Below are 230,686 nucleotides of genomic sequence, written 5' to 3' on the forward strand. Positions count from 1 at the left end.
GTGCGGCCTGCTCCGAGGTGGAGCGCCCTGATCAGGACGAGGTCCACCCGTGGAGGTCGACGCCGCGCTCGGCAGCCAGCGCCTGCAGCTTCTCCGCCGCATCGGTCTCGACGCAGAGGCAGGCCCGCAGCCCGGACTCCTCCTCCTCCCGGAGCAGGTAGTGGCTGGTGGTGTCGGTCAGCTGCTCGCCGTCGGCATCGCGGAACAGCCACCGCACCCGCACCAGCACCAGCCGCTCGGACAGGGTGTTCGCGTCGAGAAGCTCGTGGCCGACGGATGCCAGCCCGAGCTCGCGGTACAGCGGATAGGACTGCTTCAGCCCGACGATCATCGCCTCACGGGACTCGAGCACGCCCGACACGTGGTCGTCGGCGATCATGCCCGGCGTCGACCACAGGTCCGCCGCCGCCTCGGCGTCGAATGCGGTGAGCGAGGCGGCGTAGCGCGCGAGGTACTCGTCGATCCGTTCGGTGGGGATGCTCATGGTCCGAGCGTACGGATCGAGGTGCTGCCCGGCAGGGGGCTTGACGGATCGGGGGAGCGTCCCTCAGGACCCGGAGGCCGGGGGAGACGACGGTGGTGTGGGAAGGGGCGCGGGCGGTGGTGCGGGCGGTGCGGCCGTGGGCGGATACGGCAGGACCGGCGGGGCGGGCGGGAACGGTGCTGTGCCCGGCTCCGGCGAACCCGCTCCCGGGTGCGGCTGCGGCTGCGAAAACGGATACGGCTGCGGTGCGGCCGCGGACGGGGCCGGATATGCCGACGGAGGCATATGCCCCGCGCCCACCGCGGGAGACGACGCCTGCCTCCGCACGCGCACCAGCACGAACGTGAAGGTGACGTAGATCAGGGCCGTGGCGGTTCCCGCACCGAGGAGCACGAGTGTCAGCAGTGTGTGGGTGCCTTGCATCGGGAGGGCGGAGAAGAGCCGGAGGAACACGGTCGGCACGAAGACGAGGACGCTCGCCACGAGTGCCGCCAGGGCCGGGAGCAGCAGCGCGAAGGCGGACCACCGCGTCGCCAGGATCCCCGCGACGATGAGCAGCGTTCCGAGCAGGACGCCGACCGCGGCTTCGGGGATGAGGCCTCCTCCGTCCTGCTGGTAGGCGATGAGCCGTCCGTGCCCGAGGCCCCAGGACGCCAGCAGCGCCCCGGTCAGGAGCAGCACGGGCGCGGCGATGGCCCCCACGATGACGGGTCCGGGTCCCGGGCGCGCGGGGCGGCGGCGCACGATCGCGAGGACGACGCCCATCGTGCCGAGCACCGGGAGCAGGAACAGCGGCAACCCGTAGGCCAGACCCTCGACCCACTCGCGGGGGAGGACGCCCGGGCCGAGCCGGAACGTCTCGAGCACGAGCGGCGGGAACAGCGCGCACGCGAGCGGGAACAGGGCGAGCACCCCGACGGCGATGAGTCCCGCGGAGCTCCAGATGCCCGTCAGTACGACGAGGAGGAGGAGCAGGACGCCGACGACCTGGAGCACGATCGGCATCGCGAACCGGAAGGTGTCGACCTCCGCCATCGCGTACTGCGCGTAGGTGAACACCCAGGTGCTGCCGCCTGTGGCGATCAGCCCCACGGCGAACGGGGTGACGACGACGGCGATGAGGATGGTGATCAGTCGCGCGGGCAGGATGGATCGACGCATGGTGACTTCCCCCTCCGGAGTCATGCGCCTCACCCTACCGGCGCCCCTCGCGACGGAAGAGGCGGAAGTGGTGCGTAGGGTGGACCGAGCCCCCGGAAGAAGGAGTCCCCGTGACCCGCGTCAACGCCTACGCCGCACCGAGCGAAGCGGCCCCGCTGGAGAAGACCGTCATCGAGCGGCGCGCGCTCGGTCCGCACGACGTGCTGATCGACATCGCCTTCGCCGGCATCTGCCACTCCGACATCCACACCGTGCGCGGCGACTGGGGCCCGCAGCAGTACCCGCTCGCTCCGGGCCACGAGATCACCGGGACGGTCGCCGCGGTCGGCGAGGCCGTGACCCGGCACGCGGTCGGCGACCGGGTCGGCGTCGGCTGCCTGGTGAACTCGTGCGGCGAGTGCCGCAACTGCCGCCGCGATCAAGAGCAGTTCTGCACCGGAGGTCGCGTCCTCACCTACGGCGACACGGACCGTGACGGCACCGTCACGCAGGGCGGCTACTCCGAGCAGGTCGTCGTCACCGAGGGGTTCGTGCTGCGCATCCCCGACGGCCTCGCGCTCGACGCCGCTGCGCCGCTGCTGTGCGCCGGCATCACTACCTACTCGCCGCTGCGGCACTGGAACGTCGGGCCGGGGTCGCGCGTCGCCGTGGTCGGGCTCGGCGGACTGGGGCACATGGGCGTGCAGATCGCGCACGCGCTGGGCGCCGAGGTGACCGTGCTCTCGCAGACGCTGAGCAAGAAGGACGACGGGCTGCGGCTCGGCGCCGACGACTACCGCGCGACGAGCGATCCGGCGACCTTCCGCGAGCTGCGCAGCTCGTTCGACGTGATCCTCAACACCGTGAGCGCGGTGATCGATCTGCGCGCGTACCTCGGGCTGCTCGACATCGACGGCACGATGGTCTGCGTCGGCGCCCCGGCGGAACCACTCTCCGTCGGCGTGATGTCGCTGATCGGAGGACGCCGGTCGCTCGCCGGGTCGAACATCGGCGGCATCCGCGAGACGCAGGAGATGCTCGACTTCTGCGCCGAGCACGGCATCGCCGCCGAGATCGAGGTGATCCCGGCGTCCGACATCAACGCCGCCTACGAGCGCGTGCTCGCCTCCGACGTGCGGTACCGCTTCGTGATCGACGCGGCCACCCTCGCCGACTGACGCCACCCTCGCCGGCCGACGTCGGTGGCGGCGGATACGTTGGGGAGATGATCTCTCTCCTCACGGGCCCGGACGCCCGCGACCGCTGCGCCTGGGTGGGCGACGACGACGAGTACCGTCGCTATCACGACGAGGAGTGGGGCACCGCGCTGCGCGGCGACCGCGCGCTGTTCGAGAAGATGGCGCTGGAGGGCTTTCAGGCGGGACTCTCCTGGATCACCATCCTGCGCAAGCGCCCGCGGTTCCGGGAGGTGTTCGCGGGCTTCGAGCCCGAGATCGTCTCCGAGTTCGGCGAGGACGACGTCGAGCGGCTGATGGCGGATGCGGGCATCATCCGCAACCGCGCCAAGATCGAGGCGACCATCGGCAACGCCCGCATCGTGCGGGGCATGGCCGACGGCGAGCTCGATGAGCTGATGTGGTCGTTCGCCCCACCGGCATCCGCCACTCGGCCGGCCTCCTTCGACGAGGTCCCGGCGGTCACGGCGGAGTCGACGGCGCTGAGCAAGGAACTGCGCCGTCGCGGGTTCCGGTTCGTGGGGCCGACCACCATGTACGCCCTGATGCAGTCCGCCGGGATGGTCGACGATCACATCGCCGGGTGCTGGCGCGCCTGATCGGAGCGGATGGGGAGTTGTCCCCATCGAGTGGTATTCCGCGACGCGGTTAGGATGAACGGGTGCTCCGTGGGCCCGTCGGGTCCGCGTATGAGTAATCGGAGAGTGTCACCCTGGGGGGGAACCGGGAATGAAGGCGTTGTCATGGATGCGCGAGCGACCCAAGGCACTGGCATCGGCTGCCGGTGTCACGGTCGGCGTCATCGCCATCACCACCATGGCCTTCACCTATGAGGGGTTCCCGACCACCAAGGTCGACCTGAACGACGGCGGCGTCTGGATCACGAAGACGTCGAGCCTGCTCGTCGGGCACTTCAACAACGAATCCACCATCCTCGACGGCGGTCTGCGCACCACGAGCGAGAACTACGACATCCTCCAGGAAGCCTCCAACGTCCTCGTCGTCGATCAGAGCGCATCGACCGTGACGGCGATCGACCCCGCGCGGGTGTCGCTCGGAGACTCCACGATCATCCCCGCGACCGCGAAGGTGGCGCTGGGCGCCAGCACGGCCGCGATCCTCGACGAGAAGTCCGGCGACCTCTGGGTCGTGCCGGTGAAGGGCATCGCCTCCTTCGAGATCGAGGCGGCCGAGCCGATCGCCGAGCTGGGGAAGGACGCCGACGTCACGGTGGCCGACGACGGCACGGTGTTCGCCCTCTCCGGAGAGCGTGGCGAGGTCGTGACCGTGCCGGTCGACAACGAGGGGACGCCCGGCGATTCCTCGAGCGCCAGCGTCGGCGAGCTCGACCTGTCGAAGCGTCCGACGATCACCGCCGTGGGCCGCACGCCCGTCGTGCTGGACGCCGCCGCGGGCGTCGTCACGACTCCCGGCGGCTTCCGCACCGAGGTCGGCGGCGCGGCGGATGCCGTGCTGCAGCAGGCCTCCGCCGCCACCGACGCGGTCGCCCTCGCCACGCCCTCGGCGCTGGTCCGGGTGCCCCTCGACGGCAGTGAGCCGGAGGAGACCTCCGCCGGGAGCGCGGGCACCGCAGCCGCACCGGTCTGGCTGCGCGGCTGCACCTACGGCGCGTGGGCGGGGTCGGCGACCTTCATCCGCGAGTGCCCCGGCGACTCCAACGACGTGAATGCCCCGATCGACGGCGCCGAGGATTCCACGAGCCTCACCTTCCGCGTCAACCGCGACGTGATCATCCTCAATGACGCCGTCGGCGGTGCTGCCTGGATGGCCAACGAGAGCCTGCAGCGCGTCGACAACTGGAACGACCTCACGCCGCCCGAGGGCGAGACCGAGAATGAGGAGGACTCGACCGAGGAGACGGTCGAGACCACCCTGCCGGAGCGCAGCGAGGAGAACACCCCGCCGATCGCGGAGGACGACGCCTACGGTGTGCGCCCCGGTGCGACGACCCTGCTCCCCGTGCTCGACAACGACAACGACCCCGACGGCGATGTGCTCGTCGCGGCGCTCGCCGAGGCGCAGCCGTCGATCGGCACGGTGCAGCAGATCAACAACGGCGGAGCGCTGCAGATCGCGGTCGACGAGAAGGCCACCGGCACCGCCAGCTTCACCTACGAGGTCGACGACGGACGCAAGGGCAAGGACACCGCGGTCGTCACGCTCACCGTGCACGACTGGAACGAGAACGCGGCTCCCACTCCGAAGCGGAAGACGTCCCTCGCGGTCGAGACCGGCGGCACGATCTCGTACAACATCCTCCCGGACTGGATCGATCCGGACGGCGACGACATCTACCTCAAGGAGGTGATCGCAGCCCCCGGCGACGAGGTCGACTTCAGCAGGGACGGCCAGATCACCTACAAGGCGACGGCCAGCCTGCAGGGCCGCAAGGACGTGCAGGTCACCGTCGCGGACGCGTTCGGGAAGCTCGCGACCTCGACGATCGCTCTCGACGTGCGCCCGCAGGGGTCGACGAACCCGAAGACCAACGCCGATCACGTGATCACGAAGGCCGGTGAGCAGGTCACGGTCGCCCCGACCGCGAACGACACGAGCACCTCCCGCGAACCGCTGCGTCTGAGTCGCGTGCTGGACACCCCGGGTGCGACGATCGTCCCGAACACGCCCAACAAGACCTTCACCTTCATGGCGGAGAAGCCGGGCGTCTACTACGTGCAGTACCAGGTCACGACCGGCCCGAAGAACGGCGAGGGCCTCGTCCGCGTCGACGTGATGCCCGAGTCGGAGACCGATCTGCCGCCGGTCGCTGTGCGCGACGTCGCTCTGCTGCCCACCGGCGGCGACGTGCTCCTCGGCGTGCTCAACAACGACACCGACCCCGCCGGCGGCATCCTCGTGGTGCAGTCGGTGTCCGTCGAGCCGAACAGCGGCATCTCGGTCTCGGTGCTCAACCACGAGACGCTGCGGATCACGGATCAGGGAGCGCTCGAGGAACAGGTGCGTCTCAAGTACCGCATCTCGAACGGCTCCAAGTCGGCCGAGGGCGAGGTCGTGGTGATCCCGATCCCGGCACCGGACGAGATCCTCCAGCCGGTCGCGAACCCCGACACCGCGACCGTCCGCGCCGGCGACGTCGTGACGATCCCGGTGCTCGACAACGACACCCACCCGAGCGATGACGTCATGCACGTCGAGCCCGAGCTCATCGAGCCCTTCGTCGATCCGGAGGACGGCGAGGCGTTCGTCTCTCAGGACACGGTCCGTTTCAAGGCCGGTCCGGAGGCGAAGACGGTCTACCTCACGTACGAGGTCTCCGACTCCCGTCAGCAGAAGGCGGCGGGTTACGTGACGATCCAGATCCTGCCCGTCGACGAGGAGAACAACGCCGCTCCCCGTCCCCAGGATCTCGTTGCCCGCGCCCTCGCCGGCAGCGAGGTGAACATCGCGGTGCCGCTCGACGGCATCGACACCGACGGCGACTCGGTCGAGCTCGTCGGCCTCGAGTCGAGCCCGAGCAAGGGCCGCGTCACGACGGGGCCGAACTACTTCACCTACGAGGCCGCGGACGGCGCGAGCGGCGTCGACGTGTTCAAGTACCGCGTGCGCGACCGTCTCGGCAAGGAGGGCGTCGCCACCATCCGCGTCGGCATCGCCCCCGCCGAGCAGATCAACCAGGCGCCTTACGCCGTGAAGGACGCCGTGGTCGTGCGACCGGGGCGCGAGATCGCGGTTCCGGTCCTCGCGAACGACTCGGATCCCGAGGGCGACAAGATCATGCTGGTCGAGGACGGCCTCGAGGTGCCGGAGGGCCTGGAGGCGCGCGTCTCCGGCGACCGGGTGATCGTGACCGCGCCGGATCGTCCGACCGAGACCTCGCTGCAGTACACCGTGGCCGATGCGCGCGGGGCCACCGCGACCGCGACCTTGCAGATCACCGTCGACGAGGACGTCCCGCTGCAGGCCCCGATCGCGCGCGACGACCGGCTGCTGCCCGCCGACCTCAAGGACGGCGGTCTGACCGCCGACCTCGACATCCTGGCCAACGACGAGGACCCCGACGGGACCAAGGACCGTCTCGACGTCGAGGTCGGCGCCGGCGGCACACGGCTCGAGAACGGAAAGGTGCGCGTCACCGTCACCGACGAGCTGCAGCTGATCCGATACACCCTCACCGACCGTGACGACCTGCAGGCCTCGGCGTTCATCTTCGTCCCCTCGCGGTCCGATCTGCGCCCGACGCTCACGTCGACGAAGCCGCTCGAGGTGGTCAGCGGCGAGACCGAGACCCTCCCGCTCTCGGAGTACGTCACGGTCGCCGGCGGCGGCGACGTGGTCATCACCGAGAAGGCCAAGATCAGCGCGAACCATGCTGACGGGTCCGATCTGCTCAAGGACGCGAAGACGCTCGTCTACACCTCGGCCGCGGGATTCTTCGGGCCGGATGCGCTCACGTTCGAGGTCACCGACGGCGACGGGCCGGATGATCCGGAAGGCCGCAAGGCCACCCTGAGCATCCCGATCAACGTCCTTCCGCCGGAGAACCAGCAGCCGACGTTCGTGCAGGGGCAGGTCAACGTCGCCCCGGGCGAGCCGGCGACCTCGCTCGATCTGGCGGCGCTCACCGATGACCCCGACCCCGAGGACGAGGGCAAGCACGAGTACCGGCTCGTCGGCGGCGAGGAGAAGGGCGTCTCGGCGCGGATCGAGGACGGCGACAAGCTCGTCGTCGAGGCGGCCTCGAACGCCAAGAAGGGCACGGCGGTCACGCTGAAGCTGCGGATCTCGGACGGCACCACCGAGCCGGTCGAGGGCACCGTCGCGGTGATGATCACGGCGTCGACGCGCCCGATGCCGGCGGCGAACACCGACACCGTCTCGCAGGCGGATGCCGGGAAGACCATCGTCGTGCCGGCTCTCGCGAACGACTTCAACCCGTTCCCGGAGACGCCTCTGAAGATCGTGTCCGCCGTGGCCGAGTCGGGTGGCGGCGAGGTCGGGTTCAGCGAGGACGAGGTCACCATCACGCCGAACAAGGCGTTCGTGGGGACACTCGTCGTCCGCTACCGGATCCAGGATGCGACGGAGGACGTCGATCGCGAGGTCAACGGCCAGATCGTCGTGACTGTGCAGGATGCTCCGGAGGCGCCGGGCGTCCCGGTGGTCGCCAGCGTGCAGGACCGCACCGTCGTGGTGTCGTTCTCGGCGCCGTCGAACAACGGTGCGGAGATCACGAAGTACACCGTGCGGTCGGTCGGCGGCAACCCGTACTCCAAGGAGTGCCAGTCCACGACCTGCACGCTCGACGGCCTCACCAACAACGTCGAGTACACGTTCCAGGTGACCGCGACCAACCGCGTCGGCGAATCGAAGCCGTCCGGTCTGTCGGCTCCCGCGCGTCCGGACGCACGCCCGGACACCCCGAACCCGCCGACGCTCGAATTCGGCGACAAGTCCCTGAAGGTGGGCTGGGCCACTCCGTCCACCCCCGGCTCTCCGGTCGATCGGTACACGCTCGAGATCTCGCCTGCGCCGCCCTCCGGCATCACGCAGAAGGAGGTCACGGGCAACTCCATCACGTGGGAGGGGCTCGAGAACGGCTCCGACTACCAGGTCCGGGTGCAGGCGCACAACAGGGCGCCCGACCCCTCCAGCTGGAGTGGCTGGTCGGCTTCCGAGATCCCGGCGGGGCCCCCGCTCGCTCCCGCGGCTCCCATCACGGCCGAGCTCTCGCCGGTGGGCAACCAGGCACAGATGCAGGTGAGTTGGACAGCGCCGGACAAGAACGGCGACGCGATCCGCGGGTACCGACTCGAGGTGCTGCGCGGCGGCCAGGTCGTACGCACCATCACTCCCGGTCCCGAGGCCACGAGCCAGGCGGTGGTCGTCGAGACGTCGGAGACCGCGTACACCTACCGCATCCAGGCATACAACAAGGCCGGGTGGGGCGACATGAGCGCCCCGTCCGCACCACGGCGCGGTGTGATCGCACCCGGAGCGCCGACCAGTCTGCGGGTGACCGAGGGCGACCAGAGGCTCACGATCTCGTACAACCCGGGTTCGACCGGCGGCGCGACCTCCAACGAGATCAGCTACCAGTACCGGCTGAACGGCTCCACCTGGAACGGCGTCCCCGGGAACAGGGTCATCGGCGGACTCACGAACGGCGTCGGCTACACGGTCGAGGTGCGTGCCGTCGCCAACGTGTCCGGCTCGACGTACGCCGGCGCGGTCTCGAACTCCGCGAGTGGCACCCCCTACGGGAAGCCGCACGCGCCCACCGGAAGCGCGGCCCAGCTGCCGACGCAGGTGCAGCTGAGCTGGAACGCGAGCGGCTCGGCGAACGGACGCTCGATCCAGGTCGTGCAGATCAGCATCGACGGCGGCGGCTGGCAGGGAGTCGGTCTGACCGGCTCGGTCAACGTCGGCAACGGCTACAACGAGCCGCACAACATCCGCGTGCGGGCGATGGACAGCACGCAGACCTGGTCCGACGTGAGTCCGACGTACAGCGCGAACTCGGGTCCGCCGCCGCAGCCACGCGCCTGGGTGACCCGCGGCACCTCCGGCAACTGGCCGGGGCAGTGCACCGACGGCACCTGCGCGAAGTTCGTGATCAACACGTCCGACTTCCCGGCGGGCAAGTATCAGGTCTGGTGCAACAGCAACGCGCCGCACGGTGGGGCGCATTTCGCCGGTGGCTCCAGCTGGAACATCCCGGCCAACGGCTCCATCGAGATCGGCTGCTTCCACGGGTCCGGAGGCCGCGGTTACGAGGTGTGGGTCACCATCGGCGGCACCGATTACGAACACAGCGGCTGGTAGTGGCGCTCCATCCCCTCCGAGAGGAAGCAGTATCCCCATGACAATGACTCCCGAGCAGGCGGCCTGGTTCCAGGGCACCTTCCAGCGACTGGTGGAGAACGTCGACAAGGCCGTGCAGGGCAAGAAGGAGATCGTCGGGCTGGTCCTGGCCTCGATGCTCGCCGAGGGGCACGTGCTCCTCGAGGATGCTCCGGGCACCGGCAAGACGAGCCTCGCCAAGGCGCTCGCGGCGACCGTGCAGGGCACGAGCGCGCGCATCCAGTTCACGCCCGACCTGCTGCCGTCCGACGTCACGGGTGTGACGATCTACGACCAGCAGTCGCACCGTTTCGAGTTCCACAAGGGCCCGATCTTCGCGTCGATCGTGCTGGCCGACGAGATCAACCGCGCCTCGCCGAAGACGCAGTCGGCGCTGCTCGAGGTCATGGAGGAGTCGCGCGTCACGGTCGACGGCGTCACGCACGAGGCCGGACGCCCCTTCCTGGTGATCGCGACGCAGAACCCGATCGAGCAGGCGGGAACGTACAAGCTCCCCGAGGCCCAGCTCGACCGCTTCCTGATCAAGACCTCGATCGGCTACCCCGACCTCGCGGTCACGGAGAGCATCCTGGCCGGGGCCTCCGACCGCAACCCGTCCGCCGGTCTCTCCGCCATCATCACGACGAGCGCCGTCGCCGACATGGCCGACCTGGCCGCCACCGTGCACGTCGAGCCGGCCGTGCTCCGCTACGTGGCGGAGCTGGCCGAGGCGACCCGTGAGGACGGCGCGATCCGTCTGGGCGTCTCGGTGCGTGGAGCGATCGCCATGATCCGGATCGCCAAGGTGTGGGCCGCGGCGCAGGGCCGTCACTTCGTGCTCCCCGACGACATCAAGGCCCTAGCGCGGCCGGTGTGGCAGCATCGTCTGCTGCTCGACGCCGAGGCCGAGTTCGCCGGCACGAGCAGCGACGTCGTGATCGCCCGCGTGCTGGACGGCGTCGCAGCTCCCCAGGCGCGAGCGGCGGCCTGATGACGACGGAGGCCCTTCAGGCGACGCCGCCGCAGACGGAGCGCGACGCCGGATGGCGTGACATCGCGGCCGTCCTCGGTGCGCGCGCACTGACGCGCCTCCGGAAGATCTCCTCCGCGATCCGGCCCCTGGCCTGGGTGCTCATGGCGATCTCGGTGGGCTTCTGGGTGCTCGGGCAGATCGCCGGGTGGTCGGAGTTCACGGTCGCCGCGGTGGTGATCGCGATCGCCGTCGCTCTGTGCGCGCTGTTCCTGATCGGTCGCACCGCCTACGACGTCTCGCTCGACCTCGCCCGCACCCGCGTGGTGGTGGGGGAGCGCGCTGTCGGCGCTCTCACCCTCGCGAACCGCGGCACCAGGGCGATCCTGCCCTCGCGCGTGGTGCTCCCCGTCGGCTCCGGCCGCGGAGAGTTCGGGATCCAGCGGCTCGCGCCGGGGGACGAGGCGGAGGAGCTCTTCGCCATCCCCACCCAGAAGCGCGCCGTGGTGAAGGTCGGACCGGTGAGCGTCGTCCGCGGCGACCCGCTCGGTCTCTTCGAACGGGCGCACCGCCGTGACGAGCCGGTCGACCTCTTCGTGCACCCGCGCACGGTGCTGTTCGACGGCCAGTCCCTCGGCTACCTCCGCGACCTCGAAGGGCTCCCGGCCGCCGACCTCTCCCGCGACGACGTGTCCTTCCACGCTCTGCTGGAGTATCAGCCGGGCGACGACCTGCGCCACGTGCACTGGCGCTCGACCGCCCGCACCGGCACCATGATGGTCCGCCAGTACGAGGAGACCCGCCGCTCGCACTTCGTGATCGGGCTGTCGCGCTCCCTCTCCGATTACGCCACCGCCGACGACTTCGAGTTGGGCATCTCGGCTGCCGGCTCGATCGGTCTCCGGGCGATCCGCGACTCGCAGCGCGTCGACGTGCGGGTGCAGGGCCGCGAGCTGCCCGCCGGCACCGGCAAGCAGCTGCTCGACTCCCTCGCGGCCGTCGAGAACAGCAAACCGAGGGAGGGCGGCATCGCCGAGCTCGCCGGGATCGTCGCCGCCACGATGCCGCTGGCGAGCGTGGTCGTGCTCGTGTGCGGATCACGGGTGCGCTCGGACGATCTGCGCCTCGCATGCTCCCGCCTGCCGTTCGGCGCGAAGGTGCTCGCCGTCGTGGCCGACACCTCGGCCTCCGCGCCGACCCTGCGCCGCATCGGCGATGCCGACGTCGTCACGATCGGCGCGCTCGAACAGATTCCGCTCGCCCTGCAGAAGGTGCTCGCATGACCGCGCCCTCCACCACCGCGTCCGTAGCCCTGCCGCTGCGGCGCTGGATCCTCGATCTCGGAGCCAGCGCGCTGCTCGTGCTCACCGCGCTCATCGGCTTCTGGCCGACCTTCGCCGGCCCCTCCTTCCTCCCGGCCGTGATCGGCGGGATCGTGATCGGCCTCGCGATCGCGACCGTCGCGGTCTGGCGGCGCTGGGGAGTCCTGATCATCGCCGGCCTCACGGTCGCGGCCTACTTCGTCTTCGGCGGCGCGCTCGCCCTGCCGCAGACCTCGATCCTCGGATTCATCCCCTCGCTGGAGACGCTGCAGAAGCTCGCACTGGGAACGGTGACGGCGTGGAAGCAGATGCTCACCACGGTTGCGCCGGTCGCGGCGGCCGACGGACACCTCCTGGTCCCGTTCCTCCTCGCCCTCGTGGCCTCGACGGTTACGGCCTCCCTCGCCCTGCGCCTGCCGCACGTCGCCTGGGCGCTGCTGCCCGCGGGCGTGCTGCTGATGCTCGTCATCGCGCTCGGCACGCCGGAGCCCGCCTTCCCGCTCGTGCAGGGCCTCGTGTTCGCGGTGGTCAGCATGACCTGGCTCGCCCTCCGGCAGCTGTGGGCACCGCAGAACATGGCGGTCTCGGTGAGCGAGGTCGATCCCTCCCGCGCGGCGCACATGCGCACGCGGCGGCTGCTGGCCGGTGCCGCCGTGCTGGCGATCGCCGCCGGGGCGGGGGTGGCGACCAGCGCGGTCGCGACACCGGCGCAGCCGCGGCACGTGTTCCGCGACGTCATCATCCCGCCGTTCGACATCCGCGACTACCCGAGTCCGCTCCAGGCCTTCCGCAAGAACGTGCGCGATGAGGCCAACGAGACGCTCTTCACCGTGCAGGGCCTGCCCAAGGGAGCGCGCATCCGCACGGCCGTGATGGACCAGTTCGACGGCATGGTCTACAACGTCACCGACGGCGGCCCCACGTCATCGAGCGCGTTCGCTCCGCTGCGCTCGAACATGGCGCCGGAGACCGAGGGCATCCCCGTCACGCTCAAGATCCAGATCGACGACTACCGCGGCGTCTGGATGCCTACGGCCGGCGAGCTGTCGGAGATCCGCTTCGGGGGAGACCGTGCCGAGGACCTGCGTCGCGGGACGTACGTGAACACGTCCACCGGGACGGCCGTGGCCACGCCGAAGCTGACCGCGGGCGACGAGTACGCGGTCGATGCGGTCATGCCGAACGTGCCAGACGACGAGCAGCTCGCGGACGTGCCCTTCGGCCGGGTGTCGATGCCGAAGCCGAGCAACGTGCCGGAGGAGCTCACCTCGTTGGCCGCGGAGACCGTGGCCGGCACCGAGACGCCGATCGAGCAGGTGCGGGCCCTGGAGACGTTCCTCTCCGAGGGCGGCTTCTTCAGCCACGGGCTGGAGGGCGAGGTGCTCTCGCGTGCCGGACACACCGCCGAGCGCATCTCGACGCTCGTCGGAGCGGACCAGATGATCGGCGACGACGAGCAGTACGCGGTGGCCATGGCGCTGCTCGCCGGGCAGATCGACATCCCCGCCCGCGTCGTCCTGGGGTACTACCCCGACGAGGAGCAGGCCGGTGAGGCCGTGTTCACCGCGACCGGTGACAACGTGCACGCCTGGGTCGAGGTCAACTTCGAGGGGATCGGATGGGTCACCTTCAACCCGACCCCGCCCGAGGACCAGGTTCCCAACGACCAGAACACGAAGCCGCGCGTCGACCCGAAGCCGCAGGTGCTGCAGCCGCCGCCCCCGCCGCAGGAGCCCGTCGACCTGCCGCCGACGCTCCCCGACGACCGCGAGTCCGAGGACGAGAGCCTCAACCTCGCCGGCATCATCGGCGCGATCCTCCTGATCGGCGGCATCTCGCTCGCCGTGATCGCCGTGCTCGCGTCCCCGTTCATCGTGATCGGCGCGTGGAAGGCGTCGAGGCGCCGCTCCCGTCGGGCCGCCGCCCGCACCTCCGACCGCATCAGCGGCGGCTGGGACGAGCTGACCGACCGGGCGATCGACTACGGCGCCCCGCTCGCGCCCGGCGGCACCCGGACCGAGGAGGCCGCGGTCGTCGCCTCCTCGCTCACGGTCCCGCAGGTGACCGCTCTCGCCGAGCGCGCCGACGCCGAGGTGTTCGGACCGGCGGAGCCGACGGCGCAGGACGTCGACGTCTTCTGGCGCGAGGTCGATGAGATCGTCGGCGGCCTCGGGAAGGAGGCCGGCTTCTGGAAGCGCACCAAGGCGCGACTGAGCATGCGGTCCCTTCTGGGCGGCACGGCCATCTCGAGCGGGCTCCAGAACCTGAGAGACGCGGCGACCGCGCGCGTTCGCCGTGAACCTGGCACCATCAAGAGCAGCCCCGGCACGACGCCCCCGTCCTCCGAGAGTGAGACCCCATGACGCAGCCCGCGCTCGATCAGATCGCGCCGTTCTCCCGTCGCGCGGTCGCCTACGTCATCGACGCCCTCATCGCCGGGGGACTGAGCTTCCTCCTCATCGGCGGTCTGGTCGTCGCCGCCACGCTCTCCGGCGGGCTCGAGGCGTCCATCGCCACCCTGCTCATCGGCGGCCCGATCGTGGGCCTCGTGCTCCTGGCCTGGTTCGTCGTCTACACGGTCATGCAGGCGGGCGCGGGCTCGATCGGCATGCGGGCGCAGGGGCTCCGCCTGGCCTCCGCGGCCGACGGCGCCCCGCTCGGTTTCGGCCGCACGCTGCTGCGCAACATCATCTTCGGCCTCGCCGGAGCCATCGTGGTCGGCTACTTCAGCCCGCTGTTCGACGGCTCCGGCCGCTTCCAGGGCTGGCACGACAAGGTCGCCGGGTCGCTGATGCTCGACGCGCGGGTGACGGCACCCACCGGGGCATCCGCGGCCGCCCCCGCCGTTCCGATCCCCGGCATCGCCGCGCCCCCGGCCGCTCCCGCGGTGCCCGGAATCCCGCAGCCGGTGGCGGCTCCGGCGGCACCCCCGGCTCCGGTGGCACCCCCGGCTCCGGCAGCCCCGGTGACGCAGCGGGCTCCCGCGTCGGCGCCCATCCCGCCGCGACCGGCAGCACCCGCCGCGCCCGTCGCCGACCAGGGGTCGCTGATCGCGTTCGTCCCCGGCATCACCCAGGACTCTCCGGCGCGGACCGCCCCGGCCCCGGCGACGGACCCCGAGCTCGACGAGACCATCCAGCAGCATCCCGCGGCTCCGGTCGCGTCGGCTCCCGTCCCGCCCGCTCCGGTCGCCGCTGCGCCCGCCGCTCCGCCTGCGCCGCCGACTCCGCCCACCGTCGTCGCGCCGCCCGCCCCGCCTGCGCCGGCTGCGCCCCCGGTCCGGGCGGAACCTGAGCGACTGGTGCCCGCCGCCGACGAGGACGACCTCGAGGACACGCGGATCAGCGTGCCGGGGCACCGTCTGGTCTTTACCTGGGACGACGGCACCCGGGTCTCGGTCTCGCGGCGGACGCTGTTCGGCCGCAACCCCGCACCCGAAGAGGGCGCGATCCTCGTCCCGGTGCGCGACGAGACCCTCTCGCTCTCCAAGACGCACTTCGAGGCGGCCGCCGAGACCTCGGGCGGATGGGTGCTCGACCGGCACTCCACGAACGGCATGACCATCGTCCGCGACGGGCAGCGGATCGCGTGCCCCGCCGGACAGCGCGTCCCGGTGCGTCTGGGAGACGCCATCGAGATCGGCGACCGCATCGTCACGATCGGCGGCTACGCATGAGGCCCGGGCTGGTCGTCGCGACCGGGTCGGCCACGCACCCGGGACTGCGTCGAGCCCTGAACGAGGACGCGCACCTCGCGTCGGCACCCGTGTTCCTGGTCGCCGACGGCATGGGCGGGCACGAGGCGGGGGAGCGCGCGAGTGCCGCCGTGATCGCGGAGTTCGCGGGATACATCGGGCGTCCGGCACTCGGTCTCGACGACGTCCGCCACGCGCTGTCCGTCTCGCGCGACCGGGTCGAGGAGCTGTCGACCTCGGGCAACGGGCGTGCCGGGACGACGCTGAGCGGCGTCGTCATCGCCTCCGTGGACGGCATGGGCTACTGGCTCGCCGTGAACATCGGGGATTCTCGGACCTATCGTCTCGCGGACGGCGAGCTGGAGCAGATCAGCGTCGACCACTCCGTGGTTCAGGAGCTGATCGAGTCCGGCGAGCTCACGCCGGAGGACGCCCTGGGCGACCGCCGCCGCAACATCATCACCCGGGCCATCGGCGCGAGCAGCACGGGCGACGCCGACTACTGGATGTTCCCCGCCGAGCTCGGCGACCGGATCCTGGTGTGCTCGGACGGACTGACGTCGGAGGTGGGCGACGCCCGCATCCGCGAGATCCTCACCTCCGAGCCCGACCCCCAGGTGGCCGCCGACGTCCTCACCGACGACGCGGTCAGCGCGGGCGGGCGGGACAACATCACCGTCATCGTCGTGGATGCCGTCTCCGTCGCGTCGCGGCCGGGCACGCTGATGTCCACCGACGACCGGGACATCGACCTGGACACGCGTCCACGGGAAGCCGCAGCAGGAGGGGTTCGCTGATGCAGACCATCTACCGACCGGGACACTGGTACCTGATCGTCATCCCCGGCGCACTCGTCGCCCTGCCGCCCGACGTCCCCGGCGATGTGGTCGCACGGCTGTGGGAGCGGCTGCCGGAGGAGAAGACCCTCGCGACGGTCGTCGACGTCCTCACCGCGCACGTCGTCGGCGGCTCCTTCACCTCGCTGCCCTCGTTCGTCGCCGCGGTCGCCGAGGGCGCGGACGTGCGCATCGCCCTGCGCGGCGGCGTCACCGCGCAGGTGACCACCGCGACCGAATCCTTCGAGCTCTCCGGCGCCGAGGTCACGACCTGGAACGAGCGCTTCCTCGGCGGTGCGACGGCGTTCGAGATCACCGTCGAGACCACGGACGAGGCGGACGGCCTCCCCGTGCAGGGCGGCATCGTGCGGGCATCCGCCGCGAGTGCCGAGCTCGAGCCGAGCGACGCCGAGCCGCTCACCGCCGCACTCGGCCCGGCGCCCGTCGTGGGCTCGGCCGTTCCGGAGGCGCCCGCCGTTCCGGAGGCGCCCGCTGCCCCGGAGGCGCCCGCTGCCCCGGAGCCCGTCGCGCTGCCGGAGCCCGTGACCGAGCCGGAGCCGGAGCCCGAGCCCGAGCTGCTCCCGGTCATCGAAGACGCGTCGCTGTCTCCGACGGAGGTCACGCTCGCTCCGCCGGTCGACGACGACTTCGATCAGCTCTGGGGCGCCACCGTGCACTCCGCGGGCGCGGCCGCCGCGCCTCCGGTGGTGGCACCGGTCGCGGCGACAGGCGACCATGACGGGGCCACCGTCTCGGCCGCCGAGCTCCGCGCGCTGCGCCAGCAGCCGCCGGTCTCGAACGACGCGCCGACGGAGGTGCTCGACGTCGCCCCGGCACCGGCTGCGGCATCCGGCGGTCGCATCCGACTCTCCACGGGGCAGGTCGCTCCTCTCGATCGCACCGTGATCATCGGGCGCCGTCCGCGGTCGACGCGGGCCAGCGGCGCGAACCTCCCGCACCTGATCGCGGTCGACAGCCCTCAGCAGGACATCTCGCGCAGCCACCTCGAGGTCAGGCCGGAGGGCGACACGGTCGTGGTCGTCGACCTGCACACCACGAACGGGTCCACGCTGCTCCGTCCCGGCGCCGATCCGGTCCGACTGCACCCCGGAGAGACGACGCTCGTGCTCTCCGGCGATGTGGTCGATCTCGGCGACGGTGTGACCGTCGCGTTCGAGGATCTCCCGTGAGTCGTCGCCCGTCACCGCCGCCGGAGCTCCCCGGCTTCACGTATGTGGAGCCCCTGGGCACCGGCGGATTCGCCGACGTCTTCCTGTACGAGCAGGAGATGCCGCGTCGTCGTGTCGCGGTGAAGGTGCTGCTCGCCGACCGCATCTCCAGCGGGGCCGCGCAGGAGTTCGCCGACGAGGCGAACGTGATGGCGATGCTGTCGACGCATCCCGCGATCGTCACGATCTACCAGGCGGGTGTCGCCGGCGACGGCCGCCCCTACCTGGTGATGGAGTACTGCCCGCGGCCCAACCTCCAGCTCCGCGCGCGGAAGGATGCGTTCTCGGTCGCCGAGGCGCTGCGCGTCGGCGTGCAGGTCGCCGGAGCGGTCGAGACGGCGCACCGTGCGGGCGTGCTGCACCGCGACATCAAGCCCGCCAACATCCTCGTCACCGAGTACAACCGACCGGCGCTCACCGACTTCGGCATCGCGTCGACGACGGGGGCGACCGGCGAGGCGTCCGGCATGTCCATCCCGTGGTCGCCACCGGAGTCCTTCGCCGAGCCGCCGCAGAGCGGGCCGCGCACCGACGTGTGGGCACTCGGGGCGACGCTGTACACGCTGCTCGCCGGACGGTCGCCTTTCGAGCGCCCCGGGGAGCGGAACTCGAGCGCCGACCTCATCGAGCGCATCGAGCGCGCCGCGCTCCCGTCGCTGGGCAGGCCGGACTCGCCGGAGAGCCTCCAGCGACTCCTCGAGCGCTCGATGGCGAAGAACCCGGACGACCGCTTCCCGAGCGCCGTGGCGTTCGCGCGGGCGCTGCAGAAGGTGCAGATCGAGCTGTCCCATTCGGTGACGCCGATCGACATCGTCGACGATCACCCTCCGGCGGAGGACCTCGACGACGACGGCGACGGCCTCACCCGGGTGCGGGAGATCGTCAGCATCGATCCCGACATCGCCGCGTTCACCCGGCCGTCGGCGACGACGCAGCGCAAGGAACCGGCCGGGCCGCTGTCGGAGATGCCGCGTTTCGAGAGGCCGGTCGCCGAGGAGGCGGTCGAGCAGACGCAGCTGCGCATGCCGACGGCTGCCGCTCCGATCGCGACCCCGGATGTCGACGACCGCACGATCGTCCGGGTGCCCAAGGTGGTCGCCCCGGAGGCGGCATCGCCGTCCCTCGCTCCGGCACCGCTGCCGCAGGCCGCACCGAGCGCGCCCGCGGCCCCCGTCGAGCCCGCCACGCCCCGCCGTCGCAAGGGTCTGTGGATCACGCTCGCCGCAGCCGGTGTCGTGCTCGTGGTCGGCGGCATCGTCGGGATGAACCTCCTCGTGGCCGGGATCACGCCCGAGCCGGAGGACACGGCCGAGGCGGTCGACCCGCAGGATGTGCGCTCGGATGTCGTGCCGAAGGTCACCGAGATCGCCGGCACGCGGGACGGCGATCGGGTCGTGTTCACCTGGACGAATCCCGATCCGCTGGAGGGCGACTCGTACATCTGGTCGCAGGTCGCGGTGTCCGGCGAGGTCGATCCGCAGCAGACACCGGATCCCACCGCGACGATCACGGGGGCGGGGTCGGGAACGGTCTGCGTCGACGTGATGCTGCGCCGCGACGACGGCCGCGCGTCCGAGACGGTGCGGGGGTGTGTGGAATGAGCGGCGCAGCGGGCGTGACCGTCGAGTTCGCGGGCGAGTACTTCCCCATCGCGCGGGGCGGCCGATTCATCGTGGGGCGCGAGGGCGACCTGGAGCTCGACGACAACCTGTTCCTGCACCGTCACTTCCTGGAGATCACCGACGCCGACGGGCTGTGGTGGCTGTCCAACGTCGGCACGCGGCTCACGGCGACCGTGACCGACTCCGCTGGCGGTGTGCAGGCCTGGCTGGCGCCGGGGGCCCGGCTGCCGCTGGTGTTCGAGAAGACGACGGTCGTGTTCAGCGCGGGGCCCACGACGTACGAGCTCACGCTGCATGCGGCCGAGCCGGCGTTCCGGGCGACCCGGCGCGAGCACGACGACGGCGGCGCCTCGACGATCGGAGACGTGCCGCTGACGCTCAGCCAGAAGCTGCTCATCCTCGCGCTCGCGGAGCCGCAGCTGCGCCGGGACGGCACCGGCATGAGCGAGATCCCGACCTCGGCGAAGGCCGCGGAACGGCTCGGATGGACGGTCACCCGGTTCAACCGCAAGCTCGACAACGTGTGCGACAAGTTCGACCGGATCGGCGTGCCCGGGATGCGCGGCGGACAGCGCAGCTTCGCCACCAACCGGCGGGCGCGTCTGGTCGAGCACGTGATCGCCTCCCGCCTGGTCGGCAAGAGCGACCTGCCCCTGCTGGACACCCCGCACGCCGTCGATGACGCCGAAGGGGACCAGGAGTGATCTGGGAGATCGACGACGGTGTCGCGGAGATCGAGGGTCTCGACGCGCACGGGCGCCCGGACCCCGCCTATGCGGAAGCGCTCGGGCTGCGTGCCGCGGGCCGCGGAGCCCGCGCGCTGGCGGCCCTGCTGGAGTGGGTCCTCGCCGTCCTGATCGCCCTGCCCGCCCTGATCGCGCTGACCCCGGTGCTCGCGCAGGCCCTGTCCGGGAAGCTCGACGCGGCGGAGTTCTTCGCGCGCGGCGACCTCGTGTGGCTCATCGTGGCGGCGGCCGTCTCGCAGGGCCTGATGACCGCCTACATCGTCGTCCAGCTCGTGCTGCACGGACGCAAGGGCATCACACTCGGCAAGGCCGTCTTCGGCATCCGCTCCATCAACGTCCGCACCCTCGAGCGCCCCAGCTTCTGGCGCGGTGCGGTGGTGCGCTACCTGGTCGCCATGGCCTCGTTCCTCGTGCCGCTGATCGGCCCGGTGCTCGTGGTCATGCTCTCCCCGCTCTTCGACGTCGAACGACGCGGCCGCGGATGGCTCGATCTCGCGGCCGCGACCTGGTTCGTCGACGTGCGCCAGGGACTCAACCCCTACGACTCGAAGCGGATGCGCATCGCCCGCAAGCGTGTGAAGACGCCGGAGCACGAGGAGAAGGCGCCGCTGCCGTCGCTCGCGACGCCGGTCGACCGGGATGCCCCGGCGGAATACGTCCCCAGCGCGCGGCTCTCCGGCGGGGTGATCGGCGCGCATCGCTCCGCGTCCGCCCCGACGGCGGACCAGCCGGAGGCCCCGGCACCCGGCGCGATGGTGTCTGCGGTGCCGCCCTCGCTGGCCACCGGCGCTCCGGCTCCGGCATTCGTCCCGCCGGTCCCGGTGGCAGCCCCGGTTGCCCCGGCGGCCCAGCCGACACCGGCACCGACGCCCGCGCCTGCCGCCCCGGCGTCCGCGCCTGCGGATCCGGTGCCCGCCCCGCAGGCCGCTCCCGCTCCCGCGCCCGCCGCATCCGCATCCGCACCCGTCGCCCCGGTCGCCGTTCCTGCACCCGCACCCGTCGCCCCGGCATCCGCGGTGGTTCAGGCCGCCGCCCCCGCGGCCCCGCCCGCGGGCGTGCGGGCGATCATCGTGCTCGACTCGGGAGAGCGCATCGAGGTGCGCGGGACGACGCTGTTCGGACGCTCCCCGGCCGCCGCGGCCGGAGAGAGCGCGGCCCAGCTGGTGCCGGTGTTCGACGAGACGCGTTCGATCTCCAAGACGCACCTCGCCGTGATGCCGGCGCGACGCGGCGTCTTCGTCGTCGACCGCGCGTCGACGAACGGCAGCTCCGTCGTCCGCGGCGGGGCCGAGACCGTGCTGACGGCCGGGCAGCCGGCCGAGCTGCAGACGGGGGACACGGTGCGCTTCGGCGATCGCTCCCTCGTGGTGGAGTGGGTATGACCCTGAGCAGTGAGATGCGCCCTCGGCGCGGTGAGGACGAGCGATGAGAGTCAAGCTGACCCTGCGTCGACCCGCAGCACCCCTGACCGACGTGGTCGTGATGGCGGACTCGACCGCGACCATCGCCGATGTCGCGCGGCAGATCGCCACGACCGATCCCGCGCGCAGCATCGCCGCGGGGCCGTCGGACGTGCTCACGCTCTCGGTGGCCCCGCCCACCAGCGAGCAGCTCACGATGCTCAACCCCGACCTGCTCGTCGGGGATGCCCCGATCGGCTCCGGCTTCCTCGCCGAGGTCATCAACGTCGGACCGAACCATGCCTCCGTGGGTGGTGCCGGTGCGCGGCCGGCCGCCGTCCTCACGGTCGTCGCCGGACCGGCGGCCGGTCAGGAGTTCCCCCTGCCGATCGGCCACTTCCTGATCGGTCGGGATGGGGCGAACGACATCACGATCGCGGATCCGCTGGTGTCGAAGAGGCATGCGCGGATCGAGGTCGCGGCGACGTTCGTCGAGCTCGTCGACCTGAACTCCGCGAACGGCATCCTCGTCGACGGCGGCCTCGTGCAGCGTCTCCGGGTCATCCCCGGGCAGACCTTCGCGCTCGGCGACTGCGAGTTCGTCGTGCACATGGTGAGCGACTTCGACGGTTCGGCCTCCGGCGATCCGGTGCTCGAGCGCGGCGGGGCGCTGCTGTTCAACCGCAGCCCCCGTGTCGAGGAGCGGTTCGCGGGGGAAGACCTCGACGAGCCGCGCTACCCGCGCGATCAGGTGCAGCGGCTCTTCCCGTGGCCGATGCTGGTGGCCCCGATCCTGCTCGGACTCTCGATCTACGCGATGAGCGGGAACCCCCGATCGCTGCTCATCGTCTTCATGTCGCCGCTGATGATGCTCGGCAACTTCATCTCCCAGAAGACTAACCTCGGTCAGCGCCTGCGCAAGGAGGAGGAGTCGTTCGAGGAGCAGTTCGAGCGGCTCGAGGAGAAGCTGTACCACGCGCACCCCCGCGAGCGAGAGGTCCGTCACAACGAGGTCCCCGCCGTCGCGGTCGTGTTCGACGAGGCGATGCGGCTCGGTCCGCTGCTGTGGACGCGCCGCCCCGAGCACTGGAACTTCCTCTCGCTGCGGCTCGGCGTGTGCGAAGACGAGTCGCGCACCCGGATCAAGCGCACCGAGACCCCGGAGGCGCTGGTCGAGTACGTGGAGCGCGTCGACCGCCTCGAAGAGCGCTACAAGATGATCCCCGACGTGCCGATCCTGGAATCGCTGCAGAGCGTGGGGTCGATCGGCGTCGCCGGGCCGACGTCGCTCGCGAGCGACGCCCTGCGCGGCATCGCGGTGCAGCTCTTCGGCATGCACTCGCCGAACGAGCTGGTCACGGTCGCGCTCACGGAGCCGGGATGGGCGAACGAGCTCGACTGGCTGAAGTGGCTTCCGCACACGTCCAGCGAGCGCAGCCCGTTCAAGGACGTGTCGCTCGCCGACTCCGCGTCCACGGGTGCCGCCCTGCTCAGCGGTCTCGAGGAGATCGTGCTGCGGCGCTCGCGCGAGGCGAAGTCGCAGCGACCTCCCTATGGCGAGGACTGGGACCCGATGCTGTACGGGACCGACGTCAAGCGCGCCGCCGAGGACGCCACGTTCCCCGGGCAGACCGCGATCCTCGTGATCGTCACCAACGACGCACCGGTGGACCGGGCGCGGCTGACGCAGATCCTCGAGCGCGGTGCCGACGTGGGCGTCTACGGGCTGTTCGTCGCTCCGGTCGTCGCGGCGCTCCCCGCAGCCTGCCGCACGTTCGTCGATGTCAGCGCCGGCCTCGACCGGGCGACCGTCGGCACGGTCCGCAGCGGTGTGGGCTACCGTGACGTGCAGGTCGAGGGCGTGTCCCATTCGTACATGACGATGTTCGCGAAGCGCCTGGCCCCGGTGGTGGATTCCAGCACCGTGATCGAGGACTCGTCCGACATCCCGAACTCCGTGATGTTCCTCTCCCTCGTCGGCACCGACCTCGCCGAGGACCCCCACGCGGTGATCGACCGCTGGCGGCAGAACAACACCATCATCGACCGCTCCGGCGCGCCCCAGTCGCGGCTGAAGAAGGCGGGCAACCTGCGCGCCATCATCGGACAGTCGCAGACCGATGCGATGACGCTCGACCTGCGCACGCAAGGCCCCCACGCTCTCGTCGGCGGCACCACCGGAGCCGGCAAGAGCGAGTTCCTGCAGGCGTGGGTGCTCGGCATGGCCGCCGCGCACAGCCCCGACCGGGTCACGTTCCTGTTCGTCGACTACAAGGGCGGCTCCGCCTTCGCGGACTGCGTCGACCTGCCGCACACCGTGGGGCTCGTGACCGACCTGAGCCCGCACCTCGTGCGCCGTGCCCTGACCAGCCTGCGGGCCGAACTGCACCACCGCGAGCACCTCTTCAACCGCAAGAAGGCGAAGGACCTCCTCGAGCTCGAGAAGCGCCGCGACCCGGAGACGCCGCCCGCGCTCGTGCTCGTGATCGACGAGTTCGCGGCGCTCGCCGGAGAGGTCCCCGAGTTCGTGGACGGCGTGGTCGACATCGCGCAGCGCGGTCGCTCCCTCGGCATCCACCTGATCATGGCGACGCAGCGCCCCGCCGGCGTCATCAAGGACAACCTGCGTGCGAACACCAATCTGCGCGTCGCCCTGCGCATGGCGGACGAGTCGGATTCCAAGGACGTCGTGGACGACCCCGTGGCCGCCTCCTTCCCGCCGTCGCTCCCCGGTCGTGGCATCGCCAAGACCGGACCCGGTCGCCTCGTGCCGTTCCAGTCCGCCTACGCGGGCGGCTGGACCACGGAGGAGGCGCAGGCCGCCGAGGTCAAGGTCGCCGAGCTGCGGTTCGGCTCGATCCAGACCTGGGAGTCCGAGCAGGCTCCGGAGTCGGACTCGCACGACGAGGATCTCGGCCCCAACGACCAGAAGCGCATCGTGGCGACGCTCGTGAACGCGTCGCGACTGGCCCGTATCCCGGCGCCTCGACGTCCGTGGCTCGACGACCTGGAGGGCGCGGTCGACCTGCGCGACCTCCCCGTCCTCGGCGACGGACAGGTGCTGCTCGGCAAGATGGACGTCCCGGAGCGCCAGCTCCAGGAGCCGGCCTACTTCGTGCCGGACAAGGACGGCTCGCTCCTCGTCTACGGGACGAGCGGATCAGGCAAGTCGACGGTGCTGCGGACGCTCGCGATCGCCGCCGGATTCGATCCGACGCGCTCGAACGTCGAGGTCTACGGTCTCGACTTCGGCTCCGGCTCGCTCAAGAGCCTGGAGGTGCTGCCGCACGTCGGATCGATCATCTCCGGTGACGACGCGGAGCGCGTCCAGCGCATCCTGCGCTCGCTCGCCAGGGTCCTCGACGACCGGGGCAAGCGGTTCAGCGCGGCCAACGCGTCGAGCCTCACGGAGTACCGCGAGATCACCGGCAAGGACGAGCCGCGCATCCTCTTCCTGATCGACGGATTCCCGCAGTTCCGCGGCGAGTGGGAGTCGACGACGGCGCGGATGCCGTTCTACCAGACCTTCATGCGCATCCTCGGCGAGGGCCGCCCGCTCGGCGTGCACGTGATCGCGAGTGCTGATCGCTCGGGCTCCGTGCCCACGGCGGTCAGTGCCAACGTCTCGCGTCGCGTGGTCCTGCGCCTCGCCGACGAGGCGGGCTACGCGATGCTCAACGCCGCCAAGGATGTGCTCGACGAGCGCTCGGCCCCCGGGCGCGCGATCGTCGACGGCCTGGAGACGCAGATCGCCACGCTCGGCGGCACGCCGAACGTGGCCGAGCAGACCAAGCTCCTGGAGCGTCTCGCGGCGGAGCTCCGTGCCGGAGGTGCGCGGGAGGTCGCCGAGATCGGCGCCCTGCCGACGCGGCTCGCGGTGCGCGACCTCCCGGACCGTATCGGGGAGTTCCCGGTGCTGGGCGTCGCGGAGGACACCCTGGCCCCACGCGAGTTCGATCCGGTCGGGACCTTCGTCGTCGCGGGTCCGCCGCTCTCCGGAAAGACCACCGCCCTCAAGGGGATCATCACGTCGGTGCGCCGGCTCGACCCCGAGGTCCGGCTGTTCCACTTCGGCGGCCGGCGCGCGCAGCTCAAGGGCTACGTCGACTGGACCCGGAGCGCGGTCACGCCGGAGGACGCCAAGGAGCTCGCGAAGGAGCTTGCCGAGATCATCGCCGACGAGTCCCTGTCGATGCGGGTGCTCGTCGTCGTCGAGGATGTGCCGCAGTTCGCCGACAGTCCCGCGGAGCGCGAGATGAAGGCGCTGTTCCAGGCGATCAACCGCAGCGATCATCTGCTGGTGGGGGATGCCGACGTCACGCAGGTGACGAGCGGTTTCGGGTTCATCGGCGACTTCAAGGCCGGACGGAAGGGCATCATCCTGAAGCCCGACGCCTTCGATGGCGACGCGATCTTCAAGGTGCCGTTCCCCAAGGTCAAGCGCACCGACTTCCCCGAGGGGCGAGGGATCTTCGTCCAGGCGGGTCGTCAGGTCACCGTGCAGCTGCCGCTCGTCGAGGGCGACACCTGGGCGCCCGTTCGCTGAGCACCGGCGCCCGGGCACCGCGCCGGAGGGAAGGATGAGCGATGACCTCTGACGCGGTCGGCGATCTCGAACGTCGCATCCTGGACGCGAACGCTCCGCTTGCCGCCCTGCATGACGCGTCGGTGTCCGCGGGGCAGGTCCGCATGCGGGAGCTGGCGGAGCGGATCGCCTTCCCCGCCTGGCCGGGGGCCACGTCGGCTTCCGCGCTGAAGCGCGCGGCCCAGGAGGCGGAGATCACCGCCGTCCTCGAGGAGTATGCGACGTCGGCGCGCAGCCTGATCCGTCCCGCCGATCAGGAACGCTGGCAGGCTCTGGTCGCGGAGAGGCAGCGGAGGAGCGGTGAGGGTGTTCTCGCCGACCTCCTCGGGCGCAGCGTCGTGGGCGCGTCCCTGCTGCGGGAGGAGCTGGGCTTTCGCGGCTCCCAGCGCCGAGGCGTCCCGTGCGTGTGCGGCTACGCCGTGGACGGCATCCTCCCCGCCCGACTGTGTGATGAATGCGAGGAGCTGCTGCTGCGACGGTGGGTGGCGGAGGAGCGGCGGCTGCTGCGGGGCATGCCCGCCTACGCCGAGGAGGTCGCGCAGGTGATCGGGAAGGTCGCCCAGCGGCAGACCAGAATCTTCCAGACCCGCGGTGACGACCTCGACTCCGAAGCCCTCGGCGCGCGCAAGTCCGGCGGCCGGCAGATCGCTCGCCTGGCGCGGAGGCATCGCGAAGACCTCGCAGGGCTCGACCTGCGGCGGTGGTCGAGCTTCATCGAGCCGCTCTCGCACGCCTCGACCACATACGTGCGGCTCACGCTCGGGAAGGTGCACAAGCGCGGTCTCGGTGCCGCGGCGCTGACCGAGCTCGCCGTGCGGTCGAACGACGAGGGCATGAAGGCGTACCTCCGGACCGTGGAGAAGGAGAAGCGCCGCAGGTGGCGAGTGTGATCGCCGCACCCGTCATCGGTCGACGCTCGATGGGGAGTTGTCCCCATCGACGGTGTGGGGTGGGGTTCCGTAGTGTGGGGTGTATTCGGGCCGGAGGGGTCCGGTTCTCTCGATTTCCGGAGGTGTGGACGATGGCCGATTTCGGTGCGTCTTATGCAGAGATGGAGCAGGTGGCGTCGTCGCTGTCGCAGGCTCGTGATGACATTCAGGGTCAGCTGGACACGCTGAAGGGTCAGGTGGACACCCTGCTGGGTGAGGACTTCAAGACGCAGCACGCGTCGGGGAAGTTCGGTGAGGGCTACACGGAGCTGACGACGGGTCTGAAGACCGCGGTCGACGGCATCAACGACATGTCCGAGTCGCTGCTCGGCATGATGCGCGCGATCCAGGACCTGGACCAGCAGCTCGCCGGCAGCTGACCACGCAGTATCGGGAGGGGTCGACGGTTCGCCGTCGGCCCCTTTTCCCTTCGCGGTGTCCCTGCCTGCAGGCGGACATCGATGGGCAGTTCTCCCCATCGGCACGAGGTCCGATGCCGGATAGGGTCGAAACGCATACCGGGGGGTGGACATGGCAGACGTCGAGATCGACAAGCAGGCGCTCGAAGGCGCGATCGTGCAGATCGGTTCGGCGATCGGCGAATACGTCACCTACGCGAACGACATCGCCGCTCGCGATACGGGGGTCGGCAATCCGGTCGGACGCACGGGGCTGCGGGTGATGCTCGAGAACGCGCTGGGCCAGGCGATGCTCGAGGCGCGCGCGCAGCACCTCGCGAGCATCGGGATCTCCGACCGCCTGATGCGCATCAACGAGTCGTTCGAGGACCTCGACGTGTCGCTGAGCAGCGGATGGGACATCGACTATGTCGCTGACTTCGCCTAACCGCGGATGGGCGCTCGAGAAGATCGAGTACGACAGCGGACAGCTCGAAGGCATACACGCCGATCTCGGCACGCTCGGCGATGCCGGGGGCAACGCGCAGATCGTCCTGCGAAACATCGACGGCGGGCTGGAGGGGCGCGGCCAGAGCATCACCCTCGTGCAGAGCGAATCCGGCACGCTCGCGAACCGGATGAATCCGACCATCGCGACCCTCGGTCGCATCGCCGACGTCGTCCGGGCCTACGGCGAGGCCGTCGCGGTGCATGCCAAGGCCGCGAACGACCTGATCGACGACATCGAGGCCGCGCACACGGCGAACCAGGCCGCGATCGCCGACCTCGACGCCGCGGAGTCGTCGCAGCGACAGTGCACCCCCGACGACGATGCCCGCACGCGGGCGACCGCGGAGCAGGACGTCACCGACGCGGAGAGTTCCCTCGCGGCGACCCGCAGCGCCCTCCAGGACCTCTGGGAGAGCTGGGAAGCCGCGTATGCGCTCTGGGACGACGCGTATGGCGCCGCCGTGGCCGGGCTCGTCCGATCGGACGGCACCACGCTCAGCGACGCGACCCTGTCGGCGATCGATGCGCTCGCGAACGCCGACACCCCGGCCGAGGTGACGGAGATCTGGGACAGCCTCACGGACGCACAGCGGGATGCGCTCCGCCGGACGTACCCGGAGTTCATCGGGAACCTCGAGGGCGTTCCGTACCTCGACCGCATGCTCGCCAACAAGGCGGCATACGACAAGATCGTCGAGGCCGGCCCTTACGGCGAGCCGCTCGACACGCAGTTCGCCACACTCGGCCTCGAATTGACGGACTTCGACGGTCAGCTGCTGATGTTCAACCCCTTCGAGCAGCCGCAGGCCACCGCGGCGGTCATGTACGGCGTGAGCATCTCGGACGAGAACGGGGATCCGATCGATCCGATGGAAGGGATCACGAACGTCAACGTCCTCGTCGGAGGGATGTTCTCGAGCCTGGAGGATCTCGAGGCCTGGGGGGAAAGCGCACGCAACCTGAACAGGTACGCCGACGATTACGGAACGGATGCCGGGGTGCGCTCGGCGACCATCGCCTGGTACGGGTACGACTCGCCGAACCTCCTCACCGAGCACACGATGGGCAGCGCGACGGAGGGGGCCGCGACGCTCAGCGCGACGCTCAGGGGTCTCGACAACGAAGTGTCGTCGAGCGTCACGACCTCGGTCATCGGTCACTCGTACGGCAGCACGACCGCTTTCCTCGCGGTGGGTGGATCATCCGACAACCTCGGCGTCGACAACCTGATCGCGGTGGGTTCGGCGGGCGTGCCGGACGGGTACCACCAGAGTTGGACCGGCGACGATGCCATGGACTACTCCGGTACACAGATCTACGCATCGCGGGCACCGGGTGACCTGGTGGCGCGCTATGGCGAACACAGCTCGTTCGGGCACGGGACCAACCCCGAGGAGCTGCCGGGAGCGATCAGCTTCGAGAGCGACGGCGGAACGGTGCCGAAGCTCGATGGCGGAACCGAGAACGGACTCGGAACTCCCGGCCACGCGTCCCATGATGGCGGTAACACCATCTGGGGCTGGTGGGAGCAGGACAACGGCTACCTCGCGAGAGACTCGGAGTCGTTCCGTAACATTGCCAATATCGTGGCCAACGGCGAACCGTTGTGATGCGCAGGGCGACGTTGAGGCAGGCGGAGGAACAGGGATGAAGAAGCGCTGGCAGACCATTGCGGCGACAGCGGTGTTGGCGCTCGCCCTCACCGGATGCGCGAACGAAGGAGACGGCATGGCTACGCCCACAGGCGATGAGCTGGTGGCTCAGGCCGAGCAGCACTACCTCGACTACCGAGGCGTGACGAACGACATCCAGGCCCTGATCTTCGATGGGCCCTGGCCGGTGGAGGTCGGGTCCTTCGGAATGCAGCCGTCGGGGGCCGGCTGCCCGGACGGCTCGTACAAGTTCGACCTCGCGAGATCGACGCAGGTGGATCCCGCCCAGCATGCGGCCCTGAGCGAGTCGGTGCGGGAGCACCTCATCGAAGAGGGCTACGACGTCGAGGGACAGGACCTCGGGTCGGGTGAGGCGAAGTCGACGGACGTGATCGTGCGGAAGCAGGGTGACTTCTCGTTGCTGATGGTGACGTTCATCGCGAACGGGTCCGTGTCGGTCACGGCGACGACCAAGTGCTGGCCGGGCGACCGCATCGAGCTCAGCGACCTGATGTTCGGGGGAGCCACGCTCTCCGAGGGGTACCTGCCGCGCGAGGAGTCGCCGAGCGATCCGCTGTTCTTCGGTGTGACGCCGGGTGAGCCGGCCTTCGGCCCGACGCCGAAGCCCACCGCGACGCCGTAGCGAGAGTCCGGCGGAGCCGCAGCCGGTGGTGCCCGATCCGCCGAAGGCTCCCTACGGGGGTGGAGTTCCCGCCTCGCCTCTCAGCGTGCCGCCGCGTCGGCGAGGTGCCGGGCGTTGTGGTTGAGCACCTTCACGATGATGCCGTGGCGCCGCAGCTCGGCGACGGTGCGCGCACCCTCGTCGGAGTCGCGGCCGAGGGCGTTGATGTTCGCGACGACCAGGACGTCTCCGTGCTTCAGGGTGGAGATGAGGCGGGCGAGACGGTCGTTCCAGCTCTCCAGGATGTCGGGCGCCGGGTGGCGGAAGCCCTCGATCGGCACGCCGAACCGGGTGAGGTCATCTCGCTGCTCGACGACCGACGGCATGCCCTCGCGGGAGACGACGAGTCCGACCAGGCGGGAGTCGTCCGGGCGCGCGGTCCAGAAGTTGCGGTTCTGCTGCAGCTCGGTGAAGCACTTCGGGCACGCTGCGGCGTCGTGCGGCAGGTGCAGGGGGCTCGTGAGAGCCTCCTCGACGGTAGCCGTCACCTTCGTGGGATCAATCGTCTCGCTCATCGCGCACCTCCGCCTCCATTCTGCCCTGCCGGAGGCCCGAGCGGGGACCCTTCAGAGCATCCCGAGCGACCGGACCGCCTCACGCTCCTCGACGAGCTCGGCCACCGAGGCGTCGACGCGGGCTCGCGCCCAGTCGCTCAGCTCCAGCCCTTCGACGATCTGCCACTCGCCGTCGATCGAGCGCACCGGGAACGACGAGATCAGGCCCTCGGGCACGCCGTACTCGCCGTGGGAGACGACGCCGGCCGAGGTCCAGTCGTCCGTGCCCTGCACCCAGTCACGCACGTGGTCGATCGTCGCGCTCGCGGCCGACGCCACGGACGAGGATCCGCGCACCTCGATGATCTCGGCCCCGCGCTTCGCGACCCGCGGGATGAAGGTGCCCTCGAGCCAGGCCGGCACGTCGCCGACGATCTGCGCGAGCGCCTCGCCGACCGGCTCCCCGCCGACGGTCGCGTGCGAGATGTCGGGGAACTGCGTGGCCGAGTGATTGCCCCAGATGGGAACCCGGCGGACGGTGTGCACCGGGGCGCCGAGGGCCTGCGCGAGCTGTGCTCGGGCCCGGTTCTCGTCGAGGCGGGTCAGGGCCGTGAACCGCTCGGCGGGCACGCCGTCGGCGGAGGCCGCGGCGATCAGCGCGTTCGTGTTGGCGGGGTTGCCGACCACGGTGACGCGCACGCCGGACGCGGCGTTCGCCGCGATCGCCGCGCCCTGGGGGCCGAAGATCCCGGCGTTGGCGGCGAGCAGATCTGCGCGCTCCATGCCCGGTCCGCGCGGGCGGGCGCCGACGAGCAGAGCCAGGTCCGTGCCGTCGAAGCCCACGGCCGCGTCATCCGTCACCTCCACGTGCTCGAGCAGGCCGAACGCGCCGTCCTGCAGCTCGAGGGCCGCACCCTCCGCGGCCCCGAGCCCCTGCGGGATCTCCAGCAGCCGGAGCCGCACCTTCTCCTCCGGGCCGAGCAGGTCGCCCGCGGCGATCCGGAACAGCAGTGCGTAGCCGATCTGTCCGCCGGCGCCGGTGATGGTGATCGTGGTCGTCATGCCCCCGAGCCTACGTCCGTTCGGCAGGCCCTCGCTCGGAGTAATCTCGACCCATGACCTTCAATCCCGATGCCGACATCTCGGGCAACACCACGCGTCGACGCGGACGCAACGCGGCTGTGGCGGGCGGCGTCGGCGTCGGCGTGCTCGGCATCATCGCGCTCATCGCCGGACCGCTGCTGGGCATCGACCTGACCGGCTTCCTCGGCGGTGGTGCGCCGAACGTGGGCAACGAGCCGGCCGGCGGATCGGCCATCGAGAACTGCGAGACCGGGGCGCAGGCGAATGCCGACGTCGACTGCCGCATGGCGGGCGCGCAGGTCGCGCTCGACGCCTTCTGGGCCGACAACGTCGACGGCTATCGCAAGCCCGGCTTCATCGTGGTCGACGGCTCGACGAGCACCGCCTGTGGGACGGCATCCAACGCCGTCGGCCCCTTCTACTGCCCCGGCGATGAGACGGTCTACATCGACCCGACGTTCTTCCAGCTCATGCAGCAGCAGTTCGGGGCATCCGCCGGCAACCTCGCGCAGCTGTACATCGTCGGTCACGAGTGGGGCCACCACATCCAATGGATCACCGGTGTCATGGACGATTATCCGAACAACGGGACGGGTCCTGGCAGCAACGGCGTGCGCACCGAGCTGCAGGCCGATTGCTACGCCGGTGCCTGGATCGGACGGATCTCGGAGGAGAAGGACAAGAACGGCGTCCCCTACCTGCAGCCGACCACCGAGGCGCAGCGCATCGATGCTCTGAATGCGGCATTCGTGGTCGGAGACGACCACATCCAGGAGCAGTCCGGATTCTCGAACCCGGAGAGCTGGACGCACGGCTCCAGCGAACAACGTCAGCGCTGGTTCGCCGAGGGATACCAGGGCGGACTGGACGTCTGCGAGCAGACGCTGACTCTCCGCGCCGACCAGCTGGATCCGTGATCCGGTCGGGCACCCGCTACCGTTGACGAAGAAGTCACGCGCGAGGGGCTGGGGGCCGATGACGAAGAATCTGGATGCACTGTATCCGCCGATCGAACCGTACGAGACGGGCGAGCTGCTCGTCGGTGACGGTCACCGCGTCTACTGGGAGGTCAGCGGCAACCCGGACGGCAAGCCGGTGGTGTTCCTGCACGGCGGTCCCGGCAGCGGCACCTCGCCGTGGCAGCGGCAGTTCTTCGACCCCGACATCTACCGGATCGTGCTGCTCGACCAGCGCGGCTGCGGGAAGAGCACGCCGCACGCGGGCGAGCCGGACGCCGACCTCCGCCACATCACGACGGCGCACCTGATCGCCGACATCGAACTGCTGCGCAGGAACCTCGGCATCGAGAAGTGGCAGGTGTTCGGCGGGTCCTGGGGGAGCGCCCTCGCCCTCGCCTACGCGCAGGCGCATCCGGATGCCGTGACCGAGCTCGTCCTGCGCGGCATCTTCACGCTGCGTCGTGCGGAGCTCGAGTGGTTCTACGAGGGCGGCGCCGCCGCGCTGTTCCCAGACCTCTGGGAGAGCTTCCTCGCGCCGATCCCCGTGCTCGAGCGCTCGCGCATGATCGAGGCCTACCACCGTCGCCTGTTCGACCCCGACCCCGAAGTGCACCTCCCCGCGGCGATCGCCTGGTCGACGTGGGAGGCGGCGACGGTCACGCTGACGCCGAACGCCGCGCAGATCGCCGCGATGTCCGACCCGCGCTCCGCCACCGCGTTCGCCCGCATCGAGAACCACTTCTTCGTCCATCGCGGGTGGTGGGAGGAAGGGCAGCTGATCGCGGGGGTGGACGCCATCCGTCACATCCCCACCGTCATCGTGCAGGGCCGCCACGACGTGTGCACCCCGATGATGACCGCGTGGGACCTGCATCGGGCCTGGCCCGAAGCCGAGTTCGTCGTGGTCGACGACGCGGGCCACGCGGCCACGGAGCCGGGCACGCAGAAGGCGCTCCGCGCCGCGACCGACCGCTTCGCCCGCTGAGGGCGTTTCGTCTCGGTCGCTGCGCTCCTCGCTCGATGACCGGGGCGTTCGTTGAGCGAGCGGAGCGAGACGAAACGCCTCGACCCGGGCCTCAGGCCTGCAGCGCCTTCGTCAGCGTCTTGAGGAGACCCACGACGTTGCCGTCCACCCGATAGCGGGTCAGCCCCTCGCTCACGGCGGCGCCCGTGCGCGCGGACACGAACCACGGCGGCTTCGGCAGGATCGTCACTCGTCCGCCGCCGTTCGCGATCGGGAGCGACCGCGGGAAGGGACGGAACGGGCCGCGGAGCACGGAGCGCTCGACGCCGTCCAGCAGCAGGGCGTTGTGCACCACGCCGATGCCGCTGCCCACATCCTCGATCGTGCTGCCGGGGAACGCGCCCCACGTGAGGGTCGGGGTGATGAACCCGAAGGCCGTCCACCCGTTGATCGCGATGGACCCGTAGTGCAGGTCTGCGATCGCCCGCTCGAACCCCGTGCCGAGCGCCTTCTCGGTCGCGGGGTCGATCAGCAGATTCGCGCCGAGCGTGCCCTGGAGCCGCTCGTTCGCGTGGGCCACCGCGGCGTCCAGGAACTCCTGTCCGGTTCCCGGAACGGTGACGACGCCCAGCACCGGTGCGAAGTACTCGGTGGTCTCCAGGGCGGTCGAGTCGTCGTCGGCATCGATCTCGACGAGCACGCGGTCGCCCAGCACCAGCGCATCGGGGTAGGCCTCGGTCGCGAGGTCCATCCGCGCGGGGGAGCCCGGGTACCAGATCGGTCGCTCCAGGGCGTTCGCGTACGCGCGTCGCAGGGCGGCACGGAACGCGTCGGCCTGGTCCCAGTCGGACGACATGATGACGACCTGGCCCGCGATGCAGTTGTGCCCGCAGTTCTGCAGGCGCATCGTGGCGATGTGCTCCGCCTGGTAGGTGAGGTCGGCGTCGGTCCACGCGCCGGGCACCACGATGATGGGGGAGACGCCGCCGAGCTCGGCTGTGATCGGCTTCTTCAGCTGCGGGCGGTTCTCCCGACGACGGCGCTTCGTCGCGGCCGCGCCCGTGCCCTTCGACGGACCCCAGACGATGGTGTCGAACGTCGCCGCCGAGCCGGTGATGTGCACGTGCACGAGCCCCGGGTGCCCGGTGAGGTAGGCGCCGGCGGCGGGTCCGCCGCGCACGATGCGCAGGAATCCGGGCTCGATGAGCGGGGCGAGCGCGCGCTTGTACACCGGCACCAGGGGGTCCTGCGTGGGGTTCACCTTGAGCAGCGCGGTGCGGTTGTGGGCGAGCAGCTCGTAGAGCACGTCGAGCACCGGGATCGAGGTGACGTTGCCCGCGCCGAGCACGAGACCGACGCCGCCCGAGGAGGCGGGGGTGCGCTGCGCGAGCCCGGCGGAGGCGCGTGCGGCGTTGGGGGTGATACCCGGTTCGAGCCACACCTCGCCCGTGAAGCCGGACAGCAGGAACTTGTCGATCCCGGTCAGGGGGAAGGCGTGCACCCGTGTCCGCCCGCCCGGGGCGCGGTCGATCGTGATGCCGTCGAGCGGGTTGGTGCCGTTCGCGAGGCGGGTGAGCGTCTCGATGTACGCGTCGAGGGCGCCGAGCACGCTGTACGGTCCGCTCAGCCATTCCTCGCCGCGCAGCGGATGCTTCGCGTCGAGGCCCTTCGATGCCGCAGCGGTGTGGGCCCAGTCCTCCGCGGTCGCTGCCACGCTCGTGCGCACCGCGCGCAGCAGGGTCACCCGCTGGGCGACGGTGAGCGCCGCCCACGTGCGCGCTCCGACCTGAAGGTCGTCGACCGCGGCGTCGAGACGTTCGCGTTCGCCTTCGCCGAGTTCGGACGCCACCTCCTTCGGCACGCTCTTCGAGGTCGTGGCGGGGGTGGCGGCTGTGCTCGCAGAAGTCATCGACGTCTCCTTCGGACGGGATCCCAGCTTAGGCGTCGGAGGTGACGACGGCGTCGATGTCCTCGCGGCGCAGACGGTAGTGACGGAGGGTGAGCAGGCTGGCCGCCATCAGCACCGCGGGCAGCACGCTGAAGCTGAGCACGATGCCCGCGATCGCGGCTTCCGGCTGGACGACCGACGCTCCCGCGACGGTCGAGACATAGCCGGTCGCCGCGAGCGTGAGGGACACCGCCGTCGCTCCGAGCGCGAAGCCGACGGTCTCGCCCGCGGTCCAGATGCCGGTGAACGTGCCCGCCTGACCGGGTCCGCTGGTGCGCTCGTCGTGCGAGATGACGTCGGGCAGCATCGCCATGGGCAGGGACTGGAGTCCGGCGTACGCGATGCCGGCCACGGCGACCGAGGCGTAGATCCAGGCTCCGGGACTCCAGACGGCGAACACGAGGGAGGCTGCGGCCGCGGTGAAGAGCACGCTGGCCATCGCGAACGCCCGCTCCTTGCCGACGCGTCGGGCGATGACCGTCCACCCCGGGGTCGCGAGCAGCGCGGGGCCGACGAGGGCGACGAACACGAAGGTCACCGCATCCTCGGAGCGCAGCACCCAGGTCGCCACGTACTGCGCGCCGGCGAGCATCGTCCCCGTCGCGAGGGCCTGCAGCACGAAGGTGCCCAGCAGGGCGCGGAACGGCTGGCTGCGCCCCAGCGCCCGGAAGCCGGACATGTACTGGTCGCGCCAGGTGGACGAGGGTGTCGCCACCGGGAGGGCGGACGCGGTGCGCCGGGAGGCGACATCCGCCGTCCGGGAGGCGATGAGCATCCCGATCCCGATCACCAGACCGGAGGCGATCCCCATCAGGAGGTAGCCCATGACGGGGTCGTCGCCGGCGTTGCGCAGCGCCGGTCCGCCGGCGCCGAAGAGGAGGATCGCCGCCGTGAGGACGACGACGCGCCATCCCAGCAGACGCGTCCGCTCGTCGTAGCTGCCGGTCAGCTCGGCCGGCAGCGCGACGTACGGCACCTGGAACAGGCTGAACGCGGTGGCGGTCGCGAGGAAGGCGAGCAGCACGCTGATCGCCCCCGCGACCGGTCCCCACGAGGGAGGCACGGCGAAGGTGAGCGCGAAGAACAGCGGCAACGCGAGCGCGCCGGTGACCATGAACCCTCGGCGGGAGCCGGTGCGGGCCAGCTGACGGTCCGAGGCGGCGCCGATCAGGGGATCGATGAGCACGTCCCAGATCTTCGCGGCGGTGACGATGAGTCCGGCGGCGAGGGCCGCGACACCGAGGTTGTCGGTGAGGAAGTACGTCAGCACCAACCCGGGCAGGGTGGCGTAGCCGCCGGTGCCGAGCGAGCCGATCGCATACAGCACGATCGTGCGCGGGGACAGGCGGGCGGGTGCTCGTTCGGGCCGAGCCTCAGTGCTCATCGCGCCAGTGTATCGGCGCGATGACCCGGGATCAGATCAGCGAGAGCTCGCGCAGCTTCGACTCGACGTCGGCGTTCGACGGCTCGACGTGGTGCGAGGCATCCGGGTAGACGACGACCGGGATGTTCGTGCGACCCGAGATCTCCTTCGCGACGTCCGCCGCGGTGGGCTCGGCGACCAGATCGACGTAGGTGTACTCGACGCCGAGCTCATCGAGCTGCTTCTTGGTGCGGATGCAGTCGCGGCACCAGTCGGCGCCGAACATCGTGATGGTGTCGGAAGCGGGAGCAGTCATGCATCCAGCCTAAGGCCGTCCGGATGGGCTGGCGCTGAGAGCGGTCCGGCCGGTCAGCGCCCGGTGCGGCAGTGCCTCGGTAGGGGGGCGTCGGTCGCCGCCGACTCTTGATAAGTAAGGTTACCCTTACCTATACTGAGTGCCATGAGCAGCGCATGCGAGCACCTGGAGGATCCCGACTGGGACAGCATCGAAGGTGCCGTGCTCATCGCGGGCGATGCGGCCGACGCCGGCTTCATCGCGAGCATCGCCGCGCGACTCCCGTGGGACGCGCAGGGCGTCGTGATCCTGGAGGCCGCGGCGCGCATCCAGTTCCGCCACATCGACGTCCCGGAGGGGGTGTCGGTGCGCTGGCTGGTGCGCGGTGACGGCATCCGCGCGCACACCCGCGGCGAGCGGCTGGCGAACGCCGTGCACGCCTGGTGCGTCGAGTGGACGTGCACCGAGCCGCCGTCGCAGTGGACCGTCTGGCTCGGACCGCACACTCCGCCGCATGTGGCGCGGATGGCGCGCAGTCTGCTCGGCGTCGCGAACTGACCGACGGTCGCGGGTCAGCGGGTCAGCGGGTCGCGGCGACCGCGGGGACGTTCGCACCCGCGGTGATCGCCTCGAGCGCGCGACGCAGCGACGAGCTCGACGTGTGCGCCGTGTACGGGAAGTACACGACCTCGACGCCGACCTCGGCGAACTCGCGCTCCAGGCGCAGGCCCTTGTCGGTGCCGCGCCAGTCATCGCCCTTGAAGAAGTGCGTGAACTGGACGTCGCGCCACGAGTCCATCTTCGACGGCGTCGTCTCGACGTAGACGTCGTCGACGAACGAGATGTGCTTCACGATCTCCGCACGCTCCGCCGTCGGGATGACGGGCTCGATGCCCTTCACCTGGCGCAGCATCTCGTCGCTGACGACGCCCGCGATCAGAATGTCGCAGTGCTGCTTGGCGTGACGAAGTAGATTCAGATGCCCGACGTGAAACAGGTCGAAAGCACCAACGGCATAGCCGATACGCGTCCCCATGATCTCCCCAGATCAGTGATTCCCCAGTAAGCGGATCCCCATCCGCTCAGCGACTCCCACAGCCGCAGTTCGGAAGTCTAGCAGGTACGGGTTTCCTTCTGCATAGGAACCCGTGGAACGATGGAGGCCGCGCACGAGGTGCGCGCGGAACAGGGGGCGCAAGTGGGGGCACCGGTCACGGTCATCGTGCCGACGTTCAACGAGCGCGACAACGTCGCGGAGCTCGTCGCTCGCACCACCGCCGCGCTCGCCGGGTGGGACGCGGAGATCCTCTTCGTCGACGACAGCACCGACGACACGGCCGCGGAGGTGGCCCGCGTCGCGGTCGACGCCTCTCTGCCCGTACGCGTCATCCACCGCACCGAGAACACCGGGGGATTGGGCGGTGCCGTGGTCGTCGGGCTCGAGGCCGCGGCGTCCGACCTCTGCATCGTGATGGACGGCGACCTGCAGCATCCGCCCGAACTCCTGCCCGTCCTGCTCGAGCGCCACGCCGCGGGCGACGCCGACGTCGTGGCGGCCTCCCGCTACATCGGCGGGGGCGACACCAGCGGTCTCGGCACGGCCGTGCGCTTCGGCGTCTCACGGGCGGCGACGTGGCTGACCCGGGCGATGTTCCCGATCCGCCTCGCGCGCAGCACCGACCCGATGACCGGCTTCTTCCTCGTGGACCGCGGCCGCCTCGACCTCTCCGCGCTCAAGCCGCAGGGCTTCAAGATCCTCCTCGAGATCCTCGCGCGCAACGACGTGCGCATCGCCGAGGTGCCGATGGAGTTCGCCGAGCGCCGGCACGGCACGTCCAAGGCGAGCCTGCGGCAGGGCGGGACTTTCATCGCGCACCTCGCCCGGCTCCGCTTCGGCAAGATGTCGTTGTTCGCCCTGATCGGGGTGATCGGCGCGGTCGCGAACCTGGGGATCATGTGGGGCCTCACCGTCGCCGGGGTGCCCTACGTGTGGGCGGCCATCATCGGCGCCGAGGTCACCATCATCGGCAACTTCCTGCTGCAGGAGCGCTTCGTGTTCGCCGACATGCGGACCGACGCCCGCGGGCTCGGCATCCGCTTCGCCAGCTCCTTCGCGTTCAACAACGTCGAGGCGGCGCTGCGGATCCCGGTGATGGCCCTGATGGTCGAGACCTGGCACATCTCCAGCGTGCTCGCGACGGCGCTGTCCCTGATCGTGGCGTTCTTCGCCCGGTTCCTGTTCCATTCGCTCGTCGTCTACGCGCCCCAGCGGCGCCGGAAGGGCGAGGCAGCGGTGTCCGAGCCGCCGACCGACACGGCGGCGCAGCGCGTGATCCGCGCGATCGACGTCGAGGCGATGAAGCCGGGCGAGCTCTAGGGCTTCGCGGCGAGATACGCCTCGAGCGCGGCATCCGCGTCGCGAGGGGTCCATCCCGTCGCCTGGATGCGGCTCAGATCCAGCACGCTGTTGAGCGGACGCGGGGCGATCGGACCCGCCTGGTCGGCGAAGTACTCCGCCGTCGTCACGTCGGTCACCGCAGCCGGGTCGTGCCCGGTCAGACGGTAGACGGCGCGGGCGATGTCGGCCCAGGAGTGGGATGCGCCGGCGCCGGTCACGTTGTACACGCCGAAGGGCGCGGCGCTCGAGAGCAGATGCGCGATGGCCGAGGCGAGGTCCTCCGTGAAGGTCAGCCGTCCGATCTGGTCGCCGACCACCCGGGGGGCGATGCCGCGTTCCGCGAGCGAGGCCATGGTGCGCACGAAGTTCCGGCCCTCGCCGATGACCCAGGACGTGCGGACGATGTAGTGGCGCGGCACCGTCGCGACGACGGCGTCTCCCGCGGCCTTGGTCTGCCCGTAGACGCCGAGCGGCTGCACCGGGTCGGCCTCGGTGTACGGGCTCTCCTTGCTGCCGTCGAAGACGTAGTCGCTGGACACGTGCACGAGGGTGATGCCGTTCTCGGTGGCGATGCGGGCGAGCGCCGCGACGCCGTTCACGTTGGCGGCCCACGCGTTCTCGCGCCCCTCGGGGGTCTCCGCGAGGTCGACGGCCGTGTACGCGGCCGCGTTGACGATCGCCCCGTAGTCGCGCCAGCGGCGGGCGGACAGCAGGTCGGCGGCGCCCAGATCGAGGGTCTCCCTCGTCGTGTACTCGATGTGCTCCGCATCGCCGAGCAGCTCTCGCAGCGCGAGTCCGAGCTGTCCCGCGGCGCCCAGCACGAGCACCTTCCGCGGGCCGATCGGCGTCACGTCGGCGAGCCGCGGGTGGGCGAGGTCCTTCGCGGACACCTCGACCTCCGCGAGCGGGATGGGCCAGGCGATGGCCGCGGTCTCGTCCGCGAGGTTCAGGAACGAGTACTCCGCGTCGGGCGACCAGTGGTCGTTGACCAGGTAGGTGTAGGCGGTGTCGGCCTCGAGCGTCTGGTACGAGTTGCCGACGCCGCGCGGCACCAGGATCGCCCGGGACGGATCGATCTCGGTCGTGAAGACCGTGCCGAACGTGTCACCCGCGCGCAGATCGACCCAGGCGCCGAAGATCTTCCCGGTCGCGACCGAGACCCATTTGTCCCAGGGCTCGGCGTGGATGCCGCGCGTGGTGCCGACCGCGTCGTTGAACGAGATGTTGTTCTGCACCGGGCCGAAGTCCGGGAGGCCGGCGGCGACCATCTTCTCGCGCTGCCAGTTCTCCTTGAACCAGCCGCGCGAGTCGCCGTGCACCGGCAGGTCCACGACGAGCAGACCGGGGATCGGCGTCTCGGTGACCGTGAGCGCCTTGCCGAACTCCGTCATCACTGCCCCTTGGCGGCGTAGAAGGACTCGGTGGCGTCCTTGGCCGGCGCCCACCAGGCCTCGTTGTCGCGGTACCACTCGATGGTGGAGGCGAGGCCCGACTCGAAGTCGGAGAACTGCGGCGCCCAGCCCAGCTCGGTGCGCAGCTTCGTGGAGTCGATCGCGTAGCGCAGGTCGTGGCCCGCCCGGTCGGTCACGTGGTCGTAGGCGTCCGCGGGCTGCCCCATCTGCGTGAGGATGAGCTCGACGACCGACTTGTTGTCCTTCTCGCCGTCGGCGCCGATCAGGTACGTCTCACCGATCTCGCCCTTCTCGAGGATGGTCAGCACGGCCGAGGAGTGATCGTCCGCGTGGATCCAGTCGCGCACGTTCTGGCCGGCACCGTAGAGCTTCGGGCGGATGCCGCGCAGCACGTTCGTGATCTGCCGCGGGATGAACTTCTCGACGTGCTGGTACGGACCGTAGTTGTTCGAGCAGTTCGAGAGGGTGGCCTGGACCCCGAAGGACCGCACCCAGGCGCGCACGAGGAGGTCGCTGCCGGCCTTGGTCGACGAGTACGGCGACGACGGGTTGTACGGCGTCTGCTCGGTGAACCGCTGCGGGTCGTCGAGCTCCAGGTCGCCGTAGACCTCGTCGGTCGAGATGTGGTGGAAACGGCGGTCGTGCCGACGCGCGGCCTCCAGCAGTGTGTACGTGCCGATGATGTTCGTGTCGAGGAACGGCCGCGGGTCGTGCAGCGAGTTGTCGTTGTGCGATTCGGCCGCGTAGTGCACCACCGCATCGACCTTCGCGAACAGGACATCGACGAGCTCGGGGTCGGCGATGTCGCCCTCGACGAACTCGACCCGATCCGCGGGGAGCCCGGCGAGCGATGCGCGGTTGCCCGCGTAGGTGAGCTTGTCGAGCACGGTCACGTGCGCGTCGGTGTGCTCCACGACGTGGTGCACGAAGTTCGATCCGATGAAGCCGGCGCCGCCGGTCACGAGCAGACGGGTCATCACTTGCCTCGTTCCAGGAGTGCGAGCAGGTACGAGCCGTACCCCGACTTCACGAGAGCCTCGGCGCGCACGCGCAGCTCGTCGTCGTCGAGGAAGCCCTGCCGCCAGGCGACCTCCTCCGGTACGCCGATCTTCATGCCGGTGCGCCGTTCCATCGTGCGGACGTAGTCGGCGGCATCCGTCATCTGATCGAACGTCCCGGTGTCGAGCCATGCCGTGCCGCGGGGGAGGACCTCGACCTGGAGCTTGCCGCGCTCCAGGTACTCGCGGTTCACGTCGGTGATCTCGTATTCGCCGCGCGCGCTCGGAGCGAGATCGCGGGCGATGTCGATCACGTCGTTGTCGTAGAAGTACAGCCCGGGCACCGCGTAGTTGCTCTGCGGAGCCGTCGGCTTCTCCTCCAGCGACACCGCCTGGCCCTCGTCGTCGAACGCCACGACGCCGTACGCCTCGGGCTCGGCGACCCAGTAGGCGAAGACCGCGCCGCCGTCGATGTCGGCGAAGCGCTTGAGCTGCGTGCCGAGGCCGGGGCCGTAGAGGAGGTTGTCGCCGAGCACCAGCGCGACGCTGTCGTCGCCGATGAAATCCGCCCCGATCGTGAACGCTTGGGCGAGCCCGTCCGGCGACTCCTGCTGCGCGAAGGTGAGCGAGATGCCGAACTGCGAGCCGTCTCCGAGCAGGCGCTCGAAATGGGCGGCGTCGTGCGGGGTCGTGATGATCAGGATCTCCCGGATGCCGGCGAGCATGAGCGTCGACAGCGGGTAGTAGACCATCGGCTTGTCGTACACCGGGATCAGCTGCTTCGAGACTCCCAGCGTGATCGGATGCAGTCGCGTGCCCGAACCGCCCGCCAGAATGATGCCCTTCATGATCCCCCTCGAGATACGTCGCTGTCCGTGGTGGCGTCACAGAAGGGACGGCCATCCCCTGCCGTCCGACGACCCCCACAGTCGTAGGGACGACTCTACCGGGTCGCATCCCGCGGGTGTGAGGGCTGCCGGAAACTCTCTCTTGTCAGGACCGCGCCCGAGGTCCATAGTTGGCTCGTGGAATTCGAGGGTGGTGCCTCGTTGTCTCTCACCTGGGCGCATCGTGCCGAGCAGTCGGCGCACGCCTGGGAGCAGAGTCACGCCAGGGGAGAGGTCCCGAGCATCTGGCCGTACGGACTGGATGCGCTGCGCGAGCATGCCGCGGTCGAGGTGATCGATCTCCCCGCCCCCGGTCGTGTCGCGCGGGCGCGGGCGCGGCTGGCTCTGGGACCACGTCCCGTCGACGGCCTCGCGCTCACCTGGGACGAGAACACCGCCTATCGTCTGCAGACCCTCCACCCGCGCGCGCACTTCGCCACCGGGGTGATCTGGCTGACGGATCTGGCCGGCGCCGGCGCGCCCCCGACCCGCCTGATCTCGATGCTGAGCGGGGCCGACTCCGTCTGGGTGCTCAGCGAGGCGCAGATCGTGCCGCTCCGGCAGGTGGTGGGCGCCCGGGGGGCGCAGGTCTTCGCGGTGCCCTTCGGCATCGACAGCGAGTTCTTCGGCACGCGTCCGTACCCGGATCGCGCGCGTGTGGTGAGCGTCGGCAACGACAGGGACCGCGATCCGGCCACCCTCTACGCCGCGCTCGCCCGGGTGCTCGCCGTGCGTCCGGACACCGAGGTGATCGTGCAGACGACCTCCGATCTCGCGCCGCCCGAGGGCGTGCGGGTGATCCGTCACATGCCGCACGCGGAGCTGCGCGATCTGTACGCGACCGCGAGCGTCGTCGTGACCTCGACCCGGCCGAACCTGCACGCCTCGGGCATGACGGTCGCGCTCGAAGCGCTCGCGACCGGCCGGCCGGTCGTCGTCACAGCGACCCCCGGAATGGATCAGTACGTGAGCGAGGGGCGCACCGGACACCTGGTTCCACCGGGAGAGCCGGGGGAGCTCGCCGCCGCCCTGCTGGGCCTGCTGGCCGATCCGACGCGCGCGGCCGAGCTCGGACGGAACGGCCGCGTCGAGGTGGAACGCCACTTCACGACGCAGATCATGGTCGCGGCCCTGGTCCAGGGCCTGCGGCAGCGGGTGTGAGAGTCGACGCGACCTAGCGCTTCGCGCCGCGCTTGACCCGCACCGCCTCCCGGAACGCGTCGGCGTGAGCCCGACCGGCGTCGGCCCAGTCGCGGCGTGAGAGGTCGGGTGAGCCGGTGAGCATCGTCGCGGCACGCCACGCCTCGACGACCGTCGGCGCGTCGAGGTCTCCGTCGTACATGAGCACCCAGTCCTGGCCGACCTCGCGTCCGAGGGCCTCGTTCGCCTCGTTGCGGGGCACGAGCACGGGGCGGTCCATGGACAGGGCGGCGAGGACGCTGCCCGAGTTGTGCATGAAGCGGTAGGCCAGCACGATGAGGTCGGACGACGTCGCGAGCTGGACGAGTTCCGCATCGCTGAGGAAGTCGAGGTGGAGGTCGACGCCGGGAAGATCCGCGGTCCGCTCCCGGAGGTCGTCGCCGAGCTCGGGGGTGGAGGGTCGCCCGCCGATCCGCAGGCTCAGCGCCGGTTCGGTCGCCACCGCCTCCGCATAGGCGTCGATGAACCCCTCCAGGCCCTTGTACCGGCGGATCCCGCCGAACGAGCCGAGCTGCCCGCGCACGCGCTCGGCGGAGGGGAACTTGGCGTACCAGCCCCGGTAGTCGCCGTGCAGGATCAGGCTGTGCGGCGTTCCGGCAGGGAGCGGAGTCGTCTCGTTGATGACGATCCGGTAGTCGGTGTGACGGTCGATGAAACGCAGCAGCCAGAGCCGCGGCGCGTTGTCGTCGGGGAGCTCGATGTTGTGCACCGTCCGCACCACGGCGATCCGTCGGGACAGGCGGTGCCGGAACACGAGCGCCGTCGTGAGGAGGAACTTCCCCGTGGACTTCCACCAGGTGGAGCCGTGCAGCTTCGCCTCCGGCCAGTGCCAATGGAAGGCGTCGTACCGGCCGAACAGCGCCGTCCCCCAGGAGAAGCGCAGGCGGGTGAGCCCCTCGGTGGCGCCCAGCGCCTCGTCGAGCATCTTGTTGTACGGGTTCGTCGTCGGGCGCGGTGCGCCGAGCGACTGCATCACGCGGATGCCCGAAGCGGGATCGGTCATGGTCGTGTCATCCTCCGATGGGCGACGGTACTCGTCGTAACGACGGCCGAGGGCGGCCGCGATCGTGCCGCGGCCCCGATGGACGAGACGCGTTCCTCTGGCGTGATGGGTGATGTTCGAGGTCAGCGCGCCGAAGGCCCGCCGCAGTCCGCCGACGATGATCCGGGCGATGCCGCCCACCATTGCGCGCACCCGGAGCAGCCCGCGACGGAACCTCCCGTCGGTCAGCTGCAGCTGGATCCGGGTGCCGGCGTTGGCCGAGCTGAACGCGCGCTGCGCCGCCCACGCCCGGCTGAGCCGCGCGGCGACGACGAGGTCTTCCGTCTCGGACTCGTTGCACCACACGATCCGGCCGCCTTGCCGCGCCAGCTGTCGGGAGAAGAGCGTGTCCTCCCCGCCGCCCAGGCCGAGTGACGGATCGAAGCGGAGCCCGAGCCGGCGGATGGCGCGCAGATCGAGCAGCAGGTTCCCCGCCGCAGCGACCTGCAGCACGGTGCCGGTCTGGCGGGGCGGTCGGCGGAAGGTGCCCGAGGCGAGCAGCCAGGGGTCGACGTCGTCGTCGAACACGGAGATGACGCGACCCATCACGGCGTCGGCGCCGTACTCGCGCCAGACCGAGACGAGTGCGGAGAGCCAGGCCTCCCGCGGGATCTCGTCGTCGTCGATGAACGCGACGAGGTCGCGGTCGGCGCACTCGTCCAGGATGCGGTTGCGCGCCGCGGCGATGCCCGGCGTCTGCTCGACCACGTAGCGGACCGGCAGGTCGGTGCCCGTCGCCACCTCTCGCGCCGAGCCCTCCGGGTCGTTGTCGACGACGAGCACGTCGATCTCGATGCCGAGGTCGGCGCACTCCGCGATGCGCGCGGGCAGCGTGCGCAGCAGCGCGTCGAGGAGTTCCGGTCGGCGGTACGTGGGCACGCCGATCGTCACAGCGATCACGTCGCTCGATTCCGGTCCCCTGGTCATCCGCCCCCATCCCCATGGCAGTCGTGCGCCTCGACTCCGACGCCGGCTCATCGTATCGTGAACCCGATGCCGGTCTCCGGAGGCACCTCTCGCGTATAGTCGTTCTCCTGGGAGTCGACGCCGGTCGCGACTCCGGGGAATTCGACCGGCGACCCGAAGCGATCCGTGACCCGGATCCGGGGGGAGGATCGCGTGTCAATCGTGCACGGGCGGTTTGCCGTGGTGGTCGTGAACTACGCCTCCACCGGCCTGCTGCGGCGCAATCTGGTGACCGTCGAGCGTGAAGCGCGGACGATCGATCCGGACGCGATCGTGATCGTGGTCGACAACTGGTCCGGAGCGCAGGAGCGTCGCGCCGTCGGCGACGTCGCGAAGGAGCACGGGTGGCTGCTGGTCGAGCCCGACACGAACTCGGGGTTCGGCGGCGGCGTGAACATCGGCGTGACGCGCGCGCTCGCCGAGGGGGCGACCGACGTCCTCGTCATCAACCCGGATGCGCACATCGACGGCGACTCGCTCCGCCTGCTCGCCGCCGCGACCGCTGACTCGCGCACCACCCTGGCCTCTCCCGTCATCGCCGACTCCGAGGGGCGCACCTGGTTCGCCGGCATCGACCTCCTCCTCGAGGACGGCACGATGCGTGCGCGTCGCAAGCGCGTCGCCGGTGACACGCAGCCGTTCGAGCCCTGGCTGAGCGGGGCCTGCCTGTGGATCACCCGCGAGCTGTGGGAGCTCTCCGGCGGCTTCGACGACGACTACTTCCTGTACTGGGAGGACGTCGACTTCTCCCGGAGGGTCGTGGCGGCCGGGGGTGAGCTCGCGCTCGTCGAGGACGCTCGGGCGGTGCACGACGAGGGCGGCACCCAGCGGGTCGAGCCCGAGGCGTCGCGCGCGAAATCCGAGGGCTACTACTACTACAACATCCGCAACCGGATGCTCTTCGCCGTGCGTCACCTCGACGACGCGGCCGTGCAGCGGTGGCGGCGCTCGATCCCGCGCACCGCCCGCGAGGTGATCCTCCGCGGCGGACGCCGGCAGCTCATCCAGTCGCCTGCCCCGATCCGCGCGTACCTCCGCGGCGTGCGCGAGGCGCGGCGGATCGCCAGGGTTCACGGGACGGACCAGAAGGGCAGGAAATGGTCGTAGACGCATATCACCGTCTCGCGCGGGCGCAAAAGGGGCATGCCCGGGGGGCGCCCGCGTACTCCGTCTACGTGAATCGGCGGATCGGGCGGGTCCTCGCCGCCGTCGCGTACCGGATCGGCCTCACGCCGAATCAGGTCTCGATCATCAGCGCCGTGCACTCCTTCGTGGCGATCGGCCTCATCGCGTTCGGTCCGGTGAACGTGCCGATGGGCATCCTGATCGCGGTGCTGCTCGTGCTCGGCTACGCCTGGGACTCGGCGGACGGGCAGGTCGCCCGACTGCGCGGGGGCGGGAGCGCGCAGGGCGAATGGCTCGATCATTTCATCGACACGCTCAAGATCGCCTCGCTGCACCTGGCGGTGCTGATCGGCCTCTACCGCGTCCTCCCGGAGACGCCGCTGCTCCTGCTGATCCCGATCGTGTTCAGCATCGTGGCCACGACGACGTTCTCGGGCATGCTCCTCAACGACCTGCTCAAGGGCAAGCACGCGGTCGCGTCGACGCACGAGCGCGGCGGTGGCACGCTCCTGCGCTCGCTCGTCCTCCTGCCCACCGACTTCGGCCTGGTGTGCCTGGTCTTCGTGCTGTGGGGCTGGACCCCGGCGTTCCTCGTCGGCTACGGCGCTCTCTGCGCCGCGGCGGTCCTGTTCCTCGCGCTCGCCGCGGTGAAGTGGTTCCGTGAGATCGGAAGGCTGGGTGCCGACGCATGACTGGCGAGAAGATCCTCGTGGTGTGCGCCGCCAACGTCTGCCGCTCGCCGCTCGCCGAGCTCGCGCTGCGGCGGGGTCTCGGGGCGGACTCCACGATCCAGGTCGACAGTGCCGGCATCCGCGCGACCGCCGGGGATCCGATCTGCACCCTCGTCGCGTCCGTCCATGAAGACGAGGAGTGGCGCGCGCAGGCGCAGACGCATCGCGCCAAGCCCGTCACGCTCGAACTCCTCGAGCAGTCGAGCATCGTCCTCGCCGCTTCGCGCGACATCCGCGGCGACCTGGTGCGGCTCGCCCCGCGATCACGGGACTGGATGTTCACGATCAAGGAGGCGGCTCATCTGGGCGCCGGCTTCTCCTCGTCGGCACCGGACCGGGTGGCGGAGTACGTCGCGCATCTCGACCGTGCGCGGTCTCGGGCCGTGCCGCTGGTCGGCTCCGACAGCGCCGGTGATCGATTCCGGCGGCTCCTCGGGATCCGCGACTCCGGCGACCCCGCCAGCATCGCCGACCGGCACGGAAGCCGCGGCCACCGCGACACCATCAGCGAGGTGGAAGCCGCGGTCGCCACGATCCTGGCCCAGCTCGGCGGGCAGCGTCGGCACGCATCCTGAGCGGGGTCTTGTGGATTCCCGCCCTGCGCACTACCATTAGCCGACGCCGCGTTCTGCGTGGTTGAAGGGGAATACCGAGGCCGAGGGGGCCTCGGCGGGGATTCTGGCTTGTGGGGAGCTGCAGTGTTCAACGTTTCATCATGCCGTTCTGGGGACGGCTCTTCGCGCAGACGTGGCGCGATGTTCATCGCGCCTCTGGTCGCGCTCGCACTCCTGACGGCAGGCTGCACCGCAGCCCCTGAGGCCTCGGAGTCTCCTGCGCCCGAGGGCACCAGCACGACCGACTGGACGGCACCCGCCGACCCGGAGGCCGAAGGGCCCACCGAGGCGCCGGCACTGACCGAGGAGAGCGGGAAGCTCGCGGAGCCGATCACCCTCTCCACCGACATGGTCGTCACGATCGACAAGATCGCGACCACGACCATCAAGCCGCAGACGCCCGGCGAGTACGCGGGCTCCGCGGTCGTCGTCACGATCTCGGTGGCCAACGACTCGAAGCGGGCGCAGAGCGTCGACTCGGCCGTGGTCAACCTCGTCACCGATGACGGTGACATCGGCGTCGCCACGACCGCCGGTGGGAACGATCCCCTCTCGGGGGAGCTCGCCGCGGGCTCCGAGGCGACGGGGACCTACGTCTTCATGCTCGACCCGACGAAGGGGCGCTCGGTGAAGATCAGCGTCAACTACGCCGCAGGAGAGCCGGTCGCGACCTTCGCCGGCCAGCTGTCCTGACACACGCTTTTCGCATCTCGCTGTAATCGGCAAAGCAACACACTCACACTTTCGAAGAAGAAAACTGGCGGCTGGGGAGTCACTATGGGGAACACATCGACCTCGAGGCGGGCGCTGAGCGCTCTCGCCTCCGTCGTGACGGCGGCGTTGCTCGTCGCGGGCATGACGACGTTGGGCGCGCAGGCGGCATCGGCGGACGTGCCGTCGACGCCACCGCCGCTGCTGCAGCGTGACGAGAACGTCGTCACGTCGGATCCGATTCCGACGGTGCAGATCGACAACGGCTATGTCTGGTCGCAGACCGTCATCGGCTCGACCGTGTACGCGGTGGGCAAGTTCGACAACGCCCGTGCGCCCCTGGCGGTGCCGGGAACGAGCCTGACGGCCCGCTCCAACGTGCTCGCCTACGACATCAACACCGGACAGCTGCTGTCGTTCGCGCCGCAGGTCAACGGTGTCATCAAGGCCGTCGCGGCCTCGCCCGACGGCAGCCGCATCTACATCGGCGGATCCTTCAACTCGGTCAACGGCCAGACGCGCTGGAACTTCGCGGCTCTCGACGCCGTCACCGGTCAGCTCGTCCCCGGATTCTCTCCGTCGATCGGCGGCAGCGGCGTCTACGCCCTCGCCACCTCCGGATCGAGCGTCTACGTGGGCGGCCTGTTCACCCAGGGCAACGCCACGGCACGGAAGAACCTGGCGGCGTTCAGCGCCACCAACGGCGCACTGCTGAGCTGGGCACCGCAGACCGACCTCCAGGTCGACGCGATGGTCATGGACCCTGCCGGACAGAACGTCATCGCCGCCGGGCGCTTCTCGCAGGTGAACGGTGACCTGACCATGCGCGGCACCGCCGCCCTGGACAAGACGACCGGTGCCCTCGACACCGCCTGGGCACTGCCGCAGACGGTCAAGAACGGGTCGAACACCGGTGCCAACTCGGGCAAGGCGGGCATCTTCGGCCTGGCCGCCGACTCCACGGCCGTCTACGGCACCGGCTGGGTGTACGCCGACGCCGCGACCGGAAACCTCGAGGGGACGTTCGCTGCCGAGGCCGGCACCGGACAGGTCCGCTGGATCGCCGACTGCCTCGGCGACCACTACGGCGTGTACTCGACCGGCAAGGTCGTCTACACGACGAGCCACACGCATGCCTGCGGGACGATGAGCCTGCACCCCGAGCAGAACCCGCGCACGCACCGCTACTCCGAGGCGTACACGGCCGATGCTCGCGGCTCGCTGGGCAACCAGCCCGCGGCCGGTGGCACGTACAAGAACTGGGCGGGCACGCCCGCACCGTCGCCCTACGCCTGGACGCCCGACTGGGCCGTCGGCGTGACGACGGGAATGGGCCAGGCCGGACTCTCCATCACCGGAGCCGGCAACATGATCTCGATCGGCGGCGAGTTCCGCTCCGTGAACAACGGACGCTTCGAGGGACTCGTGCGCTTCTCGACGAACCCTCCCGGCGGAGCCAAGGACGGCCCGCGCCTGTCCGCGGCGAACTGGACCGGCACCGCGCAGTCGTTCATCCCCGGCCGGGTCCGGGTCTCGATCCCGGCGAACTGGGACCGTGACGACCTCACGCTCACGTATGAGCTGCGCCGCACCGGCACGGCCACCCCGGTCGCCACGACGACGGCCAAGGGCACCTGGTGGAACCGCCCGGCGGTCATCCTGGAAGACAAGACGGCACCTCCCGGCTCGCAGCAGGAGTACACGGTCGTCGCGAAGGACGGGAACGGCAACAGCGTCAGCAGTCAGGCCATGACGGCGACGGTGACCGCGGGAGCCGTCTCGAGCTACGTCAACGCCGTCTCGGCCGACGAGCCGCAGCTGTACTACCCGCTGGGTACTGCGGCCCAGGACTGGGCCGGCGCGAACACCCCCGTGTTCGGATCGGGCGTCACGTCGTCGACCTCCGGCGTCGAGAACACCGCCACCGGTGCCTCGACGTTCACCGGAACCACCACGGGGCGTGTCTCCACGACGGACAAGGTCGCGGCTCCCGAGGAGTTCTCGACGGAGCTCTGGTTCAAGACGAACACCACGACCGGCGGCAAGCTGATCGGCTACGGCGCTGCGGCGACCGGAGACTCGACCAGCTATGACCGGCACCTCTACATGACGAACAACGGTCGGCTCGTCTTCGGCACCTACAACGGGAGCACGCAGACGATCCAGAACAACACCGCTCTCAACAACAACGCCTGGCACCACGCTGTGGCGACGCAGAGCGCGGCGGGTATGAAGCTCTACGTCGACGGCGAACTCGTCGCCTCCGACGCGGGCGCGACCACGGCGGAGAACTACGTCGGGTACTGGCGCATCGGCGGGGACAACCTCACCAGCTGGCCCTCGGCGCCGAGCTCCAAGTACTTCAAGGGAGCGCTCGATGAGGTCGCGGTCTACCCGTACGCACTGACGCAGACCCAGGTGCAGACGCACTACGGCATCGGCAAGGGCTTCCAGGCCCCGACGGCGTCGTTCACCGCGACGGCGACCGACCTCGACGTGGCCTTCGACGCGAGCGCCTCCGCTCCGGCGGGTTCCGCCACCATCGCCGGCTACCGCTGGGACTTCGGTGACGACTCGGCCACGGGCACGGGCAAGACGGTCTCGCACACCTACGCGGCGACCGGCACCTACACGGCTCGGCTCACGGTCACGGACAGCAATGGGCTGGCCACGACGGTCGAGAAGCCGGTCGTGGTGCAGGCGGCGAACGTGCTGCCGACCGCCTCGTTCGAGCTGACCGGCACCGGTCTGTCGGTCTCCGCCGACGCCTCGGCGTCCACCGACTCCGACGGCACCATCGCCTCGTACGCGTGGAACTGGGGCGACGGATCGACCTCGACGGGTCAGGTCGCGAACCACGTGTACGCGACGCCGGGCACCCGCACGGTGACCCTGACCGTCACCGACAACCGGGGCGGGACCGCGTCGACCACGCGGCAGGCCGCTGCGACCCATGCGGACCCCGTCGCGGCCTTCACCTCGACCGCGTCCGGTCTGAGCGTGAGCGTCTCGGGCTCCGGCTCGAGCGCATCCGACGGCGCGACGCTGTCCTACTCCTGGAACTGGGGCGACGGCACTCCCGCCGGAACGGGCGTCACCGCCGGCCACACCTACGCGCAGGCCGGAGCACACGACATCACCCTGACCGTGACCGACAGCCTCGGCGGCTCGGCGACCGTCACGAAGTCCGTGACCGTCCAGGCGCAGGTGTTCGCCGCGTCCGATGCTTTCGGTCGCGTCGTGTCGAGTGGCTGGGGCGCGGCTGATGTCGGCGGCACCTGGGCGCCGATGAGCGGCTCGGCCGCCGTCACCTCCGTCGCAGACGGCGTGGGCAAGGTGAACCTGACTCCGGGCGAGACCCGGGAGATGCTCCTGCAGGGAACGTCTCTCCTCGATACCTCGGCGCGCATCAGCTACACGCTGTCCGCCGGTCCGTCGACGGGCGTCGCCTACGAGGGACTGGGCGCACGTCGTTCCGGCTCGAACGGCTACCGCGCACTGGCGTGGCACCGTGCGGACGGGACCACGTGGCTCGTGATCCACCGCAACGGCACGGCGATCGCCAGCACGGCCGTCTCCGGCCTGACCTGGACCGCGGGGAGCACGTTCAACCTCCTGATGGAGACGACCGGCTCCGGCACCACGACGATCCGCGCCAAGCTGTGGGCGGGCGGGGCAGCAGAGCCCGCCACCTGGCAGCTGTCCACCACGGACGCGACGCCGGCCCTGCAGGTCGCGGGGGCACCGACGGTGTTCTCCTACCGTGCCGGCAGTGCGACCGGGACCAACATCGTGAGCTTCGACGACTTCTCCGTGAAGAACCTCGGCGCCGCGGCACCGGATCCCGATCCTCAGCCCGAGCCCGAGCCCACCAACGTCGCACCGACGGCGGCGTTCACGGCCACGGCGACCGCGCTGACGGTCAACGTCGACGGAAGCGCGTCGACCGATTCCGACGGGACCATCGCCTCCTACGCGTGGAACTTCGGCGACGGGACGACGGGCACCGGAGCGACGGCCACGCGCACCTACACGGCGGCGGGCACCTACACCGTGTCGCTGACCGTGAAGGACAACAAGGGTGCGACGCACACCGCGACCAAGCAGGTCACGGTCACGGCGCCTCCGGTCGATCCGGACCCGGACCCGAACCCCGCTCCGCTCGCGGGCGATGAGTTCGACCGCACCGCGGGTCCCGGCTGGGGCAGCGCAGTCACGGGTGGCGCATGGACGATCGCCGGTGGGTCGCAGGCGGCCGCCACCGTCGCCGACGGCCAGGGCAAGCTGGCCCTGATCGCGGGGGACACCCGGCACGCCACGCTCAACACCACCTCGATCGCCGATGCGGTGCTCGAGACGCAGTTCCGTGTCGACCAGGCGCCGGCGGCGGGAGGCGCGTACATCGGCGTCATCGCCCGACAGTCCGCCGCGGGGAAGTACTTCGTCCGCGCCTGGCTGCGTCCTGACGGCACCGTCTGGCTCGTGGCGCACCGCGAGGGAACCGTGCTGCTCACGCAGGCCGTGCCCGGTCTCACCTGGTCGGCGAACACCTCCTACAACCTGAAGGTGTCCGTCACCGGAACGTCCTCGGCGACCCTGTCGGCGAAGTTCTGGGCGACGGGTGGCACCGAGCCGGCGAACTGGCAGCTCAACGCCACGGATGCGACGCCCCTGGGCGCCGGTGCCGTCGGCCTGAGCGGCAACCGGTCGGGGAGCTCGACCGCGGCACTGGGCGTCTCTTTCGATTCGTTCCGCGTCACCGCGCCCCAGTAAGATCCAGACGCATGGCCACTGCTGTTCCGATCGCGCTCCTCGCCGTCGGAGGAATCGCAGCAGTGGCCATCGTCGTGTTCGTCCTCCGGCTGCTGCCGCGGGCCGCATTCGTGGTGTGGGCCTGCGTGCTCTTCTTCATCCCGCTCTGGGTGGGCGTGAACATCGGCTTCTACTGGGCTGCGATCACGCTGCTCACCGCGCTGATGATCCTCGTCAACTGGTCCGTCGTACCGCTTCGGGCCGCCGACGCCTGGGTCGCGGTGTTCATCCTGGTCGTGGTCGGCCTGTACGGCTTCGGCTCCGTCGACCTCCCGTCCCTCGTCGCGGCGCTGCTCGAATGGGTGATCCCGTACATCTGGGGGCGGGTCGTGCTCGCGCGGGTCGCGCCCGAATGGGTGACGTCGACGATCGCGGTCGTCGCCATCGTGGCGGCGACCCTCGCCGTCGTCGAGTTCTTCACCTCGTTCAACCCGTTCGTGCTCATCCCGGGTTCCGGCGTCGTCTACGACACCTGGAGTCCGCTGCAGGAGCGCGGGGGCGTGTTGCGCGTGGAAGGGGCGTTCGGACACTCGATCGCGCTGGGCGCGGCCCTGGCGATGTCGTCCGCGTTCGTCGTCGCCACCAAGTGGAGGCTGCTGCCCAAGATCAGCGGCATCGTGATCATCGCGGTCGCCACGGTGCTCACCTTCAGCCGTGTGGGACTTCTCACGCTCGTCCTCACGCTCGTGCTCTCGACGTTCCTGATCGTGGGCGTCTCCACGCGGTTCCGGGTGACCGTGGCGCTTGCCGGCGTCATCGGCACGGCCATCGTCATCCCGATCATCGACACCGTCTTCGGCGCCGCAGGGGAGGAGGCCGGCGGCAGCGCGGACTATCGCACCGATCTGCTGGTGCTCCTCGAGCAGGTGCAGCTGTTCGGCAACCCGGGCGACTGGCATTCGCTGGTCTCCGGCGACTACTACCTGGGCTACTTCGCCCGCTCCGTCGACAACGCCCTGGTCCTCACCCTGCTCCGCTACGGCTACGTGCCGACGCTGCTGATCATGGCGGCGGTGGTGTGCGCGGCGGTGATGGCGTGGAAGCGCTCGACGCGGAGTCCGGCATCGCTCGCGGTCGTCGGACAGCTCCCGAGCCTCGTCGTCGTCGCGCTGATCACGCAGTACAGCATGTTCCTCTGGTTCTGCGTGGGGCTGGCCATCACGTGGGCGAGGGACTCGGACGCCCTTCGCGGGGCGCCCGGCGCGTCGTCGGAGGTCGGATCCGGGTGGTCGGAGGGCGCGCGGATGCCCCTCGGGACGTCACCGCCGCAACCATCGTCGTGAGGGTGCCGAAACGGTGATTCCTCTAGTATCGAAGTCTCAGGGGGAATGGGGAGTCATGGGCGAGAGCCGGGTCAGTCTGCGCGTCATAGCCAGTTCGCTGCGGAAATTCTGGTGGCTGATCGTGCTGTCGGCGGTCCTCGGCGCGGCGGGCTCCTACGGGTACGCCTCGCTGCAGACGCCGTTGTTCCAGGCGACCACCTCGCTCTACTTCGCCCTCAATCAGGGCACCAGCGCCTCCGACCTCAACCAGGGTTCGGTGTACACGCAGAGCCAGATGCTCTCGTTCGCCCAGCTCGCCACGAGCTCGCGCGTGCTCGAGCCGGTCATCGAAGAGCTCGGCCTCGACACCACGCCGCGTGCGCTCGCCCGCGACATCGAGGTCTCGATCCCGCAGAGCACGGTCACCCTGCGCATCACCGGGATCACCGATGACGCCGAGGCGGCGGCCGAGCTGGCGAATGCGGTCGCGGATCAGCTCATCGTCGTGGTCAAGGATGTGGCTCCGAAGGATCCTCAGGGCGAGTCCACCATCACGGCCCAGGTGATCGACGACGCGGTCGTGCCCGAGTTCCAGTTCACGCCGAGCAAGCCGCGCGACGCGCTCCTCGGCGGCTTCCTCGGCGGCGTCCTGGGGCTCGCGGTGGCGGTGCTGATCGGCGTGCTCGACACGCGTGTGCGCAACGAGGAGGCTCTGACCCAGGCGGGTGGAGACCCCGTGCTCGGTGTCGTCTCGAAGTCGCCGCTGCTCGCGACGCGGGGGATCGCCGTCTCGCAGGAGCCGCTCGGACACACCTCGGAGGAGTTCCGCCGCATCCGCTCGGCGCTCGCCTATGCGAACGTGTCGTCCCGCGTGAAGGTTCTGCTGGTCACATCGGGCATGCCCGCGGAGGGCAAGTCGACGATCTCGGTGAACCTCGCGATGACGCTTGCCGGACTCCGCAACTCCGTCCTCCTGATCGATGCCGACATGCGGCGCCCGCGCGCGCACGAGCATGCGGGTATCGACGGCTCGATCGGACTCACGAGCGTGCTGCTGGACGAGGTGGACTTCGAGGTCGCCAAGCACAGCGTCGCCGACAGCACCCTCGACATCCTGCCCGCCGGGACCGTTCCGCCGAACCCGGCGGAGCTGCTCACCTCCTCGCGCATGGCTCAACTGCTCGACTTCGCCGCCGCCGAGTACGACTACGTGGTGATCGACTCGCCTCCGACGCTGAGCGTCGCCGATGCGAACCTCTTCGCCACGCAGACCGACGGCGTGATCCTCGTCGTGGACGCGACCAAGACGCGTCGCGCCGCGCTGGCGAAGAGCATCAAGTCGCTCGAGTCGGGCGGTGCCCGCATCCTCGGGACGGTGCTCAACCGTGCGCGTCCCGACCGTCATCGCAGCGAGTACTACAGCGACTGAGCCCCCGCGGCGCGCGGCGTGAGCGGCGGACGGAGCGAGTGCTCCATATCGGTATTTGCGTCGTACAGGTTTGTCTTGCCCGGATACCCGGGTTAGTCTTCATGAGTTGCGAGGGGGGCTCGCTCTTTGCCGCCGGGGTTTAAACTGCGGCGAAGGTGCTGGTTGATCGTAGAATCTCCCCAGAAGACGGTGACATCGTGTCCTTTCCGTTCCTCCCCCGCGCGTCATCTCGTATGACCGCTCTTCCGCCGCGGCGTCGCCGCGTCCGAACCACCGCCGGTGCACTCGCCGCGGTCCTCGCCGCGACCGCGGTGTTGACGGCGTTCCCGGCCTCCGCTCTCGCGGACAGCCCGCGCGCCTCGGCGCAACCGACAGGCGGCGCGCAGCCGGCAGCCGCCGTGCGATCGGCCGCCGCGACGTCGACGTCGGTCATCGACGACAAGATGGAGCGCGCCGTCCGCTCGGGATGGGGATCCTCGCCCGTCGGTGCCTGGCGCGTGGTCGAAGGCACCTCGAGCGTCTCGGGCGGCAAAGCCCAGCTCGCGAGCCGCAAGCCCGGGATCACGGCCAGGGCGACGGCAGACGGTGTCAGCGCCGCCGACGTGACCAGCCGGTTCGCCGTCACCGTGCCGACCCTCCCGAAGGGCGGGCCGCTCTACCTGGCCCAGGCCGTGCGCGTGTCGGGCAAGGACTCCTACGGCGTGCGGCTGCGCGTGCATCCGGACGGCTCGGCATACGTGTCGGTCGTCCGCCTCACCGACCTCACCGGCGTCAAGAGTCTCGCCGAACGCCGGCTCCCGCTCACGGTGAAGAACGGCACGACACTGAACGTGGCTCTCAGCGTCACCGGCACGAACCCCGTCGCCCTTTCGGCGAAGGCCTGGGCCGCGGGGGCCGCGGAGCCGGGTGCCTGGCAGGTGTCGTACTCGGACGCGTCCGCCTCGCGGCTCCAGGCCCGTGGCGGCTACGCGTTCGCGCTCTACACCTCTTCGGGAGCGAAGGCGGCTGTTCCGGTGCGGATCGACAACGTGCTCGCCACGACTCCGGTCGTCACGCCCCCGGCACCGAAGCCGACGCCGACGCCCACACCGACGCCCACGCCGGTGCCGACGCCGACTCCCACGCCGACGCCGACGCCGACTCCCACGCCGACGCCGACTCCTGCTCCGGTGCCGACACCCACTCCGACTCCGACGCCGACGCCGACGCCGGCGCCGACGCCCCCGACCGTGCCGGTTCCGCCGACCACCCCCGAAGGCGTGCGCGGCACCCCCGGTGCCGGAGCGCCCGGCTCGCTGTCCTACCCGGCACCGGCGACGGCCGTCTACGCGGCGCCCGGAGGATACGACGGAGCGACCGGAACCCAGAACTCTCCGGTCAAGACCGTCGCGGCCGCGCTGCGACTCGTGCCGAACGGCGGAACGATCGTGCTCCGCGGGGGCACGTATCACGAGGAGATCATCGTCCCGGCGCAGAAGCGCGTCACGATCCAGCCGGCGCCCAACGAGGCGGTCTGGCTCGACGGGACGAAGGTCGTCACGGGCTGGCAGGCATCGGGAAAGACCTGGGTCGTCAGCGGGTGGACCACGGCGCTCGACTCGAGCCCGACGTACACCCAGGGCGCGCCGGACAACACCCAGGCCGAGTGGCGCTTCGTCGACCCCGCCTATCCCATGGCGGCGCATCCTGATCAGGTGTGGATCGCCGGCGCCCCGCTGCGCCAGGTCGGGTCCGCGGCGCAGGTGACGACCGGCACCTTCTTCGTCGACACCGCGGGGAAGCGCCTCGTCATCGGGACGGATCCCACGGGCAAGACGGTCGAGGCGAGCGTGCTCACGCAGGCGCTGTCGATCCGTTCGGCCGGCAGTGAGGTCCGTGGGATCGGCGTCCGCCGCTACGCGACCAGCGTTCCCCAGATGGGAACGGTGATCGCTGCCGCGGCGAACATCTCCCTGACCGACGTCACGATCCGCGACAACTCGACGACGGGCTTCTACTCCTGGGCTCCCGGCACCTCGTTGACCCGGGTCTCGTTGATCGGCAACGGTCTGCTCGGCGGCGGGGCCTCGCAGGCCGACGGCCTCAAGGTCACGAAGATGCTCTCCACCGGCAACAACTCCGAGCGCTTCAACCACTCGCCCGTGTCCGGTGCCTTCAAGGTCACGAGGACGCAGCGGGTGACGGTCACCGACAGCGCGTTCACCGGCAACTACGGACGCGGTCCCTGGTTTGACGAGTCGGTGGTGGACATCGCGTTCACGGGCAACGACGTCATCGGCAACGCCGGCCACGGCCTGCTCGTCGAGCTGTCCGAGCGTGCCGTCGTGGCCGACAACATCATCGCGCGCAACGGTGACTTCGGACTCTTCGTGCTCAATTCCGGAAACGTCAAGATCTGGAACAACACCTTCGTCGGCAACGCGAACCGCAACATCAGCATCGGGCAGGACGCTCGCCGCGCCTCCGACCCGAACGCGGCCGGTCACGACCCGCGGACGCGGTATGCACCGCTGGCGCCGTGGATCGTCCGCAACGTCGTGATGTCGAACAACGTCATGGCGGAGAGCGCCGGCAACTGCCTGGTCTGCGTGCAGGACTACTCGCTGCAGTACACCGGCTCGCAGATGGTGTCGAGCGTCAACGGAAACCTCTATCACCGGACCGCGGCCGGCACCCCGAGATGGTTCTCGGCGTGGTCGAAGGGCGCGGTCTCGAGAGATCCTGCGGTGACCGACACCCTGGCCGCCTTCGCCGCCTCGACCGGGCAGGACCGGCGGTCCCGGTTCGCGGAGGGGACGAGCGTGGTCACCGGTGCGTACGCCCTGCAGCCTGCGTATCGCGCGGTTCAGGCGTCCGTGGCGGTCCCGGTGCCGACGGATGTCGCTTCGGTATCGCGACTCCCCGGTAACAGCGCGACCCTGGGGGCCCTGCCACGGTGACGATGTAGGTATGGGTTCACTTCTCGCTGTCGGCGCCCGCGCGCTGACGATGGTCATCGCGCTGGTCTGTGGCGTTCTCACGACCCGGATGATCATCGGCGGCGCGGGCGTCGACAGCTTCGCCCTCTACACGCTGCTCACCACCATCCCCTCGCTGCTCACCTTCACCGACCTCGGCAGCGGGGCGGTGCTGGTCAATGCGGTGGCGACGAGTGACGATGTGCGCACCGACGAGAAGCTGCGCTACCAGCTGACCTCGGTCGGGCGCGTGCTCCTCATGTTCGCGACGATCGCGATGGCGATCAACACGATCTTCGTGCTCACGGGCGCCTGGGAACTGGTCTTCGGAGAGGCGGGCGGAAGGCCGGGTGCGTCGCTGGCGGCGTTCTACTGCGTGACGATCTTCTGCCTCGGGATCCCGCTCGGGATCTGGGCGCGCATCATGCTCGGGCAGCGCCGGAACCACATCGTGATCCTGCTGCAGGGGCTCATCTCACCGCTCACCCTGGCCGGCGTCTGGCTGATCCTCACGTTCGGCGGCGACGACCTGCACTCCTTCGTGGCCGTGGCGTCGTTCGCGGCCTCGTTCCTGGTGTCCGTGCTGGGCGTGCTCATCACGGCCCGCACCACCTCGCCGTTGATCCCGGCGGCAGCCCGGATGGTCCTGCGTCCTCGTCGCTATCCCGGTGTGCGCGTGATGGATGTCGGCTGGCCGATGCTGGCGCAGATGGTCACCTATCCCATCGCCGTCGGCTCGCAGCGTTACGTGATCGCGCAGCTCGGCGGACCGGCCGACGTGGCCGAGTACGGCGTGGCGGGGCAGGTCTTCTTCGCGCTGAACGGCCTCGTCATGGCGGGCGGGCTCGCGCTCTGGCCGCACTTCGCGCGGATGCGACACGACGGTGGACTCCGCCGCGGACCGTTCCTGCTGTCCGCCCTGTTCGCCGCCGCCATCGCGATCGCGACGGTGATGGTGTGGCTGGTCGGTCCGTGGCTGTTCGGGTTCATCACTCAGGGCGAGCTGACCGTCCGTCCGACCACGATCTTCGCCTTCGGGCTGATGATCATGATGACCGCGGCCGTGTATCCCCTCGGCATGTTCATCATGGACAAGCCGGGCATCCGGTTCCAGGTCATCCCGACGCTCAGCATGGCGGCGGTGGGGATCGTGCTGTCGTTCGTCCTGACACCGGTGCTCGGCATCGCCGGTCCCCTGATCGGAGTCGCCTTCGCGCTCGTCGTGTGCCAGCTGATCCCGTTCTCGATCTACATCGTGCGACATCGCTCGCGCCTCACGGCCGGAAGCCGCGAATCGGTCGCGCAGGCCGGCGACGGCGGCGCGTAGGCGGCGGCCGTCAGCTCAGGACGTGTGCCGTGATGCTCGACCGGTACACAGCCGGAGCGTGGCGGCGAAGCGCCTCGGCACGGCTGTCGGCGACGGTCGAGACCATCTCGTCCCACCGGGTGTCGATGTCGGTGAGCGCGGCCGCGATCGAATCCGGGTCTCCGGGCGTGATGAGCTGCGCGGTCGCGTAGCCGCCGGCCGCCTCGCGCAGCCCGCTGCTGTCGCTCGCGATCACGGGACGCAGTGCGAGGATGCCCTCGACGGCGGTGTTCCCGAACGGCTCGTCGACGCGTGAGGGCACGACGAGCACGTCGGCCTCGGCGAGGAACGGCCAGATGTCCGGATGGAATCCCGCGAAGTCGACCGGGACCCCGGCCTCCGCGGCCTGCTGGCGCAGGTCACGCTCGAACCACTCGTACCCTTCGAAGACGGCGCCGAGGAGGGTGACGTCGACCGGGCGTCCGGCCGCGTGCATCCGAGATGCGGCGTCGATCACGAGGTCGGGGCCCTTGCGCGGCGAGAGGCGTCCGACGTAGAGCACGCGGAGTGCACGCTCGACGCGCGGTCGCGGGGCCAGGGGATGCGGCGGTGACGCGACCCCGTTGTAGACGACGTGCGAGCGGCGGGCGAGAGCGGGGAGCGCGGCGCGGATCGTGTCGAGGCTGAAACGACTGTTCACCAGCGTGCGGTGGGAGGCGAGGTGGGGGGAGTAGAGGATGCCGTTGACGAGGCGGTTGCCCGACGCCTCGGCCTCGTGGACGTGGCTCACCGAGCGCGTGCGCCGCAGCCGCGCGACGAGCGGCCACTGCGGGATGATGATCGTCGAGACGTAGACGACGTCGGGGCGCAGCCGTCCGATCAGTCGCCACGCGGCGCCGAGACCGCGGAAGGTGTCGCGGAAGAGACGCGGAAGCCCGTGCGGTGTCAGCAGGACCTTGCGCAGGACGAGCATCGGGACGATGACGACCTCGGCGCCGGCCGCTACGAGCTCCTGGACGAGGAGTCCGGAGCTCGGCAGAGCGACCACGACGCGGGCGCCCGTCTCGACGAGGCCGATGGCGCTCTCCAGGAGCATCCGGTCGGAGCCGAACAGCTCCGCACCGGGATGCACGAGGAGTACCGTCTGCCGTGACGTGTCGTTGCTCACGGCGCAGCCGATCCGGCAGGTGCGGGAGCCCAGTCGGTTGTCCGGCGCCGAGCGCGCCGGGCGCCCGGATGGATGGTCGAGCGCTCCGCGAGCCGACGGGCCAGAGCTTCGTACTCGTCGGCGACGTCGTCCCAGCGGAAGCGCGTGCGTGCGAGTTCCTGCACAGTCGTCGCGAAGGAGGCGGTCCGCTCCGGATCGGCCTCCGCGGCCATGACGTGCGCGGCGACGTCCTCCGCATCGGAGAAGAACCAGCCGTTGCCGTCGAGCACCTCGCGGTTGAAGGGCACATCGAAGCCGATCACGGCGGTCCCGGCACCCATGGCACGGAGCAGAGAGGGGTTGGTGCCCCCGACCGAGTGGCCGTGCAGGTAGGTCAGCGCGTTCGCGTACAGGGCATCGAGGAGCTCCTGGTCGTAGACCCCGCCGACGAGCCGGATCCGGTCGTCGCTATCGGCCACGCGCTGGATCTCCTGGGTGTACCCGGCGCTGTAGGGTGCGGAGCCGACCACCACGAGCGGCAGCTTCGCGTCGCTGGCGTGATAGCCCTGCACGATCTCGAGCACGTGGTTCTCGGGCTCGAACCGGGCCACCACCACGTGGTACCCGCCGGGCGTGAGGTCCATCTCGGCGACGCCGCGCGCGGGCAGCTCATCGAGAATCGGGGCGCCGTAGCGGATGAGCTCCGTCGGCACGTCGAACTGGTGGCGGTAGTAGTCGGCGATGCCGGGTGCGTCCGCGATCAGCGCGTCGGCGGTGCGGACGCCGAACTGCTCCGCCCAGCGGTAGTACGCCTTGCCGCGCGGTCCCCACTTCGAGCGCCGCCACTCGAGGCCGTCCATGTGCAGCGCGACGGGCGCGCGGCGCATCCGGAGCAGCGGCAGGAACGGCGAGTTGGCGGCGTTGAAGACGAAGGTGGCATCGGGTCGCCGTCGGAACATGAGATGCAGCGCCGACAACCCGGTGTGCGAGAGCGTCTCTACCTGCTTGATCGGCACCGCGGGGAGGTGCACGACCCGCATGCCGAGGTACTCCTTCTCGCGCCGCTCCGAACCGCGGGTGTACACGACGACGTCGTGGCCGCGGTCCGCCAGTCGGCGACCGACCTCCTCGACGGCGGTCTCGAAACCGCCATAGGCCGCGGGCACTCCTCGGGTCCCCACCATCGCGATGGTGAGGCGGTTCGAATTGCTCATCCGATCAGTATGCCCCGCTGGGCTGCACCATGACCTTGGCGGTGCGCCACATGATCTGCAGATCGTTCATGACCGACCAGTTCTCGACGTACCGCAGGTCGAGGCGCACGCTCTCGTCCCACGAGAGGTCGCTGCGACCGGAGACCTGCCACAGACCGGTGATCCCGGGCTTGATGTAGAGGCGACGGAACACGGTGCCGTCGTAGGCGGTGACCTCGGTGGGCAGCGGCGGGCGCGGCCCCACGACGCTCATGTCGCCGATGAGGACGTTCCAGAACTGCGGCAGCTCATCCAGCGAGAGCTTGCGCAGGACCTTGCCCACACGAGTGACGCGCGGGTCGTCCTTCATCTTGAAGAGGAGGCCGGCTCCCTCGTTCTGCGCCTTGAGGGTGGCGAGCTGCTGCTCGGCATCCGTCTTCATCGAGCGGAACTTGACCATCTTGAAGCGGCGTCCGTCGCGGCCGACACGCTCCTGGAAGAAGAAGACCGGACCGGGCGAGTCGAGCTTGATCAGCAGTGCGAGCACGGGTGCCAGCAGGCCGATCGGGATCAGCGCGAGCGTGGCGACCGCGACGTCGAGGGCGCGCTTGAGGAGGTGCTGGCCACCCTCGTAGGTCGGGATCTGCACCTGGATCAGGGGCAGGCCCTCGACGGGCGCGAAGGAGATGCGGGGACCTGCGACATCGGTGAGTCGGCTCGAGAGCACGAGCTCGGCAGCTGTCCCCTCCAGCTGCCAGCTGAGCTGCTTCACGAACTCCGGCTCACCCTCGGGCCGGCTCGCCACGATGATCGTGTCGGCGCCGACCTCGGCGGCGACCGACGACACGGAGTTCACGTTCCCCAGAACCGGGAACCTCGTGTCGTCGATCTCGATGTCGCGTGCATTGCCGTCGAGGAGAGTCGCTCCGACCACCTGGTAGCCGGAAGCGCCGATCGGATGCAGCGTGCGGACGACGTACTCCACGTCGTCCCGATTGCCCACGACGAGCGTCCGAGAGGCGAATCGCCCCTGCGAACGCTGCGTCTGCAACCAGTGGCGCCACAACCACCTGGTCACCAGAAGCGTCAGAACACCGAGCGGCAGCCCCAGCAGCAGCATCAGTTGCATCGACTTCCATGCGAGCAGCACCGCCACGATGGCGATGATCCCGAAGGCGAGCCCCGAGGCGTGGACCACGCCTCGGTACTCGGTGGCACTCGCGCGGAACAGCGCGGCGTCCCGCGTGTGCAGCGCACTGAGCATGAGGTACCACAGCGCGGCGAGGGGGACACCGTCGCGGAGGACCTCGAGCCCGGAGACGCCGGTGGCCAGCTGGATCGTCGCGGTCAGGCCGACGGCGAACAGGATGACAGCTGCATCCGTGATCCGCAGTCGCATCCGATAGCGACGCTCCCACTGACGGCGTCTTTCCAGCGTCGCCGAGGCACGCGGTGTGACCACCGTGCGCGTCACCGACTTGGTGGCTCGCGGAGCGGCGACCGGCACGAAGCCCGTACGAGTGATGCTCAGGGCATCCTCGACGGAAGTCATGCCGAGGCTCCTTGAGCCGTGAATGTACGCAGATATCCCCAGTGCGTCATCAGATTTCCCCAGATTCCCCAGACCATGAACCCCACGTTCACGGCATCCGTCTGCGTCCCGACCCCTCGGGTCCTGCTGAAACTCTCCGTGATTCCCACATCGCGGAGTGCGTTTTTCGCCGTCCCACACGGCGGTCGCTGACAGCAGGCACTGCAGACTTCTCTCACTGTAGCGGAACATGGCCGCCATCGGAAGGTAATTCTGTCGAATGGACGAATCCGCTCTCCTCCTCGCGCCGCGCGAGCGCTATCCTTTCGCGGTGACCGCGAACTCAGACGCTCCGCGCTTCCGGCTCCATCGGATGCTGCCGCGCGATCCCGCCCAGCCGCATCGCACAGCGAGCACCCTCGAGCTGTTCTTCGACCTCGTGTTCGTCGTCGCCGTGAGCATCGCCTCCGCCCAGCTGCATGACGCGCTGCGCGAGGGCGAGTTCCTGCACGGCATCACCTCCTACGCGATGCTGTTCTTCGCGATCTGGTGGGCCTGGATGAACTTCACGTGGTTCGCGACCTCGTTCGACACGGACGACTGGCTCTACCGCGTCACCACGTTCGTGCAGATGGGCGGCGTCCTCGTGTTCGCCGCCGGCATCCCGAGCGCGTTCGACGAGGGCGACTTCACGATCCCCGTCATCGGCTACGTCGTCATGCGCATCGCCATGGTCGCGCAATGGCTGCGGGCGTCCCGGACCGCGGGGCCGCTGCGCTCGGCCACGCTTCGCTACGCATTCGGCATCGCGGCGGTCCAGGTGCTGTGGATCCTGTTCCTCCTGATCCCGACCGGACCGCTGCAGTTCGTCGCCTTCGCGGTGTTCGCGCTGATCGAGATCGCCGTGCCCGTCTTCGCCGAGTACCGCAGGCAGACGCCCTGGCACCCGCACCACATCACGGAGCGCTACGGACTGTTCACCCTCATCGTCCTCGGCGAGAGCCTGTTGGCGTCGGCGAACGCCATCGTGGACGCGCTGGACGAGGTCGAGGCGCTCGGGCCGCTGATCGCGATCGCCGTCCTCACGCTCGTGGTCACCGCCTCGCTGTGGTGGATCTACTTCTGGCCGCCGCATCATCGCGCCATCACGAGCTTCGGCCGCTCCCTCCGCTACGGCTACACCCACTACTTCGTGTTCGCCGCAGCCGCCGCCTTCTCGGCGGGGATCGAGGTCGAGCTCGACGTGCTCACGGGGGAGAGCCACCTCTCCAACATCGCGGCGTCGTTCACCGTCACGGTCCCGATCGCGATCTTCCTGATCGGGATCTGGTGGATCGCCATCCGCGAGAACGCCGATCGGGTGGTGAACACGGTGGTCCCGATCGGTGCGCTCCTGGTGCTCCTCGATCCGGTGCTCCCGGTGCCCGTCACCCTCACGGCGCTGATCCTCGTCGGGATCGTCGTGGTCCTGGTGATCCGGCCTCCGCTGCCGCAGGCGGACATAGACAAGACATAGCGCAGACAGGGAATGCTGATCGGAAGCTTCGCGAGCATGGTGGCCGGACACCAGCCGCCCGCCGAAGGAGCCAGATCATGAGCATTCCCGAACCGACCCAGACGCCCGACGGCCCCACCTACGAGGGGCGACTGCTCGACCGCGCCGACGAGGAGGTCGTCGACCAGGGCGCGGCGTTCGACATCCGCACCCTGATGAGTCGGCGCGGAGTGCTGGGACTGGCCGGCGTCGGTCTCGGTGCCGTGGTGCTGGCCGCCTGCGCGCCCGCGGCGTCCGGTGGGTCGACGGGCACGCCGACGCCGAGCGCGACATCCGGTCCGACGGCCTCGGGGGCGACGGTCGCCGAGATCCCCGACGAGACCGCAGGGCCCTATCCGGGCGACGGATCGAACGGGCCCGATGTGCTGGAGGATTCCGGGATCGTCCGCCAGGACATCCGGTCGTCGATCGACGGCGGCGCGATGGCCGAGGGCGTTCCTCTCTCCTTCGAACTGCAGATCCTCGACCTCGCGAACGGGGGAGTCCCCTTCGCCGGAGTGGCGGTGTACGCCTGGCACTGCACCGCCCAGGGCGAATACTCTCTCTACTCATCCGGCCTGGAGGACGTCACCTATCTCCGCGGCGTGCAGGTGGCGGATGCTCAGGGCCGGGTGTCGTTCACCTCCATCTTCCCCGGGTGCTATTCGGGTCGCTGGCCGCACATCCACTTCGAGGTCTATCCGGACGTCTCGTCGATCACCGACTCGACCACCGCGATCGCGACGTCGCAGCTGGCGCTTCCCGAGGCCGCCTGCACCGCGGTCTACGCGGAGAAGGCCTACGACGGGTCGTCGCAGAACCTCTCCCGGATCACGCTCGCCACCGACAACGTCTTCGGCGACGACGCCGGTGCGCTGCAGGTGGCGACGGTCACCGGAGACGTGTCCGCGGGCTACGCGGCCACCCTGGTCGTGGGCGTGGACACGACGACGGCACCCGTCGCCGGCGCGGCGCCGGGCGGAGGGCAGGGGGGACCGGGCGAGGGCGGGCAACCGCCGGCGGGCTGAGCGGGAAGACGCGGATTCGGGCACTGGGTCTGCGGTCTGCTATGCTGATGACGCAGCGTGTGTGCTTCGCCCCTCTCGGCCGCCACGTCGCCACTGATCAGGGCCATCACGGACCGCGCACATCGATGCGTGCGGAATCCGCCCTCGATCTCACATCTTGCGGAGCGCCGATGCGTGTCCGCCACACAGCAATGAGCATCACCATGAGTACGACCACCTTTCCCCCTTCCGATCCGTTGACCTGGAAGCAGGCCGACACCGACGTTCACGTCGCGACCCGCGGCGGCGAATTCGCCGGCTTCGTCGAGTTCGACGGCACCACGCACCTCGTGCGCGACAACCACGGCACCGAGCTCGGCACGTTCGACGCGCTCGACGACGCCTTCCGCGCTCTCGAAGAGGCGCACGAGCCGGCCCGCCGCGGACCGGCATTCCCGCCGATCCTTCCGCGCGCCTGGCGCCGGATGGCGCGTCGCGCCCGCGCCTGACGGCTCGTCAGCCCGCCTGCTCCTCCGGCCAGGTCTCCGGGATGCCGCCGTCCGGTGTCGCCGGAGTCACACCCTGCCAGGGCGTGATGATCTCCCAGCCGGTCGCGCGCTTGCGCAGGAAGAAGACGAGTTCGTCCTCGTCCTGCATCTCGGCCATAGCATCGGTCGTGTCCCCGCAGCTTCGGGGAAGCGAGGTGACCACGATCTCCGCGTCGCCGTCTCCCTCGAGCCAGTCGTCGACCTCGACGTTCCACGTCGTGGCGGGGATGTCCATGTACGACGTCGTGCCCGCCTGATCGGCGATGTGCCCGCGCGCGACGGCGTCGGCCTCCGAGGCCGCATCCGCCGGCGCGTCGAAGAACACCCAGTCGATGCACGTCTGCGATGTCGTCAGGCTCGTGCACGACAGGAGCGGCACCGTCAGCGCAGCGAGTCCGATCGTCGACGCGGCGGTGCGGGCGAGGAGGCGGTTCATGCAGGGATCATCGCACATCGGGGCGAAGAGGACACGGCGGGAACCGCAGCCGGACCCCCCTTTTCATGCACACGCGCAGCCGCGCGTCAAGGGTCGGCGATGTATTCCCGAAGGCGCATGGGGCCGGGGCTACTGTGAGGTAAGCGTTGGGCAATCGCCTTGGGCTTTCACAGCTCAAGGGCTCCGATCGTCAGGAGAAGATCATCTCCATCACACAGATCGAACCGACCGCGGCAACGCTGGGTCCGATTCGCCAGACGTACTCCGGCAACGCGGACTTCCCTCCCATGGCCAAGGCGTACAAGCAGGTGTCGCAGGTCGTCAAGGAGATGGGTCTGCTCCAGCGTGCCCAGTGGTTCTACGTCTTCGTCGCCGCCGGCATCGCCGTCGCCCTCGGTGGCCTCATCACCGGGTTCATCCTGCTCGGCGACAGCTGGTTCCAGCTGCTCATCGCCGCGGGCCTCGGCATCGTCCTGACCCAGATCGCGTTCCTCGGGCACGAGGCCGCGCACCGTCAGATCCTGACCACCGGGCCGGCGAACTTCAAGCTCGCCCGCATCGTGATCGCCAGCATCGGCATGAGCTACTCGTGGTGGGACTCGAAGCACACCAAGCACCACGGCAACCCGAACCAGGTCGGCAAGGACCCCGACATCGAGGTCGACACGATCTCGTTCCTCGAGGAGGACGCCGCGAAGGCGAAGGGTCTGATCAAGCTGATCACCCGCAAGCAGGGCTGGCTCTTCTTCCCCCTGCTCACGCTCGAAGGACTGAACCTCCACTTCCTCGGCCTGAAGTACCTGCTCACGACGAAGAACGTCAAGGGACGCTGGATCGAGCTCAGCATCATCGCGCTGCGGTTCGCCCTCATCCTCGTGCCCGTGTTCATGATGCTCCCGCTCGGAATGGCCTTCGCCTTCATGGGCGTGCAGTTCGCGGTGTTCGGCGTCTACATGGGAGCCGCGTTCGCCCCGAACCACAAGGGCATGCCGATCATCGAGCCCGGCGCCCGTCTCGACTTCTTCACCAAGCAGGTCCGCACCTCCCGCAACATCAGCGGCGGATGGTGGACGACCTGGCTCATGGGCGGCCTGAACTACCAGGTGGAGCACCACCTCTTCCCGAGCATGCCGCGACCGTACCTGTCCAAGGCGCGCGAGATCGTCCGCGACTACTGCGCGGCGAACGACGTGCCGTACACCGAGACCAGCCTGGGCCGCTCGTACATGATCGTGATCGAGTACCTGAACCGGGTGGGACTCTCCGCCGGCGCCGATCCGTTCGACTGCCCGGCAGTGGCGCAGTTCGGTCGGGCGTAACCCCAGACTTCACCGGGCCCGATCAGCCCGGGAAACACAGAGGCGCGAGCAGGAATCCCTGCTCGCGCCTCTGTCGTCGGTGCGGTCCTACTTGGACTTCTTCTTCGTCTCGACCACGTCGATGGTGATCTTCTCGAGGGGACGGTCGTCGTCCAGCTCGTCGTCGAGAACCTCGTCGCCGAGGAACGTCTCCGCGGGCGCCTCGTCGGCGGGTGCGTCGGCCGGTGCCTCGGCGGTCTCCGACGGTGCGACCGCCGCGAACTCCGTCGGCAGCGAGTCGTCGGAGAAGATGCCGTCGGGGCGGATGAGCTCCTTGACCTCGGCCATGAAGCTCGTGAGCTGCTGCTGCTGCCAGCGCAGCTGCCGAGTACGGTCCTCAGCGTCGTGCAGCACGGCCGTGGTGTGACCGGTGACCGAATCGACGATCTTCTGCGCCTTCGCACGAGCACGCTCGAGGGTCTCGCGAGCACGGACCTGCGCCTCGGCCTCGATGGCCTGCGCCTGGGAGCGAGTCAGGCGCTCGTAGTCCTCTGCGCGCGCCGAGATGCGCTGGGCGTGCTCGAGGGATGCGGCGACCTGCTCGTTGGCGTCGTTGGTGATGCGCTCGGCGTGCGCCACGGCCTGGTTGTGCAGCACGAGGAACTCCTGCTGCGCGTCGTCCTGCCGGCGGGTGAGGGTCTCCTCGAACTCCAGCACGCGCGCGTTCATGTCGCGCACCTCGCGCTCGGCGTCCGCCCGCAGCTGGGTGGTCTCGCGCGTGACGAGGGAGCGCAGCGCGGCCGCGCCCTTCTCGGCCTCGGTGCGGATCGCGGTCGCCTCCTGGGCGGCCTGGTTGACCTTCTCGGTCGCGTGCGCGGCCTCGCGCTCGATGCGCGCCTCGTGCGCGGTGTACTCGGTGTCCATCTTGAGGCGCACCTGGTCGGCGTCGCGCTGCGCCTGGGCGGTGATCCGCTCGGCGTCGGCGTCGGCCTCGGCGCGCTGTGCGGTGACCTCCTCGCGGGCGGACGTCATCAGGCGATCGGCCTGCACCGCGGCGTTCTGGATGAGGACGTTCGCCTGCTCCTCGGCGACACGCAGGATCGCCTCGAACTGCTGACGCGACGGAGCCTCTTCGCCGTCTGCCTGCGGCGCGTCGACGAGCTCCGAGGTGAGGGTCGCGACCTGCTGCTCGGCGTCGGAGGCCTTGGCGTTCGCGGCGGTCAGCTCGCTCTCGAGCGCTTCGCGGGCCTTGCGCTCCTCTTCCCGCACCGCTTCGACGGCCTCCTCTTCGCGTGCCTGAGCCTCGGCGACATCGGCGGCGGCCTGCTTGAGCTGGTTGCGGAGGGTCGCGAGTGCGGCGTCGACCTCGCCCTTGTCGTAGCCGCGGAAGCCGACGGTGAACGCGCCCGTGCCCGCGCCCTGCTGGTCGCGCGGCGGGGTCTCGATCAGCTGGTCGAAGAAGTCCGGCGAGCGCTCGCCGTCGCGGTCGGCGGATCCGGAGGAATCGCTCATGTGGTTCATGCCTTTCTGGCGTGGCCACACGGCGGAGCTGCGGCTCCATCCCGATGGACGGGATCGTGCGACCGGAGGAGGTCGTCTGGGCTCACGCCACGACCGTGACCCGGCGGAGGGCCGGCCAGGCGAGGCGCGCCTCTCAGCCTAGTTGCGTCGGCGGGATCCTGCGCGTCCGGTTTCGGGGCGTGGGCGGCAGGCGTCCCGTCGCGGGGGATCAGGCGTCGCGCTCCCAGCGGGCGTTGCGGTCGTCGAGGAGCGGGCCCCGCCGATACCCGATCGTCGCGCCGTCGCCGACGGTCACCCCGCGTGCGTCGGCGATCGAGGCCACGCGGGATCGCAGGTCCGTCCAGGGCTGCGCCGTCTGCGGGAAGCCCAGGTACTCGCGGAACGTCTCGACCTGCATCCGCGTGCCCTCCGGATCGGCCACGAGGCGGACGATCGTGTCATCCGGTTCGGCGAAGCGGATGCCGTAGCCGCCGTCCTCGCGGATGGTGCACTCTTCGCGCGCCGTCACCGTCGCCGACGCCAGGATCTCCCGCGCGAGCGCTTCCGGGGCGTGGATGACGAGCGGGGTGCCGAGCACGTCGAGCGTCTCGGCGAGTCGCGCGGCGGCGTACCTGTTCCCCGTGTGCTCGCCGTCCTGGGCGGCGCGGCGCTTCGACCGGCTCCTCAGGAGAGGGCCGCCGATGATCAGCGCGAGGATCAGCAGACCGAGCAGGAGATAGAGGGGAAGGTCCACGGCGAACGCGGCGCCCGTCAGTGCAGCGGGATCAGATGGTCGAGGACGAGCTCGCCGGTCGCGTTGAGCGACTGCATCATCTCGGCGATCAGTCGTGCGTCGATCGGAGGGTTCTCGGCGGCGTCGAAGCCGAACTGCAGGGGGATCGCGGGGTGGATCCACACGGTCGCGCGCTGGTCGATGCCGCTGTCGACGGGACGCCAGGTCATCATGAAGCTCTCCTGGCGGCGGAGCTTGGTGGCGATCACGATCTTCAGGTGTGCGAGCGTCACATCCTCGATCAGGATCGGGTCGGACGTCCCGTCGTACCTGAGTCTTCCCATGCTTGCACGCTACACCCGGCGCGGACCCTGCCTCTTCCGGAGCCGTCGCGCAACCCCCTCTGCATCCGCGGGACGGGTCGATAGCGTCGCAGGAGGATACGGAGGAAGAAGACGAGCGGAGGGCAGGATGCAGACCATGGTGCGCGCGCGGATCGCACTCAACGAAGCAGAGTTCTTCCTGGCTCAGGGCCAGGACGTCGCGGATCTCCGACGGCGGATCGAGGAGGCGATGCACTCCGGCGGGCGGTTCGTGGACTTCGTCGTGGTCGGCAATCGTGCGATCAGCGTCCTCATCGCCTCCGCCACCCAGGTCGTGATCTCGGTCGAGACCGTGGACTTCGACGCCAGGGACACCGGCGATGACGCGATGCCGTACGGCGGGGAGTTCGACCTGCTCTGACGCGGCGCTCCGACGCGGATCCGCCGCGCCCTCGGAGGTGCACGCGGACGCACGTCGCGGCACTGGTACGGTGACGACGGAGGGCACACGCCCCTGGGGCCGCCGAACGAAAGAAAACCTTCGAGATGAAGCGACCGTCCCGCGTGCGCCTCGGCCGCATCGGGATCGCCGCCGTGCTCGCGGTCGCGATCGGCGCACTCGCGCCCCTGCTCTCGTCGAGCACCCCGGCGGTCGCCGCCACGGACGGCCGGATGGTCTATCCGGCTTCCGGCAACATCCAGTCCAAGGTCGGCGACGGCTGTCGCAACAACTACCGCGCACACGACGGCATCGACATCTCGGGCCAGGGTGGAACCCCGATCCTCGCGGCCTACGACGGTGTGATCAAGTCACGGACGGTCAACAGCGGCTACGGGAACTACACCGACGTCGAGCACCCGGGCGGATACGTCACCCGGTATGCCCACATGGCATCGCCCGGGACCTATGCGCCGGGGACCAGGGTCGTCCGCGGCCAGCAGATCGGCGTGGTCGGCAACACGGGCAACTCGCCGGCGTACCACCTGCACTTCGAGGTGCGGCTGAACGGGAGCGTCTACACCGCGGTGAACAACGGCTTCACGTGTCTCTCGAACATCACGCGCGGCGGGACGATCCCCATGCTCTTCCCCGGTCTCGGCTCCGGGCCGGCACCGTCGGTGGGCGCGGCCGACTACACCGGTGACGGCAAGGCGGACCTGCTGGTCGTCGCGGGGAACGGCGACCTCCGGCTCCGCGCCGGGACCGGGGCCGGAGGGTTCCAGCCTCCGACGACGGTCTTCTCGGGCTGGGGCAGCACGCGGCGGCATGTGACCCACACCGACTTCAACGGTGACGGGAAGGCGGATATCCTCGTGGCGCGTGAAGACGGCGCGCTGGAGTTCTACGCCGGGACCGGGGACGGCAAGTTCGCCCGCGCGACGACTCCGGGCGCCGGCTGGTACGGCGTGCTGCATATCGCGTCGGGTGCGGATTACACGGGTGACGGACGGCAGGATGTCCTCGGTGTGTCTCCGAGCGGGGTCCTGACCATCTACCCGGGTAACGGAGCCGGTGGATTCCGCAGTCCGAGCATCAGGGCCGGTGCGGGGTGGCAGGGCTTCCACTTCCTCGTCGGCGGAGACTTCGACAACGACGGACGCGGCGATGTCGTCGCCGTGGCGGATTCGGGCAAGCTCTACTTCTATCGGGGCACCGGCAGCGGCCTCGGACCGCCGCAGCTCGTCGGCGAGGGGTGGCAGGAGATGACCGCTCTCACCGGCGGCGTCGACTACAACGGCGACGGCCGCGCCGACCTGCTCGCACGGACCCCCTCCGGCCAGCTCTACCTGTACCCGGGCAACGGCAACGGCACGTTCGGAACCCGGTCCCTGGTCAGCGCGGACTGGGCCGACCACCTCGCCATCGAGTAGAGTAGCCGTTCCCGAGGCGCGGTCGCGCCGAGGGAGCGCGGTGCGCGGGGCGTATCGTGGGCCCATGGCAGACCCCACGTTCGAGGAGATCGCCGCGGCACTCTCCGCGGGACCCCCGGAAGCGTTCGTCTCCTCCCGCAAGGCCCGTGCCGAGGAATCCGGGAGTCCCGAGCTCGCGTCGCGGATCCTCGCGCTCCGCAAACCGTCGATCGCCGCCTGGGTCCTCAACGTCTTCGCTCAGGAGCGCGCGGCACAGCTGCGGGAGGCGCTGCAGCTGGCGGCAGAGCTGCGCGAAGCGCAGGACGATCTGGACGCGCGAGCCCTGGCGAAGCTGGGACGCGAGCGGCGCGCCTTGACCCGCCGTCTCGCCGAGGGCGCGGCCGAGCTGGCGAGATCCCGAGGGGAGCGCATCACCTCCGCGACGGTCGAGGCCGTCGAGCAGAGCATCTCCGCGGCGTTCTTCGATCAGGACGCCGCCGCCGCGGTCGCCTCCGGCCGACTGGTGCGGGCGCTCGAGGCGGGGGCGACATCGGACGACGTGCGCGATGCCATCGCGGGAGAGCTGCCGGGGCGGGAGCCCGTGCCGCAGCGCCCGCCGGATGAGCTTCAGGCGCGACGGGTCCGCCGAGAAGCCGAACGCCGACTGGCTGCGGCGGAGAAGGAGCAGGCGTCCGCGGAGAAAGAGCTCGGGAAGCGCGATGCGGAGCTGGAGACGCTGCAGGAGCGCACGGAGGAGCTGTGCGAGAGGGTGACCGCCCTCGAGGAGGAGCTCGCCAAGGTGCGGGAGGAGTCATCGCGCGTGCAGCAGGACCTGCCGCGGGCGAGGGAGGCGCGCGCCACGGCGGCGGAGCAGGCGGATGCCGCTGCCGACGCGGTGGCGGAGGCGCGGCGGTCGCTGGAGGAGCTCTAGACGCCGGGTCATAGCCGTCCGCCGACCGCCTCAGGCCTCAGCTCGAGCGATGCCGGAGGCGCCCCGGGAGGAAGGGGAGGATCGGCGCGCGGTACTCGAGGGCGCCGGCATCCTCGGGGCGGAGGGTGATCTCCGCGCTCCCGAAGCGCCAGAGCCGGTTGAACAGGAACACGCCGATGGTCACGGCGCGATCGGCCGGGACCTGCCAGGTGCCCGCACCCCACTGCGTCGGCTGGCCGCGTCCGCCGATCACGAGCGTCGGTCGGATCCCGCCGTAGAGCGCGAGGGGCGGCTTGCGCAGCAGGAGGTCGATGCGTCGGGTCGCGTCGTCAGCGGTCACCGCCCGAGTCTACTTCGGGAGCTTCGGGACCCCATGCCGGTGGTGTACGCCTCCCAGGTGTCGAGGGAACCGGGGGGCCGCGGACGCGAGGGGAGGTCCGCAGCACCCCGGCCGTCACGCTCGGTACGAGACGATCTCCGCGGCCAGCGCGGCCAGGGACTCGCCGGCGAGGGAGGGGTAGAACAGCCCCTCGATGCGGTCGATCGACTCCGGCAGCCGGGCGCCGAACCCGCCTGCTCCCGATGCGGCCCCGCAGAGAGCGCCGACGAACGCGGGGACGCTGTCGGACTCACGGGCGAACAGTGCTGCGAGCGGGAGTGCGGTCTCCGCCCGACCCTGTGCGGCGCGCAGGAGCAGGAACGCCAGGGGGAGTGTCTCCGCCGCCGTGCCGGGCTGGCTGTACAGGCGCGGGCTCAGCGCGGTCAGGATGCGCGGCAGGTCGAGGAAGACGTCGACGGGGCCGAGGTCCGCGGCGGTGCGGAACCCCGCAGCGAGCCAGGAGTCCTCCGGCGCCTCGTGCACCGCGAGGTCGAGAGCGTCGTCGATCGAGCGACCGGCGGCCAGCTCGGCGACCGCGACCGCCATGGCCGCAGCGGCCCACACGCCGTCCCTGCCGTGCGTGATCGATGCCCAGCGGGTCGCCTCGCGGGCCGCGCTCGCCGGGTCGCCCGCGTGCAGGAGCCCGTGGACCACGCCGGACGGGACGGCACTGTCGGAGGCGTCGGCGGGATTGTCGCTCCCGGTGACCGGGGGCACGTCGCCGCGCTGCGCGTTCACGATCGCCGAGCGCTCGGCGATGCCGGACCAGACGTCGTCGGCCAGCGCGTGACGACGCCACTCGGCGAACAGCCCGTCGGGGTCGTCCGGATCCGCGCTCAACGCGGCGCGGGCGGCGAGCACGGCGGCCTCGGTGTCGTCGGTCGGCATGAGCCTCGTGCCGTCCACGGTGATGGCGTCGAAGGGGATGAGCGGCTTCGCGACCTGCGCGCGGTCGAGGTCGGCGGACCCGAGCCACATCCGCGAGCGCACCCAGGGGGAGCGCACCGTGCGGTGGTAGTCGGCGGGGAGGCCGATCGCGTCGCCGACGGCGAGGCCGAGGAGCGCGCCGTGGACGCGGTCGAGACGATCAGGAGACATCGATGAGCCCTTCGTCGGAGCGTCGCGTGCGGTCGGAGGCGAGGGAGGCGTCGTGCAGACGGTCCGCCAGGTCGAGCAGGTCGGTGCCGGCGGTGGCGAGGATGCAGCGGCCGTGCACCTCCAGCACCTGCGTGGTCCACTCGGGCGGGAAGGCGTCGAACCCGCACATCGCGCCGGTCAGTGCTCCGTTGATCGCCGCGATCGTGTCGGAGTCGCGGCCGATGTTCACGGAGGCGATCAGGGCGTCCTGGAAGTCGCCGCGCGCGGCCTCGAACAGCCCCATGGCCAGGGCGACGGCCTCGGGCGCCGCGTCGGCCCAGGGGTAGTGGAAGAGCGAGATCTCCTCGTAGAGCTCCGCCATCGCGCCTTCCGCCGAGGAATGGGTCGCCCCGATCCGCACGGCGCGCTGCACGAGGCGGGCGGTCCAGGAATCGACCGGAAGCGCGGCGATGACGGCGTCGCGCACCTCTTCGTACGAGGTGGTGACGAGGGCGGTGGCGACACCGGCGGCGATCGCCTCCGCCGCATAGATCCCGTCGTAGGCGTGGCTGACGCGCGCGTCGATCCGCGCGAGGCGTCGGGCTTCGAGCGGGTCGCCGCTCGCGAAGATGCCGATCGGGGCGACGCGCATCGCTGCGCCGTCGCTCCAGCGCTCGTAGTTGCGCATGCCGGATGCCGGCGGGTTCACGCCGTGCGCGAGATTCGCGATGGCGACCATCTCGCTGAAGCCGGCGCCGTAGAAGCCGCCGCGCTGCTCGGCGACGGCCTCGCTCCACGCGGCGGCGACCTTCTCGGAGGTGAGCGCGCTGCCGTGCGCGAGGATCGCCGTGGCGGTGAGGACCGCGTACTCCGTGTCGTCGGTACCCGCGGCATCGGGCGCGAGGGACGCCACCCGGCCGAACTCCTCGTGGATCTGCTGGATGGTCATGCCCTCGGTGGGGGCGCCCATCGCATCGCCGATGGCCAGACCGACCAGCGCCCCCCGGGCGCGGTCACGGCTCACGCGAATCCAAATCGTTTTGCGTTCATGGTTGCCACTATAGGCGAACGGACTTCTCCGTTGTTGCCTGGGATTGCAGAAATGTTTTGACATCCTTCGGGGAATGGATCATGCTGATCTCGCGGTAAACGCAAAACGTTATGAGTCTCAAGGAGGTGGCGTCGGTGGCACCAGAGGTAGGCATCGCAGAAGTCGCACGGGCAGCCGGCGTCAGTGTCTCGACCGTCTCCCAGGTCCTCAGCGGCAACCGTCCGGTGAGCGAGGCCACGCGCCGCAAGGTGACGGCGGCCATCGAGAACCTCGACTATCGGCCCCACCCCGGCGCGCGCAGTCTCCGGAGCCGTCGGACCGAGTCGATCGCCCTCCTCGTCCCCGACATCACCAACCCCTTCTACCCCCTCGTCGCGGTCGGGATGCAGGACATCCTGATGCCCGCCGGATATCTGCTCTCGGTGGTGGATGCGGGCAGCCAGACCGGGAGCGGCCACCTGCTGCGCCACGTGCTCGAGCGCCGGTTCGACGGCGTCGCACTGCACGCGGACGGACTGTCCGAGAACGATCGTCGCCGCATCACCGACTCGCAGACGCGTGTGGTGGCCCTCGGCAGCGACATCGAGATCGAAGGCAGCGACTACGTCGAGTCCGACGACGTCGGCGGTTTCGCGACGGTCGTTGCCCACCTCCTCAGCACCGGGCGCCGCGCCATCGGCTTCATCGCCGGTGAGGAAGTGGCCGACCCCACCAAGCTCCGCGTCCGCGGCTTCCGGGAGGCGTTCGCCGCCGCCGGTCTGTCGGTCGCGGAATCCGACATCGTCTTCACCTCGTTCACCCGCGAGGGCGGCCATGCCGGCGTCGAGGCGCTCTATGCGCGGAGGACCGACTGGGACGCGATCGTGTGCGCCAACGACCTCATCGCGATCGGGGCCATGGAGTCGCTGCGCGGGCGCGGCATCCGCATCCCCGACGACGTCGCGGTGAGCGGCTACGACGACATCGAAGCCGCCGCCCTCGTCCACCCCAGCCTCACGACGGTGGAGAACCCCGCCCGCGAGATCGGGCGCACGGCCGCGCGACTGCTCCTCTCCCGTCTCTCCGGCGACAACGCCGACGGCCCGACTCAGCACATCACCCTGGCGACCCGACTCGTCGTGCGCGAGTCGACCGCCTCCGCACCCGAAACCCGCACGAAAGGCATGCAATGACAAAGAAGTTCACGCGCTGGAGCGCCGTCGTGGCGATGACCGCCGCCGGTGCTCTCCTCGCCGGATGCGCATCCTCCGGCACGCCCTCGGACACGGTGACCTACTGGAGCGCCTTCATCTCGAAGGACACCGAGCGCTACTACCAGGAGCACTACGTCGACGCCTTCAACAAGGCCTCCGACGACGCGCAGGTGAAGATGGAGGTCAAGCAGCTGCAGAACCTCGGGTCTCTCACCGACACCGCCGTCTCCGCGGGCCGCGGTGCCGACGTGGTGTACTCGGCCGGACCGTCGAGCGCCCTCGGATTCGCCGCTGCGGACCGCATCGACTCGCTCGACGACTACTCGGCGGAGTACGGGTGGGAGGACATGCTCCAGCCCTGGGCGTATGAGGCGAGCAAGGTCGACGGCGAGCTCACCTCGGTGCCCGTCGAGTACGGCTCCATCGTGCTGTACTACAACCCCGGTGTGTTCGAGGAGCACGGCTGGACCGTGCCGACCACGCGCGCGGAGTTCGAGAAGGTCGCGCAGGAGGCCCAGGACGCGGGCATCATGCCCATCGGCGCGGGCAACAGCGGCTACCAGGCGCAGAGCGAGTGGTACCTCTCGGCGTTCCTCAACATGGCCGTCGGCCCGCAGAAGCTCTACGAGGCGCTGACCGGAGAGGCGAAGTTCACCGACCCCGAGTTCGTCGACGCGATCGCCCTCTTCCAGGACCAGATCGACAAGAAGTGGTGGGGCGGCGGCAAGGACCGCTGGTTCACGAACACCGACACCGACATGCTCACCGGTCTCGCCGATGGCAGCATCGCGATGTACATCACCGGCACCTGGGCGTTCGGCGACGCGGAGTCGTACTTCGGCGAGGCGGCCGGCAACGATCAGGAATGGGACTGGGCACCACTGCCGTCGCTCAGCGATGACGTCGAGCCCGGGGTGTACCCGATGGCGATCGGCACGTCGCTCTCGGTGAACTCGGCCTCGAATAACAAGGACGGCGCCGCGGCGTACATCGACTCGGTGATCAACGATCCGGCGAAGTCCTACGACTACCTCGCCGCGACCGGTCAGAACCCGCCGCCGCTGGTGGACTTCTCCACGATGCCCGCCGAGGTCGACGAGCGCGCCGCACGTCTGTACACGGATGCCCCGGAGAGCGGCAACCTCGGCTACGCGAGCTGGACCTTCTTCCCCGCTGCGACCGACACGTACCTGTGGTCGGAGTTCGACAAGGTGATCCTGGGCGACATGACGCCGAAGGACTACCTCGCCGGCCTGCAGAAGACGTTCGACAAAGAGCTGAGCGCCGGCAAGGTCGTCACGCCGTTCGCTCCGTCCGCCGACTGATGACGACGGCGACGCACACCCCGGGGGCGGCCAGGCGCCGCCCCCGGGTCCGCCGTACCCGAGTGGCGGCGTGGCTCTTCATCTCGCCGCTCGCGATCGTGAGCCTGCTCGTCATCGGCGGGCCGGGCGTCGCCTCCCTCGTCTTCTCCTTCACCGACTGGGACGGCCTCGGCGCCGCCTCCTTCATCGGGATCGACAACTACATCGAGCTGTTCCAGAGTCCCGCCGTGCTCTCGGCGATCTGGCACAACCTGATCTGGACGCTCTTCTTCCTGGTCGTGCCCATCACGATGGCGCTGCTCGGGGCGTTCCTGCTGTCCCGCATCCGTCGCGGTCAGGCGGTCTTCCGGGTCCTGTACTTCATCCCCTACGTGCTGGCGACGATCGTCTCGGCGACCATCTGGCGCCAGATCCTCAGCCCCACGGCGGGCATCGGCCCGGCACTGTCGTCCTTCGGGCTCGACTGGCTGGCCGACGTGAACTTCCTCGGCGATCCGTCACTCGCTCTCGGCGCGGTCGCGTTCGTCAACAACTGGCAGTGGTGGGGCTTCCTGCTCGTGCTGTTCGTGGCGGCGATGCAGGGTGTGAACCCCGCGCTCTACGAGGCGGCACGGCTCGACGGAGCGAACGCGTGGCAGGAGTTCTGGCACATCACGCTGCCGGGCATCCGTCCGACGTTCATGTTCCTGGTGCTCATGACCGTGATCTGGTCGTTCCTGGTCTTCGACTACGTGTACATCCTCACGCAGGGTGGACCGGCCGGTTCCACCGACGTGCTCGCGACGGTGCTGTACCGCACCGCGTTCGCGGAGCAGCGCGCCGGGTACGCCTCCGCGATGGCGATGCTGCTGTCGGTCATCAGCGCGGTCGTGGTCGGCGGATACCTCTTTCTCCGCAAGAAGCTCGATTGGGACGTGTGATCATGACGACAGGCATCGACCTCCCGCGCACCGGGAGCACACGTCGCGAGGCCTCGGCACGGCGCCGGGGCGAGACCGCACGTCGCGACCCCCGGAGGCCGCGGCCGCTGAGCTGGCTCGTGCTCATCGTGCTCGCGGTGTACGCCGCGGGTCCGCTCGTGGTGTTCCTCTTCAATGCGCTGAAGACCCCGGCGGAGATCAGTCGCTCCCCGATCGGCGTTCCGACCGAGTGGCGCTGGGACAACTTCGTGCAGGCGTTCACGGATGCCGACATGGGTCAGGGCCTGCTGAACAGCTTCCTGATCTCGGTCAGCACCGCGGCCGGCGTGTGCGTCATCGCGAGCATGGCCGCGTACTCGATGACGCGCCTCGACCTGCCGGGCAAGGGGGCGTGGATCCTCTACATCCTGGTGTCGACGTCCCTCCCGATCCAGCTGTTCCTGGTGCCGCTGCTGTCGCTGTGGTCGACGCTCGGCCTCTACAACAGCCAGTTCGGGCTCATCGTCATCTACTGGGCGGTGTACTCTCCGTTCGCGACGATGCTCCTGCGTGCGTTCCTCCTCACCATCCCCAAGGAGTACGAGGAGGCGGCACGTCTCGACGGCGCGGGGGAGTGGCGTCTGTTCTCGCGCGTGATGGTGCCGATGATCTGGCCGGGCATCCTCACCGTCGCCCTCGTCTCCGGGCTGCAGGCGTACAACGAGTTCCTGCTCGCGGTGACGTTCATCCAGGACAGCGACAAGCTTCCTGTGGCCCTGTCGCTGTTCTCCTTCCAGCAGTCGCAGTCGCCGAACTGGGCTCTCGTGAGCGCGGCCGGCCTCATCATGGCCATCCCGGTTATCGTGGTGTTCCTGCTGCTGCAGCGGAAGTTCATCGAGGGATACACCCAGGGAGGGCTGGCGAACTGATGGCACGGATCACGGTGGTCGGGAGCGCGAACGTCGACCTCGTGGTCGGTGTGCGCTCCATCCCGTCGCCGGGGGAGACCGTGCTCGGCGGCGGACTCGTGCGGCATCCGGGCGGCAAGGGCGCGAATCAGGCCGTCGCCGCCGCGCTCCAGGGCGCGGAGGTCGATCTCCTGGTGGCGGTCGGCGACGATGACGAAGGCCGCTATCTGACCGACCGGATCGGTGCGGCGGGCGTCGACGTGTCCCGCCTGCAGGTCGTCTCCGACCGACCGACCGGCACGGCACTCATCACCGTGAGCGACGACGGAGAGAACGCGATCGTCGTCTCGCCCGGTGCCAATGCGGAGCTGCAGGTCGCGGAGCTCCGGGGTGACATCGTCAGCGTGAGCTGCGAGATCTCGACCGACGCGGTGCGACAGGCGCTCGAAGCCGGGCGAGCGGCGGGCGCGATGACCGTGCTGAATCCCTCCCCGATGCCCGACGAGCCGACCGCGCTGATGCCCCTGGTCGACCTGGTCGTGCTCAACCATCACGAGGTCGAGCAGCTCGCCGGCGTCTCCGTCGCCGATGTCGACGCCCTCGTCGCGCGGCTGGGAGAGATCGGATGCCGCGCCGCGGTGATCACGCGCGGCTCTCGGGGATCTCTCGTGCTCGAGGACCTCGACGGCCCGGCGCCCCGCGTGAGCGTCGTCGACGCCTTCGCTGTCACCGCCGTCGATACGACCGGGTGCGGCGATGCCTTCACCGGGGCGATGGTCGCCTCTCTGGCCGCAGGTGCGTCGTTGGTCGTGGCGTGCCAGGACGCATCGGCGGTCGCCGCGATCGCCGCGACCCGGCCGGGTGCCCAGAGCTCCTACCCGACGGCGGACGAGGTCGAGAGCTTCCGTGCGCAGTCCGCTGCGCGTCGCTCCGCGTAGGAGGGCCCAGGAAGCGGTCCGGTACCCGAACGGCTCCCACCGGGCAAAGCAAAACCCCCGCCATGTAGAAGCTAGGCGAGGGTTTCTGGGCTGATTGTAATGATCAGCCGTGTGGCTCCGACCGGCATCGATCCGGTGACCTTTCGATTTTCAGTTGTATGCGATGGGGTAGCGGGTGCTCGTTGATCGCCGTTTGCCGCGAGAATCTGCGGAAGTCGTCATGGTTGGTCGCGGCTGGTTGAGGGTGGTTTCAGCGGAGCTACCGGCACAGAACCGGCACGGCTGACTCAGGCGCAGAGGTCGACCAGCCGCGAGCTAACTTCGTCTCGAAGCTCGGTGGACATCGCAAAACCCGCTGACAGTTGGAGCAATCGTGGACGGTCCATGATCCAACCTGCACGTTGCGAGTAGCGAATCCATTGAGGCTGCGGAACCGAGATAACGCTGGGTACACAGAACACGCGTACCGGGTGCACGGCCCACTTAACGTGGGATGCGATCACGTCAAGATTGATATCCGAGAGCTTTTCATCCCAGTTCTTGCCGGTGGCACATTGCACAAGGAAATGTAGGTATCCGCCCCTGTTGTCGACGGATGGAAGCCACGCGACGACGTCCATTCCAAGGTCCTTGTCCTTGGGCAACGGTTCGTTAAACACCTCAAGGTTGGTGAGGCTGGACGCCTTGGCATAGTCCTTGATTCGTTTCCGAAAGGACTTAGGCATTCCCTCCCGCGCGGGATGCCCGACTCGCACCACGCTCTCACCCAGGCGGAGGGCTAACAAGTGGCGAACGAGCTCTTCGAACAGCGTCCGGTCTTCAGCGTCGATCTCGCCGAGAGCCAAGAGGCACAAGTAGGCGTGCAGCATTACGACGTCAGGGTCAGCGTCCTCGTTCGGAACCAGCCGCGTTTCGGTGATGGAGAGCGGCCAGCCGTCGCCGTACAGAGCCTGTCGGGTTCGAAGCTCTTGCCAAGTCTGCTGCTCGAGGAGATCGGGGTTGCCAATGTCCTCACGAGAGATCACCGATTTCAGGTCGCCGCGTTTCAGGTCCCGGCCCTGCAGGAGCGCGACACACTCACACCAATCGGCAACCTCAGATGCGCTCGGAGCAGTTCCTACGGGGAAAGCAGGGCTGATGTTCACTCGGCATCTACCACCGCGCTGAGGCCCTCAACGACCTGAGCAAGACGGGCGACACCCGAGACGATGTCATCATCGGTGCGGTAGATGCTTATCAAGCTGGCCACGTCGCGGAGGGCACGTTCCGCGCTCTGTACGCGCTTGAGCAGGTACGCCTTCTCGCCGTCACTGAACTCGTAGGCGGCTTCAAGGTCACCTGTCTTTCGCAGGTAGGCGGTCGCGGTCTCGCTGGCCAACACCGGCGCAAGTCGATTCGTGATTGCACGCGAGTCAGAGATAACAGGTGCGGTTTCCTCGGATCCGAAGACCCAAGTGACAACTTCTTCGAGCTGGTCTAGATGGTCATCTGGGACCAAAGCATCGACTCGCTCGACTGGGAGCCGGCGCGGAATGTTGAGAAACGTCTTGATCGAGCGCTGTCCGAGGGTGACCTCGAGTAGTGAGAACCGTTCACGGATTGGGCGTTCCGGCAGGTCGAGATCCTTTTTTACTTGCTCGAAAACTACGTAGTCCTGGTAGAGCTTCTTGACTGTCTGCCCCGTGTCTCCTACGAGGTCCTCGATCTCGCTAAGGTCCTTGCCGTCGTCAATCAGCTGGGCGATGAACCGTGCGCGCTGGAAGGGCGCCCACTTCTTGGGCCCGGTGATGTGTCGAAACCCGAGAAAAGGGAACACATCTTCGCGCTTCTCGTATTTCACGCAGGGCACGAGTTCCAGTGCGGAGCGTTGAGCAGGGGTGAGTTCCGGCCAGTCCTTGATCCCAAGACTAGCTCGTGCTTTGGACGACAGCAGGATCTTCAGGGTCGTCAGGCGTCGGTTCCCTTCGACGACCACCCACCCGGACTCATCTGGTACGACCACGAGTGGCTCTTCGGCGAAGTAACCGTTGTCCGCGAAAGATGCGGCGAGCTCGTCAAGCGACTCGGTTTCATACAGCAGCCGCATGAGCTTTTCTTGGGTGGGGGTGCCCGAAGTGACAAGCCGAGGGTTGCGCGTGTCGAGCAGCAACTCAGCCACCGGAAGGTACTCGAGAGATCGTTTGGTCAGCTCATCGAGAGGCTCTGCGATGATCTCGTTGCTGTCGGCCATTGAGACTCCTCGTTCGTTGCGTTCGCCGCCAGACTACTGGGTACCGCTGCCCATAGAAGTTGACATGCGTCCGGATTTCTGTTGAGCTCAGAACCTGAGGGAGGATAGTGCTGTGCTGAGCGTCTTGTCGTTGTTCTCTGGTGCCGGCGGTATGGATGTCGGTCTCTCGAGAGCGGGCTTCAATCACGTTGGGCTCATCGAGCTAGGGCAGCGGCAGCGTGAAACCCTAGATCTGAACGGCGTCGGTCCGCTCCTTGGCGATGGAGACGTGAACGCGCTGGCGAAGGTTCTGGATCCGGGCGAGCTGGGCTTGGCTCCTGGCGAACTGGATCTTCTGGCGGGCGGCCCTCCATGTCAGCCGTTCTCGATGGCGGCACAGTGGGCGGCGAGGGGAAGACAGGGCATGCTTGACCCGCGCGCCGAGACCGTCGTGAGCACTCTTTCGCTAGTCCGCAAGTTTTTGCCACGAGCGGTGCTCTTCGAGAATGTCAAAGGGTTTGTCCAAGGGCCGCGCGCAGCCATTGGCTACCTGGAGAGCGAGTTCGCGAGCATCCGCGATGAAACCGGTGTCCGGTATCAGCTCCACGTCCGTATGATCAATGCTGCTGACTTCGGCGTGCCGCAGAACAGGCAGCGCGCAATTGTCGTGGCGATTCGTGATGAAGCGGAGTTCGTTTGGCCGACGCCGACCCACGATGAACACCCGCTCACTGCATGGGACGCCCTATGGGACGTTGATGTCGCGACGCGTCCATCAAATCGAGGAAAGTGGGCCGACCTTCTGCCGCTGATTCCAGAGGGTAACAACTACCTGTGGCTGACGAGTAGGGGGCAGGGGCCGGAACTGTTCGGATATCGAACCAAGTACTGGAACTTCCTTCTTAAGCTCGCCCGAGATCGGCCATCTTGGACGCTGCCTGCTTCGCCAGGACCGTCAACGGGGCCGTTTCATTGGGAAAATAGACCGCTGGCGATGGAGGAACAGCTTCGGCTTCAGTCCTTCCCCGACGGATGGAGAGTCGCGGGAAACTATCGAGAGCAAACCCTCCAGATTGGCAACGCTACCCCTCCGCTACTTGCCGAAGTTCTCGGGCAGGCCATCAAGCGAACTCTGGTTCGAGCACCGGCCGAAAAGCCCTCGCTGCTTCGCGGGCCCGCCGCTAAAGCGCCGGTACCGCAGAGAGCCGAGACGGTCGTGCCCCTGCGCTATGTCGCCATGGTCGGCTCCAAGGACGCGCATGCTGGCGAAGGCAAGGGTCCAGCAGCGAAGCCCCTCCCATCGGCGAAAGAGGACACCGACGTCGCTATGGCCGTGCTCTAGAACTCAAAGAGCGCAGGGCCTGGATCGTATGCCTGAACAGGCGCCCCGTTCCCTCTGCCGTCAGCGCGATGCCATGACAGATCATCGAACGTGAAGGATGTATCGGCCTCAAAGAGCACACCGACACGAAGTGTTATTTCAGCTGAGCCCTGGACTCGAATTTGAGCCGGGTACGGGGCTGAAGAGATCTCCCAATGAGGCTCAAGCCTTGACCCCTCGGGAAGCAGAGCCGTGAAATCGACGATCTCGCCGATCTCGTACTCAATAAAGGTGGCACCCTCGTCTGTTCGGCGAACAGAGACCCGATCCAACGCCCCGCTCCACTGGACGTCGTCGGTCTCGAAATGGTACGGGGCGCGATCGAACCCGATCGCCTCTGCATCCGGCGCGAGTTGCTCCTGGAAATCTGATTCGAGGAAGTAAGAGCGGAATACATCGTCTCTGGCGTTCAGTAGGGCATCGTTCGTGGAAACGCTTTGCCAGGGCAGATGGTCCAAGAGCCACGGGGCGAGGTCTCGAACAAGTTCAACGGATCCGGCTAGTGAGGCGGCCTCGTCGCGGAGTGACTGCGCGAGGCCTTCCCCTCCGTCGGTGAATGCGCGGTCCGCTGAAATGAGCACTACCTCCTTCCCGTCTCTAGCTAGTTCGAGCGCACTGTGCCAGACCAGCGCGTCGCGATAGCCCCCGCCCTTATGGTCAAATGGCGCAGTTCGAGTTGTCGCACGACTGACCAATTCTTGATGCGAGACTGAAGGCCAGCGCAAGATAGTGAAGCCCAAGCGCTCGTCCCATAGCTCAGTCACGTATGCACGGTAGTCCAATGGTGCTGAACGAGGGATGGCATCGAGAATGCCGAGCCGCTGACACTCGAGGGCTGCCTTGTTGAGCCTCGCTAAAGCGTCTTCGCTTTGGCGTTCATGATTCGCGACTAGCTCCTCAACGACTGGCCCGGGAATCGCAACTGCTTCAATCGTCCTCGATATTGCATGTTCAAGAAGCTGAACGGTGGCGCCTTTGAATAGCCAGTCTCGATACAGCTCGGTGGAGTCCAGCACCAGTGTCTTCACACTCTGAAGTTAGCGTAGCCGGCGCGCGACGCTGATGAGGAGCGCCCGGACCGCAGCGTAGCGAGGACCGGACGCACCGCAGTCAGCGACGCGCGTGCCGGCCGGAGGCCGGCCTTGAATGAGTAAAGAAAGTTCTCACACCCAAGGTCCCGTTCGAACGCTGCAGTCCATGCACCTGATGTCGTGCGCTGACTTGGCGCGGCACTGATGCGCGCTCGGCGACCGGATGCTAGATCGAGCTTTTCTGGAGCTCGCTCGTCTGGAGCGCGCCGACTATCGAGAGAATCCCGAGCCAGTATGCGGCAGATTTTCGCCCTCTGAACAGGACCGTTCTTTGCTTTTCGGTCGAGACCTTGGGGTGCGTGTCCGCCTCCATTGGCGCTGAGCGCCGAAAACCGCGGCAGGTTTGTCGGGGTGCCTTCGCAGTCTTGAGCTGTACCCGCAACTGCGGGAACACAACTCAAATAGGAGGACTCCATGGCAATCCAGACATCCATCCCGGTGAACTTCGAGGCGTACTTCCCACGCGGGGCCTTCATGGTTGGCGAGGTCGAGCCCGTAGTGAAGTGGTCGGACGACGGACAGCGTCAGGGGCAGGATCTCGACAAGACCACCGGTCACCCTCTGTGGCAGGTTCGCGTAATCGACGCCGATCCTGACGCTCGCAAGGGCCAGAACGAGGTCACCGTCAAGCTCGTGAGCATCGCAGAGCCCACTGCACCACCTGAGGCCAACGGCCTTCCCTTCCGCCCGGTCTTCTTCGAGGGACTCTCGGTCACTCCGTACGTGAAGGAGACCGGCGGACGCCCGCGTGTTGCGTACTCACTTCGCGCAGCAGAAATGAAGCCCGCTCCGAAGTCTCGCGGCGGTGAGTGATGGCCTACCAGCGCTCCGTGCTTCGCCAGTACTGGGCAGGGGAGAGGACCCGGCTGTGGCGCATTGGTCGGTGGATGCTCGGAGTCGCCCTGATTCTGGCGCCGTTCGCGTTCTTCCTCCAAACCCCGCGAAACGTGATCGCGCTCCTGATCGTCGCCATGATCGTCATCGTCGTCGTACGGCGGTTGTTGGCTGGTCGCGACATGCATGCAGTCCTGTTGCGTCGATGGCAGAGAGAGGTGTCCTTGCATGTGCAGGCAGCATGGCCGGCTCTCGCGCACACGCTGCGCTTGCAGATCCGAACCCTTGACGGACGGACGATCTTTGCCGGTCTCGGGACTCCTCGTTGGCAAGGAATGACACTGGTTGCCTCTGTCTCTCTTCCGCAGGGGCTCGTGCGTGAGGAACTTGTGTCCGCCAGCGACCGGATTGCGCAGGCCTTCTCCGCGCTCCGAGCCTCCGTGCACGGGCAGCAGATCAGCGCTCTTCAGTTGCACCTCGAGTTCGTCGACGCCCTCGGGCAAACGTTCACAGCGCCTTTGGGCGGCAGCTGGGACGGCGGGTCAGTCGCGGTGGGGATCGCCGATGGTGGGCATGAGTGGCGTCTGCGTGTGGGACCGCACACTCTGGTTGCTGGCTCCTCGGGCAGCGGCAAGGCATCGCTCGTGTGGGGGCTTCTCATGGGTCTGGTCAGGCCGATCCACGAGGGTACGGTCCAAGTCTGGGGAATCGATCGCAAGGGCGGCATGGAGCTCGCCATGGGGCGTGCGCTGCTCACCCGATTCGCTGACGATGCACCCCCTGCTGTTGCCCTGCTCGAGGACGCGGTTGCGACCATGCAAACCCGAGCGCGAGAGCTGGCAGGCCACACCCGTCAGCATGTCGCGAGCGTTGACAGTCCGCTGGTCATCATCCTGATCGACGAACTCGCGGCGCTCACCGCGTATGAGACAGACCGCGATCTTCTGCGTCGAGCCAACGCCGCCTTGGCAACTCTCGCGTCTCAAGGCCGGGCAGTTGGCTTCGTCGTCTTCGCGTGCTTGCAGGATCCCCGAAAGGAGACGCTGCCAGCGCGCGGGTTGTTCACCCAAACGATCGGACTTCGCCTTCGCGACCGCACAGAGACAGCAATGGTCTTGGGCGATGGGGCGGTCGAGGGCGGTGCACGGTGCCACGAGATCTCGCCAGCTACACCGGGTGTCGCCTACGTCGTGCCCGAGGACGGGACGCCACCAGTGCGTGTTCGTGCTGCTCACGTCCCTGACGAGCAGATCCGCGATGCGGCGCTGTCGTATTTCGCGCCTACTCAGATCCCGATCGTCATCCCAGAAGCTCCGCGCGAGCCTAAGCGCGCACCCAGGACGAGGCAGTCGCGTCGTTCTTCAGACATCCAGGAGGAATCATGAATATCCAGCACTCGGCCATCGCGATCCTCGGCCTTGTGGCCGTCGTGGCTGCGACAGGATGCACGTCAGGCACGGCTCCGGGAACGGCGGACAACTCGCGGAAGACCCAGCTGAGCGCTTGGTCTGCGCCCTGCAATCTCGAGATTGAGCGAGAAGAGAACGGTCCTGGTTGGACGGCGGTCTACGACCTGCCCACCCTGGGAGCGCAGACTGACCTCGATCTCTACGGGGGAACCCTTGCCAACGACGCATGCACTGACGCGCAGATCCTTCGGTGGCAGGACGTACGGCGACAGTCTGGCCAGAGCGACGCTATCTGTCGTGTGATTTGGAGTCATGATTCCGACGGTCTGATTCGCGACCTGGGTTGTGCAGTTCCCGTAGTGGTGGTTGAGCGATGAACCTCGGAGTCTCCATTGCTCGGCGTCTCCGGAGTCCAGAGTTCGATCAGTGGCTCCAGGGTGCTTCTCGCACCGGCTACTGCTCGAACCCGGTGAGGCTTTCGGGCGAGTCCACAACGCTGGCGGGGGAGAGCGGCGAGGTTCTCGCTCAGTTCTCCTCGGCTACGCAACCTGACCGGCTCACCTATGTGCGGTGTGGAAATCGGCGTGCTCGTCGATGTGCCTCCTGCAGCCACGAGTACAAGGGGGATACCTGGCACATGATCATGGCCGGTGCCGCAGGTGGGATAAAGGGCGTGCCTGAGACTATCTCGGCGCATCCAATGGTGTTCCTCACCCTCACGGCGCCGTCCTTCGGGGCTGTGCACACGCTCGGACGCACACGGAGAAGTGGTGTCTGCATGCATGGCAAGGCGCGAGCTTGTGAGTGTGACCACGCGGCCGATGACCCCGTGTTGGGGGAGCCCGTCTGCACAGACTGTTACGACTATGCGGGTCATATCGCGTGGCAGTTTCATGCGCCCGAACTCTGGCGGCGCTTCACAATCATGCTGCGTCGTCGGCTTGCGCGTGAGCTGGGGATGACGAACCGTGCGGCTTCCGAGATCGTGCGCTTGCAATTCGCGAAGGTCGCGGAGTTCCAGCGACGTGGTGCGGTCCACTTCCATGCGATCGTGCGGCTGGATGGTGTAGACGACATCGACCCTTTCCCGGCGCCGCCGCTCCACGCGACGGAGTCCGTCCTTGAAAGGGCAATACGCAGCGCAGCTTGCGATGTCGTGCTCCCAGCGTCTCGGCTGCCCGGTGAGGTGGACGAGCGGGAGCTCCGTTGGGGCACGCAGATGGACGTGCAGGCAATCGTGCAGCGCGAAGGCCTCGATGGGAGCTTGTCTGACCGTGCGGTTGCTGCCTACATCGCGAAGTACGCGACGAAAGCAACTGAAGACATCGGAGGTGCAGGACGGCGTGTGCACCTTGATCGACTCAAAGCGGTGGCATCCGAGATCGCCGAAGGTGCGGAGTCGGACAGTGCATACCTGCTCCTCGGAAAGTGGGCGCACATGCTCGGGTTTCGTGGGCACTTCTCCACAAAGTCTCGCCGCTACTCCGTGACCCTGGGATCGCTTCGTGGTGCACGACGGCGGTGGCGGCTGGAGCGGCTGATCGAGCGCGTCAACGTTGACGAACACGTGCGTTCAGAGGACGTGCTCGTTATCGGTTCTTGGAGCTTTGCGGGCATGGGGTGGCTCACTGATGGAGACCGAGCCCTCGCTCTCGAGGCGTCCCGTGCGGCGCGTGACTGGCATGACAGCCGACGAGAACGGCCCATTCAACGAGAAGGGAACGATTATGCGTGAAGAGCTGGAACTGGAAGACAGGCAGATTGACACGGACACACGCACGGACGAGTACTTGACCCGTCGTGAGGTTGCAGCCCGATGCCGAGTGCCCCTGTCGACTTTCGACTCGTTGCGTCGTCAAGCGCGTGTGCCTTTCCCTGATGCTCGCATGGGCAAGCACATGCTCTGGAAGGCCTCGACGATCGATGTGTTCCTCGCAGGGGGTGGCACCGGTGTCTTCTGACGGCCGGTTGGATCCGAAGACGGGACGCCAGCTGCCCGATGGTATCCGCTATCGCGCTGATCGCAACAAGTACCAAGTGCGTGTGTGGGCTGTCGGTATCGGCGGTGAGGTGCGAGAACGTAGCTTTCTCGTCGGATCTCTCGCGGAAGCGAAACGCCTGCGCGCGGAGGTGCAATCGAGCGTTCGCCCCGACGGAGCCATGACCCTTGACGCCTGGCACGCCCGATATTGGCCGACCATCGACGCCGGTGTACGCCCTGCGACAGCACGTGCCTATGACGTTGCCTGGCGTAAGCGCGTGAAGCCGTGGCTCGGGCATCGAAAGATCGAAACGATCACAGTCGGTGATATCGAGCAAGCGGTCAACGGCTGGGATGGCTCCGCTTCGACGCGAAATGACGCGTTGTCCATGCTTAGCAGGCTGCTGGATGGTGCGGCACGTGCGCATGTCATCGCAGCCAACTCGGCTCGGCTTGTGCGTCGGCCTCGCGACGAGCGTGCTCAAAGTGTGCGATCGCGAGCACTCTCAGTGTCCGAGGTTCGGATCATGCTCGATGCTGTGGAAGCTGGACCGTATCGCGCCTATCTCGCAGTCCTCGTGTACACAGGAATGCGAGCGGGAGAAGCCGGCGCTCTTCGCGTCGAGGATATCGAGGTCCCCGGACGAGTAATCCATGTACGCCGCAACTTCTCGATGGGGCGCTCGGGGACGAGGATCGAGCAAAGTCCGAAGAGTCACAAGGAGCGGACCGTACCCCTGCCTCAGGCGCTCCTCCCGTACGTGGAAGAAGCCATCAACGGCAAGCGCCGAAGCGACCTGGCGTTCTCGGGACCACGAGGCGGAGCGCTCAACCCATCGAACGTGCGTCGAGCCGTGGATTGGGATGCCCTGCGGCGGAAGCTCGATCGCCCGGAGCTACGTATTCACGATCTCCGCCACACCTTGGCGACCCTCCTGTTTGACGCAGGAGCCGCAGCCAACGATGTACAGGCAATTCTCGGGCACTCATCGCTGCAGGTCACCGAACGCTACAGCCGGGCGCGGGCCGACGTGGCACTGCGAGCGAACGCAGCACTCGACTCACTTACATGGACGGAGGAATCATGACCATTGTGTGGCAGAGATTCAAGGAAGGGACGTTGCTCGCGCTGCGCGCGGATCGCCTTCCGCGCACCGTATGGGGATCGAACTTGCGAGCGTTTCTCCCGCGATCCAGATGGCAGGACCTCAGTCGCCGTACCGCCGAGCGGGCTGGCCAGGAGTGCGAGGTGTGTGGGCGCGGCGCAGAGGGCGGATCTGGCCTCGACTGCAACGAGATGTGGGAATTCATCGATTCGAATGGTGCGCACGTGCAGCGTCTCATTGGAGTGATCGCCATGTGCGAGGGGTGTCACCTCACCCAGCACTCGGGGCGTGCGGATAACAACGGACGGTTCGAGGACGTGATGATGGTTCTCATGCACGTGAATCGCTGGACCCTCCGACGTGCGATGCAGGACTTCGACGCTTCGGTTGCAGAGTTCAAGGAGAGATCGCAATTCGTATGGGACTTGGACTTGGGCGTACTCACCGGATGGATCGAGCTCCCCGGTGAGACGGGGTTGTTGGTCCCTGCGGATCGTCGTGGTCTGCTGGGCAACTCCTACACCAAGACTCGTGCCGAAATCCGCCCCGTGTTCAACGGTGATGTCCCGGCCAGCGCTTGGGAGTGGGACGAGCGACTTTCACTGATGCAGAAGGACGCGAGATGAGCGGTGCCGAAGCGTACTCCGGAACCAGTGCTTGGAGGCTTTTCCGTGTGCTCGCAGGGGACAAGCTCCTCTGGCTCTGCGTTGTGGACTCTGAGCTGCGGACGTACGTCTACATCCCCGATTCTGGGTGCTTCCACCCCAACAACGGCGTCTACGTCGACTTCGTGTGGGACAACGAACTTAACTACGTGCCCATCAGCGTCGAAGATGCGCTCGTCCTGATCGCGGCACGTGTCGGAGCTTTGCCCACTGAACTGACGGCAAGCCAGCGCAAGCGCTATCTGACCGTCGGATCGCTCGGTGTCGAGGAAGCTTTTGCCCACGTCGAGCGGCACGGCGGGAGAGGGTGACTCCAAGCCGGACTCTTGACGGCGCACGATACTCTTGGAGTGCGGACCCGCCCAGTGAACACTGGTCAACGGGTCCAGCTTCTTTTCGGGCGGATGCCGCGAGTATCTCTGAACCTCCAAATGCTGGCGGGATCGCGCCCTACGGGGAGAAGTCACCCATCAAGGTTGGACTGCGTCAGCCAAATACCCGCGCTGGGATGGCTTGACGAAACGCTCCGATCTGGGCGTTTGACACGCGAGCCGTGACTCGTGGCTTACCTTAGGGGCATGCGGGCAAGCGCTTCAGACGGGGGTATCCATTGCGAGTAGGCGGCAGTCCGTTCTCTGACGCGGCAACAGGAAACCTAGTCAAGACACGAAACGACGAGGGTGTTCTTCATGTCGTGACGCGCGAGAGTTCGACGAAGGAGTTCAAGGAGAACTTCACTTGGGGATCTATCGGTCTGTATGCGCGCACGATGGCGGCCTTCGCCAACGCGCGAGGGGGCTACATCTTCTTCGGGATCACAGACAATCCGCGCACTGTAGTCGGGCTGTCGGGCAAGGGAAGATCGAGCTTCGACAACCTCGATCAAGCCAAGCTCACCGCGGCGCTCAATGAGCTCTTCTCCCCAGAAATCCACTGGTCTCTCGGATTGATCGATTTGCCAGACGGTCCATCCATCGGCGTCATCTATACCTTCGAGTCGGAAGATAAGCCGCTTCTCGCGAGGAAGAGCTACCAGCAACAGAACGCGAAGATCTCCGAAGGTGACATCTTCTACAGGTACAACTCTCGTTCCCAGAAGATTCGGTTCCCGGAGCTGAAACGAGTGCTGGAGGAGGCGAAGGCACGAGATCAAAGGGCCATGATGAGCCACTTCGAAGCTCTCGTCAGGGCGGGAGCAAGCAACGCCGCAGTGTTGGACTTCTCCGAGAACACACTGCAGGGGCCCACCGGGCAAAAGGTCCTCATCGATGAGAAGCTGCTCGATCAAATTTCCTTCATCAAGGAGGGGCAGTTCGTTGAAGTTGGTGGGGCGCCAACGCTGAAACTAGTTGGCGAGCTGCAACCGGCCACAGCAATCACGATAGGCACGGAACGCGTGGTCCGTACGGCTCTCTCTAGCGACGATGTGCTCTACGACTTCCTTGGCCGGCTGAACGTGGGAAGCCCGGAACAGTACATCCGTCAGACAGCGACAGGACCCACCGGCTTCCTTCCGGTCCAGTTCTATCGTGCGCTCGCGGGTATGTCCCACGAAGAGCTTCTTGAGTACGTCGAGGGAATAGCAACGCGATCCCCGGCAAAACGCAAACTCATTGACCGGCTAACCAGCGGCGACGACATGAGATTCGACCCGCCGGCGACGGGGTCGCAGTACGCTTCGACCGTGCAGCGCAGGGGATACTACGAGCAGCTCTTGTCAGGTCAGATCGATGAGATATCGTTGGCGACTCCTCGCGATACACAGCGGTTTCTGGAAGCAATCAAGAGCCTCGACGATGATCAGATCCGTTCTGATGTCGAGAAGCTGTTGAAGCTCATGACTGCTAGCTTCGATTCCTACTACGCCACCGAAGCCAATGTCGCCGATGCGCTTCGCCGCGCAGCCTGTCGAGTGGACAGCGCAATGTTCGGGGCCGCGTAGGTCGATGCTGCGTCCTTGGTCGGACATGATCAAGTCTGGCAACGCGCTGTAGGCGCAGCCCTCGTAGCGGCGGCGGTCCCGCAAGACGATGTGACATGGTTCAGGTGCGTTGGAGAGTACGAAGTAGCGGAGCAACCTCTCGTTCCTTCCTTGGAACGAGATCCTCGTTAAGGCAGCCCACCGCGAGCGCTTCTGGCGCGCTACCGGCACAAAACCGGCACAAGCTCCATGTCGAGGGCGTTTTGTCTCGCTGTGCTCGCTCAACGTCCGGGAATTCCACGCGCTTAACGACCGGGCCGGATAGCCCAAGGAGCGGTTCAGAAACCGCTTCTCACCAGGGCAAAGCAAAACCCCCGCCATGTAGAAGCTAGGCGAGGGTTTCTGGGCTGATTGTAATGATCAGCCTTGTGGCTCCGACCGGCATCGATCCGGTGACCTTTCGATTTTCAGTCGAACGCTCTACCAACTGAGCTACAGAGCCGCGCGACTGGCGAACCTGTCGCGTCCTAGACGAAGAGCCCTCTCCGAAGAAAGAGCTCGTCGCACGGAGCGACCCTGACGGGACTTGAACCCGCGACCTCCGCCGTGACAGGGCGGCACGCTAACCAACTGCGCTACAGGGCCATACTTGTTTTCAATTGTACCGGAAGGTGTGACCCCAACGGGATTCGAACCCGTGCTACCGCCGTGAAAGGGCGGCGTCCTAGGCCGCTAAACGATGGGGCCGAGTCAGTCCCGGGGGACTTCCTTGCCGACGCTCAAGCATAAGGGATGATTCGGGCAAATCGCGAATCGAGGGCGCGGCGCCTACCCCCGGGCGTGTTTCGGGAGGACGATGGAGTGATCACGAGTGTCGCCATGGACCCCCGATCCGCCCTGGTGCGGATGTGAAAGTTGTTGTTAGTGTGGCATTTGTGAAACCGGCGGAAGGGGCCGTGTGAACGACGACCAGAACACTCTGGATGCTGCGGTTGCCGCGGCTTCAGACGATTGCGGCTGCGCGCCCAGCCCGGCGGAAAGCCGTGCCTTCAGCAAGGAAGGCGTCAGCAGGCGCGGTGCTCTCGGCATCGGCGTGCTCAGCGTCGTCGCGCTCAGCGCCTTCGGCATCTCCAACGGCGTCTCCGCCGCCTACGCGGCCTCGTACCCGAGCTGGGACGACGTGCAGCGCGCGAAGCGCAGCGAGGCGGCCAAGTCGGCAGAGGTCTCCCGCATCGAGGGGCTCATCCAGTCGCTGACCCAGAAGGTCGCCGAGACCCAGGCGGCCGCGAAGGCGGCGTCCGAGGAGTTCTACGACGCCCAGCAGAAGTTCTTCGCCGCAGCCACCCAGGCGGACAGCCTCCAGGCGAAGGCCGACGAGCAGTCCGCGAAGGCGGACGAGTCCGCGAAGAAGGCCGGACAGGTCGCCGCACAGCTCTACCGCAACGGCGGTGACGACACCTCGCTCGAGCTGTTCTTCACCGGTTCCGCGAACAACGCCGACGAGCTGCTGGCTCGGCTCGGCACCATGGACAAGCTCTTCGAGTACAACCAGTCGGTGTACGACGACGCTGTCGCCGCTCGGAACTCCGCGCAGTCGCTCAGCGACCAGGCCGTGGTCGCCCGCGACGAGCGCGACCGGCTGCAGAAGATCGCCGAGGAGAAGATGGTCGTCGCGCAGCAGGCTGCCGACGCCGCCCAGGCCGCGCTCGACGAGCAGTCGGCGAACCTCGCCACGATGCAGGCGCAGCTCGCCGCTCTCAAGGATGCGACCGCCAAGACGGTCGAAGGCTACAAGGCCGGCGTCATCCTCGCGGAGAAGCGGCGCAAGGAGCGCGAAGCACGCGAGGCCGCAGCAGCCGCAGCCGGCGGCGGTGGAGGCGGCGGTGGCGGAGGCGGCGGAGGAGGCTCCCAGGGAACGGGTGGCTGGTGCCGTCCTCATGGCGGCGGCAAGAGCTCGGGCTACGGTCCTCGCTCGCAGCAGTGCGGCCCCCAGGGATGCTCGTCCAGCTTCCACTACGGCACCGACTTCGCGAACGGCTGCGGTGCGGCGATCTACGCCGCGCAGTCCGGCACTGTCGACTACGCGGGCTACAACGGCGGCTACGGCAACTACATCCGCATCCAGCACGGCGGCGGCATCGGCACCGGCTACGCGCACATCCGCGACGGCGGCATCCAGGTGCGCTCGGGCCAGTGGGTCCGCTCCGGCCAGATCATCGCCTACGCGGGGAACACCGGTCGCTCGTTCGGCTGCCACCTGCACTTCGAGGTCTACGTGAACGGCAGCGCCGTCAACCCGGTGCAGTTCCTCGGTCGGCACGGCGTCTCCGCCTGAGCCACGAGTTCACGACACACGACACAACGAAAGACCCCCGGGCCGCTCTGCGGAACCGGGGGTCTTGTCTACCGCTCAGCGGGTCAGTGGCCCTGCTCGCCGAAACGGACGATCGCCTCGTCGAGGATGCGCTGCGCCTCGGCGGCGTCGCCCCACTCGTCGACCTTGACCCACTTGTTGGGCTCGAGGTCCTTGTAGTGCTCGAAGAAGTGCGAGATCTCCTTCTTCGTGTACTCGGCGATGTCGTCGATGTCCTGGATGTGAGCCCAGCGCGGGTCCTTCGACAGCACGGCGACCAGCTTGTCGTCGCCGCCGGCCTCGTCGCTCATCTTGAGCACGGCCACGGGACGGACCTCGACGACGACGCCCGGGTAGATGGCGTGGTCGAGGAGCACCAGCACGTCGAGCGGGTCGCCGTCCTCGCCGAGCGTGTTGTCGAAGTAGCCGTAGTCGGCCGGGTAGCCGAACGTCGTGTAGAGCACGCGGTCGAGGTGCACTCGCCCGGTCTCGTGGTCGACCTCGTACTTCACGCGGCTGCCGCGCGGGATCTCGATGACGGCGTCGTGTGCGCCCATGCGTGTGCTCCTCAGGAAAAGTTCGGTTGGATGCCGCGGACTAGCCTACCCGCGGCGCTCCCACACCCGCGGGCAGCGACCGCTCAGGTTCCGCTGTCGACCGTCGGCTCCGGGGTGCTGTCGCGCTTCCGGAGGAGGCGGTTGATCAGGCGGCTCGCCGGGCCGCTCAGCACGAGGAGGAACAGGCCGGCATACCCGTTGGGCGATGCGGCGACCGCGATCGCCAGCGCGCCGGAGAACAGGACGATCGCGGCCAGGTCGCCGATCGCCCCGGCGCGGATCGTGGAGGCCGACACCGTCCCGAGCTCGCGGTGACGTGACAGGTAGAGCCACCCGGCGAGCGTAGTGACCTGGGTCATGATCAACGTGCCGATGTAGACCACGGCCTGGAGCGGGTCGTTGTCCATCTGCCCGATCATCGCGGTGGGGACCGGCAGCCAGACGATGGTCGCCATCCACGCGACATTGATCCACAGCAGCGGCGGGGTGATCCACTCCACGTCGCGATACTGCCGGTGGTGCCCCATCCAGAACGTCGCGATGAGCAGGAAGCTGAGCCCGAAGCTGAGCAGCTGGCCCGAGTGCTCGTCCAGGAACTCGGCCGTGCTCATGCGGCCGGACGCCGCCTCGGAGACGGACTCCATCAGCGGGAGGATCAGCAGCGTCATGGCGATCGCGACGACGGCGTCGACGAACGCCTTGAATCTCTCGGTTCGGAACGGCCTCGAGCGCGGGTCATCGGTCACGGCGTCAGGATAGACCCGCCTGCACGCTCGTCGCACTCTCGAGACAGCGGGGGACGGGACGGTGCCCTAGCGTGGACCCGTGCCGTCTCTCTCCCCCGCCATCGCCGAGATCCGCCTCGCCGTGCGCACCGCGCTCGCCGACCTGCCCGACGGGGCGACCGTGATCGTCGCTCTCTCCGGGGGAGCCGACTCCCTCGCGCTCGCCGCGGCCACGGCGTTCGAAGCGCCGAAGCTCGGTCTCCGGGCGGCGTCGCTGACCGTCGACCACGGTCTGCAGGACGACTCCGCCGAGGTCGCCTCCCGAGCGGCGCGGGCGGCCACCGCGCTCGGCCTCGACGCGCTGATCGTGCGCGTCGACGTGACGGGGGAGGGCGGCCCGGAGGCCGCTGCCCGTGACGCCCGCTACGGGGTGCTGCGCGATGCGGCGGCGGACGTGCGCGCGGCCGCGGTGCTGCTCGGCCACACTCTCGACGACCAGGCCGAGACCGTGCTCCTCGGACTCGCCCGCGGATCGGGGGCCGCCAGCCTGCAGGGCATGGCCCCGGTCCGCGAGGACGGGGACGGACTCCGCTGGATCCGTCCGCTGCTGGGCGTGCGTCGCGAGACCACCCGTGCGTTCTGCGCCGCCTCCGAACTCGAGGTCTGGGACGACCCCCACAACGTCGAGGACCGCTTCGCCCGGGTGCGCGCCCGCGAGCGCGTGCTCCCGGTGCTCGAGGCCGAGCTCGGTCCGGGCATCGCCGAGGCGCTCGCCCGCACGGCCGAGCAGCTGCGGGAGGACGCGGAGGCCTTCGACGAGATGATCCACGAGACGATCGAGGACATCGTCGAGCACGCCGAGGCGGGGATCTCCGTCAGCGTGGCGGCGCTCGCCGCGAACCCGGCCGCGCTGCGCAACCGCATCATCCGCCTCGTCGTCGACAGCGAGTTCGGAGTGAGCCTCACGCGGACGCAGACCATCGAGGTCGCCCGCCTGGTCACCGACTGGAGCGGTCAGGGGCCGATCGACCTGCCCGGCTGCTCGGCCGTGCGCCAGGGCGGGCGCATCGTCTTCACCGCGTCCGCTCGCTGACCGCGTTTCGTCTCGGGCGCCTCCGGCGTCCTCGCTCAACGACCGGGGCCTCCGGCCGTCGAGCGAGCGCAGCGAGACGAAACGCCTTCGCCGGGTGCTGCTCAACCCGGTCGTTGAGCGAGCGCAGCGAGACGAAACGCCTTCGCCGGAACCTCTTACTTCTTGCCGCCGAACAGGCCGCCGAGGATGCCGCCCAGATCGATGCCGCCGCCCGAGCCGCCGCTGTTGCCGCCGCCGAGCAGCCCGCCGATCACGTCGCCGATGCCGCCGCCGGAGCTGCTGTTGCCGTTGCCGCCGCCGAGGATGCCTCCGATGAGGTCGCCGATGCCGCCGGAGCTCTCCGCGCCGGCATCCGCCTTCGCGGTCTTGTCCTTGTTCGCGTTCGCGATCAGGCCCATCACGATGGGAGCCAGGATCGGGAGGAGCTTGCCGAAGTCGATGCCGGGGGTCGCCTTCGACTCGGTGAGTTCCTTCGTGACCTCCGTCTTCTTCGAACCGAGGATGTGCGAGACGATCTTGTCGCCGTCGGCCTGATCGATCTCGTCGACCTTCGACGCGCCGCCGGTGCCGACGTGCTTCTTCAGCGCGGCCTGGATCGCGGCGGAGCCCTCGTCGGACTGAGCGTTCTTCGCGAGTCCGCCGAGGAGGACGGCGCCGCCCTGCTCGACCGCGACCTTCGCCTCGTCCCGCGAGACACCCAGCTTCTCCGCGATGTCGTCGATCGGCACCTGGTTGAGGATGTCGTCAAGAGCCATGGTGAATCCTTCCGTCGGGGGCGTCCGCCCGCATCTCCGCTCACAGTAGTGCGGATGCCGCGGGATGGGGAGATCCCCTGCCGATACTCGAACCTGGACCCGAGCATCGGATCGCGTCGCCTAAAATCGATCCATGCGCGCCGCGGAAATCCAGGACGACCTCACCAGCATCCTCGTGACAGAGGAGGAGATCCTGGCCAAGCTCGATGAGCTCGCGGCCCAGGTCGCCAAGGACTACGAGGGCAAGGACCTCGTCCTCGTCGGCGTGCTCAAGGGCGCCGTGATGGTGATGGCCGACTTCGCGCGGGCGCTGCCGTTCCACGCCCCGATGGACTGGATGGCCGTCTCGAGCTACGGCGCCAGCACCAAGTCGAGCGGTGTCGTGCAGATCCGCAAGGACCTCGACACCGACCTGAACGGCAAGCACGTCCTGATCGTCGAGGACGTCATCGACTCGGGCCTCACCCTGAGCTGGCTGCTGGAGAACTTCGGATCCCGCGGTGCCGAGTCGATCGAGGTGCTCGCCCTGCTGCGCAAGCCCGAGGCGGCGAAGGTCGTCATCGACTGCAAGTACGTGGGCTTCGACATCCCGACCGACTTCGTCGTCGGATACGGCCTCGACTACGACGAGCGCTACCGCAACCTGCGCGACGTGGCCGTGCTCGCGCCGCACGTCTACAGCTGACGCTTCGACGCACGGTACGCCGTGGGTGAACGCACAGCGACCCCCTAGGGCGCGCGCGATACGCTGATCCGATCATGGATGTGAAGAAGCTCACCCGGAATCCGCTGATCTACGTCGCGCTGATCGGCGTGCTTCTCTTCGGCGGATTCCTGCTGATCTCGAATCTGGGTGCGCCCAAGCAGATCACGACCCAGGAGGGCCTCAAGCTCCTCTCCGGCACGACGGTCACCGAGGTCGTGAACACCGACGGCGACCAGCGCGTCGACATGACGCTCTCGAAGCCGTTCAAGGATTCCGAGAACGTGCAGTTCTACTACGTCGACGCCCGCGCCGACGAGGTGGTCACCGCGATCAACGACGCGGCGCCGAAGGACGGCTTCAACGACGCCGTCCCGCGCGCCACCTGGTTCGACGGCTTCCTCTCGCTCCTCCTCCCGCTCGTGCTGCTCGGCCTCCTGTTCTGGTGGCTCCTGTCCTCCATGCAGGGCGGCGGCGGCAAGGTCATGCAGTTCGGCAAGTCCAAGGCCAAGCTCGTCAACAAGGAGACCCCGACCGTCACCTTCGCCGACGTCGCCGGTGCCGACGAGGCGATCGAAGAGCTCCACGAGATCAAGGAGTTCCTGCAGGATCCGGCCAAGTTCCAGGCCATCGGCGCCCGTATCCCGAAGGGCGTGCTCCTGTACGGCCCTCCCGGAACCGGCAAGACGCTCCTCGCCCGCGCCGTCGCCGGCGAAGCGGGAGCCCCGTTCTACTCGATCTCCGGATCGGACTTCGTCGAGATGTTCGTCGGCGTCGGAGCCTCCCGCGTGCGCGACCTCTTCGGTCAGGCCAAGGAGAACGCTCCGGCCATCATCTTCATCGACGAGATCGACGCCGTCGGCCGCCACCGCGGTGCCGGCATGGGCGGCGGAAACGACGAGCGCGAGCAGACCCTCAACCAGATGCTGGTCGAGATGGACGGCTTCGACCCGAACGCGAACGTCATCGTGATCGCGGCGACCAACCGTCCCGACATCCTCGACCCCGCGCTGCTGCGTCCCGGCCGCTTCGACCGCCAGATCGGCGTCGACGCCCCCGACCTCAAGGGCCGCCAGCGGATCCTCGAGGTGCACAGCAAGGGCAAGCCGCTCTCGAAGAACGTCGACCTCGAGGTCGTCGCCCGCAAGACTCCGGGCTTCACCGGAGCCGACCTGGCGAACGTGCTGAACGAGGCCGCCCTCCTCACCGCGCGCTCGAACGCGCAGCTGGTGGACAACCGCGCCCTCGACGAGGCCATCGACCGCGTGATCGCCGGCCCGCAGCGCCGCACCCGTGTGATGCGCGACAAGGAGAAGCTCATCACCGCGTACCACGAGGGCGGACACGCGCTCGCGGCGGCGGCCATGAACTACACCGACCCGGTGACCAAGATCACGATCCTGCCCCGCGGCAAGGCCCTCGGCTACACGATGGTGCTGCCGCTGGACGACAAGTACTCGGTCACCCGCAACGAGCTCCAGGACCAGCTGACCTACGCCATGGGCGGCCGCGTCGCCGAGGAGATCGTGTTCCACGACCCGACCACCGGCGCCTCGAACGACATCGAGAAGGCGACCTCGATCGCCCGCAAGATGGTCATCGAGTACGGCATGACCACGCAGGTCGGCCCGGTCAAGCTCGGCTCCGAGGGCGGCGACATGTTCGTCGCACGCGACATGGGCCGAGGCCGCGAGTACTCCGAGAAGGTCGCCGAGCGGGTGGACGCCGAGGTGCGCGCCCTGATCGAGCAGGCCCACAACGAGGCGTACGAGGTCATCAGCGCGAACCGCGACATCCTCGACAAGCTCGCTCTGGCGCTGCTCGAGGAGGAGACCCTCGACCACAACCAGATCGCCGAGATCTTCACCGAGGTGAAGAAGCTTCCGGAGCGTCCGCTCTGGCTGTCGAGCGAAGCCCGTCCGGTGTCGGAGCGTCCTCCCATCGAGGTGCCGAAGAAGGACGTGTCGCTCGCGGCCTCCGTCGAGGCTCCGGCCGGCGCACCGCGCACGCAGCAGGGATCGGCGGGCGCCGGTCACCCGCGACCCGCGACGGCGTGACGTGACCGTCGACAGGCAGCGCGTCGAGCGGCTGACCAGGGAGCTGCTCGAGGCGATCGGCGAGGACCCGGATCGACCGGGGCTCAAGCAGACGCCGTCGAGGATGGGTGAGCTGTACTCGGAGTTCTTCTCCGGCGTCGGCGAAGACCCCGCGGCCCCGCTCGCGCACACGATCAGTGTCGCGCGCGGTCCGGCACCCGACACTCTGCCCTCTGGTGCGGTGCTCCTCCGCGACATCCGCTTCCGCTCCGTGTGCGAGCATCACCTGCTGCCCTTCGCCGGGCATGCGCACATCGCGTATCTGCCGGGCGAGCAGGTCGTGGGTCTCGGAGCGCTCGTGCGCGTCGTCGAGATCCTCGCCGCGCGTCCGCAGGTGCAGGAGCGTCTCGGCGAGCAGATCGCCGACACGATCGCGGAGCACCTCGACACCCGCGGTGTGCTCGTCGTCCTCGATGCCAGCCACGGGTGCGTGACGATGCGGGGCGGACGGCAGACGGAAGCCTCCACGCTCACGATCGCCGCACGCGGGGAGTACACGGATGCCGTCGCCAGGGCCGAGCTCATCACGCTGATCGGCGCCTCGATGAGCTCCGGCGCCTCGGGATCCGGTTCGGGAACCCCGCGTCGATGACCGGCATCTGGGGCATCGTCAACGTCACCCCCGACTCGTTCAGCGACGGCGGCCGCTACTTCGACGTCGACCGGGCCGTCGCGCACGGTCTGCAGCTGCGCGCGGACGGTGCGACGGTGCTCGACGTGGGCGGAGAGTCGACACGGCCCGGAGCGGAGCGCGTCGGGACCGCGGTCGAGCAGCAGCGCGTGATCCCCGTGATCGAGCAGCTCACCGCCGCGGGAGTGCCGGTCAGCATCGACACCCTCAGCGCCGCCACGGCCGCCGCCGCCGTGCGTGCGGGCGCGAGGATCGTCAACGACGTGTCCGGCGGTCTCGCCGACCCCGAGATGCGGGCGGCCGTCGCCGAATCCGGCGCCGACTTCGCGATCGGGCACTGGCGGGGATTCTCCGCGGACATGTATGCGAACGCCGAGTATCGACGGGTCGCGCGTGAGGTCGCGGGCGAGCTCCAGGAGCGCATGGGCGAGGCCGCGGCGTCGGGGATCGCCCCGTCACGGCTCATCGTCGACCCGGGTGTGGGCTTCGCCAAGGCTGGGGCGCAGAACTGGGATGTGCTGCGCGGGCTCGACGAGATCCTCGCACTCGGACCACGGGTGCTCATCGGCACCTCCCGCAAGCGATTCCTGGCGGAGACACTGCGCCAGGAGACCGGACCGGACGACGAGGTCTCCGAGGCGCGCCGCGACCTCGCCACCGCCGTGACCAGCGCCCTCGCCGCGCGTGCCGGGGTGTGGGCTGTGCGAGTGCACGACGTCGCCGCGACCCGCGACGCGCTCGCGATCGCGCACGCCTGGGCCGGGTGAACTCCGACCCCGCCGACGGCGGGCGTCCCCCGTACGCTAGAGGAATGGATTTCCTCGACGAGATCGTCCTCACCGGGCTGACCGTGTTCGGCCGCCACGGCGTGTACACGCGCGAGCGGGAGGAGGGGCAGGAGTTCACGATCGACCTCCGTCTGCGGTTGTCGCTGGAGCAGGCCGCCGCCTCCGACGAGGTGGGCGACACCGTCCACTACGGAGAGCTGGCGGAGAAGGTGGCCGCCGTCGTGGCGGGCGAGCCGGTGAACCTGATCGAGACGCTCGCCGAGCGGATCGCGGACGTGGCGCTGGCCGACGCGCGGGTGCAGAACGTGAGCGTCACGGTGCACAAGCCGCACGCTCCGATCGCGCTGAGCTTCTCCGACGTGTCGGTCACCGTGCACCGCAGCCGCAGCTCCGATGCCCTGGAGGACATCACCGTATGAGCCGCGACCTCGCGAAAGCGCCCGAGTTCCCGCCTCCCCGCCCCGCACGGCCGGAGAGCGTGGCCGTCGTCGCGCTCGGTGCGAACCTCGGCGACCGCTCGGCGACCATCCGCGGTGCCGCCGAGCGGATCGCCCGCCTCCCGCTGGTCAGCGATGTGCGCCTCTCCCGTCTCTTCGAGACCGTCGCTCTCCGCCTCGACGGGCCGGATCCGGACGCGCCCGGCTATGTGAATGCGGTCGCGCTGGTCACCACGCGGCTCGCGCCCGGGATCCTCCTCGGGATGCTGCACGCCATCGAGGACGAGAACGGCCGGGAACGCCGGGAGCGCTGGGGCGACCGCACCCTCGACCTCGACCTCATCGCGTACGGCGACGTGGTCTCGGACGACCCTCAGCTGCAGCTGCCGCACCCGCGCGCCGGGGAGCGGCTCTTCGTGCTCGACCCCTGGCTGGACCTCGACCCGGACGCCGAGCTGCAGGGTCGCGGAAGAGTGGCCGATCTCGCGGCGGAGCTGCATGCGCGGGGCGAGGGATGAGGCGCACCTCCGCGGGGGTCCTCGTCGTCCTCGCGCTGCTCGCGGGTGGCGGCGGCTTCCTGCTCGATCATCTGCTCACGGCGGCAGGGCGGGTCACGTTCACCCCGTCGCTCCTCCTGCCCGTGCTGCTCCTGCTCATCGCCGCGGCATCGCTCGGCGTCGCGTGGCCGGTGCGGCGCAGCGTACGGTCCGGTGTCCGCATCGATCCCTTCCGTGCGCTCAGGGCGGCGACGCTCGCCCGGGCCTCCAGCCTGCTGGGCGCGATCATGGCGGGTTTCGGCGCCGGACTGCTGACGTTCCTCCTGTCGCGGCCCGTCGTTCCACAGGTAGGGTCGACTGTGGCCATGCTGGCCCTCATCGGCAGCGCGATCGTCCTCGTGATCGCCGCGCTCATCGCCGAACAGTTCTGCACCCTGCCGAAGGATCCTGATGACTCAGAACCCAGAGACCGCGCCCCTGAACCCGGCGGAGGGCACTGACCTCGACGCCCTCGACCAGGGGACGTACACGCAGCTGCGCACGGCCCGGAACGAGGCGCGGCTGGAGCTCGACGGCACGTGGCACCAGATCTCGCCGCGCTATGTCGTCTCGCAGATCCTGCAGAACGTGATCTTCCTCGTGCTCGTCGCGGCCGCCGCCGTGGTGCTGAGCCTCGTGCTCGACCAGCAGTGGGTGTGGATCCCCGCCGGCGTCATCCTGCTCATCACGGTGTTCGCGCTCATCATCCTTCCCCGCCAGGCGAAGGCGATCGGCTACATGCTGCGCGTCGACGACATCGTCTTCCGCAAGGGCATCCTGTGGCAGCGCATGATCGCGGTCCCGTACGGTCGCATGCAGCTGGTGGACATCACGCAGGGCCCGCTCGACCGCGCGTTCGGCATCGCCCAGCTCAAGATGGTCACGGCAGCGGCCACGACCGGAGTGCAGATCCCCGGCCTCACCCAGGAGGCGGCGGAGGCGCTGCGCGACACCCTCATCCACGTCGCCGAGACCCGTCGGACCGGCCTGTGAGCGAGCCGCAGCCCCCTCTCGCGCCGAGCGCGCAGCCCGCGACCGGCGAGCCGCCGACGACGCTCGCGAACGGCGAGTGGCACCGGATGCATCCGCTCACCCCGCTGTTCAAGGGCGGGCTCGCGCTGATCATCATCGCCGGCATCGTGATCGCGAACATGCGCGATCGCCTCATCGCCTGGGCCCTCGACCTCTTCACCCCCGAAGAAGCGCACTACGACAACTACGGCGGAGCGGATCCCGTCGACTGGGTGCTCTCCAACAACCTGATCCTCGTCGCGCTGCTCAGCGTGCTGGGACTCGTGATCGTGCTGGTGCTGATCTTCTGGTTCATCTGGCGTTTCCAGCAGTTCCGGATCACCGGGGACCACGTCGAGGTCCGCAAGGGACTGATCTTCCGCTCGCACCGACGGGCACCGCTCGACCGGGTGCAGGGCGTCAATCTGACCCGGCCGTTCCCGGCGCGCATCATCGGCCTCGCCAAGCTCGAGGTCGTCGGCGCGGGCAACGACGCGAACGTCGAGCTCGAGTATCTCGCGACGCCGCGCGCGGAGTCGGTGCGGGCGGACATCCTGCGACTCGCCTCGGGTGCCCGCGCGGCACGTCACGCGGCCTTGAACCCCCAGGCGGCAGGAACGCCGGCAGCGCCGACATCCGCTCGCGCGCAGCTCGTCGGATCGATGAACGCGGGCGTCAACGGGCTCATCACCGGCGTCGACCTCGCTGACGTGGTGCCGGAGAGCGTCGTCAAGATCCCCACGGGGCGCCTGGTCGGCTCGCAGCTCATCTCCGGCTTCCTGTGGTTCGTGTTCTTCGGCGCGATCTTCGCGATCGCGATGGGCAGCGCGCTGATCGGCATGCTGGCCGACGGCATCTCGGACGGCGGGGTCGTGATCCTCGGGCTCGGCCTCGGCATGGGGGTGCCGATGGTCGTCGCCGTCGTCGGTATCACCTGGGCGCAGATCTCGAAGTCGCTCCGCTACTCCATCGCGCCGACGCCCGACGGTGTGCGCATCACCTACGGTCTGCTCACCACCGTGACGGAGACGCTCCCGCCGGGACGCATCTTCGCGGTCGAGGTGTCGCAGTCGCTGCTGTGGCGCCCGTTCGGGTGGTGGACGATCAAGATCAACCGGATGAGCGGCAAGAGCGCGGCCCAGCAGTCGTCGGGAAGCGGTCAGCAGTTCAACGTGGTGCTGCCCGTCGGCAAGCGGGCCGACGTCGAGCGCGTCCTCGTACTCGTGCTGCCGGACGTGCCCGCGGAGAGCATCCCGCAGCTCTGGGAGCAGGGCGTCGTCGGGCCGACCGACAACGACCCGTATCGCACGATGCCCCGGCGGGCGTGGTGGCGGCGTCCCTTCTCGTGGAAGCGCCACGGCTACTCCGTGGCCGACTTCGGGCTGCTGCTGCGTCGCGGGATCGTGTGGCGCAAGCTCGCGGTCTTCCCGCTCGCACGTCTGCAGGGCGTCTCCCTCAACCAGGGACCGATCGATCGCGCGCAGCGCGTCTCGGGCGCGCAGGTGCACACGGTTCCCGGGCCCATCACCGGGTACCTCTCCGGGCTCGAGCGCGCCGATGCGCTCGCACTGCTCGACGACGTCAGCCGCGCCGCTGCTGAGGCGGCCTCCCGCGACACGAGCCACCGGTGGAGTGAGCATGCGACCCCGGCGCCGGCTGCGCCCCCGGTCGCTCCGCCGCCCTACACCGGACCGCCGCCGGTCTTCCCGAGCCCCGGGCAGACGGCTCCGCCGGCACCTCCGGTGGGGTCTCCCACGCCTCCTGTGATGCCGCCTCCCGTGACGCCGCCTCCCGTGATGCCGCCTCCCGCGGCGCCTCCGGTCGCCCGGACGGCCCCTCCCGCGCCCCCGGCCCCTCCGGCTTCTCTGGCACCTCCGGAGAGTTCTCCGGTCGCACCGCCCGCGGCGCCGGTGCTTCCGGCACCGCCCGCACCGCCGGTGGCTTCTCCGGTGCCGCCGGTGGCACCCCCGGTTCCGCCGGTGCTCCCGCCGCCCGCGCCGCCCGCCCAGACGGGGGAATGATGGTGGCGCGTGACGGGCGTCTCGGCGTCGGCATCATCGGCGCGGGACGCGTCGGTCCGATCGTCGGGGCGGCACTCGGCGGCGCGGGCCACGCGGTGATCGGTATCACGAGCGGGTCCGATGACGAACGGGCGTCCGCCGTGCTGCCCGACGTCCCGGTGCTCGACGCGCTGGAGGTCGTGCGCCGCGCCGAGCTCGTGATCATCGCGGTCCCGACGGAGCAGCTGCCGTCGCTGGTCGCCGGCATCGCCGAGGTGGGCGGCTGGCAGATCGGGCAGCTCGTGCTGCACACCGATCCCGCATACGGCATCGAGGTACTGCGTCCGGCGGCCGAGCGTGGGGCGATCCCCCTCGCCGTGCACCCCGCGATCACCTTCACCGGGACATCGATCGACCTGCGGCAGCTGCAGGCCGGTTTCGCGGCCGTGACCGCCCCCGCCGCCGTCCTGCCGATCGCGCAGGCGCTCGCGGTGGAGATGGGATGCGAGCCGGTGGTGATCGCCGAGGCCGACCGCCCCGCCTACGCGGATGCCATCGCGACGGCCACCGAGTTCTCCCGGTCGATCATCGGCCAGTCGACTGCTCGGCTGCGCGAGATCGGGGTGGAGAACCCCGGCGGGTACCTCTCCGCGCTCGTCCAGTCGACCGTCGAGCGGGCGCTGCGCGAGGCGTCGGACGCTCCGCCGCTGATCTGACCACGGCGCTGCCCGGCGGCGGCTCGACCTCAGCGACCGCCCGAGAAGCCGCCGCCTCCGCCGCCTCCGGAGAACCCGCCGCCGTACGAACCTCCGGCGCTCGAGCTGCTCGACGAGGGGGCCGAGTAGGTCGCCGCGGACTGCGACGAGGCCATGAACGACGCGAGCTGCACGCGAAGGGCGAAGGACGTGGGATCACCGATCCACGAGGCGCCACGCTGCTCGGCGGTGTAGGCCTGCTCGAGCACGTCGCCCCACTCGCTCTCCATGCCGAACAGGATCGCGTAGGGGAGGAGCCGTTCGTACACGTGGATGACGTCGGCGCTGCCATCCTGGCGCCGCTCGGCGCCGCTGTACGACTGCAGCATGCGCAGGCGGTCGGCGTCGGCCACTCGGATGAACTCCTTCACTCCCTGCAGGTACTCGTAGGTGCGTGCCCCCTCGGCGGTGAGCACCGTGTGCTTCGAGAACCCGTAGATGCTCGAGAGCAGCACGAGGAACGCGACGATGGAGGCCACGACGAGTGCGGGGGTCGCGGAGAGGCGCCCGCTGGTCGCGCTCCAGATCGCGAACACGAGGGTGATGACGGCGACGCTGATCGCGCTCCACTGCAGGATCACGGCTCCGCGGCTGCGCACCTTCTCGGTGAGTCCGCGGGCGGCTGCCGCAGTGACGCCGGCCTGCTGCAGGGCGGTCATGCGCGCGGCGAAGACCTCGTCGGCCGCAGGAAGATCGACCACACCCTCGGCGTCGGCTCCCTCGAAGAGCGCTTCCATCGCCTCGGCATCGAGCTCGTCCGGTGCGGTGGTGCCGGCGATACGACGCAGGCGGGGTTCCTCGACCTCCGTCCCTTCCTCGATGCGCAGGGCCCCGCGCACGGCGAGGTGCACGATCTCGGCCGGGACGACGTCCTCGGCTCCGGGGACCACGGCTGCCGCGATCAGCGGAGGCAGCGAATCCGGCACGTCGTACTGCGCGACGACGATCCCGGTGGCCACCCGTCGCCTGCGGGCGAACGCGGATACGGCCACCCAGCTGCCGACCGAGAGACCTGCGGCCCCGACGGCGGCGACGATCGGCGCGACGTCGGCCACCGGATCGGGCGTGCGGGCGAGCGGCTGGGCGACCGTGCCCCGCTCGAACCCGATGGCCACGGTGACGCCGTCGCCGGGCGGTCGCTCCCCGGACTGGACGCCGAAGACCGTGGTCCGGCCGTCGGTCTGAGGGCCGCGCAGCTCGCACTCCGTCTGGGATCCCGATGGTCCGGTGTAGCAGCGCGTCGAGCCCGTGAGCGCCGCGCCCAGCTCCTCGTCGAACGCGATGTCGGCGCGGAACCGCTCGATGGGCTGCGTGCTCTCGAGGGGGAGGAGGTTCCAGTAGAACTCGTCCACCGCGGGAGTCGATGAACCGGCGGGCGGGGAGGTGGCGAGGATCACATCGCGCATCTCGTACTCGATCACGTAGGTGGTGAGCCCGTGCACGTAGTTGTCGTCGTCGCCCGTAAGCACGTACAGCAGCCCGTCCTCCTCGTCGGTCTCGTAGGACACCTCCTTCCCGTCGTCGTCGGTCACGGAGAGGACCCGCGTCTCGGTGCTCGCCCCCTCGTACGAGGTCGCGAGCCCGCGCACGATGCCGTGATTCTGGTCGGTCTCGGGGAAACGGGCCACCAGGGTCTCGGTCACGTGCATCCGGGAGCGGCCCTCGTCGTCGAGGCCGATCTCGTAGAGGGCGTCCCACGAGGCATACGAGAAGTCGTTCGTGTCGTTCATGTCGCTCGATGCCGCGAGCTGCTGCCGTGGAGCGCCGGCGGAAGGGCTCCCGTCGACGGCTGCCGATGCGGCGGCCGGCATGGCCACGGCGACGACGGCGAGGGAGAGGGCGGCGAGCGCGCGGAGGATCCGTGTGGGGGCCATTCTTCGAGGCTACCCAGCCCGCGCCGAAGAGCGGCAAGCCGCCTCGGTAAACTGGGAGGGACTTCCAAGGAGCCCCGCACATGACTGACGCGTCCGCCGCGCCCGAATCGGCCTCGACCGACCCTTCCCTCGAAGAGGACGTCCACGAGCAGAAGGCCGTGCGCCTCGCCAAGCGCGAGCGCCTGATCGAGAAGCGGACGGACGCCGGTGGTGGGGCGTTCCCCGTCTCCGTGCCCGTCACGCACACCATCCCTGCCCTGCGCGCCGAGTACGGCGAGCTCGAGGCCGGCGCCGAGACCGGTGTGGTCGTCGGCGTCGCGGGACGCGTGGTGTTCAGCCGCAACACCGGCAAGCTCTGCTTCGCGACGCTGCAGGCCGGCGACGGCTCGCGCATCCAGGCGATGATCTCCCTCGCGAACGTCGGCGAGGAGTCTCTCGCCGATTGGAAGGAGTATGTCGACCTCGGTGACCACGTCTTCGTGCACGGAGAGGTCATCTCCAGCCGCCGCGGTGAGCTGTCGATCATGGCCGACGGGTGGGAGATCGCCTCGAAGGCGATCCTGCCGCTCCCCAACGCCTACTCCGAGCTCAGCGAGGAGGGCCGCGTCCGCAGCCGCTACCTCGACCTCATCGTCCGCGAGCAGGCCCGCACCACGGTCCGCGCGCGCGCCGCGGTGAACGCGAGCCTGCGTTTGACCTTCACGAGCCACGACTACCTCGAGGTCGAGACGCCCATGCTGCAGGTGCAGCACGGTGGCGCGTCCGCCCGCCCGTTCGTGACGCACTCGAACGCCTTCGACACTGAGCTCTACCTCCGCATCGCGCCCGAGCTGTACCTCAAGCGTGCGGTCGTGGGCGGCATCGAGCGGGTCTACGAGATCAACCGGAACTTCCGCAACGAGGGCGCCGACTCCACGCACAGCCCCGAGTTCGCGATGCTCGAGGCCTACCAGGCGTACGGCGACTACAACCAGATGGCCGCGCTCACGCAGGAGCTCGTGCAGAACGCCGCCATCGCGGTCTCGGGCTCGACGACCGTGACCTGGGCCGACGGCACCGACTACGACCTCGGTGGCGAGTGGGACCGCATCTCGATGTACGAGTCGCTCTCGGCCGCCTCCGGTCGGACCGTCACCCCGCAGGACTCGGTCGAGGACCTCATCGCGTTCGCCGAGGCCAACGATGTCGACCTGCCGCCGCAGGCGACCCACGGCAAGCTCGTCGAGGAGCTGTGGGAGCACTTCGTGAAGGGTGACCTGGTCCGCCCGACGTTCGTGATGGACTTCCCCGTCGACACGTCGCCCCTGGTCCGCGAGCACCGCTCGATCGCGGGTGTCGTGGAGAAGTGGGACCTGTACATCCGCGGGTTCGAGCTGGCGACCGGATACTCCGAGCTCGTCGACCCGGTGATCCAGCGCGAGCGCTTCCTCGAGCAGTCGAAGCTCGCCGCGCGGGGAGACGTCGAGGCGATGCCCGTCGACGAGGAGTTCCTGCGGGCGCTCGAGCACGGTATGCCGCCGTCCGGTGGGATGGGCATGGGGATCGACCGTCTGCTGATGGCGATCACCGGCCTGGGGATCCGCGAGACCATCCTGTTCCCGCTCGTCAAGTAGCGCGCGGGGTCCGGCGCTCATTCCGCCGGGGCCCTGTGGAAGGCCCAGTCCGGCAGCATCGCGCCGCCGATCATCGTCTCCAGCAGGACGGCGAGGGAGTACTGCGGGTCGATCTCGCGCACGAGTCCGAGATAGTGGCCGGCATGCGTGGCGCGCCCCTGCGCCCAGGACAACCACGCCGCCGCGGTCAGCGGTGCCGGTCGCGAGGCGCGCGGCGCCCGTGCCGCCGCCTCGCGGACGACGGCGAGGGCGAGTCGGAGGCGGTCGAGGTCGGGAGCGGGCCCCTGCCCCAGGAACACCCGCCCGACCTCGTCGGGGATCGTCTCGCCGGACGCGGCGAACGTCGTCTGAGCCTCCAGCGCGCGGATGCCACCCGCGAGATCGGTGGCCCACTGCGCGATCGCGACGTCGCGCAGCAGCGGTTGTGCCAGACACCACAGCAGCGTGGCGGTCGCGAAAGGGGGAAGCGCGTCCGGCGCCGCCAGCACGGACTCGAAGAACGCCGGGATGTCTTCGAGCAGCACCAGAGCAGCGATCAGCTGCGGATTCTCCCGCCCGGTCAGGCGTCCGGTGCCGTCCCGGTCGAGCAGCGCGCCGAGTTCGAGGGTCGCTCTGCCCACGCGTTCCTTCTCGGCGAGGTCGACCGGAGGGAGCCCGACCCCTGCGGACTGGTCTCCCGCGACGTCGCCGACAGCCGAAGCCTCCGGCGGCGTGCGGATCTGCGTGAGGGAGTGGAGTTCCGGGGACTCGTCGATGTAGCTCGACCATCCCGAGGGCGTCACGCAGAGCGCATCGACCACGCGGAGCCCGGCATCCTCCGCGCAGCCCAGCAGCTCATCGACCGCCACGGCGTGCGGAAGCACGAGCCCGTCCCTCGTCGCCTCCGCCTCGAGGTCGGTGTAGACCACGGCGGCCACGGCATCGGTCCCCGAGACGCGGGCCACCAGGCCGACCGCCGCATCGGCATAGGCTTCGAGGTCGGTTCCCTCGTGCGGCAGATCGAGGCGCATCGCTCCCTCCGTGCGCGTGCCTCGGAAGGGGAGCAGGGCGATGCTGCGTCGGGGCGTGAAGCCGGCGAGGGAGGGGACGATGCCGAGGAATGCGGCGGAGTCGGTGGCTCGAAGCACTGTTGTCATCCCGAGAGTGTCCCCGCTGGGCGAGGCGGCGCGGGGTGAAAGGGCCGCCTGTGGACGCAGATCCTGAGAGCCGGCGAATGTGCATGAAGAGTGGCGGGCGTACCATGGGGGGATGGACAACTTCTGGCTTGCCGCGGCATGGTCGCTCCTGCCGACCGTCGGAGTGAGCCTCGTGTTCGTCTTCGTGCTCCGTGGCATCCTGCGGTTCGACCGCACCGAGCGCAAGGTCCACGCGCAGATCGAGGCCGAAGAGCGTGCAGCGCGCGGCCTCCCGCCGCGCTCCTGAGTCCGACCCATCCGCTACTGTGAAGCCAAGCGCACCGGTTCCGGTGCGCTCGGATGTGATGGTCACTGCGGTGGCGAGGGGACACGATGACTGCGGAGACCTGGGGATGGTGGATCGCCACCTTCCTGCTGGTGCTCGACATCATCATCCGCGTCACGGCCATCATCGTCATCCCGCGCAACCGCCGTCCCACGGCGGCGATGGCCTGGCTCCTCGCGGTCTTCTTCATCCCGTTCGTCGGCGTCTTCCTCTTCCTGCTGATCGGCAACCCGCGCCTTCCACGGGCACGGCGACGCAAGCAGGACCAGATCAACGAGTACATCGCGGAGACGAGCGAGCACCTGCACTTCGGGACGCTGCGACCGAACGCCCCGGACTGGTTCGGGCCGATCGTGCAGATGAACCAGAAGCTCGGAGCGCTCCCGCTCTCGGGTGACAACGGCGCCCACCTGATCTCCGACTACCAGGAGTCGCTCGACGAGATGGCCGAGGCCATCCGCACGGCGCAGGACTACGTGCACGTCGAGTTCTACATCCTCCAGTCGGACACCTCGACCGACAACTTCTTCCGTGCGCTGGAAGAGGTCTCGGCGCGCGGCGTCGAGGTGCGCGTGCTCCTCGACCACTGGGCGAACCGTGGCAAGCCACGCTACAAGCAGACCATCGCCCGGCTCAACGGGATGGGGGCGGACTGGCACCTGATGCTCCCGGTGCAGCCGCTCAAGGGCAAGATGCAGCGCCCCGATCTGCGCAACCACCGCAAGCTCCTCGTCGTCGACGGCAACATCGCCTTCCTCGGCTCGCAGAACATCACGGACTCGACGTACAACCTGCCGAAGAACATCAAGCGCGGTCTGCACTGGGTCGACCTCATGGTCCGGCTCGACGGTCCGGTGGTGCTCAGCGTGAACGCGATCTTCGTCGCCGACTGGTACAGCGAGACGGACACCGTGCTGGAGGGCATCGACATCGCCCACGCGAACATCGGCTCGGGCGATCTCGACTGCCAGGTCGTGCCGTCGGGACCGGGGTTCGAGGTCGAGAACAACCTGCGCCTCTTCCTCGGTCTGCTCTACGCGGCGAAGAAGAAGATCATGATCGTCAGCCCGTACTTCGTCCCCGACGAGGCCCTGCTGCTCGCTGTCACCGCCGCCGTCGACCGTGGCGTGCAGGTCGAGCTGTTCGTCTCGGAAGAGGGCGACCAGGCGATGGTCTATCACGCCCAGCGCAGCTACTACGAGGTGCTCCTCAAGGCCGGGGTGCGCATCTGGATGTACCGGAAGCCGTACATCCTGCACACCAAGACGCTGACGATCGACGACGGTGTCGCGGTCATCGGGTCGAGCAACATGGATATGCGCTCCTTCGGTCTGAACCTCGAGGTGTCGATGCTGGTGCGCGGCGAGGAGTTCGTCGCCGAGATGCGCGAGGTCGAGGACAAGTACCGCTCGCTCAGCCGGGAACTGACCCTGGAGGAGTGGATGGAGCAGCCGTTGCGGTCGACCGTCCTCGACAACCTCGCCCGCCTCACCTCCGCCCTGCAGTAGCGATCGTCGGCTTTCCCGGCGATCTCCGTGCGGGCTACCCTGTGAGCATGACCTCTGCGATCCGTCCCCTCGCCTCTGTCGTCGGTCTCTTCGCCGCCGCGCTCCTCGTCGCGGGATGCACCGCCGGACCGGGATCGGAGACGCCGACCAGCTCGCCCGCCCCCAGCGCCGACAGTGTCGACGACCAGAACGACATCGAAGCGGCGCTGCTCGACGACGGCCGCATGTTCGCCGTCATCACCCTCGGCTCGTCCACCTGTGTGCCGCAGGTCGACCAGGTCACCGCCGACGGTCAGACCGTGACCGTCACGCTCGTGGACCCCGACGCATCGCAGCCGTGCACGAAGGATCTCGCGCCGCGGGCCAGCATCGGCGCGCTGCCGAAGGGCGTGGACCCGAAGTCCGACATCACCCTGAACGTGACGTACGGCGACCTCACCGATGACGTCGATCTCGACGGCGACCCCGCAGCCACCGGCACGCCGGGAACCACGACCGAGTTCCAGCCCTCGGCCGGCTGGTTCGACGACGGCGGTCTGGTGCTGCTCACCTGGGGCTCCTCGAGCTGTGCCCCTGTGGTCGAGTCCCTCGAGGGTTCCGGCAACGCGGGCACGGCGACGTTCGTCACCGACGAGGGCCAGGTCTGCACGATGGACATGGCGCCGCGCGCGACGCTGCTCACCTTCGGCGACGACGTCGTGGACGACGACGGCCCCTTCACGCTGACCCTCGTCGGCGGCGGTCTCGACGGCACGGTCGAGGTCCGCTGACCCGCGGAGCAGGCGCCGGGATCAGATCATCGTCACCGGGTGACCGGCCGGCAGCGCGAGCAGCAGGGCGCCGGGGTCGGCCCAGCAGGTGATGCGCACGGCCGTACCGAACTCGTCGCCGTCGAGCTCGATCGGGATCGGACCGGGGGCGGCTGCTTCGGCGGCGACGCCGTGGAAGTAGTGCACCGAGGCGTTCTTGCCGCGGCGTTCGAGCACGCGACGCCCTGCGCGGAATCTCCGCAGCACCGAGTTGTCCCACCAGATCTTGCGCCACACCGCGAACCAGCCGAGCACCCCGGTGGGCTGGATGACGGCGATGTCGAGTGCGGCGTCGGTGATCGACGCGTCGGGGATCAGTGCGATGCCGGCGGGCAGCGTGCCGCAGTTCGCGAACAGCAGGCTGTACGCCCGGTGCGAGTGCAGGCGTCCCTCGTCGATCTGGTAGACGGCACGGAACGGCTTCGCCCGCGGAAGCGATCGTGCAGCCCCGTCGACGTAGGCGATCCAGCCGACGGACTTCTTCAGATCGGGGCGCGTGTTCGCGATCATGTCGGCATCGAGCCCCATGCCGGCGAGAACCACGAAAGCGTGCTCCGCCTCCTCGCCGTCCTCTCGCGTCAGACGGGCCCAGCCGATGTCGATCGGGTGGCGGAAGTCGCCGAGGGCCGCCCGGATCATCTCGGCCGGGTCGCCGAGCGGCAGTCCGAGGTTCCGCGCGAGCAGGTTGCCCGTGCCGCTGGGCAGGATCGCGAGCGGGACTCCGGTGTTCGCGATCGCCTCCGACACGGCGCGGACCGTGCCGTCGCCACCCGCGACCAGCACGACGTCGACGCCGCGTGCGAGCGCCTGCGCGGTCGCACCCTGCCCCGCATCCTCGACGGTCGTCGGGTAAAATGCGGGGTGTTCCCATCCGGCTTCACGCGAGAGATCGCGGACCCGGGAGCGCAGATGCTTGCCGTCGACCTTGATCGGGTTGTAGATGAGTGCCGCCTGTCGCTGAACGGGGGCGGGGGTGGTCATGGCGCTACTCTAAACCGGGATTCGCTCGGGTCGCCTCATCCGGATCGGACGCTTCATCATGCGGGGATGAGGAGAACAGCACGATGAACGACGTCCCCGACAGCACCGCACGCGCGGTGCTCTCCGAAATGATCGGTTCGGAGCCCGACCGGCTCCGCCGCCGCAGCATCTCGCTGGGCGTGCCGTTCCGCGATGCGGAGGATGCGGCGCAGACGTCTCTGCTGCGCGCCTGGCGGTCCATCGCCCACCTGGAGACGCCGGAACCCGGGCGCATGTGCTCGTGGCTGGACGCCATCGCCCGGAACGTCGCGATCGACCTCGCCCGCCAGCGGGCCCGCCGACCGGAGGCGGAGCTCGACGACGACACCGCCGGAGAGCAGCCGAGCGTGGAGTCCGCCGTGGAGATCCGCGTCTTCCTCGACAGCGCGCTCACCGCGGTGCACTCGCTGCCGGAGACGCTCCGGGAGGCGCTGCTGCTGAACGTCGTCGAAGGACTCTCCGCGGAGGAGGTGGCGACGCGCCTCGGGATCGAGCCCGCGGCCGCCCGCCAGCGCATCTCCCGCGCGCGCAAGGCGTTGAAGGAATGTCGCCGCACGGACATGGGGGAAGGCTGAGGGAGGTCGGACAGCTGCCCGACCTCCCTGGAGGCGTCGCTCAGACGGTGCCGAACGGGTTGTCGACGACGTAGCGCCAGCCGTGCTCATCGTCGTACACCGCGACATCGGCCGTGGTGCCGGCGAGGGCGATCTCGGACCCGTCGGGACCCGTTCCGGTGATCGTCCAGTCCGCGATCGCGAGGCCGGTGCCCGTGCTCTCGAAGACGTGGCGGACCGTCATCGAGATCGGCAGGTTCAGCCCGAGGAACTGCTCGAGCGCACCCCGCACCGCCTCGACGCCCGTGACGGGAGTGCCCGGCGCGGGGACGAAGACCACGTCCGGGGTGTTCAGGGCCATCAGGCCGTCGAGGTCGCGGGCGTTGAACCGCTCCGCGAAGGCCAGGTTCAGCTGGTCGAGGGAGGTCACAGTGGTGCTCATGGGTTTCCTTTTCTGAAGGTCGACGGAGTGCCGGCCGTTGCAGAGGAAGACGATGCAGCCGCGGAAGTGTGACATCCCTTCTTCGCCTTCTCGTCGATCGGCGTGCCGGGGCGTTCACCGTAGACTTGGTGGATGATCGACCTCGCACTCCTCCGCGACAATCCGGAGATCGTCCGCCGCTCGCAGGCTGCTCGTGGAAACGACCAGAGCACCGTCGACGTCGCACTCGAGGCCGATCGTTCGCGCCGCGCGGCTCTCTCCGCATTCGAGGAGCTGCGCGCCGAGCAGAACGCCTTCGGCAAGCAGGTCGCGAAGGCGCCCAAGGACGAGAAGGCCGCGCTCGTGGCGCAGGCGAAGGACCTCGCCGAGCGCGTGAAGCAGGCGCAGCACGCGGCGAACGAGGCTGCGGAAGCGGCATCCGCCGCGCTCGCCCGCATCGAGAACGTCGTGATCGACGGCGTTCCGGCCGGTGGGGAAGCCGACTTCGTCGAACTGCGCCGCGTCGGAGACGTGCCCGCCTTCGACTTCGAGCCGAAGGATCACCTCGAGCTCGGGGAGCTCCTCGGAGCCATCGACATGGAGCGCGGGGCCAAGGTGTCCGGCGCCCGCTTCTACTTCCTGCGCGGCATCGGGGCGCGTCTCGAGATCGCCCTCATGAACCTCGCCCTCGACAAGGCGCTGCAGAACGGCTTCGTGCCTTTGATCACGCCGACGCTCGTGCGCCCCGAGATCATGCAGGGCACGGGCTTCCTCGGCGAGCACGCCGACGAGGTCTACCACCTCGACAAGGACGACGACCTCTACCTCGTCGGCACCAGCGAGGTCGCGCTCGCCGGGTACCACAAGGACGAGATCGTCGACCTCGCCGACGGCGCCCTCCGTTACGCCGGCTGGTCGACCTGCTACCGCCGTGAGGCCGGGTCGCACGGCAAGGACACCCGCGGCATCATCCGCGTGCACCAGTTCAACAAGCTCGAGATGTTCGTCTACACGACCGCGGAGGAAGCCGAAGCCGAGCACCTGCGCCTCGTCGCGCTGCAGGAGGAGATGCTCACCTCGCTCGGTCTCGCCTACCGCGTGATCGACGTCGCCGCCGGCGACCTGGGGTCGAGCGCCGCCCGCAAGTACGACATCGAGGCCTGGGTCCCCACCCAGGGCGCGTTCCGCGAGCTCACCTCGACCTCGAACTGCACGACCTACCAGGCGCGCCGCCTGGACGTGCGGCATCGCCCGGCCGTCGACCAGGCCGACACCGCCGCATCGGGGACGGCGAAGACGCAGCACGTCGCGACGCTGAACGGCACCCTGGCGACCACGCGCTGGATCGTCGCGCTGCTCGAGACGCACCAGCAGGCGGACGGCTCGGTGCGCGTGCCCGAGGTGCTGCGCCCGTACCTCGGCGGTCTCGAAGTGATCCAGCCCCTCGCCGACGGGCGGGCTGCACGGTGACGGCACCCTGGTTGGTCGGCCTCGACGTCGACGGCACGATCCTCCTGCAGGACGAGACCATGAGCCCCGGCGTGCCCGAGGCCATCGCGCGGGTGCGCGACGCCGGTCACATCGTCACGATCGCGACCGGACGCAGCTGGATGGCGACGCGGCGCTACGTCGAGGAGCTCGGGCTGACCGCGGACTACGTGGTGTGCTCCAACGGTGCCGTGACGATGCGACGCTCGGGCGACGAGTGGGAGCGCTGGAACGTCGAGACCTTCGACCCGACGCCCGTGCTCGGCCTGCTGCGCGACCGACTGCCCGAAGCCCGGTACATGGTCGAGCTCGCTTCGGGGCAGCGACTGTTCACCGAGCAGCTCGACGACTGGACCCTGGACGGCGGTCGACAGGTCGACTTCGACGAGCTCGGCGCCCTGCCCGTCTCGCGCATCGTGGTCGTCTCCCCGGGGCACGACGAAGACGACTTCCACCGTCTGGTGGCGGATGCGGGTCTCAACGAGGTGTCGTACGCGATCGGCTGGACGGCCTGGCTCGACATCGCGCCGCAGGGCGTCGACAAGGGCACCGCCCTGGAGCAGGTGCGCGTCGAGCTCGGTCTCGAAGAGGAGCGCATCCTCGTCGCCGGGGACGGCCGGAACGACATCGGGATGTTCGGCTGGGCACGCTCGCTCGGCGGACGGGCCGTGTCGATGGGTCAGGCTCCCGACGAGGTGAAGGATGCCGCGGGCGAGGTCACCGCCGACGTCGAGGATGGCGGTCTGGCACAGGCGCTGGACACGCTTCCAGCACCTGCCCAGGTCAGCGCAGGAGAATAGAACTCGGCTAGACTCACGCCTTGTCGACAGATGCGTCTGTCGAGGAGGGTTGTCCGAGCGGCCGATGGAGCTGGTCTTGAAAACCAGTGGGCAGAGATGTCTCGTGGGTTCGAATCCCACACCCTCCGCATGCTGAGCACGGTGACCCCGCACCGGTGCTGAATCCGAAAGGGCCCGAGTGAGCGACAACACCCGACGCCGCCGCACCATCGCCCGACACGGTCAGCTGGGCACCCCGAACACGGTCAGCCAGCTGCTGAAGTTCATCGCGATCGGTCTGGCCGTCGTTCTCGTGAGCGGGTTCGGCGTCGGGCTGTACATCTACTACGACCTCACCAGCACCGTGTCCGCGAACGCCGTCGAGCTCGAGGGCCAGCAGGCGGTGCCCCCGGACATCGGGGAGTACAAGGGCGGGTTCAATCTCGTCCTCACCGGTGTGGACACGTGCGAGGAGAAGTACAAGGATCTCTTCGGGGATCGCTGCACCGGGAGCGATTCCGAGGGCACGCTCAACGACGTGAACCTGCTCGTGCACGTGTCCCAGGAGCCGCGTCGGATCACCGTCGTCAGCTTCCCGCGCGACCTCATGATCCCGATCCCGGAGTGCACCGACGACGAGGGCAACAACCACTCGGCGATGAACAAGCAGCCGCTCAACGTCGCGTACACGGACGGCGGTCTGAACTGCGTCGTCAAGACGATCTCAGAGCTCACCGACCAGGAGGTACAGTTCGCGGCCTCCGTCACGTTCGGCGGCGTGATCGAGATCACCAACGCCATCGGCGGCGTCGACGTGTGTCTCGCCTCCCCCATCAAGGACCGCTACACCGGCCTCGACATGAGCGCGGGCACGCACACGATCCGCGGCCTGGAGGCGCTGCAGTTCCTCCGCACCCGTCACGGCGTCGGAGACGGCAGCGACCTCGGCCGCATCGGCAACCAGCAGCAGTACATGTCCAGCCTCGCCCGCAAGATGATCAGCGGAGAGGTGCTCGGCAACGTGCCGGTCATGCTCAAGCTCGCGAACACGGCGCTCAACAACCTCGAGGCGAGCACCTCGCTGGCGAACAACCCGATGACGCTCGTGCAGATCGCCCTCGCGGTGAAGTCGGTGCCGTTCGAGGACATCGTCTTCGTGCAGTACCCGACCGGAACCGACCCCGACGACCGCAACAAGGTGGTCCCGAACTACGACGCCGCCACGGCGCTGTGGGACGCGATCGAGGCCAACGCCCAACTGCAGATCACGCACCAGAACAACGGCAACGACGGTGTGGTCGTCAAGGAGCCGACGACGCCGACGACGGAGGCGACACCGGATCCCACGGCGACGCCGGACAACGTGGTCGCTCTCCCGGACTCGATCAAGGGAAACTCCGCGGCTCAGGAGACCTGCTCCAACGGCAACGGCTGAGCCCTCGCCCCTCGGTGCGCAATCCGTTTGCGCGTTCTTGCAAGAACTTGCGCGTAAGCTGACCCCATGTCGAAGCGACTCGCCGAGGTGGCGCGCAAGGTCGGTGTGAGTGAAGCCACGGTCAGCCGTGTGCTCAACGACAAGCCGGGAGTCTCCGATGCCACGCGGCAGGCGGTGCTGACGGCCCTCGACGTGCTCGGCTACGAGCGGCCGACGAAGCTGCGCGGCGAGCGGGCCCGTCTGGTGGGGCTGGTGCTCCCCGAGCTGCAGAACCCGATCTTCCCCGCCCTCGCCGAGATCGTCGGCGGCGCGCTCACCCAGAACGGCTACACGCCGCTGCTCTGCACGCAGAACGCGGGCGGCGTGACGGAGTCGGACTACGTCGACCTCCTCCTCGCGCAGCAGGTCTCCGGAGTGATCTTCCTCGGTGGGAACTACACGCAGGCGGATGCCGCGCACGAGCACTACGAGCGGCTGCGCCAGGTGAACCTGCCGACCGTGCTCGTGAACGCCCGCGTGCCCGAGCTGCAGTTCGCGACGGTCTCGACCGACGACGCGGCCGCGGCCGAGCAGGCGGTGCTGCACGTGCATCAGCTCGGACATCGGCGCATCGGGCTGCTGCTGGGGCCGGACGATCACGTCCCGTCGCAGCGCAAGCTCGAGTCCGCGCGTCGTCTGCTCGAGCAGCTCGGCGAGCCGCTCCCGGACGAGCTCGTGGTGCGCGGCATGTACTCGCTCGAATCGGGGCAGGCGGGCGCAGCACGCCTCTTCGCCGCCGGAGCCACGGCGATCGTGTGCGCGAGCGACCCGATGGCACTCGGCGCCGTGCGCGCCGCGCGCCGAGCGGGGCTGTCCGTGCCGGGCGACGTGAGCATCGTCGGGTTCGACGACTCGGCGCTGATGAGCTGCACCGAGCCGCCGCTGACCACGGTGCGGCAGCCGATCGAGTCGATGGGTCGTGCCGTGATCGCGCTGCTGCTCGCGCAGATCGCCGGCACCTCCCGGCCGAGCGATGAGCTGCTCTTCGAGCCCGAGTTGGTGCTCCGGGCTTCGACGGGTCCACTGGCCTGACCGGAGGCGCTCCGGCGCCACCACGGGCTCTTCTGCGCGCCCGCAAGTCATCGCAAATTTCCAACAATCTGTTTAGTTCTTGCGTGAAGCACGCGGAAAAGCTACATTCGACTCATCGCCACCGACGACGAGGAGTTCCGTGGACACTGAAGTTCTGCGCAGCGCGGCACCTGCCCGCACCCTGACCATGCCCGTGGGCGAGGGGTGGTGGCGCACGGCCGTCATCTACCAGGTGTACGTGCGCAGCTTCGCGGACGGCAACGGCGACGGCATCGGCGATCTCGCGGGTGTGCGCTCGCGCCTCGGCTACCTCAAGAGCCTCGGGGTCGATGCGCTCTGGTTCACGCCGTGGTACCAGAGCCCGCTCGCCGACGGCGGCTACGACGTGCAGGACTACCGGCGGATCGACCCGCGCTTCGGCACGCTCGAAGAGGCCGAGCAGCTGATCGCGGAGGCGCTCGAGCTCGGCATCCGCACGATCGTCGACATCGTGCCGAACCACATCTCCGACCAGCACGAATGGTTCCAGCAGGCGCTGGCCGCGGGCCCGGGCAGCGCCGAACGCGAGCGCTTCTGGTTCCACCCCGGTCGTGGCGCTGACGGATCCGGGATCCCCACCAACTGGGTCTCCAGCTTCCAGGGCGAGACGTGGACGCGCACGCAGAACCCCGACGGGACACCCGGTGAGTGGTACCTGCACCTGTTCACCCCCGAGCAGCCTGACCTCAACTGGAACCACGCCGACGTGCGCCGCGAGCACGAAGACGTCCTGCGGTTCTGGTTCGACCGCGGCGTCGCGGGCGTCCGCATCGACTCCGCCGCGCTCCCGGTCAAGGACCCGGCGCTGCCCGACCTCCCCGCCGGCAGCGCTCCGACGGTCGGGCACCCGCACATCGACCGCGACGAGCTGCACGACATCTACCGGGACTGGCGCGCGGTCGCCGACGAGTACGACGGCGAACGGGTGCTCGTCGGCGAGGTCTGGCTCGACGACGCCGAGCGCTTCGCCCGCTACCTGCGGCCGGGGGAGATGCACACCGCCTTCAACTTCGGGTTCATGACGCAGCCGTGGAGCGCGCAGGCGATGCGCGACTCCATCACCCGCACGCTCGCCGAGCACGAGCCGGTCGGAGCCCCGGCCACGTGGGTGCTCTCCAACCACGACGTGACCCGTCCGGCGACGCGCTACGGGCAGGCGGACTCCTCGTTCGCCTTCGAGCGCAAGCGCTTCGGCACCGCGACCGACGTCGAACGGGGATCCCGCCGCGCACGGGCCGCGGCCCTGCTCGTGGCCGCCCTCCCCGGAAGCCTCTACATCTACCAGGGCGACGAGCTCGGACTCCCCGAGGTCGAGCTTCCGCTCGACGTGATCGAGGATCCGATGCACTTCCGCTCCGGCGGCGTCGACCCCGGACGGGACGGATGCCGGGTGCCGCTGCCGTGGGCGGGGGAGGCGAGCCCCTACGGCTTCGGCGGGACACCCTGGCTCCCGCAGCCCGGCGACTGGGCGGCGCTCGCGGTCGAGGCGCAGGACGCCGACCCCGGCTCGACGCTGAACCTCTATCGTGCGGCGATCGCCCTGCGCCGACGCATCGACGACCTCGCCGGAAGCGACCTCGAGTGGCTCGAGCTCGGAGCCGACGTCCTCGCGTTCCGGCGCGGCGACGGCACCGTCAGCATCACCAACCTCGGCGCGGTGCCGGTCCCGCTGCCCGCGCACCATGAGGTCCTGCTCGCCAGCACTCTCCTCGACGGCGGCGCACTGCCCCCCGACTCCACAGCCTGGCTCGCCCTCCGAGCCGTTTCCGGGCGCTCCCCGCGAGCGCAGAAGTAGCCCTGCACCACCCGATCAGCACCACATGGAAGGACAGACAATGAAGTCACCAACGAAAGCCCTGGTCGCCGGGGTCGCCGTGCTCGCCACGGTCGGCGCCCTCGCCGGCTGCACGTCGAGCGGCGATGACAGCGCCGACGGCAAGACCGAGCTGCGCGTCGCCACGTTCCCGCCGGGAGCCGACGCGGCGGCCTACGAGGCGTTCGCCGCCCAGGAGAAGCAGTTCGAGAAGGAGAACCCCGACATCGACATCATCGGTGTCGAGTACGAGTGGGAGGGCCCGACCTTCGCGGTGCAGCTCGCCGGCGGCAGCCTGCCCGACGTGTTCACCGTGCCGTTCACCGACTCCAAGACGCTGCTCGAGAACGGGCAGCTGATGGACGTGACCGACGCCATCGAGAAGCTCGGGTACACCGACAAGTTCAACCCGATCATCCTCGACGGGGTCACCGGCTCCGACGGGAAGATCTACGGGTTCCCGCGCCAGGCCTACGCGGCAGCGCTGCACTACAACCGCGACCTGTTCGAGGCGGCGGGGCTCGACCCCGACAACCCGCCGCAGACGTGGGACGAGATCCGCACGGCCGCGAAGGCGATCACGGACGCGACGGGCAAGGCCGGCTACGCGCAGATGGCGATCAACAACACGGGCGGGTGGCAGCTCACCTCGCAGACCGTGGCCCGCGGCGGTCGCACGCAGACCGACAACGGCGACGGCACGGCCGAGTCGACGATCGACAACGACGCCACCAAGGCCGCGCTGCAGTTCCTGCACGACGTGAAGTGGGAGGACAAGTCCTTCGGCTCCAAGGTCGACCTCGACTGGGGCACGATCAACCAGGAGTTCGCGGCCGGCAACATCGGCATGTACACGTCGGGTTCCGACATCTACACCGCACTGGTGCGCGACTTCGGCATGGACTCGTCGATCTACGGCATGACCGTCGTGCCGATGGACGGCGACGACCCCGGCACGCTCGGCGGCGGTGACATCGCGGTGATCAGCCCGACCGTCGACGAGGCCACCAAGGCGGCGGCCGTCACCTGGATCGACTGGTACTACATGCAGAAGCTGATGGACAAGGACGCCGCCGTCCTCGACGCCAAGACCCTGAACGAGTCGGGTCAGGCCGTCGGCACGCCGCTGCTCCCGGTGCTCAGCCGCGAGCTGTACGACGAGTCGCAGGAGTGGATCGCCGACTACATCAACGTCCCGGTCGAGCAGATGGCGCCGTTCAGCGACCGCATCTGGGACCAGACGCCGGTGGGCGAGCCGAAGGTGAAGACCCAGGAGGTCTACGCGCTCCTCGACACCGTGGTGCAGAAGGTGCTCACCGATCAGAACGCCGACATCGACGCTCTGCTCGCCCAGGCGCAGACCGATGCGCAGGCGAAGCTCGACGAGTAACACTTCATGACGATGACGCTCTCCGAGCAGCGGGCGGCGGTGGAGGACTCTCCGCCGCCCGCTGTGCGCCGTTCCCGCCGCCGCTCACCGCTCACGTGGTTCCGCGGCGGCGGGCTCGCGAACCTCCTGTTCGTGCTCCCCATGCTGTTCGTGTTCGTGTTCTTCTCCTGGTCGCCGATCGTGCAGTCGGTGATCATGAGCCTGCAGAAGACCAACCTGATCGTCTCCGAGTGGGTCGGATTCGACAACTACCTCGCCGTGATCGGCGACCCCGAGCTCGGCCGCGCCGTGATCAACACGCTGTGGTTCGCCGTGCTCGCCCTGCTCTTCGGGTTCCCGCTGCCGCTGCTGATGGCCGTGCTGATGAGCGAGGTGCGTCGCGGCAAGGGCATCTACTCCGCGCTCGCGTACCTCCCGGTCGTGATCCCGCCCGTGGTCGCGGTGCTGCTGTGGAAGTTCTTCTACAGTGCCGATCCGTCCGGTGTGTTCAACACGGTGCTCGGATTCGTCGGCATCCCCCCGCAGCCGTGGATCCAGGACGCCGTGCAGGCCATGCCCTCGCTCGTGCTCGAGGCCACCTGGGCGGGTGCGGGAGGATCGATCATCATCTACCTCGCGGCCCTCCTCGGCGTCCCGCCCGAGCTGTACGACGCGGCGGAGGTCGACGGCGCCGGCATCTGGAAGAAGGTCTGGCACGTCACGCTGCCGCAGCTGCGCGGGATCCTCTTCATCATGCTGATCCTGCAGGTCATCGCGACCGCGCAGGTCTTCCTCGAACCGTTCCTGTTCACCGGCGGCGGCCCTGCCGGCGCGACCAAGACCGTGCTGCTGTACATCTACGACAAGGCCTTCCGCAACAGTCTGGGCGGCGACTACGGCGAGGCGACGGCCGTCTCGGTGCTGCTCGCGATCGTCCTCGCCCTGCTCTCCTGGCTGTACTTCAAGCTGACCGACCGTTGGAGCACGACGTGAGCCTCACCACCCGCCTCTCGACCCGTGCCGCGGAGAAGGCGGCAGAGAAAGCCGCCGACAGCGTCGGGGACCGCACGGTCATCTCGGATTCGGAGCGTCGGCGCCCCGGCATCCGCGTCGGGATGTCGGTCACGCACGTCTTCCTCACGGTCGGCCTCGTGGTCGCCGGACTCGGACCGATCCTGTGGCTGGCGAAGTCGGCCGTGACGCCGACGCAGGACACCCTGCAGCAGCCGTTCGCGCTGTGGCCGAACGGGATCGACTGGGAGAACCTGTCGACCGCGTGGAACGACATCCACATCGACCAGTACTTCTTCAACACGGTGATCATCGCGCTCGGCGCCTGGTTCGTCCAGCTGCTCATCGCGACGACCGGGGGCTATGCGCTCTCGGTGCTGAAGCCGCGGTACGCGCCGATCCTGAACGCCCTGGTGCTGGCGACGCTGTTCATCCCCGGCATCGTGCTGCTCGTGCCGCTGTATCTGACGATCGTCCACCCGCCGCTGCTGGGGAACGTGAGCCTGCTCAACAATTACCTCGCGGTCTGGCTGCCGATGGGCGCGAATGCGTTCAACATCCTGCTGGTCAAGCGGTTCTTCGACAGTCTGCCGCGTGAGGTGTTCGAGGCGGCACGGACGGACGGCGCCGGTCCGTTCCGGCTGTTCTGGTCGATCGTGCTCCCGATGTCGAAGCCGATCCTCGGTGTGGTGTCGGTGTTCGCGATCATCGCGGCGTGGAAGGACTACCTCTGGCCGATGCTGGTGCTGCCGGATCCGTCCGTGCAGCCGCTGTCGGTGCGCCTCCCCGCCGTGCAGTCGCAGACCGAGCTCGACGTGTTCCTGGCGGCGCTGGCGATCGCGACGCTCATCCCGATCGCGATGTTCCTGATCTTCCAGTCGGTGTTCCTGCGCTCGGCCGGGCTCGGGGGCGCGGTCAAGGGCTAGGGCGCGACGACGCTCGCGCTCCTCGATGGGACCCATCGCCGCTCACGCGCGGCGGTGGGTCTCGGCGCGACTCAGACCTGCGGGGCGGGTGGCGCCGCAGGGTGCAGGGCGTCGATGAGAGCCGCCATGATGCCGGCCATGTCGACGGTCGGGTCGATCATCCACTGCAGCTGGAGCCCGTCGGAGGCGGCCTGGATCACTCGGGCGAGGGTGTCGGGGTCGAGGGCGGAACGTCGATCCTCGGTGCCGAAGTTCTCGACGATGGATCCGCGGAGGCGTTCGCTGCGGTCCAGGAAGTAGTTGTGGGCCGGATGCTCGGGGTCGGCCGCGTCCACCGAGAGGCGGGAGAAGAGGGCGACGAGTCCCGGGACCTCGGTGTTGTGGCGGATCACGTCGATGAACGCGGTTCTGGCCTCGGTGTCGGTGAGGCCGGCGGGGTCGAGGCCGTCGTGCTCGTCGCGCTTGCGGAGGACCTCGGTGAAGAGTTCCTCCTTCGAGCCGAAGTAGTGCAGCAGTGCGGCCGGGGTCACGCCGACCACCTCGGCGATCTCCTTGAGGGAGGCGTTCTGGTAACCCTTGCGCCCGATCACGTCGAGCGCGCTCTCCAGGATCTCCTCGCGTCGCGCGACACCCTTCGCGTATGAACCTCGTCGAGCCATGCTTCGAGACTAATCCTGAATGACGTTTGAAATCTAATACTGAAGGGCATAAGGTTTTCGCAAGGACATCGGCGTCGCCCGCGAAAGGATCACAATGACCGAGAACTCGGCTTCCGACCTCACCCTCGAGGAGAAGGCGTCGCTCACCAGCGGTGCGGACTTCTGGACCACGAAGGCCATCGACCGTGTGGGCATCCCCTCGGTGATGATGACCGATGGACCGCACGGTCTGCGCAAGCAGTCCGGCAGCTCCGACCACCTCGGCCTCGCCGACAGCGTCCCCGCGACGTGCTTCCCACCCGCCGTCGGCATCGGCTCCTCCTTCGACCCGGAGATCATCGAGCGCGTGGGTGCCGCGATCGGGATGGAGGCCGCGATCGAGAACGTCGCCGTCGTCCTCGGCCCCGGCATCAACATCAAGCGCTCGCCGCTGTGCGGACGCAACTTCGAGTACTTCTCGGAGGACCCGATCGTCTCCGGCATCCTCGGCGCCGCCTCGGTGCGCGGCATCCAGTCGAAGGGTGTCGGCACCTCGCTCAAACACTTCGCCGCGAACAACCAGGAGTTCGACCGCATGCGCGCGAGCTCCGACGTCGACCCCCGCCCGCTGCGCGAGATCTACCTGCGCGGATTCGAGCGCGTCGTGAAGGACGCATCGCCGTGGACGGTCATGTGCTCGTACAACAAGCTCAACGGGGTGTGGACCTCGGAGGACCCGTGGCTGCTCACCAGCGTGCTGCGCGACGACTGGGGCTTCGAGGGCCTCGTCGTCTCCGACTGGGGCGCCGTGAACGACCGCGTCGCCGGCGTCGCCGCAGGACTCGACCTCGAGATGCCCGCATCGGGTGGACGCACGGATGCCCAGCTCGTCGCGGCCGTGCGCGCCGGGACGCTCGAGGAGAGCGTGCTCGACTCGGCGGCTTCCCGGGCCATCGAGCTCGTGCGCAAGGCCGGCGAGCGTCCGGCCGTGGACGGACCGCTCGACGTCGATGCGCACCATGCGCTCGCCCGCGAGGCGGCCGGCCGGTCGATCGTGCTGCTGAAGAACGAGGGTGCGCTGCTGCCGCTCGCCGCCGACCAGAAGATCGCCGTGATCGGCGCGTTCGCGACCGAGCCGCGCTTCCAGGGGGCGGGCTCCTCGCTGATCAACCCCACCCGTGTCGACAAGGCTCTCGACGAGCTGCGCGCCGTCGGCGGCGAGAACGTCGCCTACGCGGCGGGCTTCGCGGTCGACGGTGGAACCATCGCGACCTCCGGTCGCACCGCGAACGACCTGCGGACAGAGGCCGTCGGCGTCGCCGGCGCGGCGGACGTGGCGGTGCTGTTCCTCGGTCTCCCGGCCGCGGAGGAGTCGGAGGGCTTCGACCGCGATCACATCGACCTCCCCGCCGATCAGCTCGCCGTGCTCGACGCGGTGCTCGAGGTGAACCCGCGGGTCGTCGTCGTGCTGTCGAACGGCGGCGTCGTGGCTCTGCCCTTCGCCGACCGCGTGCCCGCGATCATCGAGAGCTGGCTGCTCGGTCAGGCCGGCGGCGGCGCCGTGGCCGACGTTCTCTACGGTGCGGTGAACCCCTCGGGCAAGCTCACGGAGACCGTGCCCGTGCGACTTTCGGACAACCCCTCCTTCGGCAACTTCCCCGGTGAGTTCGGGCACGTCCGCTACGGCGAGGGGCTGCTGGTCGGCTACCGCTGGTACGACGCGAAGGGCCTCGACGTGACGTTCCCGTTCGGGCACGGCCTCTCCTACACGACGTTCGCATACGGCCCCGCGACGGCCGAGGTCGGGGCGGACGGCGACATCGTCGTGCGCGTCGACATCACCAACACCGGCGACCGCGACGGCCGCGAGGTCGTGCAGGTCTACACCGCCCTCGAGTCGTCGATCGTGCAGCGGGCTCCGCGCGAGCTCAAGGCGTTCGCGTCCGTCGCGCTCGCCGCGGGGGAGACCCGCACGGTCGAGCTCGTCGTGCGCCGGGAGGACCTCGCGTACTGGGACATCCGTGTCGACCGCTGGGTCGTCGAGGGTGGCGCCTACACGGTCGACGTGGCGGCATCCAGCCGTGACATCCGCGCGACGGTCTCGGTCGAGCTCAGTGGTGACGAGGTGCACCAGGAGCTGACCATGAACTCCTCGATCGGCGACCTGATCTCGCACCCGATCGCCGGTCCCGTCGTGCAGCAGGCGCTCGGCGGGCTGATGGCCGGGCTCGGCGGCGACGCCGCCGGGGCCTCCATGATGGCGAACGACGAGGCGATGCAGAAGATGATGGCGTCGTTCCCGATCGGACGCCTCGCCGGATTCCCCGGGCTCCCGGTGGACTTCGAGCAGATCGAGCAGCTGGTGGCCGCGGCGAACGCGGGCGGTCCTGCCGCCGGCTGACCCACGTACGGCACCTCGATGTCGGCCCCACGCCCGTCGCCGGGCCCACCGTGATGCACGTCCGTCACGGCGGGCACCGGCGAGGGCCGTGGGCCTCGATGAGCGTCAGGCGCGGGGGTCGAAGCGCGCGGGGGTGTGCGTCACGGCGACGAGGGCGCGCAGCTCCGCCAGCGTCGCCGGCGCCGCGCCGAGCGTGCGCGCCTGGATGAGCACGTTGCCCAGGGCCGTCGCCTCGACGGGACCGGCCAGCACGGGGAGTCCGGTCCGATCGGCGGTGGCCTGGCAGAGCAGTCGGTTGAGGGACCCTCCGCCGACGAGGTGGATGCTGTCGAGTCCACGCCCGGACAGCTCGGCCGCGGAGCGGACGGCACGCGCGAAGGCGTCCGCGATCGACTCGATGATGCTCCGCGCGAATGCGGGCCTCTCGGACGGTGCCGCCTCGCCGAGCAGCGCCGCGATCCGCGCCGGCATGTCGCCGGGGGCGCTGAGCGTCGGGTCGTCGGCGTCGAACACCGGCACCTCGTCCGAGACCGCGGATGCCGCGGCCAGCAGCTCCGGCAGGTCGATGCCCGCGCCGTCCTCGGCCTCCCAGGCCCGCACGGTCTCGCTGAGCAGCCAGAGGCCCGTGACGTTGTGCAGGAACCGGAACCGGCCGTCGACGCCGAGCTCGTGGGTGAAGTTCGCCTCGCGGGCGGCATCCGTCAGCACCGGCTCGGCCAGCTCCACGCCGACCAGGCCCCAGGTGCCGCAGGAGATGTACGCCGAGTGCGGGGTCGAGAGCGGAGCGGCCACGACGGCGGATGCGGTGTCGTGCGAGCCGACCGCGATCACCGGGAGCTCCTTGCCGATGCGTGCGACCAGGTCGGGGCGAAGCGTGCCGATGGTCGTGCCCGGGTCGACGAGTGGCGGCAGGATGCTCGTCGGGGTGCCGAGACGATCGGCCAGGGCCGTGTCCCACTCGCCGTCCGCGACACCGAGCAGGCCGGTGGTCGAGGCGTTCGTGCGCTCGGCCACGGCGGACCCGGTGAGCAGGAACGCGATGAGGTCGGGGATCAGGAGAGCGGTGTCGGCCTCGGCGAGCCGTGCATCGACCCGGTACTGGTACAGGGTGTTGAACGGCAGGAACTGCAGGCCGTTTCGCTGATACAGCTCCGCGAACGGGGCGAGCGCATGCACCTCGGCGACGCCGCGCGTCGTGCGGTCGTCGCGGTAGTGGAACGGCTCCGCGAGGAGCTCGCCGTCCCGCAGCAGACCGTAGTCGACAGCCCAGGAATCGATCCCGATGCTCTCGATGCCCGGCTCGCGCCGCACCGCCTCGGCGAGGCCCTCGACGACGTGCGCGTACAGGGCCTCGAAGTCCCAGTGCAGTCCGTCCTCGCGTTCGACGGGTCCATTGGGGAACCGTGACACCAGCTCGAGGTCGAGCCGGTCGTCGCCGATCCGCCCGATCATGACGCGGCCGCTGGTCGCCCCGAGGTCGACGGCCGCGACCGCGTGGAGGGTCATCGCAGGAAGGCCGCGGCGACGCCCGAGTCCACCGGGATGTGCAGGCCGGTGGTGCGGCTGAGCTCGGGACCGGTCAGCACGTACACGGCGTCGGCGACGTTCTCGGGGACGACCTCGCGCTTCAGGATCGTGCGGTTCGCGTAGAACTGCCCGAGGTCCTCTTCTGCGACGCCGTAGGTCGCGGCGCGATTCGCGCCCCACCCGGAGGCGAAGATGCCGGAGCCGCGCACGACACCGTCGGGGTTGATGCCGTTGACCCGGATGCCGAACTCGCCGAGCTCGACCGCCAGCAGCCGCACCTGGTGGGCCTGGTCGGCCTTGGTCGCGGAGTAGGCGATGTTGTTCGGGCCGGCGAAGACGGAGTTCTTCGACGAGATGTAGATGATGTCGCCGCCGAGCTTCTGGTCGATGAGCACGCGGGCGGCGGCCTTCGACACGAGGAACGAGCCCTTGGCCATGACGTCGTGCTGCAGATCCCAGTCTTTCTCCGTGGTCTCCAGCAGGGGCTTCGACAGGGAGAGCCCGGCGTTGTTGACCACGAGGTCGACACCGCCGAACGCGAGCACCGCCTCGTTCAGGGCGGCCTGGACGGCATCGGCATCCGCGACGTTCGCGGCGACGCCGATCGCGACGTCCGTGTTCCCGAGCTCGGCGGCCGCGGCCTGCGCCTTCTCGAGATCGAGGTCGGCGATCACGACGCAGGCCCCCTCCGCGGCGAGACGCGTGGCGATGGCCTTGCCGATGCCCGAAGCGGCGCCGGTGACGAAGGCGATGCGGCCCTGGTGCGACTTCGGCTTCGGCATCCGCTGCAGCTTCGCCTCCTCCAGCGCCCAGTACTCGATGCGGAACTTCTCGGCATCCGAGATCGGCGCGTAGGTCGACAGGGACTCGGCGCCGCGCATCACGTTGATCGCGTTGACGTAGAACTCGCCGGCGACGCGAGCGGTCTGCTTGTTGGCGCCGTAGGAGAACATGCCCACGCCGGGGACCAGCACGATGAGCGGATCGGCGCCGCGGATCGCGGGGGAGTCGGCCGTCGCGTGGGCGTCGTAGTAGGCCTGGTAGTCGGCGCGGTACTGCTCGTGCAGCTCGTGCAGGCGCGCCGTCTGCTCCTCGACGGAGGCGGTGGCCGGCAGGTCGAGGAGAAGCGGCTTGACCTTGGTGCGCAGGAAGTGGTCGGGGCAGCTGGTGCCGAGGGCGGCGAGGGCCGGAGCCTTCTCCGACGCGAGGAAGTCGAGCACGACGTCGGCGTCGGTGAAGTGACCGACCATCGGCTTGTCCGTGGAGGCGATGCCGCGGACGGTGCCGGCGAGGGCCGCCGCACGCTCCCGACGCTCGGAGGCGGGCAGCGCCTCGAATCCGGAACGGACGCCGCCGAACGGCTCGGTCGTGCCGTGCTCGGCGATGTACGCGGCCGCGGTGTCGATGATCCAGAGGGAGTGCGCCTCGGCGTCCTCGGAGGTGTCGCCCCACGCGGTGATGCCGTGCCCGCCCAGGATGCAGCCGATCGCCTGCGGGTTCTTCCGCTTGATCTCGGCGATGTCGAGTCCGAGCTGGAAGCCGGGACGACGCCAGGGCACCCAGACCACCTTCTCGCCGAAGATCGTCGCCGTGAGCGCTTCGCCATCGGCCGCGGTCGCGATCGCGATGCCGGAGTCGGGGTGCAGGTGATCGACGTGCGCCGCATCGACCAGGCCGTGCATGGCGGTGTCGATCGACGGGGCGGCTCCCCCCTTGCCGTGCAGGCAGTAGTCGAACGCGGCGACCATCTCGTCTTCCCGGTCGAGCCCGGGGTAGACGTCGACGAGCGCGCGCATGCGGTCGAGGCGGAGCACGGCCAGGCCGCTCTCGGTCAGGGTCCCGAGGTCGCCGCCCGAGCCTTTGACCCACATCAGCTCGACGGGCTGACCGGTCACCGGGTCGGTCGCGGTGCCCTTGGCGGAGGTGTTCCCGCCGGCGTAGTTGGTGTTCTTCGGATCGGCGCCCAGGCGGTTGCTCCGCGCGATCAGAGCGGCAGCGGTGGGGTTCGTCATGATTCCTCGGTTCGTTTCAGCGGGGGCGGGAGAGCGTGCGGGGCGGGGGCGCTCAAGCGCCCCAGCCGGCCTGCACGCCGCCCACGCGGTCGGCGGCGATCTGCTGCTGGTATCCGGATGCGGCGTAGGCGGCCATCGGGTCGGCGGCGAGCCCGCGCGACTCGCGCCATTCGGCGAGGGCCGGGCGCACGTCGGTGTAGAAGGCGTCCATGAAGACGGCGTTGGCGGCGAGCACGTCGCCCGACTTCTGCGCCGCGGTGAGGGCGTCGCGATCGACGAGCAGTGCGCGGGCGGTCATCTCCTGCACGTTCAGCACCGAGCGGATCTGACCGGGGATCTTGTCCTCGACGTTGTGGCACTGGTCGAGCATGAACGCCACGTCGGGGTTGTTCAGGCCGCCGCCGCGGATGACCTCGAAGAGGATGCGGAACAGCTGGAACGGGTCGGCGGCGCCCACGATCAGGTCGTCGTCGGCGTAGAAGCGCGAGTTGAAGTCGAACGACCCGAGCTTGCCGAGACGCAGCAGCTGCATCACGATGAACTCGATGTTGGTGCCGGGCGCGTGGTGGCCCGTGTCGAGGCACACCATCGCCTTGTCACCCAGGGCACTCACCTGGGCGTAGGAGGTGCCCCAGTCCGGAACGTCGGTGTGGTAGAAAGCGGGCTCGAAGAACTTGTACTCGAGCACGAGGCGCTGGTCGTCGCCGAGGCGCGCGTAGATCTTCTGCAGCGACTCCTGCAGGCGGTCCTGCCGGCCGCGCAGATCCGCCTGGCCGGGGTAGTTGGAGCCCTCGGCCAGCCAGATCTTCAGGTCGCGGCTGCCGGTCGCGTCCATGACGTCGATGCAGGCGAGGTGGTGGTCGATGGCCTTCTGCCGGATGGCGGCATCCTCGTGCGTGAGGGCGCCGAACTTGTAGTCGTCGTCCTGGAAGGTGTTGGAGTTCACCGTGCCGAGCTCGACTCCGAGGTCTTCGGCGTGCGCGCGCAGGTCGTCGTACGAGTCGACCAGGTCCCACGGGATGTGCAGCGCCACCTTGGGTGCGAGCGCCGTGTACTTGTGGACCTGTGCCGCGTCGGCGATCTTCTCCCACGGGTCGCGCGGGGTGCCGGGGGTGCCGAACACCTTGAACCGGGTGCCGGAGTTGCCGAAGGCCCAGCTGGGCAGCTCGATGCCCTGCTGCTCGAGGATGGCGAGGTTCTCGGAGGAGAGGATGCTCACGATGCACTGCTTTCGTTGTCGATGACGGGAGTGGTGCGCTCGCCGACGGCGGCGAGCTGGTCTTCGAGGTGGAACACCTCGGTGAGAGGTGCGGCCGCCTGGTCGGGGCGCCCGTCGAGGCCGAGGAAGAACCGGCTCATCTCCGCCTCCCAGCGCGCGGCCACGGGGGAGGCGGCGAGGTAGGCCTGGGCGGCGGTGTCGTCATCGGTCTCGTAGTAGCCGAAGAGGGTTCCGCCCGCGCCGAGGAAGAGCGAGTAGTTGCGTCGCCCGGAGGCGGCGATCTCCGCGAGCATCTCGGGACGAACCGGGGAGTGCCGCGCGAGGTACTCGTCGAGCAGCTCGGGACGGACCTGCAGCTGAAAGCCGACGCGCGTCATACGTGGGTCCTTTCGATGTCCGGTCGGCGCTCGAGAGCGCCGACCGGACGGGGCGACTCAGAAGTCGAAGTCGCCGATGTTGTCGGCGTTGAACTCGAACGGGTCGCCGAGCAGGACGACGCCGTCGGCGCCGACCGTGTACGTGCCGAGGTCGCCCGCCTCGAAGGTGTCGCCCTCTTCGCCGGTGATGTCACCCGCGATGAGAGCCTGGGCGGCGAACGCCGCGAGGTAGCCGAGATCAGCCGGGTTCCAGAGAGCGAAAGCCGTGACGGTGCCGTCCTCGACGTACTCGCGCATCTGGTTCGGGGTGCCGAGTCCGGTGAGCGCGACCTTGCCCTTGAAGTCCGACGTCGAGAGGTAGCGCGCGGCCGCAGCGATGCCGACCGTGGTGGGCGAGATGATGCCCTTCAGATCGGGGTGCGTCTGCAGCAGCGCTGCCGTCTTGTCGAAGGACGTCTGGTCGTCGTCGTCGCCGTAGACCGTCTCGACGATCGTGATGTCCGGGTACTCGCTCGCGACGTACTCCTTCATCAGGTCGATCCAGGCGTTCTGGTTGGTGGCGTTCGCGGAAGCCGACAGCACCGCGATCTCGCCGGCGCCGCCGATCTGCTTGGCGATCAGGTCGACCTGCACCTTCGCGATGCCCTCGGAGTCGGCCTGGTTGATGAACAGGTCGCGGCATTCGGGATTCGTGTCGGAGTCGAAGGTGACGACCTTGACGCCGGCGTCGCGGGCCTCGTTGAGGGCGTCGCAGATGGCCTTCGGGTCGTTCGCCGAGACGACGAGCGCACCGACCCCCTGCTGCGTGGCCGTGTTGATGTAGCTGACCTGGGCATCCGGGGTGGCCTCCGCCGGACCGACCTCGGAGAACGTTCCTCCGAACTCCTCGACGGCCTTCTTGCCGCCTTCGCTCGAGGTGTCGAAGTACGGGTTGCCGAGGTTCTTCGGCAGGAAGGTGATCGCGAGGTTGGAGCCGTCGCCACCCGAGTCGCCGCTTCCGCTGTCGCTCGAGGCGGTGCATCCGGTGAGGGCGACCGCCGCCGCCACCGCGAGGGCGGCGAAGGCGGTCACACGCTTGCGTGCAAACGTCATTGTTCGTTCCTTTCGTCGGAGAGTGCCGCGGGTGCGGCGTCCATCGGTGTCATGGAGCTGTGGTTGCGACACCGGAGGGGGTTCTGCCCGGTCGGCGGCGCGTCTTCTGCAGCCAGGCCAGGAAGCTTGCGGCCACCACCGAGATCACGAGGAGCGTCCCGGTGATGATGTTGATGACGTCGGAGGTGACGTTCACGAGGCGCAGCGCGCTGGCGAGCGACCCGATGAGGAGCGCGGCGGCGATGACGCCGTAGATCTTGCCCCGTCCGCCGAAGACCGAGACTCCGCCGAGCACCACGGCTGCGATCACCTGGAGCTCGAGGCCGGTCGCGTTGTCGCCACGGGCACTGCCGTATCGGAGGGTGTAGAAGATGCCGGCGAAGGCGGCGACCACTCCGGAGAGGACGAAGAGAGTGAACTTCGTGCGCTCGACGTTCACGCCCGAGAAGTGCGCCGCATCCTTCGACAGGCCCACCGCATACACGCCGCGGCCGAAGGGTGTGAAGTGCAGCAGCACGACGAACACCACCACGAGGAGCAGGAAGGGGAGAGTGATGACCGGGATCGGCGTTCCCGTGAACTTCGCCTTGGCGAGATCGGTCCAGAACTCGGGGAAGTCGGTGACGGCCGTGGTGCCGAGCAACCCGACCGCGAGCCCGCGGAAGAGGGCCAGGGTGCCGATCGTCACCGCGAGCGAGGGAAGACCCACGACGGTGACCAGGAACCCGTTGAACGCGCCGCCGACAATGCCGACGGCGAGCGCGGCGAGCGCGGCGATCTCGAACGGCATCCCACCCTGCACGAGTGCGCCCGTCACGACGCTCGAGAGCCCGACCATGCTGCCGACGGAGAGATCGATCTCGCCCGTGATCATGATGAGCGTCATCGGGAGCGCGATGAGGAGGATGGGGGCGATGTCGAGCACCAGGTAGGTGAAGGTGATCGGCTGGCCGAAGCCGCGGATGCTGCTCGCCGCGACAGCGGCGACGACGAGGAGGAGCCCGACGATCGCGGCTTCGCGCGTGAGGAGCACGCGCCGCCAGAGCGGCTTCTCGAAGTCGCGGATCACGCGGGTGCTCGCGGTGGTGGTCGCGGTGGTCATGATTCGTCCCTCGCCTCGATGAGCCGCCGTTTCTGCCGGACCGCGAGCACGCGGTCGAGCACGATGGCGCCGATGATGAGCAGGCCGACCACGGCACGCTGCCAGAAGTCGGGGATGCCGAGGATCGGCAGTGCGCGGTTGATGGTCAGCAGGAGCACGGCGCCGATCGCCGCTCCCCAGACCGATCCGATTCCGCCGGTGATCGCGACGCCGCCGATGACCGCGGCCCCGACGGCGTCGAGCTCCCAGCCGGCTCCGGCCTGCGAGTTGATGGTGCCGTAGCGGGCGGCGTAGAACACACCGGCGAGCCCGGCCAGTGCACCCGACAGGATGAAGGCGGTGAGGACGCGCCGGGTGACGCGCAGGCCGTAGAGCTCGGCAGCGGCGGGATCGGAGCCGATCGCGTAGTACTCGCGACCACCTCGCGTGTTCTTCATGTACCAGGCCGCCGCCGCGAGCACGACGAGCGCGACGATCGCCAGGATCGGGATGCCCACGATCTGTCCGGTGCCGAGAGCGAGGAAGTCCTTCGGCATGTCGGAGGCGTTCACGCGGTCGCTGCCGGTCCACAGCACGTTGATCCCGCGATACGCGTACAGGGTGCCGAGGGTGATCACCATCGCCGGGACTTTCGCGAACGCCACGAGGGCGCCGTTCACGAGTCCGAGCAAGGCGCCGAAGACGACCGCGGCGATCACGACGAGGACGATCGGGATGCCGGGGATGTCGATGAACAGTCGACCGGTCAGGTAGGCGGTGAGCCCCATCACGGAGCCGACCGAGAGATCGACGTTCCGGGTGATGAGGACGATCGCCTGCCCGACGGCGACGAGGACCAGGATCGACGGCGTCAGCAGCAGGTCGCGCCAGCCATCCGGGCTGAACAGGAATTTCGGGTTGTTCAGCGTCGCGGCGGTGATCACCAGGACGAGCGCGAGCAGGATCCCGAACTCACGGGCTCTGCCCAGGCCGGAGACCCGCTTCGTGAGTGCGGAGACGGGGATGGCGGTGGTCACGAGGAGAGCTCCGATGCGTGCGTCGCGGCGAACATGACGTTCTCGGAGGTGGCCTCCGAGCGAGTGATCTCGGCGGTGATGCGGCCCTCCCGCATCACGAGCACATGGTCGGCCATGCCGAGGACCTCCGGGAGCTCCGACGAGATCATGAGGATTCCCATGCCCTGACCGGCGAGTTCGGAGAGCAGGCGATGCACCTCCGACTTGGTGCCGACGTCGATTCCCCGCGTCGGCTCATCGATGAGGAGCACCTGCGGCTGCGTGGCGAGCCACTTCGCGAGGACCACCTTCTGCTGGTTCCCGCCCGAGAGCGTGGCGGCGACGGTGTCGAGGGCGTGTGTCTTCACCTCGAGTCGACTCGCCCATTCCCGGGCGGAGCGGTTCTCGACCGCGGTGGTGATCAGTCCGAGCTTCGCGAGGCGCCGGCGGATGGCGAGAGTGATGTTGCCGCCGACTCCCGCCTCGATCACGAGGCCCTGTCTGCGGCGGTCCTCGGGCACGAGCGCGAGTCCCGCGCGCATCGCCTCGACAGGTCGTCGACCGGGGATGCGGCGGCCCTTCATACGCACGACGCCCTGCCGGTACCCGTCGACGCCGAACACGGCGCGCGCGACCTCGCTGCGTCCGGCGCCGACGAGGCCGGCCAGCCCGACGATCTCGCCGGAGCGGACGGTGAAGGAGATGTCATGGAAGATGCCGGGGCTCGTGAGTCCCTCGACCTCGAGCAGCGGCTCGCCGATCGTCGTCTCCTGCTTCGGGAAGAGCTCGGTCACCTCGCGGCCGACCATCTGATGGACGATCTCGTCGACGGTCGTCGTGGCGATCGAACTCGTCGAGATGTAGGCGCCGTCCCGCATCACCGTGACCACGTCGCACAGGTCGAAGACCTCGTCGAAGCGGTGGGAGATGAAGATGAGTCCGCGGCCCTCATCGCGCAGGCTGCGAGCGATCGCGAAGAGACGCTCGACCTCGACACCGGAGAGGGCGGCAGTCGGCTCGTCCATGATCAGCAGACTCGCGTCCAAGGAGACCGCCTTGGCGATCTCGATCACCTGCTGGTCGGCGATCGACAATCCCTCGGCGGGGCGATCGGGGTCGATTCCGACACCCAGCCGCGTGAACAGGCGCTCGACCTCGTGCCGCATGGCCTTGCGGTCGATCCGTCCGAAACGGTTGGTGGGCTGACGGCCCATGAAGATGTTCTCGGTGACGGAGAGGTCGGGGAACAGCGTGGGCTCCTGGTAGATGACGGCGACGCCGGCGGCCTTGGACTGCGCCGTGGAGGTGAAATCCACCTCTTCGCCCCGCAGGCGGAAGTCTCCGGCGTCCCGTTGGTAGAGGCCGGCCACGATCTTGACGAGCGTCGACTTCCCGGCGCCGTTCTCTCCGACGAGGGCGTGGATCGAACCGGCGTCCACGGAGATGGTGGCGGAGCGGAGGGCGACCACTGCACCGAAGGCCTTCGTGACGGCGGAGAGTTCCAGCACCGGGGTCGATGAAGGTGAGGTCATCATTTCTCTCTTCGTTGAGGGACTGAATCGTTTCAAACCCTTTCGGCATCGACAGTATGGCATGTGTTGACGGCTGTCAAGGCGGCATGAGAGTCTGAGGAAACGCGCCTCGCATGATTCGTTTCAGGGGCGGTCGGCGACGGATGGGGGACGCAGTGGCTGCCAGTGTGAAGGAAGTCGCCGAAGACGCCGGAGTCTCCGTCGGCACGGTGTCGAACGTGCTCAACCGCCCGGAGAAGGTCGCCCCGCGGACAGTGGCCAGGGTTCAGGCGTCGATCGCCCGTCTGGGCTTCGTGCGCAACGACGCGGCGCGTCAACTCCGAGCGGGTCGGAGTCGGACGATCGGGCTCGTCGTGCTCGACATCCGCAACCCGTTCTTCGCCGAGATCATCCGCGGTGCCGAGGAGCGCGCCGACGAGCACGGACTCGCCGTGCTGGTGGCCAACAGCGATGAGAAGCAGCAACGGGAGGCGATGCACCTCGACCTGTTCGAGGAGCAGCGCGTGACCGGGGTGCTGGTCACGCCCGTCACCGAGTCGCTGCCCCGCCTCGCACAGATGCAGGAGCGCGGGACGCCGGCCGTACTGGTCGACCGGGAGTCGCAGGACGGCCGGTTCGGCTCCGTCGCCGTCGACGACGTCGAGGGCGGTCGCATCGCGGTCGAGCACCTGCTCGCGATCGGTCGTCGTCGCATCACGTTCGTCGGTGGACCGGTCGCCCTGCGGCAGGTGTCGGATCGCCTCGGGGGTGCGCAGGCGGCCGCCGGCGCAGCGGGCATCGGCGTGGAGTTCCTGTCGACGGGAGCGCTCACCGTGGAGGAGGGACGGCGCGCGGGTGTGCAGATCCTCGCTCGCGAACGGGGCGATCGTCCGGACGCGATCTTCGCGGCGAACGACCTGCTGGCTCTCGGACTGCTGCAGAGTCTCGTGATGACCGGGGATGCGCGCGTGCCGGAGGACATCGCCCTGATCGGATACGACGACATCGACTTCGCCGCAGCGGCCGTCATCCCGCTGAGCTCCGTGCGTCAACCGGCAGCCCTCATCGGGTCGACGGCCGTCGATCTGCTGCTCCGTCGTCAGGGGCAGGATCCGCAGCCGCGCGAGCACGTCCTGTTCCGTCCGGAGCTCGTCACGAGGGCGTCGACGATCGGCAGCTGAGGCGGCTCTTCCGCGGCCGTGGTTCTCAGCGCGGCAGCGGAACGGTCCGCGAGTGCGTACCGTGACCGAGCTCCTCCGGCGGGGCGCCGGGCAGGTCGAGCTCGGCGGTCGCGCCGACGGGGACGACGAGGTCGACGCGCAGGTCGTTCCCCTCGATGCGCCACGCGATCGAGGCCTCCCCGTAGGGAGTGCGCTGCGTCGCCGAGGCGTGCGTGAGCCCGCCACCCGGCCGTGGCGCGAACCGGATACGGCGGTAGCCCGGTTCGGCGGGGGCGAGTCCGGCCACCGTCCGGTGCAGCCAGTCGGCCACCGCCCCCAGCGCGTAGTGGTTGAACGACGTCATGGTCCCCGGGTTGACGGTGCCGTCCGGGAGCATCGCGTCCCACCGCTCCCAGATCGTGGTCGCGCCCTGCACCACCTGGTACAGCCACGACGGACAGTCCTGCTCCAGCAGCAGGTCGTAGGCGGTGTCGGTGTGGCCGGTCACGGAGAGCGCGTCGCTGACGAGCGGCGTGCCGACGAAGCCGGTCGCGATGCGGTTGCCGGCGGCGCGCACGAGCTCGGCGAGGCGTGCGCCGGCCTGTGCGCGCTGTGTCTCGTCCGCGAGCAGATCGAACGTGATGGCCAGGGCGTACGCGGTCTGCGCATCCGATGTCATCGTGCCGTCGGCCCGCACGTACGCGCCGCGGAACGCGGCGGCCACCTCGTCGGCGAGGGTGCCGTAGTGCGCGGCTTCGGCGGCGCGGCCGAGCACCTTCGCCATGTCGGCGACCGCGCGGGCCGATCGTGCGAAGTAGGCCGTGGCGACGAGGTAGCGATCGGTGCGCGCGTCGGCGGGGTCCTGAGGGGGAGCGGCGGGATCGAGCCAGTCGCCCAGCTGGAAACCCTCGTTCCACAGGCGATCGGGGCCGGCGAGGGCGTCGATCCGGTCGACCCAGCGCCGTGCGCTCTCGAACTGCGCGGCCAGGACCCCCTCGTCGCCGAAGCGCTGGTACAGGGTCCACGGCAGCAGGGCCGCGACGTCGCCCCACGCGGCGCCGGGGCGGGCCGGGGACCATGTCTTGTGCGACGGGATCACCGGTACGAACCACGGCACCGTGCCGTCGGGCAGCTGGTCCGCCTCGAGGTCGCGGAGCCAACCGGACAGCATCCCCGAGACGTCGAACAGCGTCGAGGCCGTCGGTCCGAACACCTGGATGTCGCCCGTCCAGCCCACGCGCTCATCACGCTGCGGGCAGTCGGTCGGGATGTCGACGAAGTTGCCCCGCATGCCCCACACGACGTTGCGGTGCAGCTGCTCGACCAGCGGGTCGGAACACGTGAACCAGCCGGTGCGCTCGAGGTCGGTGTGCAGCACGCGGGCTGTGAGCGCGCCGGCGGCCGCATCCGCATCGAGGTCGCCCGGCCAGCCGGAGACCTCGGCGTATCGGAAGCCGTGGAACGTGAACCGCGGCTCCCACTCCTCGCCGTCGGGGCGGCCGGCGAGCGTGTAGTTGTCCGTCGAGCGGGCGCTGCGCAGCGGGCGGGTGTAGATCTCGCCCTCCTGCAGCACCTCCGCGGTGCGCAGTGTGACCGTCGATCCGCTCGGTCCGGTGACCCGGATGCGGATGCGTCCGACGAGGTTCTGCCCGAAGTCGAGGATGCGGGCGCCGCTCGGCGAGGTCAGCACCGCGACGGGCGCGACCTCCTCGGTCACCCGCACCGGCGGGGCGGTGGGGGCGACCAGGGTGCGCGGGTCCCGCTCGCGCACGGCGACCGGCAGCCACCCGGTGTCGTCGAACGAGCCGGTCGACCAGTCGGGCACCTCCCGCCGCGCGTCGTGGTCCTCGCCGTCGTAGATCCCGGATCGGAGGATCGGGGAGAGCGCCGCTTTCCAGGTGCCGTCGGTCGCGACCGTGTCGCGGCGTCCGTCGGCGTAGGTGATCTCCAGCTGCCCGAGGAACGACAGGTCGCTGCCGAAGACGTTGCGGAATCCCCCGCGCCAGCCGAGCCGGCCGCGGTACCAGCCGTCGCCGAGCCAGGCGCCGAGAGCGTTCTGGCCCGGGAGGAGCAGGTCGGTCACGTCGTAGGTGTAGAAGCGCAGGCGCTCGCGATAGACCGTCCAGCCGGGGGAGAGCGTGTCGGATCCGACGCGGACGCCGTTGATCTCCGCCTCGTACAGGCCGTGCGCGGTGGCGTAGAGCCGGGCTCGGACGATCTCGCCGTCGACGCGGAAGCCCGTGCGCACCAGGGTGGGGCGGCGATCGTCGCTCTCCGGGTCCTCGTCGAGATCGGCGCCGACGGGGCGCGCCGACCAGTCGTCCGCGTGCAGGAGGCCGGCTTCGAGGGTCGTGGCGGGGCTCGGAGCCGACCACGCCCCGTCGTCGCCCTGCACCGCGATGCGCACGGTGACGCGTTCGCGCGAGTCGAGGGCGCGGCCCGGCCAGGGCACCAGCACCTGCGAGGGAGAGGCGACCTCGACGGTCTCCTCTCCGTCGGCGCGGGTGAGCGTGACGGCGTAGCGCTGCTGGCGCCAGTCGGCGGGAGCGTCGGACAGGGTCCAGCTCAGGCGCGGGCGGGATTCGCCGATGCCGAGCGGTTCGCGGTGGTGCTCGATGCGGGGCGCGGAGACGGTCGTCATGCTCCTCATCCTCGCTGATGGAGATGTCCGGGATCCGTCCGTAGTCGGACTGCCCGGCGATCAGGTCGTGGCGGCCTCGCTGTGCCGCCGGCGCAGGTCGGTGGCGCTCGGTATCCCTCGCGAGAAGAGGAGGGACAGGAGGCTGATGAGGATCAGCCCGAAGAAGGCGATGCGCAGCGACGACAGCTGGGAATCGCGGTAGACCGTCGCGAGGGTGTCGGCATCCGCGTCGCTCAGCCCGGCCTTCTCCGCGATCGCGGCCACGTCGGCGGCGGGGACGATCGTGACGCCGTGCTCGGTGGCCGCGGCCACGGTCGTCTTCGTGCCGTCCGGCAGGTCGCTCGCCGCGACGCCCGATGCGAAGGAGGTCGACAGCGCGCCGATGAGGATCGAGCCGATCAGCGCGGTGCCCAGCGACGAGCCGAGGTTCTGGAACACGCCCTGCAGGCCGCCCACCTCGCTCGTCTCCTTCTCCGTCACGCTCGACATGTTCACGTTCCCGAGCTGCGAGGCGAGCAGCCCGAGCGCGGCGCCGGACAGGAACATCCCGGTGGCGAAGAGTCCGCTGCGCAGGTCGCTCGTGGCCGAGCCGAGCAGGATCAGAGCGCTGACGACGAGGATCAGCTGTCCGATGCGCACGATCGTCCGCGGCGAGGCGCGGCGCGAGAGCCGGGTGCCCACGATCGAGAACAGCACCAGCGCGATCGACAGCGGGAAGATGCGGATGCCGGTCTCCAGCGCGTCGAGGCCGAGCGTCATCTGCAGGTACACCGGCACCATGAAGAACAGTCCGGCGGTCACCGTGTACTGGGCGCCCAGCACCGACAGTCCGCTGCGCAGCGCCGTGATCGAGAACATCCCGACGTGCACGAGCGGTGGGCGCCCGGCGCGTTCCAGATGGCGCTGTCGGGAGAGGAACAGGGCGAGCAGGGCGACACCGACCACGATGAACCAGGCGGCGGGGGAGATGCCGAGCGGGGTGATCGTGACGCCGCCGATGACGGGCGGATTCAGCGGCAGGACCCATCCCCAGATCTTGCTCTGCAGCATCCCGAACACCACGGCCACGAGTCCGACGGAGGAGAGGGCGACGCTGAGGACGTCGATGCGGATGGGCTGTCGCGGCGTGGGGTCGGTGATGATCCGGGCGCACAGCACCACGCCGATCATGATGACCACCTCGGCGACGAACACGTAGCGCCAGTCGAAGTACGTCGTCACGTACCCGCCGATCAGCGGCCCCGCGGCGACGGCGGCGCCGGAGACCGCCCCGATGATCGCGAAGGCCGTGATGCGCTCGCGCCCGCGGTAGTTGTCGGCGACGAGGGCCGCGATCGCGGGGATGACGAGCACCGCCCCGAGGCCCTCGATGACCGACCAGCCGAGGAAGAGGAACTGCACGTTCGGGCTCAGCGCCGTGATCAGCGACCCCGCGGCGTAGATGCAGGAGCCGATCACGAACGCTCGGCGACGACCCCACACGTCGCCCAGCTTCGCGCCCAGGAGCATGAACGCGGCCATCGTGAGGGTGTAGAACGTGATCGCGCCCTGCATGGCGGCCACCGTGGTGTCGAGGTCGGTCACCACGGTCGAGATCGACACGTTCATCACGGTGCCGTCCAGGACCATCACGAACTGGGCGGATCCGAGCACGGCGATGACGCTCCATCTCTTCATGACGGCTCCTTCGAGGCTGCGGATGATGCGGGTCCGGATGATGCGGGCGCGGTGCGTGCGCTCGTGCCGCGCATGATGCGGGCGACGGCGGTGATGAGGAAGAGCTGGCCGGTGATGGCCTCGGCGACCGCGACCGCCTGCGGACCCGCGCCGGTCGGGACGAGGTTGCCGTAGCCGGTGGTGGTGAGCGTCGTGAACGAGAAGAAGAGCTGGTTGGCGAGCGAGTCGTCGTCCGCCCCGTCGAACATCGGCACCGACGACAGGAGGGAGAACAGGTTGAAGACGAAGGTGAAGAAGAGGCCGACCAGCACATAGGCGGTGATGGCGGCCAGCAGGGCCTCGAGGTTGAGTCCGCGGCGCGTGACCTGGTGCGTGATGATCGTGGCCGGGGCGACCAGCAGCGCGATCATCGACGCCGTCGAGAAGACGATGTCGAGCGCGTGGCCGCTCGCCCCCACGAGCGCCGCCACGATGGTGGCGAGTCCGGCCGCCGACAGGATCACCCACGCGATGCGCTGCACCAGCGGTCGCGTCCCGGTGACGTGGAACACCACGGCGACCGTCACCAGGATCACGAGGAACGCCCACGGACTCGGGTTCGTGCCGCGTTGCGCGGCGCACAGCGCATACGACACGACGAGGAGCACGAGGACGATCGCATACCCGGATGCCCCGCCGAGGATGCCGTCGGGGCGTCTGCTGCGCACGCGGGAAGACCTGTCTCGGCGGGGAGCGCTCACCGTCCCGGCTCCTCGGAGGCCATCGACGGCAGGCGTCCGGATGCGAGCGCCTCGCGGAGTGCCGCGTGGTCGCGGTCGTTCTGGTCGGCGTAGGTGTCGGCGAAGGCGCAGACCGCCTCGTCGAAGGCGCGACCGCGGCCGAGGTAGCCGGCGACCTCCAGGCGATCCCCGCTCCTGGCGTGCGCACGGGCGAGAGTCTCGCCGCAGATGCGCGCGTAGAGTGCGGCGCCGCGCGGAGTCATCGCATCCGGGTCGATCCCGCCCTTCCAGTCGTGGAGCTGGCGGACGTAGAAGTCGCGCGTGATGCCGTCGGCGCCGGTCACCCGCTGCCATCCCAGGAAGATGTCGCTGGCCGCCTGCATGAGCCGCTGCCCGCGCACGACGCGTTCCGCCTCTCCCGCGTGCTCTCCGGCGCCGAGGAACCGTTCGAGCACCGACGGCTGGGCCGTCTTGGCCTGCAGCAGCAGCGGGTCGTCGTCGTTGCGTCCGCTGAGGAGGATGACCCAGGCGCGGGTGCCCACGCTGCCGATCCCGCCGATCGTCCTCGCCATGTGCCGGTAGCGGTACTCGGAGATCGGATGCCGGTCGCCGGGCAGGGTCACCCGGTACGCGGCGAGGAGCTCGCGCATGGTGTCCACCTCGTCCGGCACCCCTTCGCCGTCGGGAAGCAGGTCTTCGACCGGGGTCACCAGCGGCGGGTTCGGGATGATGCGCAGCTGGCCGTCGACGACCCGGACGAGTCGCGCGAACGACCGCATCCGATCGCGCTTGCGGGCCTTCTTCAGCGCGGCGTCGAGCCGCAGGACGGTCTCGTCGTCGGCCTGCCGTCGATCCCGCTCCGCCCGGACCCGTCGCCGCGCGCTCTCGGCGTCGAACCGGTCGTACCAGGCGTCGAGGACGGGGGAGTCGGCGGCGCGGCGCATCGCTCTCCGGTACCCGCGGACCGAGGCGCGGACGCAGGCGCGGATCTCCTCGGCCGAGAAGCCGCGATGGCGTCCGGCCACGGCGAAGCTCGTCGCGAGCCGCTTCAGATCCCACTCGAACGGCCCGGGAAAGGTCTCGTCGAAGTCGTTCATGTCGAAGATCATCCGGCGCTCCGGGGTGCCGAACAGCCCGAAGTTCGACAGGTGCGCATCCCCGCACAGCTGCACGGTGATCCCGGTGTGCGGCATCGTGGCGAGGTCGGATGCCATCAGCAGGGCGGCTCCGCGGTAGAAGGCGAAGGGGGATGCCGCCATCCGCTCGTACCGCAGCGGGACGATGTCGAGGTCCCGTGTGGTGGCCTGCCCCTCCAGGAGGGCGATCGGGTCCGGACGGCCCGGGCCGGGATCCCACGGGCCCTGCTGCGAGCGCGGTGCACGGGCACGGGCGTCGCGGCCGTGGCTCCGTCTCGTGACGAATTCGGGCGCCACGGCGTCCGGCGCCCGGAAGTCGTCGCTCGCGTCGGCGTTCTCGCGTCTCACCATGTCGCACCTCGCACCCGTGTGTCGACGGCGCGGGAGCCGGAGGGCCGGAGGAGGTTCCCCGGGCCGGGTGCGGGCGGCGTCGCACCGTCATCGTCGCACTGCCCGACGGCGACGGGGCGACCGTGTCACCCTTTCGGGGCGATGCGCCCGCGTGACGGTGGGTGCGCTCAGGCGGGGGAGGGCGTGCCGCGTTTCGCGCTCGCGCCGCGCATGATCCGTGCGACGGCCGTGATCAGGAACAGCTGGCCGGTGATGCCCTCCGCGATGGCGATCGCCTGCCCGCCCGTTCCGACCGGGACCAGGTTGCCGTACCCCGTCGTGGTGAGGGCCGTGAAGGAGAAGAAGAGCTGGTTGCCGAGGGAGTCGAGGCTCTTCTCGCCGAACATCGGGGTCGGCGAGATCTGCGACATCAGGTTGTAGACGAACGCGAAGAACATCCCGACGAGGATGTACGCCGTGATGGCCGCCAGCAGTGCCTCCAGGTCGAGCCCGCGGCGGGTGACCTGATGGATGATGATCGCACCGGGCGCGACCAGCAACGCGATCATCGATGCGGCGGACAGTGGGATCGCCAGCACCGGGCCGTCGATGCCGAACGCGGTGGCGATGATCGCGGCGGCGCCCGCGACGGACAGCACCACCCACGACACGCGCTGCACCAGGCGCCGTGCCCTGGTCACGTGGAACACGATCGCGACCGTCGCCAGCATCGCGAGGAACGCCCACGGGCTCGGGTCGGTGCTGGGCTGCGTGGCGCACAGCCCGTAGGAGAGGATGAGCAGGGCGAGGACGATCGCGTAGCCGACGCCGCGGTCATCCCAAAAGCGGCGGATCCGGGCGGTGTCGTGATCCGCATTCCTCGTGTCTGGGCGGGGCATGGCTGGTCCTCTTCCGCGCGGTGGACGGCGACGTCCACGATGTGCGGCCAGTATCCCAGCGCCCGTGCGCATCCCCGGTCAGTGCGGGTGCGCGTCGGTCAGAAGGGGGTCGTCCCTCTCGGTTCGTCTCTGCTCTCCCGACCCGTTATGATGGCTAGGTGCATCCGTGCTTTCGGGTCGGATGCCTGGAGACGTCGCATAGTCCGGCCGAGTGCACCACCCTGCTAAGGTGGAGTCCCCTCACGGGGACCAGGGGTTCAAATCCCCTCGTCTCCGCACTTGTTTCAGCTGGTCATAGCTGATTTCCGCGTGGCCCCGAGAAGGCTGTCCCACGCCCCGACCGCTGCGGTGTCGACACACACGAGAAACCTCCGGTCGATGCCGCTGGGGACGGTCGTCGATCCGGAGGTTCTCGCTGCTCGGGCCGGTCATCGAGCTCCGGCGAGCAGCAGCGCGTGCAGGTCATGGCCTCCGCGTGTGGGGATGCGTGGCTCGCTGGACGCGCTGGTCGGTCACAGCTTCTCGGGCCGGGGAGCGGTCCACGTGCCGTCGAGGACCGACGGCCGCGGACGGTAGAGCCGCAGCACGTAGTTCCAGCCCGGCATGATCGGAAGGGCGTTCGCGACGCCGTCGAGCTGCACGCCGAAGCGGATCGTCACTCCGCCGTCCTCGTCCCTGACCGCAGTGAGGCTGTTGATGCTGTTCACGCCGAGGCTGTTCTCCTCGAAGAAGCCGGCGGCGTTGTAGAGCGACACCGACCAGAAGGCGTCGACCGGCACGTCGACGAGCCGGAGCCGGTACTCGTCGACGGGGAGGTCCTCGTCCACGCTGATGTACGTCGCCTCGTACTCGGGGAGGCCGCCCCAGCCGGACGCCGTGCCGAGGAGGTGCCGGATCGGGTCGACCTCGTCCACCGTGCCGAACGCGTGGTCGTACTTGCTGACCCCGCGGGCCAGCGCGAGGAGCGCGTCGCGGGTCTCCGTCTGGGACTGCTCGTCGTACTCGGGAAGCGGATACGGCCCCGAGCCGCCGCCCGTGATGGCCAGGGCGTTCTGCAGCCGGTTCACCTGCGCGACGTCGTCGGGGTTCTGCGGGTCGACGAGGATGCGCACGATGAGCGCCGCGTGATCGGTGCCGACGAAGTCGCGCGTGAGGCGGTGCTCACCCGGCTCGCGCAGGATGATCGGACCGTAGTGGTCCTGGTTGATGACCCAGACCGAGATGTAGCGCTCACCGGTGTCCGGCAGCGTGACGGTCACGCCGTCGCGCACATCGATGATCGCGCTGCTGTAGAGCGTGTCGCGGTTCTGCCGGATGATGGGCTGGTCGTCGAGCGGCTTCAGCTCGTAGGTGTGGTTCCACGCACCCACCCCGGTGCCGGCGGAGAGTCGGGAGAACATCAGGTCTGTCTCCGCCCTGTTGAAGTTCAGGACGTTGACCGGGATCGAGGACATGGGGGTTCCTTTCGAGGGGTGGGGACGAGGCGACGGCGCGGGTGCGTTCAGAGGGAGCCGATGCCCTTGCCGAGCATGAGGACGCCGATGACGGCGAGCAGCACGGTCGTGATCACCGCGTTCTCCCTCGCGAGCCACCGGTGGAAGGCTTCCATCGGCGCGCGCAGCCGATCGGCGGAGAGCGTGAACGCGATGACGGGGATCACGACGCTGGAGACGGCGCAGGCGATGAAGACGGCCGCGGCGACCGCGGTGGACGCGGTGGAGAGGCCCGCGCTGCCGACGATGAAGCCCGCACTGGCGGCGATCAGCAGGTTCTTGGGGCGGGGGAGCGAGAGCAGCAGCCCCAGCCCGAGCGCGCGTCCGAACGTGAACGAGTCGACCGCCGACATCCACTTCGGCAGCGTCGGATCCTCGCCGGGAGCGGGTCGTCCGCGCCACTGCTTCACCGCGAGCAGGAGCAGGAGCGCCGCCAGGACGAACTGCACGACCGCTCGCACCGCGTCCGGGCCGCTGCGGTCGGCGGGAACCGGGAGGACGCCCGCGAGGATCACGAACACGGCGACGGGTACGGCGACCCCGACGCACCAGCCGATGAGGAACCCGGGACCGGTGCGTCCGGCATTCGGGGAGAGCAGCATCAGGATGATCGCGACGATCGTCAACGGACTGATGGCGATCGCGAGCGTCAGGGGAAGCGTCTCCCCGATCACCGAACCCAGCATGCTCTCGTCCCTCTCGACCGACGGCACCCCGGTGACGGCTCCCGTGTCATCGGGAAGCGCCGGCCCCATCCCCGCCATGCTTGCGGATGCAAGACGTCGGGAACGGGCGTCTCATCCTCCAGGGATGAGTTCTCGCCCGTCGGGTCCGGCGGTGTCGTGTCAGGCGGAGGCGTCGACCGAGCGCGCGGTGCCGATCGGCTCGACGTCCGTGCTCTCGTCGGCGATGCCGAAGCGGATCAGGGCGCGCGGGTCGGCGCGGTAGTCGGGCGGAGCGGTGTCCAGCGCGCTCGCCTCGAGCAGGGTGAAGTCGGCCGACGTCCCGATCAGGCGCAGCGTTCCCACCGGGAGGCAGTCGGCGATCAGCTGGAACTCGGAGTCCAGCTGGCGCAGCGTCGCACCGGTGATCGACCAGGCCGTGAACTCGTTGGCGGTCCGCGTGCTGATCCAGTTCTGCTGGGCGATCCCCGTCACGCGCAGCAGGGCGGTGTTCCCCCGCAGGCGTGGCGATTGCCGTAGCTCCAGGAGCACGCCCGCCGTCCCGCCCAGGACGTCGACGACGATCCGGGTGATCTGGGCGCCGATCAGCGCATCCGCATGGAGGAAGGGATTCTCCGCTTCCGGCAGCTCCGGGAGCGCGCGGGGGATACCGATGAGCAGGTCATGCACCTTCACGTCGATCTTTCTCCCCAGCTATCCCCACACAAAACGATATGTGATCCCCGTTCACAAACTCTGAATGCCGAGTGTGAACAGGGAGATCTCGGAACGGATGACCCCTCCGGCCGACCGCATCGGACCAGAATGATCGGGTGTGCTCTGCTGCGGGCCGGACACGATGGCAGGGAAAGGAGGACCCCATGATCGGCACGCTCAACGCCGTGGTGGATCTGGTCGCGGCTACGCCACCGGATGAGGAGATCGACGTCGCCGCGTTCGCTCGCGCGCACGGGACGACGGAGTATCACCTGCGCCGGATGTTCTCGGCCCTCGCGGGGATGCCGCTCTCGGAGTACGTGCGCCGCCGCCGGATGACGCACGCCGGGGCCGAGCTCGCCGCGGGTGCGACCAGCCTGCTCGACGTCGCCGTCCGTCACGGCTACGGCTCGGTCGAGGCGTTCGGTCGCGCGTTCCGTGCGGTGCACGGGATCAGTCCGGCCGACGCGCGCCGAGAAGGGGGTCCTCTCCGCACACAACCCACGCTCCGGTTCCGCCTGAGCGTCGAAGGGAGCACTCCGATGGACGTCACCATCACCCACCTGCCCGCAACGGTCCTCGCCGGTCACGCCGTCGAGGTCCCGCTCCTCCATGAGGGCGTCAACCCGCACATCCAGGCGCACATCGCCGCGATCCCGCCGGAGGAGCATGCGCGCCTCAAGGCTCTCGGGAACGCCGAGCCCTCCGGAATCCTCGCCGTCACGGCGGACATCGAGCCGGATGCGCCGGAGGGGACGCTGCTGACATATCTGCACGGCGTCGCGCTGCAGGTCGCCACCCCGGTTCCGGACGACCTCTACGTCATCCGGCTCGACGACGGCACCTGGGCGGTCTTCGCCGCCCGCGGCCCGTTCCCCCAGACGCTGCAGGACCTGTGGGCGGCGACCGCGACCGAGTGGTTCCCGTCGAATCCCTGGCGGCTCCGCCCGGGCCCGTCGATCGTCCGCTACCTCGAGTTCACGGGCGACTTCGCCTCGTGCGAGCTGTGGCTGCCGATCGAGCAGAGCTGACGGCGGACACGGCACGGGACGGGCACGCCGCCCCTCCCGTGTCCGACCCCCGTGCCACACTGGCCGCACGACCGAGGGAGGCACGTCATGGCGGCGATCGACCCGAAGAAGACGCTCGACGCGTACCGGGCGAGGCGGGGCGAGTTCCGCATCGTCGAGGTGCCGCCGATGACGTACCTGATGGTCGACGGGGCGGGGGATCCGAATACCTCGACGCTCTTCTCGGAAGCCGTGTCGGCCCTGTTCCCCCTCGCGTACACGCTGAAGTTCGCGAGTCGACGTGAGCTCGGGATCGACACCGTGGTGATGCCCCTCGAAGGGCTTTGGCACGCGCCGGACATGGATGCGTTCACCTCCCGTCGCGACAAGCAGGCCTGGTTGTGGACCCTCATGATCATGGTCGGCGACCACATCACCGCGCCGATGTTCGCCGACGCCGTGGAGGTGGTCGCGCACAAGGCGACCACGAAGAAGGAGCCGGTGCCGGCACTGGAAGCCGTGCGTCTGGAGACGCTCGACGAGGGCACCAGCGTGCAGACCCTCCACGTCGGTCCGTTCGACGACGAGGGCCCCGTGCTCGACGATCTCCATCACCGCTTCATCCCCGACCGCGGGTTGCGCATGCGGGGGACGCATCACGAGATCTACCTGAGCTACCTGCGTCGTACCGACCCGGCGAAGCTGCGCACCATCCTCCGGCAGCCGGTGGTGCCGGCCGTCTGACCGGTGGGTGCCGGGAAATCAAGCCCCTCGGCGCAGCCCGGCCTCGACGGATACGCTTCATCGATGAGCACGGTCAAGCACGCCGCCCGGGTCGCCAAGGGGTCCTCCGCCTTCCGACGGATCGCCCGCGCCGGGTTCGTCGTCCTCGGACTGATCCACGTGATCATCGGCTCGATCGCCATCTCGATCGCCGCGGGCGCGTCCGGAGACGCCGACCAGGACGGCGCGATGGAGCAGATCCGACAGAACCCCGTCGGCGGTCTGCTCCTCCTGCTCGTCGCCGTCGGTCTCCTCGCGCTGGCCGTCTGGCAGATCGCGAGCGCCTTCCTCGCCACCGACCCCGCCGAGACCAAGAAGTGGGGACAGCGCATCAAGCTCTTCGGCATCGCCCTCGCCTACCTCGTGGTCGCGGGCATGGCGTTCATCTACGCGCTGGGCGGCAACGCCGACTCCGAGACCGCGTCGAAGACACTGAGCGCCGTGGTCCTGGCCGCTCCCGGGGGCGTGGTGCTGCTCGTCATCATCGGCCTCTCCGTGGTCGGCGTCGGCGTGGGCTTCGTGGTCGGCGGGTTCACACGCGGGTTCGAGAAGCTGCTCGATCTGCCCTCGGGCGTCGCCCGCCGGGGCATCGTCACGCTCGGCATCGTCGGCTACTTCGGCAAGGGCATCGCCGTGGCCGTGACCGGGGTGCTGTTCGTCGTGGCCGCGGTGACACAGGACCCCGAGAAGGGCGCGGGGCTCGACGCCGCTCTGCACAGCCTGCTCGAGCTGCCCCTCGGCGGTCTCGTCCTGGGAGCGGTCGGCGCAGGCTTCGCGGTCTACGGCGTCTTCTGCATCGCGCGAGCCCGGTTCGCCCGCATGTGATCACGGAGTTCGGCGCCGCTCACGCGCTCGCCGGCTTCTCGCTCCACACCAGCAGGAACGCGCCGAGGGCGATCATGAGGCCGCCGCCGGTCGCGCCCATCGCCTCGATCCGTCGCGGTGAACGCCCGAACCAATCGCGGGCGGCACTCGCGAGGAGCACCCACACCGCGTCGCAGGCCACACCGATCGTGACGACGATGGCCCCGAGCACGAAGAGCTGCACGGGGACCGACCCCGCGTGCAGATCGACGAACTGCGGCAGGATCGCCAGGAAGAACGCGATCGACTTGGGGTTCGTCACACCGACGACGAACCCCTCGACGAGCAGCCGGACCCCGGAGCGCTTCGTCGGTGCGGAGACGATCGCGCGGGCCGCATCCTTCCGATGACGGATCGCCTGGATGCCGAGGAAGATCAGGTAGCCGGCGCCGAGAACCTTGACGATCGTGAACAGCACGATCGACTGCGCGATCACCGTGCCCACGCCGAGCGCGACCGCGACGACGAGCACGATCGAACCGACGGCGGTGCCGAGGATGCTGAGGAAGCCACCCAGGCGGCCGAGGGCCATCGCCCGGCCGATCGTGAACAGCACGGTCGGCCCCGGGATCACCACCATGATGAAGGCCGCGATCACGAAGGTCGTGAGGGTCTCAGCGCTGAACATGGTGCGAGCCTAGGGGTGCGCGGGCGTGCGCCGCGAGCACCCCTCGACCCGATGTCAGCCCTGGCCCCAGAAGCGGTCCTCCGCCTCCTGGTCCTCGCTCATCAGCCAGACCTCGACGATGCGGCCCTCGGCCACGCGGAAGACGTCGACGCCGTGCTGGTCGAGGTCGTCGTGCCCGGGGCGCTGCGCACGGAAGCGGACGGTCGCCGAGACCAGGTCGCCGCTCTCGGTCGCCGACTCGGTCTCGAGCGCGAACGTGCCGCCGCTCAGCTCCATGAAGCGGCCGAGGTGCGCAAGGATCGCGTCCGGTCCGACATGGTCGCCCGACACCTGGTTCTCGCCCGGCTGGTGCCAGACGGCATCCGGATGGAAGGTCGCCGCCAGCGCCTCCATGTCTCCTGCGGCCATGGCCGCACCGTACTGTCCTACGACGTCGATCGCCGACATGATGCTCCTCCTGAAGGGTCGGTACTGTGGGCATCCAGCGTCTCGACCGGGACGCGGTTACTTCAACGTCACCGGACGGAGCGGCGCATGTCGAGCGAGTGGACGGTCTTCTCGGCGAAATGCCCCTCCCGTGCATCGCTGGCCCGGATCGCCAACAAGTGGACGGCCATGATCGTCGTGCTCCTGCACGAGCAGCCGCTGCGTTTCGGAGAGCTGCACCAGCGGGTGGACGGGATCACGAAGAAGGTGCTCGTCGACACCCTCCGTGCTCTGGAACGCGACGGCATGCTGGAGCGCGCCGTCGGCACGGACGGTCACTCCCGCTATGTGCTCACTCCGCTCGGGCGCACGCTGCACGAACCGCTCCGGGCGCTGCAGATCTGGGCCGAGTCGCATGTCGACGACGTCCGCGAGGCGCAGGACCGCTACGACGAGGTCGCCGACGACAAGATGCTCGACGGTCGCTGAGCGGGCGGGCCCACCCGTGCTCCACAGGTGGGAAACTGGAACGATGAGCGTTTCTTCCGGTGTCGACGTGATCGCCCCTCTCAGCGAGACCGAGGTGCGGCGGATCCGCGAGGACTTCCCGATCCTGCACACGCAGGTGCAGGGGCATGCGCTCACCTATCTCGACTCCGGCGCGACGTCGCAGCGGCCGACCGCCGTGCTCGACGCGGAGCGCGCCTTCGCGACCACCCTGAACGCCGCGGTGCACCGCGGGGCGCACACCCTGGCGGCGGAGGCGACCGAGCTGTTCGAGGACGCCCGCAGCACCCTGGCCCGCTTCGTGGGGGCGCACGACGACGAGATCGTCTGGACGTCGAACGCGACCGAGGCGATCAACCTCGTCGCGTACTCGCTGTCGAACGCCTCGCTCGGACGCGGGGGAGCGGCGGCCGATCGGCTGCGACTCCGGGAGGGCGACGAGATCGTCACGACCGAGATGGAGCACCACGCGAACCTCATCCCGTGGCAGGAGCTCGCCGCCCGCACGGGCGCGACGCTGAAGGTCATCCCCCTCGACGACGACGGCGCGCTGCGGCTCGACATCGCCGCCGAGATGATCGGCGAGCGGACGAGGCTCGTGGCGTTCACGCACGTCTCCAACGTGCTCGGGGTGATCAACCCCGTCGAGCAGCTGGTCGCGCTCGCCCGCCAGGTCGGCGCACTCACTCTTCTCGACGCGTGCCAGTCGGCCCCGCACCTGCCGCTCGACGTGCGTGCACTGGGCGTCGACTTCGCCGTGCTCTCCGGTCACAAGATGCTCGGACCCACGGGCATCGGCGCGCTCTACGGTCGCCGCGAGATCCTGGCGGCCATGCCGCCGTTCCTCACCGGCGGCTCGATGATCACCACGGTCACCACCACCGAGGCCGAGTACCTGCCGCCGCCGCAGCGGTTCGAGGCCGGCACGCAGCGTGTGTCGCAGGCGATCGCGCTCGCCGCGGCCGTGGACTACCTGAGCGAGGTCGGCATGTCCCGCATCGCCGCGCACGAGGCCGCCTTCGGTCGTCGCCTCGTCGAGGGCCTGAGTGCGATCGACGGGGTGCGGGTGCTCGGCGCCGGCATCGACCTGCCGCGCGTCGGGCTCGCGAGCTTCGACGTGGCCGGCATCCACTCCCACGACGTGGGGCAGTTCCTCGACGACCTCGGCATCGCCGTGCGGGTCGGGCACCACTGCGCGCAGCCGCTGCACCGGCGCCTGGGCGTGACCTCGTCGACCAGGGCGAGCACATACCTGTACACGACGGACGCCGAGGTGGAGGCCGTGATCGACGGCGTCGCCGGGGCGATCGACTTCTTCCGGAGGGGCGCATGAGCGACCTGCAGAACCTGTACCAGGAGCTGATCCTGGACCACTCGCGCACCCCGCACGGATACGGGCTGCGCGAGGAGATCCCCGCGCAGTCGCATCAGCTCAACCCCACCTGCGGAGACGAGATCACCCTGCAGGTGCACCGCGGCGCCGACGGCAGCGTCGAGGCGATCGCGTGGGAGGGGCATGGATGCGCGATCTCCCAGGCCTCGGCCTCGCTGCTCGCCGAGCTCGCCGAGGGGCTGAGCGTCGACGACCTCGAGGTCCGCATCGCGGCGTTCCGCGAGGCGATGCGCTCGCGCGGGAAGATCGAGCCCGACGAGGAGCTTCTCGGCGATGCAGCGGCCCTCGGCGGGGTCTCGAAGTACGTCGCGCGGGTCAAGTGCGCCATGCTCGCCTGGGTCGCCGCGGAAGACGCCCTCACCCGCAGCTGAGTCGTCGACGGCCGCTCGACGCGCGGCGTCTTCACGGGAATAGTCGCGTCCGGCGGACGTTGGGCCGTACATGACAACTCTCGGAATCATCGGTGCAGGACACATCGGCAGCCAGATCGCACGCGTGGCGCTGGCCAACGGGTACGACGTGGTGATCGCCAACTCACGCGGACCGGAGACCCTGGCAGACCTGGTCGCCGACCTCGGGCCGCGCGCGAAGGCCGCGACGGCGGAGGATGCGGCCGCCGCTGCCGACATCGCCGTCGTCACCGTTCCCCTGCGCGCGATCGGCGAACTGCCCGCCGCGCAGCTCGCCGGCAAGATCGTCCTCGACACGAACAACTACTACTTCGAGCGCGACGGGCGCATCGAGGCACTCGACAAGGGCGAGACCACCACGTCGGAACTGGTGCAGCGTGCGCTCCCCGGCGCGAAGATCGCGAAGGCGTTCAACCACATCTACGCCTCCGAGATCACGAGCGACGGCACGCCGGCGGGAACCGCGGATCGTCGAGCCCTGGCCACGGCCGGAGACGACGCCGAGGCCGTCGCGTTCGCCACGCGGTTCTATGACGAGGCCGGCTTCGACACCGTCAACGTCGGGCCGCTCAGCGAGTCGTGGCGGGTGGAGCGGGACCGTCCGGCCTACGTGGTGCGGCAGAACGCGGAGGAGCTCACGGCGAACCTCGCGATCGCGAACCGCCTGCCCTGAGAGGTCATCCGGGACAGGGCGACGGGCGTCTGCGCCTCGTCGCCCTGCTCCGGATCTCCCGAGTGCCCGGGGCCTTGGGATACCAAAAGTTGAGGAACCACCGTCGGAGTGCGAGAATGCCCAGATGGCGGGGGCTATGGGGAGAAGCGGCGAACTCGAGTCGGTGCGGGTCACGCGCATCCTGCGTGACGACATCGTCCTCGGACGTCGTGTGCCGGGGTCGCGTCTCGTCGAGCGTGACATCGCCGCGGAGCTGAACGTGTCGCGGCTCCCCGTGCGCGAAGCCATCCGCACACTCGTCGCGGAGGGCGTCGTCGTCGCCCGCCCTCGCACCTGGGCCGTCGTCCGCGAGTTCACCGATCGTGACATCCAGGACTTCGCCGAAGTGCGGGAGGCCATCGAGACGCTGATCTTCGTCTTCGCGGCCGAGCGGCACGACGCGGACGGCATCGCCCGCATCCGTGCGGCCTACGAGCGCGAGCTCGCCGCAGCGAATGCCGACGACTCGGAGGCCGCCCGGATCGCGGCCGCGGAGTTCCACGAGATCGCCGTCGAGCTCGCTGCGAACGAGATGCTCGGTGAGCTCATCGCGGTGTTCCTCACCCGACTGCGCTGGCTGTTCGGCCAGCATGACGATCTGCTCGCGATGGCGGACGAGCACCGCATCATCCTCGAGGCGATGACCGCGCGGGACACGGTCGCGCTGCGCCGGATCGTCCCCGCGCACCTGGCGAGCGGGCAGGCCGCGGCCCAGCGGCGCCTCGCGAAGGCCGCCGACCTGGTCGTCTGAACCGCGCCGCCGCCGTCCGCACGTATTCGGGGACGACAGCGACGTCTCCGGTTGTATATTGGTGCGATCGGAGTCGGTCCGGAAACGTTGCGCTGTCCTGGGGAGCGAGATGCGGAATCTTGCTGTCGCGGTCGGATGCCTGCTGGTTCTCGGCGGAGTCGCGCTCGTCGTGATCGCCGATCAGGAACGTCAGGCGGCCGTCACCGCCGTCAAAGCGGAGATCGTGCGCGTCGAGCATGCGCTGGCGGAGTCGCGCGGCGACAACCGCGAGCTCGCGGAGAAGCTCACCGCCCTGCGCTCGGAGATCGCCGAGCAGGATGCGGAGATCGCGGACACGACGGGGTTCCTGAAGTGATGCGCCGGGTCATGGCCGTCACCGTCGCCGCGATGATGGTGCTCTCCGCCGGGGTGTACGCGCGCACGGCTGCGCTCGAGCAGGAGCGGACGGCGGCCGTGGCGGAACTCGGTGCGCTGCGCCAGCAGTCGCACCAGACGGCCCAGCGCACCGACTACCTCGCGGGGGCCGTCGAGCGCGCCGAGCAGGACTCCGAGGATCGGGCGTCGGTGCTCGCGGTCCGCCCGGCGTTCGTGACCGAGGTCACCGCACTGGCCAAGGCGCTCGAGGGCGCCCAGGGCATGGTCGACACGTCCGCGCACCGCGCGGCGGCGCTGTCCGCCCAGCAGACCGTCCTCGCCGAGAAGTCGGACCCCGACACGGTGACGGCCGCGACCGCCACCGTCCATGCGCTCACGGAGAAGGTCGGCACCGAGGTCGCCACGTGGCAGGCGGCGCAGAGCTTCGGCCCCGCGGGTCCGGCCTGGACGACGAGCGGACCGGGCGGGTACGCGCGGGTGCGTGCCGCGCTCGACCTGGTCGGCGGCGGGGGAGTCGGACTGTACGAGTCCTCGTCGTGCGCGGGCGGGAACGCTCCGGCGTGCGCCAACAGCAACGGCTACATCAAGTACCGCGCCGACATCGTGAACTGGAGCTCGGGGCGCTTGAACTGGGCGATGGCACACGAGCTCGCGCACATCTATCAGTTCCGCGTGTGGGGCGCCCTCACGTCGTCCGGCGCATACGGTTCGCTGTTCGGCAACGACCCCGAGTTCCTCGCCAACTGCATGGCCGTGGTCCGCGGCTATCCGGGGTCGGTCGGCTGCAACGGCGAGCAGCAGGCCTGGGCGTCCGGCATCTGGGTCGGCGCGGTCCGCTGATCCCCTCCGCCCGGCCCGTCCCTCAGGTGGCCGGTGTGGTGGTGTCGATGGCCTCGCGCAGCGGGCGTCGCATCACGCGCCAGTACGACGACGGGGCGATGCGGGTGAGGACGTCGATGAGCCGGGCCTCGCGTCCGACCATGGTGCGCGCGGCCCGTCGCTCGGTCGCCCGCACGATGCGCGCCGCGGCGTCCGCCGGCTCCGTGTGGTACATCGCGGCCTGCGCGGAGGCTGCCCGCGCGGCGACCGCGGGATCGATCGCGGCCGCGTACCGACCGTGCAGGATGATCCCGGTGCGCACGCCCGCGGGGTAGACGGCGCCCACGCTGACCGAGGTGCCCTCCAGCTCGTGCCGCAGCGCCTCGGAGAACGCCCGCACCGCGTACTTGCTCATCGCGTAGGGGATCCGCCCGGCCGGCGCCGCGAGGGCGTAGACGCTGGCCAGGTGCGTGATGTGCGCGGCCGGTGCGGCGCGGAGGGCGGGCAGCAACGCCTTGGTGATCGAGACGGTGCCCCAGAGGTTCACGTCGGTCAGCCAGCGCATCTCCTCCATCGTGAGCTGATCGAGGTCGCCCAGCATCGAGGATCCCGCGCACGTGATCAGGGCGCTGATCCGCGGGTGCGCCGCCGTGATCTCGTCCGCCGCCGCGAACACCGCCTCGTCGTCGCGGAGGTCGACGACGTGCGTGGTCACGCGGGTGTCGCGGAGTTCCGCGGCCACGGTCGCGAGCGCCGCGCCGTCGTGATCGAGCAGGGCGAGGTGCGCGCCGCGCGCAGCCAGGAGTCGCGCGATGTCGGCACCCATGCCGTTCGCGGCTCCGGTGATCACGGTGGTGCTGCCGGCGAGATCGAGGTGTTTCATGCGTCTCCTGCGGGGCGTGATCCGGGTGCGAACCCGCGGATGTCGGAGGGGTGGGGCAAGCTGATTCCGAACCATTCTGGCCGACACCGGGCCGCAGTGATACCGGTACGCTCAAGGAGAGGAGGTACCGGTGGGACGGACAGCGGATGCCATCGCCGAAGGCGTCGCGATCGCGACCGCTGCCGCGCGCCTCGCCGTGAAGAATCACATCCTCATCGGCACCATCGCCGAAGACGGGGTCTTCGACATGGATCGGTACATCGACGATGCGCGTGAGGCGCTGCGTGCGATGGCCGAGGAGTCGGAAGAGGCCGCCGCCACCGTGACCGCCCTGCGCAAGCGCGCCCGGGGCCGGCATTCCGATCCGGTGGGCACGCACGACTACCGCGACCGCGATGTGCGCAACCTCCGTCGCCGGGCCAAGCAGTCCACCGGTGTGGCCGTGCGCCTGCGCGAGATCATGCAGGACCGGCAGCGTCTGGCCGAGATCGTCGAGGAGGCGAGGGACGCGGCCTGGGCCGACGTGCGCCACAACCTCGATCGCCGACTGCGGGTGGAGGGCATGCGCCCCGATCAGGATCCCGACTACGGACGCATGCGCGAAGCCCGCATGCAGGCGCTGCGACTCGTCGATCTGCAGGCTCTCTCCTCGGAGCAGAGAGCGAAGGTGAAGCGCCGGAAGAAGCAGCAGAAAGCCGAGACGGCGAGCGACTGAGGCCTCGTTTCGCTTTCGCGTCGGGACTGTTGTAGGCTGTTCCACGGCCCGCTGAGCGGGCTGGGCGCCCGTAGCTCAATGGATAGAGCATCTGACTACGGATCAGAAGGTTAGGGGTTCGAGTCCCTTCGGGCGCACACTGTGTTGAGACAGTACAGAGATCCCCGTCGCGAAAGCGGCGGGGATCTCTGCTTTCTCCCGTGTCCCTCTCGTCGTCGTTCCGCGCGGTGTGCAGCCGTGGATCACCCAGGTCCGTCACCCGGCCCCCGTCCGGCGCGTGCCGCCCGCGACATACAATCACGGTGAGATGAAGCGCCGGGCCGAGATCCCGGCGTCGGAGTGAGGGAGGGGCTCGGATGTTCGGTTCGAAGAAGAAGAAGGTCGGCTTCGACGACCTGATGGCGCAGCTCCGGCCCGATCTGACCCGGGAAGCGCTCGGCGTCGGTCCCGACTTCCCCGGCGTCGCCCCCAACCCGCTCCTGAGCAGGGATGCGCGCCGGCGCAATGCGGAGCTGCGCTCCGGAGTGCTCGCGCTCGGCGTGCTCGTCGACTGGCGGGAGGTCAGCAGTGACGGCAGCCCGCGCGTGGTCCTGATGCTCGACGTGGAGACCGCCGACGGCATCTCGTTCCGCGGCATCGCCGACGAAGACCTCACGATCACCGAGCTCACCCGGCTCGCGCCGGGGCGGACGATGCCCGTGCGCTTCCGACCGGCCGTCATGGACCACTACGTCGCCCTCGCCCGGGACGCGGATCCCGCGGATGTGCAACGACTGTCCGATGCGATCGCGGACCGCAAGCGGGCCTGACCCGGGGCGCTCCGGCCGGGACCGGCCTAGATCAGGCTCGTGATCGCGGCATCGCGTCGCGCCACCGCGGCGGCGGTCGACAGGATCGCCTTCCGCATGGCCGACACGGCAACGGCGGGCGTGACATCGGAGCGATGGGCCAGACTCACGGTACGGGTCATCAGCGGGTGGGAGAGGCGCACCGAACGCAGGGCGGGGCGGTCGAGCAGCACCATGGCCGGGACGATCGCGACGCCGAGCCCGCGTTCGACGAAGCGGAGCACGCTGTCCATCTCGGCTCCCTCCAGGACCCGGTTCGGAGTGAGGCCGGCGGCGCGGAACACCGTGTCCGTGGTCGCCCGCAGCTCGTAGCTCTCGTCGAACACGATGAGCGGCAGCGCGGCGAGCTGCTCCAGGTCGATGTGCGGGCGGGTGGACAGCGGAGGCTCGGAGGCGGCGGAGACGACGACCAGCTCCTCCGTGAGCAGCGGAGTGCGGGTCAGGCTGACGCCGGCCGGCGGCAGTCCCTCGGAGGCCGTGATGAGGGCGATGTCGACCGCGCCGACGGCCAGCTGCTCGACCAGGAGGCGGGAGCCGCCCTCAGTCAGGTGCAGGTCGACGTCGGGGTGCGCGGCGTGGAACGAGCTGATCGCCTCGGCGACGAGGCTGATGCACAGGGTGGGCGGAGCGCCGAGGCGCACCCGTCCGCGGCGGAGGCCGGCCAGCTCGCCCATCTCGTCGCGGATGGCATCGGCCTCGGCGAGCATGCGCTGGGCGCGGGGGAGGAGCGTCTCGCCGGCGGCCGTGAGGGCGATGTGGCCGCGTGCGCGGTGGAACAGCTCGGCGCCGAGCTCGCGCTCGAGCGTGGAGATCTGCCGGCTCAGCGACGGCTGGGCCAGGTGCAGGTGCTCGGAGGCGCGGGTGAAGTGTCCGAGACGCGCGACCTCGACGAACCCGCGGAGCTGCTCGAGGTTCATGACCATAGCCTACCCGCATCGTTTCCAGTCGGACTATGCATTGGAGTTATTAGGATCCCCTAACTAGCGTGGATCGCATGTCTACCCCCGAACGTCAGATATCCACCACCGTCCTCGTCATCGGCACCGGCGGCTCCGGGCTGCGGGCGGCGATCGAGATCGCCGAACACGGCGTCGATGTGCTCGCCGTCGGCAAACGCCCCCGACAGGATGCGCACACGTCTCTGGCGGCCGGTGGCATCAACGCGGCGCTCGGCACGATGGATGCGGACGACAGCTGGCAGCAGCACGCGGCCGACACCATCAAGGAGAGCTACCTGCTCGCCAACCCGCACACGGTCGAGATCGTCACGCAGGGCGCCGAGCGCGGCATCCGCGACCTCGAGCGCTGGGGCATGGACTTCGCCCGCGAGGACGACGGGCGCATCTCGCAGCGGTTCTTCGGTGCGCACACGTTCCGCCGCACGGCCTTCGCCGGCGACTACACGGGCCTCGAGATCCAGCGCACGCTCGTGCGCAAGGCCGAGCAGCTCGACGTCCCGATCCTCGACCACGTCTACATCACGCGCCTGCTCGTGCGCGACAACGTGGTGTTCGGCGCCTACGGCTTCGACCAGGCGGACGGCACCCGGTACCTGATCCACGCGGATGCCGTCATCCTCGCCGCCGGAGGGCACAACCGCATCTGGCGGCGCACCTCCTCCCGCCGTGACGAGAACACCGGCGACTCCTTCCGCCTCGCGGTCGACGCCGGCGCCCGGCTGCGCGATCCCGAGCTCGTGCAGTTCCACCCGTCCGGCATCATCGAGCCCGAGAGCGCCGCGGGCACGCTCATCTCGGAGGCCGCCCGCGGCGAGGGTGGCATCCTCCGCAACGCCCTCGGCGAGCGGTTCATGTCGAAGTACGACCCCGAGCGCATGGAGCTGTCGACCCGTGACCGCGTCGCGCTCGCCGCGTACACCGAGATCCAGGAGGGACGCGGCACCGAGAACGGCGGCGTCTGGCTCGACGTCTCGCACCTGCCGCGCGAGACGATCATGACCCGTCTGCCCCGCGTCTACCAGACGATGATGGAGCTGCAGATGCTCGACATCACGACCGATCCGATCGAGATCGCCCCCACCGCGCACTACTCGATGGGCGGCGTCTGGGTGCGCCCGGAGGATCACCAGACAGATGTGGAGGGGCTCTACGCGATCGGCGAGGCCTCGAGCGGGCTCCACGGGGCGAACCGTCTCGGTGGCAACTCTCTCATCGAGCTACTCGTCTACGGGCGGATCGTCGGGCAGGCGGCCATGGAGCATGCCGCCGGTCTCGACGCGCAGCGACGGTCGGCCGAGGCCGTGGCCGCAGCACGCGCCGAGATCGACGACCTGCTGTCCGCCGAGGGGCGCGAGAACGTCCGCGCCCTGCAGCGCGCGATCCGCAACCTCATGACCGAGTACGCCGGCGTGGTCCGCTCGGAGGAGGGGCTGCGCGCCGGACTCGCCGACCTCGACATGATCGAGGGCCGTATGGAGGACATCGGCATCCACCCGGACATCGCCGGTTTCCAGGACCTCGCGCACGCGTTCGACCTCAAGGCCTCGGCGCTCGCCGCCCGCGCCACCCTGGAGGCCGCGCTGGAGCGTCGGGAGACGCGCGGATGCCACAACCGCAGCGACTTCCCCGACAGCGACCCGACGCTGCAGGTGAACCTCGTGTGGTCGCCGACCGAGGGCGTCACCCGCGAGGCGATTCCGGAGATCCCCGCGGAGATCGCCGAGCTCATGCGCGAGGTCGACACCGCGGGCAAGCTCGTCGAGTAGGAGCCCGGGACGCGTCGACAGGCTCAGGGACCCACCGGTCCCTGAGCCTGTCGAGCGGCTGGAGGAGGGCTCAGTCGGCCTGCGGCTCCTCCGCGTCGATCACGCCGATGCCCACGGCCTCGTGGTCGGGCTCGGGCTCGTCGCGCTTCGGGGCCTTGGGCTCCTCGCCGGGGGCCTTCTCGGTGCTCGGCTCCTCCAGCTCCTCGGTGCTGGGCACCTCGCTGGGGTCGGCGTCCTCCGGTGAGTCGGCCTCGGCCGGGGTCTTCACCTCGCCCTGGCTCGTGTCCGACGACGGGGTCGGGGTGGGAGTCTGCGCCTCGGGCGTGAGGTCATCGGTGGCTTCGGGCTCGGGAGTGCTGTCGGTCATGATCGTCCCTTTCGGCGATGTCGTGCGTTCAGGATGTCTCGACGGCGGTCGGGGAGGAAGGGGCTTGACTCGTCGGCGGGTTAACCACGGTGAACCGAGATCGCGGATCCGGCGTAGCCTGGAGGAGTGACAGCGTACGTCTCGGCCTTCGACCTCTTCTCCATCGGTGTGGGACCTTCGAGCTCCCACACGGTCGGACCGATGCGGGCGGCTCTCGACTTCGCCCGACGCCTCACCGCCACCGGCATCCTCCCGCGGGTGGCCCGCGTCGGCAGCACGCTGTACGGCTCACTCGGCGCGACGGGCATCGGTCACGGCACGCCGGATGCCGTCGTCGCCGGCCTCCGCGGCCTCACCCCCGAGACGTGCGATCCCGCCGACGTGCGTGCCGCGTGGACCGACCTCCCGGAGGGCGCGGTGATCCGCCTCGCCGGTACCCACGACGTGCCCTTCGTGAAGGGTGACATCGTGTTCGCCCCGCGCACGCGCCTTCCCGGCCACCCGAACGCCATGACCATCACGGCGTGGGATTCCACGGACGCGGTCCTCGCCGAGGAGACGTACTACTCGGTCGGCGGCGGCTTCATCCGGCGGGACGGCGAGGAGGCGAAGCTCACCACCGCGGGTTTCCCCTATGCCTACGCCGACGCCGCATCGCTGCTCGCCCTCTGCGACGAGCACGGTCTGTCGATCGCCGAGGTCGCCCGCCTCAACGAGACCTCCCTGCGCAGCGAGGAAGAGGTCGCCGCAGGGCTCGACGCGATCTGGGACGCGATGTCGGACTGTGTCGACGCCGGACTGCACGCCGACGGGGTGCTTCCGGGCATCCTCAAGGTCAAGCGCCGCGCGGGGACGATCCGCGCCCAGCTCGAAGAGGCCGAGGCCGGCGGGCATCGCGAGCTCCCCGGCGAGTGGCTCGGTGCCTTCGCGCTGGCGGTCAACGAGGAGAACGCGGCGGGCGGACGGGTCGTCACCGCGCCCACCAACGGCGCAGCCGGCATCCTCCCCGCCGTCGCCATGTACTGGTGGCGGTTCCTCGCCGACTCCGGGCTCGGAGCCGGGAACGCGGTCACGCCGTACGGCGAGCTGGTCGGGAGCGCGCTCCTCGGGTTCGAGTCCGACGCGCACGCCCTGTCCGAGGCGAGCGACCTCGATGAGGAGCAGACGGCCGAGGCGAACCGTCGCCGCGGTATCCGCCGCTTCCTCCTCACGGCGACCGCGCTCGGCTCGCTGTTCAAGGCCAACGCGTCGATCTCCGGAGCCGAGGGCGGATGCCAGGCCGAGGTCGGATCCGCGTGCGCGATGGCGGCCGGCGGACTCACCGCGGTGATGGGCGGCACCAACAGGCAGATCGAGAACGCCGCCGAGATCGCGATGGAGCACCACCTCGGTCTCACCTGCGATCCGATCGGCGGGCTCGTGCAGATCCCGTGCATCGAACGCAACGCCATCGCCGCCTCGACCGCCGTGACCGCCACGCGCCTCGCGCTGCGCGGTGACGGCAGCCACTACGTCTCCCTGGACGCCGTGGTCGAGACGATGCGCCAGACCGGTGCGGACATGTCGACGAAGTACAAGGAGACCAGCGAGGGTGGCCTCGCGGTCAACGTCATCGAGTGCTGAGCGGGCGCTCCGCCTCGACCGTGTCCGTGGATGCCGGTAGCCTCACGGGACACCACCACGGAGGGACACGATGGATCCGTTCTGGGACCCCAGCTCCCGTCGCCGACGCCAGCAGCCGATCGTGGCGGTGCGTCCGAACGACGATGCCCCGACCCCCGGTGCGGAGTGGCCGACCAGCATCCCCGCCGTCGCCCAGGTGCTGCAGGAGGGGATCGATCTCGACCCGGGAGTGACCTTCCTCGTCGGGGAGAACGGCAGCGGCAAGTCCACCCTGGTCGAGGGCATCGCGATCGCGTACGGGCTCTCGCCCGAGGGAGGTTCCCGGCAGGCGCGGCACACCACCCGAGCCACCGAGTCGCCGTTGTCGGAATGGCTTCGGCTGCAACGGGGTGTGGGGGCGAGCCGGTGGGGGTTCTTCCTCCGTGCCGAGACGATGCACTCGTTCTACACCTACCTCGAGGAGAACCCGTCGGCCAACGGAGACGTCCCGTTCCACGAGATGAGCCATGGGGAGTCGTTCCTCGCGCTGCTGGAGAGCCGCTTCGACGAGCCCGGCTTCTACTGCCTCGACGAGCCCGAGGCCGCGCTCTCGTTCAACTCGACTCTCGCCCTCATCGCGGTGCTCCGGCGTATCGCCGACGAGGGGGGACAGGTGCTGTGCGCGACGCACTCGCCGGTGCTGGCGGCCCTTCCGGGTGCGAAGATCCTCGAGGTCGGGGAGTGGGGCGTCCGCCCGGCGGCGTGGGACGACCTGGAGATCGTGAACCACTGGCGCTCGTTCCTCGACCACCCGGGACGCTACCTCCGTCATCTCCTGGACTGACCCTCGGCCCGTGGTGCTCCCGCACGAAGTCGTAGGCTGGCGGGCATGACCGAGCAGAAGGTGCCCCGTCGGCGAGGCCGCCCGCGCGGCGGGTCCGACTCGCGGGCCCGCATCATCGCCGCGGCGGTCGACGACTTCGGGGAGAAGGGCTACGACGGCGCGACGATCCGCTCCATCGCCGCGCGGGCCGGCGTCGATTCCGCTCTCGTGCACCACTACTTCGGCACGAAGGCCGACCTGTTCGCCGAGGCCGTCGGCATCCCGCTGCGCCCGGATGTCGACGTTCCGGGAATCCTGGCCGGTCCGCGCGACGAGATCGGCGAACGGCTGATCCGGTATGTGCTGGAAGCCTTCGAGCAGCCCGAGGTGCGGCGGCGCGGCGTCATGCTGCTCCGCACCGCCATCGGGAGCCGACTCACGACGCCGTTGCTGGCGGGTTTCCTGTCGCGCGAACTCCTCTCGCGTGTAGCGGGGAGCCTCGACACCGACGACGCGGAGCTGCGGGCGTCCCTCGTCGCCTCGCAGATCGCGGGAATGCTGATCGCCCGCTATGTGCTGCGGCTTCCGGCCCTCGCGGCCGCACCGGTCGAGGAGCTCGTGGACCGGGTGGGACCGACCGTGCAGCGGTACCTGTTCGACTGAGGCAATCCCGTTGACGGGATCGACCTCGGAGCGGATAATTCATCGCATGATGAATATCTCGCACGCGGTGGACATCTCGCAGCTGCGCGTGACCCGCGGGCGCACGCAGGTCTTCGACGGCGTCGACCTCGCGATCCCGCGCGGGCAGATCACCGGGCTGCTCGGGCCGTCGGGCTGCGGCAAGACGACCCTGATGCGCTCGATCGTCGGCGTGCAGAAGGTCGCGTCGGGCGAGGTCACCGTGCTCGGAGAGCCGAGCGGGTCCCGTCAGCTGCGGCACCGGGTCGCCTACGGCACGCAGGGCGCCGCGGTGTACGGAGACCTGACCGTGAGACAGAATCTCGCCTACCTGGCCGCGCTCCTCAAGGCGCCCCGCGGCGACGTCGACCGGGTGATCGACGAGGTGGGACTCCGGGCGCAGGCCGGACAGCTGGTGGACTCGCTCAGCGGCGGGCAGTCCACCCGGGTGTCGCTGGCGATGGCGCTGATCGGATCGCCGGAGCTGGTGGTGCTGGATGAGCCGACGGTGGGCCTGGATCCGGTGCTCCGGGTCGAACTGTGGGGCCTGTTCCGGGGGCTCGCGGACCGCGGGGTGACCATGATCGTGTCGAGCCATGTCATGGACGAGGCGCTGCGCTGCGATCGGCTGCTCCTGATGCGTGACGGCCGCATCATCGCCGACACCACTCCGGCGTCGCTGCTCGAGGACACGGGCACCGCCGACCCGGAGGCCGCCTTCCTGGCGCTGATCGAACGCGATCGTGCGGCCGACCGGGAGCGGGGCTCGGACGGTGCGTCGCCTCCCGCGGGTGCGGCCCCGCGATCCCGTCGGGAAGCGCGGCGGCAGCACGAGGAGGCCGGAGAATGAACGGCCGCAGGATCTTCGCCACCGCCGGCCGCGTGCTCGCGCAGCTGCGGCACGACCCCCGCTCGATCGCCCTCATGCTCGTCGCACCGAGCCTGCTCGTCGGGCTGTTCGCCTGGCTGTTCAGCGACCAGGACGGTGTCTTCGACCAGTTCGGCGGGGCGATCCTGGCGCTGTTCCCGTTCATCGTGATGTTCCTGATCACCTCGATCACGACCCTGCGCGAGAGGCGCTCCGGCACGCTCGAGCGTCTGATGACGACACCCCTCGACAAGGCCGACTTCATCCTCGGATATGCACTCGCCTTCGGGGTGATGGCTCTGCTGCAGGCCGTGATCACGGTGTCGTTCGCGGTCGGGGTGTGCGGGCTCGACGTCGACGGTCCGCTGTGGCAGCTGGGACTGGTCGCGATCGTCGACGCGCTCCTCGGCACGGCACTCGGGCTGCTGGCGAGCGCCTTCGCGCAGACCGAGTTCCAGGCGGTGCAGTTCATGCCGCTGCTGGTGTTCCCGCAGATCATCCTCGGCGGGCTGTTCATGCCCCGCGACCAGATGCCCGATGTGCTGCACGCGATCTCTGACTGGCTGCCGCTGAGCTACGCGATCGACACGATCAACGCGGTGACCGCCGGGGACGAGGGGTGGGATGTGTTCGGACCACTGCTGGTCGTGCTCGCCTTCGCGGTCGGCGCTCTGGTGCTCGCTTCGCTGACGCTCCGCCGTCGGACGCGCTGAGGCGGCTGTCCGACCTCAGCCGGCGGTGCGGCGCTTGGTGTGGCGGGTCGGTGTGGCCGCCCACGGGTCCTCGGGCCACGGATGCTTCGGGTAGCGGCCGCGCATCTCGGCGCGCACCTGGGCGTAGGGCCCCGACCAGAACGAGGTGAGGTCGTCGGTGACGGCGAGGGGGCGTCCGGCGGGGGAGAGCAGATGGAAGAGCACGGGGACGCGGCCGTCGACCAGCCGGGGAGTCTCCGACCAGCCGAAGCACTCCTGCAGCTTCACGGCGACGACGGGTCGGGCATCCGGGTCATCGGGCGCCGGGTAGGCGATGCGCACGCGTGACCCGCTGGGCACCTCGAGGCGCTCGGGTGCCAGCTCGTCGAAGCGCACCGCCGCGGGCCAGGGCAGCAGCCGGCGGAGCGCCGACGACAGATCCACTCGCGCCGCCGGGGTGCCGTTGGCCAGCGCGTCGAGCTCGGGGGCGAGCCAGGCATCGAGGGCGGCGAGCAGTCCCGTGTCCGACACATCGGGCCACGGCGATCCCAGCTCACGATGCAGCAGTGTCAGCCGGGACCGCAGCTCGACGGCGGGCCCGGACCAGGCGAACATGCTCAGACCCTCCCGCCGGAGCGCTCGGCGCACCGCCTCCCTTCCCTCTTCGGCCGAGGCCCGCACCGGCGCCGAGGACAGCGGGATCGCCCCCACTCGGCGCTCGCGGCGGGCCTGGACGCGGCCCCCGACGAACTCGGCCTCGACGCGGTCGGTGATCAGGTGGTCGGCCGCCTGTTCCATCTGCGCTTCGGTGAGCATCGCCCCGGATCGGATGATCGCCCCGGAGCCGGCGGCTGCGCGACCGGACCCGCGCGTGACATCGGCGATGGCCAGCCACTCGACCGCTGCGAGCGGTCCGGTCACGCCTGCGCGGGTGCCGGAGGCCAGCAGGAACGTGGCCCCGTCGCCCGTGCGGTCCACGCGGCGGGCGACCCGCTCCGGGAAGGCCAGTGCTATCACGAGGCCGACCCCGTCGAGATCGGAGCGCACGCCCGGCGTGGGCGTGCTCATGCGTTCGAGGCGATCCGCATCGCTGCGCCAGCGACGCGCATCGGGGGTGCGCCCGCCCCGCAGCGTGACGAGGGCCTTCGCCACGTCGGAATCCGCGGTGCGCAGGTCGCCGCCCAGCAGCGCGACGACCTCGGCGGCGAGTCGAGCGCCCACCGTCGGGCTGCCGTCGCGCAGGGCCCGGGCGAGCCGCGGATCGGTCGGGAAGCGGGCCAGGTCGCGACCCTCGGCGGTGGCGCGGCCCTCGTCGTCGATCGCCCCGAGTCCGCGCAGCACCGTGAGGGCGTCGGCCAGGCTCTCGGCGGGCAGAGGGTCGATCAGTCGCAGTCCGACCCCGCCCGGTGCGCCCCAGCAGGCGAGCAGCAGGGCCGCGTCCGCGAGGTCGGTCGAGGCGATCTCCGGAGTCGGGCGTGCGGGGGCGGTGGCGTAGGTGCGTTCGTCGACGCAGCGGACGACGGTGCCTGCGCTCTGGCGGGTGGCGCGGCCGGCGCGCTGGACGCACGACGAGCGGGAGGCGGCGGCCGTCACGAGCCCCGTCATCCCCCGTGCCGCGTCGCGCTGCGGGGCCCTGGCCAGACACGTGTCCACCACCAGTCGCACGCCGGGGACGGTGAGCGACGACTCCGCGAGCGAGGTCGTGACGATGATGCGGGGCGGTTCGTCCGGGCGGCGGCCGCGGATCACGGCGTCCTGTTCGGCGGCGGGCATCCGGCCGTGCAGCTCCCGGACGTCGAAGGCATCGGTCGCGTCGCGGATACGCCGCGTGATCTCCGACACCTCGCGTGCACCCGGCGCGAACACCAGCACGTCGGCGGCCGGGTCGTCGCGGACGAGGTCCAGCGCGGCGGATGCCGTGGTGCGCGCGACGTGGTCGAGGAACGCCCAGGTGACTCCCCGTTCGTCGAGACGCGGGGCAGGACTCGGCGCCCAGCGCTCGGTGAGCGGGAAGGCGGGAACGTCGTGGTCGACGATCGGAGCCGGCTGGTCGTCCGTGCCGATGACGGCCGCGATGCGGGCGGCATCGAGGGTCGCGGACATGGCGATGAGGACGAGGTCGTCGCGCAGTTCGCGGACCTCCGACAGCAGGCCGATCAGGAGGTCGGTCTCGAGCGCGCGCTCGTGCACCTCGTCGATGATCACGGCGTCCACGCCCGCGAGGCCCGGGTCGTCGAGCAGGCGTCGGAGCAGTACACCGGCGGTGACGAACTCGACCCGGGTCTCCCGTCCGACCACGCGCTCGCCGCGGACGGTGAAGCCCACGCGCGAGCCGAGCGGCGATCCGTCGAGCTGGGCGAGCCGGCGCGCGGCTGCCCGGGCGGCCACACGGCGCGGCTGGGTGACGATCACGCGACCGGGGGTGCGGGAGGCGAGCAGCGGTGGCACCAGCGTGGTCTTGCCCGTGCCGGGAGGGGCGCTCACGACCGCTGATGTGCTCCTGTCGAGCGTCGTCGAGAGCTCGTCGATGGCGCCCGCGAACGAGAGACCGGCGCCGATCGTGGCGAGGTCGAAGGCGGCGGGCGTCATGCTCCCAGTCTGCCCGGATCTCCGGGGCCGTGGAGCGCCGGCGGAGCCGCCCCGCACGGAGACAGCGGATGCCGCGACCTGATCGATCGCGGCATCCGCTGTGCAGTGGTGACGGTGCGACTACTCCGCGTCGGCGACGGGCGGAGCAGACGGCGGCGGAGTGGTCGGCTGCGACGCCCGGGGCGAGGCCGGCGCGGGAGCCGCGGCAGAGGCGGACACGCCTTCGCCGATGCCGCGACCGACGGCCTGGCCCTGGATGATGCCGGCGAGGTCGAGCCCCGTGGCCGCGTGGACGCTGTCGAACACGGAGCGCAGAGCCTTGGCGTTGTCTGCCCCCACGACGTTCGAGGCGCCGTCCTCGCCCGAGCTGCCGATGATCGACACGTTGCCGATCGCCGCGTAGCCCTTCGAGAACTCGGCCATGATCGACGGCAGCACCTCGAGCACGCGCTGCGAGAGGAACGCGTCCTGGTTGGAGGCGATGGCCTTGGCCTCGGCCTCGAGGGCGGCGGCGCGGGCGTCACCCTCGGCGCGGATGGCGTCTGCCTCGGCGCTGGCGCGCAGACGGCGGGCCTCGGCCTCGGCTTCGGCCTGTGCGCGTAGGGCGTTCGCTTCACCGCTGGCCTTCGCGATCGCGGCCGCCGCTTCACCGTCGGCACGGGCCTTGTCGGCCTGGGCCTGCTGCTCGGCGATGCGGGTGCGGGCCTCGGCCTGCTTGACCTGCTCGATCGCGGCGGCCTCGGCGGCGCGCTCACGTGTGTAGAGCTCGGCCTGGGCGCGGGTCTCGGCTTCGTACCGCTGGGCGTCGGCGACGCGCTTGACGTCGGCGTCGAGCTGGGCCTGCTTGTTCTCCGCCTGCTGCTGCAGAACGGCCTGCTCGGCCTGGGCGCGGGCGAGAGCCTCGGCCTGCTCGGCCTCGGCGCGGGCCCGACCGATGCCGGAGTCGGAGTTGGCCGTGTTGGTGTCGAGCGCGGTCTGCTCGATCAGGTTGGCTTCCTTGTTGGCGATGTTCTTCTGGTTGATCGCACGGTCGGCGTTGGTCTGCGAGATCTCCGCCGACTGCCGCTTCGCCTGGATCTCGGGGGCGCCGAGCGACTGGATGTAGCCGACCTTGTCGGTGATGCCCTTGATCTGGAACGAGTCGAGGATCAGGCCCTGCTCGGCGAGCTCCTGCGAGACGTCGGCGGCGATCTGGTCGGAGAACTTCTTGCGCTCGCGCATCAGCTCGACGACGGAGAGCGTGGCGACGATGCCACGGAGCGCACCTTCGAGCTGTTCGGTGGTGAACTGCTCGATGGCCTTGTCCTGCGAGGCGAATCGCTCGGCGGCCCGACGGACCAGGATCGGGTCGGAGCCGATCTTGACGATCGCGACGCCGTCGACGTTCAGGGTCACGCTATCGAGCGACTGCGCCTCGGCGTTCAGGGAGACCTGGCGCGAGCGCAGGGAGATGATCTCGTGGCGCTGCGTGATCGGGTTGACGAGCGACTTGCCGTTCACGATGACCGTGACGGGCGACTCCGACATCTCGGACGTGCTCGACCCGTCGGCGGCGATGACGGCGCGCTGCACCTTCTGCTTGCGCCCCGAGATGACGAGGGCCTCGTCGGCTCGAGCGACCTTGATCCAGCTGCGCGCGAACAGCAGCAGGATGAGCAGCAGGACGACGGCGACGACGACCGCGATTCCGACGATGACGAGGATGCCGACGATTCCGGCGATCTCCATGGATGACCTCCCTGGTTCCCCCCGAGGGGGCGGTCTCGGGCACGCCGTGGTGCGCGCCTTCGCCTCCACCCTGCCAGATCGGGGCCCGCTCGCGTCGGGCCGACCGTCATCATCGGCCGATCAGGGGAGAACCGCAGCAAGAGTGCGGGTCGTGCAGAGGGACGGGCTCAGCGCGTGCGGAGCTTCTCCGCGAGGTCGCGCAGCGTGCGGAGCTCGTCGTCGTCGAGGCGCGACATACGCTCGGCGATCGAGCGCCCGTGCACGGTGGCGAGCGAGCGGAAGGCACGCGCGCCTTCCTCCGTCGCCCGGATCAGTGCGCCGCGCCCGTCGTCGGGATCGGCGCACTTCGACACGAGTCCGCGCGTGACCATGCGCTCGACGAGGCGCGAGACGCTCGGCTGGCTGATCAGCATGTTCGAGGTGATGTCGCGCAGCCGGGCGGTCATGTCGGGGGAGCGGGTGACGGTGAGCAGGACGTCGTATTCGGCCTGCGCGAGATGACTGTGCTCGAAGTCGGCGAGCATCTCGGTGAACAGCTCGTGCTGCGCGCGGAACAGGCTCTCCCATGCCTCCAGGGCGAGCTTGCGATCGGTCATCCTCACAGAATAGTGCGAACAGTAAAGGGCCGGTCGGAGAGGCTCCCGACCGGCCCTTGTCCCTTGCACCAAGAGTGTCCTGCAATCACATGCGGTGGATGCCACAGCAAACATTCACCGTGTGATCACTGTATAACGGCGAGATAACGAATGCAACGGTTTGGTCACGGAAACTTCCGGACAGGTGATTCCGGTGAGGTCCTGGTCGGGTCGTCATCATTCCGCATGGAAAGCGCCGGGCACCGCATGGGTTCCGTCTGCAGCAGATCCTCGTGAGCGCAGCCGGAGGAACGTGGAATGCATGTCCGTGATCCACCGCCCCCACTCGCTCCCGTCGCAGGCCACGCCTTCGGATTCGCGTCCTCCACGGTGGGGCTACCTCTCGCGGACCGTGAGCCATTTCGGTACCGTCGCGTGCGTGCTCGCGGTCTACCCGCCCGACTCCACGGAAGCGGAACGGCGTCTCGCCGAAACGCACCGCTGGTTCACACCGCTGTCGCTCGGTGGTGGTGTCGTCGCGTGGGTGATGCTGTGCGCGGGCGGCTTCCCTCCGCTGCTCGCCGCGGTGCTGCTGGTCGCCGTTCTGCTTCCGGTCGGCATCGTTCTTTCGCGGCGCTCGCGGGGCATCCGCCGGCGCACGGTCACGGTGTCGGCGTGCCGGTCCGGTCTCAGCGAAGACACCGTCGCCGAGCGCACGCAGCAACGTCGTCTCGACAACCTGGCCGAAGCACTCGGTGATGCCTCTCTCGCGTGCCGCCAGGGAGTGATCGGGCGCGACCGGTTCGACCGGATCTGGACAGCCACCTACGCGCAGGCCGCTGCCATCGCCGCGGCCTCCGTCCGCTGACGACGCGCGCCCTCGACGCCGGATCTTCCCCGTGCGGCGAAGGCCGGACCGCACCCCGCGTTCGCCTAGTCCGCGAGGGGGCTGCCCAGATACTTGCGGCACGCCCCGCCCGGCTCCTCGGCATCCTCGGCATCGTGCGCGCGCACGTCCCGCAGTGTGACCGCGCCCGCGCAGGGAACGACGACCACGTCTCCCTCGCGAAGGTCGGCCGGCAGGGTGGCGACCGGATGAGGCCATGCCGCGTCGCCCTCCTCGCCGGGGATCAGCTCGATCGTCGTCGCACGAGCTGTCGACGCTCGACCGATGAGGCGGCACTCCTTCCAGGCGGCATCGACGCCCTCGAAGGAGCAGTCCGTGAGCGCGATGCGCTTGCCCTCCTGGCTGTCGACGCGCAGCGTGATCCGGAACAGCAGCACCGTCACGTCGGTCCCGGCGCCCGGCACCGGGAGATCTCCGGTGAGCACGGCGGGCGAGCCGCCGACCTCGAACAGGCGCATCAGGGAGATCCCGCCGACCACGACGTCCGTGGTCGTCGGCGTCGTGTGCACCGGCCACCGCCAGCGGTCGAGGGGAGAGGGGATGCTCTGGCGCAGCGTGGGAAGGATGTCCGTGAGGGTCATGATCCCGTCCTACGCCGCGTCGTCCGCTCCGGTGAAGGAGCCTCATGGAACCCATGCGCCCGCGGGCCGCTCGCTCACGGGTTCGCGACCGGATCCACACGACACCGCCCGGAGAATCACCGCCGTGCCAGGATGGGGCGATGAGCACCCGGGACATCCTCTTCATCGGCGGCAGCGGCGTCATCAGCGCCGCCTCGGTGCAGCGGGCGGTGGAGCAGGGGCATCGGGTGACGGTGCTCAATCGCGGACGGTCCACCGAGCGACCGCTCCCGGCCGAGGTCGAGCTGCTGCAGGCCGACATCCGCGATGCGGCTTCGGTGCAGGACGCCCTGGGAGGCCGGGAGTTCGACGTCGTGGCGCAGTTCACCGCGTTCACACCCGCGCACGTCCAGGCCGACATCGATCGCTTCGCCGGCCGGACCGGACAGTACCTGTTCATCAGCTCGGCGTCCGCCTATCAGAAGCCGCCGCTGCGCTATCCGGTCACCGAGTCGACGCCGCTGCGCAACCCCTTCTCGGGGTACGCGCGGGACAAGATCGCCTGCGAGGACCTCCTGACCGCCACGTACCGCGACCAGGGGTTCCCGATCACGATCGTGCGCCCCTCGCACACGTACGACCGCACCAGCATGCCGACGCTGGCGGGCTGGAACGACGTGGCGCGGATGCGCGCGGGACGGCCGGTCGTGGTCCACGGCGACGGCACGACACCGTGGACGATCACGCACACGACGGACTTCGCGGTGGGCTTCGTCGGACTCTTCGGGCGACGCGACGTGGTGGGCGATACCTTCCACATCACCGGTGACCATGCCCCGACGTGGACCCAGATCTACACCTGGCTGGCGGACGCCGCCGGCGTCGAGGCCGACCTGGTGCCCGTGTCGTCGGAGGCGATCTGCGCCGTCCGTCCGGCGCTCGCGGCAGACCTGTGGGGCGACCGGGCCCACCCGATGGTCTTCGACAACAGCAAGATCCGCCGCCTCGTGCCCGAGTTCGAACCCCGCGTGCCGTTCTGGGCGGGTGCCGAGGAGATCATCGCCCACCACGACGCCACCCCGGCGCGCCGGGTGGTCGACGCCGAGCTCGACGCCGACCTGGACCGCATGATCGCGAGCGTGCGCGGCTAGAGCGTTCCGCGGCTCACGAGCGGATCGGCGCCCCGATCGCGAGGCGCTGATCGGCGAGGGGACAGCTGAAGACGTCGCGCTCGCCGAGCCCGACGCGGTTGATGTACCGGACGACGATCGCGTACGACGCGAACAGTCCCGTCTGCGTGTACGGCACGCCCTGGACCCGGCAGTACTCGGCGATGATCGGCGCCGCGCGACGCAGGTGCGGACGCGGCATCGACGGGAACAGATGGTGCTCGATCTGGTAGTTCAGCCCGCCCATCGCGACATCCAGGATGCGGGTGCCGCGCACGTTGCGGCTCATCATCACCTGGCGACGCAGGAAGTCCAGCGTCAGGTCGCGCGGGACCACCGGCATCCCCTTGTGATTCGGGGCGAACGCGATGCCCATGTAGAACCCGAAGAGCCCCAGCTGCACCGCGAGGAACACGAACGCGATGCCGGGGGACAGCACGAGGAACACGATCACGAGGTACCCGATCATCCGGATGCTGAGGAACGCGATCTCCACCCATCGACGCTCGAGCCTGCCCCGCGTGACGACACGGCGCACGCTCGAGGCGTGCAGCGAGATGCCCTCCAGGAAGAGGATCGGGAAGAACAGCAGTCCCTGGTGCGCGCGCAGCCACTGCACGCCGGGACTGTGATGCCGGGCGGCCGTCTCGGCGGTCACGGCGATGACCGGGAGCTCGATGTCGGGGTCGGCGCCGAGCTTGTTCGGGTTGGCGTGGTGTCGCGTGTGCTTGTGCTGCCACCAGCCGTAACTCATCCCGACGAAGAGGTCGCCGAGGACCAGGCTCGTCCAGTCGTTCCAGCGGCCCGAGACGAAGATCTGCCGGTGCGCCGCGTCATGCCCGAGGAAGGCGATCTGCGTGAAGACGACCGCCAGCACCGCAGCCGTGAAGAGCTGCCACCAGGTGTCTCCGATCCAGAAGAAGACGACCAGGCACGCGGCGAGGACGAGGGGCGCGCCCACGAGCTTCGACCAGTAGTAGCCGTATCGTCGACGCAGGAGTCCGCGGCTGCGGATCTGCTGGGCCAGGTCGGTGAAGCTGCTCGACCCCCGGTTCGCGCGGTCGCGGGTGCGGGTGCGGATGGTCGGACGGATGCCGTCCATGATGACCTCTTCTCCGGCGTCGCCCTTCGGGCGGCGGAGGTTCTGATTGTTGGCGACTATCGCTCAGGGCGTCGCGTTCTGATCTTCAGTTGTGTCTTCTTCCATCGACGGTACGCGCCCAACCTGGGTGGGCATCCAGGAACGAGACGACTCGCGACGGCTCATGATCAGCAGTCCGACCACCGCGATCGCCGCGAAAGCAGCCGGGATCACGAAGACGAGCGGGAGGCCGATGGCCGCCGCTCCCAGACCGCCTGTCAGGCCGCCGAGGGCCGAGCTGATCGCGGTGGAGCTGAGGAAGATCGCCGAGGCCGTCGCGACGGCCGTGGGCAGCAGACGCTGCGCGACGATGATGCCGAGCGCGGCGAAGACGCCCCAGACGGCACCCATCAGGATCTGCCCGGCGAAGAGCCCGGCCGCGTTGCCGGAGAAGGCGAAGAAGAGGTTCGCGCCGACACCGCACGCGGCGGCGAAGGCCATGAGCCGCGTCATGCCGACCCGCCGCCCGACAACCACGGCGAGGGGCATCAGGGCGAGTTCGACCAGGGGCTGGATGCCGATGATCGCGCCGCTGATCTCGGGCGCGAGGTGCAGCTGCTCGTTCATGTACAGCGGGAGGAACGCGTACTTCACGGACTCGCCCGCGTAGACGCAGATGTACAGCGCCGTGAAGGCCAGGAGTGGCATCATCGCGCGCAGGCCGGGCGCGGTCTTCGCGCGCGAGGCGGACCCGGGCGTCGTGGCGGCGTCGGGGAGCGGTGGCGGGGTGGTGCGGAGGGTTCCCAGCGGAAGGATCTGGGCGAGGGTGGCGACCGCGACGAAGATCAGCATCGTGCGGTAGCCGGCGTAGGCCGCGAGGAACGACCCCAGCACGGGACCGATCACCCATCCGGCGGTGAGGGCCATCCGCACCACGGCGACGACACCGTCGTCGGCGGACGTCGGCTCTGCGGTGAGCTCGTCGTGGATCGCCGCGAAGAGCTGCGAGGTCGCCGCGCCCGCGAAGCCGAGGACGATCGCGCTGATGACGAACGGCATCCACAGCTCCGTGGAGTACGCGATGCCGAGCCATCCGAGGAAGCCGGCGACGGCGCAGATCCGGAACAGTCCGAGGCGTCGGCCGGTGCGGTCCGAGCGCGCCCCGACGAGATACCCGGCGACGGGAGCGGTGAGACTGGTGAGGTAGTAGAGGCCGGCGACGGTGAACGACGCCCCGAGCTCGGTGACGAGGAAGGAGGCGATGAGCGGTGCCGCGGCCGACATGCCGAGGCCCGAGAGGAAGAGCGCGAGCGTCGACGCCCGATAGAGCGGATGCGTCAGGACCACACGGACCGTGGACGCCTTCTCCGCGGGCTTCGCCGCGACGCCGCCCTCACTCACCGGAGGCACCCGACGCGATGACCACCTCGACGCCGGCAGCACGGAGCTCGTCGAGCACCTCGGCCGGAGCGGATTCATCGGTCACCACGACATCGACGTCGGTGAGAGCGCACACCACGGACATCGCCGACCGCGCGAACTTCGCTCCCTCGGCCACGAGCACCACGCGTCGACCCGCGCCGATCATCGCGCGCTTGGCCGCCGCGTCGTCGAGGTCGTACGCCGTGACTCCCGCGTCGAGCGCGGCGCCGCAGCAGCTGAGGAACACCGTGTCGAAGCGGAGATCTCGCAGCGACTGCTCGACGAGCGGGCCGACGATCGATCCCTCTTCCGGATGGACCGAGCCGCTCGGCAGGATCACCCTGGCCACGGCGCCCCGGGTCAGGGCCTCCAGCGCCTGGACGCTGAACGGCATCACGGTCAGGCGCCGCGACGCGAGCTGCTGGGCGACCGCCGCACCGGTCGTCCCGCTGTCGACGCACACCGCCTCGCCGTCGACGACCAGCTGCGCCGCCGCTTCGGCGATGCGCTCCTTCGCGTCGGACGCTTCGAGTCGGCGCATCGAGTAGGGGAGCCCCTCGCCGCGCAGCCGCGCACTGACCGCACCGCCTCGCACCCGGCGGAGGACGCCGGCACGCGCGAGGTGGTCGAGGTCCCGCCGCACGGTGACCTCGGATACCGAGAACTCGGATGCCACGTCCGCGACGCTGACGCGGCCGCTCGTGTAGAGGGCTTCGAGGATGGCGTCGTGCCGTGACAGTCCGGTCATCGTTCGAACATACAACAGGTGTGTTTCATTCGGAAGCTCGCAGCCGCATTTCGAAAGTCCTTTTTGCAGACATCGCCGATCGTGAATCCCGGCTTCATGCATCGATGCCCCGATTTTCGGGCGAATGCTCACGATCTAGAAACGCACATGAAAATGTCTGTTCGATCATGTAGCGTGTGCGTTCTACGAATCGACCAAGGAGACATCATGACGACGCACCTGCTCGTGGACTTCGGTGAGGTGATCAGCGAGCCGCAGTCGGCCGCGGCTGTCCAGGGCATGGCGGCGGTCCTCGGGATGCCCACGACGACGTTCCGCGACCGGTACTGGGCGCATCGCGCCCCCTACGACCGCGGGGTCCCCGCCGCGGAGTACTGGGAGGACGTGGCCGGACGGCGGGTCCGCGGAGAGGATCTGCGCACGCTGCGGAGCCTCGACATCGAGAGCTGGACGCATCTCAACTTCGGCACGATCACGGCCCTGCGCGACGCCCGTCGCCGCGGTGCTCAGCTGACGCTGCTGTCGAACGCTCCGTGCGACCTCGCGGCCGAGATCCGCGGTTCGGCCGTCCTGCAGGGACTCTTCCCGCTGATGGTGTTCAGCGCGGAGCTGCGGTTGGCGAAGCCCGACGCCGAGATCTTCGACACGGCCCTCGCCCTCGCCGAGGTCGCACCGGAAGACACCCTGTTCATCGACGATCGGGTCGAGAACCTCGAGGCGGCGTGCGGTCGGCGCATCCGGACCCATCGATTCCGCACCGCCGCCGAGCTGGGGGCGGAACTCGACGGGCTCGCCTTCGGTGCCGTCCCGCAGCGTCGTCCGTGGTGGACGCGCGTCCGGCCGCCGGCATCCGCTCTCCGATCTGCGGGGTGAACGGGTGCGACGCTCGGTGAGAGCGCCGCACCCGGATGGTCATCCCTCGAACGAGCCGGTGGAGGCGCGCAGTTCGTCGACCGACGACGCGTTCATGCGCCGTCCGCGCGTCTCCCCGCCGAGGATCACTGCGATCGCGCCGACGATGCACGCGCCGATCACGAACAGGCTGACGCCCCAGGTCGCTCCACCCGCCGCGGCGACCAGTGTGATCGCGATCAGTGGCGTGGTGCCCGCGGTCACGGCGCCCGCCGTCTCGCGGGCGAACGCGAGCCCGGTGAAGCGGGAGCCGCCCGTGAACAGTTCCGCGAAGTACGCCGCCTGGGGGCCGAACATCGCGCCGACGCCGATCCCCAGGCTGAGCACGATCGCGAGCGTGATCGGGAACGGCGCTCGGCCGCCCTCGATCAACCAGAAGTACGGGAATGCGAACGCGGCCGAGAACACGATGCCGATGAGCATCACCGGGCGACGGCCGATGCGGTCGGACAGGTGTCCGAACACCGGCAGCAGGACCATGGTGACGGCGGTGCCGATCGTGGTCGCGAACGGGCCGATCGAGGAGGAGAGCTGGAGGTTGCCGACGAGGAACGCGGTGATGAACGCGAGATTCAGCGTCGACACGATGTTCTGCGGCACCTGCGCGAAGAACAGCGTGAGCATCGCCTTCTTCTCCTTCGCGAAGACCTCCTTGACGGGCGACGCGGGAGCGGTCTCCTCCTCCTTCATCTCCAGGAACGCCGGGCTCTCGGCCAGGCGGAGACGGATGACGAGCGCGGCGACGACCACCACGGCGCTCAGCAGGAACGGCACCCGCCACCCCCAGCTGAGGAACTGGTCCTCGGGCAGCGTCGTCACGATCGCGAACACCCCGGAGGCGAGCAAGAGGCCGAGGTAGACCCCGGCGGCGGGCCAGGCGCCGTGCAGTCCGCGGCGCCGCGGATCGGCGTGCTCCACCGCGAAGATGGCTGCGCCGCCGAACTCGGCACCGGCGCCGATGCCCTGCACGAGGCGGAGGGTGATCAGCAGGATCGGCGCCCAGATGCCGATGTCGGCATACGACGGGATGAAGCCCATCAGGAAGGTGGCGACCCCCATCACCAGGAGGGTGAGGACGAGGACGAACTTCCGTCCGTGCGTGTCACCGAGCCGTCCGAAGATCAGCCCGCCCAGCGGCCGGATCAGATAGCCGACCGCGAACGTCGCGAACGCCGCCATGGTGGCCACCAGCGGGTCGGAGTTGACGAAGATGATCCGGTTGAACACGAGGGCGGCGGCCGTGCCGTAGAGGTAGAAGTCATACCACTCCAGGGCCGAGCCGACCAGAGCGGCCGTGCCCACCCCGAGCATCGAGCTCCGTTCGCGGGGGCCGGTGCTCACCGGGGGGTTGGCGGTTTCGCGAGACATCATCGTCCTTTCTGTCGTGCGGATGGCTCGCCGGAGCGGCCCCGTCGTGCGGGGTGGCCGGTGAGCCGGGGCGACCGGCGAGCGGAGCTGCCGGTGGTCGGGTGTTAGAGCGCGTAGGCCCGGGCGGCGGTCCCCCCGAAGACGGCGTCGTGCTCCGTGGGGGAGATCCCCGCGAGCGCGGAGTCGAGTGCGCCGACGACGGTGCCGTAGTCCGCGGCCGCGAGCAGGCACACCGGCCAGTCGGAGCCGAACATCGCCCGCTCGGCGCCGAACACCTCGAGCACGTGCGCGATGTAGGGGGCGAGCACGGCGGCGTCCCACCGGTCCCACCGTGCCTCCGTGACCATCCCGGAGAGCTTCACGTCGACGTTCTCGCTTCGGGCGAGCTCGGCGATGAGGGTCGACCAGGGCTCGTGCGCGCCCTCGGAGATGGGGGGCTTGGCGATGTGATCCAGTACGAAGCGCAGCGCGGGAAGCCGCCGGACCGTCTCGATCGCGGCGGGGAGCTCGCGGGAGCGGACGAGGAGGTCGTAGGCGAGCTCGCGTCCTGCCACCTCGGCGAGACCGCGCTGCACGTCATCGCGGAGGAGCCACTGCGGATCCGCCTCGTCATGCACCTGATGCCGGATGCCGACCAGGGTGCCCGGAGACGAATCGATCAGACGATCCAGCGTGTCGCCGACGGCGGGGTCGGTGAGGTCGACCCAGCCGACGACACCGCGGACCCAGGGGGTCGTCGCGGCGGTCGCGAGGAACTGCTCGGTCTCGGCGACCTCCGAGACGGTCTGCACGAGCACGGTCCCGTCGATGTCGGACGTGCTCAGCGCGGGAGCCAGGTCGGCGGGAGTGAACGGGCGGCGCACCGGGTCGAGCGCGGCATCCACCATCCAGGGATAGTCGAAGTCCGCCGGGTCCCAGAAGTGGTGGTGGGCATCGATCCGCAGCGCCATCTCAGCGGCCCTCCGGGGTCGGCACGTCGTCGGGCAGCAGGCCCGTCGAGCGCAGCTCGCGCCACAGATCCCCGGGGATCGGCACCGCCAGAAGGTCGAGGTCCGCCTGGAACTCCTCCGGCGACCGCGCGCCGATCAGCAGGCTGCCGACCTCGGGGTGAGCGAGGGGGAACTGGATCGCCGCCGCGCCGAGCGGCACGTCGTACCGGTCGCACACTTCGGCGATCGCCCGGGCCTTCTCCAGCACGCCGGACGCGGCCGGCGCGTAGTCGAACCGGGCGCCCTCGGAGGGGTCCAGCAGGACACCGCTGTTGAACACCCCGCCGGCGATCACGGAGGTGCCGCGTCGACGGCAGGCGGGAAGCAGCTCCTCCATCGACGACTGGTCGAGCAGCGTGTACCGGCCGGCGAGGAGCACGACGTCGAGGTCGCACGTCTCGACCAGACGGGTCAGCACCGGGGTCTGATTCATCCCCGCGCCGATGCCCTTGACCGCGCCCTCGGCCCGGAGATCGCGCAGTGCGTGATAAGCCGTCGTGCTCGCGACGTCGAAGTGCTCGTCCGGGTCGTGCAGGTTCAGGATGTCGACGTGGTCCACGTCCAGCCGCTCGAGGCTCTCCGCGAGCGAGGTGCGCACGCCCTCGTAGCTGAAGTCCCAGATCGGACCCACATCCGGCACGTCGGTGTAGAACGGCTCGCCGTCGACGTACTGGCTCTCATCGCGGGGCGCATCGGCCCGCAGCAGACGACCGACCTTGGTGGAGATGACCACGTCGGAGCGGTGGGCGCCGAGGCCCTCCGCGAGCCGACGCTCGGCGAGCCCGTGACCGTACAGCGGGGCCGTGTCGAAGTACCGCACTCCCGACCGGTAGGCGCCCGCGACCGTGTCCGCCGCCTGCTCGTCCGAGATCGCCCCGAGGAAGTTGCCGAGGGATGCCGTCCCGAGGCCGACCCGTGGAAGCGTGAGGCCGTGGTCGCCGATGGCGACCGAATCTGTGATCCAGGTCATGATGCAGCTTTCGATCGGGAGAGCGGGACGTCTCTTCGATTCAGTCAGTGCTCCGGCGCGCGGACAATGCCGGACTGCGGATGAGCATCATCCGCAGTCCCGATATCGCCCGCGTCCGCTGCATCCGCCAACCGCATCGACGGCATCCGGGACACGCGATTGACCGCTCGGAGCGCCCCGTGACCGAATGGATGACGGGCCGAGGGGCCCCGGAAGAAGGAGCTTGTCCATGGTTGTCGAACTGCCGAGCGCTCGCGGAGTGCTCTCCACGGAGGTCTCCGATCTCCTCCTCGGAGACGAGGCCAGCGAGATCGTGTCGATCGAGACGTTCGCGCTCGCGGTCCCGCTGCGCACCCCGATCGCGGATGCCACGGCCGCGATGACGCACTGGACGGTCCCGGTCGTGCAGATCACCACGCGCGACGGCCGGGTCGGCACCGGGATCAGCGGCGTGCACACGGCGCCCGAGCTGCTGTGCGACGTGATCAGCGACTACTACGCACCCGCCCTGCTCGGCACCTCGTCGGAGGACATCCTCGGCACCTGGAAGCGGCTGTACTGGCTGCCGACGCACTGGGTGGGCCGCGCGGGTGCCGTGCACATGGCACTGGCGATGGTCGACATCGCGCTGTGGGACCTCGCGGCGCAGCGGGCGGGAGTGCCGCTGTGGCGTCTGCTCGGCGGAACGGCGGAGCCCGTGCAGGCCTACAACACCGACGGCGGCTGGCTGAACCTGAGCGAGACCGAGCTCGTACGCGACCTCTCCTCGCTGATCGACGGCGGCTGGCGGCGCGTGAAGATCAAGGTGGGCAAGGCCGACTGGCGCGAGGACGCCCGCCGCTCCCGCGCGGTCCGCAAGGCCATCGGCGACGACGTGACCCTGATGTGCGACGCCAACCAGCGCTGGGACCTCTCCACCGCGAACCGCCTGCTGCCGGTGTTCGAGGAGGTGCAGATGGACTGGGTCGAGGAGCCGCTGCATGCGGACGACCTCGAAGGGCATGCGGCTCTGCAGGCGAAGACCTCGCTCGACATCGCCTCGGGGGAGAGCATCTACAGCTTCCAGCAGTTCAGCAGCTTCATCGCGCATGACGCCATCCGGGTGGTGCAGGTGGACGTGACGCGGGTCGGCGGAGTGACGGAGTGGATGCAGGTGGCCGCGCACGCCGCGGCACGCGGGCTGCGCGTGGCCCCGCACGCCGGTGACATGATGCAGGTCCACCAGCACCTCGTCGGGACGGTGCTGTCGGATGTGGCTCCGCTGATCGAGTTCATCCCCTGGACGCAGCACGCCTTCGCGGAGCGCAGCGTCATCCGGGAGGGGTACCTGGAGCGTCCGCAGCAGCCGGGCGCCTCCACCGCGATCGCTCCGGACGCGCGGCAGAACTGGCAGCTGCGAGGAGTCGGCGCGCTGCGGCGCCTGTGAGGCGCGAGGCTCACTCGGAACCGAGAAGGGGTCCCGACGCGAATCGCGTCGGGACCCCTTCTCCGTCATCGGCGGGGGTGGTGTCGTCGGCGGGCGGCGGCCCGTGCCGTCAGCGCACCGCCTCGACGTTCTGCGCCGCCCAGTAGGTGCCGTCGGGGAAGGCGTACTCGGCGATGGACTCGTCGTGGATCTGCGCGCTGTAGCCGGGGCGGCCGGGCATCGTGTAGTGCCCGTTCTCGACGATGCACGGGTCCGTGAAGTGCTCGTGCAGGTGGTCGACGAACTCGGTGACCCGGTCGTCGAGCGTGGCCGACACCGCGACGTAGTCGAAGATCGACAGGTGCTGCACGAGCTCGCAGAGCCCGACTCCGCCAGCGTGCGGGCACACCGGGATGCCGAACTTGGCCGCCATCAGGTAGACCGCGACGATCTCGTTCACGCTGCCGAGGCGGGCGGAGTCGAGCTGGCAGAAGTCGATGGCCTCGGCCTGGAACATCTGCTTGAACAGCACCCGGTTCATGCCGTGCTCGCCGGTAGCGACGCCGATCGGTGCGACCGCGCGACGGACGGCCGCGTGCCCGAGGATGTCGTCCGGGTTCGTGGGCTCCTCGATCCACAGCGGCCGGAACTCGGCGAGGCGCTCCATCGAGGCGATCGCCTGCGGGACGTCCCACACCTGGTTCGCGTCGATCATCAGATTCACGTCCCAGCCGATGACCTCGCGGGCGATCGAGAGGCGGCGCACGTCGTCCTCGATGTCGCCGCCGACCTTGAGCTTCACGTGCGTGTAGCCCTCGTCGAGCGCTTCGGTGAGCAGGCGGCGCAGCTTCTCGTCGCTGTAGCCGAGCCAGCCGGCACTCGTCGTGTAGCAGGGGTAGCCGCCGATGCTCTCGAGGTGCGCGATGCGCTCGGCGCGGGTGTCGACGTTCGCGCGGAGGATCTCGAGCGCCTCGTCCTCGGTGAGGGCGTCCGACAGGTAGCTGAGGTCGGCGACCTCCACGAGCTGCTCGGGGGACATCTCGGCGAGCAGACGCCACAGCGGCTTCTCCGCACGACGTGCCGCGAGGTCCCACATGGCGTTCATGACCGCGGCCAGGGCGAGGTGCACGACGCCCTTGTCCGGGCCGAGCCAGCGCAGGTGCGTGTCGGACTTCATCTCGCGGTAGACCTCGCCGAGGTGGGCGACGAGCTCGTCGACGTCGCGTCCGAGGAACGGGAGCGCGCGCTGGCGGGCCGTCTCCGCGACGATGTCGGTTCCGCGACCGATCGTGAACGTGAAGCCGTAGCCGGCGAGGCCCGGCTCGTCGGTCTCGAGCACGACGTAGGCCGCCGAGTAGTCGATGTCCTTGTTCATCGCGTCGGACCCGTCCATCGTGATGGACGTCGGGAAGCGGATGTCGTGGACACGCACGCTGGTCAGGATGGGCACAGAGATCTCTCTTCTTCGTTCGGGGGTGGCTCGACAGCGCTGAGGGCGGCCGATCCTCCCATTGCCCCACACCGCGCCGCGCGCATCAACGGCGTCCTGCGGATGCCCTGCATCCGTCCTCCGGATGCACGCCCGCGCTCAGGCGTCGGCGGGCACGGGCTCGGTGCCCGCGGGCAGGGGAGCGGCCAGCACGGCGTCGATGAACGCCTTCGACGCCCGGCTCAGCGGCCGTTCGGAGTGCCACCACACGCCCACGTCGCGGAAGCGGTTCAGGCCCGAGATCGGACGGACCTCGAGACCGTCGGAGCGCACCATGTCGGTGGCGAGCTGGTTCACGACGCCGATGCCGAGACCGGCGCGGACCATCGACGCCAGGGTCGTCGGCTGCTGCGAGACCATCCCGAGGGGGATCTCGACGAACGCGGCGTGCAGGGCGGCCTCCGCCTCGTACCCGAGGTAGGAGTCGAGGAGCGGGTTCCCGATCGTGATCACGCGGCTGTCGGCGATCTCGGCGAGGTCGATGGTCTCCCGCTCGCAGAGCTCGTGCCCGGTCGGCAGCAGCACCAGGAACGACTCCCGCCAGAGCGGTCGGCTGATGAACGCGTGGTCGGCCGGCTCCGGGCGGAGCGGGCGGAGGGCGACCGTGACACGGCGGTCGCCGAGCGCTGATTCGATCGACTGCACGTCGCCGTCGAGCACGCCGACCTCGAGGTCCGGATGCTCGTCCTTGAGGCCGGCGAGCACCCCGGGGAGAAAGCTCGAACTCGCGCTCGCGAAGCTCGCGACACGGAGCGAGCCGCGCAGCGCGGCGCCGTCCTGACGGCCGTCGACCAGGTCGTCGGCGGCGGTCAGCACCGCCCTCGCCTTGGGAAGCAGGGCGCGGCCCTCCTCGGTGAGCGCGAGCGGGCGCACACGACGTTCGATGAGGACGCGTCCCAGCGCCCGCTCGAGGTTCGCGATGTGCGCGGACACGCGCGGCTGGGACAGGTGGATCGCCTCCGCCGCCTTGGAGAAGCCGCCGGCGTCGACCACCTCGACCCAGGTGCGCAGCCACACGAGTTCGAACTTCGGGGCATTCGAGGAGATCGTCACGCCGGGCCCTCAGCTCGTCAGGGTCTGGTGCAGCATCGAGTGCACGACCGAGGCTGCCGCGCCGCGCGCCCAGTCCTCGAAGGTGTGCGTGCGGGTGATGATCCGGCAGTCGCGCACGGCGCCGAAGGCATGCTGCTCGAACGCGGCGCGCAGGTGCTGCTCGAACAGGTCGTAGTTCGTCACGGACTCGCCGGCGACGAGCACGACGCTCGGACCCACGAGGTTCGCCATGGTCGCGATGGCCAGGCCGATCATGGATCCGGCGGCTTCGAACGCGGCCACGGCGTCGTCGTCGCCGGCGCGGCCGAGCTCCACCGCGTCCTGCATCGAGAGGAACGGCGCGTTCTTCGCCGAGCGGATGCGCGCGAGGATCGCCGCAGACGAGGCCACGGTCTCGACGCATCCTCGGCGACCGCACGTGCAGCGCTCGCCGGTCGTCGCGAGCGGGAGGTGTCCCAGCTCGCCCGAGACGCCGAGAGCGCCCTCGACGACATCGCCGTTGACGTAGAGGCCGCACCCGATGCCCACGCCGATCGTGACGATCGCGAACGAGTGCGAGTCGACGCCGATGCCGAACCACTCCTCGGCGATGGCGAGGGCGCGGACGTCGTTCTCGATCACGATCGGGAAGGGGATCCGCGAGCCCAGCAGGCTGCGCAGCTGCACCTGCGACCAGTTCAGCCGGGGGGAGTCGCGTACGATGCCGTGCTCCTTGTCCACGTCGCCCGAGACGGCGACGCCGACGCCGACGATCCGGTCGGCGGTCGGTCCGAGGGCGTCCACCAGCGCGTCGACGACCTCGGCGATCGCCTCCACGACGTCGTCGACCGCGATGCTCGCGAGGGGGCGGTGGATCGAGTGCAGCACGTTGGCGCGGATCGTGGTCGCCACGGCGAAGATCTCGTCGACCCGGACGGTGACGCCGATCGTGACCTGCGCGTCCTCGATCACGCTGATCGGCTGCACTGGCCGTCCGGGAGTCGACGACGGGGCCGCGTCATGGGTGGAGATGAGTCCGCGGAGGTCGAGCCGGTTCACCGCCTTGGTGACGGCGGCCTGCGAGAGCCCGGTCCGCTGTGCCACGGTCACCCTCGCGACCGGCCCGTGCTTGAGCAGATCGGCGAACACCGTGGTCACGGCGGGGGCTTCGCGGAACTCTCCGGGGACGGTCGAGGTCTGCGGCTCCTCTTCGACCGACGTCGGCGTCTGCGTCATCCGGGCTCCTTCGCTGGTGGTCGTCGCTGGTCCTGCCATAGCTCGCCTCGGCAGCGAGGGCGAGATTAACTTTCGAATGTCAATCATATGTGAATCCGATATCGGCGCAACAGAAGGAGAACGCCAATCCGAGTTACTTGACAAGTTATTCTAATTGCGCTTACAGTCATCCCAGTCCTGCTCTCGTCGGCAGTTCTCGATGGGTCAGAAAGTCGAAGGAGACCTCCATGGCAACGACCGCCGCGCCGCGCAGAAACGCCCCAGGGCGTGCACACGGACTGGCGAGCAGGCGGAATCCGTCGCACCGCAACGACTGGAAGCTCGCCCTCCTCCTGATCGCCCCCGCGGTCCTCGGATTCGCGGTGTTCGCGGTGTACCCGACGCTCCGCGGCATCTACCTCAGCTTCACCGACTTCCAGGTGCTCTCGCCGCCGGAATGGACCGGCCTGGAGAACATCCAGACCCTGCTCGGCGACAAGATGTTCTGGCAGTCGCTCGGCATCACCTTCTACTTCGTCGCCCTGTCCGTCGTGTTCGGCATCCTGGTGTCCCTCGTCACCGCGGTGATCCTGCACCGCCTCACCGGTTCCCCCTTCATCCGCGGGCTCGTCATCCTCCCGTTCCTCATCTCGGGCGTGGTCGCCGCCCTCGTCTGGCAGTGGATGCTGGATCCCCAGCTCGGCATCGTCAACATCGCCCTCGAGGCGCTGACGGGGGAGCGGATCAAGTTCCTCAGTTCGCCCGAGTGGGTCATCCCCTCGGTCGCCGCCATCAGCGTGTGGAAGTCGATGGGCTACAACGCCATCCTCATCGTCGCCGGCCTCTCCACCATCCCGAACGAGGTCTACGAGGCGGGACGCCTGGACGGCGCCTCCGAGATCCAGATGTTCCGTCGCCTGACCATCCCGCTGCTGCGGCCCATCCTCGCGATGGTCATCGTGCTCACCGTCATCAGCGCGTTCCAGGTGTTCGACATCGTCGCGGTGACCACGAAGGGAGGGCCCGCGAACTCCTCGAACGTGCTGCAGATGTACATCTACGACAAGGCGTTCAACCAGTTCGACTTCGGCTACGCGGCGACCATGTCGCTCTCCCTGTTCGTGATGCTCATCGCGATCACCTTCCTCCAGATGCGGCTGCTCCGAGCCGACGAATCCGACACGAACTGAGTGAACATGACCGTCATCCCGACCGCACCCCTCGCGGCGCCCGAAGGCATCGAGTCCCGCCGGAAGCGCCGTGCTCCCCGCAAGCCCGTCCGTCCCTTCTCCTGGGGCCGCGTGCTCGCCTGGACGTACGTGATCGCCTTCCTCCTGGTCACGGTGTTCCCCTTCTACTGGATCCTGCGCACCTCGCTGTCGAACAACTTCGCGCTCAGCACCGACCCCGGCTCGTTCCTCCCCGTCGGCTTCTCGTTCGACGCGTTCGCCCGCGTGCTCGGGTTCGCCAGCCGGGACGAGGCGCTCGCCGCCGGCGGTTCCGGTGCGTCGATCGACATCCTGCTGTCCGTCCGCAACTCCGTGATCTATGCGGGGCTCATGACCGTCATCGTCGTCACGGCATCGGCGCTCGCGGCCTACGCGTTCGCCCGACTGCAGTGGCGCGGGCGCAACTTCGTGTTCTCGCTCCTGCTGACCGCGCTGATGGTGCCGGGCATCCTCACACTGCTGCCGAACTTCGTGCTCATCAACGATCTCGGGCTGCTGAACACGTTCGCGGGTCTGCTCCTGCCGGGCGCCCTCTTCTCCGCCTTCAACATCTTCTTCCTGCGGCAGTTCATGCTCGGCCTGAGCGCCGAGGTGGAGGAGGCCGCCCTCATCGACGGGGCCGGCCCGTGGAAGACGATGTTCCGGATCACGCTCCCGATGACCTCGGGGCCGCTCGTCACCCTGTCGATCCTGACGTTCATCGGCACCTGGAACGACTACTTCTGGCCCCTGCTCGTCGCGAACGACGCCGAGGTGCGTCCGCTGACCCTCGCGCTCGGGGTGTTCCAGCAGGCGTCGCCGCAGAGCCAGCCCGACTTCTCCGGGCAGATGGCGGCGACCCTGATCGCCGCGCTGCCGATGCTGCTGCTGTTCATGATCTTCGGCAAGCGGATCGTGAACTCCATCGGCTTCAGCGGCATCAAGTGACAGACCTCCCGGTCCCGCCGGGAAGCGCTGCGAGGGGCGCCCGAATCCTCGAGAACCATCCCGCACCATCCATCCAGCACCATCACATCCTCTGAGAGGCAAACATGAAGACCGGAAAGATCACCGCCGCAGTCGTCGGTGTCGCACTCGTCGCAACCATGACCGGTTGCGCGGGCGGCCAAGGGGACGACGGAGGCTCGGCCACCGTCAACTGGTGGACGTGGGACCCGAACCAGGCCGCGGCCTACAGCGAGTGCATCCCCGCGTTCGAGAAGGCTCACCCCGACATCAAGGTCGAGGTCAGCCAGTACAACGTGTCCGACTACTTCACGAAGCTGACCACCGGCTTCGTCGCGAAGAACGCCCCGGACGCGTTCCAGAACAGCGTCACGTTCTTCCAGTCCTACGCGGACCAGGGGCAGATCATGCCGCTCGACGATCTCATCAAGAGCTCCGACTACGACCTCGACACCTTCGCCGTGGGCGTGGACCTGTGGAAGTTCACCGACGGCAAGCAGTACGCCCTTCCGCTGGACTGGGCAGCCACCGCCTACTACTTCAACCAGGACCAGGTGGCCGATGCCGGTCTCACCGAGGACGAGGTCAAGAACATGACCTGGAACCCGGAGGACGGCGGCACCTTCCTCGAGGTCGTCAAGCGGCTCACCGTCGACAAGAACGGCGTCCGCGGTGACGAGGCCGGCTTCGACAAGAACAACGTGGCGGTCTATGGGATCGGCTCCCTCGAGTCCGACGACAACCTCGGTCAGACCACCTGGGGTCCGCTCGCGGGCAGCGCGGGCTTCGAGCTCACCGACAAGCCCAACTGGCCGACGCAGTTCAACTACGGCGACAAGACGTTCATCGCCACGATGGACTTCGTCCGTCAGTTGAGCGAGGACGGCTTCGCGCCCAAGCTCGGTCAGTTCACGACCGGCGGGGCCGACCAGATCGGCTCCGGCCAGGTCGCGATCGTCCCCGGCGGATCGTGGGAGGCGGCGTCCATCACCAAGCTCCCCGGCGTCAAGGTCGGCATCGCTCCGGTGGTCTCGTCCGCCGACGGGAAGCGCTCGATCATCTCGAACATGAACGGCAACAACGTCTGGGCCGGCACGAAGAACAAGGACGCGACCTGGGCCTGGGTGTCGTACATGGGCTCCGAGGAGTGCCAGACCACCGCCGCGACGTTCAACGGCTCGTTCTTCCCGTCGATCGAGGCGTCGATGCAGGCGCTGGTGGAGAAGTCGGCCGCTGACGGGCTCGACCTCTCGGCGTTCGGCGACTACCAGTCGTCCGGTGCCCTGTTCTCCGCACCGGCGTACAACAACGGCGCCGCGATGGAGGCCGACATCCGTCCGCAGTTCGAGGCCTACTTCCTCGGCCAGGAAGGCGACGACCTCTGGCCGCGCCTGCAGGACCAGACGCGCGACATCATCGCCGGCTGAACCGCCCCGGTCGCGGTCGCCCTCACCGGCGGCCGCGACCGGGACGCCACAGACAACACCCCGCACCGCCCCGCACCACACCGCACCACCTCGAAGGAATCATGTCTCTCTCCGCTGCTCGTCCCGATCTGGTGCACCTCCGTGCCGCCGGCGTCAGTCTCGTCATCCAGCTCGCGGAGCCGCTGCCGCGGATCCTGCACTGGGGTGCCGACCTCGGCGACCTGAGCGCGTCCGAGGTCGAGTCCCTGCTGGTGACGTCCGCGCCCAGCGCGACGCACAACTCGACCGATGCGCCGCGTCACTTCACGGTGCTGCCCACCGAGGCCGACGCGTGGTCGGGGACGCCGGGCATCGAGGGGCGCATCGGACCGGGCGGAACGCCGTACCTGCGGTTCACGCTCGACGAGGTCGCCGTCGCCGAGCAGTCGGCGACCTTCCGGCTGACCGACGGCGGTGCGGGCGTCTCGGTCACCATGACCTTCGCGCTCGATGCCTCCAGCGGTGTCCTCGCCGCGTCCGCGGTCGTCGAGCGGGGCGCGCACGCCGACGGCGTGCTGGACCTCCACCAGCTCACCCTGATGCTGCCGCTGCCCGATCGCGCCGTCGAGGTCGTCGACTTCACGGGCAAGTGGGCGCGCGAGCGCAGCCCGCAGCGCACACCCCTCGGCTTCGGCACGCACCTGCGCGAGAGCCGTCGCGGACGGTCCTCCCTCGACTCTCCCTACCTGATGATGGCCGGCACCCCCGGGTTCGGCTTCCGCAGCGGTGAGGTGTGGGGGACGCACGTCGGCTGGAGCGGCAACCAGCGCTACCTGGTCGAGCAGCTGCCGGAGGGCGCCGGTGCGCACCGATCGACACTCGGCGGCGGCGAGCTGCTGCTCCCCGGCGAGATCGCGCTCGCTCCGGGTGAGACCTACGCCTCGCCGACCGTGTACTTCAGCTGGTCGGACCGCGGGATGGACGGCGTCGCCGACAGGTTCCACGACTGGTTCCGCGCCCGTCCGACGCATCCGGCGGATCCGCGTCCCCTCGTGCTGAACACCTGGGAGGCCGTGTACTTCGATCACGACCTCGACGCCCTGCTGCGACTGACCGACGCCGGGGCCGAGGTCGGTGTCGAGCGCGTGGTGCTCGACGACGGCTGGTTCCTCGGCCGCCGCAGCGACCGGACCGGTCTCGGCGACTGGTTCGTCGACGAGGAGGTGTGGCCCCAGGGACTGACCCCGTTCGTGGACCGCGTGCGCAGCCACGGCATGCAGTTCGGGCTCTGGTTCGAGCCGGAGATGGTCAACCTCACCTCCCGACTCGCGATCGAGCATCCGGAATGGGTGCTCGCACCGGCCGAGGCGGGCCCCTCGATCCGGCATCAGCACGTGCTCAACCTCGCCCACCCGGAGGCGTGGCGGTTCATCTTCGACCGCATCGATGCGCTGGTCGCCGAGTATCGGATCGACTACATCAAGTGGGACCACAACCGCGAGCTGCACGAAGCCGCACGGCAGGATGCGAACGGTCGTGCCGGCGTCCACGTACAGACCGAGGCCCTCTACCGGATGCTCGACGCGCTGCGTGCGAAGCACCCGGCCCTCGAGATCGAGTCCTGTGCGAGCGGCGGAGGGAGGGTCGACCTCGGGATCCTGCAGCGCACCGACCGCGTGTGGGCCTCGGATTGCAACGACCCGGAGGAGCGTCAGCGCATCCAGCGGTGGACCGGGCAGCTCGTGCCACCGGAGCTCGTCGGCACGCACGTCGGGGCGACCGAGTCGCACACGACCAAGCGCGTCACCTCGCTCTCGTTCCGCCTGATCACCGCGCTCTTCGGTCATGCGGGCATCGAGCAGAACCTCGCTGACCTGACCGCCGACGAGCGCACGGTGATCCGCGCCTGGGCCGAGCTGTACAAGGAGCAGCGCGGACTGCTGCACTCCGGCCGCGTCGTGCGCGCCGACCTGGCCGATGAGGAGAGCCTGCTGCACGGCGTGGTCGCCCGCGACGGTGCCGAGGCCCTGTTCGCCTGGGTGCGACTGGGCACCTCGGTGCCGATCCAGTCCGGGCGCATCGCGTTCCCCGGACTCGCGTCCGACACGATGTACCGGGTGCGACTGCGTGAGGAGATCGGGGCGAGCGAGCTCCACGAAGCAGAGCCGGAGTGGTTCGCCGCCGCTCGCGAGGGCCGTCTGGTGCTGCGAGGCTCCACCCTCGCCGGCCTGGGGCTGCCGATGCCGACCCTGCAGCCCCAGCAGGCGATGCTCCTGCAGCTGAGCGCCGTCTGACGGCGAGGATGGACGACATGCGTACGATCAGCACCCCTTCCGACTCACTCCGGTTCGACGGCGCCGCCGACCGCTGGTTCGACGCGCTGCCGATCGGCAACGGACGTCTCGGGGGCATGGTGTTCCACGCCCTCGCGCACGACCGGATCCAGCTCTCCGAGTCCACGGCCTGGTCCGGCGGGCCGGCGGAGCACGATGTGAACCCCGGCGCGCGCGCGAACCTGGACCGCATCCGACAGGCGCTGTTCGCCGGCGAGCACGACGAGGCCCACCGCCTCACCGAGGAGCATCTGCTGGGACGCCCCACCTCCTTCGGCACCAACCTGCCGCTGCCCGAGGTACGGGTGGACTTCGACGGCGAGGCCGCGGAGGTCGGGCGGGTGCTCGACATCGGGCAGGCCATCGCGAGCGGGCGGGCCCTTCGGGGCGGTGTGCGCCTGACGAGCGAGACCTTCTCCTCCCGCCCCGACCGGGTCCTCGTGCATCGCCTCGACGCGGATGGGGCGTTCTCGGCGCGGATCTCGGTCTCGGAGACGGCGTTCCCGCTGCGGACGACGGTCGAGGGGGACACCCTGGTCCTCACCGGGCGCGCGGTGGAGACGCTGCACAGCGATGGCGTCCAGGGAGTGCCCCTCAGCATCCGCGTGCGGGTGATCGTCGACGGCGGGAGCATCACCGCCGAAGGGGCAGGGCTCCGGGTCGCCGATGCGACCTCGCTGACGCTGCTCATCGCCGTCGGCACCGGCTGGGACGACGCGGACGAGATCCGCGACGCGGCGCAGAGCATCGCCGGAGCCGTGGCGCTCGGATACGCCGAGCTCCGCGAACGACATGTCGCAGACCACCGCGAGCTCTACGACCGCGTCTCGATCGATCTCGGGGAGACGCCGGAGCCCGTGCGCTCAGCACCCATCGACGAGCGCCGTCGACGGTACGCGGAGGGCGGGGAGGACCTCGAGCTGGAGGCGCTGTACTTCCGTTACGGCCGCTACCTGACGATCGCGGGCTCGCGGCACGACTCTCCGCTCCCGCTCGCCCTGCAGGGACTGTGGAACGACGGCCTGGCGAGCAGTGCGCCGTGGACCAACGACTTCCATCTCGACATGAACACCCAGCAGAACTACTGGGCGGCCGAGGTGACCGACCTCGGCGAGACGCAGGAGCCGCTGCTGCGCTTCGTGGAGAGGCTCAGCCGCACGGGCCGTGCGACGGCGCGAGAGATGTACGGGGCGAACGGATGGGTCGCGCACACGGTGTCGAACGCCTGGGGCTACAGCGCTCCGGGCTGGGGCATGGGGTGGGGGATGTGCCTCATCGGCGGCGCCTGGATCGCCCTGCAGCACTGGGAGCGCTGGGACTACGGTCGCGACGTCGACTTCCTGCGTGAGCGGGCCTACCCCGTGCTCAAGGGCGCGGCCGAGTTCTTCCTCGACCACATGGTCGAGCACCCGGAGTCCGGATGGCTGGTGACCGGACCCTCGGACTCGCCCGAGAACTGGTACCTGTCCGAGACGGGCCGCCAGTGCGCCGTGTCGATGGGGCCGACGGGCGACCGGGTCTTCGTCGAGGCGGTGCTGCGGATGGTGACCGAGGCGGCCGGAATCCTCGGCGTCGACGAGGAGTTCGCCGCCCGAGCGCAGCAGGCCCGTGGGCGCCTCGCCCCGTTCCGGATCGGCCGGCATGGGCAGCTGCAGGAATGGCTCGAGGACTTCGAGGAGGCCGTTCCCAGCCACCGCCACACGAGTCACCTGATGGGCCTGTTCCCCGAGCGGCAGATCGTCCCCCGACGCGATCCGGAACTCGCCCGTGCCTGCGAGGTGGTCATCGAGCGACGTGAAGCCGCCCCGGGATGGGAGCAGACGGAGTGGGCGGAGGCGAACCTGATCGCCTACTACGCACGGCTGCTGAACGGCGACACGGCCCTCGTGCACGTTCGCAACCTCATCGCCGACGCCAGCGAGTCGAACCTGATGTCGTACTCGCAGGGCGGCGTCGCGGGCGCGGCCCAGAACATCTACTCCTTCGACGGCAACGCCGGTGGCACCGCCGGCATCGCGGAGATGCTCCTGCAGTCCGACGGTGAAGAGATCGAGCTGCTGCCCGCTCTGCCCTCGTCCTGGCGCCAGGGCTCCGTGACGGGCCTCCGGGCGCGGAACCGTGTCCGGGTCGATCTGCACTGGTCCGACGGCGGCCTCGATCACGCCGTGCTCCGCTCCGACCGCGATGCGCAGGTGCGGGTCCGCGTGGGAGACGACGTGACCTCGGTGTCGCTGCGCGCGGGGGAGACGACGGTCATCCGTCCCGCGCACGACGGACTCGCCGGCGAGGGGTAGGCGCGCTGCGCGGCAGGGGGTTCCGGCGGGTCGGCGACCGACCTAGACTCTGCCCGAAGCATCCACTCGACCCGGCGATGGTCCTCCTGGACGGAGGACGACGCGGACTGCGAAGGAGGCGACGATGCAGACGCTGACGATCGATTTCATCTGCTCTCTCGACGGATACGGCGCCGCGGAGGGGTGGCCCGGATGGTGGGGGCTGGAGAGCCCCGAGTACCTCGCCTGGTTGGAGGAGGCGCCGGATCGGGACGCGCCGCTTCTCATGGGCGCCGCGACGTACCGTGTGATGTCGGCGCTGACCGGGGCGGGCGAGCCGGGGACGGACGTGCTCGAGGGGATCCCGAAGTACGTGTTCTCGTCGTCGCTCGAGGCTCCTCTCACCTGGGCCCATTCGACGCTCGTCTCCACCGACGCGGTCGAGTACGTCCGGCGGCTGAAGGAGGAGTCGGACCGTCCGCTCCGCACGATCGGCAGCATCGCGCTGTGCCGTTCGCTTCTGGAAGCGGGGCTCGTCGACCGCTACCGCGTGGTGATCTTCCCGGTGATCACCGGGGCGACCGGCACCGAGCGCATCTACGACGGCTATCCGGATGTGGCTCTCGAGCTCGTGGAGTCCCGCACGTTCGACCACCGCACCCAGCTGCTGGAGTACATCCCCACCGTGTTGGACGGCCCGCCCGGTCGATGATCGATCCGGCCGTCATCCCGCCCGGATCAGGCGCGGGACGATGGCCACCATCGCCACCATCACGAGGAGCTCGACCATCGTCTGGGTGACGACGACGAGCGGGGTCAGTGCGAAGTCGGCCGGCAGCGCGAGCGCCAGCGGGAGCACGACGAGGGAGTTGCGGGTGACGCCGCTGAACGTCACGGCCCGTCGACCGGAGAGGTCCAGCCGTGCCGTCCGTGCCAGGAGGGCGCCGAGGGGCGCGACGATCGCGGCGAACGCGACGAAGAGGGGCACGGTCAGCAGCAATCGGCCGAGGGCATCGCCGACGCCGGAGATCTGAGAGGCGACCACGGTCGCGAGCGTGAGCATCATCAGCGGGACCATCGCCGCCGGAGCTTCGCGCTCGACGGCCTGCGCGAGGGGGAGCCTCGCGGCGAGCACCTGCGTGAGCGCCGCGAGCCCGAGGGGCAGCACGATCAGCAGCACGAACGCCTCGACGAAGGGGAGGGGATCGAACGCGGCCAGGGCCTCCCCGCCCGCGAAGAGCGCCAGGAAGAGGGGGAGCAGCGCGATCTGCAGGAGCATGAGCAGGGGCGTGGCGGCCAGCAGTCGCGAGCGGTCGCCGCCCGCGAGGCCGGTGAAGACGATCACGTAGTCCACGCACGGCGTGAGCAGGACGAGCAGCACGCCCAGGAGGATCGCCTGATCGGCGGCCACCAGCCGACTCAGCCCGAACACGACCACCGGCACCACGACGAAGTTCAGGACCAGAACGACGGTGAGGAAGCGCCAGTCCGAGAAGGCCCGTCCGATGGCGGTGAACGGCACGCCGAGGAACGTCGCGAACAGCAGGAGGCCGAGCATGGGGTTGATGACCGCCTCGAGCGGCCGTGCCACCGGCGGCAGCAGCAGTCCGACGACCGCGCCGACGACGATCGACGCCAGGAAGAGGGTCACCTGATGCCGCTCTGCCCACGTCAGGACTGCGCGCACGGACACCTCCTCGCCCCCTCGATTCTGCCGGTCGCCGCACCCGATGCGATACATTGCTGTGCAGGTAGAACTTCAGGCTCTAGTACATTCCCGTGGAGTGGAGGACACATGGCACTCTCTGGCGGACCCCTGGAGCGCACGTCGATGAGCGATGAGGCGTATGCCCGTCTGCAGGAGGCGATCATCAGCGGCGAGCTCCGTCCGGGTGAGCGTCTGCGGGACTACGAGCTCGCGGAGCGACTGGGGACCTCGAAGACGCCGATCCGCCATGCGCTCGATCGTCTCGCCGACCACGGCCTGGTCGAGATGCAGCGCAACCGCTACACGCGGGTCGCTCCGATCGACCTCGACCGGGTCCGCAACGCCGTCGACCTCTTCGGCGACATCTGGATCGGCTCGGTCCGCCACGTGATGCCGCTGCTCCAGGACGACGAGGTGTCGTACCTCGCCGATCTGACCGATGAGATGTCCGCGGCGGTCAAGAAGCGCGATGTGGCGAGCTTCGGCACCGCCCTGCGTGCCGCCGCCACCGGTTTCGCGCGCATCGAGGGCAACGCCTCGCGCGCGGTGATCATCGAGCGCCTCGGACCGCAGATCCGTCGCTTCGGCGAGCACGCGCGTGACGCGTTCGACTGGGACGCCGTGAACGCGTTCGTGGTCTCGCTGCGGGAGGCCATCGTCGAGCGGGACGCCGTGAAGACCCGTGCCGTGCTGGTGCCCTTCTTCGACGAGGTGCTGCTCGCCACGATCGATCGCGCCGAGGAGCAGGAGCTCACGCGCGCCGAGGCGGAGTAGCTCCCTCCGCCGCACCGGTGGTGCGATATATTGCGAGAGGTAGAACGTCACGCTCTACCATTCGTACCCCGAAGCGGAGGACGCGATGTCACTCTCAGGCGGACCCCTCGAGCGCAGGTCGATGAGCGACGAGGCATACACCCGACTGCAGGACGCGATCATCAACGGTGAGCTCCGTCCGGGTGAGCGTCTGCGCGACTACGAGCTCGCCGAGCGACTGGGGACCTCGAAGACCCCGATCCGTCATGCGCTCGACCGTCTCGCCGACCACGGCCTGGTCGAGATGCAGCGCAACCGCTACACGCGGGTCGCTCCGATCGACCTGGATCTCGTCCGCAACGCCGTCGCGCTGCTCGGGGACATCTGGATCGGCTCGGTCCGCCACGTGATGCCGGTGCTGGAGGACGACGACGTGTCGTATCTCGTGGAGCTCACCGACGGCATGGCGGCGGCGGTCGAGCAGCGCGACGTCGTCGACTTCGGCACGGCCGTGCGTGCGGCGGCCACAGGGTTCGCGCGCATCGAGGGCAACGAGATGCGCGTGGCGATCATCGAGCGCCTCGGGCCGCAGATCCACCGATTCTCGCGGCACTCCCGGCATGAGTCCGACTGGGGCGGCATCGCGGCGTTCATCGAGGACTTCCGAGAGGCTGTCCGCGCGCGCGACGCCGTGAAGACACGGGCCGCGCTCGTCACCCTGTTCGATGACGTGGTGCCCGCGACCATCGACCGCGCCGAAGCCGAGGGCCTCGCGGAGTTCGACGAGGGCTGAGCCGGCTCCCGCCGCCGCGCTCTGGGCGAATCCATAGGAAGCGCTGCGCGAGGACCGATACTCTGGAGATCCCAAGGGGAGTACTCCGATACGGTCGGGTCGTCATTACGGATGCACGTCGCATCCCGGGCCACCGGTTCCTGTTCAGGAATGGAGAAGACTTTGGCGGTGCTTTCGCACCCCGAAGTCTGGAGTTCCCTTTTGGATATCACGCCGCTGATCTGGATCATCACGATCGCGATCACGATCGCCTTCTTCGTGTACGAGTTCTTCGCGCACGTGCGCACACCGCATGAGCCGACGATCGCCGAGTCGGCGCGCTGGTCGATCTTCTACATCAGCCTCGCGCTGCTGTTCGGCGTCGGCATCGGCGTCTTCTCCGGCTGGACCTTCGGCGGCGAGTACTTCGCCGGGTATCTGACCGAGAAGGCCCTGTCGATCGACAACCTGTTCGTCTTCCTCATCCTGATGACGGGCTTCGCCGTGCCGCGGATCTATCAGCAGAAGGTGCTGATGATCGGCATCGTCATCGCGCTGATCCTGCGCGGCATCTTCATCGCCGTCGGCGCCACGCTCATCGAGAACCTCTCGTGGATCTTCTACGTGTTCGGCGCGCTGCTGCTCGTGCTCGCGTACCGTCAGGCGTTCGGCAACCACGACACCAATCCGGCGAACGGGCGCTTCATGACGTTCGTGCGTCGGCACCTGCCGGTCAGCGACGAGTACAACGGCGACCGGCTGACGGTCGTGAAGAACGGCAAGCGCTTCGTCACCCCGATGCTGCTCACCATCATCGCGATCGGGTTCATCGACCTGGTGTTCGCGGTCGACTCGATCCCCGCGATCTACGGCCTCACCGACCAGGCGTACATCGTGTTCACCGCCAACGCGTTCGCCCTCATGGGTCTCCGTCAGCTGTACTTCCTCATCGGCGGCCTCCTCGAGCGCCTCGTCTACCTGGCGCAGGGCCTCGCGGTCATCCTCGGCTTCATCGGCGTCAAGCTCGTCCTGCACGCTCTGCACGTCAACGAGCTGCCGTTCATCAACGGCGGCCAGGGCGTCGAGTGGGCGCCCGAGATCCCGATCTGGTTCTCGCTGCTGTTCATCGGCGCGACCATCGCGGTGGCCACGGTGGCGAGCCTGATCAAGACCCGTCGTGCACCGGGCGCCGTCACCGCCTCGACGGACACCACCCCCACCATCACTCAGAAGGAGCACTCTTGAGCGCGCAGCGCTGTTCTGACTCTTCGGACTCCGACAGTACGAGCGCCCGGTTCGCCCCGGGCGCTCACCCCACCTCGGACGAGGTCACCCGCTGATGGGTGATCTCCTCTGGAACATCGCCCTCGTCTTCGCGTTCGTCCTGATCGGCGGTGTCTTCGCTGCGACGGAGATGGCGCTGGTCACCCTGCGCGAGAGCCAGATCAACGCGATCGGGCAGCGCGGTCGGCGCGGCGCGAAGGTCGCCGCGCTCGCCCGCAACCCCAACACCTTCCTCTCCGCTGTGCAGATCGGCGTGACCGTCGCGGGTTTCGCGTCCGCGGCATACGGGGCGACCTCGATCGCTCCGTCGCTAGCACCCGTGCTGGTGTCGTGGGGGCTCGCGCCTGCACTCGCCCTCACGATCGCCACCCTCGTGCTCACCCTCGTGATCGCGTATCTGTCGCTGGTGCTCGGCGAGCTCGTGCCCAAGCGCCTCGCGATCCAGCGCAACGCGCAGTTCGCGTATGCGGTGGCTCCCGCCCTCAACGGCTTCGCCACGGTCATGCGCCCGGTGATCTGGTTGCTTTCGGTGTCGACGAACGCGCTCGTGCGTGTGCTCGGCGGCGACCCCCACAAGACCAGTGACGAGATGACCGACGAGGAGGTGCGCGACATCGTCGCCAGCCATCAGGGGCTGCCGGACGACGAACGACGCATCCTCGACGACGTGCTCTCGCTGCGCGGACGGCAGGTCAGCGAGGTCATGCGCCCGCGGCCGGACGTCGTCGCGCTCGACGAGGCCGCGAGCGTCGGCGAGACGCTCGCGCTGGTGCGGGATCTCCCCTTCTCGCGCTACCCCGTCTCGAAGACCTCGATCGACGATGTCACCGGGTTCGTGCACGTGCGCGACCTCTTCGACGCGGCCGACGACCCCACGCGCCCCGTGAGCAGCCTGGTGCGCGAGATCCCCTACATCCCCTCGACCGCGGGGGTGCTGCCGACGCTCACCCGCATGCGTGCCGAGGGGCACCACATCGCGGTGGTCGTCGACGAGTACGGCGGCACCGACGGGCTGGTCACCCTGGAGGACCTGGTCGAGGAGGTCGTCGGCGAGATCTTCGATGAGTACGACGCGGAGGTGTACATCTCCGCGGACGAGGGGATCGACGGGCGGCTCAATCTGCAGGACTTCGAGGAGGTCACGGGGCTCGCCATGCCGCGCGGCTCATCCGACACGATCGCGGGGTTCGTGACCGAACAGCTGGGCCGACTCGCGGTCGTCGGCGACACGGTCGCGGTGCCGGGCGCGACGATCCAGGTCGCGGAGCTGGATCGTCGACGGATCTCCCGGGTGCGGGTGACTCCGGTGCACGAGCCGGAGTCGGAGCACGAGCCGGGGGCGTGATCTCCGGCGCAGGCGGTCAGGCCCGGTGTGCGCTGCCCAGCTCGGCGAACCCCTCGGTCAGGACGTCGACCAGCAGGCGTGCGTAGCGCCCGTCGGGGTCGAGGTCGGGATCGAAGACCGTGATCGAGGCGCCGACCGCGTGCGGCGCGAGCTCGCGCAGCAGAGCGATGAGATCGGCCGCGCCGAGCCCGCCCGGGTCGGGGCTGTCGACCGCGGGCATGACCGCGGGGTCGAGCACGTCGACGTCGACCTGGAGCCAGTAGGCGTGCCCGGCGACGGCGGCGGACTCCGCGCCGACCCGTGCCGCGCCGAGGGAGAGGACGTCGGCGGCGGGCGTCACCCTGCCCAGGATGCCGCGCACCTCCTCCTGCTCCTCGTCGTCGGCGCGGTGCCCGATGTGCGCGGTGCGCTCGGCGCGGAAGTACGGCCCGAGCCCGTCGATGTCGGCGATCGCCGGCCGGTGCTTCCCGACGGCGGCGGCGAGAGCCTCTCCGGCCACGCTCGCGCACTCGTCGCTGTTGCCGGGGTGACGGAAGTCGGTGTGGCCGTCGATGTGGACGAGCCCGATGCCGTCACGGCGCGCGGTCGCGATGCCCGCCCCGAGGAGGATCGCGCAGTCGCCGCCGATCACCAGGGGCGCCTCGCCCCGCTCGAGCGCGGCGCCGATGCGTGCCGCCAGACGTCGGGAGTGGTCGATCATCGCGCTCTCGTTCCGCACCCGGTCGGCCGGTCTCGTCTCGTCGTCGTCGACGTAGCGGCCGGCGAGGACGACGCCGGAGTCGGTGGCGCCGAGCGCCGCGAACCGCGTGAACAGGCCCGCCTCGCGCAGGGCCTCCGGCGCCTTCGCGGCGCCGGGGACGCTTCCGGGCTCCGGCGGACGGAGGCCGAGGTTCGACGGGGCGGCGAGCAGCGTGATCATCCCCTCATCCTGCCGAGGGGGTCGGACACGGGGAGCGCGGGTCAGGTCGGGAAGGGCACGCCGGTGATGCGCTCGGCCGCCGTCCACAGTGCGGCTCCGGTCGCGGGTGCGCGCACCTCGTCGGAAGCGGTCACGCGCGCGGGAGCTCCTCGGAACTCGAGCAGGCCGCCCGGGCCCCAGTAATCCCCGTTCGCGACATCCCCGGCGGTGGCCGCATGCACGATCGGCAGGGCGCCGCCGTCCTTGCCCTGCACGAGGACGCGGGTCGGAGCGGCGACCGCGCGGACGAAGCCCGACACCTCCGCCAGACCCGGACGCGACGGGGTGAGCGGATCGACCGCGTACCCCGGGTGCGCGGACACCGACGAGCGTGCCGAGCCGGACCAGCGCCGGGCCAGCTCGAACGCGAAGGCCATGAGCGCGGCCTTCGACCTCCCGTACCGCCGAAGCGAGGAGCCGGTCCACGGGGCGTCGAGGCTCGCGGCGTCGAGGCGCGCGAAGCGGTGCGCGATCGATCCGACGGCCACCACCCGGGCGTCCGGCGCGAGGAACGGCTCGAGCCGGGCCACGAGCGCGAAGTGGCCGAGGAAGTTGGTGCCGACCATGAGGTCGAGTCCGTCGCTGGTGCGGGCCGAGCGGTCGGCCGCCTTGACCCCCGCATTGCAGACGACGCCGTCGAGGTGCTCGCCGAGGTCCGCGGTCGCGCGCGCGATGCTGTCGAGGGAGCCGAGGTCGAGCGGGAGGACACGCAGATCGGCCTCCGGCACCTGGCCGCGGATCGCCGTCACCGCTGTCGCCGCGCGTTCGGGGGAGCGGCATCCGAGCAGCACCCGCGCACCCCGCGCGGCGAGCTGCTCCGCGCAGCAGTACCCGATGCCGGCGTTCGCGCCGGTGACCAGGAACGTGCGGTCGCGCAGGTCTTCGGGCGGCGAGGGGTGTGCGGCATCCATTCCCCCAACCTAGGCGGAGCGGGCGCCGCGCGCGTCAGCGGCGGTGGTGGTCGTGCTGGTGGTCGTGATCGTGGTGGTCGTGATCGTGGTGCTCGTCGTCCTCGTCTTCGAGGAGCATGCCGACAGACGTCGCGCAGGCGTCTCCGCGCCAGGCCTCGATGCCCTCGCGCACCGCGAAGGCCGCGATGACCAGTCCGGCGGCGGCGTCGGCCCACCACCAGCCGAGCAGCGAGTTGGCGACCAGTCCGACCAGGACCGCGGCCGACAGGTAGGTGCAGATCAGGGTCTGCTTCGAGTCGGCGACGGCCGTGGCCGATCCGAGCTCACGACCCGCGCGCCGCTCGGCGTAGGAGAGGAACGGCATGATCGCGACGCTGACGGCGGTCAGGACGATGCCGATCGTGCTGTGCTCCGGGCGCTCCGCCGTGAACAGGGCGGTCAGGGAGGTGGCGGTCACGTAGATCGCGAGGGCGAAGAACGCGACGGCGATCACGCGCAGGGTCGGCTTCTCCCAGCGCTCCGGGTCGCGGCGGGTGAACTGCCACGCCACGGCCGCCGCGGACAGGACCTCGATCGTGGAGTCGAGTCCGAAGCCGACGAGGGCTGCGGACGACGCGACGGAGCCGGCGGTGATCGCGATGACCGCCTCGATCAGGTTGTAGCCGATCGTGACGCCGACGATGAGGCGGATGCGGCGGTGCAGGATGTCCCGCCGCGATGCGGTCGCGGTCGCCATCAGCAGGTGCAGCCGTCGCCCGAGCAGCAGTCGGGTTCCACGATGAGCGTGACCCGCATGAGCATGTCGAGGGCCGGGGCGAGGTGCCGGTCGGCCAGTCGATAGCTGCTCCGACGGCCGTCGGCGACGCTCTCGACGAGCCCGCATCCGCGGAGGCAGGCGAGGTGGTTCGACATGGTCTGACGGGAGACGCCGAGGGCGTCGGCGAGGTCGGCGGGGTAGCGCGGGGACTCCCGCAGCGCGAGGAGGACGCCGGCGCGGGTGGGATCGGAGAGCGCGTGCCCGAGACGGGCGACGGCCGCCGTGTGGCTGAGCGAGGCGAGTGCGGTGGTCACGCCTTCACTGTACAGAAAAGACTGAATTCAAGAAAGTCTGAATTCAGCCTCTTCCGCGTATCGGTCAGCGGATCGCGTAGACCGCGCTCCCGACGATGACGGCGACGACCGTGGTCCAGCCGATGATCGCGAGGGCCTGCCAGAAGAGGATGCGCGCCTTGCCGATACCGGATGCCGCGAGCATGGTCGCGGTGAACTGCGTCGGCAGCAGGAGCGGGCCGAGCAGGCTGACCCCGGGGACCCCGTAGCGTTCGAACGCGCGCTGGAACTTCTCGCGGCGGGCGGTGCCGCGGTCCGGAGCCGCGTCGTCGGTCGTCGGCTCCGCTGCCGTGCCGCCGCCGGCGAGGGCCGCCGTCCTGGCGCGCGAGCGGTTGACCACGGCCTGGCGCGCACCGGAGCTCACCAGCACCACCACGAGGACGCAGAGGAAGTTGCCCACGATCGCGGCGATCGCGGCGATCACCGGCGGGATGCCGCCGATGATGCCGATGCTCACGGCACCCTCGCCCTCGACGAAGGGGATCGCGCCGGCGAGGGCGACGATGAGCGGCTGCACGAGTTCGGGAACCTGCGCGACCAGGTTCTGGAACGTCTCGATGAGGTTCATGGGTGCTCCCGGATGTCGGTGCGGACGGTGTCTCCGCCGCGATGACTCCAGTCCACTCGAGTACCGCCCGGCGCGGCAGTGTCGCGCCGTCACCGCTTTCCGGGTGGATCGCACGGGGCATCCATGACAACTGTCACGGCCGTATCGTGGGGACGTGAGCAGCCGCGTCCAGCCCCTCGCCCCCGTCGAGCCGAGTCCGGGGGCGCGACAGCTGTCCCGTGGAGTGACGGCCACCTGGTGGTACACCGTGACGGCGGTCCTGGCGTTCGAGGTGGCGCTGGTCGCCGCGTGGGGGATCGTCACCTTCGCGCTCGACCTCCCGGGGTATCGCGGGCTGATCGTGGGCCTCGGCGGCCTGCTCTGGTGTGCTGCCACCGTGTCGCTGCTGATCGACTATCGGCACAGGCTCGACTCCGAACCGGGCGTGCGCTGGGCCCGCCTGCTGGTGCCGTTCGCTGTCGCCGTCGCCTACGGGGCCGCGGCCGGCCTCGCCTCCGGCAGCTGGCAGCTGGGCCTGATGCCCGTGGTGCAGTCGCTCGTGCTGCTGAACTGGCCGCGCGGGGTGCGGTACAAGGTCGTGATCGCGGCGACGATCGTGCTCGGCTGCCTCGCTGTCGTCGATTCGGTCATCGATGTCGCCGACCCGATCCCGCTCCTCGTCCCGGTTCTGTACACGGTGTTCCTCCCGATCATGACGGTCAGCTCGCTCTGGTGGTGGGATGTGCTGAACGCCCTCGACAGGGCCAGAGCTTCCGAGGCCCGCCTGGCCGCGACGCAGGAGCGTCTGCGGGTGGCGACCGACGTGCATGATCTGCAGGGACACCATCTCCAGGTCGTCGCACTGCAACTGGAGCTCGCCGAGAGACTCATGCCGCAGGATGCAGAGGCCGGCATGGAACAGCTCCGCGCGGCACGGGCGAGTGTGGACGATGCGCGACAGGGAACGCGCGATCTCGCCCTGCAGTTCCGGTCCGTTCCGCTCGGCGACGAGATCGCCAACGCCCGCGATCTGCTCCGTGCGGCCGGTCTCGACGTGGAGGCGCTGATCGCCGCGGATTCCGATGCGGCTCCCGCATCCGCTCTCGGCCCCGTCATCCGCGAGACGACGACCAACGTGCTCCGCCACGGGGGAGGGCACCGCGCACGACTCGAACTCGTCCGGATCGACGGCGGGTGGCGGTACGTGATCGCGAACGACGTCGTCGCCGGTGGTGACGGCGTGGACGGAGTCGGCGCCGCGGGCTCGGGCCTCGACGGCATCCGACGTCGCATCGACGAAGCCCACGGCTCGCTCGAGGTGGTCCCGGGTGCGGAGGAGTTCACGGTCACGGTGACCGTGCCGGAGCAGACGGGGCGGGTCCGATGATCCGGGTGCTGCTCGCCGACGACGAGGCGATGATCAGGTCCGCGCTCGCCGCCTTGCTCCGGCTGGAGGATGACATCGAGGTCATCGCGGAGTGCGCGGACGGCGAGCAGGCCGTGGCCGAGGCGCTGCGCCTGCAGCCCGATGTCTGTCTGCTCGACCTGGAGATGCCGGGCCTCGACGGCGTGCAGGTCGCCGAGAGGCTGAACAGGGCCATCGCGACGCGCTGCGTGGTGGTCACCCGGCACGCGCGACCGGGCGTGCTGCGTCGAGCACTGGCCTCCGGGGTGGCCGGCTTCCTGCCGAAGTCCCGCGGCGCCGACGAGGTCGCCGCGGTCATCCGCAAGGTCGCGTCGGGGGCGCGGTACGTCGATCCCGAGATCGCGGCCGATGCCCTGAGCGACGAGCGCTCGCCGCTCACGGACCGCGAACTCGACGTGCTGCGTGCCGGACGGCGCGGCGAGACCACGGGACAGATCGCCCGCGCACTCGCACTCGCGCCCGGGACCGTGCGCAACCACATCTCCGTGATCCTCGGGAAGCTCTCGGTCGGCACGCGTCAGCAGGCCGTGCTCATCGCCGAGGAGCGCGGCTGGATCTGACTGCCGATATGCTGGCAGGCATGGGAACGATATGCGCAGCGCCCATGATGGGGCGCAACCTCGTGGTCCGCGACCGCCGCGCCTGACGGCGCGCTCGCACTCCGCACGCATCTGCGCGCCGTCCACCGAGATGTCATCGCACCTCGGGACGGGCAGTCTCTTCGACGCGTCTTCGCGTCGTCCCCTCCTTCGAGGTGCTCCGATTCTTCTTCTGGAGCGCACTCATGCCTCGTTCAGTCCATGGCGGCCGTCACGAACTCGGCCAGAACTTCCTCACCCACCGTCCGACCCTCACCCGGATCGCCGCGCTCGTGCGGCAGACCTCGGGGCCGATCCTCGAGCTCGGCTGCGGTGACGGCGCCCTGACCCGCACCCTGGCGGAGCTCGGCAGACCCCTCACCGCGATCGACATCGACGAGCACCGGGTGCACCGGCTGCGTCGAGCGCTGCCCGGCGTGCGCATCGACGTCGCCGATGCCACCCGCCATCCGCTCGACGCCGAGGTCGTCGTCGGGAACATCCCGTTCCACGTGACGACCCCGATCCTCCGGCGCCTCCTGTCGCAGGGCCGCTGGAGCGATGCCGTGCTCCTCACGCAGTGGGAGGTGGCGCGCAAGCGTGCCGGTGTCGGCGGTGGAACCATGATGACCGCGCAGTCGGCACCCTGGTTCGAGTTCTCCCTCGAAGGTCGCGTCCCGGCGTGGGGATTCTCGCCGCAGCCGAGCGTCGACGGTGGTGTGCTGGCGATCACGCGCCGCGGTTCACCGCTCGTCCCGGCCTCCGATCGCCGCGCGTACGAGGCGTTCGTCGGTGCGATGTTCACGGGGCGGGGAGGCAGCCTGCCCGCGGTCGTGGCCGGTGCCGCCCGCGTCTCGATGCCGCGTGCGCGTCGGATGGTGGGGGCGGCCGGCGCGGCCGACCGACGGCTCCCGCGCGAACTGCGACCGGAGCACTGGGCCGCGCTCTGGCATCAGGTCTCGCGGGGATGACGTCGCGGGGCGTCAGTGTGCGCCGAGCCCCGCGAGGACCTCTCGCACACGGGCGGCGAACGCCTCGGTGTGGTCGACGAACCCGGTGTGGCCGCCCGGGAATCGTGTCGGCTCGATGCCGAGCTGCGCGCCGAGGGCCGTCGTCGTCCGCTCGCACAGCTGACCCACCGACTCCTCACCGATGCCGAGCACGAGGTGACCGGCGCGTGCGCGCAGCGCGTCGACATCGGGCTCCCAGCGCACGCTCGCCGGAAGCTCGTACCGGAACCAGAACTGCTCGTCGGCCTGGCTCTGCGGGTCGACCTCGCCGCCGAACCACTGCACGAGGGCTTCCTCGGGCATCGGGATGTTCGCCTGGGCGAAGAACAACCGCCAGGCGCCGATCCGGTCGCCGGAGAGCGCGGCCGTCGTGAGCTCATCCGTGATGCGGCGCTGCTCGACGCGGTCCGGGAGCAGTTCGAGGAGCGGCGGCTCGTGGGCGATGACCGTGGGAGCCAGGTCGGGTCGTGCCTGCGCGAGAGCCAGGCTGGTCACGGCGCCGCCGCTCGAGCCGAAGACGATCGCCGGTCCCCGGTCGACGTGCTCGATGAGCGCCGCGAGGTCGGCGGCACGACGCTCCAGCGGCGAGCCCTGGGACGGGTCGTGCAGGATGCTCCGCTTGATGCCGCGCGGGTCGGTCGTCAGCACCGTGTGGTCGCCGGCGAGCTCGTCCGCGAACGGCGCGAAGGCGTCGGCGTCCATGGGAGCGCCGATCAGGACGATCAGCGGTCCGTCGCCGCGGAGTTCGTAGTGGAGGCGGACGTCGGGCAGATCGAGTGCCGAGGTGGTGATGCTCATGGGTGCTCCTTGTCATCGTGGTCGTCGAGCTGCGCGAGCCGGATCCCGACCTCCAGGTTCGCCCGGATCGGTCCGCGACGCCACCCCCCCCGGTGCCGATGCGGGCGATCCGTCCGTCCGAGGAGGGCGATAGCCTCGTCGCATGTCCGTCTTCGGAACGCTCGCGACACCGGTCGGCGTCATCGGCGTCGTCAGCGACGGCACGGCGATCACCCGCGTCACGTGGCGATCGACGCCGCCCGAGGGCAGTGCCCTTTCGGCCGATCCCGCCGGCGATCCGCTGCTCGCGGAGGCCCTCGCCCAGCTGGGCGCCTACTTCGCCGGCACGCTGCGTCGCTTCGACGTCCCGGTCGACCTCGGTGCGCAGACCGTGGCGACGCGGGCGGTCCTCACGGCGCTGTGGGAGACGGTCGGTCATGGCGAGACGATCACCTATGGCGGGCTCGCCGCGCGCAGCGGCACCGAGGTGCCCGCCAGGGGGATCGGGTCGATCATGGGCGCGAACCCCGTCCCTCTGATCGTGCCGTGCCACCGGGTCGTGGCGGGTGACGGTCTGGGCGGATACTCCGGCGGCGACGCGGGGCACGGGCTCGAGACCAAGCGCTGGCTCCTGGAGCACGAGGGCGCGCTGCCGACCTCGCTGTTCTGAGCGCGTCCCGCGGCATCCGTCATCCCGTCATCTCGGACGCGCACACCCTGCGAGAATGGACGGGCCGAGTCCCGAGCCGAGGAGCCAACGTGCAGTTCATCTCCACCCGCGGCGGCATGCAGCCGCAGTCGTTCAGCGAGACGCTGTTGGAGGGCCTCGCGCCCGACGGCGGACTGGCGGTGCCCGAGACCATGCCGACCGTCGACGGCGAGACGCTCGAGCGCTGGCGGGCCCTGACCTACCCGCAGCTCGCCACCGAGGTGCTCGGCCTGTTCGCGACCGACATCCCGCGCGCGGATCTGGCGAAGATGACGGATGCGGCCTACGCCGGCTTCCCCGACGGCGTCGTGCCGCTGCGGGCGATCGACGACGAGCTGACCCTGGTCGGGCTCTCCGAGGGACCGACGCTCGCGTTCAAGGACATGGCCATGCAGTTCCTCGGTCAGGTGCTCGAGTACACGCTGGAGCGCAACGACGCGGTGCTCAACATCCTCGGAGCCACCTCGGGCGACACCGGCTCCGCGGCCGAGCACGCCCTTCGCGGCAAGGAGCGCGTCGCGGTGTTCATGCTGTCGCCGCAGGGGCGCATGAGCGCGTTCCAGCGGGCGCAGATGTTCTCGCTCGACGACGCGAACGTGCACAACATCGCGGTCGAGGGGGTCTTCGACGACTGCCAGAACCTCGTCAAGAAGCTCGCCGGCGACCTCGACTTCAAGCGCGCTCAGCACCTGGGGGCCGTGAACTCGATCAACCTGGCACGCATCACGGCGCAGACCGTCTACTACTTCTGGGCGTGGCTGCGGGCGACGGATGCCGGTGGCTGGACCGAGCTCTCGTTCACCGTGCCCTCGGGCAACTTCGGCAACATCCTCTCGGGCTTCTTCGCGAAGCAGATGGGGCTGCCGATCCGTCGCCTCGTGCTCGCCGCGAACGAGAACAACGTGCTGGACGAGTTCTTCCGCACCGGCGTCTACCGCCCGCGCAGCGCCGCCCAGACGCTCGCGACCTCCAGCCCGTCGATGGACATCTCGAAGGCGTCGAACCTCGAGCGTTTCATCTTCGAGCTGGTCGACCGCGACCCCGCCCGCGTCGTCGGCGCGTGGGACGACCTCGAGGCGCAGGGTCACTTCGACTTCTCCGCGGAGCAGGAGCGCTTCCTCGAGGAGTTCGGCATCGTCAGCGGCACCTCGACGCACGAGGACCGGCTGGCGACCATCCGCGCCGTGTACGAGACGACCGGCGAGGTCATCGACCCGCACACGGCCGACGGCGTCAAGGTCGCCCGCGAGTACGTCGAACCCGGTGTCCCCATGCTCGTGCTCGAGACCGCCAAGCCCGAGAAGTTCGCGGAGACGATCCACGAGGCGATCGGCGTGGAGCTCGGCTACGCACCGGAGCTGCAGGAGATGCTCGACGCCCCGCAGCACGTGACGGAGATGGCCGACGACGAGCAGGCGCTCCGCGCCTTCATCGAGACCAACGCGCTGCACTGACCTGGCGCTGAGACCGCTCCGCCCGAGACCCACTCCCGCCGACGCCGGCGGGAGTGGGTCTCTTCGTCTCCCGGGTGGCTCGATACCCACGGGCACGGGCGATCACTCGTGGCGGAGGATGGGCAGTGCGGACTGCACAATCGGATGCGAAGCTGGTGCGTAATGCACATGTCGGAGAGGGGTCGGGCCTGATTACTGTGGCCCACAACCCGTTCCCTCCTCCTCCCGAAGGACCCTCATGGCACGCACGGCGCACGCAGACGACTTCGCGCTCTCTCGAGTGACTCCCGAGGCCCGCAAACCCTGGTTCGGCATCGCCGTGCAGCGATTCGGACAGGTCTCGGCCCTCTCGCAGTTCCTCCTCGGCGCGACCCTCGGATACAGCATGACCTTCGGCGAGGCCGTCCTCGCCTTCCTCTTCGGCTCGCTCATCCTCGAGGTGATCATGTGCGTGGTCGGCTTCATCGGTCAGCGCGAGGGCCTCAACACCGCCCTCCTCGCCCGCTGGACAGGCTTCGGCGAGATCGGCGCCTCCCTGGTCGGCCTCGCGATCGGCATCAGCCTGATCGGGTGGTTCGGCATCCAGTCCGCGATCTCCGCGCAGTCGCTCGACGCGCTCATGCCCGGAGCGCTGCCCGTCTGGGCCTGGAGCCTCATCTTCGGCCTCGCGGTCACCGCGATCGTGGCGTTCGGCTTCGTCGGGATGCAGTGGCTCGCGAACATCACCGTGCCGCTGTTCCTGATCCTGGTCGGCTGGTCGGTCATCTCCGAGCTCACCCGCCACGACATCGGCGAGCTGCTCACGGGCCCGGCACCCGGTCCCACCATGAGCGTCTGGGCCGGCACCGGCATCGTGGCCGGTGGTCTCATCGTCGGCGCGATCATCACGGGCGACATGACCCGCTTCAACCGCTCCCGCGCCGACGTCATCAAGCAGACCGTCCTCGGCGTCTCCCTCGGCGAGTTCGTGATCGGCCTCGCCGGCGTGCTGCTGGCCCACGCCGCCGCCACGGGCGACATCGTCGCGATCGTGACCTCCTCGGTCGGCTTCATCGGCCTGTTCATCGTGCTGACCGGCACCCTGAAGATCAACGACTGGAACCTGTACTCCTCGACGCTGGGGCTGGTGAACTTCATCTCCACCGCGTTCGGCAAGAACCTCCACCGCGTGACCACGACGATCGTGCTCGGCATCGTCGGGTCCGTGCTCGCCGCGGTCGGCATCCTCGGGCAGTTCACCGAGTTCCTGATCGTGCTGAGCGTCGCGTTCCCGCCGATCGCCGGCATCATGGTCGCCGAGTACTACATCGTGCGCCGCTGGCGTCCCGAGCTCGACGCGACGCGCGACGAGGGCACCCTCCCGGCGACCGCCCCGCGCATCGTCCCGGCGACCATCATCGTGTGGCTGGTCTCGTCCCTCGTCGGCTACTTCGTCACCTGGGGCATCCCCTCGCTGCTCAGCCTCTTCCTCTCGATGGCTCTCTACATCGTCGCGGGCAAGCTCGGCTGGGTGCGCGGCGTCGGCGTCGCGACGACGCGGCAGGCGGCTCCCGTCGAAGCAGCGGCAGCGGCCTGAGCCACCCGAGACAGACACTCACCACAGGAAAGCGAGAATCATGCACATCGGTATCGACGTCGGCGGCACCAACACCGACGCAGTCCTCATGGACGGCACCCGCACCCTGGCGGGGGTGAAGCACTCGACCACCCCGGACGTCACCAGCGGCATCATCCAGGCGATCGAGGACCTTCGAGCCGGACACGCGTTCGAGGGCGCCGACATCGATGCCGTCATGATCGGCACGACGCACTTCATCAACGCGCTGGTGCAGGCGAGCCGTCTCGCGCCGGTCGCGGCCCTCCGCCTCGGCCTCCCCGCGACGCGGGCGCTGCCGCCGCTGATCGACTGGCCGGAGGTGCTGGTCGAGGCGACCCAGGCACGCAGCTATCTCGCGCACGGCGGCTACGAGTTCGACGGCCGCCCGATCTCGCCGCTCGACCCGGACGAGATCCGGGCGCACGCCGAGGACATGAAGGCACACGGCATCCGCTCGGTCGCGATCTCGTCGGTGTTCAGCCCGGTCAACCACGACCTGGAGGTGCGTGCCGCGGAGATCGTCGCCGAGGTGCTCGGTGCGGATGCCGCGATCTCGCTGTCGCACGAGATCGGGCGCATCGGACTGCTGGAGCGCGAGAACGCGACGATCATCAACGCCGCGCTGCGCGAGCTCGCGTCCGAGATCGTCGACGGGCTCACCTCGGCTGTGCGCGCCCAGGGCATCGAGGCGCCGATCTTCCTCAGCCAGAACGACGGCACGCTGATGGACGAGGAGTACGTGCGCCGCTACCCGGTCGCCACCTTCGCCTCCGGCCCGACCAACTCGATGCGTGGGGCCGCGGCCACCAGCGGTCTCGACGACTGCGCCGTGATCGACGTGGGCGGCACCACGGCCGACATCGGCCTGCTGATCAACGGCTTCCCGCGCGAGACGGCGAACGAGGTCAAGGTCGCGGGCATCCGCACCAACTTCCGGATGCCCGACGTGCTCTCGCTCGGCATCGGCGGCGGAAGCATCGTCGACGAGGAGACGGCCGAGGTCGGCCCGGCATCGGTCGGCTACAAGCTGACGACGGAGGCTCTTGTCTTCGGCGGCTCGACCCTGACCGCCACCGACATCGCGGTCGCTGCCGGTCGCGCCCAGGTCGGAGATGCCAGCAGGGTCGCGCACCTCGATCCCGCGTTCGTCGAGCGCGTGCTCGCCCGCATCGCCGAGCGCGTGTCCGAGGCGGTCGACCGCATGCGCACCTCGCCCGAGCCCATCGCGGTGGTCGCGGTCGGCGGCGGATCCATCCTCCTCCCCGACGAGCTGCCGCTGTTCGGCACCGTGCATCGCCCCGAGAACTACGCCGTCGCGAACGCCATCGGCGCCTCGATCGCGCAGGTCGGCGGCGAGATCGACAAGGTCTACGCGATCGAGCCCGGTCGCCGCGACGAGACCCTCGCCGAGGTCCGCGCCGAGGCCGTGGACAAGGCGATCGCCGCCGGGGCCAAGCCGTCGACCGTGTCGATCATCGACTTCGACGAGGTGCCCATCCCGTATCTGCCCGGCAACGCCACGCGCATCCGTGTGAAGGCCGTCGGCGACCTCGACATGGGGGCGTGACATGAGCTGGACGATCACCCCCGCGCACATCGACGGCCTCGCCCGCGGTGCCGCCGTGCTCGGCACCGGCGGCGGAGGAGACCCGTACATCGGTGCGCTCCTCGCGCGTCAGGCGCTGACGTCCGGCGACGTCACGGTCGTCGGCCTCGACGAGGTCCCCGACGACGCGCTCGTGCTGTTCGTGGCGATGATGGGAGCACCGACCGTCATGGTCGAGAAGCTCCCGAGTCTCGCCGAGGTCATCGAACCGGTCAAGGCGCTCAGCGTCCACCTCGGCCGCCCGATCACGCACATCGCGTGTGCGGAGGTGGGTGGCGTGAACTCGACCATCCCGATCGCCGCGGCTGCCGCCCTCGGGCTTCCGCTGGTCGACGCCGACGGCATGGGGCGTGCGTTCCCCGAGCTGCAGATGGTGCTCCCGACCCTGTACGGCGTGACCGCGTCGCCCCTCGCGTTCAGCGACGAGAAGGGCAACACCGGCGTGCTGCAGACGGTCGACAACTCGTGGACCGAGCGCATCGCCCGCGTGGCCTGCGTCGAGATGGGCTGCTCGGTGATGATCTCCGGCTTCTCCATGTCCGGGACCGCCGCGCGCGAATCCCTCGTCGCGGGCTCGCTGTCCCGCTGCATCGAGATCGGCCGGCGCATCGCCACCGCGCGCGAGGAGAAGACCGACCCGGTCGACGCCGTCGTCGAGCTGCTTGGCGGGCGTGAGCTCTTCGATGGCAAGGTGGTCGACGTGCACCGTGCCACCACCACCGGGTTCGCCCGCGGGCGGGCGCGCATCGACGGAGACGCGGGAAGCACCCTCACCCTGCAGTTCCAGAACGAGCACCTCGTGGCCGAGGCCGACGGCACGGTCCTCGCGACGACACCCGACCTGATCATGGTCCTCGACGGGGAGTCGGGCGAGCCGATCACGACCGAGGGACTGCGCTACGGCCAGCGGGTGCGCGTGATCGCGGCACCGGCCGACGAACGCTGGCACTCCGAGGCCGCCCTCGCGATGGTCGGCCCCGGGTACTTCGGCTACGACATGCCCGCGCACCGCTTCGACGGCAGCGTGTCGAACGGAACCGTGACGGCGGGAGCGGGGGCATGAGCTGGCAGCTCACCGCCGCCGACCTGCCCGACCTCGCCCGCGGCGCGACGCTGCTCGGCACCGGGGGTGGCGGCGACCCCTACATCGGCAAGATGCTCGTCGAGCGTGTGCTGGGGGAGGGGAGCATCACGATCCTCGACCCGGACGAGCTTCCCGATGACCTGTTCGTGATCCCGACGGCCCAGATGGGCGCGCCGACCGTGATGATCGAGAAGATCCCGGCCGGCACGGAGCCCACGCTCGCCCTGCGCACGCTCGAGGAGCACCTCGGGCGGACGGCGGATGCGACGATGCCGATCGAGTGCGGTGGCATCAACTCGATGATCCCGCTCATCGTCGCAGCCGAGACCGGGCTCCCGGTGGTGGACGCCGACGGCATGGGGCGGGCGTTCCCCGAGCTGTCGATGGAGACCTTCGCCGTGTACGGCGTGCACGGCTCGCCCCTCGCCCTCGCGGGAGAGCGCGGCGAGAAGGTCGTGATCGACACGGGCGACGACGACCGGCAGATGGAGTGGCTGGCCCGCGGCATCACGATCCGCCTCGGCGGTGTGGGGCACATCGCCGAGTACGCCATGACCGGAGCCGACGTGCGGCGCACGGCCGTGCCCCGCACGATCTCGATGGCCCTCGCGCTCGGCCGCGCCATCCGGGTCGCCCGCGAGGAGCACCGGTCGCCGTTCGAGGCGATCGCCGACACCCTCTCGACGACGCTCTACCCGCATCTGCGCGAGCTCTGCGTCGGCAAGGTCATCGATGTCGAGCGGCGTACGACCGAGGGCTTCGCCAAGGGCCGCGCGGTCATCGCACCGCTGGGGGCCGAGGAGGGCGACACGTTCGAGATCTCCTTCCAGAACGAGAACCTCATCGCGCACCGGGGGAGCACCCTGGTGGCGATCGTGCCCGACCTCATCTGCGTGGTCGACCACGAGACCGCCGAGCCGATCACCACCGAAGGACTGCGCTACGGGCAGCGCGTGCGCGTGCTCGGCATCTCGACGCCCGACATGATGCGCACTCCCGACGCGCTCGCCGCCTTCGGCCCCGCGGCCTTCGGGCTGCGGGAGGGGTTCACCCCCGTGGAGGAGCTGGCCGCGGGTGAGGGCGTTTCTCCCTAGGCTGGAGCGCATGATGCTGCAGCGCGACGACCTCACCGCGCTCGCCCGCGGCTATGCGCTGCTCGGCTCCGGCGGAGGCGGGTCGACGACCATGCTCGAGCTGATGCTCGCGGGCGCCGGGGACTGGCCGATCGAGGTCTCCCCCATCGCGGCGCTCAACCCGGCCACCCCCTGCCTCGGTGTCGCGTTCGTCGGTTCGACGATGCTGCTGGGGGAGCGGCTGCCGGGTGCCGACCCGTTCGCGCGGCTCCTGGAAGCGGTCGAGCGGTGGATCGGGCACCCGGTTCCCGCCGTCTGCTCCCTCGAGGGCGGCGGCATGAACGGCCTCGCGCCGCTGACCCTGGCCGGCTCGCACGTCGTGGTCGATGCGGACTGCACGGGTCGCGCTGTGCCGGGACTCGACCAGATGTCGCTCTTCGTCGACAGCGTCCCCGGGCTGGTGTTCGCCTGTGACACGGGTGCCGACGGCGTCGCCCTCGTCGAGGCGCATCGGGCGATCGACGCCGAGCGGGTCGTGCGCTCGGCGATCATCCAGGCCGGCGGTGTCGGCTGCGCGGTGCTCGGTGGCTTCACGGTCGGCGACCTGAGGGAACATGCGATCGGCGGCCACCTCGCACATGCGCTCGAGCTCGGCCGGGCGTACGTCTCTTCATCCGCTGCTCCGCTGCCCCTTCTCGCGGACGCGCTGGGAGCGGAGCTGCTCGCCGAGGGGCGGATCATCTCGATCGCTCCGTCCGCGGACGATCCGCACGTCAACGCGGTGGAGATCAGCGGGCTCGCCGGGGCCGTGCACCGGGTGGTCACCCGGTCCGAGACCCTCGCCGTGCTCACCGACGGACGGCTCGTGGCGTCGGCTCCGACCGTCATCGTGATCATCGACGCGATCTCCCGAGAGATCCTCGAGGTCACCGAGCTCCGCCTGGCACGGAACGTCGCGGTGCTCGCCGTACCCGCCCCCGAGTGGTGGAACGCCCGCCCCGACCGTCGCGCGAAGGTGCTGCCCTCCGCCTACGGTCTCGACGATCTGGATGCGGCATGAACGAGGGCCTGCCGCTGAGCGCGCTGCTCGCCCACGCGGAGAACGGAGGTCTGCGACGGGTCGCCGGCCCCGCGGACATCGCCTGGGAGGCCGTCGCCGTCGGCGCGGGAGAAGTCGAACTCACCGAGAGCGGCGCCGGACGGCTCGCGATCATCACGGCCGCACCACCGACCTCGACCTGGCAGCAGGACGCTCTGCTGCGCCGGCTGCGCGACCGCGGCTACACGGGCCTCGCGCTCTCCGGCGCCGCGGCGTTCGACGCGGGGGCCTTCCGGCTCGCAGACCGGATCGGCCTGTGCCTGCTCGACGTCGAGCGCCCCATCCAGCTCGCGAAAGCCTGCTGGATGCTGATCGAGGCGCGCGATGCTCTGACGCTCAGTCAGGTGCGCAAGGTCGCCCAGTCCTTCGAGTACGCGGCCGATGATCTCGCCGACCTGCTCGGGCACATCGCGGCGAACCTGGGTGTCGGTGTCGCGTTGATCGACTCGTCCGGAGTGCTCCAGGAAGCGGGAGCGCACCTCGACGAGCGCCTGCACGCGGCGATCGGCTTCGAGTCGTGGATCGATCGAGCGAGTGCGGGCGAGGAGTTCGCGGCCTCGGTCCGCGTGGACAGCCCCGGTCGCAGCGGTCTGCGTCTGGTGCTCTTCGGTCGGGGGCTGGGCGAGGCGCAGCTGCAGTCGCTCTCGGTCGCCGCCGAGGTGGCGATGCCCGCCGTCGCGGCGCGGATCCTGATCGACGAGGTGGCGGCGGTGAACGACGTGGCGGTGTCCTCCGGTCTGCTGCGCGACTTCGTCGACCTGCACGGCGCCGCCGATGCCGACGTCGAGCGCCGGATGATCGAGCGCGGCTGGCGCACGGGCGGGCATCACCTCGGGTTCCGGATGGTGGCGCGGGGACGGCTCGACTCCTTCTCCCTGCTGCGGTCGGTCAGCGCGGGGCTGAGCACGATCGACGGTGAGGCTCATGCGACGACGGCCGGTCGAGGACTGAGCGGATGGCTGACCTTCCCGGAGGCTCCGGACCCCGACCGCGTGGAGCGGGCCGTCGCGTCGCTGCGGGAGCTCCACCTCGGCGTGCTGCGCGACTTCGCCGTCGCGACCGGCGTCGGCTCCCTGCAGGGTGGGCCGGAGGGCCTCGCCACGACGCTGGATGAGGCGGGAGACGCGGCGCGCATCGCGGCGTCGCGCTCGGCGACGGGATGGTTCGTCCGGGTCGACAGCCTCGGGCTGGAGCAGCTGCTGCTCGCCTGGACCGGCAACGACACGTTCGTACCGGCGGCCGAGTCCCTTCTCGCTCCGTTGCGGGAGGGCGGGGGCGAGCTGCTCACCACGCTCTCGGCGTATCTCGACCACGAGTCGGGCATCGCCGCGACGGCGACGGCCCTCGGGCTGCACCGCAACACCGTGACCCTGCGGATCCGCCGGGTGCAGGAGCTTCTCGGGATCGACATGACCGACCCCGAAGCGCGTCTTGCGCTGCACCTCGCGTGTCGTGCCGTGCAGCCGCGCTGAGCCCGAGTCGGACCCCGCTCACTCCTCCGGGTCGCCGTGCAGCATCCACGGGATGCCGAACCGGTCGATGAGCATGCCGAAGAGCCCGCCCCACGGCGGAACGTCGAGCGGCATCGTGATCGTCGCGCCGTCGGACAGCCTGTCCCACACGGCACGGGTGGTGTCCTGCGTGTTGCCGCTCAGCGACACCGAGAAACCCTGCGGCTTCTCATACGGCATCCCGTCGGGGGAGTCGGACCCCATCAGCACCAGCCCGTCCGGGGTGTTGAGCTGGGCATGCATGACGAGGTCCTTCTGGCTGGGATCCTGCACCATGTCGGGGAAGTCCCCGAAGACGCTGATGTCGAGGTCGCCGCCGAGGACGCTCTGATAGAACTCCATCGCCTGGCGGGCTTCGGTGCGGAACGAGAGATACGGGTTGAGAGCAGGCATGAGGACTCCAAGGGTGTGCGAAAGGTGTCACGACCGGCACCGCTGACGCTCAGTCTGCGCCGGGTGCGGAGCCCCCGCAAGAGGGTGGGGCAGGAGTGGCCGGGCTCAGGCCGGCAATGCCTTGACGGCGGCCGTGAGGACCTGGGGAACGGTGGGGACGCCCGTCGCGCGGAAGACCTCGGAGCCGGCGGAGTCGCGGATGATCACGGTCGGCGTGAATCCGATGTCGAGCTTCTCGGCGGCATCCGGGTCCTGTGCGACGTCGATCTCGGTGATCGTGGCAGCCGGGAGGAACCGAGCGGCGTCGGCGAGCACCGCCCGCGTCCGTGTGCACGCCCCGCAGAACGAGGAAGAGACCAGTGTCAGCTCCACGCCCACCTCCTCGGAATCGTCTCGCGTTCCCGAGGTGCAACCGCGGAGCGTGCCGGGCTGTTCCCGCCGTGCTAACCGCGGTCCAGTCCGAAGGTGTGCTTCACGAGAGCCTGCACGTCACGGTCGAGGCCGTCGATGCGGGAGTTCATCGCGCTCATCTCGGCACGCAATCCGCCGATCTCGGCGCGGACTCCGTCGAACTGGGCGCGGACTCCGCCGATCTCCGCGCGGATCACACGAACGAAGAGGGTCGACACGAGGGTGATCACGCCGAGCATCATGACCACGGAGGAGACGATCAGAGTCCAGGTCTGCGGCTCGGTCACGGTGATCACGCTCTCATTCTCGTCGGAGGACTCCATCCTGCCAAGGCCGACATCAGCTGTGCGGGGCCTGGGGACAACACTGTTCGGGCAGGCCCTGTGGAGGAGAGCTGACCCGTCAGTGCCGGCCCGACGCGAGCCAGTCGGCGAACGTCTGCCGCCCGAGCTCCGCATCCGGACCCGGGAGCGCGTGTCCGGCTCTCATCCCCGCCATCTGCGGACCGGGCACGTTCAGCGCCGGGACCCACCCGCGGTAGCCGGCCCGTCGGGCGAACGCACGGATCATCTCCGAGAGCTGCTCCTCGCGCGGTCCGGCGAGGTCGCGGACCCGGCCCTGCGGCTCGGCGACCGCGAGCGCGGCCAGTCGTGCCCCGACCTCCGCGGCCGCGACGGGCTGCGTCCGGGCGTTCGGAGCGAGATGCAGCGGCCCAACCTTCGCGCGCTCGAACATCTGGCCCGCGAACTCGTGGAACTGCGTCGCCCGGAGGATCGTCCAGGGCATCCGCGACGCCTCGACGACCTTCTCCTGCGCGACCTTGCCCGCGTAGTAGTCATAGGGGATGCGATCGATGCCGACGATCGACAGCAGCACGACGTGTCGCACGCCCGCATCCGAGGCCGCCGAGACGAGGTTCCCGGTCGCGGCGGTGAAGAACTCGATCGCGGTGCTCGCCTTGAGTGTCTGGATGCTCGCGACGTCGATGACGGAGTCCGCTCCGGTCAGGGCGGCCTCCAGACCGCGGCCGGTCACCAGGTCGACGCCCTGCGAGCGACTGAGCACGACCGCCTCATGGCCCGCGGCCTCGACGGCCTCGACGGTGTGCCGGCCGACGACGCCGGTGCCTCCTGCCACAGCGATTCTCATGTGCGCTCCCTCGGGGTCTCGGTCCATCCTCTCGCGCGCGGGTGCGATCCCGTTACGATTCCGGAGAAGCGGATCGACCGCTTGACCTTGTCCCGAGGGCAGAGAGCATCGTGAACGCGTGAGCCACTCCACCGACCTCCTCAGCATCGGTCCGTTCTCCGAAGCCGCGCTGCTCTCGCCGAAGGCCCTGCGCCTCTATGAGAAGCGCGGGCTTCTGGTGCCGGAAGCGGTCGACCCGCACAACGGGTACCGCTTCTATCGGGTCGAGCAGGCGAGCAGGGGACGGCTCATCTCCCTGCTGCGGACGGCGGGCATGAGCCTCGACGCGATCCAGGAGGTGCTCGCGATGCCCGACGGCTCCGCGCTCGCCGCCCTCGACGCGTTCCAGGATCAGGTCCGGACGGCCGCGGCGTCGACCGCCACGCTCCTCGACCAGGCGCGCGGCCATTTCGAAGGATCACCGATGAACACGAAGTCCCTCACCTCCACCGTCCGACCGGAGCAGCCCGTGCTGAGCATGCTCGTGACCACCTTCGTGGACGAGCTCGACCGGCGGCTGCGAGCGGCGTACGAGGAGCTGAGTGCGCTCGCCGTCGCGCGCGGCCTCGCCGTCTCCGCCGACCCGTTCGGCATCTTCCACGCCCCGATCACGCCCGAGAGCGACGGTCCGATCGAGGTGTGCCTCCCCGTCGACCGCATCATCGCGGAGACCCCCGCCGGCATCCGCAGCCAGCGGCTGAGCGGCGGAGCCATGGTCGAGGTCACCGTGGAGGGCGAGGACACCGCGTTCCCCGCGATCCTCGCCGCCTACGATCGCGGCTGCGAGTGGATCGACGAACAGGGAGCGACGCGGGTGGGCCCGCCGCGCGAGGTCTGGAACGTGCTCCCGTGGGACGAGACGCGTCCGGCGCGGATGACCGTGGCCTGGCCGTACGCCTGAGCGGGGCACGGGGTGCTCGGTACGATGGCGACTGTGACCACATCGACCGTGCGCCCCGGCATCGCCGAGCGGCTTTCGCAGATGATCCGCATCCCGACGGTCTCGGCCGAGCTCGACGAACGCGGCTCGGGTCCGTTCGAGGAGTTCGTGGCGCTGATCGCCGAGCTCTACCCGCTGGTGCACGAGAGACTGCGACTCGAACGGCACACCGACTTCGGACTCCTGTTCCACTGGGCGGGGAGCGGTGCCGCCGCGGGGGGACCCGTCGTCCTGATGGCGCACTACGACGTCGTCCCGGTCGACGAGAGCGACGCCTGGACGCATCCGCCGTTCGCGGGCGTGATCGCCGACGGCTCGGTCTACGGCCGTGGCGCACTGGACGACAAAGGCCCGCTGATCGTGGTCCTCGAAGCGGTCGAGAACCTGCTCGCCGACGGGTTCGTCCCGCCCCGCGATGTCTACCTCTCCTTCGGCGGGAACGAGGAGACGTACGGTCGCGCGGCGGAGGAGATCGCGCGAGTCCTGCGCGAACGCGGCATCGTGCCGTGGCTGGTGGTCGACGAGGGCGGTGCCGTGGTCGACGCGCCCTTGCCCTTCGTCCCGGGCCGTGCCGCGATGATCGGCGTCGGCGAGAAGGGCGTGATGACGCTCAGGCTGTCGACGCGAGGCGACGGCGGTCACGCCTCCGCACCGCCCTCGCTCACGGCGGTCCGGCGCATCGCCAGGGCCGTCGATCGTCTGGGCCCCACCACGTTCCGTCCCCACGCCTCGAAGGCGATCCTCCGGATGCTGTCGGAGCTGGCCGCGCAGACGCCGGGACCGGCGCGCCACCTGCTGCGGCTGCTCGGCTCCGCGCCCCTGCTGACCGCGCAGGTCTTCGCCGCGCTCGGCGGTGAGCCGGCCGCTCTCGTGCGCACGACCGTCGCCCCGACCATGCAGTCCGGCGGCACAGCGGCGAACGTGCTGCCGTCGCAGGCATCCGCCACGGTCAACCTGCGCATCGCACTGGGGGAGACGACGCAGCAGACCGTGTTCCGCGTGCGTCGGCGCATCCGCGATCCGCTCGTGACGGTCGAGGTCGTCGAGGCCAGCGAGCCGTCGCCGGAGTCGCCCACCGACAACGCCCCGTTCGCCCTGCTGGCCCAGGCGCTCGAGGTCTCGCATCCCGGCGTCCCCGCCGTGCCGTACGTGATGATGGCGGCCACAGATTCGCGGCACTTCCACCGCTTCTCGCCCGCCGTGTACCGCTTCGCGCCGCTGGACATGTCGAACGCCCAGCGCGCGTCGATCCACGGCGTCGACGAGAGCGTGGAGATCGCCGCCCTGGAGCGCGGGGAGCGATTCCATCGGGCGCTGCTCGAACGGCTAGGGTGATCTCACCCTCCCCTCGGAATGTGCCGGGGGACCCGAAGCAGAAGCAGGAGACGCGATGACGCGCACCCGCACCCTGGGCGCCCTCGGCGTCGTCGTCGGCTTCCTCGCCTTCGTGGAGTTCACCAGTGGTGTGCTGCAGGGCTACTACACGCCGATGCTCACCAACATCGCCCGCAACCTCGGGATCCACGACGCCGACGTCAACTGGCTCGAGGGCGCGCAGCTGATGTTGTCGGCGCTGGTCGTCCCGGCCTTCGCGAAGCTCGGCGACATGGTCGGCCACAAGCGGATGCTGCTGATCTCGACCGCCGTCACGGCCGCGGCCGCGCTGGTCCTGCCGTTCACCGACTCCTTCGCGGTGTTCCTCGCCGCCTGGGCGCTGATGGGCTTCTACGTCGTCTGGCTTCCGCTCGAGATCGCCCTGATCTGGTCGCGCTCGCGGCGCATGGAGGGTCGCTCGTCGATCACGGCCAAGGCAGCAGGGCTCCTCGTCGCGGCGCTGGAGGGCGGCGCGATCATCGGCGCCCTGGCCGGCGGCGCCCTCATCGACGTCCTCCCGCTCACGGTCGTGCTCCTCGTCCCCGCCGTGCTCATCGTGGTGTGCTTCTTCGTGATCCTGTTCGGGGTGAAGGAGTCGCCGGAGCCCACGGGCGGCCTGTTCGACACGGTCGGCCTGGTGCTGATCTCCCTCGCGCTGATCTGCTTCACGGGTGGCCTCAGCCTGCTCCGCCTCGAGGGCGGACTGACCAACCCCTGGTCCTGGGCGGTCGTCGTCTTCGGAGTGCTGCTCGTGATCCCATTCGTGCTGTGGGAGCTCCGTTCCGAGGACCCGCTGATCGACGTGCGGATGTTCCGCTCGCCCGCACTCGGCCCGGTGTTCCTCACCGCGGGGCTCTTCGGCGTGAGCGTGCTCGGCGCACAGGCGCCGCTGTCGACGTTCGCCCGCACCGACCCCTCGGTCTACGGCTACGGGCTGGGCACGACCGGCTTCCAGACCTCGCTGATCATCGGCGTCTACCTGATCGCCATGATCGCGGGAGCACTCCTGTTCCCGACGGTCGCACGTCGGGTCACCCCTCGCGTCACGCTGATGGGCGCCTCGGTGCTGGTCGGCATCGGATTCCTGCTCTTCCTCCCGTTCCACGACGCGTACGCGCAGGTCATCACGAACATGGTCGTGGTGGGGCTCGGCTCCGGAGCGCTGGTCGCGGCGCTCCCCGCCGCGGCCGCATCCGCAGCTCCGGCGACGCAGACCGGCGTCGCGACGGGCCTCACCAACTCGGTGAAGACCGTCGGCGGTGCGATCGCCTCGTGCGTGTTCGGCATCGCGCTGCTGCACGGCGTCGCGAGCACGGCGGGGACCACCGAGGGCACGGCCGGGTCGCTCGCCGGTTACTTCACGGTGTGGATCGTCTGCGGTGTGACCGCGCTCGTCGCCGCGGCGATCCTCGTGTTCGTCCCGAAGACCGCGTTCACCGACCGCTCCGTCGAGACCGAGGCAGCGCCGGCGGTCTGACCCTCGGTCGCGTCGGTCGCGTCGGTCTCAGTCGCGGTCGAGGCCGAACGTGCGCTTCACGATGGCCTGCACGTCGCGGTCGAGTCCGTCGATGCGCGTGTTCACGGCATCGAATCGGGCGTTCATCTCGTTGCGGAGCCCGCTGAGCTGACCGTTCATCTCGTTGCGGAGCCCGCCGATCTGGCCGTTCATCTCGTTGCGGAGGCCGCCGAGCTGACCGTTCATCTCACTGCGCAGGCCGCCGATCTCGCTGCGGAGGATCCGGATGAACAGCGTGGTGACGACGGTGAGCATGCCGAACATCAGCGCGGTGAACGACCCGATCATGGTCCAGATCTGCGCGTCGTTCATGAATCCCACATCCTCATCGTCGCATCGTTCCGGCCAGCTTGCCAGGGCGCGCCAGGCGAGGATATCGGTCACTCAGGAGATGGGGAGAAGGTGTTCTCCCGCCCGTTGGTGGAGGAACTGTCAGTCCCCTCCCTGCGGGTTGCGCAGGAGACGGCGGACATCGGCACCGCGCACCGGGCGGAGGGGAGTCCCCCGCCCGGTCCGCTCTCAGTCCCCCTTCACGTTGACGATCTGCCGCAGCGTGTGCCGGATGGAGACCAGGCTCGCGGCATCCGCCATCACCCGGTCGATCGGCTTGTACGCCTGCGGGATCTCGTCGATGAACGCATCCGTGTCACGGAACTCGATCCCCTCCATCGCCTCCCGCAGCTGATCGTGCGTGAACGTCTTCCGGGCCGCCGACCGCGAGTACTCGCGTCCGGCACCGTGCGGGGAGGAGTTCAGCGACTGCCGGTCGCCGAGTCCCTCCACCACGTACGACGCGGTGCCCATCGAGCCGGGG

Annotated in this window: 205 protein-coding genes and 6 tRNA genes (1 of these 211 only partly in view); 128 read left to right on the forward strand and 83 right to left on the reverse strand. The window is 69.5% G+C overall.

Annotation, left to right across the window (positions count from 1 at the left end; genetic code table 11):
• Positions 1-31 precede the first annotated feature (31 nt).
• Entirely contained in the window at positions 32-484 is a 453-nt protein-coding gene (locus MME74_RS02690; RefSeq protein ID WP_267417133.1) for a hypothetical protein, read from the reverse strand.
• Between the two features lie 63 nt (positions 485-547).
• A complete protein-coding gene (locus MME74_RS02695; protein WP_267417134.1) occupies positions 548-1,645 on the reverse strand; it encodes a hypothetical protein in 1,098 nt (365 codons plus the stop codon).
• A 110-nt stretch (positions 1,646-1,755) separates the two neighbouring features.
• On the opposite strand from MME74_RS02695, the gene MME74_RS02700 reads away from it, so the two are divergent.
• From MME74_RS02700 to MME74_RS02785, 18 genes are all read left to right on the forward strand, one after another.
• Entirely contained in the window at positions 1,756-2,802 is a 1,047-nt protein-coding gene (locus MME74_RS02700; RefSeq protein WP_267417135.1) for an NAD(P)-dependent alcohol dehydrogenase, read from the forward strand.
• A gap of 47 nt (positions 2,803-2,849) precedes the next feature.
• Entirely contained in the window at positions 2,850-3,419 is a 570-nt protein-coding gene (locus tag MME74_RS02705) for a DNA-3-methyladenine glycosylase I (protein WP_267417136.1), read from the forward strand.
• A gap of 148 nt (positions 3,420-3,567) precedes the next feature.
• Positions 3,568-9,624, forward strand: coding sequence for an Ig-like domain-containing protein (locus MME74_RS02710; RefSeq protein WP_267417137.1), 6,057 nt, complete (start codon positions 3,568-3,570; stop codon positions 9,622-9,624).
• Positions 9,625-9,661: 37 nt separating this feature from the next.
• A complete protein-coding gene (locus tag MME74_RS02715) occupies positions 9,662-10,633 on the forward strand; it encodes an AAA family ATPase (protein WP_267417138.1) in 972 nt (323 codons plus the stop codon).
• Positions 10,633-11,895: a DUF58 domain-containing protein gene (locus MME74_RS02720; protein WP_267417139.1), complete on the forward strand. Its 1,263-nt coding sequence runs from the start codon at positions 10,633-10,635 to the stop codon at positions 11,893-11,895. The genes MME74_RS02715 and MME74_RS02720 overlap by 1 nt, the downstream gene beginning before the upstream one ends.
• Positions 11,892-14,297 (forward strand): transglutaminaseTgpA domain-containing protein, encoded by a 2,406-nt coding sequence (locus tag MME74_RS02725; RefSeq protein WP_267417140.1) that lies wholly within the window; start codon positions 11,892-11,894, stop codon positions 14,295-14,297. The genes MME74_RS02720 and MME74_RS02725 overlap by 4 nt, the downstream gene beginning before the upstream one ends.
• The gene (locus tag MME74_RS02730) at positions 14,294-15,610 is read left to right on the forward strand and encodes an RDD family protein (protein WP_267417141.1); all 1,317 of its coding nucleotides are present in this window, start codon (positions 14,294-14,296) and stop codon (positions 15,608-15,610) included. The genes MME74_RS02725 and MME74_RS02730 overlap by 4 nt, the downstream gene beginning before the upstream one ends.
• Entirely contained in the window at positions 15,607-16,425 is an 819-nt protein-coding gene (locus tag MME74_RS02735) for a PP2C family protein-serine/threonine phosphatase (RefSeq protein ID WP_267417142.1), read from the forward strand. The genes MME74_RS02730 and MME74_RS02735 overlap by 4 nt, the downstream gene beginning before the upstream one ends.
• Positions 16,425-17,654 carry an FHA domain-containing protein gene (locus MME74_RS02740; protein WP_267417143.1) on the forward strand — a complete coding sequence of 410 codons (1,230 nt, stop codon included), beginning with the start codon at positions 16,425-16,427 and terminating at the stop codon, positions 17,652-17,654. The genes MME74_RS02735 and MME74_RS02740 overlap by 1 nt, the downstream gene beginning before the upstream one ends.
• Positions 17,651-19,294, forward strand: coding sequence for a serine/threonine-protein kinase (locus MME74_RS02745; protein WP_267417144.1), 1,644 nt, complete (start codon positions 17,651-17,653; stop codon positions 19,292-19,294). Before MME74_RS02740 ends, MME74_RS02745 begins: the two co-directional genes overlap by 4 nt.
• Positions 19,291-20,019: a hypothetical protein gene (locus MME74_RS02750; RefSeq protein ID WP_267417145.1), complete on the forward strand. Its 729-nt coding sequence runs from the start codon at positions 19,291-19,293 to the stop codon at positions 20,017-20,019. The genes MME74_RS02745 and MME74_RS02750 overlap by 4 nt, the downstream gene beginning before the upstream one ends.
• Positions 20,016-21,443, forward strand: a complete 1,428-nt coding sequence (locus tag MME74_RS02755; protein ID WP_267417146.1) for an RDD family protein — start codon at positions 20,016-20,018, stop codon at positions 21,441-21,443. Before MME74_RS02750 ends, MME74_RS02755 begins: the two co-directional genes overlap by 4 nt.
• A 43-nt stretch (positions 21,444-21,486) precedes the next feature.
• Entirely contained in the window at positions 21,487-26,007 is a 4,521-nt protein-coding gene (locus MME74_RS02760; RefSeq protein ID WP_267417148.1) for an FtsK/SpoIIIE domain-containing protein, read from the forward strand.
• Between the two features lie 41 nt (positions 26,008-26,048).
• Positions 26,049-26,936, forward strand: coding sequence for a hypothetical protein (locus MME74_RS02765; protein ID WP_267417149.1), 888 nt, complete (start codon positions 26,049-26,051; stop codon positions 26,934-26,936).
• Positions 26,937-27,067: 131 nt separating this feature from the next.
• Positions 27,068-27,355: a WXG100 family type VII secretion target gene (locus tag MME74_RS02770; RefSeq protein WP_028501988.1), complete on the forward strand. Its 288-nt coding sequence runs from the start codon at positions 27,068-27,070 to the stop codon at positions 27,353-27,355.
• 151 nt (positions 27,356-27,506) lie between these two features.
• Complete coding sequence (locus MME74_RS02775; RefSeq protein ID WP_267417152.1) at positions 27,507-27,821, forward strand: hypothetical protein; 315 nt, start codon at positions 27,507-27,509, stop codon at positions 27,819-27,821.
• A complete protein-coding gene (locus MME74_RS02780; RefSeq protein ID WP_267417154.1) occupies positions 27,802-29,493 on the forward strand; it encodes an alpha/beta hydrolase in 1,692 nt (563 codons plus the stop codon). Before MME74_RS02775 ends, MME74_RS02780 begins: the two co-directional genes overlap by 20 nt.
• Positions 29,494-29,611: 118 nt before the next feature.
• Positions 29,612-30,178: a hypothetical protein gene (locus MME74_RS02785; RefSeq protein ID WP_267417155.1), complete on the forward strand. Its 567-nt coding sequence runs from the start codon at positions 29,612-29,614 to the stop codon at positions 30,176-30,178.
• Positions 30,179-30,258: 80 nt separating this feature from the next.
• Here MME74_RS02785 and MME74_RS02790 read toward each other — a convergent pair whose 3' ends face one another.
• Positions 30,259-30,732 carry a recombinase family protein gene (locus MME74_RS02790; protein WP_267417157.1) on the reverse strand — a complete coding sequence of 158 codons (474 nt, stop codon included), beginning with the start codon at positions 30,730-30,732 and terminating at the stop codon, positions 30,259-30,261.
• A 51-nt stretch (positions 30,733-30,783) separates the two neighbouring features.
• Positions 30,784-31,773, reverse strand: coding sequence for a malate dehydrogenase (locus tag MME74_RS02795; RefSeq protein WP_267417159.1), 990 nt, complete (start codon positions 31,771-31,773; stop codon positions 30,784-30,786).
• Between the two features lie 53 nt (positions 31,774-31,826).
• Between MME74_RS02795 and MME74_RS02800 the strand changes: the two genes are divergently transcribed.
• Together MME74_RS02800 and pip are read left to right on the forward strand one after the other, a co-directional pair.
• The gene (locus tag MME74_RS02800; protein WP_267417160.1) at positions 31,827-32,711 is read left to right on the forward strand and encodes a neutral zinc metallopeptidase; all 885 of its coding nucleotides are present in this window, start codon (positions 31,827-31,829) and stop codon (positions 32,709-32,711) included.
• A 58-nt stretch (positions 32,712-32,769) separates the two neighbouring features.
• The gene (pip, locus tag MME74_RS02805) at positions 32,770-33,738 is read left to right on the forward strand and encodes a prolyl aminopeptidase (RefSeq protein ID WP_267417161.1); all 969 of its coding nucleotides are present in this window, start codon (positions 32,770-32,772) and stop codon (positions 33,736-33,738) included.
• A 91-nt stretch (positions 33,739-33,829) separates the two neighbouring features.
• Here pip and MME74_RS02810 read toward each other — a convergent pair whose 3' ends face one another.
• Genes MME74_RS02810 through MME74_RS02820 form a run of 3 tightly spaced genes read right to left on the reverse strand, consistent with a single transcriptional unit; the run spans position 33,830 to position 37,344 of the window.
• On the reverse strand, positions 33,830-35,626 hold the full coding sequence (locus MME74_RS02810; RefSeq protein ID WP_267417163.1) for an aldehyde dehydrogenase family protein: 1,797 nt from the start codon (positions 35,624-35,626) through the stop codon (positions 33,830-33,832).
• Positions 35,627-35,654: 28 nt separating this feature from the next.
• A complete protein-coding gene (locus tag MME74_RS02815; protein ID WP_267417164.1) occupies positions 35,655-37,049 on the reverse strand; it encodes an MFS transporter in 1,395 nt (464 codons plus the stop codon).
• Between the two features lie 31 nt (positions 37,050-37,080).
• Positions 37,081-37,344: a glutaredoxin family protein gene (locus MME74_RS02820; RefSeq protein ID WP_267417165.1), complete on the reverse strand. Its 264-nt coding sequence runs from the start codon at positions 37,342-37,344 to the stop codon at positions 37,081-37,083.
• Between the two features lie 144 nt (positions 37,345-37,488).
• Between MME74_RS02820 and MME74_RS02825 the strand changes: the two genes are divergently transcribed.
• The gene (locus MME74_RS02825; RefSeq protein WP_267417166.1) at positions 37,489-37,881 is read left to right on the forward strand and encodes an SIP domain-containing protein; all 393 of its coding nucleotides are present in this window, start codon (positions 37,489-37,491) and stop codon (positions 37,879-37,881) included.
• Positions 37,882-37,903: 22 nt separating this feature from the next.
• Here MME74_RS02825 and MME74_RS02830 read toward each other — a convergent pair whose 3' ends face one another.
• Positions 37,904-38,359, reverse strand: a complete 456-nt coding sequence (locus MME74_RS02830; protein ID WP_267417167.1) for an adenylyltransferase/cytidyltransferase family protein — start codon at positions 38,357-38,359, stop codon at positions 37,904-37,906.
• A gap of 120 nt (positions 38,360-38,479) precedes the next feature.
• Between MME74_RS02830 and MME74_RS02835 the strand changes: the two genes are divergently transcribed.
• Positions 38,480-39,700 (forward strand): glycosyltransferase, encoded by a 1,221-nt coding sequence (locus MME74_RS02835; protein WP_267417168.1) that lies wholly within the window; start codon positions 38,480-38,482, stop codon positions 39,698-39,700.
• Here MME74_RS02835 and MME74_RS02840 read toward each other — a convergent pair.
• From MME74_RS02840 to rfbA, 3 genes are read right to left on the reverse strand one after another with little or no spacing between them, the layout of a single operon-like run.
• Positions 39,697-41,112: a bifunctional dTDP-4-dehydrorhamnose 3,5-epimerase family protein/NAD(P)-dependent oxidoreductase gene (locus tag MME74_RS02840; RefSeq protein ID WP_267417169.1), complete on the reverse strand. Its 1,416-nt coding sequence runs from the start codon at positions 41,110-41,112 to the stop codon at positions 39,697-39,699. The genes MME74_RS02835 and MME74_RS02840 overlap by 4 nt on opposite strands.
• On the reverse strand, positions 41,112-42,110 hold the full coding sequence (rfbB, locus tag MME74_RS02845; protein ID WP_267417171.1) for a dTDP-glucose 4,6-dehydratase: 999 nt from the start codon (positions 42,108-42,110) through the stop codon (positions 41,112-41,114). Before rfbB ends, MME74_RS02840 begins: the two co-directional genes overlap by 1 nt.
• Positions 42,110-42,979, reverse strand: coding sequence for a glucose-1-phosphate thymidylyltransferase RfbA (gene rfbA, locus MME74_RS02850; protein WP_267417173.1), 870 nt, complete (start codon positions 42,977-42,979; stop codon positions 42,110-42,112). The genes rfbB and rfbA overlap by 1 nt, the downstream gene beginning before the upstream one ends.
• Before the next feature lie 177 nt (positions 42,980-43,156).
• Here rfbA and MME74_RS02855 point away from each other — a divergent pair, with 177 nt between their 5' ends.
• On the forward strand, positions 43,157-44,179 hold the full coding sequence (locus MME74_RS02855; RefSeq protein ID WP_267417174.1) for a glycosyltransferase family 4 protein: 1,023 nt from the start codon (positions 43,157-43,159) through the stop codon (positions 44,177-44,179).
• 13 nt (positions 44,180-44,192) lie between these two features.
• Here the strand turns inward: MME74_RS02855 and MME74_RS02860 are convergent, their stop codons facing one another.
• Positions 44,193-46,187, reverse strand: a complete 1,995-nt coding sequence (locus tag MME74_RS02860; RefSeq protein ID WP_267417175.1) for a glycosyltransferase — start codon at positions 46,185-46,187, stop codon at positions 44,193-44,195.
• A gap of 192 nt (positions 46,188-46,379) precedes the next feature.
• On the opposite strand from MME74_RS02860, the gene MME74_RS02865 reads away from it, so the two are divergent.
• From MME74_RS02865 to MME74_RS02905, 9 genes are all read left to right on the forward strand, one after another.
• Positions 46,380-47,333: a glycosyltransferase family 2 protein gene (locus MME74_RS02865; RefSeq protein WP_267417176.1), complete on the forward strand. Its 954-nt coding sequence runs from the start codon at positions 46,380-46,382 to the stop codon at positions 47,331-47,333.
• Positions 47,324-48,043 (forward strand): CDP-alcohol phosphatidyltransferase family protein, encoded by a 720-nt coding sequence (locus tag MME74_RS02870; RefSeq protein ID WP_267417178.1) that lies wholly within the window; start codon positions 47,324-47,326, stop codon positions 48,041-48,043. The genes MME74_RS02865 and MME74_RS02870 overlap by 10 nt, the downstream gene beginning before the upstream one ends.
• Positions 48,040-48,657, forward strand: coding sequence for a hypothetical protein (locus tag MME74_RS02875; RefSeq protein WP_267417179.1), 618 nt, complete (start codon positions 48,040-48,042; stop codon positions 48,655-48,657). Before MME74_RS02870 ends, MME74_RS02875 begins: the two co-directional genes overlap by 4 nt.
• A gap of 180 nt (positions 48,658-48,837) precedes the next feature.
• The gene (locus MME74_RS02880; protein ID WP_267417180.1) at positions 48,838-49,389 is read left to right on the forward strand and encodes a DUF4352 domain-containing protein; all 552 of its coding nucleotides are present in this window, start codon (positions 48,838-48,840) and stop codon (positions 49,387-49,389) included.
• 84 nt (positions 49,390-49,473) lie between these two features.
• On the forward strand, positions 49,474-54,180 hold the full coding sequence (locus tag MME74_RS02885; protein WP_267417181.1) for a PKD domain-containing protein: 4,707 nt from the start codon (positions 49,474-49,476) through the stop codon (positions 54,178-54,180).
• A gap of 11 nt (positions 54,181-54,191) precedes the next feature.
• Entirely contained in the window at positions 54,192-55,502 is a 1,311-nt protein-coding gene (locus MME74_RS02890; protein ID WP_267417183.1) for a hypothetical protein, read from the forward strand.
• Positions 55,503-55,557: 55 nt separating this feature from the next.
• Positions 55,558-56,910: a polysaccharide biosynthesis tyrosine autokinase gene (locus tag MME74_RS02895; protein WP_267417184.1), complete on the forward strand. Its 1,353-nt coding sequence runs from the start codon at positions 55,558-55,560 to the stop codon at positions 56,908-56,910.
• 233 nt (positions 56,911-57,143) lie between these two features.
• Positions 57,144-59,849 (forward strand): right-handed parallel beta-helix repeat-containing protein, encoded by a 2,706-nt coding sequence (locus MME74_RS02900; RefSeq protein ID WP_267417185.1) that lies wholly within the window; start codon positions 57,144-57,146, stop codon positions 59,847-59,849.
• Between the two features lie 10 nt (positions 59,850-59,859).
• Positions 59,860-61,194: a hypothetical protein gene (locus tag MME74_RS02905; RefSeq protein WP_267417187.1), complete on the forward strand. Its 1,335-nt coding sequence runs from the start codon at positions 59,860-59,862 to the stop codon at positions 61,192-61,194.
• 10 nt (positions 61,195-61,204) lie between these two features.
• On the opposite strand, the gene MME74_RS02910 is transcribed toward MME74_RS02905, so the two are convergent.
• Genes MME74_RS02910 through MME74_RS02920 form a run of 3 tightly spaced genes read right to left on the reverse strand, consistent with a single transcriptional unit; the run spans position 61,205 to position 65,065 of the window.
• Positions 61,205-62,341: a glycosyltransferase family 4 protein gene (locus MME74_RS02910; protein WP_267417188.1), complete on the reverse strand. Its 1,137-nt coding sequence runs from the start codon at positions 62,339-62,341 to the stop codon at positions 61,205-61,207.
• Positions 62,338-63,534: a glycosyltransferase gene (locus MME74_RS02915; RefSeq protein WP_267417189.1), complete on the reverse strand. Its 1,197-nt coding sequence runs from the start codon at positions 63,532-63,534 to the stop codon at positions 62,338-62,340. Before MME74_RS02915 ends, MME74_RS02910 begins: the two co-directional genes overlap by 4 nt.
• 4 nt (positions 63,535-63,538) lie before the next feature.
• Positions 63,539-65,065 (reverse strand): sugar transferase, encoded by a 1,527-nt coding sequence (locus MME74_RS02920; RefSeq protein ID WP_267417190.1) that lies wholly within the window; start codon positions 65,063-65,065, stop codon positions 63,539-63,541.
• A gap of 352 nt (positions 65,066-65,417) precedes the next feature.
• Here MME74_RS02920 and MME74_RS02925 point away from each other — a divergent pair, with 352 nt between their 5' ends.
• The 3 genes from MME74_RS02925 to MME74_RS02935 all read left to right on the forward strand — a co-directional run bounded on the left by MME74_RS02925 (position 65,418) and on the right by MME74_RS02935 (position 68,094).
• Positions 65,418-66,560: a low temperature requirement protein A gene (locus MME74_RS02925; protein ID WP_267418510.1), complete on the forward strand. Its 1,143-nt coding sequence runs from the start codon at positions 65,418-65,420 to the stop codon at positions 66,558-66,560.
• Positions 66,561-66,637: 77 nt separating this feature from the next.
• Positions 66,638-67,606, forward strand: a complete 969-nt coding sequence (locus tag MME74_RS02930) for an intradiol ring-cleavage dioxygenase (protein WP_267417191.1) — start codon at positions 66,638-66,640, stop codon at positions 67,604-67,606.
• Between the two features lie 203 nt (positions 67,607-67,809).
• Positions 67,810-68,094: a hypothetical protein gene (locus tag MME74_RS02935; RefSeq protein WP_267417192.1), complete on the forward strand. Its 285-nt coding sequence runs from the start codon at positions 67,810-67,812 to the stop codon at positions 68,092-68,094.
• Between the two features lie 7 nt (positions 68,095-68,101).
• Here MME74_RS02935 and MME74_RS02940 read toward each other — a convergent pair whose 3' ends face one another.
• Positions 68,102-68,569: a hypothetical protein gene (locus tag MME74_RS02940; RefSeq protein WP_267417193.1), complete on the reverse strand. Its 468-nt coding sequence runs from the start codon at positions 68,567-68,569 to the stop codon at positions 68,102-68,104.
• A 200-nt stretch (positions 68,570-68,769) separates the two neighbouring features.
• Between MME74_RS02940 and MME74_RS02945 the strand changes: the two genes are divergently transcribed.
• Entirely contained in the window at positions 68,770-69,888 is a 1,119-nt protein-coding gene (locus tag MME74_RS02945) for an acyl-CoA desaturase (protein WP_324170133.1), read from the forward strand.
• A gap of 87 nt (positions 69,889-69,975) precedes the next feature.
• Here MME74_RS02945 and MME74_RS02950 read toward each other — a convergent pair whose 3' ends face one another.
• From MME74_RS02950 to MME74_RS02960, 3 genes are all read right to left on the reverse strand, one after another.
• Positions 69,976-71,379 carry a cell division initiation protein gene (locus MME74_RS02950; protein WP_267417195.1) on the reverse strand — a complete coding sequence of 468 codons (1,404 nt, stop codon included), beginning with the start codon at positions 71,377-71,379 and terminating at the stop codon, positions 69,976-69,978.
• Between the two features lie 217 nt (positions 71,380-71,596).
• Entirely contained in the window at positions 71,597-72,121 is a 525-nt protein-coding gene (locus MME74_RS02955; RefSeq protein ID WP_267417196.1) for a hypothetical protein, read from the reverse strand.
• Positions 72,122-72,138: 17 nt separating this feature from the next.
• Positions 72,139-72,444, reverse strand: a complete 306-nt coding sequence (locus MME74_RS02960) for a hypothetical protein (RefSeq protein ID WP_267417197.1) — start codon at positions 72,442-72,444, stop codon at positions 72,139-72,141.
• 136 nt (positions 72,445-72,580) lie between these two features.
• Here MME74_RS02960 and MME74_RS02965 point away from each other — a divergent pair, with 136 nt between their 5' ends.
• The 3 genes from MME74_RS02965 (at position 72,581) to MME74_RS02975 (ending at position 75,205) form a co-directional block, all read left to right on the forward strand.
• On the forward strand, positions 72,581-72,844 hold the full coding sequence (locus MME74_RS02965) for a hypothetical protein (protein WP_267417199.1): 264 nt from the start codon (positions 72,581-72,583) through the stop codon (positions 72,842-72,844).
• A gap of 125 nt (positions 72,845-72,969) precedes the next feature.
• On the forward strand, positions 72,970-74,295 hold the full coding sequence (locus tag MME74_RS02970; RefSeq protein ID WP_267417200.1) for an FG-GAP-like repeat-containing protein: 1,326 nt from the start codon (positions 72,970-72,972) through the stop codon (positions 74,293-74,295).
• 64 nt (positions 74,296-74,359) lie between these two features.
• Entirely contained in the window at positions 74,360-75,205 is an 846-nt protein-coding gene (locus tag MME74_RS02975) for a transposase (RefSeq protein ID WP_267417201.1), read from the forward strand.
• Positions 75,206-75,242: 37 nt separating this feature from the next.
• Here the strand turns inward: MME74_RS02975 and MME74_RS02980 are convergent, their stop codons facing one another.
• From MME74_RS02980 to MME74_RS02990, 3 genes are all read right to left on the reverse strand, one after another.
• Entirely contained in the window at positions 75,243-75,545 is a 303-nt protein-coding gene (locus MME74_RS02980) for a hypothetical protein (RefSeq protein ID WP_267417202.1), read from the reverse strand.
• A 114-nt stretch (positions 75,546-75,659) separates the two neighbouring features.
• A complete protein-coding gene (locus tag MME74_RS02985; protein WP_267417203.1) occupies positions 75,660-76,682 on the reverse strand; it encodes an ADP-ribosylglycohydrolase family protein in 1,023 nt (340 codons plus the stop codon).
• Positions 76,672-77,685, reverse strand: a complete 1,014-nt coding sequence (locus MME74_RS02990) for an ADP-ribosylglycohydrolase family protein (protein ID WP_267417204.1) — start codon at positions 77,683-77,685, stop codon at positions 76,672-76,674. Before MME74_RS02990 ends, MME74_RS02985 begins: the two co-directional genes overlap by 11 nt.
• A gap of 161 nt (positions 77,686-77,846) precedes the next feature.
• Here MME74_RS02990 and MME74_RS02995 point away from each other — a divergent pair, with 161 nt between their 5' ends.
• From MME74_RS02995 to MME74_RS03015, 5 genes are all read left to right on the forward strand, one after another.
• A complete protein-coding gene (locus MME74_RS02995; RefSeq protein ID WP_267417206.1) occupies positions 77,847-78,884 on the forward strand; it encodes a LacI family DNA-binding transcriptional regulator in 1,038 nt (345 codons plus the stop codon).
• Positions 78,881-80,230, forward strand: a complete 1,350-nt coding sequence (locus MME74_RS03000; RefSeq protein WP_267417207.1) for an ABC transporter substrate-binding protein — start codon at positions 78,881-78,883, stop codon at positions 80,228-80,230. The genes MME74_RS02995 and MME74_RS03000 overlap by 4 nt, the downstream gene beginning before the upstream one ends.
• Before the next feature lie 62 nt (positions 80,231-80,292).
• Positions 80,293-81,150, forward strand: a complete 858-nt coding sequence (locus MME74_RS03005; RefSeq protein WP_267417209.1) for a carbohydrate ABC transporter permease — start codon at positions 80,293-80,295, stop codon at positions 81,148-81,150.
• A 2-nt stretch (positions 81,151-81,152) separates the two neighbouring features.
• Positions 81,153-82,058 carry a carbohydrate ABC transporter permease gene (locus MME74_RS03010; protein WP_267417210.1) on the forward strand — a complete coding sequence of 302 codons (906 nt, stop codon included), beginning with the start codon at positions 81,153-81,155 and terminating at the stop codon, positions 82,056-82,058.
• Positions 82,058-82,975, forward strand: a complete 918-nt coding sequence (locus MME74_RS03015; RefSeq protein WP_267417211.1) for a ribokinase — start codon at positions 82,058-82,060, stop codon at positions 82,973-82,975. The genes MME74_RS03010 and MME74_RS03015 overlap by 1 nt, the downstream gene beginning before the upstream one ends.
• Positions 82,976-83,262: 287 nt before the next feature.
• On the opposite strand, the gene MME74_RS03020 is transcribed toward MME74_RS03015, so the two are convergent.
• Complete coding sequence (locus MME74_RS03020; RefSeq protein WP_267417212.1) at positions 83,263-84,120, reverse strand: hypothetical protein; 858 nt, start codon at positions 84,118-84,120, stop codon at positions 83,263-83,265.
• Positions 84,117-85,205: a ParB N-terminal domain-containing protein gene (locus MME74_RS03025; RefSeq protein WP_267417213.1), complete on the reverse strand. Its 1,089-nt coding sequence runs from the start codon at positions 85,203-85,205 to the stop codon at positions 84,117-84,119. Before MME74_RS03025 ends, MME74_RS03020 begins: the two co-directional genes overlap by 4 nt.
• A gap of 112 nt (positions 85,206-85,317) precedes the next feature.
• Between MME74_RS03025 and MME74_RS03030 the strand changes: the two genes are divergently transcribed.
• Positions 85,318-86,526, forward strand: a complete 1,209-nt coding sequence (locus MME74_RS03030; RefSeq protein WP_267417214.1) for a DNA cytosine methyltransferase — start codon at positions 85,318-85,320, stop codon at positions 86,524-86,526.
• Here MME74_RS03030 and MME74_RS03035 read toward each other — a convergent pair.
• Positions 86,523-87,593 carry a PIN domain-containing protein gene (locus MME74_RS03035; RefSeq protein WP_267417215.1) on the reverse strand — a complete coding sequence of 357 codons (1,071 nt, stop codon included), beginning with the start codon at positions 87,591-87,593 and terminating at the stop codon, positions 86,523-86,525. The genes MME74_RS03030 and MME74_RS03035 overlap by 4 nt on opposite strands.
• Before the next feature lie 477 nt (positions 87,594-88,070).
• Here MME74_RS03035 and MME74_RS03040 point away from each other — a divergent pair, with 477 nt between their 5' ends.
• The 7 genes from MME74_RS03040 (at position 88,071) to MME74_RS03070 (ending at position 95,593) form a co-directional block, all read left to right on the forward strand.
• On the forward strand, positions 88,071-88,469 hold the full coding sequence (locus MME74_RS03040; protein ID WP_267417216.1) for a plasmid replication, integration and excision activator: 399 nt from the start codon (positions 88,071-88,073) through the stop codon (positions 88,467-88,469).
• A gap of 17 nt (positions 88,470-88,486) precedes the next feature.
• The gene (locus MME74_RS03045) at positions 88,487-89,875 is read left to right on the forward strand and encodes an FtsK/SpoIIIE domain-containing protein (RefSeq protein WP_267417217.1); all 1,389 of its coding nucleotides are present in this window, start codon (positions 88,487-88,489) and stop codon (positions 89,873-89,875) included.
• A 397-nt stretch (positions 89,876-90,272) separates the two neighbouring features.
• The gene (locus MME74_RS03050) at positions 90,273-91,634 is read left to right on the forward strand and encodes a replication initiator (RefSeq protein ID WP_324170126.1); all 1,362 of its coding nucleotides are present in this window, start codon (positions 90,273-90,275) and stop codon (positions 91,632-91,634) included.
• 215 nt (positions 91,635-91,849) lie between these two features.
• A complete protein-coding gene (locus tag MME74_RS03055; RefSeq protein ID WP_267417219.1) occupies positions 91,850-92,968 on the forward strand; it encodes a tyrosine-type recombinase/integrase in 1,119 nt (372 codons plus the stop codon).
• Complete coding sequence (locus MME74_RS03060) at positions 92,965-93,612, forward strand: hypothetical protein (RefSeq protein WP_267417221.1); 648 nt, start codon at positions 92,965-92,967, stop codon at positions 93,610-93,612. Before MME74_RS03055 ends, MME74_RS03060 begins: the two co-directional genes overlap by 4 nt.
• Positions 93,609-93,962: a hypothetical protein gene (locus MME74_RS03065; protein WP_267417223.1), complete on the forward strand. Its 354-nt coding sequence runs from the start codon at positions 93,609-93,611 to the stop codon at positions 93,960-93,962. Before MME74_RS03060 ends, MME74_RS03065 begins: the two co-directional genes overlap by 4 nt.
• Positions 93,963-94,345: 383 nt before the next feature.
• The gene (locus tag MME74_RS03070; protein ID WP_267417225.1) at positions 94,346-95,593 is read left to right on the forward strand and encodes an ATP-binding protein; all 1,248 of its coding nucleotides are present in this window, start codon (positions 94,346-94,348) and stop codon (positions 95,591-95,593) included.
• Positions 95,594-96,001: 408 nt separating this feature from the next.
• Here MME74_RS03070 and MME74_RS03075 read toward each other — a convergent pair.
• The 3 genes from MME74_RS03075 to MME74_RS03085 form a co-directional block, all read right to left on the reverse strand.
• Positions 96,002-96,074, reverse strand: a tRNA-Phe gene (locus tag MME74_RS03075).
• A 69-nt stretch (positions 96,075-96,143) separates the two neighbouring features.
• Positions 96,144-96,217 (reverse strand) — tRNA-Asp (locus MME74_RS03080).
• A 29-nt stretch (positions 96,218-96,246) separates the two neighbouring features.
• Positions 96,247-96,319 (reverse strand) — tRNA-Glu (locus MME74_RS03085).
• Positions 96,320-96,530: 211 nt separating this feature from the next.
• On the opposite strand from MME74_RS03085, the gene MME74_RS03090 reads away from it, so the two are divergent.
• Positions 96,531-97,907 (forward strand): M23 family metallopeptidase, encoded by a 1,377-nt coding sequence (locus tag MME74_RS03090; protein WP_267417226.1) that lies wholly within the window; start codon positions 96,531-96,533, stop codon positions 97,905-97,907.
• Positions 97,908-97,990: 83 nt separating this feature from the next.
• Here the strand turns inward: MME74_RS03090 and MME74_RS03095 are convergent, their stop codons facing one another.
• Complete coding sequence (locus tag MME74_RS03095; protein WP_215168831.1) at positions 97,991-98,482, reverse strand: inorganic diphosphatase; 492 nt, start codon at positions 98,480-98,482, stop codon at positions 97,991-97,993.
• Between the two features lie 83 nt (positions 98,483-98,565).
• Complete coding sequence (locus MME74_RS03100) at positions 98,566-99,228, reverse strand: TMEM175 family protein (protein WP_267417227.1); 663 nt, start codon at positions 99,226-99,228, stop codon at positions 98,566-98,568.
• Positions 99,229-99,307: 79 nt separating this feature from the next.
• Here MME74_RS03100 and tilS point away from each other — a divergent pair, with 79 nt between their 5' ends.
• The gene (gene tilS, locus MME74_RS03105) at positions 99,308-100,300 is read left to right on the forward strand and encodes a tRNA lysidine(34) synthetase TilS (protein ID WP_267417228.1); all 993 of its coding nucleotides are present in this window, start codon (positions 99,308-99,310) and stop codon (positions 100,298-100,300) included.
• A gap of 155 nt (positions 100,301-100,455) precedes the next feature.
• Here the strand turns inward: tilS and MME74_RS03110 are convergent, their stop codons facing one another.
• On the reverse strand, positions 100,456-101,055 hold the full coding sequence (locus tag MME74_RS03110; RefSeq protein ID WP_267417229.1) for a DUF937 domain-containing protein: 600 nt from the start codon (positions 101,053-101,055) through the stop codon (positions 100,456-100,458).
• Positions 101,056-101,188: 133 nt separating this feature from the next.
• Between MME74_RS03110 and hpt the strand changes: the two genes are divergently transcribed.
• The 10 genes from hpt to MME74_RS03160 all read left to right on the forward strand — a co-directional run bounded on the left by hpt (position 101,189) and on the right by MME74_RS03160 (position 109,973).
• Entirely contained in the window at positions 101,189-101,740 is a 552-nt protein-coding gene (hpt, locus tag MME74_RS03115) for a hypoxanthine phosphoribosyltransferase (RefSeq protein ID WP_267417230.1), read from the forward strand.
• A gap of 74 nt (positions 101,741-101,814) precedes the next feature.
• Positions 101,815-103,815, forward strand: a complete 2,001-nt coding sequence (gene ftsH / locus MME74_RS03120) for an ATP-dependent zinc metalloprotease FtsH (protein WP_267417231.1) — start codon at positions 101,815-101,817, stop codon at positions 103,813-103,815.
• Between the two features lies 1 nt (position 103,816).
• Positions 103,817-104,446 carry a GTP cyclohydrolase I gene (gene folE / locus MME74_RS03125; RefSeq protein WP_267417232.1) on the forward strand — a complete coding sequence of 210 codons (630 nt, stop codon included), beginning with the start codon at positions 103,817-103,819 and terminating at the stop codon, positions 104,444-104,446.
• Positions 104,443-105,252, forward strand: coding sequence for a dihydropteroate synthase (gene folP, locus MME74_RS03130; RefSeq protein WP_267417233.1), 810 nt, complete (start codon positions 104,443-104,445; stop codon positions 105,250-105,252). The genes folE and folP overlap by 4 nt, the downstream gene beginning before the upstream one ends.
• 44 nt (positions 105,253-105,296) lie before the next feature.
• On the forward strand, positions 105,297-105,692 hold the full coding sequence (gene folB, locus MME74_RS03135) for a dihydroneopterin aldolase (RefSeq protein WP_267417234.1): 396 nt from the start codon (positions 105,297-105,299) through the stop codon (positions 105,690-105,692).
• Positions 105,689-106,228, forward strand: a complete 540-nt coding sequence (folK, locus tag MME74_RS03140; RefSeq protein ID WP_267417235.1) for a 2-amino-4-hydroxy-6-hydroxymethyldihydropteridine diphosphokinase — start codon at positions 105,689-105,691, stop codon at positions 106,226-106,228. The genes folB and folK overlap by 4 nt, the downstream gene beginning before the upstream one ends.
• A complete protein-coding gene (locus MME74_RS03145; protein WP_267417236.1) occupies positions 106,225-106,707 on the forward strand; it encodes a DUF3180 domain-containing protein in 483 nt (160 codons plus the stop codon). Before folK ends, MME74_RS03145 begins: the two co-directional genes overlap by 4 nt.
• Complete coding sequence (locus tag MME74_RS03150; RefSeq protein ID WP_267417237.1) at positions 106,658-107,239, forward strand: PH domain-containing protein; 582 nt, start codon at positions 106,658-106,660, stop codon at positions 107,237-107,239. The genes MME74_RS03145 and MME74_RS03150 overlap by 50 nt, the downstream gene beginning before the upstream one ends.
• Positions 107,236-109,278 (forward strand): PH domain-containing protein, encoded by a 2,043-nt coding sequence (locus tag MME74_RS03155; protein ID WP_267417238.1) that lies wholly within the window; start codon positions 107,236-107,238, stop codon positions 109,276-109,278. Before MME74_RS03150 ends, MME74_RS03155 begins: the two co-directional genes overlap by 4 nt.
• Before the next feature lie 2 nt (positions 109,279-109,280).
• Positions 109,281-109,973, forward strand: coding sequence for a DUF2520 domain-containing protein (locus MME74_RS03160; protein WP_267418511.1), 693 nt, complete (start codon positions 109,281-109,283; stop codon positions 109,971-109,973).
• A 29-nt stretch (positions 109,974-110,002) separates the two neighbouring features.
• On the opposite strand, the gene MME74_RS03165 is transcribed toward MME74_RS03160, so the two are convergent.
• Positions 110,003-111,886 (reverse strand): DUF2207 domain-containing protein, encoded by a 1,884-nt coding sequence (locus MME74_RS03165; protein ID WP_267417239.1) that lies wholly within the window; start codon positions 111,884-111,886, stop codon positions 110,003-110,005.
• Positions 111,887-111,966: 80 nt separating this feature from the next.
• On the opposite strand from MME74_RS03165, the gene lysS reads away from it, so the two are divergent.
• Positions 111,967-113,499 carry a lysine--tRNA ligase gene (gene lysS, locus MME74_RS03170; protein ID WP_267417240.1) on the forward strand — a complete coding sequence of 511 codons (1,533 nt, stop codon included), beginning with the start codon at positions 111,967-111,969 and terminating at the stop codon, positions 113,497-113,499.
• Positions 113,500-113,516: 17 nt separating this feature from the next.
• Here lysS and MME74_RS03175 read toward each other — a convergent pair whose 3' ends face one another.
• The gene (locus MME74_RS03175; protein ID WP_267417241.1) at positions 113,517-114,635 is read right to left on the reverse strand and encodes a DUF4192 family protein; all 1,119 of its coding nucleotides are present in this window, start codon (positions 114,633-114,635) and stop codon (positions 113,517-113,519) included.
• A gap of 112 nt (positions 114,636-114,747) precedes the next feature.
• Here MME74_RS03175 and MME74_RS03180 point away from each other — a divergent pair, with 112 nt between their 5' ends.
• The 3 genes from MME74_RS03180 to MME74_RS03190 all read left to right on the forward strand — a co-directional run bounded on the left by MME74_RS03180 (position 114,748) and on the right by MME74_RS03190 (position 117,238).
• On the forward strand, positions 114,748-114,921 hold the full coding sequence (locus MME74_RS03180) for a hypothetical protein (protein WP_267417242.1): 174 nt from the start codon (positions 114,748-114,750) through the stop codon (positions 114,919-114,921).
• Between the two features lie 86 nt (positions 114,922-115,007).
• Positions 115,008-116,468 (forward strand): cardiolipin synthase, encoded by a 1,461-nt coding sequence (gene cls, locus MME74_RS03185; protein ID WP_267417243.1) that lies wholly within the window; start codon positions 115,008-115,010, stop codon positions 116,466-116,468.
• 47 nt (positions 116,469-116,515) lie between these two features.
• Positions 116,516-117,238 (forward strand): hypothetical protein, encoded by a 723-nt coding sequence (locus tag MME74_RS03190; RefSeq protein WP_267417244.1) that lies wholly within the window; start codon positions 116,516-116,518, stop codon positions 117,236-117,238.
• Positions 117,239-117,259: 21 nt separating this feature from the next.
• Here MME74_RS03190 and MME74_RS03195 read toward each other — a convergent pair whose 3' ends face one another.
• Entirely contained in the window at positions 117,260-118,258 is a 999-nt protein-coding gene (locus tag MME74_RS03195; RefSeq protein ID WP_267417245.1) for a diacylglycerol/lipid kinase family protein, read from the reverse strand.
• A gap of 83 nt (positions 118,259-118,341) precedes the next feature.
• On the opposite strand from MME74_RS03195, the gene MME74_RS03200 reads away from it, so the two are divergent.
• Complete coding sequence (locus tag MME74_RS03200) at positions 118,342-118,872, forward strand: RNA polymerase sigma factor (protein WP_267417246.1); 531 nt, start codon at positions 118,342-118,344, stop codon at positions 118,870-118,872.
• Between the two features lie 40 nt (positions 118,873-118,912).
• Here the strand turns inward: MME74_RS03200 and MME74_RS03205 are convergent, their stop codons facing one another.
• A complete protein-coding gene (locus MME74_RS03205) occupies positions 118,913-119,293 on the reverse strand; it encodes a YybH family protein (RefSeq protein ID WP_267417247.1) in 381 nt (126 codons plus the stop codon).
• Positions 119,294-119,425: 132 nt separating this feature from the next.
• On the opposite strand from MME74_RS03205, the gene serS reads away from it, so the two are divergent.
• From serS to MME74_RS03250, 9 genes are all read left to right on the forward strand, one after another.
• Positions 119,426-120,742, forward strand: coding sequence for a serine--tRNA ligase (gene serS / locus MME74_RS03210; RefSeq protein WP_267417248.1), 1,317 nt, complete (start codon positions 119,426-119,428; stop codon positions 120,740-120,742).
• Entirely contained in the window at positions 120,739-121,560 is an 822-nt protein-coding gene (locus MME74_RS03215; RefSeq protein ID WP_267417249.1) for an HAD family hydrolase, read from the forward strand. The genes serS and MME74_RS03215 overlap by 4 nt, the downstream gene beginning before the upstream one ends.
• Positions 121,561-121,603: 43 nt before the next feature.
• Positions 121,604-121,688, forward strand: a tRNA-Ser gene (locus MME74_RS03220).
• Between the two features lie 50 nt (positions 121,689-121,738).
• Complete coding sequence (locus MME74_RS03225; protein WP_267417250.1) at positions 121,739-122,974, forward strand: LCP family protein; 1,236 nt, start codon at positions 121,739-121,741, stop codon at positions 122,972-122,974.
• A 66-nt stretch (positions 122,975-123,040) separates the two neighbouring features.
• Entirely contained in the window at positions 123,041-124,045 is a 1,005-nt protein-coding gene (locus MME74_RS03230; protein WP_267417251.1) for a LacI family DNA-binding transcriptional regulator, read from the forward strand.
• A gap of 187 nt (positions 124,046-124,232) precedes the next feature.
• On the forward strand, positions 124,233-125,879 hold the full coding sequence (locus MME74_RS03235; protein WP_267418512.1) for a glycoside hydrolase family 13 protein: 1,647 nt from the start codon (positions 124,233-124,235) through the stop codon (positions 125,877-125,879).
• Positions 125,880-125,919: 40 nt separating this feature from the next.
• Positions 125,920-127,287: an ABC transporter substrate-binding protein gene (locus MME74_RS03240; RefSeq protein WP_267417252.1), complete on the forward strand. Its 1,368-nt coding sequence runs from the start codon at positions 125,920-125,922 to the stop codon at positions 127,285-127,287.
• A 6-nt stretch (positions 127,288-127,293) separates the two neighbouring features.
• Entirely contained in the window at positions 127,294-128,259 is a 966-nt protein-coding gene (locus MME74_RS03245) for a carbohydrate ABC transporter permease (RefSeq protein WP_267417253.1), read from the forward strand.
• The gene (locus MME74_RS03250; RefSeq protein WP_267417254.1) at positions 128,256-129,203 is read left to right on the forward strand and encodes a carbohydrate ABC transporter permease; all 948 of its coding nucleotides are present in this window, start codon (positions 128,256-128,258) and stop codon (positions 129,201-129,203) included. The genes MME74_RS03245 and MME74_RS03250 overlap by 4 nt, the downstream gene beginning before the upstream one ends.
• A 71-nt stretch (positions 129,204-129,274) precedes the next feature.
• Here MME74_RS03250 and MME74_RS03255 read toward each other — a convergent pair whose 3' ends face one another.
• A complete protein-coding gene (locus MME74_RS03255) occupies positions 129,275-129,862 on the reverse strand; it encodes a TetR/AcrR family transcriptional regulator (RefSeq protein WP_267417255.1) in 588 nt (195 codons plus the stop codon).
• A 94-nt stretch (positions 129,863-129,956) separates the two neighbouring features.
• Here MME74_RS03255 and MME74_RS03260 point away from each other — a divergent pair, with 94 nt between their 5' ends.
• The gene (locus MME74_RS03260) at positions 129,957-132,242 is read left to right on the forward strand and encodes a glycoside hydrolase family 3 C-terminal domain-containing protein (protein WP_267417256.1); all 2,286 of its coding nucleotides are present in this window, start codon (positions 129,957-129,959) and stop codon (positions 132,240-132,242) included.
• Between the two features lie 105 nt (positions 132,243-132,347).
• Here the strand turns inward: MME74_RS03260 and MME74_RS03265 are convergent, their stop codons facing one another.
• Genes MME74_RS03265 through MME74_RS03300 form a run of 8 tightly spaced genes read right to left on the reverse strand, consistent with a single transcriptional unit; the run spans position 132,348 to position 142,101 of the window.
• A complete protein-coding gene (locus tag MME74_RS03265; RefSeq protein ID WP_267417257.1) occupies positions 132,348-133,748 on the reverse strand; it encodes a rhamnulokinase in 1,401 nt (466 codons plus the stop codon).
• Positions 133,745-135,781 (reverse strand): bifunctional aldolase/short-chain dehydrogenase, encoded by a 2,037-nt coding sequence (locus MME74_RS03270; protein ID WP_267417259.1) that lies wholly within the window; start codon positions 135,779-135,781, stop codon positions 133,745-133,747. The genes MME74_RS03265 and MME74_RS03270 overlap by 4 nt, the downstream gene beginning before the upstream one ends.
• 52 nt (positions 135,782-135,833) lie before the next feature.
• Positions 135,834-137,000, reverse strand: a complete 1,167-nt coding sequence (gene rhaI / locus MME74_RS03275; protein ID WP_267417261.1) for an L-rhamnose isomerase — start codon at positions 136,998-137,000, stop codon at positions 135,834-135,836.
• Entirely contained in the window at positions 136,997-137,377 is a 381-nt protein-coding gene (locus MME74_RS03280) for an L-rhamnose mutarotase (RefSeq protein ID WP_267417262.1), read from the reverse strand. The genes rhaI and MME74_RS03280 overlap by 4 nt, the downstream gene beginning before the upstream one ends.
• Positions 137,378-137,434: 57 nt before the next feature.
• Positions 137,435-138,469 (reverse strand): rhamnose ABC transporter substrate-binding protein, encoded by a 1,035-nt coding sequence (gene rhaS / locus MME74_RS03285; protein WP_267417263.1) that lies wholly within the window; start codon positions 138,467-138,469, stop codon positions 137,435-137,437.
• 49 nt (positions 138,470-138,518) lie between these two features.
• The gene (locus MME74_RS03290) at positions 138,519-139,571 is read right to left on the reverse strand and encodes an ABC transporter permease (protein ID WP_267417264.1); all 1,053 of its coding nucleotides are present in this window, start codon (positions 139,569-139,571) and stop codon (positions 138,519-138,521) included.
• Entirely contained in the window at positions 139,568-140,587 is a 1,020-nt protein-coding gene (locus tag MME74_RS03295; RefSeq protein WP_267417265.1) for an ABC transporter permease, read from the reverse strand. The genes MME74_RS03290 and MME74_RS03295 overlap by 4 nt, the downstream gene beginning before the upstream one ends.
• Positions 140,584-142,101 carry a sugar ABC transporter ATP-binding protein gene (locus tag MME74_RS03300; protein WP_267417267.1) on the reverse strand — a complete coding sequence of 506 codons (1,518 nt, stop codon included), beginning with the start codon at positions 142,099-142,101 and terminating at the stop codon, positions 140,584-140,586. Before MME74_RS03300 ends, MME74_RS03295 begins: the two co-directional genes overlap by 4 nt.
• Before the next feature lie 152 nt (positions 142,102-142,253).
• Here MME74_RS03300 and MME74_RS03305 point away from each other — a divergent pair, with 152 nt between their 5' ends.
• Positions 142,254-143,258: a LacI family DNA-binding transcriptional regulator gene (locus tag MME74_RS03305; protein ID WP_267417268.1), complete on the forward strand. Its 1,005-nt coding sequence runs from the start codon at positions 142,254-142,256 to the stop codon at positions 143,256-143,258.
• A gap of 25 nt (positions 143,259-143,283) precedes the next feature.
• Here the strand turns inward: MME74_RS03305 and MME74_RS03310 are convergent, their stop codons facing one another.
• From MME74_RS03310 to MME74_RS03330, 5 genes are all read right to left on the reverse strand, one after another.
• Positions 143,284-145,878 (reverse strand): glycoside hydrolase family 78 protein, encoded by a 2,595-nt coding sequence (locus MME74_RS03310; RefSeq protein WP_267417269.1) that lies wholly within the window; start codon positions 145,876-145,878, stop codon positions 143,284-143,286.
• Positions 145,879-145,938: 60 nt separating this feature from the next.
• Complete coding sequence (locus MME74_RS03315) at positions 145,939-147,555, reverse strand: MFS transporter (RefSeq protein ID WP_267417270.1); 1,617 nt, start codon at positions 147,553-147,555, stop codon at positions 145,939-145,941.
• Positions 147,552-148,295: an ion channel gene (locus tag MME74_RS03320; RefSeq protein WP_267417271.1), complete on the reverse strand. Its 744-nt coding sequence runs from the start codon at positions 148,293-148,295 to the stop codon at positions 147,552-147,554. Before MME74_RS03320 ends, MME74_RS03315 begins: the two co-directional genes overlap by 4 nt.
• A complete protein-coding gene (locus MME74_RS03325) occupies positions 148,292-149,761 on the reverse strand; it encodes a DUF2252 domain-containing protein (RefSeq protein ID WP_267417272.1) in 1,470 nt (489 codons plus the stop codon). Before MME74_RS03325 ends, MME74_RS03320 begins: the two co-directional genes overlap by 4 nt.
• A 167-nt stretch (positions 149,762-149,928) precedes the next feature.
• Positions 149,929-150,639, reverse strand: coding sequence for a potassium channel family protein (locus MME74_RS03330; RefSeq protein ID WP_267417273.1), 711 nt, complete (start codon positions 150,637-150,639; stop codon positions 149,929-149,931).
• Positions 150,640-150,826: 187 nt separating this feature from the next.
• Here MME74_RS03330 and MME74_RS03335 point away from each other — a divergent pair.
• Positions 150,827-150,915: transfer RNA gene (locus tag MME74_RS03335), tRNA-Ser, on the forward strand.
• A gap of 236 nt (positions 150,916-151,151) precedes the next feature.
• Here the strand turns inward: MME74_RS03335 and MME74_RS03340 are convergent.
• From MME74_RS03340 to MME74_RS03350, 3 genes are all read right to left on the reverse strand, one after another.
• On the reverse strand, positions 151,152-152,093 hold the full coding sequence (locus MME74_RS03340) for a DUF1214 domain-containing protein (RefSeq protein ID WP_267417274.1): 942 nt from the start codon (positions 152,091-152,093) through the stop codon (positions 151,152-151,154).
• 47 nt (positions 152,094-152,140) lie between these two features.
• The gene (locus MME74_RS03345) at positions 152,141-152,887 is read right to left on the reverse strand and encodes a GAP family protein (protein ID WP_267417275.1); all 747 of its coding nucleotides are present in this window, start codon (positions 152,885-152,887) and stop codon (positions 152,141-152,143) included.
• 90 nt (positions 152,888-152,977) lie between these two features.
• Positions 152,978-153,490, reverse strand: a complete 513-nt coding sequence (locus MME74_RS03350) for a hypothetical protein (protein ID WP_267417276.1) — start codon at positions 153,488-153,490, stop codon at positions 152,978-152,980.
• A 185-nt stretch (positions 153,491-153,675) separates the two neighbouring features.
• On the opposite strand from MME74_RS03350, the gene MME74_RS03355 reads away from it, so the two are divergent.
• The 3 genes from MME74_RS03355 to MME74_RS03365 all read left to right on the forward strand — a co-directional run bounded on the left by MME74_RS03355 (position 153,676) and on the right by MME74_RS03365 (position 156,129).
• Positions 153,676-154,542, forward strand: a complete 867-nt coding sequence (locus MME74_RS03355) for an AraC family transcriptional regulator (RefSeq protein WP_267417277.1) — start codon at positions 153,676-153,678, stop codon at positions 154,540-154,542.
• Positions 154,543-154,629: 87 nt separating this feature from the next.
• Positions 154,630-155,265 carry a GyrI-like domain-containing protein gene (locus MME74_RS03360; protein WP_267417278.1) on the forward strand — a complete coding sequence of 212 codons (636 nt, stop codon included), beginning with the start codon at positions 154,630-154,632 and terminating at the stop codon, positions 155,263-155,265.
• A 63-nt stretch (positions 155,266-155,328) separates the two neighbouring features.
• Positions 155,329-156,129, forward strand: coding sequence for a DUF1206 domain-containing protein (locus tag MME74_RS03365; RefSeq protein ID WP_267417280.1), 801 nt, complete (start codon positions 155,329-155,331; stop codon positions 156,127-156,129).
• Between the two features lie 19 nt (positions 156,130-156,148).
• Here MME74_RS03365 and MME74_RS03370 read toward each other — a convergent pair whose 3' ends face one another.
• The gene (locus tag MME74_RS03370) at positions 156,149-156,796 is read right to left on the reverse strand and encodes a LysE family translocator (RefSeq protein ID WP_267417282.1); all 648 of its coding nucleotides are present in this window, start codon (positions 156,794-156,796) and stop codon (positions 156,149-156,151) included.
• 54 nt (positions 156,797-156,850) lie between these two features.
• Positions 156,851-157,243, reverse strand: coding sequence for a nuclear transport factor 2 family protein (locus tag MME74_RS03375; protein ID WP_267417283.1), 393 nt, complete (start codon positions 157,241-157,243; stop codon positions 156,851-156,853).
• A gap of 87 nt (positions 157,244-157,330) precedes the next feature.
• Here MME74_RS03375 and MME74_RS03380 point away from each other — a divergent pair, with 87 nt between their 5' ends.
• From MME74_RS03380 to MME74_RS03410, 7 genes are all read left to right on the forward strand, one after another.
• The gene (locus MME74_RS03380) at positions 157,331-157,711 is read left to right on the forward strand and encodes a winged helix-turn-helix transcriptional regulator (RefSeq protein ID WP_267417284.1); all 381 of its coding nucleotides are present in this window, start codon (positions 157,331-157,333) and stop codon (positions 157,709-157,711) included.
• A gap of 43 nt (positions 157,712-157,754) precedes the next feature.
• The gene (locus MME74_RS03385) at positions 157,755-159,062 is read left to right on the forward strand and encodes an aminotransferase class V-fold PLP-dependent enzyme (protein ID WP_267417285.1); all 1,308 of its coding nucleotides are present in this window, start codon (positions 157,755-157,757) and stop codon (positions 159,060-159,062) included.
• Positions 159,059-159,493: a Fe-S cluster assembly sulfur transfer protein SufU gene (gene sufU / locus MME74_RS03390; protein WP_267417286.1), complete on the forward strand. Its 435-nt coding sequence runs from the start codon at positions 159,059-159,061 to the stop codon at positions 159,491-159,493. Before MME74_RS03385 ends, sufU begins: the two co-directional genes overlap by 4 nt.
• Before the next feature lie 70 nt (positions 159,494-159,563).
• Positions 159,564-160,205 carry an NADPH-dependent F420 reductase gene (locus tag MME74_RS03395; RefSeq protein ID WP_267417287.1) on the forward strand — a complete coding sequence of 214 codons (642 nt, stop codon included), beginning with the start codon at positions 159,564-159,566 and terminating at the stop codon, positions 160,203-160,205.
• 136 nt (positions 160,206-160,341) lie between these two features.
• Positions 160,342-160,995: a GntR family transcriptional regulator gene (locus MME74_RS03400; RefSeq protein WP_267417288.1), complete on the forward strand. Its 654-nt coding sequence runs from the start codon at positions 160,342-160,344 to the stop codon at positions 160,993-160,995.
• A 109-nt stretch (positions 160,996-161,104) separates the two neighbouring features.
• Positions 161,105-161,350, forward strand: a complete 246-nt coding sequence (locus MME74_RS03405) for a hypothetical protein (RefSeq protein ID WP_267417289.1) — start codon at positions 161,105-161,107, stop codon at positions 161,348-161,350.
• An 11-nt stretch (positions 161,351-161,361) separates the two neighbouring features.
• Positions 161,362-162,210 carry a hypothetical protein gene (locus MME74_RS03410; RefSeq protein ID WP_267417290.1) on the forward strand — a complete coding sequence of 283 codons (849 nt, stop codon included), beginning with the start codon at positions 161,362-161,364 and terminating at the stop codon, positions 162,208-162,210.
• A gap of 22 nt (positions 162,211-162,232) precedes the next feature.
• On the opposite strand, the gene MME74_RS03415 is transcribed toward MME74_RS03410, so the two are convergent.
• Complete coding sequence (locus tag MME74_RS03415; protein WP_267417291.1) at positions 162,233-163,072, reverse strand: SDR family NAD(P)-dependent oxidoreductase; 840 nt, start codon at positions 163,070-163,072, stop codon at positions 162,233-162,235.
• Between the two features lie 130 nt (positions 163,073-163,202).
• Between MME74_RS03415 and MME74_RS03420 the strand changes: the two genes are divergently transcribed.
• From MME74_RS03420 to MME74_RS03430, 3 genes are all read left to right on the forward strand, one after another.
• Complete coding sequence (locus MME74_RS03420; RefSeq protein WP_267417293.1) at positions 163,203-163,787, forward strand: asparagine synthase; 585 nt, start codon at positions 163,203-163,205, stop codon at positions 163,785-163,787.
• Between the two features lie 64 nt (positions 163,788-163,851).
• Positions 163,852-163,924 (forward strand) — tRNA-Arg (locus tag MME74_RS03425).
• A gap of 219 nt (positions 163,925-164,143) precedes the next feature.
• Positions 164,144-164,596 carry a hypothetical protein gene (locus MME74_RS03430; RefSeq protein WP_267417294.1) on the forward strand — a complete coding sequence of 151 codons (453 nt, stop codon included), beginning with the start codon at positions 164,144-164,146 and terminating at the stop codon, positions 164,594-164,596.
• 26 nt (positions 164,597-164,622) lie between these two features.
• On the opposite strand, the gene MME74_RS03435 is transcribed toward MME74_RS03430, so the two are convergent.
• A complete protein-coding gene (locus MME74_RS03435) occupies positions 164,623-165,552 on the reverse strand; it encodes a LysR family transcriptional regulator (protein WP_267417295.1) in 930 nt (309 codons plus the stop codon).
• 77 nt (positions 165,553-165,629) lie between these two features.
• Here MME74_RS03435 and MME74_RS03440 point away from each other — a divergent pair, with 77 nt between their 5' ends.
• On the forward strand, positions 165,630-167,360 hold the full coding sequence (locus MME74_RS03440; RefSeq protein WP_267417297.1) for an L-aspartate oxidase: 1,731 nt from the start codon (positions 165,630-165,632) through the stop codon (positions 167,358-167,360).
• A gap of 70 nt (positions 167,361-167,430) precedes the next feature.
• Here MME74_RS03440 and MME74_RS03445 read toward each other — a convergent pair whose 3' ends face one another.
• On the reverse strand, positions 167,431-167,727 hold the full coding sequence (locus tag MME74_RS03445) for a hypothetical protein (RefSeq protein WP_267417298.1): 297 nt from the start codon (positions 167,725-167,727) through the stop codon (positions 167,431-167,433).
• A gap of 126 nt (positions 167,728-167,853) precedes the next feature.
• Here MME74_RS03445 and MME74_RS03450 point away from each other — a divergent pair, with 126 nt between their 5' ends.
• The 5 genes from MME74_RS03450 (at position 167,854) to MME74_RS03470 (ending at position 172,414) form a co-directional block, all read left to right on the forward strand.
• The gene (locus tag MME74_RS03450) at positions 167,854-169,350 is read left to right on the forward strand and encodes an L-serine ammonia-lyase, iron-sulfur-dependent, subunit alpha (protein ID WP_267417299.1); all 1,497 of its coding nucleotides are present in this window, start codon (positions 167,854-167,856) and stop codon (positions 169,348-169,350) included.
• Positions 169,351-169,420: 70 nt separating this feature from the next.
• Complete coding sequence (locus MME74_RS03455) at positions 169,421-170,173, forward strand: AAA family ATPase (RefSeq protein WP_267417300.1); 753 nt, start codon at positions 169,421-169,423, stop codon at positions 170,171-170,173.
• A 45-nt stretch (positions 170,174-170,218) separates the two neighbouring features.
• Entirely contained in the window at positions 170,219-170,815 is a 597-nt protein-coding gene (locus tag MME74_RS03460; protein ID WP_267417301.1) for a TetR family transcriptional regulator, read from the forward strand.
• A gap of 46 nt (positions 170,816-170,861) precedes the next feature.
• The gene (locus tag MME74_RS03465; protein ID WP_267417302.1) at positions 170,862-171,683 is read left to right on the forward strand and encodes an ABC transporter ATP-binding protein; all 822 of its coding nucleotides are present in this window, start codon (positions 170,862-170,864) and stop codon (positions 171,681-171,683) included.
• Positions 171,680-172,414: an ABC transporter permease gene (locus tag MME74_RS03470; RefSeq protein ID WP_267417303.1), complete on the forward strand. Its 735-nt coding sequence runs from the start codon at positions 171,680-171,682 to the stop codon at positions 172,412-172,414. Before MME74_RS03465 ends, MME74_RS03470 begins: the two co-directional genes overlap by 4 nt.
• Before the next feature lie 15 nt (positions 172,415-172,429).
• On the opposite strand, the gene hrpB is transcribed toward MME74_RS03470, so the two are convergent.
• The 3 genes from hrpB to MME74_RS03485 all read right to left on the reverse strand — a co-directional run bounded on the left by hrpB (position 172,430) and on the right by MME74_RS03485 (position 177,306).
• Positions 172,430-174,982, reverse strand: coding sequence for an ATP-dependent helicase HrpB (gene hrpB / locus MME74_RS03475; protein ID WP_267417304.1), 2,553 nt, complete (start codon positions 174,980-174,982; stop codon positions 172,430-172,432).
• Positions 174,983-175,102: 120 nt separating this feature from the next.
• Complete coding sequence (locus MME74_RS03480) at positions 175,103-176,710, reverse strand: SPFH domain-containing protein (protein WP_267417305.1); 1,608 nt, start codon at positions 176,708-176,710, stop codon at positions 175,103-175,105.
• A gap of 167 nt (positions 176,711-176,877) precedes the next feature.
• On the reverse strand, positions 176,878-177,306 hold the full coding sequence (locus MME74_RS03485; protein ID WP_267417306.1) for a MarR family winged helix-turn-helix transcriptional regulator: 429 nt from the start codon (positions 177,304-177,306) through the stop codon (positions 176,878-176,880).
• A gap of 301 nt (positions 177,307-177,607) precedes the next feature.
• Here MME74_RS03485 and MME74_RS03490 point away from each other — a divergent pair, with 301 nt between their 5' ends.
• Positions 177,608-178,153, forward strand: a complete 546-nt coding sequence (locus tag MME74_RS03490; RefSeq protein ID WP_324170127.1) for a DUF6611 family protein — start codon at positions 177,608-177,610, stop codon at positions 178,151-178,153.
• A 65-nt stretch (positions 178,154-178,218) separates the two neighbouring features.
• Here the strand turns inward: MME74_RS03490 and MME74_RS03495 are convergent, their stop codons facing one another.
• Complete coding sequence (locus MME74_RS03495; RefSeq protein ID WP_267417308.1) at positions 178,219-178,773, reverse strand: hypothetical protein; 555 nt, start codon at positions 178,771-178,773, stop codon at positions 178,219-178,221.
• A 140-nt stretch (positions 178,774-178,913) separates the two neighbouring features.
• Here MME74_RS03495 and MME74_RS03500 point away from each other — a divergent pair, with 140 nt between their 5' ends.
• A complete protein-coding gene (locus MME74_RS03500; RefSeq protein ID WP_267417309.1) occupies positions 178,914-179,903 on the forward strand; it encodes an NAD-dependent epimerase/dehydratase family protein in 990 nt (329 codons plus the stop codon).
• A 13-nt stretch (positions 179,904-179,916) separates the two neighbouring features.
• Here the strand turns inward: MME74_RS03500 and MME74_RS03505 are convergent, their stop codons facing one another.
• From MME74_RS03505 to MME74_RS03515, 3 genes are all read right to left on the reverse strand, one after another.
• A complete protein-coding gene (locus MME74_RS03505; RefSeq protein ID WP_267417310.1) occupies positions 179,917-181,023 on the reverse strand; it encodes a fatty acid desaturase family protein in 1,107 nt (368 codons plus the stop codon).
• Positions 181,024-181,086: 63 nt separating this feature from the next.
• A complete protein-coding gene (locus MME74_RS03510; RefSeq protein ID WP_267417311.1) occupies positions 181,087-182,403 on the reverse strand; it encodes an MFS transporter in 1,317 nt (438 codons plus the stop codon).
• Complete coding sequence (locus tag MME74_RS03515; RefSeq protein ID WP_267417312.1) at positions 182,396-183,172, reverse strand: DeoR/GlpR family DNA-binding transcription regulator; 777 nt, start codon at positions 183,170-183,172, stop codon at positions 182,396-182,398. The genes MME74_RS03510 and MME74_RS03515 overlap by 8 nt, the downstream gene beginning before the upstream one ends.
• A 207-nt stretch (positions 183,173-183,379) precedes the next feature.
• Between MME74_RS03515 and MME74_RS03520 the strand changes: the two genes are divergently transcribed.
• Entirely contained in the window at positions 183,380-184,045 is a 666-nt protein-coding gene (locus MME74_RS03520) for an HAD-IA family hydrolase (protein WP_267417313.1), read from the forward strand.
• Between the two features lie 39 nt (positions 184,046-184,084).
• Here MME74_RS03520 and MME74_RS03525 read toward each other — a convergent pair whose 3' ends face one another.
• The 3 genes from MME74_RS03525 to MME74_RS03535 all read right to left on the reverse strand — a co-directional run bounded on the left by MME74_RS03525 (position 184,085) and on the right by MME74_RS03535 (position 187,411).
• Entirely contained in the window at positions 184,085-185,452 is a 1,368-nt protein-coding gene (locus tag MME74_RS03525; RefSeq protein WP_267417314.1) for an MFS transporter, read from the reverse strand.
• Positions 185,453-185,556: 104 nt separating this feature from the next.
• On the reverse strand, positions 185,557-186,402 hold the full coding sequence (locus MME74_RS03530; RefSeq protein WP_267417315.1) for an amidohydrolase family protein: 846 nt from the start codon (positions 186,400-186,402) through the stop codon (positions 185,557-185,559).
• Position 186,403: 1 nt separating this feature from the next.
• Complete coding sequence (locus MME74_RS03535; protein ID WP_267417316.1) at positions 186,404-187,411, reverse strand: aldo/keto reductase; 1,008 nt, start codon at positions 187,409-187,411, stop codon at positions 186,404-186,406.
• A gap of 229 nt (positions 187,412-187,640) precedes the next feature.
• Here MME74_RS03535 and MME74_RS03540 point away from each other — a divergent pair, with 229 nt between their 5' ends.
• A complete protein-coding gene (locus MME74_RS03540) occupies positions 187,641-188,837 on the forward strand; it encodes a mandelate racemase/muconate lactonizing enzyme family protein (protein WP_267417317.1) in 1,197 nt (398 codons plus the stop codon).
• Between the two features lie 109 nt (positions 188,838-188,946).
• On the opposite strand, the gene MME74_RS03545 is transcribed toward MME74_RS03540, so the two are convergent.
• From MME74_RS03545 to MME74_RS03555, 3 genes are all read right to left on the reverse strand, one after another.
• The gene (locus MME74_RS03545; protein ID WP_267417318.1) at positions 188,947-190,266 is read right to left on the reverse strand and encodes an enolase C-terminal domain-like protein; all 1,320 of its coding nucleotides are present in this window, start codon (positions 190,264-190,266) and stop codon (positions 188,947-188,949) included.
• 138 nt (positions 190,267-190,404) lie between these two features.
• Positions 190,405-191,358 carry a LysR family transcriptional regulator gene (locus MME74_RS03550; protein ID WP_267417319.1) on the reverse strand — a complete coding sequence of 318 codons (954 nt, stop codon included), beginning with the start codon at positions 191,356-191,358 and terminating at the stop codon, positions 190,405-190,407.
• Positions 191,359-191,367: 9 nt separating this feature from the next.
• Positions 191,368-192,573: an ROK family transcriptional regulator gene (locus tag MME74_RS03555; RefSeq protein ID WP_267417320.1), complete on the reverse strand. Its 1,206-nt coding sequence runs from the start codon at positions 192,571-192,573 to the stop codon at positions 191,368-191,370.
• A 227-nt stretch (positions 192,574-192,800) separates the two neighbouring features.
• Between MME74_RS03555 and MME74_RS03560 the strand changes: the two genes are divergently transcribed.
• The 6 genes from MME74_RS03560 (at position 192,801) to MME74_RS03585 (ending at position 201,450) form a co-directional block, all read left to right on the forward strand.
• Positions 192,801-193,742, forward strand: a complete 942-nt coding sequence (locus tag MME74_RS03560) for a carbohydrate ABC transporter permease (protein ID WP_267417321.1) — start codon at positions 192,801-192,803, stop codon at positions 193,740-193,742.
• 6 nt (positions 193,743-193,748) lie between these two features.
• Positions 193,749-194,708 carry a carbohydrate ABC transporter permease gene (locus MME74_RS03565; RefSeq protein WP_267417322.1) on the forward strand — a complete coding sequence of 320 codons (960 nt, stop codon included), beginning with the start codon at positions 193,749-193,751 and terminating at the stop codon, positions 194,706-194,708.
• A 104-nt stretch (positions 194,709-194,812) separates the two neighbouring features.
• Positions 194,813-196,153, forward strand: coding sequence for an ABC transporter substrate-binding protein (locus MME74_RS03570; RefSeq protein WP_267417323.1), 1,341 nt, complete (start codon positions 194,813-194,815; stop codon positions 196,151-196,153).
• Positions 196,154-196,254: 101 nt separating this feature from the next.
• Positions 196,255-198,426: an alpha-galactosidase gene (locus MME74_RS03575; RefSeq protein ID WP_267417324.1), complete on the forward strand. Its 2,172-nt coding sequence runs from the start codon at positions 196,255-196,257 to the stop codon at positions 198,424-198,426.
• 17 nt (positions 198,427-198,443) lie between these two features.
• The gene (locus tag MME74_RS03580; protein WP_267417325.1) at positions 198,444-200,759 is read left to right on the forward strand and encodes a glycoside hydrolase family 95 protein; all 2,316 of its coding nucleotides are present in this window, start codon (positions 198,444-198,446) and stop codon (positions 200,757-200,759) included.
• A 124-nt stretch (positions 200,760-200,883) separates the two neighbouring features.
• Positions 200,884-201,450 carry a dihydrofolate reductase family protein gene (locus tag MME74_RS03585; protein ID WP_267417326.1) on the forward strand — a complete coding sequence of 189 codons (567 nt, stop codon included), beginning with the start codon at positions 200,884-200,886 and terminating at the stop codon, positions 201,448-201,450.
• Between the two features lie 12 nt (positions 201,451-201,462).
• Here the strand turns inward: MME74_RS03585 and MME74_RS03590 are convergent, their stop codons facing one another.
• Entirely contained in the window at positions 201,463-202,425 is a 963-nt protein-coding gene (locus tag MME74_RS03590) for a bile acid:sodium symporter (protein ID WP_267417327.1), read from the reverse strand.
• A gap of 108 nt (positions 202,426-202,533) precedes the next feature.
• Here MME74_RS03590 and MME74_RS03595 point away from each other — a divergent pair, with 108 nt between their 5' ends.
• The 4 genes from MME74_RS03595 (at position 202,534) to MME74_RS03610 (ending at position 206,600) form a co-directional block, all read left to right on the forward strand.
• The gene (locus MME74_RS03595) at positions 202,534-203,220 is read left to right on the forward strand and encodes a GntR family transcriptional regulator (RefSeq protein WP_267417328.1); all 687 of its coding nucleotides are present in this window, start codon (positions 202,534-202,536) and stop codon (positions 203,218-203,220) included.
• A gap of 121 nt (positions 203,221-203,341) precedes the next feature.
• The gene (locus tag MME74_RS03600) at positions 203,342-203,992 is read left to right on the forward strand and encodes a GntR family transcriptional regulator (protein ID WP_267417329.1); all 651 of its coding nucleotides are present in this window, start codon (positions 203,342-203,344) and stop codon (positions 203,990-203,992) included.
• A gap of 201 nt (positions 203,993-204,193) precedes the next feature.
• The gene (locus tag MME74_RS03605; RefSeq protein WP_267418514.1) at positions 204,194-205,216 is read left to right on the forward strand and encodes a TerC family protein; all 1,023 of its coding nucleotides are present in this window, start codon (positions 204,194-204,196) and stop codon (positions 205,214-205,216) included.
• A 94-nt stretch (positions 205,217-205,310) separates the two neighbouring features.
• Positions 205,311-206,600 (forward strand): hemolysin family protein, encoded by a 1,290-nt coding sequence (locus MME74_RS03610; protein WP_267417330.1) that lies wholly within the window; start codon positions 205,311-205,313, stop codon positions 206,598-206,600.
• A 16-nt stretch (positions 206,601-206,616) separates the two neighbouring features.
• On the opposite strand, the gene MME74_RS03615 is transcribed toward MME74_RS03610, so the two are convergent.
• The 5 genes from MME74_RS03615 to MME74_RS03635 form a co-directional block, all read right to left on the reverse strand.
• Positions 206,617-207,519, reverse strand: a complete 903-nt coding sequence (locus MME74_RS03615; protein ID WP_267417331.1) for an arginase family protein — start codon at positions 207,517-207,519, stop codon at positions 206,617-206,619.
• Positions 207,520-207,560: 41 nt separating this feature from the next.
• The gene (locus MME74_RS03620; protein ID WP_267417332.1) at positions 207,561-208,469 is read right to left on the reverse strand and encodes an SDR family NAD(P)-dependent oxidoreductase; all 909 of its coding nucleotides are present in this window, start codon (positions 208,467-208,469) and stop codon (positions 207,561-207,563) included.
• A gap of 34 nt (positions 208,470-208,503) precedes the next feature.
• Positions 208,504-209,205 carry a cation transporter gene (locus MME74_RS03625; RefSeq protein WP_267417333.1) on the reverse strand — a complete coding sequence of 234 codons (702 nt, stop codon included), beginning with the start codon at positions 209,203-209,205 and terminating at the stop codon, positions 208,504-208,506.
• The gene (locus MME74_RS03630; RefSeq protein WP_267417335.1) at positions 209,205-209,540 is read right to left on the reverse strand and encodes an ArsR/SmtB family transcription factor; all 336 of its coding nucleotides are present in this window, start codon (positions 209,538-209,540) and stop codon (positions 209,205-209,207) included. The genes MME74_RS03625 and MME74_RS03630 overlap by 1 nt, the downstream gene beginning before the upstream one ends.
• Positions 209,541-209,604: 64 nt before the next feature.
• A complete protein-coding gene (locus MME74_RS03635; protein WP_267417337.1) occupies positions 209,605-210,147 on the reverse strand; it encodes a small multidrug efflux protein in 543 nt (180 codons plus the stop codon).
• Positions 210,148-210,301: 154 nt separating this feature from the next.
• On the opposite strand from MME74_RS03635, the gene MME74_RS03640 reads away from it, so the two are divergent.
• From MME74_RS03640 to erm, 3 genes are all read left to right on the forward strand, one after another.
• Positions 210,302-211,513, forward strand: a complete 1,212-nt coding sequence (locus MME74_RS03640) for a sensor histidine kinase (RefSeq protein WP_267417338.1) — start codon at positions 210,302-210,304, stop codon at positions 211,511-211,513.
• A complete protein-coding gene (locus MME74_RS03645) occupies positions 211,510-212,112 on the forward strand; it encodes a response regulator transcription factor (protein ID WP_267417339.1) in 603 nt (200 codons plus the stop codon). Before MME74_RS03640 ends, MME74_RS03645 begins: the two co-directional genes overlap by 4 nt.
• A gap of 224 nt (positions 212,113-212,336) precedes the next feature.
• A complete protein-coding gene (erm, locus tag MME74_RS03650; RefSeq protein WP_267417340.1) occupies positions 212,337-213,101 on the forward strand; it encodes a 23S ribosomal RNA methyltransferase Erm in 765 nt (254 codons plus the stop codon).
• Between the two features lie 12 nt (positions 213,102-213,113).
• On the opposite strand, the gene MME74_RS03655 is transcribed toward erm, so the two are convergent.
• Entirely contained in the window at positions 213,114-213,938 is an 825-nt protein-coding gene (locus MME74_RS03655) for an alpha/beta fold hydrolase (RefSeq protein WP_267417341.1), read from the reverse strand.
• 142 nt (positions 213,939-214,080) lie between these two features.
• Here MME74_RS03655 and MME74_RS03660 point away from each other — a divergent pair, with 142 nt between their 5' ends.
• The 8 genes from MME74_RS03660 to MME74_RS03695 all read left to right on the forward strand — a co-directional run bounded on the left by MME74_RS03660 (position 214,081) and on the right by MME74_RS03695 (position 224,011).
• A complete protein-coding gene (locus tag MME74_RS03660; RefSeq protein WP_267417342.1) occupies positions 214,081-214,587 on the forward strand; it encodes a methylated-DNA--[protein]-cysteine S-methyltransferase in 507 nt (168 codons plus the stop codon).
• Positions 214,588-214,676: 89 nt separating this feature from the next.
• Entirely contained in the window at positions 214,677-216,080 is a 1,404-nt protein-coding gene (gene thrC / locus MME74_RS03665; protein WP_267417343.1) for a threonine synthase, read from the forward strand.
• Positions 216,081-216,318: 238 nt separating this feature from the next.
• On the forward strand, positions 216,319-217,656 hold the full coding sequence (locus tag MME74_RS03670; protein ID WP_267417344.1) for a purine-cytosine permease family protein: 1,338 nt from the start codon (positions 216,319-216,321) through the stop codon (positions 217,654-217,656).
• A gap of 40 nt (positions 217,657-217,696) precedes the next feature.
• Positions 217,697-219,244 carry a hydantoinase/oxoprolinase family protein gene (locus tag MME74_RS03675; protein ID WP_267417345.1) on the forward strand — a complete coding sequence of 516 codons (1,548 nt, stop codon included), beginning with the start codon at positions 217,697-217,699 and terminating at the stop codon, positions 219,242-219,244.
• Position 219,245: 1 nt separating this feature from the next.
• On the forward strand, positions 219,246-220,346 hold the full coding sequence (locus tag MME74_RS03680) for a DUF917 domain-containing protein (RefSeq protein WP_267417346.1): 1,101 nt from the start codon (positions 219,246-219,248) through the stop codon (positions 220,344-220,346).
• Positions 220,343-221,461: a DUF917 domain-containing protein gene (locus tag MME74_RS03685; RefSeq protein ID WP_267417347.1), complete on the forward strand. Its 1,119-nt coding sequence runs from the start codon at positions 220,343-220,345 to the stop codon at positions 221,459-221,461. The genes MME74_RS03680 and MME74_RS03685 overlap by 4 nt, the downstream gene beginning before the upstream one ends.
• Positions 221,462-221,471: 10 nt before the next feature.
• Positions 221,472-222,500 (forward strand): DUF917 family protein, encoded by a 1,029-nt coding sequence (locus MME74_RS03690; RefSeq protein WP_267417348.1) that lies wholly within the window; start codon positions 221,472-221,474, stop codon positions 222,498-222,500.
• Complete coding sequence (locus MME74_RS03695; protein ID WP_267417349.1) at positions 222,497-224,011, forward strand: PucR family transcriptional regulator; 1,515 nt, start codon at positions 222,497-222,499, stop codon at positions 224,009-224,011. The genes MME74_RS03690 and MME74_RS03695 overlap by 4 nt, the downstream gene beginning before the upstream one ends.
• Positions 224,012-224,029: 18 nt before the next feature.
• Here the strand turns inward: MME74_RS03695 and MME74_RS03700 are convergent, their stop codons facing one another.
• The 4 genes from MME74_RS03700 to MME74_RS03715 all read right to left on the reverse strand — a co-directional run bounded on the left by MME74_RS03700 (position 224,030) and on the right by MME74_RS03715 (position 226,003).
• The gene (locus MME74_RS03700; RefSeq protein ID WP_267417350.1) at positions 224,030-224,443 is read right to left on the reverse strand and encodes a VOC family protein; all 414 of its coding nucleotides are present in this window, start codon (positions 224,441-224,443) and stop codon (positions 224,030-224,032) included.
• 105 nt (positions 224,444-224,548) lie between these two features.
• Positions 224,549-224,815: a glutaredoxin family protein gene (locus MME74_RS03705; RefSeq protein ID WP_267417351.1), complete on the reverse strand. Its 267-nt coding sequence runs from the start codon at positions 224,813-224,815 to the stop codon at positions 224,549-224,551.
• Positions 224,816-224,886: 71 nt separating this feature from the next.
• Positions 224,887-225,150: a hypothetical protein gene (locus MME74_RS03710; protein ID WP_267417352.1), complete on the reverse strand. Its 264-nt coding sequence runs from the start codon at positions 225,148-225,150 to the stop codon at positions 224,887-224,889.
• 106 nt (positions 225,151-225,256) lie between these two features.
• Positions 225,257-226,003, reverse strand: coding sequence for an SDR family oxidoreductase (locus MME74_RS03715; protein ID WP_267417353.1), 747 nt, complete (start codon positions 226,001-226,003; stop codon positions 225,257-225,259).
• 118 nt (positions 226,004-226,121) lie between these two features.
• On the opposite strand from MME74_RS03715, the gene MME74_RS03720 reads away from it, so the two are divergent.
• Genes MME74_RS03720 through MME74_RS03730 form a run of 3 tightly spaced genes read left to right on the forward strand, consistent with a single transcriptional unit; the run spans position 226,122 to position 229,833 of the window.
• Positions 226,122-226,943, forward strand: a complete 822-nt coding sequence (locus MME74_RS03720; protein ID WP_267417354.1) for a MerR family transcriptional regulator — start codon at positions 226,122-226,124, stop codon at positions 226,941-226,943.
• 33 nt (positions 226,944-226,976) lie between these two features.
• Positions 226,977-228,317, forward strand: a complete 1,341-nt coding sequence (locus MME74_RS03725; protein WP_267417355.1) for a M20/M25/M40 family metallo-hydrolase — start codon at positions 226,977-226,979, stop codon at positions 228,315-228,317.
• Positions 228,318-228,372: 55 nt separating this feature from the next.
• On the forward strand, positions 228,373-229,833 hold the full coding sequence (locus MME74_RS03730; RefSeq protein ID WP_267417356.1) for an MFS transporter: 1,461 nt from the start codon (positions 228,373-228,375) through the stop codon (positions 229,831-229,833).
• 27 nt (positions 229,834-229,860) lie between these two features.
• On the opposite strand, the gene MME74_RS03735 is transcribed toward MME74_RS03730, so the two are convergent.
• Both MME74_RS03735 and MME74_RS03740 read right to left on the reverse strand, forming a co-directional pair.
• Entirely contained in the window at positions 229,861-230,184 is a 324-nt protein-coding gene (locus tag MME74_RS03735; protein ID WP_267417357.1) for a hypothetical protein, read from the reverse strand.
• A 207-nt stretch (positions 230,185-230,391) separates the two neighbouring features.
• Positions 230,392-230,686, reverse strand: partial view of an RtcB family protein gene (locus MME74_RS03740; RefSeq protein ID WP_267417358.1) — the 3' end only. Its footprint extends 875 nt past the window's final position; the window shows 295 of its 1,170 coding nt (coding positions 876-1,170); its start codon lies off the right edge, out of view — the gene reads right to left on this strand; the stop codon is at positions 230,392-230,394.

Source organism: Microbacterium oxydans, from assembly GCF_026559675.1.
Lineage (GTDB): Bacteria > Actinomycetota > Actinomycetes > Actinomycetales > Microbacteriaceae > Microbacterium > Microbacterium oxydans_D.

Coding starts and splice junctions, on each gene's coding strand:
- MME74_RS02690 (WP_267417133.1), bottom strand. CDS start 484: ATGAGCATCCCCACCGAACGGATCGACGAGTACCTCGCGCGCTACGCC.
- MME74_RS02695 (WP_267417134.1), bottom strand. CDS start 1,645: ATGCGTCGATCCATCCTGCCCGCGCGACTGATCACCATCCTCATCGCC.
- MME74_RS02705 (WP_267417136.1), top strand. CDS start 2,850: ATGATCTCTCTCCTCACGGGCCCGGACGCCCGCGACCGCTGCGCCTGG.
- MME74_RS02710 (WP_267417137.1), top strand. CDS start 3,568: ATGCGCGAGCGACCCAAGGCACTGGCATCGGCTGCCGGTGTCACGGTC.
- MME74_RS02715 (WP_267417138.1), top strand. CDS start 9,662: ATGACAATGACTCCCGAGCAGGCGGCCTGGTTCCAGGGCACCTTCCAG.
- MME74_RS02720 (WP_267417139.1), top strand. CDS start 10,633: ATGACGACGGAGGCCCTTCAGGCGACGCCGCCGCAGACGGAGCGCGAC.
- MME74_RS02725 (WP_267417140.1), top strand. CDS start 11,892: ATGACCGCGCCCTCCACCACCGCGTCCGTAGCCCTGCCGCTGCGGCGC.
- MME74_RS02730 (WP_267417141.1), top strand. CDS start 14,294: ATGACGCAGCCCGCGCTCGATCAGATCGCGCCGTTCTCCCGTCGCGCG.
- MME74_RS02735 (WP_267417142.1), top strand. CDS start 15,607: ATGAGGCCCGGGCTGGTCGTCGCGACCGGGTCGGCCACGCACCCGGGA.
- MME74_RS02740 (WP_267417143.1), top strand. CDS start 16,425: ATGCAGACCATCTACCGACCGGGACACTGGTACCTGATCGTCATCCCC.
- MME74_RS02750 (WP_267417145.1), top strand. CDS start 19,291: ATGAGCGGCGCAGCGGGCGTGACCGTCGAGTTCGCGGGCGAGTACTTC.
- MME74_RS02760 (WP_267417148.1), top strand. CDS start 21,487: ATGAGAGTCAAGCTGACCCTGCGTCGACCCGCAGCACCCCTGACCGAC.
- MME74_RS02765 (WP_267417149.1), top strand. CDS start 26,049: ATGACCTCTGACGCGGTCGGCGATCTCGAACGTCGCATCCTGGACGCG.
- MME74_RS02770 (WP_028501988.1), top strand. CDS start 27,068: ATGGCCGATTTCGGTGCGTCTTATGCAGAGATGGAGCAGGTGGCGTCG.
- MME74_RS02775 (WP_267417152.1), top strand. CDS start 27,507: ATGGCAGACGTCGAGATCGACAAGCAGGCGCTCGAAGGCGCGATCGTG.
- MME74_RS02780 (WP_267417154.1), top strand. CDS start 27,802: ATGTCGCTGACTTCGCCTAACCGCGGATGGGCGCTCGAGAAGATCGAG.
- MME74_RS02785 (WP_267417155.1), top strand. CDS start 29,612: ATGGCTACGCCCACAGGCGATGAGCTGGTGGCTCAGGCCGAGCAGCAC.
- MME74_RS02790 (WP_267417157.1), bottom strand. CDS start 30,732: ATGAGCGAGACGATTGATCCCACGAAGGTGACGGCTACCGTCGAGGAG.
- MME74_RS02795 (WP_267417159.1), bottom strand. CDS start 31,773: ATGACGACCACGATCACCATCACCGGCGCCGGCGGACAGATCGGCTAC.
- MME74_RS02800 (WP_267417160.1), top strand. CDS start 31,827: ATGACCTTCAATCCCGATGCCGACATCTCGGGCAACACCACGCGTCGA.
- pip (WP_267417161.1), top strand. CDS start 32,770: ATGACGAAGAATCTGGATGCACTGTATCCGCCGATCGAACCGTACGAG.
- MME74_RS02810 (WP_267417163.1), bottom strand. CDS start 35,626: ATGACTTCTGCGAGCACAGCCGCCACCCCCGCCACGACCTCGAAGAGC.
- MME74_RS02815 (WP_267417164.1), bottom strand. CDS start 37,049: ATGAGCACTGAGGCTCGGCCCGAACGAGCACCCGCCCGCCTGTCCCCG.
- MME74_RS02820 (WP_267417165.1), bottom strand. CDS start 37,344: ATGACTGCTCCCGCTTCCGACACCATCACGATGTTCGGCGCCGACTGG.
- MME74_RS02825 (WP_267417166.1), top strand. CDS start 37,489: ATGAGCAGCGCATGCGAGCACCTGGAGGATCCCGACTGGGACAGCATC.
- MME74_RS02830 (WP_267417167.1), bottom strand. CDS start 38,359: ATGGGGACGCGTATCGGCTATGCCGTTGGTGCTTTCGACCTGTTTCAC.
- MME74_RS02835 (WP_267417168.1), top strand. CDS start 38,480: ATGGAGGCCGCGCACGAGGTGCGCGCGGAACAGGGGGCGCAAGTGGGG.
- MME74_RS02840 (WP_267417169.1), bottom strand. CDS start 41,112: ATGACGGAGTTCGGCAAGGCGCTCACGGTCACCGAGACGCCGATCCCC.
- rfbB (WP_267417171.1), bottom strand. CDS start 42,110: ATGACCCGTCTGCTCGTGACCGGCGGCGCCGGCTTCATCGGATCGAAC.
- rfbA (WP_267417173.1), bottom strand. CDS start 42,979: ATGAAGGGCATCATTCTGGCGGGCGGTTCGGGCACGCGACTGCATCCG.
- MME74_RS02860 (WP_267417175.1), bottom strand. CDS start 46,187: ATGACCAGGGGACCGGAATCGAGCGACGTGATCGCTGTGACGATCGGC.
- MME74_RS02870 (WP_267417178.1), top strand. CDS start 47,324: ATGGTCGTAGACGCATATCACCGTCTCGCGCGGGCGCAAAAGGGGCAT.
- MME74_RS02875 (WP_267417179.1), top strand. CDS start 48,040: ATGACTGGCGAGAAGATCCTCGTGGTGTGCGCCGCCAACGTCTGCCGC.
- MME74_RS02880 (WP_267417180.1), top strand. CDS start 48,838: ATGTTCATCGCGCCTCTGGTCGCGCTCGCACTCCTGACGGCAGGCTGC.
- MME74_RS02885 (WP_267417181.1), top strand. CDS start 49,474: ATGGGGAACACATCGACCTCGAGGCGGGCGCTGAGCGCTCTCGCCTCC.
- MME74_RS02890 (WP_267417183.1), top strand. CDS start 54,192: ATGGCCACTGCTGTTCCGATCGCGCTCCTCGCCGTCGGAGGAATCGCA.
- MME74_RS02895 (WP_267417184.1), top strand. CDS start 55,558: ATGGGCGAGAGCCGGGTCAGTCTGCGCGTCATAGCCAGTTCGCTGCGG.
- MME74_RS02900 (WP_267417185.1), top strand. CDS start 57,144: ATGACCGCTCTTCCGCCGCGGCGTCGCCGCGTCCGAACCACCGCCGGT.
- MME74_RS02905 (WP_267417187.1), top strand. CDS start 59,860: ATGGGTTCACTTCTCGCTGTCGGCGCCCGCGCGCTGACGATGGTCATC.
- MME74_RS02915 (WP_267417189.1), bottom strand. CDS start 63,534: ATGAGCAATTCGAACCGCCTCACCATCGCGATGGTGGGGACCCGAGGA.
- MME74_RS02920 (WP_267417190.1), bottom strand. CDS start 65,065: ATGACTTCCGTCGAGGATGCCCTGAGCATCACTCGTACGGGCTTCGTG.
- MME74_RS02925 (WP_267418510.1), top strand. CDS start 65,418: ATGCTGCCGCGCGATCCCGCCCAGCCGCATCGCACAGCGAGCACCCTC.
- MME74_RS02930 (WP_267417191.1), top strand. CDS start 66,638: ATGAGCATTCCCGAACCGACCCAGACGCCCGACGGCCCCACCTACGAG.
- MME74_RS02935 (WP_267417192.1), top strand. CDS start 67,810: ATGAGTACGACCACCTTTCCCCCTTCCGATCCGTTGACCTGGAAGCAG.
- MME74_RS02940 (WP_267417193.1), bottom strand. CDS start 68,569: ATGAACCGCCTCCTCGCCCGCACCGCCGCGTCGACGATCGGACTCGCT.
- MME74_RS02950 (WP_267417195.1), bottom strand. CDS start 71,379: ATGAGCGATTCCTCCGGATCCGCCGACCGCGACGGCGAGCGCTCGCCG.
- MME74_RS02960 (WP_267417197.1), bottom strand. CDS start 72,444: ATGGGAAGACTCAGGTACGACGGGACGTCCGACCCGATCCTGATCGAG.
- MME74_RS02965 (WP_267417199.1), top strand. CDS start 72,581: ATGGTGCGCGCGCGGATCGCACTCAACGAAGCAGAGTTCTTCCTGGCT.
- MME74_RS02970 (WP_267417200.1), top strand. CDS start 72,970: ATGAAGCGACCGTCCCGCGTGCGCCTCGGCCGCATCGGGATCGCCGCC.
- MME74_RS02975 (WP_267417201.1), top strand. CDS start 74,360: ATGGCAGACCCCACGTTCGAGGAGATCGCCGCGGCACTCTCCGCGGGA.
- MME74_RS02985 (WP_267417203.1), bottom strand. CDS start 76,682: ATGTCTCCTGATCGTCTCGACCGCGTCCACGGCGCGCTCCTCGGCCTC.
- MME74_RS03000 (WP_267417207.1), top strand. CDS start 78,881: ATGACAAAGAAGTTCACGCGCTGGAGCGCCGTCGTGGCGATGACCGCC.
- MME74_RS03010 (WP_267417210.1), top strand. CDS start 81,153: ATGACGACAGGCATCGACCTCCCGCGCACCGGGAGCACACGTCGCGAG.
- MME74_RS03015 (WP_267417211.1), top strand. CDS start 82,058: ATGGCACGGATCACGGTGGTCGGGAGCGCGAACGTCGACCTCGTGGTC.
- MME74_RS03025 (WP_267417213.1), bottom strand. CDS start 85,205: ATGGCCGACAGCAACGAGATCATCGCAGAGCCTCTCGATGAGCTGACC.
- MME74_RS03040 (WP_267417216.1), top strand. CDS start 88,071: ATGGCAATCCAGACATCCATCCCGGTGAACTTCGAGGCGTACTTCCCA.
- MME74_RS03050 (WP_324170126.1), top strand. CDS start 90,273: ATGAACCTCGGAGTCTCCATTGCTCGGCGTCTCCGGAGTCCAGAGTTC.
- MME74_RS03060 (WP_267417221.1), top strand. CDS start 92,965: ATGACCATTGTGTGGCAGAGATTCAAGGAAGGGACGTTGCTCGCGCTG.
- MME74_RS03065 (WP_267417223.1), top strand. CDS start 93,609: ATGAGCGGTGCCGAAGCGTACTCCGGAACCAGTGCTTGGAGGCTTTTC.
- MME74_RS03095 (WP_215168831.1), bottom strand. CDS start 98,482: ATGGGCGCACACGACGCCGTCATCGAGATCCCGCGCGGCAGCCGCGTG.
- MME74_RS03110 (WP_267417229.1), bottom strand. CDS start 101,055: ATGGCTCTTGACGACATCCTCAACCAGGTGCCGATCGACGACATCGCG.
- hpt (WP_267417230.1), top strand. CDS start 101,189: ATGCGCGCCGCGGAAATCCAGGACGACCTCACCAGCATCCTCGTGACA.
- ftsH (WP_267417231.1), top strand. CDS start 101,815: ATGGATGTGAAGAAGCTCACCCGGAATCCGCTGATCTACGTCGCGCTG.
- folP (WP_267417233.1), top strand. CDS start 104,443: ATGACCGGCATCTGGGGCATCGTCAACGTCACCCCCGACTCGTTCAGC.
- folB (WP_267417234.1), top strand. CDS start 105,297: ATGGATTTCCTCGACGAGATCGTCCTCACCGGGCTGACCGTGTTCGGC.
- folK (WP_267417235.1), top strand. CDS start 105,689: ATGAGCCGCGACCTCGCGAAAGCGCCCGAGTTCCCGCCTCCCCGCCCC.
- MME74_RS03145 (WP_267417236.1), top strand. CDS start 106,225: ATGAGGCGCACCTCCGCGGGGGTCCTCGTCGTCCTCGCGCTGCTCGCG.
- MME74_RS03150 (WP_267417237.1), top strand. CDS start 106,658: ATGACTCAGAACCCAGAGACCGCGCCCCTGAACCCGGCGGAGGGCACT.
- MME74_RS03165 (WP_267417239.1), bottom strand. CDS start 111,886: ATGGCCCCCACACGGATCCTCCGCGCGCTCGCCGCCCTCTCCCTCGCC.
- lysS (WP_267417240.1), top strand. CDS start 111,967: ATGACTGACGCGTCCGCCGCGCCCGAATCGGCCTCGACCGACCCTTCC.
- MME74_RS03175 (WP_267417241.1), bottom strand. CDS start 114,635: ATGACAACAGTGCTTCGAGCCACCGACTCCGCCGCATTCCTCGGCATC.
- MME74_RS03180 (WP_267417242.1), top strand. CDS start 114,748: ATGGACAACTTCTGGCTTGCCGCGGCATGGTCGCTCCTGCCGACCGTC.
- cls (WP_267417243.1), top strand. CDS start 115,008: ATGACTGCGGAGACCTGGGGATGGTGGATCGCCACCTTCCTGCTGGTG.
- MME74_RS03190 (WP_267417244.1), top strand. CDS start 116,516: ATGACCTCTGCGATCCGTCCCCTCGCCTCTGTCGTCGGTCTCTTCGCC.
- MME74_RS03195 (WP_267417245.1), bottom strand. CDS start 118,258: ATGACCACCCCCGCCCCCGTTCAGCGACAGGCGGCACTCATCTACAAC.
- MME74_RS03200 (WP_267417246.1), top strand. CDS start 118,342: ATGAACGACGTCCCCGACAGCACCGCACGCGCGGTGCTCTCCGAAATG.
- MME74_RS03205 (WP_267417247.1), bottom strand. CDS start 119,293: ATGAGCACCACTGTGACCTCCCTCGACCAGCTGAACCTGGCCTTCGCG.
- serS (WP_267417248.1), top strand. CDS start 119,426: ATGATCGACCTCGCACTCCTCCGCGACAATCCGGAGATCGTCCGCCGC.
- MME74_RS03230 (WP_267417251.1), top strand. CDS start 123,041: ATGTCGAAGCGACTCGCCGAGGTGGCGCGCAAGGTCGGTGTGAGTGAA.
- MME74_RS03235 (WP_267418512.1), top strand. CDS start 124,233: ATGCCCGTGGGCGAGGGGTGGTGGCGCACGGCCGTCATCTACCAGGTG.
- MME74_RS03240 (WP_267417252.1), top strand. CDS start 125,920: ATGAAGTCACCAACGAAAGCCCTGGTCGCCGGGGTCGCCGTGCTCGCC.
- MME74_RS03245 (WP_267417253.1), top strand. CDS start 127,294: ATGACGATGACGCTCTCCGAGCAGCGGGCGGCGGTGGAGGACTCTCCG.
- MME74_RS03255 (WP_267417255.1), bottom strand. CDS start 129,862: ATGGCTCGACGAGGTTCATACGCGAAGGGTGTCGCGCGACGCGAGGAG.
- MME74_RS03260 (WP_267417256.1), top strand. CDS start 129,957: ATGACCGAGAACTCGGCTTCCGACCTCACCCTCGAGGAGAAGGCGTCG.
- MME74_RS03265 (WP_267417257.1), bottom strand. CDS start 133,748: ATGACCCTCCACGCGGTCGCGGCCGTCGACCTCGGGGCGACCAGCGGC.
- MME74_RS03270 (WP_267417259.1), bottom strand. CDS start 135,781: ATGACGAACCCCACCGCTGCCGCTCTGATCGCGCGGAGCAACCGCCTG.
- MME74_RS03280 (WP_267417262.1), bottom strand. CDS start 137,377: ATGACGCGCGTCGGCTTTCAGCTGCAGGTCCGTCCCGAGCTGCTCGAC.
- rhaS (WP_267417263.1), bottom strand. CDS start 138,469: ATGACGTTTGCACGCAAGCGTGTGACCGCCTTCGCCGCCCTCGCGGTG.
- MME74_RS03290 (WP_267417264.1), bottom strand. CDS start 139,571: ATGACCACCGCGACCACCACCGCGAGCACCCGCGTGATCCGCGACTTC.
- MME74_RS03300 (WP_267417267.1), bottom strand. CDS start 142,101: ATGATGACCTCACCTTCATCGACCCCGGTGCTGGAACTCTCCGCCGTC.
- MME74_RS03310 (WP_267417269.1), bottom strand. CDS start 145,878: ATGACGACCGTCTCCGCGCCCCGCATCGAGCACCACCGCGAACCGCTC.
- MME74_RS03315 (WP_267417270.1), bottom strand. CDS start 147,555: ATGAAGAGATGGAGCGTCATCGCCGTGCTCGGATCCGCCCAGTTCGTG.
- MME74_RS03325 (WP_267417272.1), bottom strand. CDS start 149,761: ATGGTGAGACGCGAGAACGCCGACGCGAGCGACGACTTCCGGGCGCCG.
- MME74_RS03330 (WP_267417273.1), bottom strand. CDS start 150,639: ATGCCCCGCCCAGACACGAGGAATGCGGATCACGACACCGCCCGGATC.
- MME74_RS03340 (WP_267417274.1), bottom strand. CDS start 152,093: ATGTCCTCGATCCCGGTCAACGTCCTGAACTTCAACAGGGCGGAGACA.
- MME74_RS03345 (WP_267417275.1), bottom strand. CDS start 152,887: ATGGGGCCGGCGCTTCCCGATGACACGGGAGCCGTCACCGGGGTGCCG.
- MME74_RS03355 (WP_267417277.1), top strand. CDS start 153,676: ATGATCGGCACGCTCAACGCCGTGGTGGATCTGGTCGCGGCTACGCCA.
- MME74_RS03360 (WP_267417278.1), top strand. CDS start 154,630: ATGGCGGCGATCGACCCGAAGAAGACGCTCGACGCGTACCGGGCGAGG.
- MME74_RS03365 (WP_267417280.1), top strand. CDS start 155,329: ATGAGCACGGTCAAGCACGCCGCCCGGGTCGCCAAGGGGTCCTCCGCC.
- MME74_RS03370 (WP_267417282.1), bottom strand. CDS start 156,796: ATGTTCAGCGCTGAGACCCTCACGACCTTCGTGATCGCGGCCTTCATC.
- MME74_RS03375 (WP_267417283.1), bottom strand. CDS start 157,243: ATGTCGGCGATCGACGTCGTAGGACAGTACGGTGCGGCCATGGCCGCA.
- MME74_RS03380 (WP_267417284.1), top strand. CDS start 157,331: ATGTCGAGCGAGTGGACGGTCTTCTCGGCGAAATGCCCCTCCCGTGCA.
- MME74_RS03385 (WP_267417285.1), top strand. CDS start 157,755: ATGAGCGTTTCTTCCGGTGTCGACGTGATCGCCCCTCTCAGCGAGACC.
- sufU (WP_267417286.1), top strand. CDS start 159,059: ATGAGCGACCTGCAGAACCTGTACCAGGAGCTGATCCTGGACCACTCG.
- MME74_RS03395 (WP_267417287.1), top strand. CDS start 159,564: ATGACAACTCTCGGAATCATCGGTGCAGGACACATCGGCAGCCAGATC.
- MME74_RS03400 (WP_267417288.1), top strand. CDS start 160,342: ATGGGGAGAAGCGGCGAACTCGAGTCGGTGCGGGTCACGCGCATCCTG.
- MME74_RS03405 (WP_267417289.1), top strand. CDS start 161,105: ATGCGGAATCTTGCTGTCGCGGTCGGATGCCTGCTGGTTCTCGGCGGA.
- MME74_RS03410 (WP_267417290.1), top strand. CDS start 161,362: ATGGCCGTCACCGTCGCCGCGATGATGGTGCTCTCCGCCGGGGTGTAC.
- MME74_RS03415 (WP_267417291.1), bottom strand. CDS start 163,072: ATGAAACACCTCGATCTCGCCGGCAGCACCACCGTGATCACCGGAGCC.
- MME74_RS03430 (WP_267417294.1), top strand. CDS start 164,144: ATGTTCGGTTCGAAGAAGAAGAAGGTCGGCTTCGACGACCTGATGGCG.
- MME74_RS03435 (WP_267417295.1), bottom strand. CDS start 165,552: ATGAACCTCGAGCAGCTCCGCGGGTTCGTCGAGGTCGCGCGTCTCGGA.
- MME74_RS03440 (WP_267417297.1), top strand. CDS start 165,630: ATGTCTACCCCCGAACGTCAGATATCCACCACCGTCCTCGTCATCGGC.
- MME74_RS03445 (WP_267417298.1), bottom strand. CDS start 167,727: ATGACCGACAGCACTCCCGAGCCCGAAGCCACCGATGACCTCACGCCC.
- MME74_RS03455 (WP_267417300.1), top strand. CDS start 169,421: ATGGATCCGTTCTGGGACCCCAGCTCCCGTCGCCGACGCCAGCAGCCG.
- MME74_RS03460 (WP_267417301.1), top strand. CDS start 170,219: ATGACCGAGCAGAAGGTGCCCCGTCGGCGAGGCCGCCCGCGCGGCGGG.
- MME74_RS03465 (WP_267417302.1), top strand. CDS start 170,862: ATGATGAATATCTCGCACGCGGTGGACATCTCGCAGCTGCGCGTGACC.
- MME74_RS03470 (WP_267417303.1), top strand. CDS start 171,680: ATGAACGGCCGCAGGATCTTCGCCACCGCCGGCCGCGTGCTCGCGCAG.
- hrpB (WP_267417304.1), bottom strand. CDS start 174,982: ATGACGCCCGCCGCCTTCGACCTCGCCACGATCGGCGCCGGTCTCTCG.
- MME74_RS03480 (WP_267417305.1), bottom strand. CDS start 176,710: ATGGAGATCGCCGGAATCGTCGGCATCCTCGTCATCGTCGGAATCGCG.
- MME74_RS03485 (WP_267417306.1), bottom strand. CDS start 177,306: ATGACCGATCGCAAGCTCGCCCTGGAGGCATGGGAGAGCCTGTTCCGC.
- MME74_RS03490 (WP_324170127.1), top strand. CDS start 177,608: ATGTCCGTGATCCACCGCCCCCACTCGCTCCCGTCGCAGGCCACGCCT.
- MME74_RS03495 (WP_267417308.1), bottom strand. CDS start 178,773: ATGACCCTCACGGACATCCTTCCCACGCTGCGCCAGAGCATCCCCTCT.
- MME74_RS03500 (WP_267417309.1), top strand. CDS start 178,914: ATGAGCACCCGGGACATCCTCTTCATCGGCGGCAGCGGCGTCATCAGC.
- MME74_RS03505 (WP_267417310.1), bottom strand. CDS start 181,023: ATGGACGGCATCCGTCCGACCATCCGCACCCGCACCCGCGACCGCGCG.
- MME74_RS03515 (WP_267417312.1), bottom strand. CDS start 183,172: ATGACCGGACTGTCACGGCACGACGCCATCCTCGAAGCCCTCTACACG.
- MME74_RS03520 (WP_267417313.1), top strand. CDS start 183,380: ATGACGACGCACCTGCTCGTGGACTTCGGTGAGGTGATCAGCGAGCCG.
- MME74_RS03525 (WP_267417314.1), bottom strand. CDS start 185,452: ATGTCTCGCGAAACCGCCAACCCCCCGGTGAGCACCGGCCCCCGCGAA.
- MME74_RS03530 (WP_267417315.1), bottom strand. CDS start 186,402: ATGGCGCTGCGGATCGATGCCCACCACCACTTCTGGGACCCGGCGGAC.
- MME74_RS03535 (WP_267417316.1), bottom strand. CDS start 187,411: ATGACCTGGATCACAGATTCGGTCGCCATCGGCGACCACGGCCTCACG.
- MME74_RS03540 (WP_267417317.1), top strand. CDS start 187,641: ATGGTTGTCGAACTGCCGAGCGCTCGCGGAGTGCTCTCCACGGAGGTC.
- MME74_RS03555 (WP_267417320.1), bottom strand. CDS start 192,573: ATGACGCAGACGCCGACGTCGGTCGAAGAGGAGCCGCAGACCTCGACC.
- MME74_RS03560 (WP_267417321.1), top strand. CDS start 192,801: ATGGCAACGACCGCCGCGCCGCGCAGAAACGCCCCAGGGCGTGCACAC.
- MME74_RS03565 (WP_267417322.1), top strand. CDS start 193,749: ATGACCGTCATCCCGACCGCACCCCTCGCGGCGCCCGAAGGCATCGAG.
- MME74_RS03570 (WP_267417323.1), top strand. CDS start 194,813: ATGAAGACCGGAAAGATCACCGCCGCAGTCGTCGGTGTCGCACTCGTC.
- MME74_RS03575 (WP_267417324.1), top strand. CDS start 196,255: ATGTCTCTCTCCGCTGCTCGTCCCGATCTGGTGCACCTCCGTGCCGCC.
- MME74_RS03580 (WP_267417325.1), top strand. CDS start 198,444: ATGCGTACGATCAGCACCCCTTCCGACTCACTCCGGTTCGACGGCGCC.
- MME74_RS03585 (WP_267417326.1), top strand. CDS start 200,884: ATGCAGACGCTGACGATCGATTTCATCTGCTCTCTCGACGGATACGGC.
- MME74_RS03595 (WP_267417328.1), top strand. CDS start 202,534: ATGGCACTCTCTGGCGGACCCCTGGAGCGCACGTCGATGAGCGATGAG.
- MME74_RS03600 (WP_267417329.1), top strand. CDS start 203,342: ATGAGCGACGAGGCATACACCCGACTGCAGGACGCGATCATCAACGGT.
- MME74_RS03610 (WP_267417330.1), top strand. CDS start 205,311: ATGGGTGATCTCCTCTGGAACATCGCCCTCGTCTTCGCGTTCGTCCTG.
- MME74_RS03615 (WP_267417331.1), bottom strand. CDS start 207,519: ATGATCACGCTGCTCGCCGCCCCGTCGAACCTCGGCCTCCGTCCGCCG.
- MME74_RS03620 (WP_267417332.1), bottom strand. CDS start 208,469: ATGGATGCCGCACACCCCTCGCCGCCCGAAGACCTGCGCGACCGCACG.
- MME74_RS03625 (WP_267417333.1), bottom strand. CDS start 209,205: ATGGCGACCGCGACCGCATCGCGGCGGGACATCCTGCACCGCCGCATC.
- MME74_RS03635 (WP_267417337.1), bottom strand. CDS start 210,147: ATGAACCTCATCGAGACGTTCCAGAACCTGGTCGCGCAGGTTCCCGAA.
- MME74_RS03645 (WP_267417339.1), top strand. CDS start 211,510: ATGATCCGGGTGCTGCTCGCCGACGACGAGGCGATGATCAGGTCCGCG.
- erm (WP_267417340.1), top strand. CDS start 212,337: ATGCCTCGTTCAGTCCATGGCGGCCGTCACGAACTCGGCCAGAACTTC.
- MME74_RS03655 (WP_267417341.1), bottom strand. CDS start 213,938: ATGAGCATCACCACCTCGGCACTCGATCTGCCCGACGTCCGCCTCCAC.
- MME74_RS03660 (WP_267417342.1), top strand. CDS start 214,081: ATGTCCGTCTTCGGAACGCTCGCGACACCGGTCGGCGTCATCGGCGTC.
- MME74_RS03670 (WP_267417344.1), top strand. CDS start 216,319: ATGGCACGCACGGCGCACGCAGACGACTTCGCGCTCTCTCGAGTGACT.
- MME74_RS03675 (WP_267417345.1), top strand. CDS start 217,697: ATGCACATCGGTATCGACGTCGGCGGCACCAACACCGACGCAGTCCTC.
- MME74_RS03680 (WP_267417346.1), top strand. CDS start 219,246: ATGAGCTGGACGATCACCCCCGCGCACATCGACGGCCTCGCCCGCGGT.
- MME74_RS03685 (WP_267417347.1), top strand. CDS start 220,343: ATGAGCTGGCAGCTCACCGCCGCCGACCTGCCCGACCTCGCCCGCGGC.
- MME74_RS03690 (WP_267417348.1), top strand. CDS start 221,472: ATGATGCTGCAGCGCGACGACCTCACCGCGCTCGCCCGCGGCTATGCG.
- MME74_RS03695 (WP_267417349.1), top strand. CDS start 222,497: ATGAACGAGGGCCTGCCGCTGAGCGCGCTGCTCGCCCACGCGGAGAAC.
- MME74_RS03700 (WP_267417350.1), bottom strand. CDS start 224,443: ATGCCTGCTCTCAACCCGTATCTCTCGTTCCGCACCGAAGCCCGCCAG.
- MME74_RS03715 (WP_267417353.1), bottom strand. CDS start 226,003: ATGAGAATCGCTGTGGCAGGAGGCACCGGCGTCGTCGGCCGGCACACC.
- MME74_RS03730 (WP_267417356.1), top strand. CDS start 228,373: ATGACGCGCACCCGCACCCTGGGCGCCCTCGGCGTCGTCGTCGGCTTC.
- MME74_RS03735 (WP_267417357.1), bottom strand. CDS start 230,184: ATGAACGACGCGCAGATCTGGACCATGATCGGGTCGTTCACCGCGCTG.